General features: G+C 73.2%; 204 protein-coding genes, 1 tRNA gene and 1 riboswitch (2 of these 206 only partly in view). Of the genes, 123 read left to right on the top strand and 82 right to left on the bottom strand.

What is annotated here, in order from left to right; translation table 11 throughout:
* Window positions 1-423, bottom strand: the 5' portion of a protein-coding gene (locus ACZ6KO_RS09615) for an alpha/beta hydrolase (protein ID WP_469302323.1). It extends 357 nt beyond the left edge of the window; 423 of the gene's 780 nt are visible here — the first part of the coding sequence; it begins with the start codon at window positions 421-423; its stop codon lies off the left edge, out of view.
* Between the two features lie 165 nt (window positions 424-588).
* Here ACZ6KO_RS09615 and ACZ6KO_RS09610 point away from each other — a divergent pair, with 165 nt between their 5' ends.
* The 4 genes from ACZ6KO_RS09610 to ACZ6KO_RS09595 all read left to right on the top strand — a co-directional run bounded on the left by ACZ6KO_RS09610 (window position 589) and on the right by ACZ6KO_RS09595 (window position 4,486).
* A complete protein-coding gene (locus tag ACZ6KO_RS09610; RefSeq protein WP_469303814.1) occupies window positions 589-1,335 on the top strand; it encodes a lysophospholipid acyltransferase family protein in 747 nt (248 codons plus the stop codon).
* Between the two features lie 37 nt (window positions 1,336-1,372).
* On the top strand, window positions 1,373-2,599 hold the full coding sequence (macS, locus tag ACZ6KO_RS09605; protein WP_469302321.1) for a MacS family sensor histidine kinase: 1,227 nt from the start codon (window positions 1,373-1,375) through the stop codon (window positions 2,597-2,599).
* The gene (locus ACZ6KO_RS09600; protein ID WP_469302319.1) at window positions 2,596-3,303 is read left to right on the top strand and encodes a response regulator; all 708 of its coding nucleotides are present in this window, start codon (window positions 2,596-2,598) and stop codon (window positions 3,301-3,303) included. Before macS ends, ACZ6KO_RS09600 begins: the two co-directional genes overlap by 4 nt.
* A 154-nt stretch (window positions 3,304-3,457) precedes the next feature.
* Window positions 3,458-4,486, top strand: coding sequence for a 6-phosphofructokinase (locus ACZ6KO_RS09595; protein WP_469303812.1), 1,029 nt, complete (start codon window positions 3,458-3,460; stop codon window positions 4,484-4,486).
* Between the two features lie 186 nt (window positions 4,487-4,672).
* Here ACZ6KO_RS09595 and ACZ6KO_RS09590 read toward each other — a convergent pair whose 3' ends face one another.
* Window positions 4,673-6,574, bottom strand: coding sequence for an anthranilate synthase family protein (locus tag ACZ6KO_RS09590; RefSeq protein WP_469302317.1), 1,902 nt, complete (start codon window positions 6,572-6,574; stop codon window positions 4,673-4,675).
* Between the two features lie 96 nt (window positions 6,575-6,670).
* A complete protein-coding gene (locus tag ACZ6KO_RS09585) occupies window positions 6,671-6,727 on the bottom strand; it encodes a trp operon leader peptide (RefSeq protein WP_388854157.1) in 57 nt (18 codons plus the stop codon).
* Between the two features lie 120 nt (window positions 6,728-6,847).
* Here ACZ6KO_RS09585 and ACZ6KO_RS09580 point away from each other — a divergent pair, with 120 nt between their 5' ends.
* Window positions 6,848-8,200 (top strand): class II 3-deoxy-7-phosphoheptulonate synthase, encoded by a 1,353-nt coding sequence (locus tag ACZ6KO_RS09580; RefSeq protein ID WP_469302315.1) that lies wholly within the window; start codon window positions 6,848-6,850, stop codon window positions 8,198-8,200.
* Between the two features lie 171 nt (window positions 8,201-8,371).
* Window positions 8,372-8,614, top strand: a complete 243-nt coding sequence (locus ACZ6KO_RS09575) for a (2Fe-2S)-binding protein (RefSeq protein WP_469302311.1) — start codon at window positions 8,372-8,374, stop codon at window positions 8,612-8,614.
* Here ACZ6KO_RS09575 and bfr read toward each other — a convergent pair.
* Window positions 8,611-9,090, bottom strand: a complete 480-nt coding sequence (gene bfr / locus ACZ6KO_RS09570) for a bacterioferritin (protein ID WP_469302307.1) — start codon at window positions 9,088-9,090, stop codon at window positions 8,611-8,613. The genes ACZ6KO_RS09575 and bfr overlap by 4 nt on opposite strands.
* A gap of 181 nt (window positions 9,091-9,271) precedes the next feature.
* On the opposite strand from bfr, the gene ACZ6KO_RS09565 reads away from it, so the two are divergent.
* The gene (locus tag ACZ6KO_RS09565; RefSeq protein WP_469302303.1) at window positions 9,272-9,904 is read left to right on the top strand and encodes a sulfite oxidase-like oxidoreductase; all 633 of its coding nucleotides are present in this window, start codon (window positions 9,272-9,274) and stop codon (window positions 9,902-9,904) included.
* Between the two features lie 13 nt (window positions 9,905-9,917).
* Here the strand turns inward: ACZ6KO_RS09565 and ACZ6KO_RS09560 are convergent, their stop codons facing one another.
* The 6 genes from ACZ6KO_RS09560 to thiO all read right to left on the bottom strand — a co-directional run bounded on the left by ACZ6KO_RS09560 (window position 9,918) and on the right by thiO (window position 16,126).
* A complete protein-coding gene (locus tag ACZ6KO_RS09560) occupies window positions 9,918-10,445 on the bottom strand; it encodes a DUF4396 domain-containing protein (RefSeq protein WP_469302301.1) in 528 nt (175 codons plus the stop codon).
* A 111-nt stretch (window positions 10,446-10,556) separates the two neighbouring features.
* Window positions 10,557-11,417: a deoxyribonuclease IV gene (locus tag ACZ6KO_RS09555; RefSeq protein ID WP_469302299.1), complete on the bottom strand. Its 861-nt coding sequence runs from the start codon at window positions 11,415-11,417 to the stop codon at window positions 10,557-10,559.
* 14 nt (window positions 11,418-11,431) lie between these two features.
* Window positions 11,432-13,372 carry a Stk1 family PASTA domain-containing Ser/Thr kinase gene (gene pknB / locus ACZ6KO_RS09550; RefSeq protein ID WP_469302297.1) on the bottom strand — a complete coding sequence of 647 codons (1,941 nt, stop codon included), beginning with the start codon at window positions 13,370-13,372 and terminating at the stop codon, window positions 11,432-11,434.
* A gap of 538 nt (window positions 13,373-13,910) precedes the next feature.
* Window positions 13,911-14,705 carry a thiazole synthase gene (locus ACZ6KO_RS09545; protein WP_469302293.1) on the bottom strand — a complete coding sequence of 265 codons (795 nt, stop codon included), beginning with the start codon at window positions 14,703-14,705 and terminating at the stop codon, window positions 13,911-13,913.
* 6 nt (window positions 14,706-14,711) lie between these two features.
* Window positions 14,712-14,912: a sulfur carrier protein ThiS gene (gene thiS, locus ACZ6KO_RS09540; protein WP_150210271.1), complete on the bottom strand. Its 201-nt coding sequence runs from the start codon at window positions 14,910-14,912 to the stop codon at window positions 14,712-14,714.
* Window positions 14,909-16,126, bottom strand: a complete 1,218-nt coding sequence (gene thiO, locus ACZ6KO_RS09535; protein WP_469302289.1) for a glycine oxidase ThiO — start codon at window positions 16,124-16,126, stop codon at window positions 14,909-14,911. The genes thiS and thiO overlap by 4 nt, the downstream gene beginning before the upstream one ends.
* Window positions 16,124-16,236: riboswitch (TPP riboswitch) on the bottom strand. Its footprint overlaps the gene before it by 3 nt.
* A gap of 103 nt (window positions 16,237-16,339) precedes the next feature.
* Here thiO and ACZ6KO_RS09530 point away from each other — a divergent pair.
* The 5 genes from ACZ6KO_RS09530 to ACZ6KO_RS09510 all read left to right on the top strand — a co-directional run bounded on the left by ACZ6KO_RS09530 (window position 16,340) and on the right by ACZ6KO_RS09510 (window position 20,800).
* Window positions 16,340-17,611, top strand: a complete 1,272-nt coding sequence (locus tag ACZ6KO_RS09530; RefSeq protein WP_469302287.1) for an NAD(P)/FAD-dependent oxidoreductase — start codon at window positions 16,340-16,342, stop codon at window positions 17,609-17,611.
* A gap of 162 nt (window positions 17,612-17,773) precedes the next feature.
* Window positions 17,774-18,139 carry an Rv2175c family DNA-binding protein gene (locus tag ACZ6KO_RS09525; protein ID WP_469302284.1) on the top strand — a complete coding sequence of 122 codons (366 nt, stop codon included), beginning with the start codon at window positions 17,774-17,776 and terminating at the stop codon, window positions 18,137-18,139.
* A 72-nt stretch (window positions 18,140-18,211) separates the two neighbouring features.
* Complete coding sequence (gene thiE / locus ACZ6KO_RS09520) at window positions 18,212-18,853, top strand: thiamine phosphate synthase (protein WP_469302282.1); 642 nt, start codon at window positions 18,212-18,214, stop codon at window positions 18,851-18,853.
* 116 nt (window positions 18,854-18,969) lie between these two features.
* Window positions 18,970-19,884, top strand: a complete 915-nt coding sequence (gene metF, locus ACZ6KO_RS09515; protein ID WP_469302280.1) for a methylenetetrahydrofolate reductase [NAD(P)H] — start codon at window positions 18,970-18,972, stop codon at window positions 19,882-19,884.
* 43 nt (window positions 19,885-19,927) lie between these two features.
* Window positions 19,928-20,800 (top strand): hypothetical protein, encoded by an 873-nt coding sequence (locus ACZ6KO_RS09510; RefSeq protein ID WP_469302277.1) that lies wholly within the window; start codon window positions 19,928-19,930, stop codon window positions 20,798-20,800.
* Between the two features lie 58 nt (window positions 20,801-20,858).
* Here the strand turns inward: ACZ6KO_RS09510 and ACZ6KO_RS09505 are convergent, their stop codons facing one another.
* The 5 genes from ACZ6KO_RS09505 to ACZ6KO_RS09485 all read right to left on the bottom strand — a co-directional run bounded on the left by ACZ6KO_RS09505 (window position 20,859) and on the right by ACZ6KO_RS09485 (window position 25,144).
* Window positions 20,859-22,364, bottom strand: coding sequence for a phytoene desaturase family protein (locus ACZ6KO_RS09505; RefSeq protein WP_469302273.1), 1,506 nt, complete (start codon window positions 22,362-22,364; stop codon window positions 20,859-20,861).
* 31 nt (window positions 22,365-22,395) lie between these two features.
* A complete protein-coding gene (locus ACZ6KO_RS09500) occupies window positions 22,396-23,016 on the bottom strand; it encodes a DUF4126 domain-containing protein (protein ID WP_469302271.1) in 621 nt (206 codons plus the stop codon).
* 95 nt (window positions 23,017-23,111) lie between these two features.
* Window positions 23,112-23,516, bottom strand: coding sequence for a DUF3040 domain-containing protein (locus tag ACZ6KO_RS09495; RefSeq protein ID WP_401447801.1), 405 nt, complete (start codon window positions 23,514-23,516; stop codon window positions 23,112-23,114).
* Between the two features lie 315 nt (window positions 23,517-23,831).
* Entirely contained in the window at window positions 23,832-24,590 is a 759-nt protein-coding gene (locus ACZ6KO_RS09490) for a class I SAM-dependent methyltransferase (RefSeq protein ID WP_469302268.1), read from the bottom strand.
* 80 nt (window positions 24,591-24,670) lie between these two features.
* Entirely contained in the window at window positions 24,671-25,144 is a 474-nt protein-coding gene (locus ACZ6KO_RS09485) for an SAV_6107 family HEPN domain-containing protein (protein WP_401447796.1), read from the bottom strand.
* A 190-nt stretch (window positions 25,145-25,334) separates the two neighbouring features.
* Between ACZ6KO_RS09485 and ACZ6KO_RS09480 the strand changes: the two genes are divergently transcribed.
* From ACZ6KO_RS09480 to ACZ6KO_RS09470, 3 genes are read left to right on the top strand one after another with little or no spacing between them, the layout of a single operon-like run.
* Window positions 25,335-26,300, top strand: a complete 966-nt coding sequence (locus tag ACZ6KO_RS09480) for an ATP-binding cassette domain-containing protein (RefSeq protein ID WP_469302265.1) — start codon at window positions 25,335-25,337, stop codon at window positions 26,298-26,300.
* Window positions 26,272-28,362 carry a YhgE/Pip family protein gene (locus tag ACZ6KO_RS09475; RefSeq protein ID WP_469302264.1) on the top strand — a complete coding sequence of 697 codons (2,091 nt, stop codon included), beginning with the start codon at window positions 26,272-26,274 and terminating at the stop codon, window positions 28,360-28,362. Before ACZ6KO_RS09480 ends, ACZ6KO_RS09475 begins: the two co-directional genes overlap by 29 nt.
* 21 nt (window positions 28,363-28,383) lie before the next feature.
* The gene (locus tag ACZ6KO_RS09470) at window positions 28,384-29,004 is read left to right on the top strand and encodes a TetR/AcrR family transcriptional regulator (protein WP_469302261.1); all 621 of its coding nucleotides are present in this window, start codon (window positions 28,384-28,386) and stop codon (window positions 29,002-29,004) included.
* Between the two features lie 318 nt (window positions 29,005-29,322).
* On the opposite strand, the gene ACZ6KO_RS09465 is transcribed toward ACZ6KO_RS09470, so the two are convergent.
* The 4 genes from ACZ6KO_RS09465 to ACZ6KO_RS09450 all read right to left on the bottom strand — a co-directional run bounded on the left by ACZ6KO_RS09465 (window position 29,323) and on the right by ACZ6KO_RS09450 (window position 34,794).
* On the bottom strand, window positions 29,323-31,761 hold the full coding sequence (locus ACZ6KO_RS09465; protein ID WP_469302259.1) for a transglutaminase TgpA family protein: 2,439 nt from the start codon (window positions 31,759-31,761) through the stop codon (window positions 29,323-29,325).
* Entirely contained in the window at window positions 31,758-33,098 is a 1,341-nt protein-coding gene (locus ACZ6KO_RS09460; RefSeq protein ID WP_469302255.1) for a DUF58 domain-containing protein, read from the bottom strand. The genes ACZ6KO_RS09465 and ACZ6KO_RS09460 overlap by 4 nt, the downstream gene beginning before the upstream one ends.
* The gene (locus ACZ6KO_RS09455; protein WP_469302251.1) at window positions 33,098-34,105 is read right to left on the bottom strand and encodes an AAA family ATPase; all 1,008 of its coding nucleotides are present in this window, start codon (window positions 34,103-34,105) and stop codon (window positions 33,098-33,100) included. Before ACZ6KO_RS09455 ends, ACZ6KO_RS09460 begins: the two co-directional genes overlap by 1 nt.
* A 137-nt stretch (window positions 34,106-34,242) precedes the next feature.
* Window positions 34,243-34,794: a beta-class carbonic anhydrase gene (locus ACZ6KO_RS09450; protein WP_469302249.1), complete on the bottom strand. Its 552-nt coding sequence runs from the start codon at window positions 34,792-34,794 to the stop codon at window positions 34,243-34,245.
* A 310-nt stretch (window positions 34,795-35,104) separates the two neighbouring features.
* Between ACZ6KO_RS09450 and rsmH the strand changes: the two genes are divergently transcribed.
* The 16 genes from rsmH (at window position 35,105) to ACZ6KO_RS09370 (ending at window position 52,986) form a co-directional block, all read left to right on the top strand.
* On the top strand, window positions 35,105-36,064 hold the full coding sequence (gene rsmH / locus ACZ6KO_RS09445; RefSeq protein WP_469302246.1) for a 16S rRNA (cytosine(1402)-N(4))-methyltransferase RsmH: 960 nt from the start codon (window positions 35,105-35,107) through the stop codon (window positions 36,062-36,064).
* Window positions 36,065-36,125: 61 nt separating this feature from the next.
* Window positions 36,126-36,671 carry a cell division protein FtsL gene (gene ftsL, locus ACZ6KO_RS09440; protein WP_469302244.1) on the top strand — a complete coding sequence of 182 codons (546 nt, stop codon included), beginning with the start codon at window positions 36,126-36,128 and terminating at the stop codon, window positions 36,669-36,671.
* A gap of 99 nt (window positions 36,672-36,770) precedes the next feature.
* On the top strand, window positions 36,771-38,768 hold the full coding sequence (locus ACZ6KO_RS09435) for a peptidoglycan D,D-transpeptidase FtsI family protein (protein WP_469302242.1): 1,998 nt from the start codon (window positions 36,771-36,773) through the stop codon (window positions 38,766-38,768).
* Window positions 38,769-38,793: 25 nt separating this feature from the next.
* Window positions 38,794-40,500: a UDP-N-acetylmuramoyl-L-alanyl-D-glutamate--2,6-diaminopimelate ligase gene (locus tag ACZ6KO_RS09430; protein WP_469302240.1), complete on the top strand. Its 1,707-nt coding sequence runs from the start codon at window positions 38,794-38,796 to the stop codon at window positions 40,498-40,500.
* The gene (locus ACZ6KO_RS09425; RefSeq protein WP_469302238.1) at window positions 40,501-41,919 is read left to right on the top strand and encodes a UDP-N-acetylmuramoyl-tripeptide--D-alanyl-D-alanine ligase; all 1,419 of its coding nucleotides are present in this window, start codon (window positions 40,501-40,503) and stop codon (window positions 41,917-41,919) included.
* The gene (gene mraY, locus ACZ6KO_RS09420) at window positions 41,916-42,986 is read left to right on the top strand and encodes a phospho-N-acetylmuramoyl-pentapeptide-transferase (RefSeq protein WP_469302234.1); all 1,071 of its coding nucleotides are present in this window, start codon (window positions 41,916-41,918) and stop codon (window positions 42,984-42,986) included. Before ACZ6KO_RS09425 ends, mraY begins: the two co-directional genes overlap by 4 nt.
* On the top strand, window positions 42,968-44,410 hold the full coding sequence (gene murD, locus ACZ6KO_RS09415) for a UDP-N-acetylmuramoyl-L-alanine--D-glutamate ligase (protein WP_469302230.1): 1,443 nt from the start codon (window positions 42,968-42,970) through the stop codon (window positions 44,408-44,410). Before mraY ends, murD begins: the two co-directional genes overlap by 19 nt.
* Window positions 44,411-44,469: 59 nt before the next feature.
* Window positions 44,470-45,837, top strand: a complete 1,368-nt coding sequence (ftsW, locus tag ACZ6KO_RS09410; RefSeq protein WP_469302227.1) for a putative lipid II flippase FtsW — start codon at window positions 44,470-44,472, stop codon at window positions 45,835-45,837.
* A 6-nt stretch (window positions 45,838-45,843) separates the two neighbouring features.
* Window positions 45,844-46,938 carry an undecaprenyldiphospho-muramoylpentapeptide beta-N-acetylglucosaminyltransferase gene (gene murG, locus ACZ6KO_RS09405; RefSeq protein WP_469302225.1) on the top strand — a complete coding sequence of 365 codons (1,095 nt, stop codon included), beginning with the start codon at window positions 45,844-45,846 and terminating at the stop codon, window positions 46,936-46,938.
* A 32-nt stretch (window positions 46,939-46,970) separates the two neighbouring features.
* The gene (locus ACZ6KO_RS09400; RefSeq protein ID WP_469302222.1) at window positions 46,971-47,726 is read left to right on the top strand and encodes a cell division protein FtsQ/DivIB; all 756 of its coding nucleotides are present in this window, start codon (window positions 46,971-46,973) and stop codon (window positions 47,724-47,726) included.
* A 286-nt stretch (window positions 47,727-48,012) separates the two neighbouring features.
* Entirely contained in the window at window positions 48,013-49,227 is a 1,215-nt protein-coding gene (gene ftsZ / locus ACZ6KO_RS09395; RefSeq protein ID WP_469302220.1) for a cell division protein FtsZ, read from the top strand.
* Window positions 49,228-49,247: 20 nt separating this feature from the next.
* Window positions 49,248-49,958, top strand: a complete 711-nt coding sequence (pgeF, locus tag ACZ6KO_RS09390) for a peptidoglycan editing factor PgeF (protein ID WP_469303810.1) — start codon at window positions 49,248-49,250, stop codon at window positions 49,956-49,958.
* Between the two features lie 3 nt (window positions 49,959-49,961).
* Window positions 49,962-50,681, top strand: coding sequence for a YggS family pyridoxal phosphate-dependent enzyme (locus tag ACZ6KO_RS09385; RefSeq protein WP_469303807.1), 720 nt, complete (start codon window positions 49,962-49,964; stop codon window positions 50,679-50,681).
* Window positions 50,682-50,830: 149 nt separating this feature from the next.
* Window positions 50,831-51,448: a cell division protein SepF gene (locus ACZ6KO_RS09380; protein ID WP_469302217.1), complete on the top strand. Its 618-nt coding sequence runs from the start codon at window positions 50,831-50,833 to the stop codon at window positions 51,446-51,448.
* A gap of 40 nt (window positions 51,449-51,488) precedes the next feature.
* Window positions 51,489-51,785 (top strand): YggT family protein, encoded by a 297-nt coding sequence (locus ACZ6KO_RS09375; RefSeq protein WP_401447751.1) that lies wholly within the window; start codon window positions 51,489-51,491, stop codon window positions 51,783-51,785.
* A gap of 55 nt (window positions 51,786-51,840) precedes the next feature.
* On the top strand, window positions 51,841-52,986 hold the full coding sequence (locus ACZ6KO_RS09370; RefSeq protein ID WP_469302212.1) for a DivIVA domain-containing protein: 1,146 nt from the start codon (window positions 51,841-51,843) through the stop codon (window positions 52,984-52,986).
* A 673-nt stretch (window positions 52,987-53,659) separates the two neighbouring features.
* Here ACZ6KO_RS09370 and ileS read toward each other — a convergent pair.
* Window positions 53,660-56,812 (bottom strand): isoleucine--tRNA ligase, encoded by a 3,153-nt coding sequence (gene ileS / locus ACZ6KO_RS09365; RefSeq protein ID WP_469302208.1) that lies wholly within the window; start codon window positions 56,810-56,812, stop codon window positions 53,660-53,662.
* Window positions 56,813-57,372: 560 nt separating this feature from the next.
* Here ileS and ACZ6KO_RS09360 point away from each other — a divergent pair.
* From ACZ6KO_RS09360 to ACZ6KO_RS09340, 5 genes are read left to right on the top strand one after another with little or no spacing between them, the layout of a single operon-like run.
* Complete coding sequence (locus tag ACZ6KO_RS09360) at window positions 57,373-58,188, top strand: TraR/DksA family transcriptional regulator (RefSeq protein WP_469302205.1); 816 nt, start codon at window positions 57,373-57,375, stop codon at window positions 58,186-58,188.
* A 58-nt stretch (window positions 58,189-58,246) separates the two neighbouring features.
* Window positions 58,247-58,816: a signal peptidase II gene (gene lspA, locus ACZ6KO_RS09355; protein ID WP_469302201.1), complete on the top strand. Its 570-nt coding sequence runs from the start codon at window positions 58,247-58,249 to the stop codon at window positions 58,814-58,816.
* 17 nt (window positions 58,817-58,833) lie between these two features.
* The gene (locus ACZ6KO_RS09350; RefSeq protein WP_469302197.1) at window positions 58,834-59,775 is read left to right on the top strand and encodes an RluA family pseudouridine synthase; all 942 of its coding nucleotides are present in this window, start codon (window positions 58,834-58,836) and stop codon (window positions 59,773-59,775) included.
* Window positions 59,772-60,233: a GNAT family N-acetyltransferase gene (locus ACZ6KO_RS09345; protein ID WP_469302194.1), complete on the top strand. Its 462-nt coding sequence runs from the start codon at window positions 59,772-59,774 to the stop codon at window positions 60,231-60,233. The genes ACZ6KO_RS09350 and ACZ6KO_RS09345 overlap by 4 nt, the downstream gene beginning before the upstream one ends.
* A 29-nt stretch (window positions 60,234-60,262) precedes the next feature.
* Window positions 60,263-61,855, top strand: a complete 1,593-nt coding sequence (locus ACZ6KO_RS09340) for a Na+/H+ antiporter (protein ID WP_469302191.1) — start codon at window positions 60,263-60,265, stop codon at window positions 61,853-61,855.
* A 69-nt stretch (window positions 61,856-61,924) separates the two neighbouring features.
* Here the strand turns inward: ACZ6KO_RS09340 and ACZ6KO_RS09335 are convergent, their stop codons facing one another.
* On the bottom strand, window positions 61,925-62,944 hold the full coding sequence (locus tag ACZ6KO_RS09335; protein WP_469302189.1) for an SDR family NAD(P)-dependent oxidoreductase: 1,020 nt from the start codon (window positions 62,942-62,944) through the stop codon (window positions 61,925-61,927).
* Window positions 62,941-64,119: a UDP-N-acetylglucosamine--N-acetylmuramyl-(pentapeptide) pyrophosphoryl-undecaprenol N-acetylglucosamine transferase gene (locus tag ACZ6KO_RS09330; RefSeq protein ID WP_469303805.1), complete on the bottom strand. Its 1,179-nt coding sequence runs from the start codon at window positions 64,117-64,119 to the stop codon at window positions 62,941-62,943. The genes ACZ6KO_RS09335 and ACZ6KO_RS09330 overlap by 4 nt, the downstream gene beginning before the upstream one ends.
* Window positions 64,120-64,318: 199 nt before the next feature.
* Between ACZ6KO_RS09330 and ACZ6KO_RS09325 the strand changes: the two genes are divergently transcribed.
* Both ACZ6KO_RS09325 and ACZ6KO_RS09320 read left to right on the top strand, forming a co-directional pair.
* The gene (locus ACZ6KO_RS09325) at window positions 64,319-65,014 is read left to right on the top strand and encodes a response regulator transcription factor (protein ID WP_469302187.1); all 696 of its coding nucleotides are present in this window, start codon (window positions 64,319-64,321) and stop codon (window positions 65,012-65,014) included.
* A gap of 53 nt (window positions 65,015-65,067) precedes the next feature.
* The gene (locus ACZ6KO_RS09320; protein ID WP_469303801.1) at window positions 65,068-66,432 is read left to right on the top strand and encodes a sensor histidine kinase; all 1,365 of its coding nucleotides are present in this window, start codon (window positions 65,068-65,070) and stop codon (window positions 66,430-66,432) included.
* On the opposite strand, the gene ACZ6KO_RS09315 is transcribed toward ACZ6KO_RS09320, so the two are convergent.
* Window positions 66,403-67,446: a mechanosensitive ion channel family protein gene (locus ACZ6KO_RS09315; protein ID WP_469303799.1), complete on the bottom strand. Its 1,044-nt coding sequence runs from the start codon at window positions 67,444-67,446 to the stop codon at window positions 66,403-66,405. The genes ACZ6KO_RS09320 and ACZ6KO_RS09315 overlap by 30 nt on opposite strands.
* 56 nt (window positions 67,447-67,502) lie before the next feature.
* On the opposite strand from ACZ6KO_RS09315, the gene ACZ6KO_RS09310 reads away from it, so the two are divergent.
* Window positions 67,503-68,072, top strand: coding sequence for a dienelactone hydrolase family protein (locus ACZ6KO_RS09310; protein WP_469302184.1), 570 nt, complete (start codon window positions 67,503-67,505; stop codon window positions 68,070-68,072).
* 19 nt (window positions 68,073-68,091) lie between these two features.
* Here the strand turns inward: ACZ6KO_RS09310 and ACZ6KO_RS09305 are convergent, their stop codons facing one another.
* The 6 genes from ACZ6KO_RS09305 to ACZ6KO_RS09280 form a co-directional block, all read right to left on the bottom strand.
* Entirely contained in the window at window positions 68,092-69,819 is a 1,728-nt protein-coding gene (locus tag ACZ6KO_RS09305; RefSeq protein ID WP_469302182.1) for a serine/threonine-protein kinase, read from the bottom strand.
* Between the two features lie 35 nt (window positions 69,820-69,854).
* The gene (locus ACZ6KO_RS09300; protein WP_469303796.1) at window positions 69,855-70,808 is read right to left on the bottom strand and encodes a zinc metalloprotease; all 954 of its coding nucleotides are present in this window, start codon (window positions 70,806-70,808) and stop codon (window positions 69,855-69,857) included.
* Between the two features lie 230 nt (window positions 70,809-71,038).
* Window positions 71,039-72,646 carry an alkaline phosphatase D family protein gene (locus ACZ6KO_RS09295; protein WP_469303794.1) on the bottom strand — a complete coding sequence of 536 codons (1,608 nt, stop codon included), beginning with the start codon at window positions 72,644-72,646 and terminating at the stop codon, window positions 71,039-71,041.
* Window positions 72,647-72,877: 231 nt separating this feature from the next.
* Window positions 72,878-73,672, bottom strand: a complete 795-nt coding sequence (locus ACZ6KO_RS09290; protein ID WP_469302180.1) for a DsbA family protein — start codon at window positions 73,670-73,672, stop codon at window positions 72,878-72,880.
* Between the two features lie 60 nt (window positions 73,673-73,732).
* The gene (locus ACZ6KO_RS09285; RefSeq protein ID WP_469302178.1) at window positions 73,733-74,419 is read right to left on the bottom strand and encodes a hypothetical protein; all 687 of its coding nucleotides are present in this window, start codon (window positions 74,417-74,419) and stop codon (window positions 73,733-73,735) included.
* Window positions 74,420-74,500: 81 nt separating this feature from the next.
* Window positions 74,501-75,826 (bottom strand): DUF2252 domain-containing protein, encoded by a 1,326-nt coding sequence (locus ACZ6KO_RS09280; protein ID WP_469302176.1) that lies wholly within the window; start codon window positions 75,824-75,826, stop codon window positions 74,501-74,503.
* 171 nt (window positions 75,827-75,997) lie between these two features.
* On the opposite strand from ACZ6KO_RS09280, the gene dnaE reads away from it, so the two are divergent.
* Entirely contained in the window at window positions 75,998-79,537 is a 3,540-nt protein-coding gene (gene dnaE, locus ACZ6KO_RS09275) for a DNA polymerase III subunit alpha (RefSeq protein WP_469302172.1), read from the top strand.
* 89 nt (window positions 79,538-79,626) lie between these two features.
* Here dnaE and ACZ6KO_RS09270 read toward each other — a convergent pair whose 3' ends face one another.
* A complete protein-coding gene (locus tag ACZ6KO_RS09270) occupies window positions 79,627-79,800 on the bottom strand; it encodes a hypothetical protein (protein ID WP_469302169.1) in 174 nt (57 codons plus the stop codon).
* A 195-nt stretch (window positions 79,801-79,995) separates the two neighbouring features.
* Here ACZ6KO_RS09270 and ACZ6KO_RS09265 point away from each other — a divergent pair, with 195 nt between their 5' ends.
* From ACZ6KO_RS09265 to ACZ6KO_RS09250, 4 genes are all read left to right on the top strand, one after another.
* Entirely contained in the window at window positions 79,996-81,342 is a 1,347-nt protein-coding gene (locus ACZ6KO_RS09265; RefSeq protein ID WP_469302166.1) for an NYN domain-containing protein, read from the top strand.
* A gap of 154 nt (window positions 81,343-81,496) precedes the next feature.
* Window positions 81,497-82,525: an ABC transporter ATP-binding protein gene (locus tag ACZ6KO_RS09260; protein ID WP_469302164.1), complete on the top strand. Its 1,029-nt coding sequence runs from the start codon at window positions 81,497-81,499 to the stop codon at window positions 82,523-82,525.
* A gap of 95 nt (window positions 82,526-82,620) precedes the next feature.
* Window positions 82,621-83,367, top strand: a complete 747-nt coding sequence (locus ACZ6KO_RS09255) for an ABC transporter permease (RefSeq protein ID WP_469303791.1) — start codon at window positions 82,621-82,623, stop codon at window positions 83,365-83,367.
* Between the two features lie 34 nt (window positions 83,368-83,401).
* Complete coding sequence (locus tag ACZ6KO_RS09250; protein ID WP_469302161.1) at window positions 83,402-84,106, top strand: hypothetical protein; 705 nt, start codon at window positions 83,402-83,404, stop codon at window positions 84,104-84,106.
* Between the two features lie 399 nt (window positions 84,107-84,505).
* Here ACZ6KO_RS09250 and ybaK read toward each other — a convergent pair whose 3' ends face one another.
* The 3 genes from ybaK to ACZ6KO_RS09235 are packed head-to-tail and all read right to left on the bottom strand — an operon-like array spanning window position 84,506 to window position 87,430.
* Window positions 84,506-85,009, bottom strand: a complete 504-nt coding sequence (ybaK, locus tag ACZ6KO_RS09245) for a Cys-tRNA(Pro) deacylase (RefSeq protein WP_469302155.1) — start codon at window positions 85,007-85,009, stop codon at window positions 84,506-84,508.
* Between the two features lie 32 nt (window positions 85,010-85,041).
* A complete protein-coding gene (locus tag ACZ6KO_RS09240; protein ID WP_469302152.1) occupies window positions 85,042-85,782 on the bottom strand; it encodes an LON peptidase substrate-binding domain-containing protein in 741 nt (246 codons plus the stop codon).
* 52 nt (window positions 85,783-85,834) lie between these two features.
* Complete coding sequence (locus ACZ6KO_RS09235; RefSeq protein WP_469302150.1) at window positions 85,835-87,430, bottom strand: oxidoreductase; 1,596 nt, start codon at window positions 87,428-87,430, stop codon at window positions 85,835-85,837.
* Between the two features lie 136 nt (window positions 87,431-87,566).
* Here ACZ6KO_RS09235 and hisD point away from each other — a divergent pair, with 136 nt between their 5' ends.
* The 8 genes from hisD to hisF are packed head-to-tail and all read left to right on the top strand — an operon-like array spanning window position 87,567 to window position 93,283.
* Window positions 87,567-88,889 (top strand): histidinol dehydrogenase, encoded by a 1,323-nt coding sequence (gene hisD, locus ACZ6KO_RS09230; protein WP_469302148.1) that lies wholly within the window; start codon window positions 87,567-87,569, stop codon window positions 88,887-88,889.
* Entirely contained in the window at window positions 88,886-89,992 is a 1,107-nt protein-coding gene (locus ACZ6KO_RS09225; protein ID WP_469302146.1) for a histidinol-phosphate transaminase, read from the top strand. Before hisD ends, ACZ6KO_RS09225 begins: the two co-directional genes overlap by 4 nt.
* On the top strand, window positions 89,989-90,582 hold the full coding sequence (gene hisB, locus ACZ6KO_RS09220; RefSeq protein WP_030209395.1) for an imidazoleglycerol-phosphate dehydratase HisB: 594 nt from the start codon (window positions 89,989-89,991) through the stop codon (window positions 90,580-90,582). The genes ACZ6KO_RS09225 and hisB overlap by 4 nt, the downstream gene beginning before the upstream one ends.
* 2 nt (window positions 90,583-90,584) lie before the next feature.
* A complete protein-coding gene (locus tag ACZ6KO_RS09215; RefSeq protein ID WP_401447688.1) occupies window positions 90,585-90,752 on the top strand; it encodes a hypothetical protein in 168 nt (55 codons plus the stop codon).
* A complete protein-coding gene (gene hisH, locus ACZ6KO_RS09210) occupies window positions 90,749-91,399 on the top strand; it encodes an imidazole glycerol phosphate synthase subunit HisH (protein ID WP_401447686.1) in 651 nt (216 codons plus the stop codon). The genes ACZ6KO_RS09215 and hisH overlap by 4 nt, the downstream gene beginning before the upstream one ends.
* Window positions 91,399-92,136: a bifunctional 1-(5-phosphoribosyl)-5-((5-phosphoribosylamino)methylideneamino)imidazole-4-carboxamide isomerase/phosphoribosylanthranilate isomerase PriA gene (gene priA / locus ACZ6KO_RS09205; RefSeq protein ID WP_469302140.1), complete on the top strand. Its 738-nt coding sequence runs from the start codon at window positions 91,399-91,401 to the stop codon at window positions 92,134-92,136. Before hisH ends, priA begins: the two co-directional genes overlap by 1 nt.
* Window positions 92,133-92,531, top strand: coding sequence for a RidA family protein (locus tag ACZ6KO_RS09200; RefSeq protein ID WP_469302137.1), 399 nt, complete (start codon window positions 92,133-92,135; stop codon window positions 92,529-92,531). The genes priA and ACZ6KO_RS09200 overlap by 4 nt, the downstream gene beginning before the upstream one ends.
* Window positions 92,528-93,283, top strand: coding sequence for an imidazole glycerol phosphate synthase subunit HisF (gene hisF, locus ACZ6KO_RS09195; RefSeq protein WP_469302134.1), 756 nt, complete (start codon window positions 92,528-92,530; stop codon window positions 93,281-93,283). The genes ACZ6KO_RS09200 and hisF overlap by 4 nt, the downstream gene beginning before the upstream one ends.
* A gap of 422 nt (window positions 93,284-93,705) precedes the next feature.
* On the opposite strand, the gene ACZ6KO_RS09190 is transcribed toward hisF, so the two are convergent.
* Entirely contained in the window at window positions 93,706-94,338 is a 633-nt protein-coding gene (locus ACZ6KO_RS09190; protein WP_469302132.1) for a TIGR03085 family metal-binding protein, read from the bottom strand.
* Between the two features lie 93 nt (window positions 94,339-94,431).
* Here ACZ6KO_RS09190 and hisI point away from each other — a divergent pair, with 93 nt between their 5' ends.
* The 11 genes from hisI (at window position 94,432) to lgt (ending at window position 103,402) form a co-directional block, all read left to right on the top strand.
* On the top strand, window positions 94,432-94,806 hold the full coding sequence (gene hisI, locus ACZ6KO_RS09185; RefSeq protein WP_401447670.1) for a phosphoribosyl-AMP cyclohydrolase: 375 nt from the start codon (window positions 94,432-94,434) through the stop codon (window positions 94,804-94,806).
* A 15-nt stretch (window positions 94,807-94,821) separates the two neighbouring features.
* Entirely contained in the window at window positions 94,822-96,312 is a 1,491-nt protein-coding gene (locus ACZ6KO_RS09180; RefSeq protein WP_469302129.1) for an anthranilate synthase component I, read from the top strand.
* A gap of 40 nt (window positions 96,313-96,352) precedes the next feature.
* Window positions 96,353-96,988 (top strand): TIGR02234 family membrane protein, encoded by a 636-nt coding sequence (locus ACZ6KO_RS09175; RefSeq protein ID WP_469302127.1) that lies wholly within the window; start codon window positions 96,353-96,355, stop codon window positions 96,986-96,988.
* A gap of 79 nt (window positions 96,989-97,067) precedes the next feature.
* Complete coding sequence (locus tag ACZ6KO_RS09170; RefSeq protein ID WP_401447662.1) at window positions 97,068-97,307, top strand: HGxxPAAW family protein; 240 nt, start codon at window positions 97,068-97,070, stop codon at window positions 97,305-97,307.
* 71 nt (window positions 97,308-97,378) lie between these two features.
* A complete protein-coding gene (locus ACZ6KO_RS09165; RefSeq protein ID WP_469302125.1) occupies window positions 97,379-97,891 on the top strand; it encodes a DUF2752 domain-containing protein in 513 nt (170 codons plus the stop codon).
* 233 nt (window positions 97,892-98,124) lie between these two features.
* On the top strand, window positions 98,125-98,934 hold the full coding sequence (gene trpC / locus ACZ6KO_RS09160; RefSeq protein ID WP_401447658.1) for an indole-3-glycerol phosphate synthase TrpC: 810 nt from the start codon (window positions 98,125-98,127) through the stop codon (window positions 98,932-98,934).
* Between the two features lie 50 nt (window positions 98,935-98,984).
* Complete coding sequence (trpM, locus tag ACZ6KO_RS09155; RefSeq protein WP_401448270.1) at window positions 98,985-99,185, top strand: tryptophan biosynthesis modulator TrpM; 201 nt, start codon at window positions 98,985-98,987, stop codon at window positions 99,183-99,185.
* A 199-nt stretch (window positions 99,186-99,384) separates the two neighbouring features.
* The gene (gene trpB / locus ACZ6KO_RS09150) at window positions 99,385-100,632 is read left to right on the top strand and encodes a tryptophan synthase subunit beta (RefSeq protein WP_469302121.1); all 1,248 of its coding nucleotides are present in this window, start codon (window positions 99,385-99,387) and stop codon (window positions 100,630-100,632) included.
* Window positions 100,629-101,444: a tryptophan synthase subunit alpha gene (gene trpA, locus ACZ6KO_RS09145; protein ID WP_469302119.1), complete on the top strand. Its 816-nt coding sequence runs from the start codon at window positions 100,629-100,631 to the stop codon at window positions 101,442-101,444. Before trpB ends, trpA begins: the two co-directional genes overlap by 4 nt.
* A gap of 96 nt (window positions 101,445-101,540) precedes the next feature.
* A complete protein-coding gene (locus ACZ6KO_RS09140; protein ID WP_469302117.1) occupies window positions 101,541-102,344 on the top strand; it encodes a DsbA family protein in 804 nt (267 codons plus the stop codon).
* Window positions 102,345-102,412: 68 nt separating this feature from the next.
* Window positions 102,413-103,402: a prolipoprotein diacylglyceryl transferase gene (lgt, locus tag ACZ6KO_RS09135; RefSeq protein ID WP_469302115.1), complete on the top strand. Its 990-nt coding sequence runs from the start codon at window positions 102,413-102,415 to the stop codon at window positions 103,400-103,402.
* Between the two features lie 116 nt (window positions 103,403-103,518).
* Here lgt and ACZ6KO_RS09130 read toward each other — a convergent pair whose 3' ends face one another.
* From ACZ6KO_RS09130 to ACZ6KO_RS09100, 7 genes are all read right to left on the bottom strand, one after another.
* Window positions 103,519-104,334 carry an HpcH/HpaI aldolase/citrate lyase family protein gene (locus ACZ6KO_RS09130; RefSeq protein ID WP_469302113.1) on the bottom strand — a complete coding sequence of 272 codons (816 nt, stop codon included), beginning with the start codon at window positions 104,332-104,334 and terminating at the stop codon, window positions 103,519-103,521.
* Window positions 104,331-105,620 (bottom strand): CaiB/BaiF CoA transferase family protein, encoded by a 1,290-nt coding sequence (locus ACZ6KO_RS09125; protein WP_469302111.1) that lies wholly within the window; start codon window positions 105,618-105,620, stop codon window positions 104,331-104,333. The genes ACZ6KO_RS09130 and ACZ6KO_RS09125 overlap by 4 nt, the downstream gene beginning before the upstream one ends.
* On the bottom strand, window positions 105,617-106,651 hold the full coding sequence (gene rbsK, locus ACZ6KO_RS09120) for a ribokinase (RefSeq protein ID WP_469302109.1): 1,035 nt from the start codon (window positions 106,649-106,651) through the stop codon (window positions 105,617-105,619). Before rbsK ends, ACZ6KO_RS09125 begins: the two co-directional genes overlap by 4 nt.
* Window positions 106,648-108,369, bottom strand: coding sequence for an ADP-ribosylglycohydrolase family protein (locus ACZ6KO_RS09115; RefSeq protein ID WP_469302107.1), 1,722 nt, complete (start codon window positions 108,367-108,369; stop codon window positions 106,648-106,650). Before ACZ6KO_RS09115 ends, rbsK begins: the two co-directional genes overlap by 4 nt.
* A complete protein-coding gene (locus ACZ6KO_RS09110; RefSeq protein WP_469302105.1) occupies window positions 108,366-109,562 on the bottom strand; it encodes an ADP-ribosylglycohydrolase family protein in 1,197 nt (398 codons plus the stop codon). Before ACZ6KO_RS09110 ends, ACZ6KO_RS09115 begins: the two co-directional genes overlap by 4 nt.
* A 7-nt stretch (window positions 109,563-109,569) precedes the next feature.
* Window positions 109,570-110,748 (bottom strand): ADP-ribosylglycohydrolase family protein, encoded by a 1,179-nt coding sequence (locus ACZ6KO_RS09105; RefSeq protein ID WP_469303788.1) that lies wholly within the window; start codon window positions 110,746-110,748, stop codon window positions 109,570-109,572.
* 821 nt (window positions 110,749-111,569) lie between these two features.
* Window positions 111,570-112,556: an ADP-ribosylglycohydrolase family protein gene (locus ACZ6KO_RS09100; protein WP_469302102.1), complete on the bottom strand. Its 987-nt coding sequence runs from the start codon at window positions 112,554-112,556 to the stop codon at window positions 111,570-111,572.
* Between the two features lie 251 nt (window positions 112,557-112,807).
* Between ACZ6KO_RS09100 and ACZ6KO_RS09095 the strand changes: the two genes are divergently transcribed.
* From ACZ6KO_RS09095 to ACZ6KO_RS09085, 3 genes are all read left to right on the top strand, one after another.
* Window positions 112,808-113,539, top strand: coding sequence for a VIT1/CCC1 transporter family protein (locus ACZ6KO_RS09095; protein WP_469302100.1), 732 nt, complete (start codon window positions 112,808-112,810; stop codon window positions 113,537-113,539).
* 329 nt (window positions 113,540-113,868) lie between these two features.
* Window positions 113,869-118,473 (top strand): glutamate synthase large subunit, encoded by a 4,605-nt coding sequence (gene gltB / locus ACZ6KO_RS09090; protein ID WP_469302098.1) that lies wholly within the window; start codon window positions 113,869-113,871, stop codon window positions 118,471-118,473.
* Window positions 118,466-119,926: a glutamate synthase subunit beta gene (locus ACZ6KO_RS09085; protein WP_469302096.1), complete on the top strand. Its 1,461-nt coding sequence runs from the start codon at window positions 118,466-118,468 to the stop codon at window positions 119,924-119,926. The genes gltB and ACZ6KO_RS09085 overlap by 8 nt, the downstream gene beginning before the upstream one ends.
* Before the next feature lie 320 nt (window positions 119,927-120,246).
* On the opposite strand, the gene ACZ6KO_RS09080 is transcribed toward ACZ6KO_RS09085, so the two are convergent.
* The 3 genes from ACZ6KO_RS09080 to ACZ6KO_RS09070 form a co-directional block, all read right to left on the bottom strand.
* Window positions 120,247-120,789, bottom strand: a complete 543-nt coding sequence (locus ACZ6KO_RS09080; protein ID WP_469303785.1) for a GntR family transcriptional regulator — start codon at window positions 120,787-120,789, stop codon at window positions 120,247-120,249.
* 102 nt (window positions 120,790-120,891) lie between these two features.
* Entirely contained in the window at window positions 120,892-121,392 is a 501-nt protein-coding gene (locus ACZ6KO_RS09075; protein ID WP_401447618.1) for a pyridoxamine 5'-phosphate oxidase family protein, read from the bottom strand.
* 7 nt (window positions 121,393-121,399) lie between these two features.
* Window positions 121,400-122,146 (bottom strand): VWA domain-containing protein, encoded by a 747-nt coding sequence (locus ACZ6KO_RS09070; RefSeq protein WP_469302093.1) that lies wholly within the window; start codon window positions 122,144-122,146, stop codon window positions 121,400-121,402.
* A 243-nt stretch (window positions 122,147-122,389) separates the two neighbouring features.
* Here ACZ6KO_RS09070 and ACZ6KO_RS09065 point away from each other — a divergent pair, with 243 nt between their 5' ends.
* From ACZ6KO_RS09065 to ACZ6KO_RS09045, 5 genes are all read left to right on the top strand, one after another.
* Window positions 122,390-123,073, top strand: coding sequence for a hypothetical protein (locus tag ACZ6KO_RS09065; protein WP_469302091.1), 684 nt, complete (start codon window positions 122,390-122,392; stop codon window positions 123,071-123,073).
* A gap of 91 nt (window positions 123,074-123,164) precedes the next feature.
* The gene (locus ACZ6KO_RS09060; RefSeq protein ID WP_469303783.1) at window positions 123,165-123,893 is read left to right on the top strand and encodes an SDR family NAD(P)-dependent oxidoreductase; all 729 of its coding nucleotides are present in this window, start codon (window positions 123,165-123,167) and stop codon (window positions 123,891-123,893) included.
* 179 nt (window positions 123,894-124,072) lie between these two features.
* Complete coding sequence (locus tag ACZ6KO_RS09055; RefSeq protein ID WP_469302089.1) at window positions 124,073-124,747, top strand: flavin reductase family protein; 675 nt, start codon at window positions 124,073-124,075, stop codon at window positions 124,745-124,747.
* 61 nt (window positions 124,748-124,808) lie between these two features.
* Window positions 124,809-125,186, top strand: a complete 378-nt coding sequence (locus ACZ6KO_RS09050; protein ID WP_469302087.1) for a hypothetical protein — start codon at window positions 124,809-124,811, stop codon at window positions 125,184-125,186.
* Window positions 125,183-125,920: a class I SAM-dependent methyltransferase gene (locus ACZ6KO_RS09045; protein ID WP_469302084.1), complete on the top strand. Its 738-nt coding sequence runs from the start codon at window positions 125,183-125,185 to the stop codon at window positions 125,918-125,920. The genes ACZ6KO_RS09050 and ACZ6KO_RS09045 overlap by 4 nt, the downstream gene beginning before the upstream one ends.
* A 4-nt stretch (window positions 125,921-125,924) precedes the next feature.
* On the opposite strand, the gene ACZ6KO_RS09040 is transcribed toward ACZ6KO_RS09045, so the two are convergent.
* Together ACZ6KO_RS09040 and ACZ6KO_RS09035 are read right to left on the bottom strand one after the other, a co-directional pair.
* Complete coding sequence (locus tag ACZ6KO_RS09040) at window positions 125,925-126,872, bottom strand: acyl-CoA dehydrogenase family protein (protein WP_469302080.1); 948 nt, start codon at window positions 126,870-126,872, stop codon at window positions 125,925-125,927.
* The gene (locus ACZ6KO_RS09035; RefSeq protein WP_469302078.1) at window positions 126,872-128,017 is read right to left on the bottom strand and encodes an acyl-CoA dehydrogenase family protein; all 1,146 of its coding nucleotides are present in this window, start codon (window positions 128,015-128,017) and stop codon (window positions 126,872-126,874) included. The genes ACZ6KO_RS09040 and ACZ6KO_RS09035 overlap by 1 nt, the downstream gene beginning before the upstream one ends.
* 52 nt (window positions 128,018-128,069) lie before the next feature.
* Between ACZ6KO_RS09035 and ACZ6KO_RS09030 the strand changes: the two genes are divergently transcribed.
* The 4 genes from ACZ6KO_RS09030 to ACZ6KO_RS09015 all read left to right on the top strand — a co-directional run bounded on the left by ACZ6KO_RS09030 (window position 128,070) and on the right by ACZ6KO_RS09015 (window position 132,378).
* Window positions 128,070-128,873: an SDR family oxidoreductase gene (locus ACZ6KO_RS09030; protein ID WP_469302076.1), complete on the top strand. Its 804-nt coding sequence runs from the start codon at window positions 128,070-128,072 to the stop codon at window positions 128,871-128,873.
* Window positions 128,874-128,888: 15 nt separating this feature from the next.
* Window positions 128,889-129,509 (top strand): TetR/AcrR family transcriptional regulator, encoded by a 621-nt coding sequence (locus ACZ6KO_RS09025; RefSeq protein ID WP_401447592.1) that lies wholly within the window; start codon window positions 128,889-128,891, stop codon window positions 129,507-129,509.
* A 16-nt stretch (window positions 129,510-129,525) separates the two neighbouring features.
* Window positions 129,526-130,683, top strand: coding sequence for an acetyl-CoA C-acetyltransferase (locus tag ACZ6KO_RS09020; protein ID WP_469302073.1), 1,158 nt, complete (start codon window positions 129,526-129,528; stop codon window positions 130,681-130,683).
* Window positions 130,684-130,821: 138 nt separating this feature from the next.
* The gene (locus tag ACZ6KO_RS09015; RefSeq protein ID WP_469302071.1) at window positions 130,822-132,378 is read left to right on the top strand and encodes a DEAD/DEAH box helicase; all 1,557 of its coding nucleotides are present in this window, start codon (window positions 130,822-130,824) and stop codon (window positions 132,376-132,378) included.
* 314 nt (window positions 132,379-132,692) lie between these two features.
* Here the strand turns inward: ACZ6KO_RS09015 and ACZ6KO_RS09010 are convergent, their stop codons facing one another.
* From ACZ6KO_RS09010 to ACZ6KO_RS08990, 5 genes are read right to left on the bottom strand one after another with little or no spacing between them, the layout of a single operon-like run.
* Window positions 132,693-133,685 (bottom strand): tyrosine-protein phosphatase, encoded by a 993-nt coding sequence (locus ACZ6KO_RS09010; protein WP_469302069.1) that lies wholly within the window; start codon window positions 133,683-133,685, stop codon window positions 132,693-132,695.
* Between the two features lie 3 nt (window positions 133,686-133,688).
* Entirely contained in the window at window positions 133,689-134,738 is a 1,050-nt protein-coding gene (locus ACZ6KO_RS09005) for an NAD(P)H-dependent flavin oxidoreductase (RefSeq protein WP_469302067.1), read from the bottom strand.
* Window positions 134,738-135,535, bottom strand: a complete 798-nt coding sequence (locus tag ACZ6KO_RS09000) for a CoA-transferase subunit beta (protein ID WP_469302064.1) — start codon at window positions 135,533-135,535, stop codon at window positions 134,738-134,740. Before ACZ6KO_RS09000 ends, ACZ6KO_RS09005 begins: the two co-directional genes overlap by 1 nt.
* Window positions 135,532-136,368, bottom strand: coding sequence for a CoA transferase subunit A (locus tag ACZ6KO_RS08995; RefSeq protein ID WP_469303782.1), 837 nt, complete (start codon window positions 136,366-136,368; stop codon window positions 135,532-135,534). Before ACZ6KO_RS08995 ends, ACZ6KO_RS09000 begins: the two co-directional genes overlap by 4 nt.
* Window positions 136,369-136,388: 20 nt before the next feature.
* A complete protein-coding gene (locus ACZ6KO_RS08990) occupies window positions 136,389-137,138 on the bottom strand; it encodes an enoyl-CoA hydratase family protein (protein WP_469302061.1) in 750 nt (249 codons plus the stop codon).
* A 56-nt stretch (window positions 137,139-137,194) separates the two neighbouring features.
* On the opposite strand from ACZ6KO_RS08990, the gene ACZ6KO_RS08985 reads away from it, so the two are divergent.
* From ACZ6KO_RS08985 to ACZ6KO_RS08975, 3 genes are all read left to right on the top strand, one after another.
* Window positions 137,195-137,959: an SDR family oxidoreductase gene (locus ACZ6KO_RS08985; protein WP_469302059.1), complete on the top strand. Its 765-nt coding sequence runs from the start codon at window positions 137,195-137,197 to the stop codon at window positions 137,957-137,959.
* A 1-nt stretch (window position 137,960) separates the two neighbouring features.
* Complete coding sequence (locus ACZ6KO_RS08980; RefSeq protein WP_469302055.1) at window positions 137,961-138,926, top strand: SDR family oxidoreductase; 966 nt, start codon at window positions 137,961-137,963, stop codon at window positions 138,924-138,926.
* Between the two features lie 173 nt (window positions 138,927-139,099).
* Window positions 139,100-139,243 carry a hypothetical protein gene (locus ACZ6KO_RS08975; protein ID WP_469302053.1) on the top strand — a complete coding sequence of 48 codons (144 nt, stop codon included), beginning with the start codon at window positions 139,100-139,102 and terminating at the stop codon, window positions 139,241-139,243.
* A 29-nt stretch (window positions 139,244-139,272) separates the two neighbouring features.
* On the opposite strand, the gene ACZ6KO_RS08970 is transcribed toward ACZ6KO_RS08975, so the two are convergent.
* A complete protein-coding gene (locus tag ACZ6KO_RS08970; RefSeq protein WP_469302052.1) occupies window positions 139,273-140,190 on the bottom strand; it encodes a hypothetical protein in 918 nt (305 codons plus the stop codon).
* 140 nt (window positions 140,191-140,330) lie between these two features.
* Here ACZ6KO_RS08970 and ACZ6KO_RS08965 point away from each other — a divergent pair, with 140 nt between their 5' ends.
* From ACZ6KO_RS08965 to pyk, 9 genes are all read left to right on the top strand, one after another.
* On the top strand, window positions 140,331-141,110 hold the full coding sequence (locus ACZ6KO_RS08965; RefSeq protein ID WP_469302049.1) for a serine protease: 780 nt from the start codon (window positions 140,331-140,333) through the stop codon (window positions 141,108-141,110).
* 274 nt (window positions 141,111-141,384) lie between these two features.
* On the top strand, window positions 141,385-142,041 hold the full coding sequence (locus tag ACZ6KO_RS08960) for a response regulator (protein WP_469302046.1): 657 nt from the start codon (window positions 141,385-141,387) through the stop codon (window positions 142,039-142,041).
* On the top strand, window positions 142,038-143,183 hold the full coding sequence (locus ACZ6KO_RS08955; RefSeq protein WP_469302044.1) for a sensor histidine kinase: 1,146 nt from the start codon (window positions 142,038-142,040) through the stop codon (window positions 143,181-143,183). The genes ACZ6KO_RS08960 and ACZ6KO_RS08955 overlap by 4 nt, the downstream gene beginning before the upstream one ends.
* Window positions 143,184-143,338: 155 nt before the next feature.
* Window positions 143,339-143,650, top strand: a complete 312-nt coding sequence (locus ACZ6KO_RS08950; RefSeq protein WP_401447561.1) for a chorismate mutase — start codon at window positions 143,339-143,341, stop codon at window positions 143,648-143,650.
* Window positions 143,651-143,731: 81 nt separating this feature from the next.
* Entirely contained in the window at window positions 143,732-146,302 is a 2,571-nt protein-coding gene (gene pepN / locus ACZ6KO_RS08945) for an aminopeptidase N (protein WP_469302041.1), read from the top strand.
* 170 nt (window positions 146,303-146,472) lie between these two features.
* Window positions 146,473-147,873: a pyridoxal phosphate-dependent decarboxylase family protein gene (locus tag ACZ6KO_RS08940; protein ID WP_469302038.1), complete on the top strand. Its 1,401-nt coding sequence runs from the start codon at window positions 146,473-146,475 to the stop codon at window positions 147,871-147,873.
* A complete protein-coding gene (locus tag ACZ6KO_RS08935) occupies window positions 147,870-149,279 on the top strand; it encodes a lysine N(6)-hydroxylase/L-ornithine N(5)-oxygenase family protein (protein WP_469302036.1) in 1,410 nt (469 codons plus the stop codon). Before ACZ6KO_RS08940 ends, ACZ6KO_RS08935 begins: the two co-directional genes overlap by 4 nt.
* A 65-nt stretch (window positions 149,280-149,344) precedes the next feature.
* On the top strand, window positions 149,345-150,046 hold the full coding sequence (locus ACZ6KO_RS08930; protein WP_469302034.1) for an SIMPL domain-containing protein: 702 nt from the start codon (window positions 149,345-149,347) through the stop codon (window positions 150,044-150,046).
* A gap of 133 nt (window positions 150,047-150,179) precedes the next feature.
* A complete protein-coding gene (gene pyk, locus ACZ6KO_RS08925; RefSeq protein ID WP_469302032.1) occupies window positions 150,180-151,607 on the top strand; it encodes a pyruvate kinase in 1,428 nt (475 codons plus the stop codon).
* Window positions 151,608-152,429: 822 nt separating this feature from the next.
* On the opposite strand, the gene ACZ6KO_RS08920 is transcribed toward pyk, so the two are convergent.
* The 3 genes from ACZ6KO_RS08920 to ACZ6KO_RS08910 all read right to left on the bottom strand — a co-directional run bounded on the left by ACZ6KO_RS08920 (window position 152,430) and on the right by ACZ6KO_RS08910 (window position 153,615).
* Window positions 152,430-152,552, bottom strand: coding sequence for a hypothetical protein (locus ACZ6KO_RS08920; protein WP_469303932.1), 123 nt, complete (start codon window positions 152,550-152,552; stop codon window positions 152,430-152,432).
* Between the two features lie 53 nt (window positions 152,553-152,605).
* Complete coding sequence (locus tag ACZ6KO_RS08915) at window positions 152,606-153,274, bottom strand: HAD family hydrolase (protein ID WP_469302028.1); 669 nt, start codon at window positions 153,272-153,274, stop codon at window positions 152,606-152,608.
* A 268-nt stretch (window positions 153,275-153,542) separates the two neighbouring features.
* Window positions 153,543-153,615 (bottom strand) — tRNA-Leu (locus ACZ6KO_RS08910).
* A 102-nt stretch (window positions 153,616-153,717) separates the two neighbouring features.
* On the opposite strand from ACZ6KO_RS08910, the gene ACZ6KO_RS08905 reads away from it, so the two are divergent.
* On the top strand, window positions 153,718-154,374 hold the full coding sequence (locus tag ACZ6KO_RS08905) for an ANTAR domain-containing response regulator (RefSeq protein WP_469302025.1): 657 nt from the start codon (window positions 153,718-153,720) through the stop codon (window positions 154,372-154,374).
* Window positions 154,375-154,453: 79 nt separating this feature from the next.
* Here ACZ6KO_RS08905 and ACZ6KO_RS08900 read toward each other — a convergent pair whose 3' ends face one another.
* The 8 genes from ACZ6KO_RS08900 to ACZ6KO_RS08865 all read right to left on the bottom strand — a co-directional run bounded on the left by ACZ6KO_RS08900 (window position 154,454) and on the right by ACZ6KO_RS08865 (window position 164,152).
* On the bottom strand, window positions 154,454-155,170 hold the full coding sequence (locus ACZ6KO_RS08900; RefSeq protein ID WP_401447544.1) for an ABC transporter ATP-binding protein: 717 nt from the start codon (window positions 155,168-155,170) through the stop codon (window positions 154,454-154,456).
* A complete protein-coding gene (locus ACZ6KO_RS08895; RefSeq protein WP_469302023.1) occupies window positions 155,167-156,126 on the bottom strand; it encodes an ABC transporter ATP-binding protein in 960 nt (319 codons plus the stop codon). The genes ACZ6KO_RS08900 and ACZ6KO_RS08895 overlap by 4 nt, the downstream gene beginning before the upstream one ends.
* Window positions 156,127-156,129: 3 nt before the next feature.
* On the bottom strand, window positions 156,130-157,959 hold the full coding sequence (locus ACZ6KO_RS08890; RefSeq protein ID WP_469302020.1) for a branched-chain amino acid ABC transporter permease: 1,830 nt from the start codon (window positions 157,957-157,959) through the stop codon (window positions 156,130-156,132).
* Complete coding sequence (locus tag ACZ6KO_RS08885) at window positions 157,956-158,885, bottom strand: branched-chain amino acid ABC transporter permease (RefSeq protein WP_469302017.1); 930 nt, start codon at window positions 158,883-158,885, stop codon at window positions 157,956-157,958. The genes ACZ6KO_RS08890 and ACZ6KO_RS08885 overlap by 4 nt, the downstream gene beginning before the upstream one ends.
* Before the next feature lie 107 nt (window positions 158,886-158,992).
* Complete coding sequence (locus ACZ6KO_RS08880; RefSeq protein ID WP_469302013.1) at window positions 158,993-160,225, bottom strand: branched-chain amino acid ABC transporter substrate-binding protein; 1,233 nt, start codon at window positions 160,223-160,225, stop codon at window positions 158,993-158,995.
* Window positions 160,226-160,527: 302 nt separating this feature from the next.
* Window positions 160,528-161,235: a Tat pathway signal sequence domain protein gene (locus ACZ6KO_RS08875; RefSeq protein WP_469302009.1), complete on the bottom strand. Its 708-nt coding sequence runs from the start codon at window positions 161,233-161,235 to the stop codon at window positions 160,528-160,530.
* 90 nt (window positions 161,236-161,325) lie between these two features.
* Entirely contained in the window at window positions 161,326-161,802 is a 477-nt protein-coding gene (locus ACZ6KO_RS08870) for a PaaI family thioesterase (RefSeq protein ID WP_469302006.1), read from the bottom strand.
* A 46-nt stretch (window positions 161,803-161,848) separates the two neighbouring features.
* Window positions 161,849-164,152 (bottom strand): FdhF/YdeP family oxidoreductase, encoded by a 2,304-nt coding sequence (locus ACZ6KO_RS08865; RefSeq protein WP_469302004.1) that lies wholly within the window; start codon window positions 164,150-164,152, stop codon window positions 161,849-161,851.
* Between the two features lie 112 nt (window positions 164,153-164,264).
* Between ACZ6KO_RS08865 and polA the strand changes: the two genes are divergently transcribed.
* Window positions 164,265-166,994: a DNA polymerase I gene (gene polA, locus ACZ6KO_RS08860; protein ID WP_469302002.1), complete on the top strand. Its 2,730-nt coding sequence runs from the start codon at window positions 164,265-164,267 to the stop codon at window positions 166,992-166,994.
* Window positions 166,995-167,030: 36 nt separating this feature from the next.
* On the opposite strand, the gene ACZ6KO_RS08855 is transcribed toward polA, so the two are convergent.
* Entirely contained in the window at window positions 167,031-167,885 is an 855-nt protein-coding gene (locus tag ACZ6KO_RS08855; protein WP_469302000.1) for a DUF4184 family protein, read from the bottom strand.
* 145 nt (window positions 167,886-168,030) lie between these two features.
* Between ACZ6KO_RS08855 and ACZ6KO_RS08850 the strand changes: the two genes are divergently transcribed.
* From ACZ6KO_RS08850 to pgfA, 3 genes are all read left to right on the top strand, one after another.
* Window positions 168,031-169,293, top strand: a complete 1,263-nt coding sequence (locus ACZ6KO_RS08850) for a lytic transglycosylase domain-containing protein (protein ID WP_469301998.1) — start codon at window positions 168,031-168,033, stop codon at window positions 169,291-169,293.
* A 148-nt stretch (window positions 169,294-169,441) separates the two neighbouring features.
* Window positions 169,442-169,582 (top strand): SPW_0924 family protein, encoded by a 141-nt coding sequence (locus tag ACZ6KO_RS08845; protein ID WP_469301994.1) that lies wholly within the window; start codon window positions 169,442-169,444, stop codon window positions 169,580-169,582.
* Window positions 169,583-169,597: 15 nt separating this feature from the next.
* The gene (gene pgfA / locus ACZ6KO_RS08840; protein WP_469301989.1) at window positions 169,598-170,590 is read left to right on the top strand and encodes a cell envelope lipid trafficking protein PgfA; all 993 of its coding nucleotides are present in this window, start codon (window positions 169,598-169,600) and stop codon (window positions 170,588-170,590) included.
* Here the strand turns inward: pgfA and ACZ6KO_RS08835 are convergent.
* Window positions 170,580-173,228, bottom strand: a complete 2,649-nt coding sequence (locus ACZ6KO_RS08835; protein ID WP_469301987.1) for an ATP-dependent RNA helicase — start codon at window positions 173,226-173,228, stop codon at window positions 170,580-170,582. The two genes, pgfA and ACZ6KO_RS08835, sit on opposite strands and share 11 nt — an antisense overlap.
* 12 nt (window positions 173,229-173,240) lie before the next feature.
* Complete coding sequence (locus tag ACZ6KO_RS08830; RefSeq protein ID WP_469301985.1) at window positions 173,241-174,194, bottom strand: class I SAM-dependent methyltransferase; 954 nt, start codon at window positions 174,192-174,194, stop codon at window positions 173,241-173,243.
* A gap of 233 nt (window positions 174,195-174,427) precedes the next feature.
* Here ACZ6KO_RS08830 and rpsA point away from each other — a divergent pair, with 233 nt between their 5' ends.
* The 4 genes from rpsA to ACZ6KO_RS08810 all read left to right on the top strand — a co-directional run bounded on the left by rpsA (window position 174,428) and on the right by ACZ6KO_RS08810 (window position 178,302).
* Window positions 174,428-175,933, top strand: coding sequence for a 30S ribosomal protein S1 (gene rpsA / locus ACZ6KO_RS08825; protein ID WP_401447509.1), 1,506 nt, complete (start codon window positions 174,428-174,430; stop codon window positions 175,931-175,933).
* A gap of 212 nt (window positions 175,934-176,145) precedes the next feature.
* Entirely contained in the window at window positions 176,146-177,084 is a 939-nt protein-coding gene (locus ACZ6KO_RS08820) for a PAC2 family protein (protein ID WP_469301981.1), read from the top strand.
* A 70-nt stretch (window positions 177,085-177,154) separates the two neighbouring features.
* Window positions 177,155-177,763 (top strand): dephospho-CoA kinase, encoded by a 609-nt coding sequence (gene coaE, locus ACZ6KO_RS08815; protein WP_469301979.1) that lies wholly within the window; start codon window positions 177,155-177,157, stop codon window positions 177,761-177,763.
* A 143-nt stretch (window positions 177,764-177,906) separates the two neighbouring features.
* Window positions 177,907-178,302, top strand: coding sequence for a tetratricopeptide repeat protein (locus ACZ6KO_RS08810; protein ID WP_401447500.1), 396 nt, complete (start codon window positions 177,907-177,909; stop codon window positions 178,300-178,302).
* A 21-nt stretch (window positions 178,303-178,323) separates the two neighbouring features.
* Here ACZ6KO_RS08810 and ACZ6KO_RS08805 read toward each other — a convergent pair whose 3' ends face one another.
* Together ACZ6KO_RS08805 and ACZ6KO_RS08800 are read right to left on the bottom strand one after the other, a co-directional pair.
* Entirely contained in the window at window positions 178,324-178,581 is a 258-nt protein-coding gene (locus ACZ6KO_RS08805; protein WP_469301978.1) for a DUF6343 family protein, read from the bottom strand.
* Between the two features lie 92 nt (window positions 178,582-178,673).
* A complete protein-coding gene (locus tag ACZ6KO_RS08800; RefSeq protein ID WP_469301977.1) occupies window positions 178,674-179,282 on the bottom strand; it encodes a hypothetical protein in 609 nt (202 codons plus the stop codon).
* Window positions 179,283-179,465: 183 nt separating this feature from the next.
* Between ACZ6KO_RS08800 and ACZ6KO_RS08795 the strand changes: the two genes are divergently transcribed.
* The 4 genes from ACZ6KO_RS08795 (at window position 179,466) to ACZ6KO_RS08780 (ending at window position 186,253) form a co-directional block, all read left to right on the top strand.
* The gene (locus ACZ6KO_RS08795; protein WP_469301975.1) at window positions 179,466-181,196 is read left to right on the top strand and encodes a helix-turn-helix domain-containing protein; all 1,731 of its coding nucleotides are present in this window, start codon (window positions 179,466-179,468) and stop codon (window positions 181,194-181,196) included.
* A gap of 132 nt (window positions 181,197-181,328) precedes the next feature.
* Complete coding sequence (locus tag ACZ6KO_RS08790; protein ID WP_469301973.1) at window positions 181,329-184,196, top strand: DEAD/DEAH box helicase; 2,868 nt, start codon at window positions 181,329-181,331, stop codon at window positions 184,194-184,196.
* Window positions 184,193-185,431 carry an SWIM zinc finger family protein gene (locus ACZ6KO_RS08785; protein WP_469301970.1) on the top strand — a complete coding sequence of 413 codons (1,239 nt, stop codon included), beginning with the start codon at window positions 184,193-184,195 and terminating at the stop codon, window positions 185,429-185,431. The genes ACZ6KO_RS08790 and ACZ6KO_RS08785 overlap by 4 nt, the downstream gene beginning before the upstream one ends.
* Before the next feature lie 144 nt (window positions 185,432-185,575).
* Window positions 185,576-186,253 carry a chaplin family protein gene (locus tag ACZ6KO_RS08780; protein ID WP_469301967.1) on the top strand — a complete coding sequence of 226 codons (678 nt, stop codon included), beginning with the start codon at window positions 185,576-185,578 and terminating at the stop codon, window positions 186,251-186,253.
* On the opposite strand, the gene ACZ6KO_RS08775 is transcribed toward ACZ6KO_RS08780, so the two are convergent.
* Entirely contained in the window at window positions 186,250-186,918 is a 669-nt protein-coding gene (locus tag ACZ6KO_RS08775; RefSeq protein WP_469301964.1) for a DUF2293 domain-containing protein, read from the bottom strand. The genes ACZ6KO_RS08780 and ACZ6KO_RS08775 overlap by 4 nt on opposite strands.
* Before the next feature lie 124 nt (window positions 186,919-187,042).
* Here ACZ6KO_RS08775 and ACZ6KO_RS08770 point away from each other — a divergent pair, with 124 nt between their 5' ends.
* Window positions 187,043-187,402: a cupin domain-containing protein gene (locus tag ACZ6KO_RS08770; RefSeq protein WP_469301962.1), complete on the top strand. Its 360-nt coding sequence runs from the start codon at window positions 187,043-187,045 to the stop codon at window positions 187,400-187,402.
* Here ACZ6KO_RS08770 and ACZ6KO_RS08765 read toward each other — a convergent pair.
* A complete protein-coding gene (locus ACZ6KO_RS08765) occupies window positions 187,336-188,106 on the bottom strand; it encodes a GNAT family N-acetyltransferase (protein ID WP_469303779.1) in 771 nt (256 codons plus the stop codon). The two genes, ACZ6KO_RS08770 and ACZ6KO_RS08765, sit on opposite strands and share 67 nt — an antisense overlap.
* A 119-nt stretch (window positions 188,107-188,225) precedes the next feature.
* Window positions 188,226-189,665: a WGR domain-containing protein gene (locus ACZ6KO_RS08760; protein ID WP_469301961.1), complete on the bottom strand. Its 1,440-nt coding sequence runs from the start codon at window positions 189,663-189,665 to the stop codon at window positions 188,226-188,228.
* Window positions 189,666-189,759: 94 nt separating this feature from the next.
* Between ACZ6KO_RS08760 and ACZ6KO_RS08755 the strand changes: the two genes are divergently transcribed.
* Window positions 189,760-190,413, top strand: a complete 654-nt coding sequence (locus ACZ6KO_RS08755; protein WP_469301958.1) for a nucleoside/nucleotide kinase family protein — start codon at window positions 189,760-189,762, stop codon at window positions 190,411-190,413.
* Window positions 190,414-190,790: 377 nt separating this feature from the next.
* Here the strand turns inward: ACZ6KO_RS08755 and ACZ6KO_RS08750 are convergent, their stop codons facing one another.
* From ACZ6KO_RS08750 to ACZ6KO_RS08740, 3 genes are all read right to left on the bottom strand, one after another.
* Complete coding sequence (locus ACZ6KO_RS08750; RefSeq protein WP_469301956.1) at window positions 190,791-190,979, bottom strand: PfkB family carbohydrate kinase; 189 nt, start codon at window positions 190,977-190,979, stop codon at window positions 190,791-190,793.
* 149 nt (window positions 190,980-191,128) lie between these two features.
* Window positions 191,129-192,016 carry a carbohydrate kinase family protein gene (locus tag ACZ6KO_RS08745; protein WP_469301953.1) on the bottom strand — a complete coding sequence of 296 codons (888 nt, stop codon included), beginning with the start codon at window positions 192,014-192,016 and terminating at the stop codon, window positions 191,129-191,131.
* Complete coding sequence (locus ACZ6KO_RS08740; RefSeq protein WP_469301950.1) at window positions 192,013-192,945, bottom strand: pseudouridine-5'-phosphate glycosidase; 933 nt, start codon at window positions 192,943-192,945, stop codon at window positions 192,013-192,015. Before ACZ6KO_RS08740 ends, ACZ6KO_RS08745 begins: the two co-directional genes overlap by 4 nt.
* Window positions 192,946-193,017: 72 nt before the next feature.
* Here ACZ6KO_RS08740 and ACZ6KO_RS08735 point away from each other — a divergent pair, with 72 nt between their 5' ends.
* Together ACZ6KO_RS08735 and ACZ6KO_RS08730 are read left to right on the top strand one after the other, a co-directional pair.
* Window positions 193,018-193,791, top strand: a complete 774-nt coding sequence (locus ACZ6KO_RS08735) for a class I SAM-dependent methyltransferase (protein ID WP_469301948.1) — start codon at window positions 193,018-193,020, stop codon at window positions 193,789-193,791.
* Between the two features lie 101 nt (window positions 193,792-193,892).
* Window positions 193,893-194,270, top strand: coding sequence for a cupin domain-containing protein (locus tag ACZ6KO_RS08730; protein WP_401447474.1), 378 nt, complete (start codon window positions 193,893-193,895; stop codon window positions 194,268-194,270).
* On the opposite strand, the gene ACZ6KO_RS08725 is transcribed toward ACZ6KO_RS08730, so the two are convergent.
* From ACZ6KO_RS08725 to ACZ6KO_RS08715, 3 genes are all read right to left on the bottom strand, one after another.
* Entirely contained in the window at window positions 194,260-195,621 is a 1,362-nt protein-coding gene (locus ACZ6KO_RS08725; RefSeq protein ID WP_469301945.1) for an MFS transporter, read from the bottom strand. The genes ACZ6KO_RS08730 and ACZ6KO_RS08725 overlap by 11 nt on opposite strands.
* A gap of 193 nt (window positions 195,622-195,814) precedes the next feature.
* Window positions 195,815-196,333, bottom strand: a complete 519-nt coding sequence (locus ACZ6KO_RS08720; protein ID WP_469303778.1) for a methylated-DNA--[protein]-cysteine S-methyltransferase — start codon at window positions 196,331-196,333, stop codon at window positions 195,815-195,817.
* A 142-nt stretch (window positions 196,334-196,475) separates the two neighbouring features.
* Window positions 196,476-197,429 carry a glycerophosphodiester phosphodiesterase gene (locus tag ACZ6KO_RS08715; protein WP_469301943.1) on the bottom strand — a complete coding sequence of 318 codons (954 nt, stop codon included), beginning with the start codon at window positions 197,427-197,429 and terminating at the stop codon, window positions 196,476-196,478.
* A gap of 180 nt (window positions 197,430-197,609) precedes the next feature.
* On the opposite strand from ACZ6KO_RS08715, the gene ACZ6KO_RS08710 reads away from it, so the two are divergent.
* From ACZ6KO_RS08710 to ACZ6KO_RS08690, 5 genes are all read left to right on the top strand, one after another.
* Window positions 197,610-198,374 (top strand): MHYT domain-containing protein, encoded by a 765-nt coding sequence (locus ACZ6KO_RS08710; protein ID WP_469301941.1) that lies wholly within the window; start codon window positions 197,610-197,612, stop codon window positions 198,372-198,374.
* A gap of 29 nt (window positions 198,375-198,403) precedes the next feature.
* A complete protein-coding gene (gene uvrB, locus ACZ6KO_RS08705) occupies window positions 198,404-200,548 on the top strand; it encodes an excinuclease ABC subunit UvrB (protein ID WP_469301939.1) in 2,145 nt (714 codons plus the stop codon).
* A gap of 80 nt (window positions 200,549-200,628) precedes the next feature.
* Entirely contained in the window at window positions 200,629-201,207 is a 579-nt protein-coding gene (locus ACZ6KO_RS08700) for a TerD family protein (RefSeq protein WP_469301937.1), read from the top strand.
* Window positions 201,208-201,262: 55 nt separating this feature from the next.
* Window positions 201,263-203,146 (top strand): TerD family protein, encoded by a 1,884-nt coding sequence (locus tag ACZ6KO_RS08695; RefSeq protein ID WP_469301935.1) that lies wholly within the window; start codon window positions 201,263-201,265, stop codon window positions 203,144-203,146.
* 228 nt (window positions 203,147-203,374) lie between these two features.
* Window positions 203,375-204,355, top strand: a complete 981-nt coding sequence (locus ACZ6KO_RS08690) for a TerC family protein (RefSeq protein ID WP_469301932.1) — start codon at window positions 203,375-203,377, stop codon at window positions 204,353-204,355.
* A gap of 42 nt (window positions 204,356-204,397) precedes the next feature.
* Here the strand turns inward: ACZ6KO_RS08690 and ACZ6KO_RS08685 are convergent, their stop codons facing one another.
* The 3 genes from ACZ6KO_RS08685 to ACZ6KO_RS08675 all read right to left on the bottom strand — a co-directional run bounded on the left by ACZ6KO_RS08685 (window position 204,398) and on the right by ACZ6KO_RS08675 (window position 207,356).
* Window positions 204,398-205,690, bottom strand: coding sequence for an MFS transporter (locus tag ACZ6KO_RS08685; RefSeq protein ID WP_469303775.1), 1,293 nt, complete (start codon window positions 205,688-205,690; stop codon window positions 204,398-204,400).
* A 306-nt stretch (window positions 205,691-205,996) separates the two neighbouring features.
* A complete protein-coding gene (locus ACZ6KO_RS08680) occupies window positions 205,997-206,653 on the bottom strand; it encodes an MBL fold metallo-hydrolase (RefSeq protein ID WP_469301930.1) in 657 nt (218 codons plus the stop codon).
* Window positions 206,654-206,663: 10 nt separating this feature from the next.
* Window positions 206,664-207,356 carry a maleylpyruvate isomerase family mycothiol-dependent enzyme gene (locus ACZ6KO_RS08675; protein ID WP_469301928.1) on the bottom strand — a complete coding sequence of 231 codons (693 nt, stop codon included), beginning with the start codon at window positions 207,354-207,356 and terminating at the stop codon, window positions 206,664-206,666.
* A 185-nt stretch (window positions 207,357-207,541) separates the two neighbouring features.
* Between ACZ6KO_RS08675 and uvrA the strand changes: the two genes are divergently transcribed.
* Entirely contained in the window at window positions 207,542-210,493 is a 2,952-nt protein-coding gene (gene uvrA / locus ACZ6KO_RS08670) for an excinuclease ABC subunit UvrA (RefSeq protein WP_469301926.1), read from the top strand.
* A gap of 428 nt (window positions 210,494-210,921) precedes the next feature.
* On the opposite strand, the gene ACZ6KO_RS08665 is transcribed toward uvrA, so the two are convergent.
* Window positions 210,922-211,806: a carbohydrate kinase family protein gene (locus ACZ6KO_RS08665; RefSeq protein WP_469301924.1), complete on the bottom strand. Its 885-nt coding sequence runs from the start codon at window positions 211,804-211,806 to the stop codon at window positions 210,922-210,924.
* Window positions 211,807-211,915: 109 nt separating this feature from the next.
* Between ACZ6KO_RS08665 and ACZ6KO_RS08660 the strand changes: the two genes are divergently transcribed.
* Window positions 211,916-212,341: a Rieske (2Fe-2S) protein gene (locus tag ACZ6KO_RS08660; protein ID WP_469301922.1), complete on the top strand. Its 426-nt coding sequence runs from the start codon at window positions 211,916-211,918 to the stop codon at window positions 212,339-212,341.
* Between the two features lie 58 nt (window positions 212,342-212,399).
* Here ACZ6KO_RS08660 and ACZ6KO_RS08655 read toward each other — a convergent pair whose 3' ends face one another.
* Window positions 212,400-213,332 (bottom strand): hypothetical protein, encoded by a 933-nt coding sequence (locus ACZ6KO_RS08655; RefSeq protein ID WP_469303773.1) that lies wholly within the window; start codon window positions 213,330-213,332, stop codon window positions 212,400-212,402.
* 238 nt (window positions 213,333-213,570) lie between these two features.
* Here ACZ6KO_RS08655 and ACZ6KO_RS08650 point away from each other — a divergent pair, with 238 nt between their 5' ends.
* From ACZ6KO_RS08650 to ACZ6KO_RS08595, 12 genes are all read left to right on the top strand, one after another.
* On the top strand, window positions 213,571-214,167 hold the full coding sequence (locus tag ACZ6KO_RS08650; protein WP_469301919.1) for a papain-like cysteine protease family protein: 597 nt from the start codon (window positions 213,571-213,573) through the stop codon (window positions 214,165-214,167).
* Between the two features lie 5 nt (window positions 214,168-214,172).
* Window positions 214,173-215,063, top strand: a complete 891-nt coding sequence (locus tag ACZ6KO_RS08645; RefSeq protein WP_469303771.1) for a hypothetical protein — start codon at window positions 214,173-214,175, stop codon at window positions 215,061-215,063.
* Between the two features lie 78 nt (window positions 215,064-215,141).
* Window positions 215,142-217,151: an excinuclease ABC subunit UvrC gene (gene uvrC / locus ACZ6KO_RS08640; RefSeq protein ID WP_469301917.1), complete on the top strand. Its 2,010-nt coding sequence runs from the start codon at window positions 215,142-215,144 to the stop codon at window positions 217,149-217,151.
* Complete coding sequence (gene rapZ / locus ACZ6KO_RS08635; RefSeq protein WP_469301915.1) at window positions 217,148-218,083, top strand: RNase adapter RapZ; 936 nt, start codon at window positions 217,148-217,150, stop codon at window positions 218,081-218,083. The genes uvrC and rapZ overlap by 4 nt, the downstream gene beginning before the upstream one ends.
* Complete coding sequence (locus tag ACZ6KO_RS08630; protein ID WP_401447439.1) at window positions 218,080-219,132, top strand: gluconeogenesis factor YvcK family protein; 1,053 nt, start codon at window positions 218,080-218,082, stop codon at window positions 219,130-219,132. Before rapZ ends, ACZ6KO_RS08630 begins: the two co-directional genes overlap by 4 nt.
* Window positions 219,123-220,112, top strand: coding sequence for a DNA-binding protein WhiA (whiA, locus tag ACZ6KO_RS08625; RefSeq protein WP_179172094.1), 990 nt, complete (start codon window positions 219,123-219,125; stop codon window positions 220,110-220,112). Before ACZ6KO_RS08630 ends, whiA begins: the two co-directional genes overlap by 10 nt.
* 196 nt (window positions 220,113-220,308) lie before the next feature.
* Window positions 220,309-223,272 carry a M14 family metallopeptidase gene (locus ACZ6KO_RS08620; protein ID WP_469301909.1) on the top strand — a complete coding sequence of 988 codons (2,964 nt, stop codon included), beginning with the start codon at window positions 220,309-220,311 and terminating at the stop codon, window positions 223,270-223,272.
* A gap of 220 nt (window positions 223,273-223,492) precedes the next feature.
* On the top strand, window positions 223,493-224,497 hold the full coding sequence (gap, locus tag ACZ6KO_RS08615) for a type I glyceraldehyde-3-phosphate dehydrogenase (RefSeq protein WP_469301907.1): 1,005 nt from the start codon (window positions 223,493-223,495) through the stop codon (window positions 224,495-224,497).
* 117 nt (window positions 224,498-224,614) lie between these two features.
* Window positions 224,615-225,826 (top strand): phosphoglycerate kinase, encoded by a 1,212-nt coding sequence (locus ACZ6KO_RS08610; protein ID WP_469301905.1) that lies wholly within the window; start codon window positions 224,615-224,617, stop codon window positions 225,824-225,826.
* Window positions 225,827-225,832: 6 nt separating this feature from the next.
* The gene (gene tpiA / locus ACZ6KO_RS08605) at window positions 225,833-226,609 is read left to right on the top strand and encodes a triose-phosphate isomerase (protein ID WP_469301901.1); all 777 of its coding nucleotides are present in this window, start codon (window positions 225,833-225,835) and stop codon (window positions 226,607-226,609) included.
* A 124-nt stretch (window positions 226,610-226,733) separates the two neighbouring features.
* Entirely contained in the window at window positions 226,734-226,970 is a 237-nt protein-coding gene (gene secG, locus ACZ6KO_RS08600; RefSeq protein WP_401447425.1) for a preprotein translocase subunit SecG, read from the top strand.
* A 65-nt stretch (window positions 226,971-227,035) separates the two neighbouring features.
* Window positions 227,036-227,075 carry the start of an RNA polymerase-binding protein RbpA gene (locus ACZ6KO_RS08595; RefSeq protein WP_007263454.1) on the top strand. Its footprint extends 296 nt past the window's final position, so the window shows 40 of its 336 coding nt (coding positions 1-40); the start codon lies at window positions 227,036-227,038; its stop codon lies beyond the right edge, outside the window.

The following is a 227,075-nucleotide window of genomic DNA, read 5'->3' as shown; positions in this document are numbered from 1 at the left end:
CGGCGTGGACCGGATGACGTGCTTGGCCACCGGCAGCGCGAAGGCCAGCGGGTCGTGGACCTTGTTGGCCGGGTTCACCAGCACGATCCCGCTGATCGCGTCACCGTGCTTGGACGCCAGCCGCAGGGTCAGCGCACCGCCCATCGACAGCCCGAAGACGAACACCTGCGCGCAGCTCTCCAGCAGCTCGCGCAGCGCCCGGTCGACCTCCGCGTACCAGTCCTGCCAGCCCGTGAGCTGCATGTCCTGCCAGCGCGTCCCGTGTCCGGGCAGCAGCGGCAGCGACACCGTCAGGCCGCGCTCGGCGAGGTACTCGGCCCAGGGGCGCAGCGACTGCGGGGAACCGGTGAAACCGTGGCAGAGGAGGACACCGACCTCTCCGCCCTCGTGGCGGAACGGCTCGGCTCCGGGCAGAACGGGCACCAGGGACTCCTTGGAGGGGGGTGAGAGGGGGCGGGTGCGCTGTGTGACTTCACCGTACGCGACCGGACTGACACCGACCAGGGCCGTAGGGCCCCGGAGGCACGGCCAGGGGTTAAGGTCTGTTCGACAGGACACAGGAAGGCTTTCGAGTTGATCTACGGCGCAATGAAGTTCTCCATCGGGGGTTCCCTGAAGCTCGCCTTCAGGCCGTGGGTGGAGGGCCTCGAGAACATTCCCGCCGAGGGGCCGGCGATCCTCGCAAGCAATCACCTGTCCTTCTCCGACTCCTTCTTCCTCCCGGCCGTCCTGGACCGGAAGGTGACCTTCATCGCCAAGGCGGAGTACTTCACGTCGCCGGGCGTCAAGGGCAAGCTGACCGCGGCGTTCTTCAAGGGCGTCGGCCAGCTGCCGGTGGACCGCTCCGGCGCGCGCGGCGCGGGCGAGGCGGCCATCAAGAGCGGCATCGAGGTCATCGAGCGCGGTGAGCTCTTCGGCATCTACCCCGAGGGCACCCGCTCGCCCGACGGCCGGCTCTACCGGGGCAAGCCCGGCGGCCTGGCCCGGGTGGCGCTGGCCACCGGCGCGCCCGTGATCCCCGTCGCGATGATCGACACCGAGAAGATCCAGCCGCCCGGCAAGATCGTCCCCAAGCTGATGCGCCCGGGGATCCGGATCGGCAAGCCGCTGGACTTCTCCCGCTACCACGGCATGGACAGCGACCGCTTCATCCTGCGCTCGGTGACCGACGAGGTCATGTACGAGATCATGAAGCTCTCCGGCCAGGAGTACGTCGACATCTACGCCACCGCCGCCAAGCGGCAGATCGCGGATGCCGAGAAGGCGGAGAAGGAGGCCGAGAAGGCCGCCAGGGACGCCGAGAAGGCGGCCGCCGCGGAGAAGACCGCGGAATAGCACGACGGGCGGGGACCGCCCGCGACGGGTGGGGGAGATGGCCAGACGCGAGCGCGTCGTACGAATGTCGGTCGAGCTGCCGCTGTGGCGCGCGCTGACCGCGTACCGGGTGCTGACCATGCTGTACGCGGTGCTGCTGTTCGCCTCCGCCTACCGCCGCTTCCCGCACCCCGGCGTGGCGGTCGGCTACCTCGCCGTCCTCGCCGTGTGGACGCTGGCCACCCTGCCCAGGGTCGCGAACGCCGCCAGCTGCACCAAGCGCTTCCTCGGGGCCGACCTGAGCGTCGCGGTCGCCGGCATCCTGCTGACGCCGCTCGCCGACACCCACGAGCGGATCGTGGCGGGCGGCCCCACGCTGCCCACCATCTGGACGGCCGGCTCGGTGCTCGCCTTCGCCCTCAAGGGCGGCTGGCGCTGGGCCGCGGTCGCCTCGACCGTCGTGGCGGTGGCGAACATCGTCGTCCACCAGGGCGACCCCACCCGCGACACCCTGCACAACGTGCTGCTGGTCTGGGTCGCCTCCGTGGCCATCGGGTACGTCGTCGAGGTCGCCCGGGCCAGCGAGGCGACCCTCGCCCGCGCCCTGGAGATCGAGGCCGCCACCCGCGAGCGCGAGCGGCTCGCCCGGGACATCCACGACGGGGTCCTCCAGGTCCTGGCGATGGTCCAGCGGCGCGGCGCCGAGCTGGGCGGCGAGGCCGCCGAGATCGGCCGGATGGCCGGGGAGCAGGAGGTGGCCCTGCGCACCCTGGTCTCCAGCGGTCTGGTGCCGCCCTCCCGGGTCTCCTCGGCCCCCGCGCACGGGGCCCTGGTGGCCGCCGTCGAGGTGGACGAGGCCGGCGGCGGGGACGGCGCCGGGGCCGGTGAGCTGGACCTGCGGACGCTGCTCGCCCCGCACGCCGGCTCCCGGGTGAGCTTCGCGGAACCGGGCGCCCCCGTGATGCTGGCGGTGCCGGCGGCGAAGGAGCTGGCGGCCGCCGTCGGCGCGGCCCTGGACAACGTCCGCAAGCACGCGGGCGAGGGCGCCCGGGCCTGGATCCTGGTCGAGGACTGGGGCGACGAGGTGATCGTCACCGTCCGCGACGACGGGCCGGGCATCCCGGCCGGGCGGCTGGACCAGGCGGCCGGCGAGGGCCGGCTGGGCGTGGCGCAGTCCATCCGCGGGCGGCTGCGGGACCTGGGCGGCACCGCCGAGCTGGTGTCCGTACCCGGGCAGGGCACGGAAGTCGAGTTGAAGGTACCGAGGAACGGGGCGGGACGATGAGCGGGACGCAGACGGGCGGGGCGGCCGCGGACACGCGGGCGCAGGCGCCGATCAGGGTCATGGTGGTCGACGACCACCCGATGTGGCGCGACGCGGTCGCCCGCGACCTGGCGGCGGCCGGCTGCGACGTGGTGGCCACCGCCGGGGACGGCCCCCAGGCGGTCCGGCGGGCCCGGGCCGTGGGCCCGGACGTCCTGGTCCTGGACCTCAACCTGCCCGGGATGCCCGGCGTCCAGGTCTGCAAGGAACTGGTCGGCGCCAACCCGGCGCTGCGCGTGCTGGTGCTGTCGGCGAGCGGCGAGCACGCCGACGTCCTGGAGGCGGTCAAGTCCGGTGCCACCGGTTACCTGCTGAAGTCCGCGGCCGCCGAGGAGCTCATCGACGCGGTGCGCCGTACCGCCGTCGGCGACCCGGTCTTCACCCCCGGCCTGGCCGGTCTGGTGCTCGGCGAGTACCGGCGGCTGGCGAGCGACCCGGCCCCGGCCGCGCCGGACGAGCCGAAGGCCCCGCAACTGACGGACCGCGAGACCGAGGTGCTGCGGCTGGTCGCCAAGGGGCTGTCGTACAAGCAGATCGCGGAGCGACTGGTCATCTCGCACCGCACCGTCCAGAACCACGTCCAGAACACCCTGGGCAAGCTGCAGTTGCACAACCGCGTGGAGCTCGTGCGGTACGCGATCGAGCGGGGCCTGGACGACGTCTGACCCGATGTCCGGCCCGACGTCCGGCCCGTTCGTTCCTCGTACGAGTGAACGGGTCCACCCGGGCACTCTCGAATTCACCGGAAATGGCCGTTCTGGAGCCCCTGTTGTGACCTGAGTCACCACTAGCGTGACCGTCATGGCGAAGGGAGATTCCATGAAGGTCGGAGTGCTGACCGGTGGCGGCGACTGCCCCGGGCTCAACGCGGTGATCCGGGGCGTGGTCCGCAAGGGCGTCCAGGAGTACGGGTACGGCTTCATCGGCTTCAAGGACGGCTGGCGCGGGCCCATGGAGGGCGACACCGTCCCCCTCGGGATCCCGGAGGTCCGCGGCATCCTGCCGCGCGGCGGCACCATCCTGGGCTCCTCGCGCACCAACCCCTTCAAGACCGAGAACGGCGTGCGCGCCATCAAGGACAACCTCGCCAAGTACGAGGTCGACGCGCTCATCGCGATCGGCGGCGAGGACACCCTGGGGGTGGCGGCCCGGCTGCACACCGAGTTCGGCATCCCGTGCGTCGGCGTGCCCAAGACCATCGACAACGACCTGTCCGCGACCGACTACACCTTCGGCTTCGACACCGCCGTCGGCATCGCGACCGAGGCCATCGACCGGCTGCACACCACCGCCGAGTCGCACATGCGGGTGCTGGTCGTCGAGGTGATGGGCCGGCACGCGGGCTGGATCGCCCTGCACTCGGGCCTGGCGGGCGGCGCCAACGTCATCCTCATCCCCGAGCAGCGCTTCGACCTCGACCAGGTGTGCGCCTGGGTGACGTCGCGGTTCAAGGCGAGCTACGCGCCGATCGTGGTGGTCGCGGAGGGCGCCATGCCCAAGGACGGCGAGATGGTCCTGAAGGACGCGACGACCGACTCCTTCGGGCACGTGCGGCTCTCGGGCGTCGGCGAGTGGCTGGCCAAGGAGATCGAGGCGCGCACCGGCAAGGAGGCCCGTACGACGGTCCTCGGCCACGTGCAGCGCGGCGGCACCCCCAGCGCGTTCGACCGCTGGCTGGCCACCCGCTTCGGGCTGCACGCCATCGACGCGGTGCGCGACGGGGACTTCGGCAAGATGGTCGCGCTGCGGGGCACGGACGTGGTGCGGGTGCCGATCGTGGAGGCGACGTCGAAGCTGAAGACGGTGGACCCCGCGCTGTACGAGGAGGCCGGCGTGTTCTTCGGCTGAGCGGCCGGGTATCCGCTGCGCGGAGCCTTTCCCCACCCCGCCCCTTCCCGTAACCGGGGGCAAGCCCCCGGACCCCCGTACGTGCGCTGCGCGCCCGTGCGCTCAAACGCCGCGCGGGCTGGAAGTGCCGCGCAGCGGCACATCCAGCCCCGCCGGCGTTTGAGTGGGCCCCGCGCAGCGGACGGGCTAGGCCGGGGTCGCGACCCCCGTCAGGAGCTCGGTCAGGATCGTCGCGCCGCGCAGCGTCAGGACGGACTCCGGGTGGAACTGGACGCCCGCGAAGCCCGCCGCCGGCGACCGCACCGCGTGCACCTCGCCCGTGACCCGGTCACGGGCGACCTCCACGCCCCGCACGGCCAGCCGCTCGGCCGCCCGCTCGTCGCACCGCGCGGTGAACGTGTTGTAGAAGCCCACCACCTCCTCCCGCCCGAACAGGTCGATCCGCAGCTGCGCGCCCTGCGCCGGCTCCGCCTTGCGGACCAGCGGCAGGCCCAGCTCGGCCGCCAGCAGCTCGTGCCCGAGGCAGACCCCCAGCAGGCCGCCCCGGTGCCCCGGGCCGCGCCCGGCCAGCAGATCACCCGCCAGCCCCCGCAGCATCCGCATCTTCGGATCGGCCCCGTCCGCCGGGTTCCCCGGCCCCGGGCCCAGGACGACCGGCCCCGTCCACGCCAGGGCCGCCGCCCGCAGCCCGGGGTCGTCGTAGCGGCGTACCGTCACCGCCAGCCCCGACACCCGCAGCACGTGGGCGAGCATCGCCGTGAAGGTGTCCTCGCCGTCCACCACCAGCGCGTGGCCGCGGCCGCCGGCCGGCCGGTCCTGCATCCGCAGCCAGAACGGCGCCAGGTCCCGCCGCCGGGAGGCCAGCGCCGCCTGCACCCGCGGGTCGGCGGCCAGGCCCGCCGCCGCGGCGGGCGGCCGCGGCGCCGCCGGCCGGACCCCGAGCGCCGCCAGGACCCCGGCCGCCTTGGCGTGGGTCTCCGCCACCTCACCCGCCGGGTCGGAGTGCCGGACCAGCGTCGCGCCCACCGGCACCCGCAGCCGGCCGTCGGCCGTGATGTCGGCGGTGCGGATCAGGATCGGGGAGTCCAGCGTCTGCCCCCCGGCGCCGTCGAGGCCGAGCAGCGCGAGCGCGCCCGCGTAGTAGCCGCGGCCCGTCCCGTCCCGCCCGAGGGGCTCGTAGCGCTCGATGACCCGGCAGGCGTTCTGCACGGGCGAGCCGGTCACCGTCGCCGCGAACATCGTCTCCTTCAGCACCTCCCGCACGTCCAGCGAGGAGCGGCCGCGCAGCTCGTACTCGGTGTGCGCGAGGTGGGACATCTCCTTCAGGCGCGGGCCCACGACCACCCCGCCGCGGTCGCCGACCGTGCACATCATCTTCAGTTCCTCGTCGACCACCATCGACAGCTCCTCGGTCTCCTTGCGGTCGCCGAGGAAGGCGAGGAGGGACTCGGCCGTGGCGCCCCCGGCCGGATAGCGGTAGGTCCCGCTGATCGGGTTCATCACGACGGTGCCGCCCGACATCCGTACGTGCACCTCGGGGCTGGCCCCGACCAGCGTGCGCTCCGGGGTGTGGACGACGTACGTCCAGTACGCGCCGCGCTCGCCCAGCAGCAGCCGCCGGAAGAGGGCCAGCGCGTCCGCCCGGCCGAAGCCGTCGACGCGGCCCTCGTAGGTGCGCCGGATGACGAAGTTGGCCCCCTCGCCCCGGCCGATCTCGTCCTCGATCACCCGCTCGACGATCTCGGCGTACGCCGCGTCGGGGACGTCGAAGCCGCCGTCCTCGACGCGTACGTCGTGGGCGGGCAGCTGCTCGAGCAGGTCGGCGAGCGGGACCTCGTACGCCTCCTCGGCGGCCAGCACCGCCAGCGGCGTGCCGTCGTCGCGCACGTCGAACCCGCGCTCGCGGATCTGCCGGAACGGCACGAGCGCGAGCGTGGGCAGCGGGCCCACCGGCAGGTCGGCCAGGCGCTCGGCCTCGTGGACGGGACCGATCAGCACCTCGACGGTGTCGTGGTCGCGGCCCGGGGTGCGGCGGCGGAGCAGGGCGAAGGGCGGGCAGTCGGCGTCGAGCAGTCGGCTGACGGTCATCGGGCGGAACCTTTCCGGGGAGGGGAGAGGAACGGCCCGCATACGCGAGAAGGCCGCCCCTCGGGCGGCCTTCGCGTCGGTTACGGGTACGCGCAGTCAGTGGGCCGCCGGATGAGCGGTCCACCACCAGTTCTGGTCGGAGTGCGCGTACATGCCGCCGACTCTAGCCCACGGACCGGGGCCGGCGCGGGAGCGTGCCCGACATGACAGACATCTGTCTCACCTGGTGGGCAGCGGACTGGACGCGCCGTGTGACGCCGTAATGTTGAGGACGTGACCGTGAACGCTAAGACCACCGCCGCCGGTGGCACCTCCTGGCGAGACCTTCCCGCGGCGCAGCAGCCTGTGTACCCCGATGCCGAGGCTCTGCGCGCTGTCGTCGCGGACCTCGAGTCGTATCCTCCGCTCGTCTTCGCGGGCGAATGTGACCAGCTGCGCGCCCGGCTGGGAGCCGTCGCCAAGGGCGAGGCGTTCCTGCTCCAGGGCGGCGACTGCGCCGAGGCCTTCGACGCCGTGTCGGCGGACCACATCCGCGCGAAGCTCAAGACCCTCCTCCAGATGTCGGCCGTGCTCACGTACGCCGCTTCCGTCCCCGTCGTCAAGGTCGGCCGTATCGCCGGCCAGTACTCCAAGCCGCGCTCGAAGGACACCGAGACCCGCGACGGGGTGACGCTGCCGACCTACCGCGGCGACTCCGTCAACGGCTTCGCGTTCACCGAGGAGGCCCGGATCCCGGACCCCGAGCGGCTGAAGCGGATGTACCACGCGTCCGCCTCGACGCTGAACCTGGTGCGCGCCTTCACCACCGGTGGTTACGCCGACCTGCGCCAGGTGCACGCCTGGAACCAGGACTTCGTGAAGTCCTCCCCCTCGGGCCAGCGCTACGAGCAGCTCGCCCGCGAGATCGACAACGCGCTGAACTTCATGAAGGCCTGCGGTACCGACCCGGCCGAGTTCAAGGCGGTGGAGTTCTACTCCTCGCACGAGGCGCTGCTGCTCGACTACGAGGGCGCGCTGACCCGCACCGACTCGCGCACCGGCCGGCTGTACGACACCTCCGGCCACATGGTGTGGATCGGTGAGCGCACCCGCCAGCTGGACCACGCGCACATCGAGTTCTGCTCGCAGATCGCCAACCCGGTCGGCATCAAGCTCGGCCCGACCACCACGGTCGACGAGGCGCTGACGTACATCGACCGCCTGGACCCCGAGCGGGAGCCGGGCCGGCTCACCTTCGTCGTCCGCATGGGCGCCGACAAGGTCCGCGACAAGCTCCCGGAGCTGGTCGAGAAGGTCACCGCCTCGGGCGCGACCGTGGCCTGGGTCACGGACCCGATGCACGGCAACACCTTCGAGGCGGCGTCCGGCCACAAGACGCGCCGCTTCGACGACGTGCTCGACGAGGTCAAGGGCTTCTTCGAGGTCCACAAGGCGCTGGGCACCCACCCGGGCGGCATCCACGTCGAGCTCACCGGTGACGACGTCACCGAGTGCGTGGGCGGCGGCGACGAGATCTTCGTCGACGACCTGCACCAGCGCTACGAGACGGCCTGCGACCCGCGGCTCAACCGCAGCCAGTCGCTGGACCTGGCGTTCCTGGTGGCCGAGATGTACCGCGACCAGTGATCTGATCAGTACGTATGTTCGTACGACGATGGGGCACGGATCCATGTGATCCGTGCCCCATCGTCGTTTCGAGGGCTTTTAAGGTGACCCTAAGTCCGGGTAGGGTTAGGTAAGCCTCACCGAATCGCCGGGGATGGCCACTGAACCGTTCCTGCCAGGGAGGTGAACCGCGTGTACGTCTGCTCTTGCTTCGGTGTCACCGACAAGCAGGTCAAGGAGCACGCGGCCGCCGGTGCGTGCACCCCCCGGCAGATCGCCTCGGCCACCAAGGCCGGCACCGACTGCGGCTCCTGCGTCCGCACCATCCAGGGCCTTCTGGGCCGTGGTGCGTGCCCGCGCCGCGAGCTGCTGGAGAAGGGCAGCGCCCCGGCCGCCGTCCTGGCTCCCGAGGCGGAGCTGGCCGAAGCGGCCTAGCTCTCCGGCTGCTCGACCAGCTGCGCGATGTAGAGCGGCTCGCCCAGGGTCTCGATCAGTTCCAGCTGGGTGTCCAGGTAGTCGATGTGGTGCTCCTCGTCCTCCAGGATGTCCTCGAAGAGGCGGGCGGAGGTGATGTCGCCCTTGCCGCGCATGACCTCGATCCCGCGCTTGAGCCGGTCGATCGCCTCGACCTCGACCTGGCGGTCGGCCTGGAACATCTCCGTCAGGGTCTGGCCGACCCGTACGTGGAAGAGGCGCTGGTAGTTCGGCAGGCCGTCGAGCATCAGGATGCGCTCGGTCAGCTTGTCCGCGTGCTTCATCTCGTCGATGGACTCTTCACGCGTGTACTTGGCGAGCTTGGTCCAGCCCTTGTTGTCCTGGATCCGGTAATGCAGCCAGTACTGGTTGATCGCCGTGAGTTCACCGGTGAGCTGTTCGTTCAGAAACTCGAGGACCTCGGGGTCGCCCTGCATCGCGTAAGGCTCCTTCCAAGCAAGTGACGGGGCTGGGGCCCCTCCCAGCGCCGGCTGGGGGAGTTGGCCGCATCCTTGCACCGCCGTCGGAGGTCGTCCAGTAAGTGCCTCCTTAGTAGGAGTTGCCCGAATCCCGGCCACCTGGTCATGACCACCCCCGCAGGTCTGTCACCATGGAGTCATGGGTCAGCCGGAAAGCCGGGAATCTCCGGGAGCAGAGCAGCTGGAGCTTCCCCCGGGGCAGCGGCTGCAGCGGGGCTGGCCGGTCACCCATTACGGGCCCGTGCCCAAATTCAAGCCGGACCGGTGGGAGTTCCGGGTGTTCGGCGCGACCGCCGACGGCGACAAGCACTGCTGGAACCACGAGGAGTTCTCGGCGCTGCCGTTCACCTCGGTCGTCGCGGACCTCCACTGCGTGACGAAGTTCAGCATGACGGGGGCCGAATGGGGCGGTGTGCTCGCGCGCACCGTGCTGGCGATGGCACCGCCGGCGCCGCAGGTCACGCACGTGATGGTGTGGGCCGAATACGGGTTCAGCTCCAACATGCGGCTGTCGGACTTCGCCTCCGACCGCACGGTCTTCGCCACCCACCAGGGCGGTGAGCCGCTCACCGCCGAGCACGGCTTCCCGCTCCGCCTGGTCGTCCCGCACCTGTACGCGTGGAAGGGCCCCAAGTGGGTGCGCGGCGTGGAGTACATGACCGCCGACCGCCGCGGCTTCTGGGAGGAGCGCGGCTACCACAACATCGGCGACCCCTGGCGCGAGCAGCGCTTCTCGTACCAGGAGGAGCCGGGGGACGGCCCGGAACTGTAGTTCGGCGGGTGTGTCAGTGGTACTGGTGCACCACGGCGTGCCCCTTGCCGCGGCCGATCATCCACTTGTTGACGGGCGTCGTGATCACGAAGGCGGCCGCGAGCGCGATCGCCAGCACGATCCAGAACATCGGGTCCGACAGGTGCGCGTCCATGGCGCCGGGCCACAGGGCGATCACGCCGTTGTCGATCAGCTCCATCACGGCGATGGAGAGGGTGTCGGCGGCCAGCGCCACCCGGACGGCGGTACGCAGGCCCACGCCCGCCGCCAGGATCCCGCGCAGGGTGAACGCGTAGCCGAAGAGGAACGCCAGGACGATGGCGAGGGCCATGGTCGCGACGTTCCCCCAGCCCAGCGCGGTGCCGATGACCAGGCCGAGCACTTCGCCGATGGCGCAGCCGGTGAGGCAGTGCAGCGTGGCGCGGGCGGCCATGCCCCAGCCGGCTCCGCCGTGGCCGACGCCGACGCCGTCGCCGTGCGTCGCGTGGTCGTGGTGGTCGTGGGTGTGGTGCTCGTGGTGGGTGTGGTGCTGGTGGTCCATGACAACCCCCTCGAAAGCCGGAGTACGCCGGAGTGCGGTCCCTGCGCAACAGCAGGAACCGTATACCCCCCTGGGGTATTCCTCAACGGGTGTCCGCGGGGCGGCGGCCGCTCACGGATCCGGCCGGAGCTCCTTCAGCAGCGCCACGTCCGCGGCGTGCCCCTCCTTGCCGCCCGGCGTCTCGATGATCAGCGGTACGCCCGCCGTCTCCGGGTGCGTGAACAGCTCCGCGAAGGCCTCGCGCCCGATGTGACCTTGGCCGATGTTCGCGTGCCGGTCCTTGTGGGCGCCCACCTCCTCCTTGGAGTCGTTGGCGTGGATCAGCTTCAGCCGCCCCGCCCCGACCGTGTCCACCAGCAGGTCCAGGGTCTCCTTGGTGCCGCCCGGCCCGGCCAGGTCGTGGCCGGCCGCGAAGATGTGGCAGGTGTCCAGGCAGATCCCGAGCCTGGGATGGGCGTCCAGCGCCTCGAAGTACGGCCCGAAGTCCCAGGTCCGCGAACACAGCGAGGAGCCCTGCCCGGCCGTCGACTCCAGCAGCAGGAACGGGTCGTCCTCGTGGGTCAGCTCCTCCAGCAGCGGCAGCATGTGCTCCCGCACCTGGGCCAGCGCCTGTGCACGCGGCCGGCCGCCGGTCGCGGAACCGGTGTGCACCACCACCCCCAGCGCCCCGATCGCGCGGGCCCGGCGCAACGAGTGCCGCAGGGACTCCACCGACCTCTCCACGGTGGCCGCCGTGTGCGAACCGAAGTTGATCAGGTACGGGGCGTGCACGTACGCTGGGATCCCGGCGGCCGCGCACTGCGCGCGGAACTGCTCGTCCTGCGCCGGGTTGCCGGCGGGGGTGGCCCAGCCGCGCGGATTGGCGACGAAGACCTGCACGGCCTCGGCCGCCATCTCCCGCGCGTACGTCAGCCCCACCTTGGCGAGCCCGCCCGCGACGGGCACGTGTCCGCCGACCGGATTGCGCTTCACTGTCCGGCCCCGCCCTAGAGTCCCTTGATCCTGATGGTGATCGTGCTGCCCTCGGGGGCGTTCTGGCCGCCCGGCACCGACTGGCTCTCCACGGTCTTGCTGAAGGAGATGAGCGGCCGGTCGACCTTCACCTTGAAGCCCGCGGCCTCCAGCGCCCGGCGCGCGTCGTCGGCCTCCTTGCCGGTGACGTCCGGCACCGGCAGCTGGCGCGGGCCCTTGGACACCGTCAGGGTCACCGTGTCGCCGGCCGCGGCCTGGGCGTTCGCACCCACGGACTGGTTGGCGACCGTACCCGCCCGCTCGGGGGAGTTGACCTGCTCGGTGGCGATCTCGACCTTCAGGCCCGCGTCCTGCAGCTGGTCCCGCGCCTGGTCCACCGGCCGGCCGACCACGCCGGGCACCTGCACCGGCCGGCCCTTGCTGACGACCATCGCGACGGCCGTGTCGGGGGCCCGGCCGACGCCGGGCTCCGGGTCGGTGGTGATCACCGCGCCCTGGGCGACGTCCTGGCTGAAGGCCTGCGTGACCAGGCCGGGCTCCAGCCCGACCTTCTTCAGCTCGGCCTTGGCCTTCTCCAACGGCATGTTCTTCACGGACGGGACGGTGACGATCTCCGGCCCGCGCGAGACGGTCAGCCCCACCGAACCGTTCCCGCGGATCCGCCGGCCGCCGGCCGGGTCGGTGGCGATCACCGCGCCGCGCTCGACGGTGCTGCTGAACTTCTTCTCGATCTTCTTCACGCCGAGTCCGGCCGCGGACAGCTCCTGGCGGGCCTGCGCCTCGCTCTTGCCGATCAGGTTCGGCACGTTGGTGAACTGCCCCGAGCTGATGTACCAGACGCCGGTGCCGAGCCCGAGGACGAGCACCAGCGCCGCGATGACCAGGTAGGCCGCGCGGGGCCGCTCCCGCACCGCGGACCGCCGCCGCCCGGGGGCGGGGGCGGGTTCGGGCAGGGGCGGCCGTTCCAGGCGCGAGGTGTGCTGCACGTCCTGCGGCTGCGGCTGCGGGAGGCGCGACGCGGTCACCGGGCGCGGGATCACGCTGGTGCGGTCCTCGGCGTCGGACCGGTCCGCGGCCAGCGCCTGCGGCGGTACGGCGTCCAGCTCGGCGTCGGTGAGGGCGGCGCGGGCCTCGCGGGCCAGGGCGAGGAGGGCCACGGCGTCGTGGGGGCGGGCGGCGGCGTCGCGGGCGGTGGCCGTGGCCACCAGGGAGTCCAGCGCGGCCGGCAGCCCGGGGACGGCGGCGGACGGGGGCGGCACGTCCTCGTGGAGGTGCTGGTACAGCACCTGGGCGGGGGAGCCGCCGGTGTGCGGCTTGGCGCCGGTGAGCATCTCGTACAGCACGACGCCGCAGGCGTACACGTCGACGCGGGTGTCGGTGACTCCGCTCTCGATCTGCTCGGGGGCCAGGTAGGAGACGGTGCCGAGGACGGCACCGGTGGTGCTGGTCACCGTGTCGACGCTGCGGACCAGCCCGAAGTCGGCGACCTTGACCCGGCCGTCGTCGCCGATCAGGACGTTCTCGGGCTTCATGTCCCGGTGCACGAAACCGGCGCGGTGGGCGGCGCCGAGGGCGGCGAGGACCGGTTCGAGGATGTCGAGGGCGGCGCGGGGCTGGAGGGCACCGCGCTCGCGGAGCACGTCGCGCAGGGTGCAGCCGGAGACGTACTCCATGGCGAGGTAGACGTACGGGCCGTCCGTGCCCTGGTCGAAGACCGCCACGACGTTGGCGTGCGCCAGCCGGGCCACGGACTTCGCCTCGCGGATGAAACGGTCGACGAAGCCGGTGTCGGCGGCCAGCGCCGGGTGCATCACCTTCAGCGCGAGCACCCGGTCGAGGCGGGTGTCCACGGCCCGGTAGACCGTGGCCATGCCGCCGGCCGCGATGCGGGCGTCGATGCGGTAGCGGCCGTCGAGCGTCTGCCCGACGAGGGGGTCATCCAGGGTCGTGTCCACCCGGCGATTCTACGAGCGGGTCCCGCGGGGCCGACCGGTGCGCCCCTGGTTGCAGCGCACCTGTGACGTCCTTCACGCCGTGGACTCGCGCCCGGACCCCCGCGCCTCAAACGCCGGCGGGGCTGGATTGGGTGCCCGGTGGCGCGGGAGCGGGCGCCCGGCGCAGCCGGCCATGCGGGGGCTCCGCCCCCACGCCCCCGCGCCTCAAACGCCGGCGGGGCTGGATTTGTGCCCGGCGGCGCTGGAGGGGTGCCCAGTGGGGCTGGAAGGTTGTCCGGCGCGGGGCTGGGATGCCGCGGAGCGGCATTTCCAGCCCGCGCGGTGGCATTTCCAGCCCGCGCGGCGTTTGAGCGCACAGGCGCGGAGCGCACGTATGGGGGTCCGGGGGCGGAGCCCCCGATCTTTGAGCCTCGCCGGCGATTGAGGCGCACCTATCCAGCCCCGCCGGCGTTTGAGGCGCGGGGGAGTGGGGGCGGAGCCCCGATCTTTGAGCCCCGTCGGCGATTGAGGCGCGGCGTCCGGGTACGGCGGCCCCGGCTCAGAACGCCGGGCGTTCCGGGTCCAGGGCGGCGCGGCCCGACATCGGGGACGACGGGTCCGCGAAGCGGCGCGGGGGGATGCGGCCCGCACGCCGCGCGAGCCGGCCCGCGGCCACCGCGTCCCGCATCGCCGCCGCCATCAGCACCGGCTCCTGCGCGCGGGTCACCGCCGACGCCAGCATCACCGCCGCGCACCCGAGCTCCATCGCGAGCGCGGCGTCGGACGCCGTACCGGCCCCCGCGTCCAGGATCACGGGAACCGACGCCCGCTCCACGATCAGCTCGAAGTTGTGCGGGTTGCGGATCCCCAGCCCCGATCCGATCGGCGACCCCAGCGGCATGATCGCCGCGCACCCCACGTCCTCCAGCTTCCGCGCGAGGACCGGGTCGTCGTTCGTGTACGGCAGCACCGTGAAGCCCTCGTCCACCAGGATCTCGGCGGCGTCCAGCAGCTCGACGCCGTCGGGCAGCAGCGTCCGCTCGTCGGCCACCACCTCCAGCTTGATCCACGAGGTGCCCAGCGCCTCCCGCGCCAGCCGCGCGGTCAGCACCGCCTCGCCGGCCGTGAAGCAGCCCGCGGTGTTCGGCAGCACCTGGATGCCGAGGCGGTCCAGGACCGACAGCACCGAGCCCTGGACCGTCGGGTCCAGCCGCCGCATCGCCACCGTCGTCAGTTCCGTGCCGGAAGCCACCAGCGCCCGTTCCAGCACGTCCAGGCTCGGCGCCCCGCCCGTACCCATGATCAGCCGGGACGAGAAGGCCCGGTCGCCGAGCCGGAGGATGTCGTCAGCCATGTGTGCTCAGCCTCCCTGGACCGCGGTGAGGATCTCGACGCGGTCGCCCTCGCCGACGGGCGTCGCGGGCCACTGGCCGCGCGGCACCACCGTTTCGTTCAGTGCCGCCGCCACCCCGGACGGGGCGGTGGTCAGCGTCGCGACGACCGCGGCCAGGGTCGTGCCGGGGGCGATCTCGCGGGGTTCGCCGTTCACGGAGATGGTCATACGAAGGTCTCCTCGCGGGCGGCGGGGGCGGGGGCGGCGAACCGCCGGGGGGAGAAGGGGCGGGCCACGTCCGGCAGTTCGCCGGTGGCCAGCACCTCGGCCATGACGTCACCGGTCAGCGGGGTCAGCAGCACCCCGTTGCGGTAGTGGCCGGTCGCCAGGTGCAGGCCGGGCAGTTCGGTCGGGCCGAGCAGCGGCGCGTTGTCGGGGGAGCCGGGGCGCAGCCCCGCCTGCGTCTCGGTGAGCGGGAGTTCGGTGATACCGGGCACCAGCTCGTGGGCGTCGCGCAGGAGTTCGTACACCCCGCCCGCCGTGACCGTGGTGTCCCAGCCCAGCTCCTCGCTGGTGGCACCGACGACCAGCTCGCCGTTCTCGCGCGGCACCAGGTAGACGTGGCTGCCGCGGACGACGGCCCGTACCGTCCGGGACAGGAACGGCGCGTACGCCGGGGGTACCGCCAGCCGCAGGACCTGGCCCTTGACCGGCCGGACCGGCGGCAGGGCCTGCGGCGGTACGCCGGCCAGCCGGCCGCTGAGGCTGCCCGCGGCCAGGACCACCTGGTCCGCGCACAGCCGCGTACCGTCGGCGAGCTCCGCGCCCGAGGCCCGGTCGGCGGTGACGGTCAGCCGCGAGGCGCTCGCCCGGTGGACGCTCACCCCGGCCCGCTCGCAGGCGGCGAGCAGGGCCGCAGCCAGTCGGCGCGGATCGACCTGGTGGTCGCCGTCGACGCGCAGGCCGCCCCGGACGCCCGGTGCCAGCATCGGCTCCAGGCGGCGGCACTCGCGGCCGGTCAGCCACTGGGAGTCCAGCCCGCAGCGCCGTTGCAGCGCGTGCAGTTCGCGCAGGTGGAGGCGGTCGTCGGCGTCGAGGGCGACGGCGAGGGTGCCGCAGGCGCGGTAGCCGACGTCCAGGCCGCCGCTGGCCTCGGCCAGTTCGGCGGTGAACTCCGGATAGCGCTCGGCGGAGGCGACGTTGAGGCCCAGCAGGGTCTCCTCGCCGTAGTGCAGCTCGGTGACGGCGGCCAGCATGCCCGCCGCGACGCGGGCGGCGCCGCCGCCGGGTGCCGGGTCGGCGAGCGCGGTGCGCAGGCCCCGCCGCGCGGCCCGCCAGGCCGTGACCAGGCCGATGATCCCGCCCCCGATGACGAGGACGTCGGCTCCGGCCGCGCGCGCCGCTCCGGCTGTCGTGTCCGTTCTGTCCGTGGATGCGTGCATGGGTGTCCAGCCCCTCCCTTCGCCGGCATGACCCGGATCAGGTTCGTACGGTCGGAGGCCGTCCAGCCTCCCTCTCAGCCCGGTGCGTCCGGGCTCCCGCGATAGGTACGGTGGCCAGCCTAACCCCGGCGCCGGAGCCCGGGTAAGGCTGCCTCCCGGTCTCGCCCCGCTCCGCTATTCCTGACGGTTCGTCAGATGATTAGGCTGGGCGGCGTGAGCGAGCAGACGTACAAGAGGCAATACGCAGAGCCGGCGCCGGCCGTCGTCATCGTCGGCGCCGGCATGGCGGGCGTGCAGACCGCGGTCGCCCTGCGGGAAGCGGGCTTCACCGGCCCCGTCACCCTGCTGGGCGCCGAGCCCCACCAGCCCTACGACCGCCCCCCGCTGTCCAAGGCGGTCCTGCTCGGCAAGGCCGAGGACTCCGCCTTCGACGTCGACTTCGAGGGCCTCGGCATCGAGCTGCGGCTCGGCGTCGAGGTCACCGGGCTGCGGGCCGCCGACCACGTCGTGGACACCCCGGCGGGCCCCGTCCCGTACGGCGTCCTGGTGCTGGCCACCGGCGCGGAGCCGCTGACGCTGCCGGGCACCGAGGGGGTCGCGGGCGTCCACCTGCTGCGGACCCTGGACGACGCCGAGCGGCTGCGTCCGGTGCTCGCGGCGGCGCCGGACGTCGTGGTCGTCGGCGCCGGCTGGATCGGCGCCGAGTTCACCACCGCCGCCCGGGAGGCCGGCTGCGCGGTGACCGTGGTCGAGGCCGCCGGCCGGGTGCTCGCCGGCGCCCTGCCGGAGGAGGTCGCCGCCCCCATGGCCGACTGGTACGAGCAGGCGGGGGCCCGGCTGGAGACCGGAGCCAGGGTCGCCGGCGTCGAGCCCGGGCGCGTGCTGCTGGCCGACGGGCGTGAGCTGCCCGCCGGGGCGGTGGTCGTCGGCATCGGGGCCCGGCCGGCCACCGGCTGGCTGGCGGGCACGGGCGTGGAACTCGGCCCGGACGGCGCGGTCACCGCCGACGCGGGCCTGCGGACCTCGCTGCCCGACGTGTACGCCGTGGGGGACTGCGCGTCGTTCCCCTCCGCCCGGTACGGAACGCGGCTGCTGGTGCACCACTGGGACAACGCGCTCCAGGGGCCGCGGACGGTCGCGGCGAACATCCTGGCCGCCGCGGCCGCACCCGCCGCACCCGCCGCACCCGCCGGGGAGCCCGCGCGGATCTACGACCCGGTGCCGTACTTCTGGTCCGAGCAGTTCGGGCGGTTCGTGCAGTACGCCGGGCACCACGGGGGCGCCGACACGCTCGTGTGGCGGGGGGACCCGGCCGGGGCGACGTGGTCGGTGTGCTGGCTGCGGGCGGGCGTCCTGGTCGCCGTCCTGGCCGTGGGCCGGCCCCGGGACCTGGCCCAGGGCCGCAAGCTGATCGAGGCGGGCACCCCCGTGGACCCGGACCGGGTCGCCGACCCGGCGGTCCCGCTGAAGTCGGCCGCCCGCTGACCGGCGTACCCGCCGCCGGCTGACCGGCGCATCCGTCCGGCCCGGCGCATCCGTCGGGGCGGGGGCGTGAAAGGGGCGCGGAGGCGTGCGGGAGGGTGGGTCCGGGACCCGCCCGGACCGTCCGACTACCGACTGTCAGTCCCAGATGGCAGGCTTGTTCCCGTGACCGAGATTGACGCAAAGATCGATGCTCTCGTCCCCGAGTGGCTCTACCTCCCCGACATCAGCGAAATGCTGGGCGTCGAAGTGACCCGAGTCCGCCAGCTGGTCAAGGAGGGCCAGCTCATCGCCGTGCGCCGCGGTGAGAACCGCGCGCTGCAGGTGCCCGCCGCCTTCATCGACGGCGACAAGGTGGTCAAGGGCCTCTCCGGCACCCTGACGCTGCTCCGGGACGACGGCTTCAGCGACGAAGAGATGCTGGAGTGGCTCTTCACTCCGGACCCGACCCTGCCCGGCACGCCCGCGCAGGCCCTGAGCGAGAATCGCGGCACGGAGGTGAAGCGCCGCGCCCAGGCGCTCGCCGTCTGACTCCGATCCTGCACGCACCAAGCGGTGTGCGGGCCCCCGCGGCCCGCACACCCGCCATCCGGGGGGTTTCCCATGTCCCAGCAGCTTTCCGACGCCCGGCTCTACCTGTGCACGGACGCCCGTAAGCGCCAGGGGGACCTTCCCGAGTTCCTCGACGCCGTCCTCGCGGGCGGCGTCGACATCGTGCAGCTGCGCGACAAGGGCATGGAGGCGGGCGAGGAGCTGGAGCACCTCGCGGTGTTCGCCGACGCCGCCCGCCGGCACGGCAGGCTGCTCGCGGTCAACGACCGGGCCGACGTCGCGCACGCCATCGGCTCCGACGTGCTCCACCTGGGCCAGGGCGACATCCCCGTCCCCGCCGCCCGCGCGATCCTGGGCGGCCAGGTGATCGTCGGACGCTCCTGCCACGCGGAGTCCGAGGTCGACGCGGCCGCCGCCGAGCCCGGCGTGGACTACTTCTGCACCGGCCCCTGCTGGCCCACCCCCACCAAGCCCGGCCGGTACGCCCCCGGCCTGGACCTCGTCCGGTACGCGGCGTCGCTGGAGCAGGAGCGGCCCTGGTTCGCGATCGGCGGCATCGACGCGTCGAACCTGGACGAGGTGCTGGACGCCGGCGCGAAGCGGATCGTCGTCGTCCGCGCGCTGACCGAGGCCGACGACCCGGGCGCGGCCGCCGCGGCCCTGTCCCGGCGGGTCCGCGAACGCCTCGGGTAGCCCCTCTACCAGCTGCCACCCGGCCGCTACCTGCGCCTTGGCGGAAAGTGTCCAAAAATCTGTCCATTCCCTGGACACCGCTTCGCTGCCTGCTGGACCCCGTCTAACCTGCCCACATGGCCCTTGGTACCGCTTCCACCCGCCCGGACCGCGCACGTACCGTGCGCGACATCCTCGCGTCCGGCAAGCCCTCGTACTCGTTCGAGTTCTACGCGCCCCGGACCGAGAAGGGCGAGCGCAGCCTCTGGGGCGCGCTGCGCCGGGTCGAGGCGGTCGGGCCGAGCTTCGTGTCGGTGACCTACGGGGCCGGCGGCTCCACCCGCGGCGGCACCGTCAAGGCCACCCAGGAGATCGCCGCCGACACCACGCTCACCCCGGTCGCGCACCTGACCGCCGTCGACCACTCGGTCGCCGAACTGCGGCACGTCCTGGGCCAGTACGCCGACGCGGGCATCCGCAACATGCTCGCCCTGCGCGGCGACCCGCCCGGCGACCCGATGGGCGAGTGGGTCGAGCACCCGGAGGGCGTCCAGTACGCCGCCGACCTCGTCCGGCTCATCAAGGAGTCCGGCGACTTCTGCGTGGGCGTCGCCGCGTTCCCCGAGATGCACCCGCGCTCCACCGACTGGAACACGGACATTCGTCACTTCGTGGACAAGTGCCGGGCCGGTGCCGACTACGCGATCACCCAGATGTTCTTTCATCCCGAGAACTATCTGAGGCTGCGCGACAGCGTGCACAAAGCGGGCTGCGAGACGCCGATCATCCCTGAAGTCATGGCTGTTGTGAACGCGCGGACCCTCGACCGGCTGCCCCAGCTGAGCAACGCCGCCTTCCCGGAGAACGTGAAAGAGCGCATCCTCGCCGTCAAGGACGACCCGGCCGCTGTACGCTCCATTGGGATCGAGTTCGCCACGGAGTTCTGTGCGCGGCTGCTGTCCGAGGGTGTCCCGGGGCTGCACTTCATCACGAACAACTCCACGGCGACCCTTGAGATCTACGAGAACCTGGGCCTGCACCAGCGGGCCTGACCGGCCGTAATACCATGGGCGGCCGTACCGAGAGGGGCCACGCATGGGTATGACGGTCCTCTACATCGCGTTCGGCATCGTCGCGCTGTGGCTGCTCGCCGAGGTTTTGCTCCAGTACAAGGCACGGCTGCGCTGGCGGCTGCTGGCCTTCGCCGGCTTCCTCGGCGTCGTCGCGGGCGTCGTGCTGCCGTCCGTGCTGGTCATCGCCGCTGGCGCGACCTGCTTCGCGATCGGCCAGACCCTGGTCACGCTGTCCTTCCGCAAGGGCTTCGTCGCCGGCTGGGCGCTGCGCCGCGACAAGGCCGGGGCCGGCGAGGCCGAGCCGGCGGGCCCCGCGAAGTCCGGCAGCAGACGCCGCCGCGGCGGCTCCGCGCGCCCGCAGGAGCCGGCGCTGGAGGTCACGGCGCTCCAGTACGACGAGGCCGGGGACGCGCCCGGGGCCGAAGCCGCCTCCGGGGCGGAGCCCGCCCCCGAGGTCTACAGCCCGCAGCCGCTGCCCGACGACACCGGTTCGTACGGCATCCAGAGCTTCACCCGGGACCAGGAGACGGACCGGACGGCGGCCTTCGCCTCGCCGTACGCCACGGGCGAGCCGGACGCGCACCAGTACGCCGCCTACTACGACCCGCAGGGCCAGGGCGGCTACGACTACGGGCAGCAGCCGACCTACGCCGCCTACTCGGACCCGTACATCGGCACCGGCGGGGTCGCCCAGCCGTACGACATGTACGCCGGCTACACCGACCACCAGCAGTACGCCATGGACACCCCGCCCGGCGGTGTCTGGGTGCCGCAGCAGCGCGACGTCGAGCAGCCCTACCCGCCGCAGGCGGGGGCGCAGCCGTACCAGGAGCAGCAGGACCCCCAGCAGTACCCCTACCAGGGCACCGGCGAGTACGAGCAGTACCGCTACTGACCGGAGCGGCGGGGGCCGCGGCACCGGCACCGACCGGAGCGGCGGGGGCCGCGGCCGGTCACTGCGAGCCGCGGAAGTCCGCGCCCTCCACGATCAGCCCGGTCACCAGCGCCCCCGTCATCCCCGCGTGCGCGAGCCCGCCACCGGGGTGGGCCCAGCCGCCCGCCAGGTAGAGCCCGGGCAGCGGGGACGTGTTCGCCGGGTACAGCAGCCGTCCCTCGGCGCCGGCGAGCGCGGGCGGCGGCACCACGCCTCCGGTGGCCCCCGTGGCCGCCTCCACGTCGGCGGGTGTGCGCACCTCGTGCCACAGCAGCCTCTCCCGGAGCTCCGGCACCGCCCGTGAGGCGGCCTCCAGGAGCCGTTCGGTGTACCGGCCGATCAGATCCCGGTCCGTGAAGTCCAGGGCGCCCTGCGGGGCGCAGACGGCGCTGACGGTGACCGCCTCGTGCGCGGCGTCGGGCCGGGTCGCCGGATCGTCCGGGCGCAGCACGGTGACCGTGGGCCGCCCGGTGTGCTCGCCGGTGAAGGAGGCGCGGGCCTCGGCCACGATGTCGGGGGAGTGCACCACCGTGCGGTGGACGGTGCCCTCCGGCCGCGGGCCGCGCAGCGCGAGCAGCAGGGTGATCCGGCTCGTCCCGCCCCGGCGCACCGGGACCGTCGTCTCCGGCCACGGCCGGCCGCCGGGCAGCAGGGGCGTCAGCAGGGGGCCCGGGTCGGCCCCGCAGACCACCGCGTCGGCGTTCACCTCGGTACCGTCGGCCAGCCGCAGCCCGGTGGCCCGCCCCGCGGTCTCCAGCACCTCGCGGACCTCCGCGCCGAAGACGAACTCCACCTTCCGTTCGCGGCAGCGCTCGTACACGGCCGTGGCCAGGGCCCGCGTCCCGCCGCGCACGGTCCAGCTGCCGAAGGTGTGCTCCATGTACGGCAGTACGACGGCCGAGGCGGGCGCGGTGGCCGGGTCCAGGCCGTACGCGTGGACGGCGGATGTCAGCAGCGCGGCCAGCGGGCCGCCGCCCAGCTCCCGTTCGGCCACCTCCGCCAGGGTCGGCGGGCGGCGGCGCAGCAGGCCGCTCTTGCGCAGCGCCGGGTAGGGGTCCCGGCCCAGCACCTCCCAGTTCGGCCACAGGGGTTCTTCGAGGAGGGGCCGGCGGGTGCGGTCCCAGGCGTCCCGGGCGCGGCCCAGTACGGCACTCCAGCGGGCCCCCGCGCCCGGGCCGAAGGCCTCGTCCAGGCTGGCGGCGACGCCACCGCGCGAGGCGTTGGGCAGGCGGACGTCGGTGCCGTCGGCCAGCAGGTGGCGGACGGCCGGGTCGGCCTGGACCAGCTCGACGCAGTCCTCCAGGGGCCGCTTGCCGGTCTTGACGAACAGATCGCGGTAGACGGCGGGCAGGTGCAGCAGCCCCGGCCCGGTGTCGAAGGCGAAGCCGTCGCGCTCGTACCGGCCGACCGCACCGCCGTACGTCGCCGACCGCTCGTACACCGTCACCCGGTGGCCCGCCACGGCCAGCCGGGCGGCCGTCGCCATCGCGCCCATCCCGGCGCCGATCACCGCAATTCCTGCCATGAGCCCGACCTTATCGGCCGTCGGGGGCTGGTCAGCCGGGTGGGGCGGGGCCGCGGACGGCCGCCGCCAGCCGTCTCTCCTCGCGGCGCTGGGCCCGGCGCCGCAGGAAGCGGCGGATCCGGGTCCAGAGGAGGACCAGCAGGGCGATGCCGAGGGCGAGCAGGACGGCCGCGATGATCGCCGCGGCCTGCGGGTTGAACATGGCGAAGGTGACGATCGCGCCGACCCCGAGGTCCTCGGCGGTGCTCATGACGATGTTGCTGACCGGCTCGGGCGAGGTGTTGATCGCCATCCGGGTGCCGGCCTTGACGCAGTGGCTGGCCAGCGCGGTGGAGCCGCCGATCGCGCCGGCGGCGAGGTCGGGGAGCGAGCCGCTCTGCCCGGCCAGCAGCGCGCCGACGACGGCGCCGGCGACCGGGCGGATGACGGTGTGGACCGCGTCCCAGGCGGAGTCCACGTACGGGATCTTGTCGGCGACCGCCTCGCAGAGGAACAGCACACCGGCCGCCACCAGGACGTCGGTGCGCTGGAGCGAGGCGGGCACCTCGTCGGTGAGCCCGGTCGCGCCGAAGACGCCGAGCAGGAGGATCACGGCGTAGGCGTTGATCCCACTGGCCCAGCCGCTGGTGAAGACCAGGGGGAGCACACTCACCCGGTCATCATCGCGCAGCCCGGGCCGGCCGGCAGGCGAAACGGGTGAGGGGACGGTCGCGGTGCGACCGTCCCCTCACCTCCGACCGTCGGGGCTCAGTGCCCCTGTTCGTCGCGGCGGCGCTGCCACCGCTCCTCGATCCGGTTCATCATCGACCGGCGCTGCCGGTTGCGGCCGCGGGCCGGGCCGCCGGTATTGCCGGAGGAGGGCTGTTCGCCGGGTTTGGGCGCCTTGCGCCATCCGGTGACGGCGAGGACCGCGCAGCCCAGCATGACGAGGAAGCCCACCACGCTGATCCAGAGCCCGCCGGGCGCGAGGACCATTCCGGTCATGAGGAGCGCGATACCCACCAGGAAGCCTGCGACCGCCTGGTAGACCCGTCGCCGGGTGTACGTACGCAGCCCGCTTCCCTCAAGCGCTGTCGCGAACTTGGGATCTTCGGCGTACAGCGCTCGCTCCATCTGCTCGAGCATTCGCTGCTCGTGCTCCGAGAGCGGCACGGGAGTCCTCCTCATCCGTCGGTCGCGGGGGGAGCGACCGGGGGTCCCCTTCAGGATAGGCAGGGAATCGCCCCCGTGAAACCCGCCCCTCTACGCCACGTTTTTCAACAGCCACGTTTTCAACAGCCACGTTTCAACAACTGGCACAGCTCAACAACTGGCACTGCGCCAAACCGTACCGTCGTGCGGGCGGTCGCTGAGGCGGTTATTCCCCAATGACCGGTCCACCATGCCGGTACGCGTCCCTCGATCATACGGGGCCCGGGCCCCGCGCGGGGGGTCTGTGGCGCACTCCATCCGCGACAGCGCCGCAGTTCAGGCGCGCTTCTCGCCCAGTACGTGCAGTTGCGTGGCCACCGCGTGGAAGGCCGGCAGCTCGGCTGCCGCCTCCTCCAGCCGGAGCAGGGCCGCAGCCGCCCCCGGCTCGGTGTCGACGAGCACCCCGGGCACGAGGTCCGCGAAGATCCGTACGCCGTGCACCGCGCCGACCTCCAGGCCGGCCCCCGAGACCAGTTCGCCGAGCTGGTCGGCGGTGAAGCGGCGCGGCACCGGGTCGCCGGCACCCCAGCGGCCCGCCGGGTCGGTGAGCGCGGTGCGCGCCTCCGTGAAGTGCCCGGCCAGGGCGCGGGCCAGGACCGCGCCGCCGATGCCGGCGCCGAGCAGGCTGAGTGTGCCGCCGGGGCGCAGCGCCGCGACGGCGTTGGCCACGCCCTCGGCCGGGTCGTCGACGTACTCCAGCACGCCGTGGCAGATCACCACGTCGTACGCCTCGCGCTCGACGACGTCCAGCAGGCCCTGGGCATCGCCCTGCACCCCGCGGACCAGATCGGCCACACCCTCCTCGGAGACCCGGCGCTCCAGCCCGAACAGCGCGTTCGGGCTGGGGTCGACCACGGTCACCCGGTGGCCGAGCCGGGCCACCGGGACGGCGAACTTGCCGGTGCCGCCACCGGTGTCCAGCACGTCCAGGACATCCCGCCCGGTCGCCTTCACCCGGCGGTCGAGGGCCTCCTTGAGGACCTCCCACACCACGGCGGTGCGGAGGGAGGCGCGGGGGCGGGAAGTGTCCGACACGGCTGATGGCTCCTCGGCGCGGAAAGGGGTGGGTCACGCGTGCTGTCGTCCCACCCTATTGCCTCCCGTGGCCGAGCCCGTCATCCCGCGTCCGGGTGATCCGGACGTGGCTGGGGGAGGGCGGGCTGGAGGGCGAGCATCCGCTCCACCAGGCGCAGGAACATCGAGGCGGCGCGCAGCAGGTCGTCCGCGTCCCGGCCGCTCGCCGCGTCGGGTATCCCGGCCTCGGCCCGGGCCCGACGGGCGGCTCCCGAGGCGAACAGCGCGCTCCATTCGGCCAGCTCCGGGGCCAGCTCCGGCAGCACCTCCCAGGCGCTGCGGATGCGCGGCCGGCGGCGCGGTGCGACCGGCTCGGGGCGGGCCCGGGCGGCCAGGACGGCCGCGGCGGTGCGCAGGGCGGCGAGGTGGGCGGTGGCATACCGCTCGTTGGGCCGGTCCAGAAGGGCGGCCTCGTCCAGGCCGCGGCGGGCCTTGGCGAGCAGGTCGAGGGCGGCCGGCGGAGCCGAGGACTTCCGCAGGACGGGGTGGACAGGGGACGGGGACGGTGTGGCCATGACGAACCTCCTGTCGTTGCGTTCTGTCGAGTTGCGCTGTCCCCATCGTGACCGACGCCACTGACAATCCGCCTGACCTGCGGTTTTTCGGTTCCTTTCGGTCAACTGGCCCCCGGGTGCGCGGAGGTGGTCACCGGGGATGCTAGTTTTTGAACTGACCAGTCAGTTCAAAAACGAAGGGGGAGGGTGCGTGGACAGCTCGGGGCGCCTCCCGGCGGCGGCCGGGGGAGGCGCGGCCGTCACGGCCGTGGACTTCGGACTCAAGGGCCCGCGGGGCTGGGCGTTCCGCGGCATCGGCTTCGACGCCGCGCCCGGTTCCCTCATCGCCGTCGAGGGTCCCTCGGGCAGCGGCCGGACCTGCCTGCTGCTCGCGCTGACGGGCCGGATGAAGGCCACCGAGGGACACGCCGAGACCGGCGGCCACCGGCTGCCCAAGAAGATGGCGGCCGTCCGGAAGATCGCCGCCCTCGGCCCGGTCCCCGGGGTCACCGACCTCGACCAGGCCCTGACCGTCGCCGAACAGCTGCGCGAGGGCGCGCTGCTCCAGCGCCGCTACGGCGGCCCGGTCCGCGCCCTGCTGCGCCGGCCGGCCGACCGCGCCGCCGCCACCCGGGCCCGGATCGAGGCGGCCCTGGCCGTCGCCGGCCTGGACCTCGACACCCTGCCCAAGGGCCCGCGCACCTCGGTCCGCGACCTGGAGCGCATGGAGTCCCTGCGGCTGTCCGTGGCCATCGCGCTGCTGGGCCGGCCGGCCCTGCTGGCCCTGGACGACACCGACCTCAAACTCTCGGACGCCGAACGCGCCGAGGCCTGGGAGCTGCTGCGGCGCATCGCCGACGGCGGCACCACCGTCCTGGCGGTCTGCAGCGAGGCCCCGGCCGGCGCGCTGGTCGTCCGGACCGCGGCCCCGGCCGCCGCGGACGGTACGGCCGACGGGCCGGTGGAGCCGGGGGGCTCCACCGTCCCGTCGGCCGCACCGGAGCAGGACGCCGCCCGACCGGCGGACGCCACGGCTACGGCCGGCCCGACCGTCGGGAAGGCCGACGACAAGGCCGACGACGACAAGGCCGACGACGACAAGACCGGGGCCGAGCCGGCCGACGACACGCACACGAAGGGGGCGGACGATGCGCTCGCCGAAGCTGGCCGCGCTTGAGCTGAAGCGGTTCGGGCGGGGGAAGCTGCCCCGGGCCGCGCTCGTGGCACTGCTCCTGCTGCCGTTGCTCTACGGAGCCCTGTACCTGTGGTCGTTCTGGGACCCGTACAGCCGTCTCGACAAGGTGCCCGTCGCGCTCGTCAACGCCGACCGGGGCGCCACCGTCGACGGCAAGCGCCTCACCGCCGGTGACGAGATCACCAAGAAGCTGCACGACAGCAAGACCTTCGACTGGAGGGAGGTCAGCGCGGCCGAGGCGGCCGAGGGGCTGGAGAACGGGACGTACTACCTGTCCCTGACCATGCCCGCCGACTTCAGCGAGAAGATCGCCTCCAGCTCCACCGACGACCCCACCACCGGCGCGCTCCAGGTCCGCACCAACGACGCGAACAACTACGTCGTCGGCTCGATCTCCCGCACCGTCTTCTCCGAGGTCCGCGCGGCCGCCTCGGTCAACGCCTCCCGCGGCTTCCTCGACAAGATCTTCGTCTCCTTCTCCGACCTGCACGACAAGACCGCCGAGGCCGCCGACGGCGCCGACAAGCTCACCGACGGCGCGGGCAAGGCCAAGGAGGGCGCGCAGGACCTCGCCGAGGGCCTGGACACCGCCAAGGAGAAGACCGGCGAGCTCACCGAGGGCCTGCGTTCCCTCAACACCGCCGCGGGCAAGCTGGAGAAGGGCTCCCGGGACGTCGCGAACGGCACCCAGCGCCTGGCCGACAAGGTGGGCGGCGTCGCCGACAAGGCCGGCCCGTTCATCAGGGACAACCCGCAGACCATCGTCAACTCCGCCCAGCTGGTCGCCGACACCGCCGTCGTCGTCCGCAACCACCTCGACACCTTCGCCAGGAACGCCCCCCGCGCCGCCACCGCGACGCGCGGAGTGGCCGACCTCGCCGCCTCCACCTACACCAAGACCTGCGTGACCCCGGCCACCCAGCCGGCGCCCGCCACCTGCCCCGAGCTGAAGAAGCTCAAGGACGCCGCGGCCGAGGCCGCCGTCCTCGCCGGTGACGTCAACACCCTGGTCAAGGGCTCCGGCGGCGACCTCGACAAGCTGCGCAAGCAGCTGACCGATCTGGAGGACAAGGCCCGCAAGCTGGTCAAGGCGGCCCCCGGTCTCGCCAGCGACCTCGACGCGGCCGTCAAGCAGGTCAACGCCCTCAACAGCGGCGCCCAGCAGGTCGCCGACGGCATGGTCAAGCTGCACACCGGCATCGGCTCCGCCACCGGCGGCTCCGCCAAGATCGACACCGGTGTCGGCAAGCTCGGCGACGGCGCGCGCAGCCTCGACGGCGGCATCTACAAGCTGGTCGACGGCAACCGTGACCTCGCCGACGGCCTGCACGAGGGCGTCGGCAAGATCCCGGACTACGACCAGCAGCAGCGCGAGGCCCGCACCGAGGTGATGGCCGACCCGATCCAGCTCGCCAATCAGTCCCTGCACAAGGCGCCCAACTACGGCACCGGCTTCGCCCCGTACTTCATCCCGCTCTCCCTCTGGGTCGGCGCGATGGTCGCGTACATGCTGATCGCCCCGCTCAACCGGCGCGCCCTCGCCTCCGGCGCCTCGCCCTGGCGGATCGCGCTCGCCGGCTGGCTGCCGGTGGCCTCCCTCGGCGTCGCCCAGGTGGCCATGCTGATGTCGGTCCTGCACTGGGGCCTCGGCCTGGAGATGGCCCACCCGGCCGCCACCATCGGCTTCCTGGCGCTGGTCACCGGCTGCTTCGCGGCGATGGTGCAGTGGCTGAACGCCAAGTTCGGCGCGGCGGGCCGGATCCTGGTCCTGGCCGTGCTGATGCTCCAGCTGACCTCGGCCGGCGGCACCTACCCCGTCCAGACCAGCCCCGGCTTCTTCAACGCCATCCACCCCTACCTGCCGATGTCCTACGTCGTGGAGAGCCTGCGCCGGCTCATCACCGGCGGCGACCTGACCGCCGTGTGGCAGGGCTGCGCCGTCCTGACCGCCTTCACCCTCGGGGCGCTGGCCCTCACCGCGCTCGCCGCCCGCGGCAAGCAGGTGTGGACCATGGACCGCCTGCACCCCGAACTGAGCCTGTAGGGACCTGTGACAATCAGCGCCATGGACAGCAGCAGCACCGGTACCGCCCGACGGCGGGCCACGCGCCAGAAGCTCTACGAAGCGGCCGTCACCCTCATCGCCGAGCAGGGCTTCTCCGCCACCACGGTCGACGAGATCGCCGAGCGCGCGGGCGTCGCGAAGGGCACCGTCTACTACAACTTCGCGAGCAAGACCGAGCTCTTCGAGGAGCTGCTGCGGCACGGAGTGGGCCTGCTGACCGCCTCGCTCCGCACGGCCGCCGAGGAGACCGAGGCCCGCGGCGGCACCCGGGTGGAGGCCCTGGACGCGATGATCCGGGCCGGCCTGGTCTTCATCGACCGCTACCCGGCCTTCACCCAGCTGTACGTCGCCGAGCTCTGGCGCACCAACCGGGCCTGGCAGTCCACGCTCATGGTGGTGCGGCGGGAGGCGGTGGCCGTCGTCGAGACGGTGCTGCGCGAGGGCGTCGAGCGCGGCGAGCTCAGCGCCGAGATCGACGTGCCGCTCACCGCGGCCGCGCTGGTCGGCATGGTGCTGGTGGCCGCGCTCGACTGGCAGTCCTTCCAGAGCGAGCGCTCGCTGGACGACGTCCACTCGGCGCTGTCGCTGCTCCTGCGCGGCCGGGTCAGCGGCAGCCGCTGACCCCCGGTCGGCGGTGCCGCCGGGCCCCCGCGGGGGCGTAGAACTGGTGCCGCGGACTTTCCGGCCACGGCACTAGGTATCCGTACCTAGCCGTGCGGATGAGTACCCGTACGGATGGCTCCGACCTGCGCGAACAGCAGACTGGGAGCAACGGACAGGGGCACTCGGCCCGCACCGCGGACACGGGGCCGCGGAGCGGGCCGGGTACCTCGTCCGGCACGGGGGAAACCACAGGACGCCGGTGCGGCGGGGCTCGGACGACCGAATCCCGCCGCACCGGCGTCCTGCGCTCCCAGGGACGGACCCCAGAGTCTGTCCCTAGCCGCGCCCGCGCCCGCGGAGCGTCAGCTGCGGCAGCCGCGGCAGCCGTTCCCGCAGGGTGGCCAGCCGTGCCGACAGCGCTTCCGTCAGCTCCGCGCGGCGGGCCGACAGGGCCCGGCCGACCCGGGCCCCCGACCGCGGCAGCAGCAGCGCGCGCAGCCGCGCGCGCCCGCTCACGCCCGCCAGCAGGCCGGCCCGGGCCAGCAGGACGTCCGCGGCCAGGCCCTCGTACCCGGCGGCCGCGCCCGGCGGGGCGTACAGCGACCGCTCCACCGCGCCCGCCACCCGGTGCACCGCCTCCGCGGCGTCCGCCTCCAGCCGCCCCAGGGTCACGATCCGCTCGGCCGCACTGCGCGGCGAGAGCGCCCCGTCCGGCGCGATGCCCACGTCCCAGGCGGCGTCGCCGAGTTCGCGCCACACCGTCAGGACGTCGCCCGAGGCCAGCCGGCGCGTGCGCAGCCGGCCGCGCCACAGCAGCGGCAGCAGCGGCAGGCCCACCAGGAGCACGGCCGCCGCCACCCAGCCCAGCACCAGCCCGGCCGACGGCCCGCCGCCGCCCGCTCCGGCGTCCGCCGGGGCGGCCGGGCCGCCGCACTCGCCGAGCCGCTTGAGCTCCGGCGGGCACTCCGCCGACTGCGAGGGCGCCGGGGCCGGTGCCTGCGCGCTCTGCGAGGGCATCGCCGCCGACGCGGACGGCTGCGCGGTGGGCACCTCGGTCAGCGTGTAGTCCGGCGCGGTGCCGATCCGCGGCGTCGGTTCGAAGCGGGTCCAGCCGACGCCCTCGAAGTACAGCTCCGGCCAGGCGTGCGCGTCGCGCATCGTGACCATCATGCTGCCGTCCGGCTGCCGGTTGCCCGGCGTGAAGCCGACCGCCACCCGCGACGGGATGCCCAGGGTCCGGGCCATTGCCGCCATGGAGAAGGAGAAGTGGATGCAGAACCCCTCCTTGTCGGCGAGGAAGCGCTCGATGGCGCCCGAACCGGTCCCCGACTGCACGGTGGTGTCGTACCGGAAGCCGCCGCTCACGGCGAAGTAGTCCTGGAGCTTCACGGCCCTGGCGTAGTTGTCCCGGGCCCCCTTGGTGACCTCGCGGGCCCGCTCCGACACCACCGCCGGCAGGTTCTCCGGCAGCTTGGTGTACTCGCCGAGGATCGCCGGGGAGGGCTGCGGCGCCGCCGCCAGCTGCTGCGCCGTGGGCCGCAGCTGCAGGCTCCGTACGGTGTACTGCGCGCCCTGCACGGTCTGGAACTTGTCCTTGCCCGTCTGGTCGCCGATCAGCGTCCGCCCGGCCTGCTCGAACCGCCAGCGCCCGGGGATCTCCACCTGGGTGGCCGGGTACGGCATCGGCAGGTAGCGCTGCCCGTAGTTGTTGGCCGCGGAGATGCTGGTGGTCACCTCGGTCGCGGTCAGGCGCACCTGGTCGCTCAGGCCCGGCACCTTCGGCAGCGGCTGGGGCACGTCCGACAGGCTGCGGCCGGACGCCTCCCACTTGACGCCGTTGAACTCGTCGAGCGCGAGGATCCTCAGGTACTGGTCGGTGACCTGCTTGTTGTCCGTGCGGTAGCGCAGCACCATCCGGTTGTCCTGCGCGTTCAGGCTGTTCTGCAGCGACACCAGCGGGTTGACCGCCGAGATCGTCCCGCCGCCGCCCGTGCCGGAGCCGTTCTCGCCGCCCGCTCCCGTCTCGTTCAGCAGCCCGCCGCCCAGCGAGGGCAGGGCGGCCGGCACCGCGAGCGCGAGCCCCAGCGCCACCGCGCCGATCCGCCGCCCCGTCCGTACGGGCGCCAGCGGCCGGCCGGTGGCGGAAGCGTCGGCCGGGCCGCCCGGGGCGCGCGTGGCGGCGCCGAAGACCCGGCCCCACTGCGTCAGCCGGTCCCGGCCCTCGGCCAGGAGCAGCAGCAGGTAGCCGCAGCCCGCGGCCACGAACCAGGCCCACGAGGCGCCGTCGCCCCCGGCCAGCCCAGCGGCCACCGAGTACAGCGCGAGCAGCGGCAGTCCGGCGGCGGCCGCCGTCCGGAACGTCACCGCCAGCACGTCCACGAGCAGGCCGATCAGCAGCACCCCGGAGACGAGCAGCAGCCGGATCCCGGGCGTCAGCGGCGCCGGCATCGCGTACTCCGAGACGTCCTGGACGCCCTGCTGGAACAGCGCGCCGAAGTCGGTCACCAGGTACGACAGCAGCCCGTCCCCGCCGGCCCGGCCCTCCCCGGCGAACAGCAGCGCCAGCATCAGCAGGCTCACCAGCACCTGCGCCGAGATCGTCAGCGACCGTGCCAGCGGCACCCGCCGGGCCACCGCGCCGACGCCGCTCTGCACGCCGAGCAGCAGCACCGCCTGGAGCAGCCAGGTCGCCGGGTGCACCAGCGGCACCAGCGCACCCGCGGTCAGCGCCGTCGCCAGCAGCGCGAACAGCGTCAGTCTCGCCCGCCCGCTCATGAGCGTCCTCCGGAAGTTCCCGTGCCCGTGGGCGCGTTGCCCGCCATCCGCCACAGCTCCCCGAAGGCGACCCCGGGCGGCACCGCCAGCGCCGTCCAGCCCGCGTCGCGCAGCCGCCGCAGCCGCTCCTCCACCGGCAGCACCCCCGGCGCCGCCGGGGGCTGGCCGGCCCAGGCCGCGGAGTCCAGCACGAAGGCCAGCGCCCCGCCACTGCGCCGGCGCAGCTTGGCCGCCAGCTCCGTCTGTACGTCGTCCAGGTCGCCGAAGAAGGCGATCAGCAGCCCCTCGTTGCCGCCGCGCACCGCGTCGTACGCCCGCGACAGGCCCGCGCCGTCGGAGAACCCGACCACCGCGAGGGTGTCCATCATCTGCCCGGCCGCCTCCGCGGCCTCCTGGCCGCCGGCCGAGAAGCCGCCCGAGGCCTCGCCGGGCGCCGCGCTGCCGGTGTCCGTCAGCAGCCGCGCCGAGAAGCCGCGCTCCAGCACGTGGACCAGCGTGGAGGCGGCCGCCGAGACCGCCCACTCGAACGCCGAGTCGGGACCCGCGCCCTCGTAGGCCACCCGCCGGGTGTCGAGCAGCACGGTGGCCCGGGCCCGCTGCGGCTGCTCCTCGCGGCGCACCATCAGCTCGCCGTAGCGGGCGGTGGAGCGCCAGTGCACGCGCCGCAGGTCGTCGCCGTAGCGGTAGCCGCGCGGGATCACGTCGTCGTCGCCGGCCAGCGCCAGCGAGCGCTGGTTGCCGTCGCCGTAGCCGGAGGACTCGCCGGTGAGGCGGACCGGAGGCAGCGGCTCGGTGCGCGGGACGACGGTGAGGGTGTCGTACGTGCTGAACGAGCGGGTCAGCTCGACCAGCCCGAAGGGATCGTTGAGGCGCAGCTGCAAGGGGCCCAGCGGATAGCGTCCGCGCAGGTCGGAGCGGACCCGGTAGGACACCTCGCGGCGGCCGCCCGGCTCCACCCGGTCCAGCACGAAGCGGGGCCGCGGCCCCAGTACGTACGGCACCCGGTCCTGGAGCATCAGCAGCCCGGTGGGCAGCCGCGAGACGTTGTCCATGCGCAGCTGCACCCGGGCCTCGGAGCCGGCCGCGACCCGCAGCGGGGTCAGCCGGCGGCTGCCGGTGACCCGGTGGCGGGTGCGGTGCAGCGCGTAGACGCAGATCAGCGGCAGGACGGCGAGCAGCAGCCCGACCCGCAGCAGGTCGTTCTGGCCCAGTACGTACGCGCACACGGTGGCGGCGACGCCGGCGGCCAGGAAGGAGCGGCCGCGCGTGGTGAGCCCGGACAGGGCCACGCGCAGACCGCCCTCACGGCCGGCACCGCCAGGGGCACCGGCGCTCATCAGAAGCCCCGGACGCCCGCGCCGGGCGGCTGCTCGCCGCGTACGGCACTCGGGACCGGGGTGCGCTGGAGGATCTCGGCGACGACCTGCTCGGCGGTGCGCCGGGCCAGCTGGGCCTGCGCGGTCGGCAGCAGCCGGTGGGCGAGGACCGGGCCCGCCAGGGCCTGGACGTCGTCGGGGAGCACGTAGTCCCGGCCGGTCAGCGCGGCGTTCGCCTTGACCGCGCGCAGCAGGTGCAGGGTGGCGCGGGGCGAGGCGCCCAGGCGCAGGTCGGGGTGGTGGCGGGTGGCCGCGACCAGGTCGACCACGTAGCGGCGGACCGGGTCGGCGACGTACACCTCGCGCACGGCCTCGATCAGCTTGACGATGTCGTGGGCGTGCGCGACGGCCTGGAGGTCGTCGAGGGGGGAGACCCGGCCGTGCACGTCGAGCATCTGCAGCTCGGCGTCGGGGCTGGGGTAGCCGACGGAGACCCGGGCCATGAAGCGGTCGCGCTGGGCCTCGGGGAGGGGGTAGGTGCCCTCCATCTCCACCGGGTTCTGGGTGGCGACCACCATGAACGGCGTCGGCAGCTCGTACGTCGTGCCGTCGATCGTGACCTGGCGCTCCTCCATCGACTCCAGCAGCGCCGACTGGGTCTTGGGCGAGGCGCGGTTGATCTCGTCGCCGATCACGATCTGCGCGAAGATCGCGCCGGGCTTGAACTCGAACTCGCGGCGCTGCTGGTCGTAGATGCTGACACCGGTGATGTCGGACGGCAGCAGGTCCGGCGTGAACTGGATGCGCTGGACGGAGCAGTCGATCGACTTCGCCAGGGTCTTGGCGAGCATCGTCTTGCCGACACCGGGCACATCCTCGATCAGCAGGTGGCCCTCGGCCAGCAGCACGGTCAGCGCGATCCGTACGACCTCGGGCTTGCCCTCGATCACGCTCTCCACCGAACGGCGGACACGTTCCGCCGTCGTGGTCAGATCCGCGAGGCTCGCACGGTCGTCATAGGTCGTCACCAGGTTCTCCTCGGCCCTTTCCCCGGGCCGACGCCCATTGCGCATGACCGGCCCACCCCGAAACACGGACGCCGGACCGGAAGGGTTCCCGGGGGCGCTCCTCCCGCATTGTTGACGGCGCTACGGCCTTGTGTCACTCAAGAGGCGGGATCGATCTCGCGCAGGAGTCCCGTGTGCACGTCGAAGACGAAGCCTCGCACATCGTCCTTGTGCAGCAGGAAGGGGTTCGTGCGGACCCGCTGCATGGACTGGCGGACGTCCTGCTCGACGTCCCGGAAGGCCTCGACGGCCCAGGCGGGGCGCTGGCCGACCTCGTCCTCCAGCTCGTGCCGGAAGTCCTCGGTCAGGTTCTCCAGACCGCACCCGGTGTGGTGGATGAGTATGACGCTGCGGGTGCCGAGCGCGCGCTGGCTGATGGTGAGCGAGCGGATGGTGTCGTCGGTGACGACACCGCCGGCGTTGCGGATGGTGTGGCAGTCGCCCAGTTCCAGGCCGAGGGCCTTGTGCAGGTCGAGGCGGGCGTCCATGCAGGCCACGACGGCGACGTGGAGGACGGGGCGGGCGTCCATGCCGGGGTCGGTGAAGCCGGCGGCGTAGTGACGGTTGGCCTCGACGAGCCGGTCGGTGACGGAGCCGGCGCCGGACGCCGGGGCGGTGGACTCGGTGGGCAGGTGCGCGGAAGTCGTCATGGCTACGACGTTAGTGGTCACAGCGGGTGGGGGCAGGGCGTGAGGAGGGACAAAGAACGTCAACAAGGCTTGTTGTGAGCTAACCCACAAGGTCGCGGCGGGGGCCGCCGACCGGGTGATTCGCGGCTTTTGCGGGTTCGGTCCGGGCGGGCCACACCGGGCGCGGGCCGGTTCGCCCGACGCGGCGGACCGTGGACTAAAGTGACGCGAACCGGCCGGGGGCCCGGTCCCGACCGGCCTCCCTGCCCTGACGAGACCCCCGCGTGCGCGGCGCGTACGCGCGGCCGCGCCGTTAGCTTGAGAGGGCGCTGTGAGTAGCGAGTCCCGACATGTCCCGGTGATGCTCCAGCGGTGCCTGGACCTGCTGGCCCCGGCGCTGGAGCGGCCCGGCTCGGTCGTCGTCGACTGCACCCTCGGCCTCGGCGGTCACAGCGAGGCCATGCTCGCCCGGTTCCCCGGGGTGCGCCTGATCGGGCTCGACCGCGACAAGGAGGCCCTGCGCCTGTCCGGCGAGCGGCTGGCGCCGTACGGCGAGCGCGCCACGCTGGTCCACGCGGTGTACGACGAGCTGCCCGAGGTCCTCGACCGCCTCGGCATCCGCACCGTCCAGGGCGTCCTCTTCGACCTCGGCGTCTCCTCCATGCAGCTCGACGAGGCCGACCGCGGCTTCGCCTACGCCCAGGACGCCCCGCTGGACATGCGCATGGACCAGACCACCGGCGTCAGCGCCGCCGAGGTCCTCAACACCTACCCGCCGGGCGAGCTGGTGCGGATTCTGCGCGCGTACGGCGAGGAGAAGCAGGCCAAGCGGATCGTCTCGGCGATCGTCCGCGAGCGGGACAAGGAGCCGTTCACGAACAGCGCCCGCCTGGTCGAGCTGATCCGTGACGCCCTGCCGCAGGCCGCCAAGCGGACCGGCGGCAACCCGGCCAAGCGCACCTTCCAGGCCCTGCGCATCGAGGTCAACGGCGAGCTGTCGGTCCTGGAGCGCGCCATCCCCGCGGCGGTCGAGCGGATCGCGGTCGGCGGCCGCATCGCCGTGCTGTCGTACCACTCGCTGGAGGACCGCCTGGTCAAGCAGGTCTTCGCGGAGGGCGCGACCAGCACCGCCCCGCCCGGCCTGCCGGTGGTCCCCGAGAAGTACCAGCCCAAGCTCAAGCTCCTGACCCGCGGCGCCGAACTCCCGACGGAGGAGGAGGTCGCCGAGAACCGCCGCGCGGCCCCCGCCCGCTTCCGCGGTGTCGAACGCATCCGCGAGGCGAATCTGTGAGGCCCGGCGCCGGGGGCGGGCAGCCGCCCGGGGCCGGCCGGCCGGCGTCCAGGGAGGGCGAGTGAGCAAGGTGGCCACGGCGACGCGCGTGAGGGCGGGACGGCTCGGGCTGGTCCGCCCCGCGCGGCCCGGCGGGAGCAGACCCGGGCAGGCGGCGAAGACGCCGTTCGTTCTGCTCGTCGTCGCCCTGCTGGCCGGCGGGCTGATCAGCCTGCTGCTGCTGAACTCGGCGCTGAACGAGGGTTCGTTCCAGCTGAGCCGGCTGAAGAAGGAGACCACCGCCCTCACCGACGAGCAGCAGGCCCTCCAGCGGGACGTCGACGGTCACTCGGCGCCCGACGCCCTGGAGCGCCGGGCCCGCGAGCTCGGCCTGGTCCCCGGCGGCACCCCGGTCTTCCTCGGCGCCGACGGCAAGGTCACCGGCAACCCCGCCCCGGCCGAGGCCCCGCCGCCGCCCTCGCCGTCCCCTTCCGCCCCGGCGGCCCCGCCCGGTGCCTCCGCTCCACCGGCCTCGTCCGCCCCGGCCCCGCAGACCGACCGGCCGGTTCCCGGCGGCTCCGCCGCGCCGGGTACGTCCCCGCAGCCCACCCCGACCTCCGGCAGGTGACGTCGTGACCCCTCAGGCAGCAGCCGACAGCCGCCGCCCGCCCGGCGAGGCGGCCCCGCACCCGGCCGCGGCCCGGACCCGGCGCCGGGGCGTGCCCGCGTGAGCCCCAAGGAGCCGCCGCGCCGACGGGTCCCCGGACCCGCCCGCCCGCGCAGCACCGCGCGCCCCGCCGCCCGGCCCACCGCCCGGCCGGCCTCCCGCCCCGCCACCCGGCGCCCCTCGGCCGTCCGCAGGCCCCACACCATCCGGCTGGGCAGCCCGCGGCCCCGGCTGCGGCTGGTCGGCGTCGGGCTGACGCTCGTCATGGTCGCCTTCGTCGTACGGCTGCTCCAGGTGCAGGCGGTCGACGCCTCCGCGTACTCCGCCGAGGCCTCCAAGAACCGCTACGCCAACTACACGCTCGCCGCCGAGCGCGGCGACATCACCGACCGCAAGGGCGTCGCCCTGGCGACCAGCGTCGACGCGTACGACATCACCGCCGACCCCTCGATGTTCACGCCGGAGAAGAGCAAGGCCCCCGACGCCCCCGAGCAGGCGGCCGCCCTGCTGGCGCCGATCCTGGAGGGGGACGCCAAGGACATCGCCGACCGGCTGCGCAAGAACACCCGCTACGTCGTCCTCTCCCGCCGCCGGACCCCCCAGGTCTGGAACCAGATCAAGGACCTCAAGCGGGTCTTCGCGGAGAAGGCCCTGGCCGACCGCAAGGGCAACGGCCCCGGCGCCAACGTCCTGGCCGGCGTCTTCCACGAGCCCAGCAGCAAGCGCGTGTACCCCAACGGGAACCTGGCCGCCGGGATACTGGGTTACGTCAACGCCGAGGGCAAGGGCGCGGGCGGCCTGGAGTCCTCCCTCGACAAGAAGCTGGCCGGCAAGGACGGCGAGATCACCGTGGCCACGGCCGGCGGCCGCCAGGTCCCGACCGCGGGCTCCCGCGAGGAACCCGCCGTACCCGGCGACGACATCGAACTGACCATCGACCGCGACATCCAGTGGGCCGCCCAGAGCGCCATCACCGAGCAGGTCGACAAGTCCAAGGCCGACCGCGGCTACGTCATCGTGCAGGACACCCGTACCGGCGAGGTGCTGGCCATGGCCAACGCCCCCGGCTTCGACCCCAACGACCTGACCCGGGCCAAGTCCACCGCCATGGGCAACGCCGCCCTCCAGGACGTGTACGAGCCCGGCTCCACCGCCAAGGTGATGTCGATGGCCGCCGTACTGGAGGAGAAGAAGGCCACCCCCGACACCCACGTCGTCGTCCCCAACCGGCTGCACCGCGGCGACCGGCTCTTCAAGGACGACATCGACCACCCCACCTGGTACCTGACGCTCAACGGCGTCCTCGCCAAGTCCTCCAACATCGGCACCATCCTGGCCACCGGCCAGCTCGGCCCCACCCAGCCCGAGGCCAACAAGGTGCTGCACTCCTACCTGACCAAGTTCGGCATCGGCCGGCCCACCGGCCTGGACTACCCCGGCGAGTCCCGCGGCATCCTCGCCAGGCCCGAGGACTGGTCCACCTCGCAGCAGTACACGATCCCCTTCGGCCAGGGCCTGTCCCTCAACGCCATGCAGGCGGCGTCCGTGTACTCCACGATCGCCAACGGCGGGGTCCGGATCGAGCCGACCCTGGTCCGCGGCACCAAGGGCCCCGACGGCCGGTTCACCCCCGCGCCCGCGCCCCAGAAGTCCCGCGTGATCAGCGAGGACACCGCCAGGACCCTCGCGCAGATGCTCGAATCCGTCGTGGACGACGAAGAGGGCACCGGCACCAAGGCCCGGATCCCCGGCTACCGGGTCGGCGGCAAGACCGGAACCTCCAACCGGGTGGATCCGGCCACCGGCCGCTACAAGGGCTACACCGCCTCCTTCGCCGGCTTCGCCCCCGCCGACAGCCCCCGCCTGACCGTCTACTGCGCGATCCAGAACCCCACCAGCGGCAGCTACTTCGGCGGCCAGATCTGCGGACCCGTCTACAAGAAGGTCATGGAGTTCGCCCTGAAGACCCTCCAGGTCGCCCCCACCGGAACCGCCCCGGCCGGGCTGCCCGTCACGTTCGAGCCGGGCCCCCAGCCCGGCCCGCAGCCCGGCCTGTGACCACGAAGAGCGCGAGGCACCAGCAGTGACAACGATCACCCCGGAACCCGGGAACCGTACGACGCCCGGCTCCGCGCCCGGCCCCTCACTTCGCGACAGGCCCGGTGCGCCCGGTACGCTCACCGCCGTGCCCCACGCTGATCAGCCCAGAACGACCCAGAACGACGCCCCGGCAGCGCCGCCGGGAGCGCCGCGGCCCCAGAGCCCGCACCCGACCCCGCTTCGAGACCTGGCCGCCCTCCTGGGCGCCCCGGACCCGGGAACGGCGCAGATCACCGGCATCACGCACGACTCCCGTGCGGTCCGCCCCGGCGACCTGTACGCGGCCCTGCCCGGCGCCCGCCTGCACGGCGCCGACTTCGCGGCCCAGGCCGCGGCCCTCGGCGCCGCCGCCGTCCTGACCGACGACTCGGGCGCCGCCCGCGCCGCCGCGACCGGCCTGCCGGTCCTGGCCGTCACCGACCCGCGCGGCCGGATGGGCGAGCTCGCCGCCGCGATCTACGGCCGGCCCGGCGAGGCCCTGCTCCAGATCGGCATCACCGGCACCTCCGGCAAGACCACCACGGCCTACCTCGTCGACGGCGGCCTGCGGGGCGCCGGCCGCGCCACCGGACTCGTCGGCACCGTCGAGATGCGCATCGGCGACGAGCGCATCAAGTCCGAGCGGACCACCCCCGAGGCCACCGACCTCCAGGCGCTCTTCGCGGTCATGCGCGAACGCGGCGTCGAGGCGGTGACCATGGAGGTGTCCAGCCACGCCCTCGTGCTCGGCCGGGTCGACGGCTGCGTCTTCGACGTCGCCGTCTTCAACAACCTCAGCCCGGAGCACATGGAGTTCCACTCCGACATGGAGGACTACTTCCAGGCCAAGGCGCAGCTGTTCACGCAGCGCCGGGCCCGCCTGGGCGTGGTGAACATCGACGACGAGTACGGCCGCCGCCTCGCCAAGGAGTCGGCGATCCCCGTCGTCACCTTCTCCGCCGCCGGCGACCCCGCCGCCGACTGGCGCGCCGAGGACGTGGTCTCCGGGCACATGGACTCCACCCTGACCCTGCACGGCCCCGACGGGGTGCGGGTGCGCGCCACCGCGCCGCTGCCGGGCCCGTTCAACGTCTCCAACACCGTCGCCGCGATCGTCTCGCTCGCCGTCGCCGGGATCGACCCGCAGGCCGCCGCCGACGGCGTCGCCGCCGTCCCGGGCGTCCCCGGCCGCCTGGAGCGCGTCGACGCGGGCCAGCCGTACCTGGCCGTCGTCGACTACGCCCACAAGACCGACGCGGTCGAGTCGGTCCTGCGCGCGCTGCGCGAGGTCACCCGCGGCAAGCTGCACATCGTTCTGGGCTGCGGCGGCGACCGCGACACCACCAAGCGCGGGCCCATGGGCGCCGCCGCCGCCCGGTTCGCCGACACCGCCGTCCTGACCTCCGACAACCCGCGCTCCGAGGACCCGCTGCGGATCCTCGCCGCGATGTTCGAGGGGGCCGTCTCCGTCCCCGCCGAGGAGCGCGCCGCCGTGCTCGTCGACGCCGACCGGGCCGCGGCCATCGCCGCCGCCGTCGCGCGCGCCGAGCCCGGCGACACCGTCCTCGTCGCCGGCAAGGGCCACGAGCAGGGCCAGGACACCGCCGGTGTCGTACGGCCCTTCGACGACCGCACCGTGCTGCGCGAGGCCATCGAGACCCGTACCGCGCAGAACCGAGCCATCCACGACCGACAGGCCGAGGTGAACTAAGTGATCGCCCTCTCCCTCGCCGAGATCGCCGACATCACCGGCGGACAGCTCCACGACATACCGGATCCGTCCGCGCAGGTCACCGGACCCGTCGTGTTCGACTCCCGGGAGGTCGAGGCCGGCAGCCTGTTCGCCGCGTTCGTCGGCGAACGGGTCGACGGCCACGACTACGCCGGGCGGGCCGTCGCCGCCGGGGCCACCGCGGTCCTCGCGACCCGGCCCGTGGGCGTCCCCGCCATCGTCGTCCCCGACGTCGTCGCCGCCCTCGGCGCCCTGGCCGGGGCCGTCGTCGCCCGCATCGGCACCGACGTGGTCGCCCTGACCGGCTCCGCCGGCAAGACCTCCACCAAGGACCTCATCGCCCAGGTCCTCCAGCACCACGCGCCGACCGTGTGGACGCCGGGGAACCTCAACAACGAGATCGGCCTGCCGATCACGACGCTGCGGGCCACCGAGGACACCCGGCACCTGGTGCTGGAGATGGGCGCCCGCGGCATCGGCCACATCCGCTACCTCACCGGGCTCACCCCGCCGCGCATCGGCCTGGTCCTGAACGTCGGCACCGCCCACATCGGCGAGTTCGGCGGCCGCGAGGCCATCGCCCAGGCCAAGGGCGAGCTGGTCGAGGCGCTGCCCTCCGAGGCCAAGGGCGGCGTCGCCGTCCTCAACGCCGACGACCTCCTCGTCCGCGCGATGTCCTCCCGCACCAAGGCCCGTACCGTGCTGTTCGGCGAGGCCGAGGACGCCGACGTACGGGCCACCGAAGTCCGGATGACGCCGCAGGGACAGCCGTCCTTCACACTGCACACACCCACCGGGTGCAGCGATGTGACCTTGCGGCTGTACGGTGAGCACCACGTGTCGAACGCGCTTGCCGCGGCCGCCGTCGCCCATGTGCTGGGCATGTCCGTCGAGGAGATCGCCACCGCGCTCTCCGGTGCGGGCACGCTCTCGCGCTGGCGGATGGAGGTCACCGAGCGGGCCGACGGCGTGACAGTCGTCAACGACGCCTACAACGCGAACCCCGAGTCCATGCGGGCCGCACTGCGCGCACTGGCCGCCATGGGCGGTGCCGCGCAGGCGAAGGGGGGACGGACGTGGGCGGTGCTCGGTCCCATGGCCGAGCTCGGAGACGATTCGCTCGCCGAGCACGACGCGGTCGGACGGCTTGTCGTCCGGCTCAACGTGAGCAAGCTCGTCGCAGTCGGGGGCAGGGAAGCGTCCTGGCTGCAACTGGGCGCATATAACGAGGGTTCGTGGGGTGAGGAGTCGGTGCTCGTGTCCGACGCGCAGGCGGCGGTCGACCTGTTGCGCAGTGAACTGCGCCCGGGAGACGTCGTGCTGGTGAAGGCATCCAGGTCCGCCGGTCTGGAGCGGGTCGCGCAGGCGCTGCTCGAGGGCGAGGTTGCCGGCCGATGAGGCAGATCCTGTTCGCGGGTGTCATCGGTATGTTCCTCACCATCATCGGCACCCCGCTGCTGATCAAGCTGTTGGCCCGCAAGGGCTACGGCCAGTTCATCCGCGACGACGGCCCGCGCGGCCACGCCGGGAAGAAGGGCACGCCCACCATGGGCGGCATCTCCTTCATCCTGGCGACGATCGCCGCGTACGTCCTGACGAAGGTCATCACGGGCGAGGAGCCGAGCATCTCGGGCCTGCTCGTCCTGTTCCTGATGACGGGCATGGGCCTGGTCGGCTACCTGGACGACTACATCAAGATCGTCAAGCGTCGCTCGCTCGGTCTGCGGGCCAAGGCCAAGATGGCCGGCCAGCTGATCGTCGGCATCGCCTTCGCGGTGCTCGCGCTGCAGTTCAAGGACGCCCGGGGGCTGGCCCCGGCCTCGACCAAGCTGTCGTTCGTCACCGACTTCGGCTGGGCCATCGGCCCGGTGCTGTTCGTCGTCTGGGCGCTGTTCATGATCCTGGCGATGTCCAACGGCGTGAACCTCACCGACGGCCTCGACGGCCTGGCCACCGGCGCCTCCGTGATGGTCTTCGGCGCCTACACCTTCATCGGTGTCTGGCAGTTCCAGGAGTCCTGCGCCAACGCCGCCACCCTGACCAACCCGGCGGCCTGCTTCGAGGTACGCGATCCGCTCGACCTCGCGGTCGTCGCCTCCGCCCTCATGGGTGCCTGCTTCGGCTTCCTGTGGTGGAACACCTCGCCCGCCAAGATCTTCATGGGTGACACCGGCTCGCTCGCCCTCGGCGGCGCGCTCGCGGGCCTGGCCATCTGCTCCCGCACCGAGCTGCTGATCGCGCTGCTGGGCGGCCTCTTCGTCCTCATCACCATGTCCGTGGTCATCCAGGTCGGCTCCTTCCGCCTCACCGGCAAGCGGGTCTTCCGGATGGCACCCCTCCAGCACCACTTCGAGCTGAAGGGCTGGTCGGAGGTCCTCGTGGTGGTGCGGTTCTGGATCATCCAGGGCATGTGCGTCATCGTGGGCCTCGGAATCTTCTACGCCGGATGGGCAGCCGAAAAGTGAGCACGCTGGACTGGCAGGGCAAGCACGTCACCGTCGCCGGCCTCGGGGTGAGCGGCATCAGCGCCGCCCGCGCCCTGGCCGGCCTCGGCGCCCGGGTCACCGTCGTCGACGGCGGTGACGGCGAGGCCCACCGGGCCCGCGCCGCCGAACTCGCCGAGCAGGACATCACCGTCCGCCTCGGCGACGCCGAAACCCTGCCCGAGGGCACCGAGCTGGTCGTCACCTCGCCCGGCTGGAAGCCCGGCAGTCCGCTCTTCAAGGCCGCCGCGGCCGCCGGCGCCGACGTCGTCGGCGACGTCGAGATCGCCTGGCTGCTGCGCGGCACGGGCGGCCGCAAGGCCGCCCCCTGGCTGGCCGTCACGGGCACCAACGGCAAGACCACGACCACCCAGATGCTGGCGTCGATCCTGAAGGCCGCGGGTCTGCGCACCGCCGCCGTCGGCAACATCGGCACCCCCATCATCGACGTGGTCCTGGGCGACGAGGAGTACGACGTACTCGCCGTCGAGCTCTCCAGCTACCAGCTGCACTGGGCGCCCTCGGTACGCGCGCACTCCGCCGTCGTGCTCAACCTGGCGCCCGACCACCTCGACTGGCACGGCTCCATGGAGGCGTACGCCGCCGACAAGGGCCGCATCTACGAGGGCAACACGGTCGCCTGCGTCTACAACGTCGCCGACCCGGCCACCGAGGACCTGGTCGTCGAGGCCGACGTCGAGGAGGGCTGCCGCGCCATCGGCTTCACCCTCGGCGCCCCCGGCCCCTCCATGCTGGGCGTCGTCGACGGCATCCTCGTCGACCGCGCGTTCGTCCAGAACCGGCAGAAGAACGCCCAGGAGCTGGCCGAGGTCAAGGACATCGACCCGCCGGCCCCGCACAACATCGCCAACGCCCTCGCCGCGGCCGCGCTCGCCCGCGCCTTCGGCGTCCCGCCGCGCGCCGTCCGCGACGGCCTGCGCGACTTCCGCCCGGACGCGCACCGGATCAGTTACGTCGCCGAGGTGGACGGGGTCACGTACATCGACGACTCCAAGGCGACCAACACGCACGCCGCCGAGGCCTCCCTGGCCGCCTACGAGCCCATCGTGTGGATCGCCGGCGGTCTGGCCAAGGGCGCGACCTTCGACGAGCTCGTGCAGCGGTCGGGCGAGCGGCTGCGCGGCGCCGTGCTGATCGGCGCCGACCGGGCGCTCATCGCCGAAGCACTGGCGCGACACGCCCCCGAGGTCCCGGTCGTGGACCTCGACCGGACCGACACTGGGGCGATGCTCGCGGCGGTCCGGGAGGCGGCCCGGCTCGCGGAGCCCGGCGACACGGTCCTGCTGGCTCCGGCCTGCGCCTCGATGGACATGTTCGCGAACTACAACGAGCGCGGGGACGCGTTCGCCGACGCCGTGCGCGAACTGGCCGCGGAGAGCGCCTAGGTCCAGGGGCAGGGGTCCTGTCTGACCGGCTGCTCGCAGGAGTGGGAGGGAAGACACAGATGCCGGCCAAGCAAGTCCTGTCGGGGCGGCGGCCGTCCGTACCCCGGGCGCAGGGCCGCAAGCGGCCCGCCCCCCGGCCGCCCGGGCGGCTGTTCCCGGGCCCCGGCCCCGTCGAGCGGCTGCGGCGTACGCAGCGGCAGCTGAAGCGGGCCTGGGACCGGCCCCTCACCGCGTATTACCTGATTTTCGGCAGCGCCCTGCTCATCACCGTGCTCGGCCTGGTGATGGTCTACTCGGCCTCCATGATCAAGGCGCTCCAGCTGGGCCTGGGCGACGCCTACTTCTTCAAGAAGCAGTTCGTCGCCGCCCTGCTGGGCACCGGACTGCTGCTGGTGGCCTCGCGGATGCCGGTGAAGCTGCACCGGGCGCTGTCCTACCCGGTGCTCGCCGCGACCCTGTTCCTGATGGTCCTCGTCCAGGTGCCGGGGATAGGGAAGTCCATCAACGGCAACCAGAACTGGATCTCCCTGGGCGGACCGTTCATGCTCCAGCCCAGTGAGTTCGGCAAGCTCGCCCTGATCCTGTGGGGCGCCGACCTGCTGGCCCGCAAGGGCGACAAGGGGCTGCTGAGCCAGTGGAAGCACCTGCTGGTGCCGCTGGTGCCGGTGGCCTTCGTGCTGCTCGGGCTGATCATGCTGGGCGGTGACATGGGCACCGCGATGATCCTGGGCGCCATCCTCTTCGGCCTGCTGTGGCTCGCGGGGGCGCCGACCCGGCTGTTCGTCGGGGTGCTGGCCTTCGCGGGTGTGATCGTCGGCGTGCTCATCAAGACCAGTCCGCACCGCATGGAGCGGCTCGCCTGCCTGGGAGCGACGGAACCGGGCAAGGACGACATGTGCTGGCAAGCCGTACACGGGATCTACGCCCTCGCGTCCGGCGGATGGTTCGGTTCCGGGCTCGGGGCGAGTGTGGAAAAATGGGGGCAACTACCCGAAGCCCATACCGACTTCATCTTCGCCATCACCGGGGAGGAACTGGGGCTGGCGGGGACGCTGTCGGTACTCGCCCTGTTCGCGGCTCTAGGCTATGCGGGTATCCGCGTGGCCGGACGCTCGGAGGATCCCTTCGTCAGGTATGCCGCGGGAGGCGTGACCACCTGGATCACGGCCCAGGCCGTGATCAACATCGGTGCGGTGCTCGGTCTGTTGCCGATCGCCGGCGTCCCCCTCCCGCTGTTCTCCTACGGTGGGTCCGCCCTGCTGCCGACCATGTTCGCCGTCGGACTGCTCATCGCCTTCGCGCGTGAGGAGCCCGCGGCGCGCGCGGCGCTCGCGATGCGACAGCCGAAGTTCGGCTGGAAGCGGGCCGGGCCGATATGGAAGTCGATGAGACGGCGCGTCAAGAGGCGTCCGTCCGGAGAGCGGTGAATTTCGGTGCATGTCGTACTCGCCGGTGGGGGGACCGCCGGCCACATCGAGCCGGCGCTCGCCCTCGCGGACGCCCTGCGCAGGCAGGACCCCACCGTGGGCATCACGGCCCTCGGAACGGAGCGGGGTCTGGAGACCCGCCTGGTGCCGGAACGCGGCTACGAGCTGGGACTGATCCCCGCCGTGCCGCTGCCCCGCAAGCCCACGCCCGAGCTGATCACGGTCCCGGGCCGGCTGCGCGGCACCATCAAGGCGGCCGAGCAGATCCTGGAGCGCACCAAGGCCGACTGCGTCGTCGGCTTCGGCGGTTACGTGGCCCTGCCGGGCTACCTGGCGGCCAAGCGCCTCGGCGTGCCGATCATCGTGCACGAGGCCAACGCCCGCCCGGGCCTGGCCAACAAGATCGGCTCGCGGTACGCGCACGCCGTCGCGGTGTCCACGCCCGACAGCAAGCTGCGCGGCGCCCGCTACATCGGCATCCCGCTGCGCCGTTCCATCGCCACCCTCGACCGGGCCCTGGTCCGCCCCGAGGCCCGTGCCGCCTTCGGCCTCGACCCCAACCTGCCGACGCTGCTGGTGTCGGGCGGTTCGCAGGGCGCGCGCCGGCTCAACGAGGTCATCCAGACCATCGCGCCGACCCTGCAGCGCTCGGGGATCCAGATCCTGCACGCGGTCGGCCCGAAGAACGAGGTCCCGCGTGTCGACAACATGCCCGGGATGCCCCCCTACGTCCCGGTACCGTACCTGGACCGGATGGATCTCGCGTACGCCGCCGCCGACATGATGCTCTGCCGCGCGGGCGCGATGACCGTCGCCGAGCTGTCCGCCGTCGGGCTGCCCGCCGCCTACGTCCCGCTGCCCATCGGCAACGGCGAGCAGCGGCTGAACGCCCAGCCGGTGGTCAAGGCGGGCGGCGGTCTGCTGGTGGACGACGCGGAGCTGACCCCCGAGTGGGTGCAGAGCCAGGTCATCCCGGTGCTCGCGGATCCGCACCGGCTGTACGAGATGTCCCGCGCCGCCTCCGAGTTCGGCCGCCGGGACGCCGACGAGCTGCTGGTCGGCATGGTGTACGAGGCGATCGCCGCCAACAGGGCCCGCTGAGCCGGGAACGTAACGACGCAGGAGGCACGAGCGTGGCCGGAGCGAAGCCGTCGAAGAGATCCGGTCCGCGGGGCCCCGGTGCGAAGTCGCGCCGGGGCCGGATGCTCGTCTCCCTGGCCGCCGCCGTCCTGCTGGCCGGCGGCGGCAGCTGGGTGCTCTACGGCTCCAGCTGGCTGCGGGTGGAGAAGGTGACCACCGACGGCACCCGCGTCCTGACCCCCGAGCAGGTGCTGACGGCCGCCGAGGTGCCCGTCGGGGCGCCCCTGGTGTCGGTCGACACCGACGAGATCGAGGCCCGGCTGCGGGGGCGGTTGCCCCGTATCGATTCGGTCGATGTGGTGCGGGCCTGGCCGCACGGAATCGGGCTCAAAGTGACGGAACGCAAACCCGTCCTGCTCATCAAAAAGGGCGCCAACTTCATCGAAGTGGACGCATCGGGTGTGCGATTCGACACGGTCGCGAAAGCCCCGGCCGGCGTTCCGCTCCTGGAATTGACGGCGGCACAGTCGCCGAGCGCCCGCCGCTTCGACGAGGAGCGGCTGCTGCACGAGGCCGTGGGCATCGCCCGGGACCTCCCGGAGCCGGTCGCGCGGCAGACGGTGCAGGTCAAGGTGGCCTCGTACGACTCGGTCGTACTGGAGTTGGCCGGCGGGCGGCGCGTGGTGTGGGGGAGCGCGGAGCAGGGGGCGGCGAAGGGCCGGGCGCTGACCGCCCTGCTGAAGGCCGCGCCCAAGGCTGACCACTTTGACGTGAGCGCTCCCACCGCCCCTGCGGTGTCCGGGAGTTGACGCCCGGTCGAACAGCGACGCACCCTGGTTGGCCAGCGATATGGGTGATCACATAGGGTGAAAAGAAAAACGGGAGGTTCGGCGTGTTCGTTGAACACGCGCTACTTGTCGACTTAGTGTCCTGTTCGGAAGTCCATGGGATCCAGGCAACAGACACACTCCTAACCCTAAACTTCAGGGTTAGGGTTCGGGTCGGCGCGTTCGGACCGTCCCCAATTCGGCATCAGTCGTCGCATCGCAGGCCCGCGAGGTGGCGACACGTAACTCGAGGCGAGAGGCCTTCGACGTGGCAGCACCGCAGAACTACCTCGCAGTCATCAAGGTCATCGGTGTCGGCGGCGGTGGTGTCAATGCCATCAACCGAATGATCGAGGTCGGTCTCAAGGGCGTCGAGTTCATCGCCATCAACACCGACGCCCAGGCGCTGTTGATGAGCGACGCCGACGTCAAGCTCGACGTCGGCCGTGAACTGACCCGCGGCCTCGGCGCCGGCGCCAACCCGGCAGTCGGTCGCAAGGCGGCAGAGGACCACCGTGAGGAGATCGAGGAGGTCCTCAAGGGGGCCGACATGGTCTTCGTCACCGCCGGCGAGGGCGGCGGCACCGGCACCGGCGGCGCCCCGGTCGTCGCGAACATCGCGCGCTCGCTGGGCGCCCTGACGATCGGTGTGGTCACCCGGCCGTTCACCTTCGAGGGCCGGCGCCGCGCGAACCAGGCGGAGGACGGCATCGCCGAGCTCCGCGAAGAGGTCGACACCCTCATCGTCATCCCCAACGACCGGCTGCTGTCCATCTCGGACCGCCAGGTCTCGGTGCTCGACGCCTTCAAGTCGGCCGACCAGGTCCTGCTCTCGGGCGTCCAGGGCATCACCGACCTCATCACCACGCCGGGTCTGATCAACCTCGACTTCGCCGACGTCAAGTCCGTGATGTCCGAGGCCGGCTCGGCGCTCATGGGCATCGGCTCGGCCCGCGGGGACGACCGCGCCGTGGCCGCCGCCGAGATGGCCATCTCCTCGCCGCTGCTGGAGGCGTCCATCGACGGCGCCCGGGGCGTGCTGCTCTCCATCTCCGGTGGCAGCGACCTCGGTCTCTTCGAGATCAACGAGGCCGCCCAGCTGGTCAGCGAGGCCGCGCACCCCGAGGCGAACATCATCTTCGGCGCCGTCATCGACGACGCCCTCGGCGACGAGGTGCGGGTCACCGTCATCGCCGCCGGGTTCGACGGCGGACAGCCCCCGGCCCGCCGGGACAACGTCATCGGCGCCGCGTCCACCAAGCGCGAGGAGCCGGCCCCGCCGGTCCGCGCCGCCGAGCCGGTACGCCCCGCCTTCGGCGGACTCGGCAGCGTGACCCCGCGCGAGGACCCGCCGGCCCCGGTCGAGCCGGCCCCGGTCGAGGTCCAGGCGGCCCCGGCCGCCAGCGCCCCCCAGGTCCCCACCGCCCGGCCGTACCAGGACAGCCCGGCCGAGGAACTGGATGTCCCGGACTTCTTGAAGTGACCATAGGACAGCAGCACACCGTGGGCGGCGCCCACTTCGCCTTCACCGACCGGTGGGGCGGGGTGAGCGCCGCTCCGTACGAGGAGCTCAATCTCGGCGGGGCGGTCGGCGACGACCCCGCCTCCGTACGGGAGAACCGGGCGCGCGCCGCGCGGTTCCTGGGCCTGGAGGCGGACCGGGTCGTCTGGATGAACCAGGTGCACGGCCGCGACGTGGCCGTGGTCGACGGCCCCTGGCCGCTCGGCGAGGAGGTCCCGGCCGTGGACGCGGTCGTGACCGCCCGTCGCGGCCTGGCCCTGGCGGTCCTCACCGCCGACTGCACGCCGGTCCTGCTGGCCGACCCGGTCGCCGGGATCGCGGCGGCCGCCCACGCCGGGCGGCCCGGACTGGTCGCGGGCGTCGTTCCCGCGGCCGTCGAGGCGATGGCCGCCCTCGGTGCCGAGCCGGGCCGGATCGTGGCCCGTACCGGCCCCGCCGTCTGCGGACGTTGTTACGAGGTACCGGCCGACATGCGGGCCGCGGTCGCCGAGGCCGTCCCGGCCGGGTACGCCGAGACCAGCTGGGGCACTCCGGCGGTCGACGTGGTGGCCGGCGTCCACGCCCAGCTCGCCGAGCTGGGGGTGACGGACGCCCAGGCCTCCCCCGTCTGCACACTGGAGTCGGTGGACCACTTCTCGTACCGCCGCGACCGGGTGACCGGGCGGCTCGCCGGATATGTCTGGTTGGACTGATGACTGATGGACCGTAAAGCCGAGCTCGCCGCCAATCTGGCGCGGGTGGAGGAGCGGATCGCCGCCGCTTGCGCGGCGGCGGGGCGCAAGCGGGACGAGGTGACCCTGATCGTGGTCACCAAGACATATCCGGCGAGCGACGTACGCCTCCTGGCGGACCTGGGGGTCCGTCATGTGGCGGAGAATCGCGACCAGGATGCCGCTCCCAAGGCCGCGGCCTGCGCGGATCTGCCGCTCACGTGGCACTTCGTGGGTCAGTTGCAGACGAACAAAGTCCGTTCCGTCGCGGGATACGCGCACGTTGTGCAATCGGTCGACCGGCCGAAGCTGGTGGCCGCGCTCTCGGCGGCCGCCGAGAAGGCGGAGCGCGAACTGGGCGCTCTGGTACAGATCGCCCTCGACGCCGGAGCCGGCGAACGGGGTGAGCGGGGCGGCGCCGCGCCGGACCTGCTGGGGGAGTTGGCGGACGCGATCGCCGGGGCCCCCGGGCTGCGGCTGGACGGGCTGATGACCGTCGCCCCGCTGGCCGGACCCTACGCGGGACGTGAACGAGCCGCCTTCGAGCGCCTGATGGAATTGTCATCCGGCCTGCGCGCGGTCCATCCGGCTGCCACGATGGTGTCGGCCGGAATGAGCGCCGACCTGGAACAGGCCATCCTGGCCGGTGCGACACATGTACGCGTCGGCACTGCGGTACTCGGCGCGAGACCCCGGCTCGGGTAACGTCGCGAAGAAAGTCGGACCACAGCAGAAAATATGGTCATCCCCGCTGATGGGCGGGCGGACCACGTGGATCGCGGGCAGTTGGTGACTTTTGTGACACTGCGGCCTCGCGGCAGGGGCGATCCACCACAGAGCGGAGGACTCGGAGAATGGCCGGCGCGATGCGCAAGATGGCGGTCTACCTCGGCCTCGTGGAGGACGATCGGTACGACAGCCCGGGATACGACCCCGACGACGAGTTCGAGCCCGAGCCGGAACCGGAGCGCGCTCGCGACAGGGATCACCGGCAGCAGCCGGTGCACCAAGCGCCCGTATCGGACGAACCGGTACGAGCAGTGCAGCCGCCGCCGCAGCGCGAACCCATCCCATTGCCGGTCGAAAGCGGACGACCTGCGCGAATCGCCCCCGTGGCATCCATCACACCTGAACGCCCGAATCTGGAGAAGAACGCCCCCGTGATCATGCCCAAGGTCGTGTCCGAGCGGGAGCCCTACCGCATCACGACGCTGCACCCCCGGACCTACAACGAGGCCCGTACCATCGGGGAACACTTCCGTGAGGGCACTCCGGTGATCATGAACCTGACGGAGATGGACGACACCGACGCGAAGCGTCTCGTGGACTTCGCGGCCGGTCTCGTGTTCGGATTGCACGGAAGTATTGAACGCGTGACACAGAAGGTGTTCCTGCTGTCTCCTGCTAACGTCGATGTCACGGCGGAGGACAAGGCCCGCATCGCGGAGGGCGGGTTCTTCAACCAGAGCTAGACCGGACAGCGAGAGCAGCAAGGGGAGAGGGAAGCACAGGATGGGCGTCGCACTGCAGGTGGTCTACATCGCGCTGATGTGCTTCCTCATCGTGCTGATCTTCCGACTGGTCATGGACTACGTCTTCCAGTTCGCCAAGTCGTGGCAACCCGGGAAGGCGATGGTGGTCGTTCTGGAGGCCACCTACACTGTCACCGATCCACCGCTCAAGCTTCTGCGGCGGTTCATTCCGCCGTTGCGTCTCGGGGGCGTGGCACTCGACCTGTCCTTCTTCGTTCTGATGATCATTGTTTACATCCTGATCAGCCTCGTGCGCACCGCTGCGAGTGCCGTGTGAACGATGCCGACTTGGTCTTGCCGACTGCCGACGACTACGTAGAGGTGAAGAAGACATGCCGCTGACCCCTGAGGACGTGCGGAACAAGCAGTTCACGACCGTCCGCCTCCGAGAAGGCTATGACGAGGACGAGGTCGATGCCTTCCTTGACGAGGTCGAGGCCGAGCTGACGCGTCTGCTGCGCGAGAACGAGGACCTGCGCGCCAAGCTGGCCGCCGCGACGCGTGCCGCCGCGCAGAACCAGCAGCAGCAGGGCATGCGCAAGCCGGAGCCGCAGGACCAGCGCGGTCCGGGCGCCCCTGTGCCCGCGGCCATATCCGGCCCGCCGGTCCAGCAGGGCCCCCCGCAGATGGGTCCGCCGCAGCTTCCGGGCGGCCAGCCGCAGCTGCCGGCCGGTCCCGGCCACGGTGGTCCGCAGGGCCCCGGCCCGATGGGTGGCCCCATGCAGCACAGCATGGGCGGCCAGAACCAGCTCGGGCAGCCCATGGGCCAGCAGATGGGCCAGCAGATGGGCCAGCCCATGGGGCAGCAGATGCAGCCCATGGGCCAGCCGATGGGTCAGCAGATGCAGCCGATGGGCATGCAGCAGCCGCAGCTGCCGCCGCCGGGTCAGGGCCCGGGCGGCGACAGTGCCGCGCGCGTCCTCTCGCTCGCGCAGCAGACCGCCGACCAGGCGATCGCGGAGGCCCGCTCCGAGGCCAACAAGATCGTCGGCGAGGCGCGCAGCCGCGCCGAGGGCCTGGAGCGGGACGCCCGTGCCAAGGCCGACGCGCTGGAGCGGGACGCCCAGGAGAAGCACCGCGTCGCGATGGGCTCGCTGGAGTCCGCGCGCGCCACGCTGGAGCGCAAGGTCGAGGACCTGCGGGGCTTCGAGCGGGAGTACCGGACGCGTCTGAAGTCGTACCTGGAGTCGCAGCTGCGCCAGCTGGAGACGCAGGCGGACGACTCGCTGGCGCCGCCGCGGACGCCCGCGACCGCGTCGCTGCCGCCGTCCCCGGCGCCGTCCATGGCTCCGGCGGGTGCGATGCACTCGATGGGGGCGCCGTCGCCGATGGGCGGGGCGCCGTCGTACGGCGGTCAGCAGCAGATGTCGCCCGCGATGACGCAGCCGATGGCTCCGGTGCGGCCGGCTGCGCCGCAGCCGATGCAGCAGGCGCCGTCGCCGATGCGGGGCTTCCTGATCGACGAGGACGACAACTAGTCACCACCGTCCAGTGACACACGGGCCGGGCCCGGGTTCTCCAAGAACCCGGGCCCGGCCCGTTTCCCGTCCCCCGGCGGGGCTGGGAGTGGCGCCCGGCGCCGCGGATGGTTGCCCGGTGGGCCGGATTCCGGGGCCTCCGCCCCCGTACCTCCGCGCCTCAATCGCCGGCGGGGCTGGGATGGGGCCCTGCGGCGCTGATGGTTGCCCGGTGGGGCAGGTTTCGGGGGCTCCGCCCCCGTGCCCCCGCGCCTCAATCGCCGGCGAGGCTGGAGTGGTGCCCGGCGGCGCTGGAGGGGGGTGCCCAGGGAGCTGGACGTTTGCCCGCCGCTGGGCTGGGATGCCGCGGAGCGGCATTTCCAGCCCGCGCGGCGTTTGAGCGCACGGGCGCGGAGCGCACGTAGGGGGGTGCGGGGGCGGAGCCCCCGATCTTTGAGCCTCGCCGGCGATTGAGGCGCGGGGTCCGGGGCGGAGCCCCGTCCACTCGGCTCGGCTGGGTACCTTCCAGCCCGCGCGGCGTTTGAGCGCACGTATGGGGCTCGGGGGCGGAGCCCCCGGGCTTTGAGCCCCGCCGGCGATTGAGGCGTGGGGGTTCGGGGGCGGCGCCCCGGAACCTGCCCCGCGCAGCGGGCGGCCCGGCACCCCCCGGGAGGAGGGGCCGGGCCGCGAGTCGCTATGCCTTGCGGAGGCGGAACGTCAGGGACAGGGGGGTGTCCGTGAACGGGGTGCCGTACGTGTCGTCCGCGTCACCCGCCGTGAAGTCCGTCGCCAGGACCTCGTCCGCGATCAGGCCGGCGTGGTCCGTCAGGGCCGTGACGACCTCCGGATCCGTCGACGACCAGCGCAGCGCGATGCGGTCCGCGACGTCCAGGCCCGAGTTCTTGCGGGCCTCCTGGATCAGGCGGATCGCGTCACGGGCGAGGCCCGCCAGCCGCAGCTCCGGCGTGATCTCCAGGTCCAGGGCGACCGTCGCGCCGGAGTCCGAGGCGACGGACCAGCCCTCGCGCGGGGTCTCCGTGATGATGACCTCCTCCGGGGAGAGGGTGATCGACTCGCCGTTCAGGGAGATCTCCGCGGAGCCGGACCGCAGGGCCAGGGACAGCGCCGCCGCGTCGGCCGCGGCCACGGCCTTCGCCACGTCCTGCACGCCCTTGCCGAACCGCTTGCCCAGCGCCCGGAAGTTCGCCTTGGCCGTCGTGTCCACCAGGGACCCGCCGACCTCGGAGAGCGAGGCCAGGGAGGAGACGTTCAGCTCCTCCGTGATCTGGGCCCGGAGGTCGTCGGACAGCGCGTCGAAGCCCGACGCTCCGACCAGGGCCCGCGACAGCGGCTGGCGCGTCTTGACGCCGGACTCGGCCCGCGTCGCGCGGCCCAGCTCCACCAGGCGCCGGACCAGGAGCATCTGCTGCGACAGCGCAGGGTCCACGAGCGCGGCGTCCGCCACCGGCCACGTCGACAGGTGCACCGACTCCGGCGCCTCCGGGGTGACCGGAACGACCATGTCCTGCCACACCCGCTCGGTGATGAACGGGGTCAGGGGGGCCAGGAGACGGGTGATCGTCTCCACCACCTCGTGCAGCGTGCGCAGCGCCGCCGCGTCACCCTGCCAGAACCGGCGGCGCGAGCGGCGCACGTACCAGTTGGACAGGTCGTCCACGAACGCCGAGAGCAGCTTGCCGGCGCGCTGGGTGTCGTACGCCTCCATCGCCTCCGTCACCTCGCCCACCAGCGCGTGCAGTTCGGAGAGGAGCCAGCGGTCCAGGACCGTGCGGTCGGCCGGGGCCGGATCGGCCGCCGAGGGCGCCCAGTTCGACGTACGGGCGTACAGCGCCTGGAAGGCGACCGTGTTCCAGTACGTGAGGAGGGTCTTGCGGACGACCTCCTGGATCGTGCCGTGGCCCACGCGCCGGGCCGCCCACGGCGAGCCGCCGGCCGCCATGAACCACCGCACGGCGTCGGCGCCGTGCTGGTCCATCAGCGGGATCGGCTGGAGGATGTTGCCGAGGTGCTTGGACATCTTGCGGCCGTCCTCGGCGAGGATGTGGCCCAGGCAGACCACGTTCTCGTACGAGGACTTGTCGAAGACCAGCGTGCCGACGGCCATGAGGGTGTAGAACCAGCCGCGGGTCTGGTCGATGGCCTCGGAGATGAACTGCGCCGGGTAGCGGGACTCGAAGAGTTCCTTGTTCTTGTACGGGTAGCCGTACTGCGCGAACGGCATCGAACCCGAGTCGTACCAGGCGTCGATGACCTCCGGCACGCGGACCGCGGTCCGCGCACAGCCGTCGTGCGTGCAGGTGAAGGTGACGTCGTCGATGTACGGGCGGTGCGGGTCCAGGGCGGAGAGGTCCGTCCCGGTCAGCTCCGAGAGCTCGGCACGCGAGCCGATGCACGTGAGGTGGTTCTCCTCGCAGCGCCAGACGGGCAGCGGGGTGCCCCAGTAGCGGTTGCGGGAGAGCGCCCAGTCGATGTTGTTGTTCAGCCAGTCGCCGAAGCGGCCCTGCTTGACCGACTCCGGGAACCAGTTGGTCTTCTCGTTCTCCCGCAGCATCGCGTCCTTGACGGCGGTGGTGCGGATGTACCAGGACGGCTGCGCGTAGTAGAGCAGCGCGGTGTGGCAGCGCCAGCAGTGCGGGTAGCTGTGCTCGTAGGCGATGTGCTTGAAGAGCAGGCCGCGCGCGTCGAGGTCGGCGGTCAGCTTCTCGTCGGCCTTCTTGAAGAAGACGCCGCCGACGAGCGGGACCTCCTCCTCGAAGGTGCCGTCGGGGCGGACCGGGTTCACGACGGGCAGCCCGTACGCGCGGCACACCGCGAGGTCGTCGGCGCCGAAGGCGGGGGACTGGTGGACCAGACCGGTGCCGTCCTCGGTCGTGACGTACTCGGCGTTCACGACGTAGTGGGCGGGGGCGTCGAAGGGCACCAGCTCGAAGGGGCGCTGGTAGGTCCAGCGCTCCATCTCCTTGCCCGTGAAGCTCTGGCCGGTGGCCTCCCAGCCTTCGCCCAGGGCCTTCTCCAGCAGCGGCTGGGCGACGACCAGCTGCTCCTCGCCATTGGTGGCGACGACGTAAGTGACCTCGGGGTGGGCCGCGACAGCGGTGTTGGAGACCAGGGTCCAGGGGGTGGTCGTCCAGACCAGCAGGGCCGCCTCGCCGGCCAGTGGGCCGGAGGTCAGCGGGAAGCGGACGAACACCGAGGGGTCGACGACCGTCTCGTAGCCCTGCGCCAGCTCGTGGTCGGACAGGCCGGTGCCGCAGCGCGGGCACCAGGGGGCGACGCGGTGGTCCTGGACGAGGAGGCCCTTGTTGAAGATCTCCTTCAGGGACCACCAGACCGACTCGACGTACTCGGGGTCCATGGTCCGGTACGCGTCGTCCAGGTCGACCCAGTAGCCCATGCGGGTGGTGAGCTGGGCGAACGCGTCGGTGTGGCGGGTCACGGACTGGCGGCACTTGGCGTTGAACTCGGCGATGCCGTACGCCTCGATGTCCTGCTTGCCGTTGAAGCCGAGCTCCTTCTCGACGGCGAGCTCGACGGGCAGGCCGTGGCAGTCCCAGCCGGCCTTGCGGGCCACGTGGTAGCCGCGCATGGTCCGGAAGCGGGGGAAGACGTCCTTGAAGACGCGGGCCTCGATGTGGTGCGCGCCGGGCATGCCGTTGGCGGTGGGCGGGCCCTCGTAGAAGACCCATTCGGGGCGGCCCTCGGACTGCTCCAGGCTCTTGGCGAAGGTCTTGTTGTCCTGCCAGAACTCCAGGACAGCGTGCTCCAGGGCGGGCAGGTCGACCTGGGCGGGTACCGGGCGGTACTGCGGCTTCGGCTGCGTACTCATGAGGTGGGTGTCTTCCTCCGGCGGGGGTCTGCTCTCCGTCCGGAGGGACGAGAGCGCGCAGCTCCCGCGGTACCACCCTCCTTGGCCGCCGGACGGGTCCGGTGGCCCCCTCATTGGGGTGCGAGCCGGTTCTACTGGCCCCAGGGCGCTCCTGCGGCGTTCTTCCGGCGGCTCCGGGGTGATCCTTCACGTCGCGCTCGCCCCCGGGCTCTCACCGTCCCCGGGTCGCTCCTGGCTGCGTCCGACGCTACTCGTCCCCATCCATGCCTTTCGCTGGGCTCAGTGTACGGGCCGGGGGGCGGGACGGCAGACCGGTTTTCCCCGGGGCGTGGCGGGGGCGCGGGGCGGGCCGCGCGATGACCCGAACGGTCCCGCGTGCGCCGGGGGCTCCGCGCGGGCTTCCGCGGGGGCTCCTGTGCGGATTACCGGGCGCGCAGGTGGGCACAACGGATGCAGGTTGGCCTCGAAGGATGCGCGCCCCGTTGCCGTGGGGCTGGAGTCGATTTATCGTCCCAGCACGATTCGCGTGCAATATCACAGTATGTGAAGGGGCCGCGGCCATGGTGGTGAAGAAGACCGCCGCGAAGAAGTCCACGGCGACCGGGACGGCGGCGAAGAAGGCCGTGGCGAAGAAGGCCGTGGCGGAGAAGGCCGTGGCGAAGAAGGCGACGGCCAGGAAAGCCGCGGCCAAGAAGGCCCCGGCCAAGAAGGCCGTGGACGGGAAGGTCACCGAGAAGTCCGCCGCGAAGACCGCCAAGAAGACCAGCAAGAAGTCCGCCGAGAAGACCACCAGGACGACCACGAAGAAGGTCACCGCCAAGGCGGCGGTGACCGAGGGGGCGGCCCAGGCCGCGAAGCAGACGGGAGCCGGGACAGTGGTTGCCAAGAAGAGCACCGGTACGGGACGGTCCAGGAAGGCGGCCACCGCCGCCACCAGCGGGCTGCCCAAGGTCCGCGTCACCGCCGTGCCCGCCGGGCCCGGCGAGCTCGCCGTACGGCCGGGCGAGGAGCCCTGGACGCCCGCCGAGGTCGCCGAGGCCCGCTCCGAGCTGCAGAGCGAGGTGCTGCGGCTCCAGGCCGAGCTCCAGGCCTCCGACGAGGCCATCTCGGGCCTGATGCGCGATTCGGGCGACGGCGCCGGCGACGACCAGGCGGACACCGGCACCAAGAACATCACCCGCGAGCACGAACTGGCCCTCGCGTCGAACGCCCGCGAGATGCTGGAGCAGACCGAGCGGGCCCTGGAGCGCCTGGACGCGGGCACCTACGGCCTGTGCGAGAACTGCGGCCGGCCCATCGGAAAGGCCAGGATGCAGGCCTTCCCGCGGGCCACGCTGTGCGTGGAGTGCAAGCAGAAGCAGGAGCGGCGGCACTAGCCGTCGCGGGCTGACGTACCCTCGTCTTGCAGTTGTCGAGCTAGTTCGAGGGACTCACGTGGCAGAGGCGGAGCGCATCATCGGTACGCCGCAGGTCGGAGACGACGCGTCGCAGCCGCAGCCGGAGCCCGTACCCGCGGGCGGGCACCGGCGGATCGTCGCGCTGCTCGTCGTGGCCGTGCTGGCCTTCGCACTCGACCTCGGCAGCAAGATGCTCGTGGTGGCGAGGCTGGAGCACCAGCCGCCGATCGAGATCGTCGGCGACCTGCTGAAGTTCACGGCGGTCCGCAACCCCGGCGCGGCCTTCGGCTTCGGCGAGGCCTTCACGATCCTGTTCACCTGCATCGCGGCCACCGTGATCGTGGTGATCGTGCGGCTGGCCCGCAAGCTCTACAGCCTGCCCTGGGCCATCGCGCTCGGTCTGCTGCTGGGCGGTGCGCTGGGCAACCTCACCGACCGGATCTTCCGTTCGCCGGGCGTCTTCCGGGGTGCGGTGGTCGACTTCATCGCGCCCGCGCACTTCGCCGTCTTCAACCTGGCGGACTCCGCGATCGTGTGCGGCGGCATCCTGATCGTGCTGCTGTCGTTCCGGGGCCTGGACCCGGACGGGACCGTCCACAAGGACTGACAAGGCATACTCGACGGGTGAGTACGATTCCCGAGATCCGCACCCTGCCCGTTCCCGATGGCCTCGAAGGCGAGCGCGTCGACGCCGCCATCGCCCGTATGTTCGGTTTTTCCCGGACGAAGGCGGCCGAGCTCGCGGCCGCGGGGAAGGTGGCGGTCGACGGCAGCGTCGTCGGGAAGTCCGAGCGGGTGCACGGCGGCGCCTGGCTCGAGGTCGAGATGCCCGCGCCGCCGCGGCCGGTCGAGATCGTGGCCGAGCCGGTCGAGGGCATGGAGATCGTCCACGACGACGACGACATCGTCGTGATCATGAAGCCGGTCGGGGTCGCCGCCCACCCCAGCCCCGGCTGGACGGGCACCACGGTCATCGGCGGTCTCGCCGCGGCCGGCTACCGGATCTCCACCTCCGGCGCCGCCGAGCGCCAGGGCATCGTGCACCGCCTCGACGTCGGCACCTCCGGCCTGATGGCCGTCGCGAAGTCCGAGCGCGCGTACACCTCGCTCAAGCACCAGTTCCGCGAGCGGATCGTCGACAAGCGCTACCACACCCTGGTGCAGGGGCACCCGGACCCGATGAGCGGCACCATCGACGCGCCGATCGGGCGGCACCCCAGCGCCGACTACAAGTGGGCGGTCACCCAGGACGGCAAGCCGTCCATCACCCACTACGACCTCATCGAGGCCTTCCGCGCCGCCTCCCTGCTCGACATCAAGCTGGAGACGGGGCGCACCCACCAGATCCGCGTGCACATGTCCGCGCACCGTCACCCCTGTGTCGGCGACCTGACGTACGGCGCGGACCCGACCATCGCCAAGCGGCTGGGCCTGACCCGGCAGTGGCTGCACGCGGTGCGGCTGGGCTTCGAGCACCCCTCCGACGGGCAGTGGGTGGAGTTCGAGAGCACCTACCCGGCGGACCTCCAGCACGCGCTGGACGTGATCCGCAAGGAGAGCGAGTGACCGGGATCGAGGTCCGCCGGGCAACGACCGCGGAGGACCTGGCGGCCTGCTACGCGGTCCGTACCGAGGTCTTCGTCGTCGAGCAGGGCGTGCCCGAGGCGGTCGAGTACGACGCGTACGACGCCGGCGCGATCCACGTCCTGGCCGTCGGACCCGACGGCCCCGTGGGCACCGGCCGGCTGCTGTACGGGCCCGCGGCCCTGGCCAAGACCGGTGACCCGGGGGTCGGATCGCTGGGCCGGCTGGCCGTGCTGAAGGCCGCGCGCGGCCTGGGCGTGGGCGCGCTGCTGGTGCGCGCGATCGAGGCGGAGGCCGTGGCGCTGGGCCTGGCGGCCGTGGATCTCGGGGCGCAGACGCACGCGCTCGGCTTCTACGAGGGGCTGGGCTACGAGGCGTACGGGCCGGAGTTCGACGACGCGGGCATGCCGCACCGGGCGATGCGGCGTCGCCTGCCGTAAACCGGGCACGCCGTGGCAAGGTGGGCGCTGTGGATCAGCTCGCCTTGCTGTTCGTGCTGCTGCTCGGGGCCGTGGTCACGGTGCCGCTCGGGGACCGGCTGGGGCTGCCCGCGCCGGTGCTGATGACCGTGGCCGGGATGGTGCTGGCGGTCCTGCCGTTCGTCCCCGACGTCGACATCCGGCCCGAGTTCATCCTGCCGCTGGTGCTGCCGCCGCTGCTGTACGCGGGCGTGCAGCGCACCTCCTGGCTGCAGTTCGCGGCCAACGTCCGGCCGATCCTCCTGCTGGCCGTCGCGCTGGTGTTCGTCACGACCGCCGCCGTCGCCGCCACCGCGCACGCCGTCGTCCCCGGGCTGCCGGTCGCCGCCGCCGTCGCGCTGGGCGCGCTCGTGGCGCCGCCCGACCCGGTCGCGGCCACCGCCGTCGCCGGCTCGCTCGGGCTGCCCCGGCGCATGGTGTCGATCCTGGAGGGCGAGGGCCTCTTCAACGATGTCACCGCGATCGTGCTCTACCACGTGGCCGTCGCCGCGGCCGTGAGCGGCAGCTTCTCCTGGCCCGGCGCCCTGGGCGCGTTCGTGCTGTCGGCCGTCGTCGCCGTGGCCGTCGGGCTGGCACTGGGCTGGCTCACGAACCGGCTGATGGGGCGGCTGGGCGACGCCACGCTCCAGATCGGGCTCACGCTGCTGGTGCCGTTCGTGGCGTACGTGCTGGCCGAGGAGCTGCGCGGGTCGGGCGTCCTGGCGGTCCTGACGACCGCGCTGTTCCTCGCCGAGTACGCGAGCGACGCCGACGACGTGCTCGGGCGGCTGGCCGGGCACACCTTCTGGGAAGTCATCGACATGCTGGTGACGGGGGTCGCGTTCGGCCTGATCGGCCTGGAGCTGTACAACGTCTTCGGTACGGCGGGCGGCCGCGCGGCCGAGCTGGCCGGCTGGGCGGCGGCCGTGACCGCGGTCGTGGTCGGCGTACGGCTGCTGTACCTGCTGCCGGCGGCGTGGCTGGCGCGCAAGCTGCACGACCGGCGCGACTACGACGAGGAGATCCCGCTGAGCTGGCGGGAGAGCGTGGTGATGTGGTGGGCCGGGATGCGGGGCGTGGCCTCGGTCGCGCTGGCGCTGGCCATCCCGCTGACCACGGACGCCGGCGACCCGTTTCCCGCCCGCGACCAGATCGTCTTCATCGCCTTCGCGGTGATCATGACGACGCTGGTGTTCCAGGGACTGACCCTGCCCTGGCTGGTGCGCCGGCTGGGGGTGGAGGCGGACACGAACGTGCAGCGGGAGTTCGAACGGCAGCTGGCCGTCCGCGCGGCGAAGGCGGCCAGGCGGCGGCTGAAGGAGATCGAGGGCGTCGAGGAGCTGCCGGAGGACCTGGTCGAACAGCTCCAGCGGCGGGCCTTCGACGTCGGCGCGCGGATCAGCCCCGACCTGGTGGACGAGGAACGGCGGGAGGCGTACGCGCAGCGGGTCTCGCGGCTGCACACCGTCCAGCGGATCCAGCGGGAGATGATGTCGGCGGCCCGCCACGAGGTCCTCTCGGCGCGCAGCGAACCCGGCGCCGACCCGGAGGTCGTGGACCGCGTCCTGCGCCACCTCGACGTCCGCAGCCTCCGGGCGCCGTAGGCGCCGGCTGCCGCGCGGCGGGCCGGGGCCCGGCGGACCGGGTCCCGGCCCGCTCGGCGCCGGGCGTCGTCAGACCTGGTAGCGGGCCGGGGCGAACAGGTGCGGGTGCGCCGCGACCCAGTCCGACGTGCGGCGCAGGCCCTCGGCCAGCGGCACCCTCGGCGCCCAGGAGGCCCAGGCCAGGGCCCGGGAGTTGTCCGACAGCAGGCGCTCGACCTCACTGCCCGACGGCCGCAGCCGGGCCGGATCGGTCACCACCGACGCCTCCCGCCCCGACGCCGCGATCAGGGCCGCCGCCAGGTCGCCGATCGAGATCTCCTGCCCCGTGCCCAGGTTGACGACCTCACCCACCGCCCGCTCGCAGGCCGCCACCGCCAGGAAGCCCTCCGCCGTGTCCGTCACGTACGTGAAGTCCCGGGTCGGGGTCAGCGAGCCCAGCCGGATCTCCCGGACGCCCGCGTGCAGCTGCGCCAGGATCGTCGGGATCACCGCACGCGCCGACTGCCGTGGACCGTACGTGTTGAACGGCCGGACCACCGCCACCGGCAGCTCGAACGCGTGGTGGAAGGAGAGCGCCATCATGTCCGCGCCGATCTTCGACGCCGAGTACGGCGACTGCGGCTGGAGCGGATGGGTCTCGGCGATCGGGGCGGTCAGCGCCGTGCCGTAGACCTCGCTCGTCGAGGTGTGCACCAGCCGCCGCACGCCCCAGCGCCGGCAGGCCTCCGCCACGTTCTGCGTCCCGGTCACGTTCGTCTGCACGTACGCGCCCGGCGAGTCGTAGCTGTACGGGATCCCGATCAGGGCCGCCAGGTGGAACACCGTGTCGCAGCCGGCCACCGCGTCACTGACCCGGCCGGCGTCGCGTACGTCGCCCGCCCACATCTCGACCTCGCCGGTGCCGTCGGCCAGGTACCGCTTCAGGTGGCCCTTCTCGGCGTACGGCTTGTAGTGGACGAAGGCCCGGACCCGGGCGCCGCGCGCCACCAGCAGGTCCACCAGCGTCGAGCCGATGAACCCCTCCGCCCCGGTGACGAGCACGGTGCGGCCGGTCCAGTCGAAAGCGGTTCCGTCGTGGGCGATGGTCATGCGGACTCCAGGGAGAAAGGGTCGGAGGGGGAGGAGGGGGAGAAGGAAGGGGCCGGGAGACCGGCTACGCGCAGCACCTGCGCCGCCAGCAGTTCGGCGGCCCGCGCGTGCGGTCCGGGGTCGGCCGCACCGGCCATCGCGGCCAGCCGGCCGGGATCGGCGAGCAGCGGGCCGACGAGCTCCGCCAGCCGGTCGCCCGTGGTCTCGGCATCCGCCAGCAGCAGCCCCGCGCCCGCGTCGCAGAGCACCCGCGCGTTGTGCGTCTGGTGGTCGCCCGGCGCGTGCGGATAGGGGACCAGGAGCGCCGGGACCCCGGTCGCCGCCAGTTCCGCGACCGTCGCCGAACCCGCCCGGCACACCACCAGGTCGGCGGCCGCGTACACCAGGTCCATCCGGTCCAGGTACGGCACCGCCCGCGCGATCCGGTCCCCGCCCGAGGCCGCCAGTTCCGCCGCCGTCCGGTCCAGCACCGCCGGCCCGGTCTTGATCAGCAGGGTGACGTCGTCCCGGTCCCGCCACCGCCGGGCCAGCTCCGTCGCCGCCCCGGTCAGCCGTACGGCGCCCAGGCTGCCGCCGTTGAAGACCACCAGCCGCCGCCGGCCGGGGACACCGAGCTCCCGCCGGGCCCCGGCGCGCAGGCCCGCCCGCTCCGCCGGGCCGAGCGAGGCCAGCCGGGCCAGCGCCGCCGAGATCGGCATCCCGGTGGTCAGCGCCCGCTCCCCGCCCGCCAGACGGCCGCGGCTGCGGTCGAAGGCGACCGCGATGTGCGGGGTCAGCCGGGCCGCGAACCGGTTCGCCCGGCCCGGCACCGCGTTGGACTCGTGGATCACCGCCGGCAGCCCGGCGAGCCGGGCCCCCAGCACGGCCGGCGCGCTCGGGTAGCCGCCCATGCCGACGACGACCTGCGCGCCCTGCGCCCGGATCACGTCGCGGGCCTGCCGGGCCGAGCGGAGCAGGGCCGCGGGCAGCAGGTACCGCTTCGCGCCGAGCGAGGGATCGAAGGGGATCATGTCGACGGTGTGCAGCCGGTAGCCCGCGCCCGGGACCAGGTCCGTCTCCAGACCCCGTTCGGTCCCGACGAACGAGACCACCGTGCCCGGAACCGCCGCGCGCAGCGCCTCGGCGAGCGCGAGACCGGGATAGATGTGACCGCCGGTGCCGCCCGCGCCGATCACGACGGACAGCGGGGCGCCGAGGGGAGCGGAAGGTGCGCCGAAGGGTGTGCCGGCAGGAGTGCTCGCAGGAGTGCCCGTAGGAGTGCTCATGCCCGCACCCTCCCGGTGTGCCCTAAGAAGGTTCTAAGAGGTTCGCCCACCCCCTTTGGCAGGCTGTGTCCCATGAGCGAAGCGCGAGGGGCACGGGGCGGGGGCCGGCATGAGTGAGCCGCACCACCGGATCCTGGTGGTCGACGACGAGCCGGAGGTACGGGCCGCCGTCGAGGACGGGCTGGCCGTCGAGGGGTACGAGGTGCGCGGCGCCGGCGACGGGCTGGCCGCGCTCTCCGCGATCGCGGCCTGGCAGCCGGACGCCGTCGTCCTCGACGTGATGATGCCCGTCCTCGACGGGCTCGGCGTGTGCCGGCAGCTGCGCGCCCTCGGCGACCGCACCCCCGTGCTGGTCCTGACGGCCCTGGACTCCGTCAGCGAGCGCGTCGACGGGCTGGAGGCCGGCGCCGACGACTACCTGGTCAAGCCCTTCGCCCTGGACGAGCTGGTGGCACGGGTACGGGCCCTGCTGCGCCGGGCCGCCCCCGACGACGTGGCGGGCTCGGCCCCGCTGTCCTACGCCGACCTGGAACTGGACCCGGGCACCCGGACCGGCCACCGGGGCGGACGGCCGCTGGAGTTCAGCCGTACCGAGTCCGCGCTGCTGGAACTCCTGCTGCGCCACCCCGGCCAGGTGCTGCCGCGCGAGCTGATCCTGGAGCTGGTCTGGGGCCAGGACTTCGGGCCCGGGTCCAACTCGCTCGCCGTCTACGTCGGCTACCTGCGCCGCAAGCTGGAGGCGGGCGGCGAGCCGCGCCTGGTGCACACCGTCCACGGGGTCGGCTACCGCCTGGAGGCCCGGTGAGCCGGCGCCGCGCCGGGCCGCCCTGGCGCCGCCGCCGGCCGCTGCGGACGCGGATGGCGCTGGCCGCGACCGCCGCCGTGGCCTTCGTGGCGCTCGGCGTGTGCACGGCCGCCTTCTTCGTGGTGCGCGGCCAGCTCTACCAGCAGCTCGACCTCAGCCTCACCCAGTCGGCCCGGCTGGCCGCGCAAGGAGAACGGGACGCGGCGCCCGGCACCCTCGCCGGGCAGTGCCGGTACCTGGCCGCGCCGGCCTGCGCCGAGGTGGTCCCGGCCGACCCCGGGCGGGATCCGGCCGCGCCCTACCTGCTGCCGGTCACCGGGGCCGCCCGCGCGGTCGCCGCCGGCCGGCGCGCGCCGTACTACACCGACATCACCGTCGCCGGGCATCCCGCCCGGATGCTCACCACCGACTACGCCAAGGGCCGCGCCCTCCAGGTCGCCCTGCGCTCCGACACCGTCCAGGACGGCATCCGGCAGGCCGCCCACCGGCTCGTCCTCGTCGGCGCCGCCGGGGTGCTGCTCGCCGCCGCCCTCGGCTACTGGGTCTCGCGCACGGGCCTGGCACCCGTCACCCGGCTCACCGCCATGGCCGAACGGATCGCCGCCACCCGCGACGCCCGGCTGCGCATCGACCTGCCGCCGCCGGGCCGCGAGGACGAACTGACCCGGCTGGCCGGCAGCTTCAACACCATGCTCGGCGAGCTCGAACAGTCCGTCACCGCCCAGCGCCGCCTGGTCGCGGACGCCTCGCACGAGCTGCGCACCCCGCTCACGGCGCTGCGCACCAACGCCGAACTCCTCGCCCGCGCCGACCGGCTCACCCCCGGGCAGCGCGACCGGGCCCAGACCGCGCTCGGCCGCCAGCTGCGCGAGGTGACGGGCCTGGTCAACGACCTGATCGAACTCGCCCGCGACGAGGAGCCGCGGCCGCTGCTCGAACAGGTCCGCCTCGGGCCCCTGGTGGAGAGCTGCGTCCAGGCCGCGCGGACCCACTGGCCGGACGTGCCCTTCACCGTCCGGTGCACCGGCGAGGTCGTCCTGGCGGGCGTACCGGCCCGGCTGACCCGGCTGCTGGCCAACCTGCTCGACAACGCGGCCAAGTTCAGCCCGCCGGGCCGGCCGGTCGAGGTCGAGCTGACCCCGGCCGCCCTGACGGTCCGCGACCACGGCCCCGGTATCGCCCCGGAGGACCTCCCGTACGTCTTCGACCGCTTCTACCGCGCGAGCACGGCCCGCGCCCTGCCCGGCTCGGGCCTGGGCCTGGCGATGGCCCGCCAGATCGCCCGGGCCCACGGCGCGGAGCTGCACGCGGAGGCGGCACCGGGCGGCGGGGCGCTGTTCCGGCTGGTGCTCGGCGGGCGGGAGGGCGGGGAGCGGGAGGACGGCGGCTCAGGAGGAGGCGTGGCCCGGGGGGAGTGAGGTGGCGATCCGGGGCAGCGCTTCGGGGTGTTCGGCGACCAGCCAGGCGATCATCCGTTCGCGGACCGCGCAGCGCACCGTCCACACGTCGCCGGCGTCCTTGGCCGTGACCACCGCCCGCACCTCGATGGTCGTCGGGGTGGTGCCCGTGACCACCAGGCCGGACGAGCGGCCGTCCCACTCCGGGATGTCCTTGAGCAGGTCGGCCAGCCGCTCCCGCATCAGGGCGACCGGGGCGCTGTGGTCCAGGTGCCAGAAGACGGTGCCGGTCATCTCCGCACCGCCGCGCGACCAGTTCTCGTACGGCTTGCCGGTGAAGTACGACACCGGCATGGTGATCCGCCGCTCGTCCCAGGTGCGCACCGTCAGGAAGGTCAGCGTGATCTCCTCGACGGTGCCCCACTCCCGGTCCACGACCACCGTGTCCCCGATCCGCACGGTGTCGCCGAACGCGATCTGCAGGCCCGCGAACAGGTTGCTCAGGCTGGACTGCGCGGCGATGCCGGCCACGATGCCGAGCACACCGGCCGAGGCGAGCAGCGACGCGCCCATCGTCCGCATCGCCGGGAAGGTCAGCAGCATCGCGGCGAGCGCGACGACCACGACCACCGCGGTCACCACCCGCTGGATGAGGGTGACCTGGGTCCGGACCCGGCGCACCCGCGCCGAGTCGGGCGCCGCGGCCGCGTACCGCGCGTACCAGGCGTCGACCACCGCCGTCGCGATCCGCACCAGCAGCCAGGCCGCCGACGCGATCAGTACCAGGTTCAGCGCACGGGCGACGCCGACGGAGTGGTCCGGCAGCAGCTTCGTCTGCCGGTAGGCCGCGCGCAGCAGCGCGGCGCCGAGCAGCAGCTGGAAGGGGACCCGGCAGCGGCGCAGCAGCCCCCACAGCGGGGTCTCGCGGTGCCGGCCGTCGGCACGGCGCAGCAGCAGGTCCAGCAGCCACCCCGCCAGCAGGGTGATCACGACCGCGCCACCGACGACGGTCAACGGGCGAAGGACGGACTCCATCTCCATGCCAGTGAACGTAACCGAATGACGCCCGCGGAAACTGGCACGATGGGTGCATGGACATCATGCTCTTCCATTCGACGTACGGGCTGCGGCCCGCGGTGCTGGCGGCGGCCGACCGGCTGCGCGCCGCGGGGCACCAGGTGCAGGTGCCGGACCTCTTCGAGGGGCGCACCTTCGACACCGTCGAGGAGGGCATGGCCTTCCGGGACGAGGTCGGCCGCGACGAGCTGCTCAGGCGGGCGGTGCTCGCGGCGGCGCCGTACTCCGACCAGGGCCTGGTCTACGCCGGTTTCTCCTTCGGCGGCTCCGTGGCCCAGCACCTGGCGCTGGCCGACGCGAAGGCGCGCGGGCTGCTGCTCCTGCACGGCACCGCCGACCTCGCGGACGACACCATGCTCGACGAGCTGCCGGTGCAGCTGCACGTCGCGGACCCGGACCCGTTCGAGCCGCACGACTGGCTGACCGCCTGGTACCTGCGGATGCGACGGGCGGGCGCGGACGTCGAGGTGCACAGCTACCCGGGCGCGGGGCACCTGTTCACCGACCCGGACCTGCCGGACTACGACGCCGAGGCCGCCGAGCAGGCCTGGACGGTGGCGCTCGGCTTCCTCGACAGCCTGTAGCCGGTGGCGGGCGCGGCCGTCAGGGCCGGCGGCACTGGCCGGACGGGGAGGCGGCCGGCGGGGCGCACTGGTACCGGTAGTCGTCCTCGGCGTTGCTGAGCCAGCGGCCGATGCACTGGTTGGCCGTGGTCCGGCCGCGGGCCGCGCAGAAGGACAGCGCGGCCCGGCCGTCGGCGAAAGGGCCGGGGGCGTAGACGACCCAGTAGCCGGGGTTCAGCGAGGCGTACCGGGAACTGTCGAGCACCTGCGCCTCGGGCACGCTGCCGCGGATGTCGGCCAGCAGCTGGTCCCGGGCGGCCGTGCCGGACGTCTTGGGCTCGGAGTGGAGCTGCGCGATCCAGCTGCCGCCGGCGGGCTGCGCGGGGGTGCCGGGCCGGTCCGGCGCGGGCGCGGCCGTGGGCGTGGGCGTGGGCGTGGGGGAGGGTGCCGGGCTCGGTGGCGCCGGTGCCGGCGCCGGGCTGTCGGCCGGGCCGGGGCTCGGCGGCGGTGTGGAGCCGGGGGCCGACACCGGCGTGGAGGCCGGGGCCGAGGTGGTGGCCGCACCGCCGCCCTGTGCGTCGGGGCCGCCGGTGTCCTCCGGCCGGGTCAGCACGTAGATCCCCAGGCCCAGCAGCAGGAGGGCGACGAGCACGGCGCCGGCCGCGAGCGGGCCGATCCGCCGGCGCGGCCGCTCGGGCGGGGCGGCGTACGGGCCGATGGTCGCGAGCGCCTCGTGGGGCGTCTCGGCGTACGGACCGGGCCCCGGTACGGCGGGCGGGGTGTCCGCCGGCGGCGCGGGCGGACCGGACCACCCGCCCGCCCCCGCCGGAGCGCCCGGCAGCCCCGGTGCGCCGGGAGGGGGCGGGGTCGCCGGAGCGGGCGCGGGGGCCGGTGCCGGGTCGACGCGGGTGGGCTCGGGCGGGGCCGGGAACGGCTGCGCCGGCCCGGGGGCCGGAGCCCCCGCCGCGACCGCCGCCAGCAGGGCGTCCAGCCGGCGGGCGTCCGGGCGGGCCGCCGGGTCGCGGACCAGGACCTCGGCCAGGACGGGGCCCAGCGCGCCCGCGCGGCGCGGCGGCGGGACCGGGTCGTCCAGGACGGCGGCCAGGGTGGCCAGGGTAGTCGTGCGCCGCATGGGGCTGACGGCCTCGACGCACACGTAGAGCGTCATGGCCAGCGACCACAGGTCGCACGCGGGCGTGTCGGCGCCGCGGATCCGTTCGGGGGCGAGGAATTCGGGCGTACCGATGATCTCGCCCGTCCGGGTCAGCGAGGTCGCGTCCTGGAGGGCGGCGATGCCGAAGTCGGTCAGGACCGCCGAACCGTCCGCGCGCAGCAGCACGTTGGCCGGTTTCACGTCCCGGTGGTGGATTCCGGCCGCGTGCGCGGCGCTCAGGCCGGCCAGGACCTCGCGGCCGAGGCGGGCCGCCTCGGCCGGGCGCATCGGCCCGCGTTCGAGGCGTTGCTGGAGCGAGCCGCCGGACAGCAGTTCCATCACGAGCCAGGGGTGGGGGCCCTGGTCCACGATGTGGTGGACGGTGACGACGTGGGGGTGGCTGATCCGCGCCTGGGCGCGGGCCTCGCGCAGGATCCGTTCGCGCAGGACCCGGGAGGCCTCGTCGTCCTCGCCGGGCCACGACCGTACTTCCTTGACGGCCACCTCACGGTGCAGGGCACGGTCCAGCGCTCGCCAGACCGTGCCCATGCCTCCGCTGCCGAGCCGCTCCAGCAGCTCGAACCGTCCGTCGATCACGTCCCCCGGCGCGCTCATGGCGCCAGGTTAGGGCAGCGGGGGGCCGCCCGGGGTCAGCTCGCGCGGTATGCGGTCCACATGCTCTTCATCCGGGACACCTGTCCGGCGGAGAACTGGTACATGCACGCGTCGTACGTGTAGTCCATGAAGTTGTGGATCGGGTCCACGCCGGACTTCGAGGCGCAGGAGTCGCGGCCGGTCGGGCACTCGTACGCGGCGGTCTTCTCGGCCGGGGTGTCGGCGACCGAGTCGCCGCTGCCGTTGCAGCCGCCCTGGAAGGTGTGGTAGAGGCCCATCCAGTGGCCGACCTCGTGGGTGCCGGTGTCGCCCTCGTTGTAGTTCGCGGAGGAGCCGCCGGGCAGCGAGGAGTTGAGCAGGACCACGCCGTCCATCTTCGGCTGCGAGGCGTAGGAGCTGGGGAAGGTCGCCCAGCCCAGCAGGCCGCCGCCGAGGTTGGCGGTGTAGATGTTCAGCGCGTTGGCGCCGCCCTTGCGCAGGGCGTTCTTCATGTCCTTCTCGGCCTGGGTGCCGTCGGAGAGGTTGTACCAGGAGGCGTTGTCCGTGTAGTCCGTCGAGACCAGCGAGAACTGGTAGCCGGAGTCGGCGTTGCCGGTGCCCTGGCCGCCGAAGGCGGAGTTGAGGACGGCGATCTGGTTGCCGACGTCCGTGGCCGTCAGCTTGCCGGCGCTGCCGGAGTGGATGACGTGGACGTACACGGGGATGGTGATGGCGGCGGCACCGGTCGCACCGGCGGCGCGCAGCCCGTCCAGCTTCTGGGGGGTGAGCTGGCCGAGCTTCTTCTTCAGGTCGGCGTCCATCGCCTTGACCTGGTCTTCCGTCACCTCGTTGGGCTCGGCCTCGTGGTGGCCCTTGGGCGCACGGGCGTTGGCGGCGGCCGGGGCGGGGGACTCGGCGCACTGCTCGGCCGGGGTCTGGGCCGCGGCGACGGTGGTGGGGGCGGACAGGGGGGCGAACGCCAGGGTTCCGGCCAGGGCGGCCGTACCCATCAGACGGCGGCGGAGCAGGGGGGATATGCGGGCGGAAGCGCGCACGTGAACTCCTCGCAAGCGTGGTGGGGGCGGAGGTTTTTCCTCACGCTGGCGCGAAGCTTATGTGTCTGTGACATGTATGGGTCAAGACCTGTATGTAAAAGATTTGTTGCCAGTGATGCAGTTGGGGCACCTGGTCTATGCCAAGGTGCCCCGGTCGCCGCAAAATTGACGGTACGTCAGTTCATTCAGCGGACGGGGCTGTAGACCCGCTCCACCTTCTGACTGCCGTTCGGCGTGCGGTACGAACGGCTCCACGCCGACGTCGCGTCCTGCTTCTTCTTGTCGGACACGACGTAGTAGTCCATCTGCGAGGCCTCGGCCGTCACGTTCAGGACGCCGTACCCGTGCGCGTCCATGTCCAGCCACTTCACGTGCCAGTTGGCACCCTTGATGGCCGCCTCGGCGACCAGCGAGGCGGTGTTCTCCGGCACGTGCAGGATGTCGTCGATGTTGTCGGAGGTCACCGACGTCACGACGAACTCGGTCGCGGCCGTGCCCGAGCCCGGGTACGTCGCCATGTTCACCGGGACCTCGTTGGCCCAGGCCATGTGGATGTCACCGGTCAGGAACACGGTGTTCTTGATGCCCCGGTCCTTGAGGTGGCCCAGCAGCTCCTTGCGGTCGTCGGTGTACCCGTCCCACTGGTCCACGTTGATCGCGAGGCCGCCCTCGGGCAACCCCAGAAGCTTCGACAGGGGCCCCAGAAGGTGCGCGGGCAGCGAGCCGAACGCCACCGGCGAGATCATCACCGAGGTGCCGACCAGCTTCCAGGTCGCGTTGGAGCTCGCCAGGCCCGACTTCAGCCAGTCCAGCTGGGCGCGCCCGGTGATGGTGCGCTCGGGGTCGTCCACCGAGCCCGAGCCGGTCTTGGCCTGCTGCGAGCGGAAGGAGCGCAGGTCGAGCAGGTGCAGGTCGGCGAGGCTGCCGAAGCGCAGCCGCCGGTAGCAGGTGCCCGCGATGGAGGGGCGGACCGGCATCCACTCGAAGTAGGCCTGCTTGGCCGCGGCCGCGCGGGCCGCCCAGTCGCCCTCGGTGCCCGGCGTGTGGTTGTCGGCGCCGCCGGACCAGGTGTCGTCGGCGAACTCGTGGTCGTCCCAGATCGCGACCACCGGGTGCGCGGCGTGCAGGGCCTGCAGGTCGGCGTCCGTCTTGTACGTGCCGTGCCGCAGGCGGTAGTCGGCGAGGGTGACGATCTCGTGGGCGGGCTGGTGTCGGCGCACGCCGTACTTCGCCTCGGGGTAGCCGCCGGCCTGGTACTCGTATATGTAGTCGCCCAGGTGCAGGATCGCGTCCAGGTCGGAACGGACCGCCAGGTGGCGGTAGGCCGAGAAGTAGCCGGCCTCCCAGTTGGCGCAGGAGACCACGCCGAACCGGACCCCGGGGGTGCTCGCGTCGTGGGCCGCGGTGGTGCGGGTGCGGCCGACGGGGGAGACGCTGCCGCCCGCCGTGAAGCGGTAGAAGTACGCGGCCTGCGGCCGCAGGCCGCGGACGTCGGCCTTGACCGTGTGGTCGGAGTCGGCGGTCGCGGTGACGGTGCCGCTCGCCACGATCCGGGCGAAGTTCTTGTCCTCGGCCACCTCCCAGCCGACCTGGGTGGCGGGTCCCCTGCCCGAGCCGGGTACGGCGTCGGGGGTCGGGGTCACACGGGTCCACAGCAGGACTCCGTCGGGCAGCGGATCGCCGGAGGCGACGCCGTGCAGGAACGCCGGGGCGTTCTCGGCCGCGTGCGCGCTGCTTCCCAGGGCAGTCGTCGCGGCGAAGGGTGCGAGCGCGGTGGCGGCAGCCGCGGCCATGACGACCGAGCGGCGGCGCGGCGCGGCACCGTAAGAGGGGAGTTGACTGGTCACGGGTGATCATATTACTGACGGGTACGCGTCGTAGAACACCCCTGCGAAAGCAACGGACGGACGAACTCTGGGAGTTCGCCCGTCCATTGGCGTAAATCGCTCGATTTCCGACCGGATTGCGGCAAGTCCGGCCGAGGCCCGGGCGGCGGCGCGCGCCGCCGCCCGCACCGGGCCGGTTCAGCCCGCGAGCGCCTTGTCGACGGCCTCCGTGAACGCCTGCGGCGTCTGCGGGGTGTCGATCTTCTTGCCGTCCATCTTCAGCGTCGGGGTGCCGGTCACACCGGACTCGCTGAACGCCTTGGACATCTCCAGCGCCCACCGGTCGTAGGTGCCGTTCTGCACGGCCGCCTTGAAGTCGGCGTTGTCCTTCAGCGCCGGGACCTGCTCGGCGACCTTGAGCAGGTAGTCGTCCTTGGCGAACTTGTCGTCGGTCTCCTTGGGGTGGTTCGCCGTCGAGTACAGGGCGCCCTTGTACTCCAGGAAGGCCTCGGGGCTGACGTTCAGCGCCGCGCCCAGCGCGCTCAGCGCGTTCTTCGAGCCCTCGCCCTTGGCCGCGTTGTCGATGAACGTCGCGCCGACGTACTGGAGCTTGAACTTGCCGGCCTCGACGTCCTTCTTGATCTGGTCGCCGACCACCTGCTCGAAGGAGGCGCACGCCGGGCAGCGCGAGTCCTCGTACAGCTCCAGGGTCTTCTTGGCCTCCGGCTTGCCGATGACGACGGTGGTGCCCTTGTCGCCCTCGGTGTTCTTCGGCTTGATCAGCTCGGCCTTGGCGGCCTTCTCCCAGACACCGGGCTCGCCGGCCTTGACGACCGCGAAGCCGATGCCGCCGGCCAGGGCGAGCGCCGCGACCACGCCGCCGGCCACGATGACCTGGCGGCGGGCCTTGTCCTTCTTCGCCTGCCGCTCGCGCTCGGCGCGCAGCTTCTCGCGGGCGGCTGCCTTGTTGGCCTGGCTGTTGCGTGCGCTCATGGTGTTCTCCGTGGGTGGTGCGGGTGAGGAATGAGGGGGACTGCGTCGTGCGGAAGGCGCTCAGCAGATGCCGAGCGCCCGCGCGGGCGGTCCCCGCCGTCCCACGGAGTGCGCCGGGAAGCGGGTCCGGGCCGCCGGGCCCGTCCGCCCCGCCGCGGCGGTGCGCCGGGCGGCCGCGGCCGGTGCGGTGCGCCGGGCCACCGCCAGCAGCAGCGGCCGGAACGCGAAGGCGGCCACCGCGCGCAGCAGCCGGCCCAGGGCCCGCTCACCGTGCCGCAGCCACAGCGCGGCCAGCATCCCGACCGAGACGTGGGCCGCCAGCAGCATCCAGGGCGTCCACGGCCCCGCCGAGGCGAGCAGCGCCGCCGGGTCACCGGCGGGCCCGGCCACCTCGGCCAGCGGCCCGCCCACCGGCGTGCCGCCGCACAGTTCCTCCAGGCCCAGCGCCCGCAGCGGACCCGACACGGGTCCGCCGGCGGGGCCGTAGCACAGGTGCTGACCTGCGGTGAAGGCCGTGTCGGCGGCCAGTTCCAGCGGCACCAGCAGGGCGGCGATCGGGGCGAAGCCCCGCTCCCGCCCGGCCAGCGCGTAGGCGATCGCGAAGACGCCGGCGAACGCTCCGGCGACCAGGGCGGGCGGCAGCGGCACCTGTGACATCAGCACGTGCGAGCCGGCCGAGAGCAGCACGACGAGCGCGCTGAACAGCGCGGCCCGCAGCCCCCGGATCCCTGCCTCTGATATGCCCATCGCCGCCGAGTGTCCCACGACTGCCTGTGAAAGGGGGCCTTCGGCCCCCTCGCACAGGTCACACCATGCCGCCGGCCGGCTTCAGCGGGTGAGCCTGCCGTTACGGAAGAGGTCCACGAAGATCTGGTGGTCGGCGCGGGCCCGCGCCCCGTAGGCGTGGGCGAAATCGACCAGCAGCGTCGCGAAGCCCTTCTCGTCGGCCGCGATCGCCGCGTCGATGGCCCGCTCGGTCGAGAAGGGCACCAGCGACTGCCCGGACTCGTCCGCGTCGGCGGCCGCGTGCATGGTCGCCGTCGCCCGGCCCAGGTCCGCGACCACCGCCGCGATCTCCTCGGGGTCGTCGATGTCCGACCAGTCCAGGTCCACCGCGTACGGGGAGACCTCCGCGACCAGCTGGCCGGCCCCGTCCAGCTCCGTCCAGCCCAGCCACGGGTCGGCGTGCGCCTGCAGGGCCCGCTGGGAGATCACCGTGCGGTGCCCCTCGTGCTGGAAGTACTCGCGCACCGACCGGTCGGTGACGTGCCGGGAGACCGCCGGGGTCTGCGCCTGCTTGAGGTAGATCACGACGTCGTTCTCCAGGGCGTCGCTGTGGCCCTCCAGCAGGATGTTGTACGAGGGCAGGCCGGCCGAGCCGATCCCGACGCCCCGGCGCCCGACGACGTCCTTGACCCGGTAGGAGTCCGGGCGGACCAGGGACTCCTCCGGCAGCGTCTCCAGGTAGCCGTCGAAGGCGGCCAGCACCTTGTAGCGGGTGGCCGCGTCCAGCTCGATGGCGCCCCCGCCGGCCGTGAAGCGGCGCTCGTGGTCGCGGATCTCGGTCATCGAGTCCAGCAGCGCGAACCGGGTGCGGGCGCGGGCCGCGCGCAGGGCCGCCAGCAGCGGGCCCTCGGCGGTGTCCAGGGTGAAGGAGAGCCCCTCCTCGTTCCGGTCGCCCGTCGCCAGGGCGTGGATCCGCTCGCGGTAGGCCTCCGCGTAGATCCGCACCAGCTCGCCGATCTGCTCGTCGCTGAGCGCCTTGGTGTAGCCGATCAGGGCCACCGAGGCGGCGAACCGCTTGAGGTCCCAGGTGAAGGGGCCGACGTAGGCCTCGTCGAAGTCGTTGACGTTGAAGACCAGGCGCCCGTGGGAGTCCATGTACGTGCCGAAGTTCTCGGCGTGCAGATCGCCGTGGATCCAGACCCGGCCGGTGCGCTCGTCCAGGTAGGGGCCGCCGTGCCGGTCGCGCTCCAGGTCGGCGTAGAAGAGGCAGGCCGTACCGCGGTAGAAGGCGAAGGCCGACGCCGCCATCTTGCGGAATTTGACCTGGAAGGCCGCGGGGTCGGCGGCGAGCAGCTCACCGAACGCGGTGTCGAAGACGTCCAGTATCTGCTCGGCGCGCTGCTCGTTCGTCGTCTCGGGGACCGCCATGGCGGGTGCCTCCTGGTGCACGGGCTGGTACAGGTTCTGACCGGCTGGACGCCGGGTGGGCCTTCCTGGTTCTGCAACGCCCGACGGTACCGCTCGGTGCCCGCGGACTGTCACCCGTGGGACGTAGGATTCATAGCTGCCGCCGCCCCCCACCGCCAGGAGCCACCCGCCGTGACCAAGCAGCCGTTCACGCACCTGCACGTTCACACCCAGTACTCGCTGCTGGACGGTGCCGCGCGGCTGAAGGACATGTTCAATGCCTGCAATGAGATGGGCATGACACACATCGCCATGTCCGACCACGGCAACCTGCACGGGGCGTACGACTTCTTCCACTCCGCGCAGAAGGCCGGCATCACCCCGATCATCGGCATCGAGGCCTACGTCGCCCCCGAGTCCCGGCGCAACAAGCGCCGCATCCAGTGGGGCCAGCCGCACCAGAAGCGCGACGACGTCTCCGGCTCCGGCGGTTACACCCACAAGACGATCTGGGCGGCGAACGCCACCGGCCTGCACAACCTCTTCCGGCTGTCCTCCGACGCGTACGCCGAGGGCTGGCTGACCAAGTGGCCGCGCATGGACAAGGAGACCATCAGCCAGTGGTCGGAGGGCCTGATCGCCTCCACCGGCTGCCCCTCCGGCGAGCTCCAGACCCGGCTGCGCCTCGGCCAGTTCGACGAGGCCCTGAAGTCGGCCTCCGAGTACCAGGACATCTTCGGCAAGGACCGGTACTTCCTGGAGCTGATGGACCACGGCATCGAGATCGAGCGCCGGGTCCGCGACGGCCTGCTGGAGATCGGCAAGAAGCTCGGCATCCCGCCGCTGGTCACGAACGACTCGCACTACACGTACGCGTCCGAGGCCGGTGCCCACGACGCCCTGCTGTGCATCCAGACCGGCAAGAACCTCTCGGACCCCGACCGCTTCCGCTTCGACGGCTCCGGCTACTACCTGAAGTCGACCGACGAGATGTACGCGATCGACTCCTCGGACGCCTGGCAGGAGGGCTGCGCCAACACGAAACTGGTCGCGGACCAGATCGACACCGAGGGCATGTTCACGTTCCGGAACCTGATGCCGAAGTTCGACATCCCGGAGGGCTACACCGAGGTCACCTGGTTCCGCGAGGAGACCATGAAGGGGATGCACCGCCGCTTCCCCGGCGGGATCCCCGAGGACCGCATGAAGCAGGCCGAGTACGAGATGGACGTCATCATCTCGATGGGCTTCCCCGGCTACTTCCTCGTGGTCGCCGACTTCATCATGTGGGCCAAGAACCAGGGCATCGCGGTGGGCCCCGGCCGAGGCTCCGCGGCCGGCTCGATCGTCGCCTACGCCATGGGCATCACCGACCTCGACCCGATCCCGCACGGCCTGATCTTCGAGCGGTTCCTGAACCCCGAGCGCGTCTCCATGCCCGATGTCGACATCGACTTCGACGAGCGCAGGCGCGTCGAGGTGATCCGGTACGTGACCGAGAAGTACGGCGAGGACAAGGTCGCCATGATCGGCACGTACGGCACCATCAAGGCCAAGAACGCGATCAAGGACTCCGCGCGCGTCCTCGGCTACCCGTACGCCATGGGCGACCGGCTCACCAAGGCCATGCCCGCCGACGTCCTCGGCAAGGGCATCCCGCTCTCCGGCATCCTCGACCCGCAGCACCCCCGCTACGGCGAGGCCGGCGAGATCCGCGGCATGTACGAGAACGAGCCGGACGTGAAGAAGGTCATCGACACCGCCCGCGGTGTGGAGGGCCTGGTCCGCCAGATGGGCGTGCACGCCGCCGGCGTGATCATGTCCAGCGAGCCGATCACCGACCACGTGCCCGTCTGGGTGCGGCACACCGACGGCGTCACCATCACCCAGTGGGACTACCCGAGCTGCGAGTCGCTCGGCCTGCTGAAGATGGACTTCCTGGGCCTGCGCAACCTCACGATCATGGACGACGCCGTCAAGATGGTGAAGGCCAACAAGGGGATCGACATCGACCTCCTGGCCCTCCCGCTCGACGACCCCAAGACCTTCGAACTGCTCGGGCGCGGCGACACCCTCGGCGTCTTCCAGTTCGACGGCGGGCCCATGCGCTCCCTGCTGCGCCTGATGAAGCCCGACAACTTCGAGGACATCTCCGCCGTGTCGGCCCTCTACCGGCCGGGCCCGATGGGCATGAACTCGCACACGAACTACGCCCTGCGCAAGAACAAGCAGCAGGAGATCACCCCGATCCACCCCGAGCTGGAGAAGCCGCTCGAAGAGGTGCTCGCGGTCACCTACGGCCTGATCGTCTACCAGGAGCAGGTGCAGAAGGCCGCCCAGATCATCGCCGGGTACTCCCTCGGCGAGGCCGACATCCTGCGCCGCGTCATGGGCAAGAAGAAGCCCGAGGAGCTGGCGAAGAACTTCACCATCTTCCAGGAGGGCGCCCGCAAGAACGGGTACACCGACCAGGCCATCCAGGCCCTGTGGGACGTCCTGGTCCCCTTCGCCGGCTACGCCTTCAACAAGGCCCACTCGGCCGCGTACGGCCTGGTCTCCTACTGGACCGCCTACCTCAAGGCCAACCACCCGGCCGAGTACATGGCCGGCCTGCTCACCTCGGTCAAGGACGACAAGGACAAGTCCGCGATCTACCTGAACGAGTGCCGCCGCATGGGCATCAAGGTGCTCCCGCCGAACGTGAACGAGTCGGAGTCGAACTTCGCCGCCCAGGGCGACGACGTGATCCTCTTCGGCCTCACCGCCGTGCGCAACGTCGGACAGAACGTCGTCGACTCGATCATCAAGACCAGGAAGTCCAAGGGGAAGTACTCCTCCTTCCCCGACTTCCTGGACAAGGTCGAGGCCGTCGTCTGCAACAAGCGCACCGTCGAGTCCCTGATCAAGGCCGGCGCCTACGACGAGATGGGCCACACCCGCAAGGGCCTGGTCGCCCACCACGAGTCGATGATCGACAACGTGGTCGCGGTCAAGCGCAAGGAGGCCGAGGGACAGTTCGACCTGTTCGGCGGCATGGGCGAGGAGGACAGCAGCGAGCCCGGCTTCGGTCTCGACGTCGAGTTCTCCGACGTCGAGTGGGAGAAGTCCTACCTGCTCGCCCAGGAGCGCGAGATGCTCGGCCTCTACGTCTCCGACCACCCGCTCTTCGGCCTGGAGCACGTGCTGTCCGACAAGACGGACGCCGGCATCTCCCAGCTGACCGGTGGGGAGCACGCGGACGGCGCCGTCGTCACCATCGGCGGCATCATCTCCGGCCTCCAGCGCAAGATGACCAAGCAGGGCAACGCCTGGGCCATCGCCACCGTCGAGGACCTCGCCGGCTCCATCGAGTGCATGTTCTTCCCCGCGACCTACCAGCTCGTCTCCACCCAGCTGGTCGAGGACACCGTCGTGTTCGTCAAGGGCCGCCTCGACAAGCGCGAGGACGTGCCCCGGCTGGTCGCCATGGAGCTGATGGTCCCGGACCTGTCCTCCGCCGGCACCAACGCCCCGGTGGTCCTGACCATCCCCACCGTCAAGGTGACCCCGCCGATGGTCACCCGCCTCGGTGAGATCCTCCGCCACCACAAGGGCAACACCGAGGTACGGATCAAGCTCCAGGGCCCGCGCACCACGACCGTCCTGCGCCTGGACCGGCACCGGGTCCAGCCCGACCCGGCCCTCTTCGGCGACCTGAAGGTCCTGCTCGGCCCGTCCTGCCTGGCCGGATGACACGCGAGGGTGCACCCGGCCCGCCGGGTGCACCCTTCTTCCGTACCGCTCTCACACGCCCGCGCACGGGCCCGTGACGTCCCGGCCGGTCAGTTGTGGCCGAACTTCTTTTCCTTGCGCTTGTGCGCCATGTCCATCGGACTGGGCGACGAGGGCGAGGACGACGAAGACATCGACTCGGTCTCCGACGAGCCCTTGGACGGCTCCTGCGCGGAGCGGGGCTGCTGCTTCGCGGGCTGCTGGCGGTTCTTGTTCTTGGCCATGGTGGAACCTCCGTGAGGGTCTAGGGGCCAGGACCGCCTTCACCCTCACATGTCATCACACACCGCGCATTTTGGATCTTTACTGTGCGTAGCCGGTAGAACCGCGAGATCCGCCACGCCGGTGATCGAGTTCCGGCCGTCAACGCCCTTACGGTCGGGCAGACTCGGGGAACCAAGACCGCTCCCCGAAAGAGGGTGGAACGCGTGGACCGCTGCGTCGTCCTGGTGGACGCCGGCTACCTGCTGGGCGCCGCCGCGAGCCTTCTGGCAGGGGAGCCGTCCCGCTCCCGCATCACCGTCGACCACGCCGCCCTCATCCAGGGCCTGCGCGAGCGGGCCGAGGCGGACACCGAGCAGCCCCTGCTGCGGATCTACTGGTTCGACGGTGCCCCCGACCGGGTGCCGCAGCCCGAACACCGGCGGCTTCGCGTCATGCCCCGGGTCACCGTCCGGCTGGGCGCCCTCACCCGCAGCGACGGCCGCTGGGCCCAGAAGGGCGTGGACGCGGCCATGCACGCCGAGCTCACCGAGCTGGCCAGAAACCGCGCCTGTTCGGACGTGGTCCTGGTGACCGGGGACGGCGACCTGCTGCCCGGGCTGATGTCCGCCAAGGAGCACGGGGTCGCCGTCCACCTGTGGGCCGTCCAGGCCGCCGACGGCGACTACAACCAGTCCGAGGACCTGGTCGCCGAGGCCGACGAGCGCCGCGTCCTGGACCGGGCCTGGATCACCCGGGCCGTCCGTGCCAAGGACCTCGCGGGGATCTGCCCGCCGCCGCCCGCGCCCCGGCCGGAGATCGCCGCGATCCTCTCCGCCCCGCTGCCGGAGGCGGCCCTCGCCGAGGCCGCCCGCAACGGAGCGGCCGCCGCCCCCGTCGGACCCGGTGCCGCACCCGGCCCCGGCCACGGTGCCGGCCCCGGCGGGGGCGCCCCCGCCGGTCCCGGCACGCCCGCCGCCGCGCACCCCGACGGCGTCCCCGTACCGGCCCCGGCGAGCGCCGGAAAGACCACCGTGCCCACCCCCAAGGACCTGGCGGGCCTGCGGGCCCCCGGGCAGGCCGCCGCGCCGGCCCCGCACAACGGCCAGGCCCCGGCGGGCAGCGCCCTGCGCTGGTCCTCCGACCGGGGCTGGGTCGACCGGGCCGGCCCGCTCGGCGAACCCGCCGAGACGGCCTCCCTGCCCACGCTGGCCCAGCTCACCAGCGCCGAGCAGCGCTGGGCCGACCGGGAGGAGGACATCACCACCGTCGGCGGCGACCCCTTCGAGGTCGGCCAGGTCTTCGCCCGGCGCTGGATGGAACGCCTGCCCGAGACCGTCCACCTGACCAGACTGGCCACGCTCTACCCGCGCATCCCGCACCGCATCGACGGCGAGCTGCTGCGCTACGCCGCCCGGTTCGGCCTGCTCGCCCACAAGGACGACCAGATCGACGAGCACGACCGCTATGCCATCCGGGCGGGGTTCTGGCGGGAGATCGACGTCCGCGCGGCCGCCGAGCACGTCGCGCCGCCGGCCACCGCACCGGCGCCGTTCGCCGAGTAGGGCCGGGCGGGAGCGGGGTTCCCCGGCCGGGCGCGCGGGGCTCTCGCGGCCGCGTGCGCGGGGGCCCTCGCGGCCGCGTACGGGGGGCCGCCCGCGCCCGGCGCGGGCGCCCCGGGCGCGGGGACCGCGCGGCAACCCCGTAGGCTGCTCCCTCGTGAGTACGGGCACAGCACAGGCGGGGCACACCGCGTCAGGGGCCACGGCCGACGCGGTCTGCGTGGTGCGTGACCTCGTCAAGACCTACCCCGCGGTGCGGGGCGGGCGCGGCGCCCCGGCCCTGCCCGAGACCCGGGCCACCGACGGGATCTCCCTGGAGGTCCGGCGCGGCGAGATCTTCGGACTGCTCGGCCCCAACGGCGCCGGCAAGTCCACGCTGGTCCGCCAGCTGACCGGGCTGCTGCGGCCCGACGCGGGCTCGGTGACCCTGCTCGGCCACGACCTCGTACGCCACCCCGAGCGGGCCGCCCGGCTGCTGGCCTACCTCGGGCAGGAATCCACCGCCCTGGACGAGCTCACGGTGGCCCTGGCCGCCGAGACCACCGGACGGCTGCGCGGACTGGGCGCCCGCCGGGCGCGGGCCGAGCGGGACGATGTACTCGACGAACTCGGGCTGACGGCGATCGCCGGACGGCCGCTGAAGAAACTCTCGGGCGGGCAGCGGCGGCTGGCCTGCTTCGCCGCCACCCTGGTGGGCGAACGGCCGGTCCTGGTCCTCGACGAGCCGACCACCGGCATGGACCCGGTGGCCCGGCGGGCGGTCTGGACGGCCGTCGACCGCCGCCGCGCCCAGGGCGGGGCCACGGTGCTGCTGGTCACCCACAACGTCATCGAGGCGGAGACCGTCCTGGACCGGGTCGCCGTCGTCGACCAGGGCCGCATCATCGCCTGCGACACCCCCGCCGGGCTCAAGGCGCGGGTCTCCGACGAGGTGCGCCTGGAACTGGTGTGGCGCGAGAAGCCGCCCCTGGACGTGCCGGAGGTCGCCGCCCTGGCGCCCCTGGCCACCGAGGCCGGACGCAAATGGGTGCTGCGCATGGGGCCCGACGAGGCACGGGCGGCGGTGGCCGCCGTGACCGGCGGTCCGGCGTTCGCCGCACTGGACGACTTCACCCTGGCCACGCCCAGCCTGGAGGACGTGTACCTGGCCCTGGGCGGCCGGACGAAGGGGTTGGTGAAGGCGTGAGCGACCGCTCGACCGCAGCCGTGGCCGAAGCCGGGACGCCCACCGCGGCCACCGGCGCCGCGGACGGAGCCCCGGGGAGCGGCGGGGCGGCCGCGCTGGCGCCGCGCGCCCGGCTGTTCCCGGCCCTCGCGGCCGTCTACCGCGCCCAGCTGTCCCGCGCCCGGGTGGCGCGGATCCCGCTGCTCTTCGTGGCGACCTTCCAGTCGGTCGGGATCATGATCCTGATGCGCGGGGTCGTGGACGACGGCACCGAGGCGCGGGCGGTCGTCGCCGGCTCCTCCGTCCTCGTCGTCGCCTTCGTCGCCCTCAACCTGCTCGCCCAGTACTTCGGGCAGCTGCGGGCCGGCGGCGGGCTGGACCACTACGCCACCCTGCCGGTGCCGCCCGCCTCGGTCGTGCTGGGCGCGGCGGCGGCGTACGCGTCGTTCACGCTGCCCGGGACGCTGGTGACGGCGGTCTTCGGGTGCGTGCTGTTCGGGCTGCCGATGGGCGGACTGTGGATCCTGCTGCTCGTCGTCCCCCTGGCGGGGGCGGCGCTGGCGGGCCTGGGCGCCGCGCTCGGCCTGCTGGCCCCGCGCCAGGAGCTGGCCACACTGGCCGGGCAGCTGGGCATGTCGGCGGCGCTGCTGCTGGGCGTGCTGCCGCCCGAGCGGATGCCCGACGTGATCGTGTGGGCGCGGGACGCGCTGCCGTCGACGTACGGCGTGGAGGCGTTCGCGCGGACCTTCGCGCCGCAGCCGGACTGGGCGGCGGTCGCCCTCGACCTGGGCGTGTGCGGTGCGGTGGGCGTACTGTCGCTGACGGTCGCGACCTGGGCGTACCGGCGGGCGGCGGTCCGCTGACGCCCGTCCCGGCGCCACCTGGCACGATGTGGGGGTGAGCGAAGCCATGACCAAGTCCGGCGGGTTCGAGCCAGAGCCGGAACGGGATCCGCAAGCGGGACACGGACCCGGCGACGGGGACGGGCAGGAGCCGGTGCCCGTGCCGGCGCCCGGGCCCGGGCCCGGGCCGGAACCGGAGAAGATCACCCCGGCCGACATCCGGGACGGCGCGGCCGTCGCCCTGGCCGTCGGGGTGTCCGGTGTGCTGCTCGGACTGCTGTGGGTGTGGCTGGCGCCGCGGATGCAGTTCGTCTCCAACGGGCAGATCGTCTTCCTGCGGGACACCGAGAGCGAGGCCCGGATCGGGGCCGACGGCACGTTCTTCCTGCTGTCGGCGGGGCTGGGCGTGCTGAGCGCGGTCGCGACGTTCCTGTGGCGCCGGCGGGGCGGTGTGCCGCTGGTCGTCGGGCTGGCGGTCGGATCGTGCTTCGCCGCGCTCGTCGGGTGGCGGCTGGGGATGTGGCTGGGTCCCTCCGGGGACGTGGCCGGGGCGGCGGTCCGGGCGGGCAAGGGGGTGCCGTTCGACGCGCCGCTGCAACTGCTGGCGCACGGGGTGCTGCTGGCGTGGCCGATGGCCGCGGTGGCCGTGCACCTGGGCCTGACGGCCCTGCTCACCCCCCGCGACCCGGCACCCGCGCCGGCCTGGACGGCCCCGTACCCGCCCCCGCACGTCCACGGCGGCCCGGACCCGGACCGGTGACCGTGTAACCGGGCGCCCGCCCCCGCGCCTCAATGGCCGGCGAGGCTTCAAGCCCGGGGGCTCCGCCCCCGCACTCCCGCGCCTCAATCGCCGGCGAGGCTGGAGTGGTGCCCGGCGGCGCTGGAGGGGTGCCCGGCGGTGTCGGACGGTCCTTGGCGGACGCTGGGTGACTGCCGCGGGGCTGGGGTGCCGCGCAGCGGCATGTCCAGCCCGCGCGGCGTTTGAGCGCACGGGCGCGGAGCGCACGTATGGGGGTGCGGGGGCGGAGCCCCCGTTCTTTGAGCCCCGCCGGCGATTGAGGCGCACCGATCCAGCCCCGCCGGCGTTTGAGGCGCGGGGCACGGGGGCGGAGCCACGTTCACCCAGCCTCGTCGGCCATTGAGGCGGCGTGGACCGGGGTCAGGGGCGGGCGATGGGGGCTACCACCGCTGACGTGAGCGTCGTCAGGTCCGATGGGGACAGTTCGACCTCCAGGCCCCGGCGGCCGGCCGAGACGCAGATCGTGGCGAACCCGGCCGACGACGCGTCCAGCACCGTCGGCAGCCGCTTGCGCTGACCCAGCGGCGAGATGCCGCCCCGGACGTAGCCCGTCGTCCGTTCCGCCAGCGCCGGGTCCGCCATCGCCGCCCGTTTGCCGCCGACCGCCGACGCCAGCGCCTTGAGGTCCAGCGAACCCGACACCGGCACGACGGCCACGGTCAGCCGGCCGTCGACGTCCGCGACCAGGGTCTTGAACACCTGCTCCGGCGACACCCCGAGCGCCTGCGCCGCCTCCTCGCCGTACGAGGGGTGCGCCGGATCGTGCTCGTAGGCGTGCACCGTGTGGGCGACCCCCGCCGCCGTGACCGCGTTCAGCGCCGGCGTGGCAGCGGCAGCGGCGGCCGCCTTCGACTTCTTCGGCACGGTTCGAGTTCCCCCTCGGTTCGGTTCACGCGTCAGTTCAGGCTCGTCGGCGTCCGCGTCAGGTCCACCATCGGCAGCGACGGCAGATGGCGGATCACCGCCGTCTCCGACCGCAGCAGCTTCAGCTCCTCCGCCAGCCGCGTCGCCGTGTCCGGCGCCTGCAGCAGCCGCTGCTTGGCCGGGATGTCCAGCACCGCGGCCGCCGCGACCAGGTACGACACCACCGACGGCTCGTCCGGCAGCTCCGCGGCCGTGGCCAGGGTCCGCTCCCGCGCCCCCGCCAGCCGCTTCTGGTAGGTGCGGAAGGCCCGCAGCACCCCCTCCGCGAGCGCGCCGGCGCCGTCGCCCGGGTCCTCGGCGAGCTCCTCCAGCTCCGCCACCAGGTACGGGCCGGACGCCTCGACCGACAGCAGCCGGACCCGCGTCGTGCCCGTCGCCAGCACTTCGAAGCTGCCGTCCTCCCGCTCGCGGATCGTCGCCGCGTCCGCCACGCACCCCACCCGGTGGAACGCCTGGATCGGGTCGCTGCCGAAGCCCGCGGCCGGGCCCCGCTCGGGCACGGCGGTCGGGTCCGGCATCCCCGGGGCGCTGGGTGCCACCTCGCGGCCGTCGCGGATGGCGACGACGGCGAACCGGCGCGGCTCCTCCTCGCTCGTCTTCAGCAGCTCGCGCATCATGGCGCGATACCGCTCCTCGAAGACGTTCAGCGGGAGCACGAGCCCCGGGAACAGCACCGTGTTCAGGGGGAACAGCGGAAGGCGAACGGTGGTCACGACGCACAGGGTAATGGCCGAGACCCCGCGCCCGTCACCGCCGGGCACCGCCTCATCCCCGTCTCAGCAGCCGGGACGCGCCCGCCGCCACCGTCGTCGCCAGGATCCACCCGAGCATCACCAGTGCCGCCGCGGCCCATTGCCAGCCGCCCGTCAGCCGCCACCGGTCCTGCTGGCCGAGGTCGATCACCGGCAGCAGCAGGTCCAGGGCGAACAGCACCGCGTTCCACTGCGGGGCCTCGTCCGGCTTGATCGGCCGCGGGTCGTGGGTGCTGAGCAGCACCGCCCCCGCCGCCCACAGCACCGCCATCCACATCGCCGCCCGGCCCGGCCGGTAGCCGTACGCCACCGTCCAGTCCTGGACGTAGCCCCACAGCTTCCCGGCGAGTGGCAGCGTCCGCCGCCGCCGGCGCTGCTTGGCCAGCAGCACCTCACGGGCGTCCGCGTCCTCGCCGCTGGCCCGCAGCACGCTCGCCAGCCGCTCGTACGGCTCCGGCGAGAACTCCGGGGTCGCGGCCTCCAGCCAGCCGAGCCGGCGCACCAGCGGGAAGTGGCCGCGCGGGGCGAGGTTCTCGTACACGAAGCCCTCGATCGCCAGCCGGCCCGGCCCGGGCCAGCTCGTGGACCGGTCGACGAGCTTGACCACCTTGGACCCCGAGACCACCACCCGGCCCTGCTCCAGCGGCTCCCCGACGAAGCGGAACTCGGGCGTCTGGATCCGCCGCAGCGACACCTCCTGGTCCTCGGCCAGGACGAAGCGGGCCCCGTAGAAGTCCACCGCGTCCCCGAAGCGCCCGTCGTCCAGCCGCAGCCCGCCCCGGCACTCGAAGTGCCGGGAGCGCTGGCCCCGCGTGGGCGTCTGGCCCAGCCCGTACGGCGGAGTGGACATGGGGTCGCCGGTGCCGTGGTCCACGGCGATCGAGGTCAGGTACAGCGTGCGCTCCACCGTCAGCTGCGGCGCGTTCAGCGCGCGTCGCCCGTACGGATTGCTCAGCCGGGCCCCGCGCAGGCTCATCGACACACCGATCTTCGCCCCGCGCAGGCTGACCTCCCCGTACGCCTGGAGCAGCTCGCCCTGGAAGTCCTGCGCCACCGACATGCCGTCGGCCGCTATCGCCCGGCCCTTGCTGTCGCGCTGGATCACGGCCTGGCTGATCAGCAGGTCGGTGCCGATCTGGGCGTCGGTCAGCCGCACCCCGCGCGCCACCCGGCAGCGCGGCAGGTGCAGGTCCCCCTCGGTGTGCAGGCGGGCCGCGTCCAGCCGCGGTATCGCACAGCGGACCATGCGCAGCGTGCCCACCCGGGTCTCGGAGAGCTGGACCTCGCTGTCGAAGCGACAGGACTGGAGTTCGACGTACGGCTCCACGGTGCCGCCCGACAGGTCCAGCCGGCCCGTGACGCGCACCCCGCGCAGCTTGAGCGAGGAGACCCGCCCCGGCACCGGCGGCGGCCCGTGGAGCAGCAGCAGCGCCACGATCTCGGCGCGGACGCTGCGCTCGGGGCCCCAGGTCCGCTCCGACATCGGGTCGTCCTGCGCCGCGCTGCGCGTACTGAGATCGCAGACGCTGCCGGTCCGGAACGCCTGCCACATCCGCCGTTCGGCCCCGGTGAGGTCCTCCGGTTCCTCGCCGGCCCGTGCCTCGGTCATGGCGGCCCCCCTCCGCTCGTTCCGCGCCGGATTCCGCGCGTACTCGAACGCTAATGGTCATCAGTGACAGCCGGGGCGTGTATCAGCCAGTGATACGGGCGACCGGTGGTGGGAGACGGTCTGAGAGAATTGGGACGTGATCTCTCGTATCGACCTGCGCGGCAAGGCCCTCCCCGAGGGCGGCGCCCTGCGCGATCTGCTTCCCCGTGCCGAGTTCGACGTCGCGGCTGCCCTGGAGAAGGTGCGGCCGATCTGCGAGGACGTCCATCATCGTGGCACGGCGGCGCTGATCGAGTACGCGCAGAAGTTCGACGGAGTGACGCTGGAGCAGGTCAGGGTGCCCGCCGAGGCCCTGGAGAAGGCCCTCGCCGAGCTGGACCCGGCCGTCCGCGCCGCCCTGGAGGAGTCGATCCGGCGCGCCCGGATCGTGCACGCGAACCAGCGCCGCTCCGAGCACACCACCCAGGTGGTCCCCGGCGGCACCGTGACCGAGAAGTGGGTTCCGGTCGACCGCGTGGGCCTCTACGCGCCCGGTGGCCGCTCCGTCTACCCGTCCTCCGTCGTGATGAACGTGGTCCCGGCGCAGGAGGCGGGCGTGGAGTCGCTCGCGCTGGCCTCCCCGCCCCAGGCCGAGTTCGGTGGTCTGCCGCACCCCACCATCCTGGCCGCCTGTGCGCTGCTCGGGGTGGACGAGGTGTACGCCGCCGGCGGCGCCCAGGCCGTCGCGATGTTCGCGTACGGCACGGAGGAGTGCACCCCGGCGAACATGGTGACCGGCCCCGGCAACATCTGGGTGGCCGCCGCCAAGCGCTACTTCACCGGCAAGATCGGGATCGACGCCGAGGCCGGCCCGACCGAGATCGCGATCCTCGCGGACTCCACGGCCGACCCGGTGCACGTCGCCGCCGACCTGATCAGCCAGGCCGAGCACGACCCGATGGCCGCCGCCGTGCTGGTCACCGACTCGGCCGCGCTGGCCGAGGCGGTCGAGGCCGAGCTGGCGACCCAGGTCGCCGTCGCCAAGCACATCGAGGACCGGATCAAGCCGGCCCTCGCGGGCGAGCAGTCCGCGATCGTCCTGGTCGACAGCCTGGAGGACGGCCTCAAGGTCGTCGACGCCTACGGCGCCGAACACCTGGAGATCCAGACCGCCGACGCCGCCGCCTGGGCCGCCCGGGTCCGCAACGCCGGTGCGATCTTCGTCGGCCCCTGGTCCCCGGTCTCCCTCGGCGACTACTGCGCCGGCTCCAACCACGTCCTGCCCACCGGCGGCTGCGCCTGCCACTCCTCGGGCCTGTCCGTGCAGTCCTTCCTGCGCGGCATCCACATCGTCGACTACACGCGCGACGCCCTCGCCGACGTCACCCACCACGTGGTGACGCTGGCCGAGGCCGAGGACCTGCCCGCGCACGGCGCGGCCCTCAAGGCGCGCTTCGGATGGAAGGTTCCCCAGCTGTGACCGGAATCGACGACCTTCCCATCCGGGACGAACTGCGCGGCAAGTCCCCCTACGGCGCCCCGCAGCTCGACGTGCCCGTCCAGCTGAACACCAACGAGAACCCGTACGAGCTGCCCGAACCACTCGTACGGCGGATCGCCGAGCGCGTCGCGGACGCCGCCCGCACCCTCAACCGCTACCCCGACCGGGACGCGGTCGAGCTGCGCACCGAGCTCGCGGCGTACCTCACCCGCACGGGCAAGCACCCCGTCGCCAAGGAGAACGTCTGGGCCGCCAACGGCTCCAACGAGGTCATCCAGCAGCTGCTGCAGACCTTCGGCGGACCCGGCCGGACCGCGATGGGCTTCGAGCCCTCGTACTCGATGCACGCGCTGATCGCGCGGGGCACCGGCACCCGCTGGATCTCCGGCCCGCGCCGCGAGGACTTCCGCATCGACGCGGCCGCCGCCGAGCGGGCCATCGCCGAGCACGCGCCCGACGTCGTCTTCATCACCTCGCCGAACAACCCCACCGGCACCGCGGTCGAGGCCGAGACGGTCCTCGCCCTGTTCGAGGCCGCCCAGGCCGCGAAGCCCTCGCTGGTGATCGTCGACGAGGCGTACGTCGAGTTCAGCCACCGGGACTCCCTCCTGCCGCTGATCGAGGGCCGGCCCAACCTGGTGGTCTCCCGGACCATGTCCAAGGCCTTCGGCGCGGCCGGCCTGCGCCTGGGCTACCTGGCCGCGCACCCGGCCGTCGTGGACGCCGTCCAGCTGGTGCGCCTGCCCTACCACCTGTCGGCCGTCACCCAGGCCACGGCCCTGGCCGCCCTGGAGCACACCGACACCCTGCTCGGCTACGTCGAGCAGCTCAAGACCGAGCGGGACCGGCTGGTCGCGGAGCTCCGCGCCATCGGTTACGAGGTCACCGAGTCCGACGCGAACTTCGTGCAGTTCGGCCGGTTCGACGACTCCCACACCGCCTGGCAGCGGATCCTCGACCAGGGCGTCCTGGTCCGGGACAACGGCGTACCCGGATGGCTGCGGGTCACCGCGGGCACCCCGGCCGAGAACGACGCGTTCCTGGAAGCGGTTCGCGCACTGAAGAAGGAGCAGCAGGCATGAGCCGCATCGGACGGGTGGAACGCACCACCAAGGAGACCTCGGTCCTGGTCGAGATAGACCTCGACGGCACCGGCAAGGTCGACGTGTCGACCGGCGTCGGCTTCTACGACCACATGCTCGACCAGCTCGGCCGCCACGGCCTGTTCGACCTCACCGTCAAGACCGACGGCGACCTGCACATCGACAGCCACCACACCATCGAGGACACCGCCCTCGCGCTGGGCGCCGCCTTCAAGCAGGCCCTCGGCGACAAGGTGGGCATCTACCGCTTCGGCAACTGCACCGTGCCCCTGGACGAGTCCCTCGCCCAGGTCACCGTCGACCTGTCGGGCCGCCCGTACCTCGTGCACACCGAGCCCGAGAACATGGCGCCGATGATCGGCGCGTACGACACGACCATGACCCGGCACATCCTGGAGTCCTTCGTCGCGCAGGCGCAGATCGCCCTGCACGTGCACGTGCCGTACGGCCGCAACGCGCACCACATCGTGGAGTGCCAGTTCAAGGCCCTCGCACGCGCCCTGCGCTACGCCAGCGAGCGCGACCCGCGGGCCGCCGGCATCCTTCCCTCCACGAAGGGCGCCCTCTGACCGTGAACGGCCTCTCCACCGTCCTCATCGTCGTCGGCCTCTTCCTGGCCGGCGGCGTCTACTCCTTCCAGAAGCAGCAGATGCCCAAGTCGGTCGTCGTGCTGCTCGCCATCGGCTCCGCGATGTGTCTGGTCGCCGGAGTCCTGCGGATCCAAGGAATCTGGGAATGAGCACAGCCGGTCCCACCAAGAAGGTCGTCGTCTTCGACTACGGCTTCGGCAACGTCCGCTCCGCCGAGCGCGCCCTCGCGCGCGTCGGCGCGGACGTCGAGATCACCCGCGACTACGACAAGGCCATGGACGCCGACGGACTCCTCGTCCCCGGCGTCGGCGCCTTCTCCGCGTGCATGCAGGGCCTCAAGGACGCCCGCGGCGACTGGATCATCGGCCGCCGGCTCTCCGGCGGCCGCCCGGTCATGGGCATCTGCGTCGGCATGCAGATCCTCTTCGAGCGCGGCATCGAGCACGGCGTCGAGACCGAAGGCCTCGACGAGTGGCCCGGCACGGTCGGCCCGCTCAAGGCCCCGGTCGTCCCCCACATGGGCTGGAACACCGTCGAGGCCCCGGCCGACAGCCAGGCCTTCGCCGGCCTGGACGCCGACGCCCGGTTCTACTTCGTGCACTCCTACGCGGCCCACGACTGGAGCCTGGAGGTCACCAACCCGGTGATCCGAGCTCCCCGGGTCACCTGGGCCACCCACGGCGAACGCTTCGTCGCGGCGGTGGAGAACGGGGCCCTGTGGGCCACCCAGTTCCACCCCGAGAAGTCCGGCGACGCCGGCGCCCAGCTCCTCACCAACTGGATCGAGACCCTGTGATGACCGAGCCCGCAGCGAAGCTGGAACTCCTCCCCGCGGTCGACGTCCGCGACGGCCAGGCGGTCCGTCTCGTCCACGGCGAGTCCGGCAGCGAGACCTCGTACGGCTCCCCGCTCCAGGCCGCCCTGGCCTGGCAGGCGGCCGGCGCCGAGTGGCTCCACCTCGTCGACCTCGACGCCGCCTTCGGCACCGGCGACAACCGCGCGCTGGTCGCCGACATCACCCGCGCCATGGACATCAAGGTCGAGCTGTCCGGCGGCATCCGCGACGACGCCACGCTCGCCGCGGCCCTGGCCACCGGCTGCACCCGCGTCAACCTCGGCACCGCCGCCCTGGAGACCCCCGAGTGGGCGGCCAAGGCCATCGCCGAGTACGGCGACCGGATCGCCATCGGCCTCGACGTCCGCGGCACCACGCTCAAGGGCCGCGGCTGGACCAGCGAGGGCGGCGACCTGTACGAGACCCTGGCCCGCCTGGACTCCGAGGGCTGCGCCCGCTACGTCGTCACCGACATCGGCCGCGACGGCACCCTCACCGGCCCCAACCTCGAACTCCTGCGCAACGTCTGCGCGGCCACCGACCGGCCCGTCGTCGCCTCCGGCGGCGTCTCCTCGCTGGACGACCTGCGGGCCCTGTCCGGCCTGGTCGGCGAGGGCGTCGAGGGCGCGATCGTCGGCAAGGCGCTGTACGCCAAGGCGTTCACCCTCCAGGAGGCGCTGGCGGTGGTCTCGGCATGAGCACGCCCGCGAGCACCCCCGGCGTACGGCGGATCTCCTCGGGCGGCCCGTACGAGGACGTCATCGGCTACTCCCGCGCCGTGCAGCTCTCCAACGGCCTGGTCCTGGTCTCGGGCTGCACCGCGGGCGACGCCGGCGGCCCGTACGACCAGACCGTCACCGCCTTCGGCGTCGCCTTCAAGGCGCTGGAGCAGGCCGGTCTCGGCCCCGAGCACGTGGTCCGCACCCGGATGTACCTCACGCACGCCCGGGACGTGGACGAGGTCGGCCGGGCCCACAAGGAACTGTTCGACGCGGTCCGGCCCGCCGCGTCCATGATCATCGTCTCCGGCTTCGTCGACCCGAGCATGGTCGTCGAGGTCGAGGTCGAGGCCTACCGAGGAGCAACGTCATGACCCTGGCCGTACGGGTGATCCCCTGCCTGGACGTCGACGGCGGCCGGGTCGTCAAGGGCGTCAACTTCCAGAACCTGCGGGACGCCGGCGACCCGGTGGAGATGGCGAAGCTGTACGACGCCGAGGGCGCCGACGAGCTGACGTTCCTGGACATCACCGCCTCCTCCGGCAACCGCGAGACCACCTACGACGTGGTGCGCCGCACCGCCGAGCAGGTCTTCATCCCGCTGACCGTCGGCGGCGGCGTCCGCACGGCCGACGACGTCGACAAGCTGCTGCGGGCGGGTGCGGACAAGGTGGGCGTGAACACCGCGGCCATCGCCCGCCCCGAGCTGATCCGGGAGATCGCCGAGCGCTTCGGCCGCCAGGTCCTCGTCCTGTCGGTGGACGCCCGCCGCACGGCGTCCGGCTCCTTCGAGGTCACCACGCACGGCGGGCGGCAGGGCACCGGCATGGACGCGGTGGAGTGGGCGCACCGGGCCGCGGACCTGGGCGCCGGCGAGATCCTGCTGAACTCGATGGACGCGGACGGCACGAAGGACGGCTACGACGTCGAGATGATCGCGGCGGTCCGCAAGCACGTGACCGTCCCCGTGATCGCCTCGGGCGGCGCGGGCCGCCTGGCCGACTTCGCCCCCGCGGTGGCGGCCGGGGCGGACGCGGTGCTGGCGGCGTCGGTGTTCCACTTCGGCGACCTGCGGATCTCGGAGGTCAAGTCGGCCCTACGCGAAGCGGGCCACCCGGTCCGCTGACCCGCTGCACGTCGCTCGCCCGTGACGCCGCCCCGGACCCCGCGCCTCAATCGCCGGCGGGGCTGGAGTGGTGCCCGGCGGGCTCGAAGATCGGGGGCTGCGCCCCCGGGCCCCCATACGTGCGCTTCGCGCCCGTGCGCTCAAACGCCGCGCGGGCTGGAAATGCCGCTGCGCGGCATCCCAGCCCAACGGCGGGCAAACGTCCAGCTCCCCTGGGCACCCTTCCAGCGCCGCCGGGCCCGATTCCAGCCCCGCCGGCGTTTGAGGCGCGGGGGTGTGGGGGCGGAGCCCCCGCAGGGTCGGCCGTACCGGGCGTCCGCTCCCGCCCCGCCGGACACCCCCTCCAGCGCCGCCGGGCACCACCCCAGCCCCGCCGGCGTTTGAGGCGCGGGGGCGGAGTCCGCGTTGGGGCCCGGGGGCCGTTAGAGGCCTAGCTTTGCCGAGGTCAGTTTGGCTACCGCGTCCTGCGGACCGTCGAGTTCCACAGCGGCAGCGTCCTGGCGGCCGAAGCAGAACAGCGTCAGCTCGCCCGGCTCACCCGTCACCGTCACCACCGGCGTCCCCTTGCGCGCCACCGCCGTGCGCCCGTCGGGGCGGCGCAGGACCAGGCCCACCGGGGAGCGCCGCCCGGTCAGGCGGGCCAGCTTCTCCAGGCGGGACCACAGGGCGTCCGAGAAGACCGGGTCCAGCGCGCGCGGGTTCCAGTCCGGCTGCGCCCGGCGCACGTCCTCGGCGTGGACGAAGAACTCGACGGCGTTCGCCGCCTCGTCGATCTGCTTGAGCGCGTACAGCGACATCTTCGGCGGCCCCGTACGGATCAGCTCGATCAGCTCCTCGTACGGCTTGGCGGCGTACTCCGCCATCGCCTGGTCCAGACGGCCCTTGAGCACGTTCAGCAGCAGCCCGCCCGCCGCGTCCGGCCGCCGCTCGCGCACCACGACGTGCGCCGCCAGTTCCGTCGTCCGCCAGCCCTCGCACAACGTGGGAGCCTGGGGCCCGGCCCCCTCCAACAGGTCAGCCAGCAGCAGGCGTTCACGCTTCGCATGGGTCGACATGCCCGCAAGCCTACGGCCGGAACCCGCCGTACGCCCGCTCATCAGGCGGACAGTGTCCCGTACCCACCGCTCCCGCGCGGCACAATGGCCCGCATGAGTACGTCCCCGCGATCCAGCCACCTCGATCCCGCCATCGCCGCCCGCCTCAAGCGCTCCCCGGACGGCCTGGTGCCCGCCATCGCCCAGCAGTACGACACCGGTGAGGTGCTCATGCTCGGCTGGATGGACGACGAGGCCCTGCACCGCACGCTGACCACCGGCCGCTGCACCTACTGGTCGCGCAGCCGCCAGGAGTACTGGGTCAAGGGGGACACTTCCGGCCACTTCCAGCACGTGAAGTCCGTCGCCCTCGACTGCGACGCCGACACCGTGCTCGTGAAGGTCGACCAGGTCGGCGCGGCCTGCCACACCGGGGCCCGCACCTGCTTCGACGCCGACGTCCTTCCGCTCGCCGCCGACGCCGAATAGGTAAGGTCCCAACGCATGGATCTCGAGACGTTCCGCAAGCTCGCGGGTGACCGCCGTGTCATCCCCGTCAGCCGCAAGCTGCTGGCGGACGGGGACACCCCCGTCGGGCTCTACCGCAAGCTGGCCGCCGAACGCCCCGGCACCTTCCTGCTGGAGTCCGCCGAGAACGGGCGCTCCTGGTCCCGCTACTCCTTCATCGGGGTGCGGTCCGACGCCACCCTGACCGTCCGCGACGGCCAGGCGCACTGGATCGGCACCCCGCCCGTCGGCGTCCCGACCACCGGTGACCCGCTCGACGCCCTGCGCGCCACCGTCGAGGCCCTGCACACCCCCCGCGACCTCGCCGCGGGCATGCCGCCCTTCACCGGCGGCATGGTCGGCTACCTCGGGTACGACATCGTGCGCCGCCTGGAGCGGATCGGCGAGCACGGCCGCGACGACCTCCAGCTGCCCGAGCTGACCATGCTGCTCACCTCCGACCTGGCGGTCCTCGACCACTGGGACGGCACGGTCCTGCTGATCGCCAACGCCATCAACCACAACGACCTCGACACCGGCGTCGACGAGGCCTACGCGGACGCGGTGGCCCGCCTCGACGCCATGGAGGCCGACCTCGCGCGGCCCGCCCCGTACACCCCGACCCCGCTGCCCGCCTCCGAGCTGCCGGAGTTCTCCGCGCTGTGGGGCGGCGAGAAGTACCAGGCGGCCGTCGAGGACATCAAGGAGCGCATCCGCGCCGGCGAGGCCTTCCAGGTCGTGCCCTCGCAGCGGTTCGAGGCCCCCTGCACGGCCTCGGCCCTGGACGTCTACCGGGTGCTGCGGGCCACCAACCCGTCCCCGTACATGTACCTCCTCCGCTTCGAGAACGGCTTCGACGTGGTCGGGTCGAGTCCGGAGGCGCTGGTCAAGGTCGAGGACGGGCGGGCCATGGTCCACCCCATCGCCGGCACCCGCCACCGCGGCGCGACCCCGCAGGAGGACCACGAGCTCGCCGAGGAGCTGATGGCCGACCCCAAGGAGCGCGCCGAGCACCTGATGCTCGTCGACCTCGGCCGCAACGACCTCGGCCGGGTCTGCGAGCCCGGTTCGGTCGAGGTCGTCGACTTCATGTCGATCGAGCGGTACTCGCACGTCATGCACATCGTCTCGACCGTGACGGGGCGCGTGGCCGAGGGGAGGACCGCCTTCGACGTGCTCACCGCCTGCTTCCCCGCCGGCACCCTCTCCGGCGCCCCCAAGCCGCGCGCCATGCAGATCATCGAGGAGCTGGAGCCCTCCCGCCGCGGCCTGTACGGCGGCTGCGTCGGCTACCTCGACTTCGCCGGCGACTCCGACACCGCCATCGCCATCCGCACCGCGCTGCTGCGCGACGGGACGGCGTACGTGCAGGCCGGAGCCGGCGTCGTCGCGGACTCCCAGCCCGTCGCCGAGGACACCGAGTGCCGCAACAAGGCCGCCGCGGTGCTGCGGGCCGTCGGCGCCGCCAACCGGCTGCGCGGCCACTGAGCCCGCCCCGGCTACCGCGCGGCCGGGGCCCCGGGGGATAGTGGGGTACGTGAGTGCCGTACCCCTGCCCCGAACCGAAGAGCCCTCCTCCGCGCGCGCCGGCCGGCGCAGCGTGGCCGTCGCCCTGCTGCTCGGCGCGCTCGGCGCCGCGGTCGTCCTGCTGGCCTCCGGCCGGACCTGGGCGCACGGCACCGCCGGGGTCGGCGGCGGCGCGCTGCCGCTGACGGCCGACGGCCGCGCGGTCACCGGTGTCCCGGCCGCGCTGGCCATCGTCGGCCTGGCGGCGCTGGTCGCCGTGTTCGCCGTACGCGGCAAGGGCCGGCTGCTGGTCGCCGCCCTGCTGGCGCTGAGCGGCCTGGGCGCCGCCCTGGCGGCCGTGGCCGGCGCCTTCGACCGGGAGGCGCTGGACGCCGCGGCCGCCCGTACGACCGCCGACACGGCGGCGACGGTGGCCGGCATCACCCATACGGCCTGGCCGTACGTCACGGCCACCGGCGCCGTGCTGATCCTGGCCGCCGGGCTGCTGGCCCTGCGCTTCGGGCGGGCCTGGCCCGCGATGGGCGGCCGTTACGAGCGAGCCGGCGGCGCGCGCGGCGGCAGGCCCGTGGTGGTGGACCCCGAGCGTCCGGAAGACCTGTGGAAGGCCCTCGACCGCGGCGAGGACCCGACCCGCTGATCCGTCCCGTCCCCGGGTACGGGACAATGGGCCCCGAGCGTCGACACAGCACGTTCGACAGAGCAACGAGGAGCTACTCATGGCGGGCAGCAGCCACGGACACACCCCGGCCGCCTGGACCGGTGTCACCATCGCCTTCATCGGTTTCTGCATCTCCGGCGCCTTCATGGTGCTGGCGAACCCGCTGGGGTTCTGGGCCGGCATGGTCGTCGTCGCCCTCGGTGGTGTCGTCGGCATGGCGATGAGGGCCGCGGGCATGGGCGCCAAGAAGCCCGCCCACGAGGACCTCGCCAAGGTCATCGCCGCCGCCAAGGCCTGACGGCGCGACGATCCCCGAAAGGCGCGGCCCGTCGGGCTGCGCCTTTTGTCATGAGCGGAGACAATCACCCGGTGGACGCCCCTCGCACGCCCCCGCCCGCGCGCCCCTCCGCAGCCGCCGTCCCCTCCGCGGCCGACGTCTCGGCCGTCCCCGCCGTCTCGGCCGTCCCCGACGTACGGCCGCCCTCGCGGGCCCGGCGGCTGGCCGCCCCCGCCCTGACCCTGGCCACCGCGGTCGCGGCGTTCGCGTACGTCGCCCGGGTCGACCCGAACGAGCCCGGCCACTACCCCGTGTGCCCGCTCCTGGGGCTGACCGGGATCCTGTGCCCCGGCTGCGGCGGACTGCGCAGCGCGCACGCGTTCGCCCACGGCGATCTGCCCACCGCCTTCGGGGCGAACGCCGTCGCGGTCCTCGGCTACGTCGTCTTCGCGGGCTTCGTGCTGCTGTGGCTGGTGCGCGCCCACCGGGGCGGGCCCACGCCCCGCATCACCCTCACCCCCGTGTGGTGGTGGGTGACCGGGACCCTGGTCCTGGCCTTCGCGGTGGTCCGCAACCTCCCCTTCGGGTCCGCCCTCGCGCCCTGAGGCCGCGGCCCGTCCCCGGCGGACCGGGCGGAATCCCCGGGTCCGCGCGGAGCCTCGCGGCTCCCTCGTAGTTCCGTCGCAGGAGCCTCGCGGCGCCCTCGTAGGAAGCTCCGATTCCAGGTGTCCAGGTAATGGGACGCCGTCAACCGCGTGCGGAGCGCGAGGCCTCCTGCGGATACCATTTGATTGCTGACCTTGAACCAGCCCGACCGACCCGGAAGGGGGCCGCTCGCGTGAGTGTGCTCGACGAGATCATCGAAGGGGTCCGCGAAGACCTTGCCGAACGGCAGGCCCGCGTGAGCCTCGACGAGCTCAAGGAGCGTGCCGCCAAGGCGCCCCAGGCCAAGGACGGCGTCGCGGCCCTGCGGGGCGATGGCGTGAAGGTGATCTGCGAGGTCAAGCGCTCCAGCCCCTCCAAGGGCGCGCTGGCCGCGATCGCGGACCCGGCCGGGCTCGCCGCCGACTACGAGGCGGGCGGCGCGGCCGTCATCTCCGTCCTGACCGAGCAGCGCCGCTTCGGCGGTTCGCTCGCCGACCTGGAAGCAGTCCGTGCCCGGGTGGACATCCCCATCCTGCGCAAGGACTTCATCGTCACCGCGTACCAGCTGTGGGAGGCCCGTGCCTACGGCGCCGACCTCGCGCTGCTGATCGTCGCGGCCCTGGAGCAGGAGGCACTCGTCTCCCTCATCGAGCGGGCCCACTCCATCGGGCTCACACCGCTCGTCGAGGTCCACGACGAGGAGGAGGTCGAGCGCGCGGTCGCCGCCGGAGCCAAGATCATCGGCGTCAACGCCCGCAACCTCAAGGACCTCAAGGTCGACCGCTCCACCTTCGAGCGGGTGGCCCCGGAGATCCCGGCCGGCATCGTGAAGGTCGCCGAGTCCGGCATCCGCGGTCCGCACGACCTCATCGCCTACGCCAACGAGGGCGCCGACGCCGTCCTCGTCGGAGAGTCCCTGGTCACCGGCCGTGACCCCAAGGCCGCCGTGGCCGACCTGGTCGCCGCCGGCGCCCACCCCGCCCTGCGGCACGGGCGGAGCTGAGCCACGCCGTGTCCGCCGTCCGCCGCGCAGGCCGCCGCAGCCGGGGTGCCGTGCACCCCGGTCCGGTCGGCGTGCCCGCGGCCGGCGGGACCCCGGCCCGCGACCCGCACGCGCCCCTGGCCCGCGGCTGCAAGCCGCGCGGCTGCCGGGCGCCGGCCCGCCGCGTGCTGGGCCGCCGGGTGCGGTACGTGATCGGCTCCGAACCCGGCCAGGTCAACGGCATGCGATGGCGCCGCGCAGGCGCGCCGTAGGCACGTCGCACCCCACGTCACGCGGAACCCGCGCGGCGTGAACCGCGGCAGTGCCCGGTCCCGCGTACCCCGGGCCGCCCGGCCCCGGACGCGGACCGCTCCGCCCGTGCACCGCCCGCGCCTCAGCGGGGCGCGACCGGCACGGGCCGACGGCGCAATACGGTGCAACCAACCGTCGCTTCCGTAGGAGTTACTGGCCATGTCCAGCGAGTTCTTCATTCCCGACCCGGAGGGTCGCGTCCCCAACGCCGAGGGCTACTTCGGCGACTTCGGCGGCAAGTTCATCCCGGAGGCGCTCGTCGCCGCCGTGGACGAGGTGGCCGTCGAGTACGAGAAGGCCAAGGGCGACCCGGCCTTCGCGGCCGAGCTGAACGACCTCCTCGTCAACTACACGGGACGTCCCAGCGCCCTCACGGAGGTGCCGCGGTTCGCCGAGCACGCCGGCGGCGCGCGGATCTTCCTCAAGCGCGAGGACCTCAACCACACCGGCTCGCACAAGATCAACAACGTGCTGGGCCAGGCGCTGCTCACCAAGCGGATGGGCAAGACCCGGGTCATCGCCGAGACCGGCGCCGGGCAGCACGGCGTGGCCACCGCCACCGCCTGCGCCCTCTTCGGCCTCGACTGCACCGTCTACATGGGCGAGATCGACACCGAGCGCCAGGCCCTGAACGTGGCCCGGATGCGCATGCTGGGCGCCGAGGTCATCGCGGTGAAGTCCGGCTCGCGGACCCTGAAGGACGCCATCAACGAGGCGTTCCGCGACTGGGTCGCCAACGTGGACCGCACCCACTACCTCTTCGGCACGGTCGCCGGTCCCCACCCGTTCCCGGCGATGGTCCGCGACTTCCACCGCGTCATCGGCGTCGAGGCCCGCCGCCAGATCCTGGAGCGCGCCGGCCGGCTGCCGGACGCCGTCGCGGCCTGCGTCGGCGGCGGCTCCAACGCCATCGGCCTCTTCCACGCCTTCATCCCGGACGCCGACGTCCGCCTGGTCGGCTTCGAGCCCGCCGGGCACGGCGTGGAGACCGGCGAGCACGCGGCCACCCTGACCGCGGGCGAGCCGGGCATCCTGCACGGCTCCCGGAGTTACGTCCTGCAGGACGAGGAGGGCCAGATCACCGAGCCGTACTCGATCTCGGCGGGTCTGGACTACCCGGGCATCGGCCCGGAGCACGCCTTCCTCAAGGACAGCGGCCGCGGGGAGTACCGCGCGGTCACCGACGACGCGGCCATGCAGGCGCTGCGGCTGCTCTCGCGCACCGAGGGCATCATCCCGGCCATCGAGTCGGCGCACGCCCTCGCGGGCGCCCTCGACCTGGGCAAGGAGCTGGGCAAGGACGGTCTGCTGATCGTCAACCTGTCCGGCCGCGGCGACAAGGACATGGACACGGCGGCCCGCTACTTCGGGCTCTACGACGGCGGGGCCGAGGGGGAGTCGAAGTGACCACGGGCAACATCCAGCTGCTGAGCGACACCCTGGCCAAGGCGAAGTCCGAGGACCGTGCCGCCCTCGTCGCCTACCTCCCGGCCGGCTTCCCCACCGTCGACGGCGGCATCGAGGCGGCCAAGGCCGTCCTCGCGGGCGGCGCCGACATCGTCGAGGTCGGCCTGCCGCACTCCGACCCGGTCCTGGACGGCCCGGTCATCCAGACCGCCGACGACATCGCGCTGCGCGGCGGCGTGAAGATCGCCGACGTGATGCGGACCGTGCGCGAGGCGGTCGCCGCCACGGGCGCTCCGGTGCTCGTGATGACGTACTGGAACCCGATCGACCGGTACGGCGTCGAGCGGTTCACCGAGGAGCTGGCGGCCGCCGGCGGCGCCGGCTGCATCCTGCCCGACCTGCCGGTCCAGGAGTCCGCGCTGTGGCGCGAGCACGCCGAGAAGCACGGTCTGGCGACCGTCTTCGTGGTGGCTCCCAGCAGCAAGGACGAGCGCCTGGCGACCATCACCGCGGCGGGCAGCGGCTTCGTCTACGCCGCGTCGCTGATGGGTGTCACCGGCACCCGCGCCTCGGTCGGCGCCGAGGCCGCGGAACTCGTGACGCGCACCCGCCGCACGACCGAGCTCCCGGTGTGCGTCGGGCTCGGCGTCTCCAACGCCGAGCAGGCCCGGGAGGTCGCCGGCTTCGCGGACGGCGTGATCGTCGGCTCGGCCTTCGTCAAGCTGCTGCTGGACGCGCCGGACCTGCCGGCCGGGCTGGCCGCCGTACGGGCCCTGGCGGGCGACCTCGCCCGCGGCGTGCGCAGGAGCTGACGCACGGCTGTTCCCCCGGGAGGGTTCTGTAGCCCGATCGGGTGGTTGTGGGAGCGGGGAGGCACTGGGGTGCCTCCCCGCTTCGTTTGGCGGGACGTGAGCGAGAAGAACGACGGTGCGAACCGCGATGCGAAACGATCGGCCCGCGAGCGGCTCCAGGTGGAGCGCGAGCGGCAGAAGACCCGGGACAAGCGGCGGCGGACCCTGATCGTCGCGGGCGCGGTGATCGGCGTACTGGGCCTGGCGGCCGTCGTCGGCGTGATCGCGGCCAACGCCGGCAAGGACGGCGGCAAGGACGCGGCGGGCCCGGTCGTCGCCCCCTCCGGGGCCACCGGCAAGGACGCGCTCGCGATCCGGACGGGCAAGGACGACGCGAAGTCCACGCTGGTGGTGTGGGAGGACTTCCGCTGCCCCGCCTGCAAGTCCTTCGAGGACGCCTACCGCACGACCATCCACGAGCTGGAGGCCAAGGGGCTGCTCAAGGTCGACTACCACCTGGTGACCCTGATCGACGGGAACATGGGCGGCAGCGGCTCCCTGCGGTCGGCCAACGCGGCGGCCTGCGCGCAGGACGCGGGGAAGTTCTCCGCGTACCACGATGTGCTCTTCATGAACCAGCCGCAGGAGATCGACGACGCCTACGCCAAGGACGCCAGGCTGCTGGAGCTCGCGGGCAAGGTGGAGGGGCTGGACACCCCGGCCTTCCGCGCGTGCGTGGCGGACGGCACGCACAAGAGCTGGGTGGGCAAGTCGCAGGAGGCCTTCCGCGGCGGCAAGTTCCGCGGCACCCCGACGGTGCAGCTCAACGGCGCCGACATCTTCGGTGACCAGGCCAATCCGCTGACGCCGCAGAAACTCAAGGAGAAGGTGGAGGCCGCCGCCAAGGGCAGCGGCAGCTGACGTTCTGGTTACAGGTTGCCGGGCGGGTTGCGGTGCCCACCGCCCGGCAGGGTAGCGTCGGGTCTGCCATGGACCTTGCTTACATTCCCAGCCCGTCGACCGGCGTGATCCATCTCGGACCGATCCCGCTGCGCGGCTACGCGTTCTGCATCATCATCGGTGTCTTCATCGCCGTCTGGCTCGGCAACAGGCGCTGGATCGCGCGCGGCGGCAAGCCGGGCACGGTGGCGGACATCGCCGTGTGGGCGGTGCCGTTCGGCCTCGTCGGCGGTCGCCTCTACCACGTGATCACCGACTACCAGCTGTACTTCGGCGAGGGCCGCAACTGGGTCGACGCCTTCAAGATCTGGGAGGGCGGCCTCGGCATCTGGGGCGCGATCGCGCTGGGCGCGGTCGGTGCCTGGATCGGCTGCCGCCGCCGCGGCATCCCGCTGCCGGCCTGGGCGGACGCCCTGGCCCCCGGCATCGCGCTGGCCCAGGCGGCGGGCCGCTGGGGCAACTGGTTCAACCAGGAGCTGTACGGCCGTCCCACCGACCTGCCGTGGGCGCTGAAGATCAGCGAGGGCCCGAACCGGGTCGCGGGCACCTACCACCCGACGTTCCTGTACGAGTCGCTGTGGTGCATCGGCGTGGCGCTGCTCGTGATCTGGGCGGACCGCCGCTTCAAGCTGGGCCACGGCCGGGCGTTCGCCCTGTACGTGGCGGGCTACTGCGCGGGCCGCGGCTGGATCGAGTACATGCGCGTGGACGAGGCCCACCACGTCCTGGGCCTGCGCCTGAACGTCTGGACGTCGATCGTGGTCTTCACGGCGGCGGTGGCGTACTTCGTCCTGTCGGCGAAGCTGCGGCCGGGACGCGAGGAGATCGTGGAACCGGAACGGCCGGCGGACGACGCGAAGCCGAAGCGCGACTCCACGAAGCGGAAGCGCGACTCCGCGAAGCCGAAGGGCGAGGCCCCGGCGGCGGACGGTGCCAAGGCAGCCGGTGCCAAGGCGGCCGGTGCCAAGGCGGATGGTGCCAAGGCCGACGGCGGGGCCGGGACGGCCAAGAAGCTCTGACCGGTCTCACGAGGTCTCACGAGGTCCAGAGGTCTTGCGCAGGGGGTGCCGCGATCACGCGGCACCCCCTGCGTCGTACTCGGCGGCGCGTGCCCCGGCCGCGCCCTGTCCGCTGCTCAGTGCACGAGCGTGCGGTGGTGGAGGGACAGGGTGCGGTGGGCGGCCGCCACGACCGCCGGGTCGACGAAGCGGCCGTCCGGGAGGGCCACCGCTCCCGGGGTGCGGCGGGCCGCCGTGACGATCTCCTCGGCGGCCGTCACCTCCTCCGGACGCGGCAGGTAGGCCCGTTCGATCACCGGCAGCTGGCGCGGGTGGATCGCCGCCCGCCCAAGGAACCCCAGCGCCCGCCCCCGTGCGCAGGACACCTCCAGCGCCTCCAGATCGCGGATGTCGGGGAACACGGACTGCGCCGGCGGTGCCAGCCCCGCCGCCCGCGCCGCCACCACCACCCGCGAGCGCGGCCAGTCCAGGCCCGCCTCGGCGCTCACCCCCAGGTCGGCCCGCAGGTCCGCCTCGCCCAGGGCCAGGCCGTGCAGGGCCGGGTGGGCGCGGGCGATGTCGTACGCGCGCTCCACCGCCAGCGCGCTCTCCAGCAGCGCGTACAGGGCGACTCCGCCCGAGCGGTCCGCCACCGTGGCGATCTGCCGCGGCTCGCTGATCTTGGGCAGCCGCAGCCCCGCCAGGCCGCGCAGCCCCGCCAGCGCGGTGAGGTCGGCGCCCGCCCAGGGCGACTCCAGGGCGTTGATCCGGACGTGGACGGGGACCGGCGTGCGGGCGGTCAGCAGCTCGGCCGTGGCCGCGCGGGCGTACTCCTTGCGCGACGCCGGAACCGCGTCCTCCAGATCCACGATGACCGCGTCGGCGCCCGCGCCCAGCGCCTTGGCCACCACCGCCGGGCGGTCCCCGGGGACGTACAGCCAGGTGAGGATCACAGCGCACCCTCCCCGCGCAGGGCGGTGATCTCCGCCTCGGACAGTCCGAGTTCGGCGAGGACGGCGTGGGTGTCCGCGCCGTGCGGGCGGCCGGCCCAGCGGATCCCGCCGGGAGTCCCGGAGAGGCGGAAGAGGACGTTCTGCATCCGCAGCGGGCCCAGTTCCGGGTCCTCGACCTCGGTGAGCGTGTCCAGGGCCGCGAACTGCGGATCGGCCATCACGTCCCGTACGTCGTAGACCTGCGCGACCGCCGCCTGGGCCTCCTCGAACGCCGCGGTCACCTCCTCCGCCTTGTGACGGGCGATCCACGACCCGACCGCCTCGTCCACGACGTGCGCGTGGGCGGCCCGCCCGGAGCCGGTCGCGAACCACGGTTCGGCGATCAGCTCCGGCCGTCCCACCAGCCGCACCACGCGTTCGGCGATCGACTGCGCGGAGGCGGAGACCGCCAGCCAGCGCCCGTCGGCGGACCGGTAGGTGTTGCGCGGGGCGTTGTTGGCCGACCGGTTGCCGGTGCGGGGCTGGACGTAGCCGAGCTGGTCGTACCAGAGGGGCTGCGGGCCGAGGACGGTGAGGATCGGTTCGATGATCGCCAGGTCGACCACCTGGCCCTGCCCGGTGCGGTCGCGGCCGGCGAGGGCCGTCATGACGGCGTACGCGCAGGTCAGCGCCGCGATGGAGTCGGCGAGCCCGAACGGGGGGAGGGTCGGCGGTCCGTCCGGCTCCCCGGTGATCGCGGCGAACCCGCTCATCGCCTCGGCGAGGGTGCCGAAGCCGGGGCGGCGGGCGTACGGGCCGACCTGGCCGAAGGCGGTGACGCGGGCCAGGACCAGGCGGGGGTTGGCGGCGCTGAGCTCCGCCCAGCCCAGGCCCCACTTCTCCAGGGTGCCGGGGCGGAAGTTCTCGACGACCACGTCGGCGGTGGCGGCCAGCCGCAGCAGCGTGTCCCGGCCGCCGGGGGTGGACAGGTCCAGGGTCATGGTCCGCTTGTTGCGGCCGAGCAGCTTCCACCACAGGCCGACGCCGTCCTTGGCGGGGCCGTGCCCGCGGGAGGGGTCGGGCCGCTCCGGATGCTCGACCTTGATCACCTCGGCCCCGAAGTCGCCGAGCAGGGTCGCCGCCAGGGGGCCGGCGAAGAGGGTGGCGAGGTCGAGGACGCGCAGGCCGTGGAGAGGGCCGGTGCCGGTGCCGGGGGCGGTGTCGGCTGCGGTGTCGGCTGCGGTGCCGGGCGTGGGGCCGGACCGGGCGTCGGGTCGCGTGTCGGGCCGGGCGGTGGCCGCGCTCATGACGCCGACGCCCCGCCCGGCCCCTGGGCCTGCGCCGCCGGGCCGTGTCCGGGGGCCTGCTCCCGTGCCTGGCCGTGTCCGGAGGCGGGCTCCTGCGCCGGGCCGTGTTCGGAGGCGGGCTCCCGTCCCTCGGCGAGGGTCCGGGCGTAGGCGGCGTCCGTCTCGCGGCGGGCCGGCATCGAGTCCTGGGCGCCCGGGCGCTGGACCGACAGCGCCGCGGCCGCCGAGGCCCACGCCAGGGCCTCCGGCATCGCCCGGCCCTCGCCGAGGGCCACGGCCAGCGCCCCGACGAAGGTGTCCCCGGCGGCCGTGGTGTCCACGGCCCGTACGCGCGGCGCCGGGACGGCGACCGGCCGCCGGCCGCGGGCGGCGTACAGGGAGCCGGCCGCACCGAGGGTGATGACCACCTCGGGCACCTGCCGCAGCAGCGCCTCGGCCGCCTGGTGCGGATCGGTGAGTCCGGTCAGGGCGGCGGCCTCGTGCTCGTTGGGCACCAGCAGGTCGACGGCGGCGAGCAGCCCGGGCGGCAGCGGCTGGGCGGGCGCGGGGGTCAGGACCGTCCGTACGCCGTGCGCGCGGGCCGCGCGGGCGGCCTCGGTGACCACGCCCAGCGGGACCTCCAGCTGGAGCAGCAGCGCGTCGGCCGCGGCGATCCGGGTCTCGTCGCCGGCCTCCAGCGCGGTCAGGCGGCCGTTGGCCCCGGGGATCACGATGATGGCGTTGCCGCCCTCGTCGTCGACGGTGATGTGGGCGGTGCCGCTGGCACCCTCGACGGTGCGCAGGGCGGCCGTCTCGACGCCGGCGGCCGCGAGCGCGGAGCGCAGCCGTACGCCGAACTCGTCGGCGCCGACCGCCCCGATCATGGTCACCTCGCCGCCCGCGCGGGCGGCGGCGACCGCCTGGTTGGCCCCCTTGCCGCCGGGGACGGTGCGGAACTCGCGGCCTGCCACGGTCTCCCCGAGGCGGGGGGCCTTGGGGACGTAGGCGACGAGGTCCATGTTGGTACTGCCGAGCACGGCGATGGCCGTCATGAGCGAGCTGCCTCCTGTGCGGTGAGGTGGGCGAGGGTGTCGAAGCCGATGCCGTCGAAGCCGGGGACGGTGGTGGCGAGCCGGTTCTTCAGCGGGGTGGTCCAGCGGGCGGGGACGTTCTCCGGCGCCCCGGCGAGCAGCCCGGCGAGGGAACCGGCCGTGGCACCGTTGGAGTCGGTGTCCCAGCCGCCGGAGACGGCGCGGCAGACGGAGTGGGTGAAGTCCCCGTCGGCGTGGGCGAGGGCGGCGGCGATCAGGGCGGTGTTGGGGACCGCGTGCACCCAGTGGTAGTGCCCGTAGCGGTGGTGCAGGGCGTCCACGACGTGGTCGAACCCGGCCGGGGCGGGATCGGCGGCGGTGGCGGCACCGATGCCGTACGTCACGGCCTCGGCCAGGCGCGAGGCGGGCGGTACGACGGCCAGCCCGGCGCGCAGCGCGGCGTGCACGTCGGCGGTGCCGGTCGCCGCCTCGGCGAGGGCGGCGGCGGTGAACATGGCCGCGTACACGCCGTTGGCGGTGTGCGTGAGGGTGGCGTCCCGGTAGGCCTGCGCCGCCGCGCGCCACGGCTGGCCGGGGTTGGTCCAGCCGTGCACGTCGGCGCGGATGAGGGCGCCGATCCACTCGCGGAAGGGGTTGTGGTGGGTGGCGGTGTGCGGTGGTTCCAGCCCGAGCAGCAGGTTGCGGTACGCGACGCGCTCGGCGGTGAACGTACGGCCGGCCGGCAGCTCGTCGAGCCAGAGGCGGGCGACGTCGGCGGTGCGGAAGTCCTTGCCGTGGCGCTGGAGGAGCAGGAGGTTCAGGAGGGGGTAGTTGAGGTCGTCGTCCTCGGGCATGCCGTCGATGTTCTCGGCGAGGGAGGTGGCGGCGGAACGGCGGTTCCAGGGGTGGGCGGCCAGGGTGGCGGCGGGGACGCCGCGGGCGGTGAACCAGTCGTCGAGCGGCCAGTTGCCGGTGGCGCGGGCGAGGGCCCGGATCCCGTCGAGGGACACCTTCTCGACGGGCTTGCCGAGCAGGCACCCGACGGCCCGCCCGACCCACGCCGCCTCCAGCCGCCGCCGCAGCCCTTCCCCCCAGCGGCCCCCGGCCCCGCCCGGGCCGCCCGCCTCACCGGGCTCCGCCCGGCCCCGGTCGCCCGCCCGGTTCCGGGCGGGGGCGCCTGGGCCCGTGGTCACGGGTCCGGTCGGGGTGCGGTCCGCCTCGTGGGGGCTCGCGGTGGGGGAGAACGACTCCGCCCGGCCGCCGCACGCGGCCGCGATGGCGTCGAGCGCCAGCGGTTCGGCGTCCGCCCAGGGGGAGGGGACGGCCTCCAGGCCGGTCAGCAGCCGCTCGGCCAGGGCCCGCAGGGCGGGCGGTGCCGGGACCGGTGAGGCCCCGGCCCGGTCGGGCGCGGGCGCACCGCCCGCGGCCAGCCACGCCCGGCGGTACGGCTCCGGATCACGGCCGTCCTCGGCGGCCCGGCGCAACTCGTGCCCGATCAGGTCCTCGGGCTGCGCCCACGTGAGCCGGACGGCCCCCTCCTCGCCGTGGGCACGGGGCTCCGCCGGGGCCGGGTGGCCCCGGGCGGCGTCCGGGTGCGTGGACCCGGTGCCCGGTGCCGGTGCCGGTGCCGGCGCCGGGGCCGTGGGGGCGCCGGCCGGCGTGTCCCACGGGTGGGGCCGTCCGTCGGCCGCGTGGCCGGGGGCCGGGGTGGCCGGCGGGGGCGGGGTTCGGGGGGTCATCGGGGGGCCGTCAGGGTGGTGAAGGCCGATTCGTGGGTGCGGCGGCGGGCGACGTCCCGGGTGAAGACCTCGCGGGCCACCTCCGCCATCGTGGCCGCCGGCGCCTGCAGGTCCAGCCGGCTGGCCCCGGCCACCCGCTCCGACCACGCCGGCGGGACGGCCGCCGCCCCGCCCAGCGCGCCCGCCACCGCCCCCGCCATCGTCGCGATCGAATCGCAGTCCCGGCCGTAGTTGACCGCGCCGAGGACCGCCGGTTCGTACGCCCCGTCCGCGATCAGGAGCATCCCGAGGGCGACCGGAAGCTCTTCGATCGCGTGCAGGCGGGACGGGCGGCGGGCGCCGAGCGAGGGGGCCCGGTAGTCCGGGCCGACCGTGTCGTACGGCGCCACCGCCGCCCGCAGCGGCACCACCGCCGACTCGACGTCCCGCAGGCCGGCCGCCGCCTCCGCCACCGCCGCGATCGCCGCGCGCGTGCCGTCCTTGGCCAGGGCCAGCGCCGTGTCCACCACCGTGGTGGCGGTCGCGCCCGGCGCGCACGCGGCCGCCACCGCCGCCGCGAACACCCCGGCCGCCTCCCGTCCGTACGAGGACTGGTGCGCCCCCGCGATGTCCAGCGCCTCCGCGTACGCCCCCGCCGGGTTGCCCGCGTTGACGATGCCGACCGGTGCCATGTACATCGCCGCGCCGCAGTTGACGATGTTCCCGGCTCCCGCCTCGCGCGGGTCGACGTGGCCGTAGTGCAGCCGCGCCACGATCCACTTCTCGGCCAGGAAGATCCGCTGGAGGGGGAGGGCCTCGGCCTCCAGCTCCGGGATCCAGCGGGGCGTGGACATCAGGTCCGGGACCAGGTGGTCGGCGACGGCGTAGGCGTCGAGGTGGTCGCGTACGCGCGCGTAGACGCGGACCAGCGCGTGGGTCATCAGGGTGTCGTCGGTGACGTGTCCGTCGCCCTTGTGGTACGGCGCGATGGGGCGGGCGGTGCGCCAGTCCTCGTACCAGGGGCCGACGATGCCGTGCACCCGGCCGCCGTGCCGTTCCACGATCTGGTCCGGGGAGAAGCCCTCGACCGGCCCGCCGAGGGCGTCGCCGACGGCGGCACCGACGAGGCAGCCCGCCGCCCTGTCCTCCAGCGTGAGCGTGTGCGTGTGCGTCCGGGTCTGCGTCTGCGTGTGCGGCTGCTGCGCCAGCGTCATGTCCGAATCATCCCTTGGGTGAGGTGAGTTCCGTGCGAGCGAGGAGCCCGGCGAGTTCGACGAGGTCGGTGCCGGCGAGGCGGGGCAGGGCACAGCCGGAGAGGGTCCGGCAGGCCTCGCGCCAGGCGGTGGGGAGGGAGTCGCCGCCGCCGAGCGCGCCGGTGAGCGCGCCGGCCAGGGCGGGGGCGGAGTCCGCGACGCGGGACAGACAGGCGGCGGCCGGGACCGCCTCGACGGCCTTGCCGCGGGCGGCGGTTGCGAGGGCGAGGGCGACGGGGACGGTCTCGGCGGCGGCGATGCCGTAGCTGTAGACGTGGTCGACGATCTCGTGCTCGAGGGTGGGGACGAGGCCGAACGCGCCCTCGGCGGGCGATCTGCGGGCCAGTTCGACGGCGTGGCGGGCGTTGCGGCCGATCTCGGTGGCGCCGGGCAGCTGGGCGAGGGCGGCGTCGACGGCGGTGTCGACGTCCGCGCCGCCCAGAGCGGCGGCGATGGCGGCGGCCATCGCGCGGGCGCCGTGGACGCCGTCGCCGTCCTGGGTGTAGCGGGCGTCGAACTCGGCGAGTTCGGCGGCGTGTTCGGGGTCGCCGGGGTGGACGACGGCCAGGACGGCGGCGCGGACGCAGGCGGCGTCGTCGAAGTAGTGGGGGTTGTCGTGGCCGGTGGCGGGCGGGCGCAGGCCGGTGGCGAGGTTGCCGAGGCCGGCCCGTACGGAGATCCGGGCGCGCAGGGGGAGGACGGCGGACTCGACCTCGGGCGCGCGTTCGGCGGCCGCGGCGACCTCGGAGGCGAGGGCGTTCCAGGCGAGGTCGATGGCGGCGCGCATGCGGCGCGACCGGGAGAGGTCGCTGAGCAGGACCCCGGCGGCGGTCAGGACGGACTCGGCGGCGAAGGCGGCCCATTCGGCGTCGTCGGAGGGGCCCAGGCGCAGGGGCTCGGGGGGCTGGTTGAGGGCGATGGGGACGGGGAGGGTGGTGGTGGCGTTCTGCTCGGCGAACGTGTCGAGCTCGCGGGTGAGGCGACGGGTCCACTCGGGCATCCGGCTGGCCCGGTGCCGGGCGGCGGGCCACCCGGCGGCGTCCCCGGCGGCGAGCCCGAGCAGCAGCCCCTCGATCCGCCGCGGGCCGGGCGGCGCGGCGGGGTACGCCGCGACGGCGGCCGTTCCCCTGGGACCGGCCGCCCGCACGGCACCGGCCCGCCGCAGGCCGACCGGTACGTCGACCCGCAGGCCGACCGACGCGGTGGCCGCCGACCCCAGGGCGGCCGCCTCCGGCGCGCCGGGGTACGGCGGTCCGCCCGCGAGGGGCGCGAGGGGCGCGGTGGTGGCCGTGGCCGTGGCCGGCGCGGCGCCAGCGGGGGCGCGGTCCGCCACGACGGCCCACCAGGGCCCCGCCGGGCCCTGGCCCACGGGCGCCGGGTCCGGTGGCGTGACCGGCGTACCGGTCAAGGCCGGCCGCAGGCCGGCCGACGCGCCCGGCCTGAGCCCCGGTGGCAGGGCCGGTGCGCCCGGCGGGGCCGACGCCCCCGGTGCACCTGGCGTGCCCGGTGTACCCGACGCGCTCGGCGTGCCCGGCGTACCTGGCGGGGCCGTCGCGCCCCACGTGCTCGTCGTGCCCCACGCGCCCGTCGCGCTCGGCGTGCCCGTCGTGCCCCACGCTCCCGTCGCGCTCGACGCGCCCGGTGTACCCGCCGTGCCCGAAGCGCCCGGTGTACCCGCCGTGCCCGACGCGCCCGGCCGACCCGGCTGGGCCGACGCGCCCGCCGTGCCTGGCGCGCTCGGCGTACCCGACGCGCCCGGCGTGCCCCGCGTACCCGACGGGCTCGGCGTACCCGACGCGCCCGGTGCACCCGCCGTGCCTGGCGTGCTTGGCGTGCCCGGCGTACCTGACGTGCCCGGCGTGCTCGGCGTACCCGCCGTGCCCCGCGTACCCGACGTACCCGGTGTCCCCGGCCGGGTCGGCGGGGTCGTAGGGCCCGCCACGGGCCTGGGGCCGGGGGTGGGGGCGGTCATCGGGGGGCCTCGTATTCCGGGGTGAGGAGGTCCGCGATGTCCAGGACGTGGTAGCCGCGCATCGCGGGCAGGCAGCTGCCGCGGACCGGGCCGATCGCCGAGGACCAGGCGGCGGGGATCGCGGCGGCGCCCGAGAGGGCGCCGGCCAGGGCGCCCGCCACCGCCGCCGTGGTGTCCGCGTCGCGGCCCATGTTGACCGCGGTGAGGACCGAGGCGGCGAAGTCGCCCGCCGCCGCCGCGAACGCGCCGAACGCCAGGCCCACCGCCTCCGGGGCCAGGTCCGTCCACGGGTAGCCGCCGATCACGACCGCCGAGCGGACCGCCCGTTCGCCGCGCGGGGCGGCCGTCACCGCCCGGCGCAGGGAGCGGGCGGTCCACGAGTCCGACGGGATGACCGAGAGGGCCGCGGAGATCACCGAGGCCGGGCTGCCGCCGGCCATCGCCGCCGCCACGCCCGCCGCGACCGCCTGGCCGCCGTAGATGCCCTCGCCGTCGTGGCTGACCGTGCCGTCGATCGCGACGAGGCGGGCGGCCTCGGCCGGCCGGCCCGCCGCGAAGACGCCGAAGGGGGCCGCCCGCATGGCCAGCCCGTCCGACCACGCGTGGCGGTGCTGGGCCGAGATGGGGGCGGCCAGGCCCCGGCGCAGGTTCTCCAGAGTGCCGCGTTCGGAGAAACCCGCCCCCCGGAACGGGCCCTCGTCCAGGTCGGCGATCCAGTGGTGCCAGGCCCGTTCGACGTGGGAGACGGTCAGCGCGGAGCCGTGCCGGGCCAGCAGCAGGCCGGAGAAGATCGCGTACTCGGTGTCGTCCGTGCCCGCCGGGTCCTCCGTCACGAAGCCCTCGATCCGGCCCCACCGCGCGCGGATCTCCGACGGCTTCATGTTCTCCGCGGGGGCGCCCAGCGCGTCACCCACCGCGAGGCCCAGAAGAGCGCCCCTGGCCCGTTCGAGGAGGACCTGCGGATTGCATGCAATCAGCTCCATGGCGGCGCCTCTCCTGCTGTGGGTGGACCCATCGTGAGCCCATGGGGGATTTGTGCCATGGAGTGGGGTTTGTCGCCCGGTGTGAAACACCCGGCGCGGGGCGCCGTCACCCGGTCGCCGAAGCACAAAAGCGCAGGTAAGTACGGCCTACCTTGCTGGCGGGCGGCAGAAATCGTGCGTAGTTTCGAGGTGTTCAGGGGGGAGCGGGACCCGTCGCGGGGACCGCTCGTACGTATGGGGAGGAAAGACGCATGTCCATCATCGACATCGAAGCGCCGCTGCACGAGGCCCACCGTGACAATCACACGCACCGTGATGTCAACGGCGGGTGGCTGCGTCCGGCCGTCTTCGGTGCCATGGACGGACTGGTCTCCAACCTCGCGCTGATGACCGGCGTGGCCGGCGGCGCCGTCGCCCCGCAGACCGTCGTGATCACCGGGCTGGCGGGTCTCGCGGCCGGCGCCTTCTCGATGGCGGCCGGCGAATACACCTCCGTCGCCTCGCAGCGCGAGCTCGTCCTCGCCGAACTCGACATAGAGCGGCAGCAGTTGCGCAAGCACCCCGTCGACGAGATGGAGGAGCTGGCCGAGCTGTACGTCTCGCGCGGCGTCGAGCCCCCGCTGGCCCGCGAGGTCGCCATGCAGCTCTCCCGCGACCCCGAGCAGGCGCTGGAGATCCACGCCCGCGAGGAGCTCGGCATCGACCCCGACGACCTGCCGTCCCCGATGGTCGCCGCCGTGTCCTCGTTCGGCTCCTTCGCGCTGGGCGCGCTGCTGCCCGTCCTGCCGTACCTGCTCGGCGCCACCGCCCTGTGGCCGGCCGTCGTCCTCGCGCTGGCCGGGCTGTTCCTGTGCGGCGCGGTCGTCTCGCGGGTCACCGCGCGCTCCTGGTGGTACAGCGGCGTACGGCAGCTGCTGCTGGGCGGCGCGGCCGCCGGTGTGACGTACGTCCTGGGCAGCTGGATCGGTGCGGCCATAGGCTGACCGGCACAGGGGTGAGACACTATGCGGTACCCCACATAAGTAGTCCATTACCCGGCGGTTTCGATTCCGTGTCCGCCGGGCATGAGATCCAGGCGCGCGGGCAATGAAGCCTGCCTCGCGACGGGGCCTCCTACGGTGCCCCACGGGCCTTTGTCCCGTGCTCCACCTGCGAAGGTCCCCACTTTCCGCCTCGTGCGGTGTCCGCATGCTGGAATGCGGTATCCGGTTCCCGGGATTGCCGCCATCATGTAACCTGCACGAAATTTCAAGCAGAGGGCCAACGTCGTCCCTCGGCACGCACCTTTGCCACGACGACGACGGGAGAGCCGATGCGTTCCGCATCCACGCACTCCGCGACCGGCCTCAGCAACACCGCCTGGTCGCCCTTGGACGGTCGCCCCGCCCCGCAGGGCATGTACGACCCGCGCAACGAGAAGGACGCCTGTGGCGTCGGTTTCGTGGCCAACCTCACCGGCGAGGCCAGCCACACCCTCGTCGAGCAGGCCCTGACCGTCCTGCGGAACCTCGAGCACCGCGGCGCCACCGGATCCGAGCCGGACTCGGGCGACGGCGCCGGCATCCTCTCCCAGGTCCCGGACGCCTTCCTGCGCGAGGTCGCCGGGTTCGAGCTCCCCGAGGCCGGCGCGTACGCCGTCGGCATCGCCTTCCTCCCGCCCGCCACCGACGGCACCGCACAGGCCGTCGCCGTGGAGCGGATCGAGGCCATCGCCGCCGAGGAGAACCTGACGGTCCTCGGCTGGCGCGAGGTCCCGGTCACCCCCGAGCTGCTCGGCAACGGCGCCCGCGCCACCATGCCGGCCTTCTCCCAGCTGTTCGTCTCCGCGCCCGGCGCCGCCGGCATCGAGCTGGACCGCAAGGCCTTCGTCCTGCGCAAGCGCGCCGAGCGCGAGGCGGGCGTCTACTTCCCCTCGCTCTCCGCCCGCACCATCGTCTACAAGGGCATGCTGACCACCGGCCAGCTGGAGCCCTTCTTCCCGGACCTCTCCGACCGCCGCTTCGCCTCGGCCGTCGCCCTGGTCCACTCGCGCTTCTCCACCAACACCTTCCCCAGCTGGCCGCTCGCCCACCCGTACCGCTTCGTCGCGCACAACGGCGAGATCAACACGGTCAAGGGCAACCGCAACTGGATGCGCGCCCGCGAGTCCCAGCTGGCCTCGGAGGTCTTCGGCGAGGGCTCCCTGGAGCGGATCTTCCCGATCTGCACGCCGGACGCCTCCGACTCGGCCTCCTTCGACGAGGTCCTGGAGCTCCTGCACCTCGGCGGCCGGTCGCTGCCGCACAGCGTGCTGATGATGATCCCCGAGGCGTGGGAGAACCACACCTCCATGGACCCGGCCCGCCGCGCCTTCTACCAGTACCACTCCACCCTGATGGAGCCCTGGGACGGCCCGGCCTGCGTCACCTTCACCGACGGCGTCCAGGTCGGCGCGGTCCTCGACCGCAACGGTCTGCGCCCCGGCCGCTACTGGGTCACCGACGACGGCCTCGTCGTCCTCGGCTCCGAGGTCGGTGTCCTCGACATCGACCCGGCCAAGGTCGTCCGCAAGGGCCGCCTGCAGCCCGGCAAGATGTTCCTCGTCGACACCGCCCAGCAGCGGATCATCGAGGACGACGAGATCAAGGCCGGGCTCGCGGCCGCCGCGCCGTACGCCGAATGGCTCGAGACCGGCGAGATCGAGCTCACCGACCTGCCCGAGCGCGAGCACATCGTGCACACCCACGCCTCGGTCACCCGCCGCCAGCAGACCTTCGGCTACACCGAGGAAGAGCTGCGCGTCATCCTCGCGCCGATGGCCCGTACCGGCGGCGAGCCGCTCGGCTCCATGGGCACCGACTCGCCCATCGCGGCCCTCTCCGAGCGCCCGCGGCTGCTGTTCGACTACTTCACCCAGCTGTTCGCGCAGGTCACCAACCCGCCGCTGGACGCCATCCGCGAGGAGCTCGTCACCTCGCTGCTGTCCTCGCTGGGCCCCGAGGGCAACCTGCTGGAGCCGACCTCCGCCTCCTGCCGCAGCGTCACCCTGCCCTTCCCGGTGATCGACAACGACGAGCTGGCCAAGCTCATCCACATCAACGCCGACGGCGACATGCCGGGCATGAAGGCCGCCACCCTCTCGGGCCTGTACCGGGTCTCCGGCGGCGCCCAGGCGCTCGCCGCCCGCATCGAGGAGATCCGCGCCGAGGCCGACGCGGCCATCGAGAGCGGCGCCCGCCTGATCGTCCTCTCCGACCGCCACTCGGACGCCGAGCACGCGCCGATCCCCTCGCTGCTGCTCACCTCCGCCGTACACCACCACCTCATCGCCACCAAGCAGCGCACCCAGGTGGGCCTGCTCGTCGAGGCCGGCGACGTCCGCGAGGTGCACCACGTCGCGCTGCTCATCGGCTACGGCGCGGCCGCGGTCAACCCGTACCTGGCCATGGAGTCGGTCGAGGACCTGCTGCGCGCGGGCACGTTCATCGAGGGCATCGAGCCCGAGAAGGCCATCCGCAACCTCATCTGCGCCCTCGGCAAGGGCGTCCTGAAGGTCATGTCCAAGATGGGCATCTCCACCGTGGCCTCCTACCGCGGCGCCCAGGTCTTCGAGGCCGTCGGCCTGGACGACGCGTTCGTCGCGACGTACTTCAACGGCACCGCCACCAAGATCGGCGGCGCGGGCCTGGAGGTCATCGCCAAGGAGGTGGCCGCCCGCCACGCCAAGGCCTACCCGGCCTCCGGGATCGCCCCGGCGCACCGCGCGCTGGAGATCGGCGGCGAGTACCAGTGGCGCCGCGAGGGCGAGCCGCACCTGTTCGACCCGGAGACGGTCTTCCGCCTCCAGCACGCCACCCGCAACCGCCGGTACGACATCTTCAAGAAGTACACCGACCGGGTGAACGAGCAGTCCGAGCGCCTCATGACCCTGCGCGGCCTGTTCGGCTTCTCCGCCGACCGCGCGCCGGTCCCGCTCGACGAGGTCGAGCCGGTCAGCGAGATCGTCAAGCGCTTCTCCACGGGCGCCATGTCGTACGGCTCCATCTCCAAGGAGGCGCACGAGACCCTCGCCATCGCCATGAACCAGCTGGGCGCCAAGTCCAACACCGGTGAGGGCGGCGAGGACCCCGAGCGCCTGTACGACCCGGCGCGCCGCTCGTCGATCAAGCAGGTCGCCTCCGGCCGCTTCGGCGTCACCAGCGAGTACCTGGTCAACGCGGACGACATCCAGATCAAGATGGCGCAGGGCGCCAAGCCCGGCGAGGGCGGCCAGCTGCCCGGCCACAAGGTCTACCCGTGGGTCGCCAGGACCCGGCACTCCACCCCGGGCGTCGGCCTGATCTCCCCGCCGCCGCACCACGACATCTACTCCATCGAGGACCTCGCCCAGCTCATCCACGACCTCAAGAACGCCAACCCGGCGGCCCGCATCCACGTGAAGCTGGTCTCCGAGGTCGGCGTCGGCACGGTCGCGGCCGGCGTGTCCAAGGCGCACGCGGACGTCGTCCTCATCTCCGGTCACGACGGCGGCACCGGCGCCTCCCCGCTGACCTCGCTCAAGCACGCGGGCGGCCCCTGGGAGCTCGGCCTGGCCGAGACCCAGCAGACGCTGCTGCTCAACGGCCTGCGCGACCGGATCGTCGTGCAGACCGACGGCCAGCTCAAGACCGGCCGCGACGTCGTCATCGCCGCGCTGCTCGGCGCCGAGGAGTTCGGTTTCGCGACCGCGCCGCTCGTCGTCTCCGGCTGCGTCATGATGCGCGTCTGCCACCTGGACACCTGCCCGGTCGGCATCGCCACCCAGAACCCGGTGCTGCGCGAGCGCTTCTCCGGCAAGGCCGAGTTCGTCGTCAACTTCTTCGAGTTCATCGCCGAAGAGGTTCGCGAGCTCCTCGCCGAGCTGGGCTTCCGTACCCTCCAGGAGGCCGTGGGCCACGCCGAGCTGCTCGACACCGCGCGGGCCGTCTCGCACTGGAAGGCGCAGGGCCTGGACCTCCAGCCGCTCTTCCACGTCCCCGAGCTGCCCGAGGGCGCGGTGCGCCACGCCGTCGTCGCCCAGGACCACGGTCTGGAGAAGGCGCTCGACAACGAGCTGATCGAGCTCGCCGCCGACGCGCTGGACGCGGCGAGCGCCGAGGAGGCGGTCCCGGTCCGCGCCCAGGTCGCGATCCGCAACATCAACCGGACGGTCGGCACCATGCTCGGCCACGAGGTGACCAAGCGGTTCGGCGGCGCGGGCCTGCCCACCGACACCATCGACCTGACCTTCACCGGCAGCGCCGGCCAGTCCTTCGGCGCCTTCCTGCCCAGCGGTGTCACCCTGCGGCTGGAGGGCGACGCCAACGACTACGTCGGCAAGGGCCTCTCCGGCGGCCGCGTGATCGTCCGCCCCGACCGGGGCGCCGACCACCTGGCCGAGTACTCCACCATCGCGGGCAACACCATCGGCTACGGCGCGACCGGCGGCGAGATGTTCCTGCGCGGCCGCACCGGCGAGCGCTTCTGCGTCCGCAACTCCGGCGCCCTCGTGGTCTCGGAGGGCGTGGGCGACCACGGCTGCGAGTACATGACCGGCGGCACGGCGGTCGTCCTCGGCGAGACCGGGCGCAACTTCGCGGCCGGCATGTCGGGCGGCGTCGCGTACGTCGTCGACCTCGACCGCGACAACGTCAACTCCGGCAACCTCGAGGCCGTCGAGACCCTGTCGGACGAGGACCAGCGGTGGCTGCACGACGTGGTGCGCCGCCACGAGGAGGAGACCGGCTCCACGGTCGCCGCCAAGCTCCTCGCGGAGTGGGACACCGCGGTGACCCGCTTCAGCAAGATCATCCCGACCACGTACAAGGCAGTGCTCGCCGCCAAGGACGCCGCTGAGCGGGCCGGACTCTCCGAGTCCGAGACCACCGAGAAGATGATGGAGGCGGCGACCCATGGCTGACCCGAAGGGCTTCCTCACCACCCCCCGGCAGACCGCCTGCTCCCGTCCCGTTGAGGACCGCCTCAAGGACTGGAACGAGGTCTACGTCCCCGGCTCCCTGCTGCCGATCATCAGCAAGCAGGCCGGCCGCTGCATGGACTGCGGCATCCCGTTCTGCCACAACGGCTGCCCGCTGGGGAACCTGATCCCCGAGTGGAACGACTACGCCTACCGCGAGGACTGGGGCGCGGCGTCCGAGCGCCTGCACGCCACGAACAACTTCCCGGAGTTCACCGGGCGGCTGTGCCCGGCCCCGTGCGAGTCGGCGTGCGTGCTCGGCATCAACCAGCCGGCCGTCACCATCAAGAACGTCGAAGTCTCGATCATCGACAAGGCGTGGGACAACGGGAACGTCACCCCGCAGCCGCCCGAGCGGCTGTCCGGCAAGACGGCCGCCGTCATCGGCTCCGGCCCGGCGGGCCTGGCCGCCGCCCAGCAGCTGACCCGGGCCGGCCACACCGTGGTCGTGTACGAGCGCGCGGACCGCATCGGCGGCCTGCTGCGCTACGGCATCCCCGAGTTCAAGATGGAGAAGGTGCACATCAACCGCCGCATCGAGCAGATGCGCGCGGAGGGTACGAAGTTCCGCACCGGCATCGAGATCGGCCGCGACCTGACGGCGACCGACCTGCGCAAGCGGTTCGACGCGGTGGTCGTCGCGGCGGGCGCCACGGTCTCCCGGGACCTGCCGGTCCCCGGGCGCGACCTGCGCGGGATCCACTTCGCGATGGAATACCTCCCCCTCGCGAACAAGGTCCAGGAGGGCGACTTCATGGCCCCGCCGATCACGGCCGAGGGCAAGCACGTGGTCGTCATCGGCGGCGGCGACACCGGCGCGGACTGCGTGGGCACCGCCCACCGCCAGGGCGCGGCGTCGGTCACCCAGCTGGAGATCATGCCGAGGCCGTCCGAGGACCGTACGGCGAACCAGCCCTGGCCGACGTTCCCGATGCTGTACAAGGTCACCTCGGCCCACGAGGAGGGCGGCGAGCGGGTCTACTCCGTCTCCACGACCCACTTCGAGGGCGACGAGGACGGCAACGTGCAGTCCCTCCACCTGGTCGAGGTCGAGTTCGTGGACGGCAAGCTGGTCCAGAAGGAGGGCACGGAGCGCTCCATCCCGGCCCAGCTGGTCACCCTGGCGATGGGCTTCACGGGCACCGACCAGGCCAACGGCCTGGTGGACCAGTTCGGCCTGGACCTCGACGAGCGGGGCAACGTCGCCCGCGACGCGTCGTACGCGACCAACGTCGACGGCGTCTTCGTGGCCGGTGACGCGGGCCGCGGCCAGTCGCTGATCGTGTGGGCGATCGCCGAGGGCCGCTCGGCGGCCCGCGGCGTGGACCGCTACCTGACGGGCACGAGCACCCTCCCGTACCCGGTCAAGCCGACGGACCGCTCCCTGATGGTCTGACCGCACCACCCTGGGACGCCGGGCTCGCACCGCTCGGCCGCAGGCGGCCTCCCGGGCTTCGCCCGGCTGCGCCGGCCTCCGGCCGTCGGTGCGGGGTTGCGGTCTCGTGGTACCTCCGGCCCCGCTCGGCCGGGGGCGAGCAGTACCCCCGGCCCCGCGTGGCCGGGAATCGAGCAGTACGTCTGGCCTGCGGCCGGGAGCGAGCAGTACCCCCGGCCCCGCGTGGCCGGGACCCCTCATGCGGTCCGTACAACGGTGTGCGGCACTCCGACACGGCGCCCGTCATGTCCCCGACCAGGGATGACGGGCGCCGTGGCGTGTCACGCGAGCCGGATCTCGTAGCGCAGCCGCTGGCGGGTGGCGGGCATGACCATCAGGTCCGCCTGGAGGGGCGCGTCCGCCGCGTCGTACGTGACGCGGGCGATCCGCAGCACCGGCTCGTCCGGGCCCAGCGCCAGCTGTTCGCGCTCCTCGGCGGACGGCATCCGGGCCGTGACGTCCTCGACGACCCGTACGCCGACGTGCCCGAGGGACGCCAGCAGGGTGACCGCACCGCCGCGGATCCTGGCCGTGCCCGCGAGCGGGGTGCCGGACGCGATGCGGGCCGGGTAGTACGTGTCCGTCAACTCGCACGGTTCGCCGTCGAGTTCGATGATCCGGCGGCGGACCACGACGGTCTCGCCCGCGTGGCCGGCCAGCATGGCGGCGACCTCGGCGGACGCGGACGTCTCCCCGGCGCGCACGATCCGCTGCCCGCCCCGGCGCCCCGCCGCCCCCGCCTCCTCGCTCCAGGCGTCCGGCGCCCCGGCCGCGCGCGGCGTCAGGTAGGGCATCGACGTGCTGGTCCATCCGCTGCCGCTCATGCCGCTCATGCCGTCCTCCCGTACGCCCGGCCACGCCACCGCCGCTGCCACGCTATGCGCCCGCCGCCCCGCCCGTCATGCCCCGGGCGGGGCGGCGGGCGTTCAGGACTCCCGGGGTGGTTCGTCGTCGTTGCCGCGGCGGAGGGTGCGCAGGCCGTGGGACGGGGTCCAGGTGCGGATCACCAGGTCCTCGCCGTCGATGGCCAGGTGGACCACCTCCGTCAGTTCCGTGCGGAACAGGTGGAAGGGGTGCGGGGAGTCGGTCTCCTCCGCGTAGCGGTGCAGTTCGGGCTGCTCCAGGATCTCCACCGCCCGCCCCGAGAGGCGTACGTCCCCGTACGGCATCGTCTCGCCCTCGCCCGGGTTCGCGTGCAGCGCGAAGCGCGGGTCGCGTTGCAGGTCCCTGGCCTTCCAGGAACCCGGCATCATCCCCAGCCACAGCTCCCCGCCGCGGATGTCGACGTTCAGGCCGCTCAGGCGGGGGGAGCCGTCCTTGCGCAGGGTGGCCAGCACGTGGTGCTTGAACTGCCCGAAGCGGTCCTGGACGCTCCTGGCGAACTCCGGCTCGGCGGCCTCGAACGCCGCCCAATTGTTGGTCGTCATGCCGTCATCAAAGCGCGTCGGCCGCCCGGGGTCGAACGATTCCCAGGCGGCGCGCCGAGGCCAGCCACGCCGGGAACTCGCCGACCAGCCGGTCGTACAGCTGCGCGTCCGGCACCCGCCGCGGGTCCGCGCCGGCGTGGAAGTAGCCGGCGTTGTCCACCGGGCGCCGGTCCGGCACGGGCAGTTCGTCGAGGCGGCGCAGGAAGTCGAACTGCGTGCTGCGCGTGTGGCCGAACCCGACGAACTGCCAGAACAGCGGCAGCCGCGCCGACTTGCACAGCCACCGCTCGGCGGCCGGCCTGCTGACGGGCCCGCCGTCGGTCTGGAACACGACCAGGGCCGGCTCGGTGGCCCCCGAGTCCAGGTGATGGTCGATCACCGCGTCCATCGCCGCGTGGTACGAGGTCCTGCCCATGTGGCCGAGGCCCGCCACGATCTTCGCGATCCGGCCCGCGTGCCCGTCCAGCGGTATCTCGGTCATCGCGTCGACGTCCGTGGAGAAGAACACCACCGGCACCCGCCCGTTGTCGTCGAGGTGCGCGGACAGCCCCAGCACCTGGTCGGCGAAAGCCTGCACGCTGCCGTCGTCGTAGTACGGCCGCATGGAACCGGAATAGTCCAGCACCAGGTACACCGCGGCCCGCAGGCCGTCCAGGCCGTGCTTGCGCAAGGACACCCCGGCGCTCTTGTACAGGTTCACGAGCGCCGGAGCGGTCGCTTCGATCGTGCGGAGGCTCATCGCGCTGGCCGTCATGGGCGAGAGGTTACGGCCTGCGGCGGGCCGCCGGGACCGGTTCGGCGTGCCCCGGCCCGCCCACGGCGCTAGCCTGAAACAGGACATCCATGGCGCGGCGCCGTCCCTGATGCGCCGGGCCGCCGGTCCTGCACCCGCCGCGGCGCCCGCGGGCCAAGGTGTGCCCGACCCGCGTGCTCCACCGCCACCGGGATCCTTTCGTCCGTATCCACGTCAGTGCTTTCCCGGCAAGGAGGGAAACGCATGAACCGGCACGTTCGCTACGCACTCCTCACCCCCCTCGTGGTCACCTCGGTGGCCCTGCCCCCGGCCCTGGCCCAGGCCGCCCCGGTGGAACGGGCCCCCGGCGCACCCGCCGCGGCCCCGCTGGCTCCGACGTGCAAGCTGGAGAACGGGTCGACCGCCGCCGAGTACGACATCATCCTCACCGGGTTCAGGGCGGGGCAGAACGTACAGATCAGGGGTGCGGAGAGGATCAACACCAAGGTCGACCAGGCGGGCTCCTTCACCGAGCAGGACGTCAAGAAGGGCTCGTACAGCGTGCGGTTCGGCGGCCAGAACAACCGGAACCAGATGTCGATCAACTGCGCCAAGCCGCCCCGGGTGACACCCGTCCACATCTCGGAGGCCGAGATCACGAGCGCGTCGACCACCCCCGCGGAAGTCGACTGCTCCGTGGCGCAGAACGTCACGTTCAAGGCCACGCTCACCGGAACGGGCACCGGGGACGTCAAGCTCCTGTGGGGGTCCGACAACAAGTCGACGAACCCCGTGCTGAAGTTCACCGCTCCCGCTACCGAGAGCGCGGCGTTCATCGCGAAGTCCGCCCCGCGCGCGGCGGCCACCGACCCGGCCCCCAAGGTGAACGTCTTCGTTTCCGCAGGCGGTGCCTCGGACCGCATGGTATTCACGCTCAAGTGCAAGTGACGCCGGCTCCTGCCCTGTTCCCGCCCCGCCTTCCCCGGCATACTGACGGATCATCAGACAGGGGTGGGCGGCGGGAGGCCGGGCGGTGGCGGTGGGATCTCTGGCGGGGAAGGTCGTGCTCATCACGGGTGCGGGCCGCGGGCAGGGCGCCGCGGAGGCGCGGCTGTGCGCCGAGGCCGGCGCGCGGGTGGTCGTGACCGACGTACGTGAGGAGGAGGGGCGGGCCGTCGCCGACGGACTGGGGGACCAGGGCCTGTTCGTACGGCACGACGTGACCTCGGAGACGAGCTGGACGGCGGCCGTGGAGGCCGCCGTCGGCGCGTTCGGGACGCTCTCGGCGCTCGTCAACAACGCCGCGATCTGGCGCACGGCCCACGTCGAGGAGCAGTCCCCGGAGGGCTTCGAGGAACTGCTGCGGGTCAACCTGCTCGGGCCGTTCCTCGGGATCCGGGCGGCGGCCCCGGCGCTGCGCGCCGCGGGCGGCGGTTCCGTCGTCAACATCTCCTCCACGGCCGGGCTGGTGGGCATCGCCGGCCACGCGGCGTACGGCTCGGCCAAGGCCGGGCTGCGCGGGCTGACCCGGTCCGCCGCGATGGACCTGGCGCCCGACCGGATCCGCGTCAACTCCGTGCACCCGGGGGCGATCGACACCCCGATGGTGGCGGACGCGGTGACCGGCCGGGACTGGTCGCACCTGCCGCTGGGCCGGATGGGCCGCCCCGAGGAGGTCGGGGCGCTGGTGCTGTTCCTGTGCTCGGACGCCTCCTCGTACGTCACCGGCGCCGAGTTCGCCGTCGACGGCGGGATGACCGCCGCCTAGGAAGGTGTCCCGGTCATCGACGCCGGGTCGGTTCAGCCGTCGGACGACCGCTCTCCTCGTCCGCAAACGCGGTGTCGCATTACCGCCAGCGTCGGTGGTCCCGCTCACGAGAGAGTCGGCGAAGGCTCGTGTTCCTGGTCGCGGGCCTGTCCGTCCGGCACTCCGCGAAAGGCACAGCCATGCACCTCGTCCCCGGGCTCAAGGTCCTGTACTTCGGAACTCCGGTGGTGCTGATCAGCTCACTCAACGAGGACGGTACGGCGAATCTCGCGCCGATGTCCTCGGCGTGGTGGCTGGACCAGTCCTGCATGCTCGGTCTCGGCAACAACGCCCAGACCACCGCGAACCTGCTGCGGGAGGGCGAGTGCGTGCTCAACCTGCCCTCGTCGGCGATGGTCGATGCCGTCGACCGGATCGCGCTCACCACAGGGAAGCCGGCCATGCCGGACCACAAGGTCCGGCAGGGCTACCGGTACGAGCCGGACAAGTTCTCGGCCGCACGGCTGACCGAGCAGGCATCGGACCTGGTCCGGGCGCCCAGGGTCGCGGAGTGTCCGGTCCAGCTGGAGTGCAGGGTCGTCTCGGCCCATCCCTTCGGCGGTCCCGCGTCGCACGCCACCGCCTTCGAGGTGGAGGTCCTTCGCGCCCATGTCGAGGAGGACCTGGTCATCCCCGGAACCCCGTACGTGGACCCGCTCGGCTGGGACCCGCTGATCATGAAGTTCTGCGAGTTCTTCGGCGGTGGACACAACGTTCACCCGTCGAGACTCGCCGAGGGCTGGAACATGCCGCACCAGCTCGAGTCGACGGAACTCGTCCAGCCGCACGGGGGGCGGCTTCCCGCCGCCCCTTGACCGGCCCGGGGCCCGGGAAAGCGCTCGCACCGGGTTCCTGCCGCCGCATAGGGTCGTGGTCATGACCACGACCACGGCCACGACCACCCTCTGGCGGCCCACCGGTCCGGTCGAGCTGGACCTGGTCCGTGCGCTCGACTGGCGGGGCTGGCCGCCGCGCCTGCCCGAGCAGCCGATCTTCTACCCCGTGCTCAACGAGGACTACGCGATCCGTATCGCCCGCGACTGGAACGTCCGGCACGACGGCGCCGGCTTCGTGACCCGCTTCGAGGTCGACACCGCGTTCCTGGCCCGGTACCCCGTCCGGCAGGCGGGCGGGGAGACGATCCTGGAGCTGTGGGTGCCGGCGGAGGAGCTCGACGAGTTCAACGCGCACATCGTGGGCCGCATCGAGGTCGTGCACACCTTCCGCCCCGCCGTCCAGGAGTCCGCCGGATGACCGCGTCCCCCGCCCGTGCCCGGTCCTTCGACGCCGCCGCCGCGCTCTACGGCGCCCACCGCCCCTCCTACCCCGGCGCGCTGTTCGACGCCCTGGAGGAGCTCACCGGCCGGCCGCTCGCCGGGGCCCGGGTCGCCGACGTCGGGGCCGGCACCGGGATCGCCACCGCGCTGCTGCACGCCCGCGGCGCGCGCGTGCTGGCGGTCGAGCCCGGCGACGGCATGGCCGCCGAGCTGCGCCGTACCCTCCCGGCCGTGCCGCTCGTGCGCGGGGACGGCGACCGGCTGCCGCTGGCCTCCGGCGCCTTCGACCTGCTCACGTACGCCCAGGCCTGGCACTGGACCGACCCGCAGCGCTCGCTCCCGGAGGCCCGGCGGGTGCTGCGGCCCGGCGGGGCCCTGGCCCTGTGGTGGAACGACACGGACACCGAGGTGCCCTGGATCGCCGAACAGGAGGAACGGCTGCGGGAGTTCTTCCGGGTCACCGTCGCCGCCACCTCCCGCGCGCTGCCCGAGGGGCCGGCCTTCACCACCCGGCGCATGGCCTGGACCCGGCGTCTCCCCCTCGACGCGCACCTGGCCAACCTCGCCAGCCACTCCGCCTTCCTCGTGCTCGGCGAGGCCGCCACCCGGCCCTTCCTCGACGCGGAACGGGCCCGGCTGCGGACGCGGTTCCCCGGCGGGACGGTCGAGGAGGCCTACGTCGTCACCCTCAGCGTCGCCGTCCTGCCCTGAGCGCTCAGCTTCCGTACGCCGCCAGCACCGCCGCCCGGCACTGCGCCGGCGTCCCCCACGCGTCGCGCAGCGGCCGGGCCTTGCGCAGCCACAGCGACAGGTCCAGCTCCTGCGTGTAGCCGACGGCGCCGTGCAGCTGCAGCGCCGTACGGGCCGCCCGGTACGCCGCCTCGCCCGCCGCCAGCTTCGCCGCCGCGACATCGCCCGCCGCCATCGTCAGCGCCGCGCCCAGGACCAGCGGCCGCGCGAACTCCAGCGCCAGCAGGGTGTCCGCCAGCCGGTGCTTGACGGCCTGGAACGCGCCGATGGGCGTCCGGAACTGGGTGCGCTGCCTGACGTACGCCACCGTCCGCTCCAGCAGCGCCTCGCCCACCCCCAGCGCCTGCGCCGCCGTCAGCAGCCGGGCCCAGGCCAGCGCGGGCTCCGCCGGTACCCCGGCCGCCAGCAGGTCCCCGCCGGGCAGCGGCTCGGCCAGCCGGCGGGCCGGGTCCGACGAGGCGCGCACGGGCCGGTGGCCGGGGGACGCGTACAGCCCGCCGTCCGCCGACAGCGTCAGGACCACCGTGGCCGCGTCCGCGTCCAGCGCGTACGGGCCGGCGCCCGGCAGCGTCAGCGTGGCCAGGCACTCGCCCGCCGCCAGCGCCGGCAGGTCCTTGCCCGGCAGCAGCGCGGCCGCGGCCACCGTCTCCACCAGCGGACCCGGCACCCCGTACCGCCCCAGCTCCACGAACGCCACCGCCAGTTCCACCGGCAGCGGTCCCAGCCCCTCGTGCTCCTCCGGCACGGCCAGCGCGAACAGCCCGCACTCCGCCAGCCGCGCCCACAGCGCCCGGCCCGGCCCGTGCGCCCCGGCCGACCAGGCCCGCACCACCGACGGCACGTCCGAGGCGGCCAGCAGCGCGGCCAGCGTGCGGGCGAGGTCCGACTGCTCGTCGGTCAGCAGGAAGCGCATCAGCGGCGGCCCTTCGGGAGGCCGAGCAGCCGCTCGGCGATGATGTCGCGCTGGATCTCGTTCGTGCCGGCGTAGATCGGGCCCGCCAGCGAGAAGAGGTACGGCTCCGCCCACGCGGTGTCGGCGAGCTCGCCGTCCGCGCCCAGCAGGTCCAGCGCCGTCTCGTGCAGCGCGATGTCGTACTCCGACCAGAACACCTTGTTCAGGCTGGACTCGGCGCCGATCGCCCCGCCCGCCGCGAACCGCGACGCGCACGCCCACGTGAACAGCTCGTACGCGCGCGCCCCCACCACCGCGTCCGCGACCCGGTCGCGCAGCGCGGTGTCCGCCGGATCGCCGGCCTGCCGCCACAGCCCGACCAGCCGGTCCGCCGCCGCCAGGAACCGCCCCGGGGAACGCAGCGTCAGCCCCCGCTCGTTGCCGGTGGCCGACATCGCGATCCGCCAGCCCTGCCCGGGTTCGCCGATCACGTCCTCGTCGGGCACGAAGACCCCGTCCAGGAACAGCTCGGCGAAGGCCGGCTTGCCGTCCAGGCGCCCGATGGGCCGTACCGTCACCCCCGGCGCTCGCAGGTCGAACATCAGGTACGTCAGGCCCTGGTGCGGCCGGGGCGCGTCCGGATCGCTGCGGAAGACGCCGAAGGCGCGGTCGGCGAACGCGGCGCGCGAGGACCAGGTCTTCTGCCCCGACAGCAGCCAGCCGCCGTCCGTGCGCACCGCCCGCGAGCGCAAGGAGGCCAGGTCCGAGCCGGCCTCCGGCTCCGACCAGGCCTGGGCCCAGATCACCTCGCCGCGCGCCATCGGCGGCAGGATCCGGGCCCGCTGCTCCTCGGTGGCGTGGTCGAAGAGGGTGGGGGCGAGCAGGTTGATGCCGTTCTGCGCGACCCGGCCGGGGGCGCCCGCCGCGTAGTACTCCTCCTCGAAGACCAGCCACCGGACGATGTCCACGCCCCGGCCGCCGTACCGCTCGGGCCACGAGACCACCGACCAGCGGTCCGCGGCCAGCTCGGCCTCCCACGCGCGGTGCGCGGCGAAGCCCTCGCCGGTCTCCAGGGAGGGCAGGGGCCGGCCGGGCACGTGCGCGCGCAGCCAGGCCCGCGCCTCGGCCCGGAAGGCGTCCGTCTCCGGGGTGTGCGTGAGGTCCATCGCCGTCCTTCCACGCTTCCCTAACAAGTGTTTGGTAGGTTAACGTACGGTCATGAGCGGAGTCGAGGAGCACGCACACGCGCCCCGGTACGTCCCCGGCCACGGGCTGCTGCGCGGCCGCACCGCCGTCATCACCGCCGCCGCCGGGGCCGGCATCGGCGGGGCCACCGCCCGCCGCTTCCTGGAGGAGGGCGCCAGGGTCGTCGTCAGCGACGCCCACGCACGCCGGCTGAAGGAGACCGAGGCCGTGCTCGCCGCCGAGTTCGGGCCGGACGCCGTCACCTCCCTGCCCTGCGACGTCACCGACGAGACCCAGGTCCAGGCCCTGTTCGCGTACGCCGAGGAGGTCCACGGACGCCTCGACGCCGTCGTCAACAACGCGGGCCTGGGCGGCACCGCGCACCTGGTCGACATGACCGACGACCAGTGGTCCAAGGTGCTCGACGTCACCTTGAACGGCACCTTCCGCTGCACCCGCGCCGCCCTGCGCGCCATGCGGGCCACCGGCTCCGGCGGAGTCGTCGTCAACAACGCCTCCGTGGTCGGCTGGCGCGCCCAGGCCGGCCAGGCCCACTACGCCGCCGCCAAGGCCGGGGTGATGGCCCTGACCCGCTGCGCGGCCCTGGAGGCCGCCGAGTTCGGCGTACGCGTCAACGCCGTGGCCCCCAGCCTGGCCATGCACCCGCACCTGGTGAAGGTCACCTCCGCCGAACTGCTCGCGGACCTGACCGAACGCGAGGCCTTCGGGCGGTACGCGCAGCCGTGGGAGGTCGCCAACGTCATCGTGTTCCTGACCAGCGGCTACGCCTCGTACATGACGGGCGAGACCGTGTCGGTCAGCAGCCAGCGCGCCTAGGCCGAGAATGGACGCGTGCCAACGAACAAGAAGAAATCCCAGGTGACGCCCTCCCCGGAGCGCCGGCGCGAACTCCTCGGCACCGCCGCCGAGGTGTTCGCCGCCCAGGGCTACAACGCCACCACCGTGCGCAAGATCGCCGACGCCGCCGGCATGCTCGCCGGCAGCCTCTACTACCACTTCGATTCCAAGGAATCGATGCTCGACGAGATCCTCTCCACCTTCCTGGGCGAGCTGTGGGACGGCTACGACGCCGTACTCGCCGCCGGACTCGGCCCCCGGGAGACCATCGAGGCCCTCGTCACCGAGTCCTTCCGGGAGATCGACCGGCACCGCGCCGCCGTCGCGATCTACCAGAAGGAGGCCCGGCACCTGGCCGCGCAGCCCCGCTTCCACTACCTGTCCGACTCGCAGGTGAAGTTCGAGAAGGCCTGGCTGGGAACGCTGGAGCGGGGGGTCGCCGCCCAGGTCTTCCGCGCCGACCTGGACATCCGCCTGACCTACCGCTTCGTGCGCGACACCGTCTGGGTCGCCGCGTCCTGGTACCGGCCCGGCGGACAGCACAGCCCCGAGGAGATCGCCCGCCAGTACCTGTCGATGGTGCTGGACGGCATCGCCGTACGCAGCACCACCTGACTCAAGGAGTGTTCCGATGCCCGAGGCCTACATCGTCGAAGCGGTCCGAACCCCCGTCGGCCGGCGCCAGGGCGGCCTGGCCGCCGTCCACCCGGCCGACCTCGGCGCACACGTGCTGCGGGCCCTGGTGGAACGCTCGGGCGTGGACCCGGCCGCCGTCGAGGACGTGGTCCTCGGCTGCGTCGACACCGTGGGCCCGCAGGCGGGCGACATCGCACGGACGGCCTGGCTGGCGGCGGGACTCCCCGAGGAGGTGCCGGGCGTCACCATCGACCGGCAGTGCGGCTCCTCGCAGCAGGCGGTCCACTTCGCCGCGCAGGGCGTGCTGTCGGGCACCCAGGACCTGGTCGTCGCGGGCGGCACCCAGAACATGTCGATGATCCCGATCGCCTTCGCCTCCCGGCAGGCCGCGGAGCCGCTGGGCCTGACCGGCGGCCCCTACACCGGCTCCGAGGGCTGGCGGGCCCGGTACGGCGACGCACCCGTCAACCAGTTCCACGGCGCGCAGCTGATCGCCGGGAAGTGGGGCATCAGCCGCGAGGACATGGAGCACTTCGCCCTGCGCTCCCACCAGCGGGCCGTCCGCGCCCTCGACGAGGGCCGCTTCGAGCGGGAGACCGTCGCCCACGGCGAGGTCCGCGCCGACGAGGGCCCGCGCCGGGACACCTCCCTGGAGAAGATGGCCGCCCTGCGGCCGGTGATGGAGGGCGGCACGATCACCGCGGCCGTCTCCTCACAGGTCTCCGACGGCGCGGCGGCGATCCTCCTGGCCTCCGAGCGGGCGGTGCGCGAACACGGACTGACGCCCCGGGCCCGCATCCACCACCTGTCGGTACGGGGCGAGGACCCCATCCGGATGCTGTCCGCGCCGATCCCCGCGACGGCGTACGCCCTGAAGAAGGCCGGCATGACGATCGACGACATCGACCTCGTCGAGATCAACGAGGCGTTCGCGCCGGTGGTCCTGGCCTGGCTGAAGGAGACCGGCGCGGACCCCGACCGGGTCAACGTCAACGGCGGCGCCATCGCGCTCGGACACCCGCTGGGGGCCACCGGCGCCAAGCTGATGACCACGCTGCTGCACGAACTGGAACGGACCGGCGGCCGCTACGGCCTGCAGACCATGTGCGAGGGCGGCGGCCAGGCCAACGTCACGATCATCGAACGCCTGTAGGGGACCCGCGCGCCGCCGGGCGCAGTGAGAGCCGTCACACACCACCCGGCGGACCCCTTCCCCCGTACGCCCGCACGGCCGGACCGGGGCCGTGGTGGCGGGGCCGGGGGAGTGCGGTGTGTTAGCGTGACCTCTCTTATGACCAGCTCCAGCGCCATACCCGCCGCCCGCCGCCCTGCCCGCCGACGGGGGCCCGCCCAGGGCGCCGGGGGCCGTGCGCGGAAGAAGTCCGCCGCTCCCGCGCAGCCGCCGCGGCCGCAGGAATTCACCATGCCCGAGCCGGTCGTCCCGGCACTGCCGCCCGTGGCCGCGTTCGCGGACCTCGACATGCCCGCGGCGCTGCTGAAGACCCTCGCGGCGCAGGGCGTCACCGAGCCGTTCCCGATCCAGGCCGCCACCCTGCCGAACTCGCTGGCCGGCCGTGACGTCCTCGGCCGCGGCCGCACCGGCTCCGGCAAGACCCTCGCCTTCGGCCTGGCCGTGCTCGCCCGCACGGCGGGCCGGCGTGCCGAGCCCAAGGCCCCGCTCGCCCTGGTCCTCGTCCCGACGCGGGAGCTGGCCCAGCAGGTCACCGACGCCCTGGAGCCGTACGCGCAGGCGCTGCGGATGCGGATCGCGACCGTGGTCGGCGGCATGTCCATCAACCGCCAGGCGGGCGCGCTGCGGCGCGGCGCCGAGGTCCTGGTGGCCACCCCCGGCCGGCTCGCCGACCTGATCGAGCGCGGCGACGTCACGCTCGCGCAGGTGGCGGTCACGGTGCTGGACGAGGCCGACCAGATGACCGACATGGGCTTCCTGCCGCAGGTCACCGCGCTGCTCAAGCAGGTCGAGCCGGACGGCCAGCGGCTGCTGTTCTCGGCGACGCTGGACAAGAACATCGACAAGCTCGTCAAGATGTTCCTGAGCGACCCGGTCACGCACTCGGTCGACCCGTCGGCCGGCGCGGTCACGACCATGGAGCACCACGTCCTGTACGTCATGGACGAGACCGACAAGAAGGTCGTCGCGACCCGCATCGCCGCGCGCGACGGCCGGGTCATCATGTTCCTGGACACCAAGCGGGCCGTGGACCGCATGGTCAAGAAGCTGCTCGCCAGCGGTGTACGGGCCTCCGGCCTGCACGGCGGCCGCTCGCAGCCGCAGCGCAACCGCACGCTCGACTGGTTCAAGACGGGCGAGGTGACCGCGCTGGTCGCCACCAACGTCGCCGCGCGCGGCATCCACATCGACGACCTGGACCTGGTCGTCAACGTGGACCCGCCGACCGACCACAAGGACTACCTGCACCGCGGCGGCCGTACGGCGCGCGCGGGCGAGTCGGGCAGCGTCGTCACTCTGGTCCTGCCGGAACAGAAGCGCGAGATGACCCGCCTGATGTCGGACGCCGGCATCTCCCCGCGCACGGCGCAGATCAAGTCCTCGGACGAGGAGCTGTCCCGGCTGACCGGCGCCCGCGAGCCCTCGGGCATCCCGGTGGTCCTGGAGGTGCCGCAGCCGACCCCGCCGGCCGCGCAGCGCTCCGGCGCCAAGTCAGGCAACGGCCGCCGCCGCTCGTCGGCCCCCCGCACCACCACGGGCGAGGGCACGGGCCGCCGCCGGCAGCAGGGTGCCGCCGACGCCCCGGCCCAGCCCCGCCGTACCCAGGCCGGCGGCTCCGCAACCGGCCGCCCCCGCCGCCCCCGCCGCACCACCTGACCCGGCGGGAACCCACGACGAAGCCCGGCCCGCACCGCGCGCCGGGCTCCGCCCCACCAGGGGCGCGAGCAACCGCGCACACCCCGCACCCACCCACCGGGCCTCGCCCCGACAGGGGCGCGAGGAACTGCGCGAGCAACCGACCATTCCCCGCACCCGCCCACCGGGCTTGGCCCCGTCAGGGGCGCGGGGAACTGCGCGACCAGCCACGTGCGGCCCGCACCCGGATACCGGGCAGCACCCCGTGAGGGGCGCGGGGAACTGCGCACTCAGCCACGTACGGCCCGCACCCAAATCCCCGCGCCCGGCCAGCGCTAGCGGACCAGCTTCGACTGGAGCTTCGCCAGCGTCCGCAGGTCCAGCCCCAGCCCCTGCGTCAGATAGCCGTAGAAGCTGCCGTAGTCCGCCGTCATCTGCGCCAGCGCCGCGTCCAGGTAGTCCTGGCGGACCTCCTGGAGCGGGATCAGCAGCTCCGGCTTCTGCATCAGCCCGGCCTGCCGCAGCCCCTCGCGGACCTGCGCGTCGTACGCCGCCCGGAACCCGTTCGTCGCCAGGAAGTCCTGTTCCGCCCAGCCCTCCGGCACGGCCAGCGCCCGCAGCAGCACGTAACTCAGCCAGCCCGTACGGTCCTTGCCCGCCGTGCAGTGGAACAGCAGCGGCCCCTGCCGGCCGTCGGCGATCTCGCGCAGCGTCGTCGCGAACTGCGCCCGGCTCTCGGGGGACGTCACGAACGTGCGGTAGATGTCCCGCATGTACGCCTCGGCCCGCCCGCCGCCGAGCATCTGCTCCTGCTTGACCGGGTCGCCGGCGCGGATCGCGGCGACCAGGGTCCCGAACAGACCCAGGTCGCTCACCGGACGCGCGACGGACGTGAGCCCCGCCGGCAGCCGGTCGGCGCCGTCGTACTGGACCTCCATCGGGATCCGGAAGTCGATCACCTTGGTGAGGCCCAGGCCGGACAGGGTGACGACGTCGGCGTCCGTCACCTTGCCCAGCGCGTCCGATCGGTAGACCAGACCGTGGCGGACCTCGCCGCCGGTGTACGTGCGGTAGCCGCCCAGGTCGCGGACGTTGACCGCGCCCTGGAGGGGGATCCGGCGGATCCCCTGCGCGGCGGCGGACCGGTGGTGGCCCTGTTCCACGGCCACCGGCGCGGCGGCGGACGCGGACGCGGCGGACGCGGACGCGACCGACGCCGGAAGGACCCCGGCGGCGAGCACGGAGAGCAGCACTCCGGTCGTCGCCAGGCGGATTCTTCGGCCCCGGCCCCACCGGGATATGCGGCTCGTGCGGGTCATACGGCTCATGTGTCAGCTCCTCGGCAGCTTCTCCAGTACCTGCTGTGCCTCGGCCATCACCCGGGCGACGAGCTCCGCACACGACGGAAGGTCCTCGATCACACCCGCGACCTGGCCGGATGCCATGACGCCGAGGTCCGTACGGCCCTCGACCATGGACGCCTTGAGGAGCATGGGGGTGTTCGCGGCGAGCAGGACCTGGCTCCAGGACAGGTCCTTGCCGTGTTTCATCGCCAGGCCGTCACGCACCAGCTGCGCCCAGGACAGCCCCGACAGCCTCCGGAACGCGGCCGCGTGCCGCACCGCCCGCGCCAGCGCCGTCGCCCGGCCCGCCCGCTCCAGCGAGGCGACCAGCTCCGTGCGCAGCATCCGGTGCGGCAGGCCGTCCACGGCCGTCGTGACCGTCACGTCCTTCACGGTCGCCGCCAGGTACCGCGCCTTGACGGCGTCCGGCACCGTCGAGTCCGACGTCAGCAGGAACCGCGTCCCCATCGCGACCCCCGCCGCCCCGTACGCCAGCGCCGCCACCAGTCCGCGCCCGTCGTGGAAGCCGCCAGCCGCGACCACCGGGATGCCGACGGCGTCGACGACCTGCGGCAGCAGCACGGTCGTGGCCACGTCCCCGGTGTGGCCGCCGCCCTCGCCGCCCTGCACGATCACCGCGTCCGCGCCCCACGCCGCGACCTTCTCCGCGTGCCGGCGCGCCCCGATCGAGGGGATCACCACCACGCCCGCGTCCTTGAGCGTCGCGATCAGTTCCCGCGACGGCGCCAGCGCGAACGACGCCACCCGCACGCCCTCGTCGATGATCAGCCGTACCCGCTCGGCGGCGTCCCCGGCGTCCGCGCGCAGGTTGACCCCGAACGGGAGCCCGTCCGTACGGGACTTCACCTCCCGCACCGCCGACCGCAGCTGGTCCACGGTCATCGTCGCCGAGGCCAGGATGCCCAGCGCCCCCGCGTTCGCGGTGGCCGAGACCAGGCGGGGGCCCGCGACCCAGCCCATCCCGGTCTGCACCAGCGGGTGCTCGACCCCGACCAGCTTCGTGAACGCGGTCTCCATCAGGCGGGCACCTCGCGCTCGCGGGTGCCGCGCGGATCCAGCTCCTCGCGGATCAACCGCAGTTCCTCGGGCTCCGGCTCGCGCGTCAGCGGTACGGGGCCGTCCCCGGCCGGCTCCACGAGGGCGAAACCGGTGGCCGCCCGGACCTCCTCCAGGCTCACCCCCGGGTGGAGGGAGGCGATCCGCATCGACCGGTCGGGGGTCTCGAAGTCGAAGACGCCCAGGTTCGACACCACGCGCGGCAGACGGTGGAAGCGGGTCGCGGACGGGCCGGCCGCGGCCGCCCGGTCGTGGCCGACGCCCGAGACCATGTCGACGCGCTCGACGAACACCCGGGCCGAATGCCGCGGGATCCAGTAACTGACCGGATTGTTCAAGGTGTTGACGGGTGCCCCGCGCACCCCGAGCAGCTGCCGGGCGGGCCGCTCCCAGTCGCCGATGCAGGAGATGTTCTGGTTGCCGAAGCGGTCGATCTGGCTCGCGCCCATCATCACGTGCCGCCGCCCGCCGGTGACCATGGTCAGGTGCCGGCGGTACGGCAGCCAGCCCTCCACCGTGCTGCCGTCGGCGGCCACGAGCATCGCCTCGCCGTCGGTCATCAGCAGGTCGGGGGAGAAGGTGCGGCGGGCCAGCCGGGCCCCCAGGGCCGGGATCAGGCCCATGGGGCTCGCCAGCACCTCGCCGTCGCCGCGCCAGGCCTCGGCGCACGCGATGACGCAGTACTCGGCGCGGGTGACCGCGGTGGGCGCCGAGTCCCGGTCCCGGGCCGGGTCGAGGGGGGTGTCGCTCCGGCTCACCGCTGTTCCTCCTGCCAGGCCGTCACGGCCCGCTGGTAGTCGTGCTCGCTCGCGCCGGACAGGAACCGCTGCGCGAACTCCGGCCAGGGGGTCGTCGCGTACAGCTTCTGGAAGGCCTCGTCGCGGCCGTAGTCGGGCACGCAGGAGGTGAAGTGCGCCCCGCCCGGGGTCTCCACGACGCCGGTCACGCTGTGCCGGGAGACCAGCAGCGACTGCGGGCCGGCCGCCTTCGACAGCTCGGCCGTCCCGACGATCTGCTCGCAGGAGACGTACGCCGTGTCGGCGGCCTCGCAGAAGAGGTCGTCGAAATAGGGGTCCGGGCCCAGGTACTGGCCGTTGCCGAGGCGGTCGGCGCGGTTGAGGTGGACCAGGGCGGCGTCCATGCGCAGGGCCGGGACCGCCACGAACTCCTCGCCGTCGGCGTAGGGGGAGGTGACGGTCCGCAGGCCGGGGTTGACGCGCAGGACGTCGGAGCCGAGGCCGGCCCGGACGGGAAGGAACGGCAGCCGGTTGGCGGCCGCGTGCAGGCCCCACATGAACATCGCCTCGTCGAGCTCGGTGAGCGCGAAGGCGCCGCGCTCGCGGGCGGCCCGGTAATGCGGTTCGAGCGGGATGGAGTCGAGGGTGACGAACGGTGTCACCAGGGCGGAGATCCGGCCGGCGGCGGCGAGCAGACCGACGTCCGGACCGCCGTACGACACCACGGTCAGATCGGTGATCTCGGACCGGAGCAGCGCTCTGACCAGGGCCATCGGCTTGCGGCGCGAGCCCCAGCCGCCGATCCCGAGGGTCATGCCGCTGCGCAGCCGCCCCACCACCTCGTCCGGGGACATGATCTTGTCGGTCCTGTCGCTCACCGCTCCCGCTCCTTCCCGAAGGTGTCCCGGACCCGGTCGGCGACCCCGCTGAGGTTGGCCTCGAAGGTGAAGCCCTGCTCGAAGCGGTAGCTGCGGCGCACGTCCACCGGGTCGATGCCGTTGATGGCGGCCTTGGCCAGCCGGATCAGCCGGCCGTCCTTGAGCGCGATCTCCGCGGCCAGGTCCAGCGCCGCCGCCCGCAGCCCCTCGCGCGGCACCACCTGCCACACCGAGCCGTGGGCCTGCAGCTCGGCCGCCGTCACGGTGCGCGAGGTGTAGTACAGCGCGCGCATCAGGTGCTGCGGCACCAGCCGGGCCAGATGGGTGGCCGCGCCCAGCGCGCCCCGGTCCAGCTCGGGCAGCCCGAACGTGGCGTCCTCGCTCGCCACGATCACGTCCGCGTTGCCCACCAGGCCGATCCCGCCGCCCAGGCAGAACCCGTGCACCGCCGCCACCACCGGCACCTCGCACTCGTACACGGCCGCGAAGGCCTCGTAGCAGCCGCGGTTGGCGCCGATCAGCGCCCCGTGCCCGGGGTCGCGCTGCATCTCCTTGATGTCGACCCCGGCGTTGAACCCGCGCCCCTCGGCGGCGAGCACCACGCACCGCGTCTCCGGGTCGCGGCCGGCGGCGCGCACGGCGTCCGCGAGCTCGTACCAGCCGCGCACGGGCAGGGCGTTGACGGGCGGGAAGTCGACGGTGACCAGGGCGACGCCCTTGTCCGGGCCGGAGGTGGAGACACCCATGAGAGGATCCGCTACCTTTCCACCAAACATTTGTTAGGTGAGGAAGGTAGCAGCCTATGGAGCTCGACGGGAGGGTCACCGTCGTCACCGGCGGGACCCGGGGCGTCGGCGCCGGCATCGCCCGCGCGTTCCTCGCGGCGGGCGCGCGGGTCGTCCTCTGCGCGCGCCGCCCGCCGGACGAGCCGGTGACGGCGGCCGGCCGGACGGCCGCCTTCACCGCCCTCGACCTGCGCGACCCGGCGGCCGTCCAGGCCTTCCCCGCGCAGGTCGCCGAGCGGTACGGGCGGCTGGACTGCCTGGTCAACAACGCCGGCGGCACCCCGTACCGGCTGCTGGGGGAGGGGGACGCCGAACGCCACGCGCGGGTCGTGGCCCTGAACCTGACCGCCCCGCTGGCCGCCTCGCTGGCGGCGTACCCGTACCTGCGCGCCGCCCGCGGCTCGGTGGTGATGATCGGCAGCGTCAGCGGCACCCGCCCCTCGCCGGGCACCGCCGCGTACGGGGCGGCCAAGGCGGGCCTGGAGAACCTGGCCCGGTCGATGGCCGTGGAATGGGCCCCCGAGGTGCGGGTGAACACCCTGGTCCTGGGCATGGTGCGCACCGAACTCGCGCACCTGCACTACGGGGACGAGGCGGGCGTGGCGGCGGTCGGCGCCACCGTCCCGCTGGGGCGGCTCGCGGAACCGGACGAGGTGGGGGAGGCCGCGGTCTTCCTGGCGTCGCAGCGGGCGGCGTACGTGAGCGGGGCGAGCCTGCTGGTGCACGGGGGCGGGGAACGCCCGGCGTTCCTGGACGCGGCAACTGTCAACAAGGAGGGCTGAGATGGAACGTGGGTCGGGGCCGGTGGGTGTGGATGTGGGTGCGGGACCGGGGTCGGAGCCGGGGCTGTGTGCGGGGCGGGTCGTGGTCGTGACGGGCGCGGGCCGGGGGCTGGGCCGCGCCCATGCGCTCGCCTTCGCGGCAGAGGGCGCGCGGGTCGTCGTCAACGACCTGGGGGTGGGCCTGGACGGCCGGCCCGGCCCGGACAGCCCGGCGGCCGCCGTGGCGGCCGAGATCCGGGCGGCGGGCGGCGAGGCTGTGGCCCACGGCGGCGACATCGCCACGTCCGAGGGCGCGGCCTCGCTCGTACGGTGCGCGGTGGACGCCTTCGGCGGGCTGGACACCCTGGTGAACAACGCCGGGTTCCTGCGCGACCGGATGCTGGTCAACCTGGACGAGGACGACTGGGACGCGGTGATGCGGGTCCATCTCAAGGGCCACTTCCTGCCGTTGCGCGCGGCCGCCGCGTGGTGGCGGGCCGAGGCCAAGGCGGGCCGCGAGGTGGCGGCGCGGGTGGTCAACACCTCCTCGGGCGCGGGCCTGCTCGGCTCGGTCGGCCAGGGCAACTACAGCGCGGCCAAGGCCGGGATCCTGGGCCTGACCCTGGTCGCGGCGGCGGAGATGGGCCGCTACGGCGTGCAGGTCAACGCCATCGCCCCGGCCGCCCGTACCCGCATGACCGAAGCGGCGTTCGCGGACGCCATGGCAGCCCCGGGCGCGGGCGCGTTCGACGCGATGGCCCCGGAGAACGTCTCCCCGCTGGTGGTCTGGCTCGGCTCCGCCGCCTCGGCCGGTGTCACGGGCCGCGTCTTCGAGACGGAGGGCGGGCGCATCACCCTCATGGACGGCTGGCGCCCGGGCCCCACCTCGGACAAGGGCGCCCGCCTGACACCGGCGGAGGCCGGTGCGGCGGCGGCCGGGCTGCTCGCCTCGGCACCGGATCCGCTCCCGGCGTACGGGGCGCGGTGAACGGGCCGGGCCCGGCCCCCTGGCGAGGGGTCGGGCCCGGTCACTCGTGCGATGAGGTATCCCTACCCACCGCACCCCCTCGCTGAACCGCGGCCACCCGTCCGGTTCCGTGCGTTCTCGAGCGGCGCGCGGAGCCGGGTGTTCCGCCGCCGGCCCGCGGGCACACCGTGCGCATGGACCTGGACACGGGCGTCGTCGTGGGGCTGGTGGCCCTGTTCGTCGTCTGGGTGGTGGTCGACGTCGTGACCCACCGGGGCGTACGCCGGAGGGGCGGCGACGACGGCGCGGACGGCTGTGGAGGGTGCGGCGACGCGTAGCGGCCCCGGCCGTGATCCGCCGGCGAGGCCTATGTGTCGCAGGCCAGGACCGTGTCGCACACGCCGCAGCGGATCTGGACCGGGCCGCGGGCCGGGGCGCGCAGCCGCTGCCAGCAGACCGGGCACGCGAAGGTCACCCGGCCCGCGGCGTCGAAGCGGTACGCCGCCCCGTCCCCGCCGGTACCACCGCCCCCGAGCCCGCCGCCCCCGGCGGCGGCCGCGCGGCGCAGGCGGGCGTAGCGGCGGCGCTGCCAGGGGCCCGCCCCGGCCAGCGGTGGGCGGCGCCAGTCGGCGCGCGCCACCGCCGCGCCCGCCCGGTACGCCTCGTACGCCCGCGGGCTCGTGAACCAGGGCGAGGGGTCCTCGCCCACCACCGCCGCCCGCTTGGCCAGCACGTACCCGAACTCCTCCGGCGTCAGGTAGCCCAGCTTCTGGTGGGTCAGCGCGTCCTGGCGGTAGGCGTCCAGCAGCAGCCACCCCGCCCCCAGGTACGCCGCCACCGTGTCCGTCAGGATCTCGTCGTCCCCGGCCGCCGCGAAGCCCAGGTCCAGCCGGTGCAGCAGGACGTGCGTCACCTCGTGCGCCAGCGCCGCCGCCAGGTCCCGGCGGTGCCTGCGGAAGCGGTCGTTGACCTCGATGAAGTACTCCGGGCCCGCGGCCAGTTCGACCACCGCCGCCTGTTCCATCGGCCGGAAGCTCACGATCATCCGCGCGTCCGGGCCCGGCAGCCGCAGCTGCCGCACCATCGCCGCCGCCACCCGCTGCGCCCCCAGGTGCAGGTCGTCGTCGTCCCCGAACGCCGCGTCCGCCGCCGCGAAGGAGGTCCCGTACGCGCGCACGCCCGGCGCGGACAGCCTGCGGTACAGGGCCGTCAACGACGCGCGCACCAGGGGCAGATGCGGAAATCCGTGCTCGACGGGCCCGGCCCGCCCACCGTTGTCCGTCATACGGGCCCCCTCGCCGGAAATTGGCCGGAAACACCTTCTTGCTGCGCGCCCGCACCCTGATGTGACATGGACTCGTCAGAAACGTCACCCACCCAGTGACGCGCACGGCCCAACCCCCCACGAAAGGCAGTGTGTTGACTGTGTCGACCACCTTCAACCGGTTCGTCAAGCGCACCCTCGCCGCCGGCGCCATCGCCCTGGCCGCCGTCAGCCTCCAGCCCGGATCCGCCAGCGCCGGCACCGCCCCCGTCGTCGGCGGCACCCGCGCCGCACAGGGCGAGTTCCCGTGGATGGTCCGCCTCTCCATGGGCTGCGGCGGCGCCCTCTACACCCAGCAGATCGTTCTCACCGCCGCCCACTGCGTCAACGGCTCCGGCAACAACACCTCCATCACCGCCACCGCCGGCGTCGCCGACCTCAACAGCTCCAGCGCCATCAAGGTCAAGTCCACCAAGGTCCTCCAGGCCCCCGGCTACAACGGCTCCGGCAAGGACTGGGCGCTGATCAAGCTCGCCAAGCCCATCAACCTGCCCACCCTCAAGATCGCCGAGACCACCCAGTACAACAACGGCACCTTCACCGTCGCCGGCTGGGGCGCCACCCGCGAGGGCGGCGGCCAGCAGCGCCACCTCATGAAGGCCACCGTCCCCTTCGTCTCCGACGCCGACTGCAGGGCCGCGTACGGCAGCGACCTCGTCGCCGGCGAGGAGATCTGCGCGGGCCTGCTGGACCAGGGCGGCGTCGACACCTGCCAGGGCGACTCCGGCGGCCCCATGTTCCGCCGCGACAACGCCGGCGCCTGGATCCAGGTCGGCATCGTCAGCTGGGGCATAGGCTGCGCCCGCCCCGACTACCCCGGCGTCTACACCGAGGTCTCCACGTTCGCCGCCCAGATCAAGAGCGCGGCCGCCGGCATGTAGCCGACCGACGCGTCCCCCGTCGCGCCGCTCGTCCTTCCGGCCGAAGGGCCCCGCCCCGGATCGGCCGGAAGGGCGAAGCGCGGGCGAGCGGACGCGGGTAGCGTCGCAGGACGTATCGCGAGCCCGGCACCCGGCCGCCCAGGCCGGTGTCCCGGGCTCGCGGCATGTCCCCGGCGGCCCACCGCGCGGTTGCGGCCCGCCCCGCGCCCCGGTCCCCTGGGAAGGATCCATCCGCACCGGCACACGCCGCGGACGACAGTGGGGCAGGCAGCGCATGACGATCAGCGTGGTCATCGCGGACGACCAGGAGATGGTCAGGACCGGATTCCGGATGATCCTGGAGAGCCAGTCCGACATCGAGGTGCTCGCCGACGTCGCCGACGGCGAGGCCGCCCTCGCCGCCGTCGAGCGGTACCGGCCCGACGTCCTCCTCCTCGACATCCGCATGCCCCGCCTCGACGGCCTCGAGGTCACCCGGCGACTGGCCGGCCGCACCTCACCCCGCATCGTCATCGTCACCACCTTCGACCTCGACGAATACGTCCACGCCGCCCTGCACGGCGGAGCCTGCGGCTTCCTCCTGAAGGACGCCAGCCCCGCCATGCTGGTTGAGGCCGTCCGCGCCGCCGCCGTCGGCGACTCCCTCGTCTCGCCCGCCATCACCGTGCGCCTGCTGCGCGACATGGCACCGCGCACCCCGGCCGCCCAGGCCGCCCGCCGCCCCACCGAACCCCTCACCGAACGCGAACGCGACGTCGTGCGCTGCCTGGCCCGCGGCATGACCAACGCCGAGATCGCCGCAGAGCTCTACGTGTCCCTCTCCACCGTCAAGACCCACCTGGCCAACGTCCAGGCCAAACTCGACGCCCGCAACCGCGTCGAGATCGCCGCCTGGGCCTGGGAGAGCGGCCTCGCCGCGAGCACTGCATGAGCCCCCTGGCCAGCTGGGCCCGCCGCCACCCGCACGCCGCCACCCGGATCCGGATCGCCCTCTCCGTCCTGCTGCTCTCCCTGGTCACCGCCGAAGGCCTCGTCCTCGCCCGCGAGCCCACCTTCCCCCACGCCCTCGTCACGGTCTCCGGCGTCCTCGTCTGCCTCAGCGCCGCCCCCTGGCCCTTCCTCCCCCTCCTGGCCCGCGCCTGGTTCGCCGCCCTCGTCACCTGGACCGCCACCGGCCTGCTGCTCTTCTCCGCCCGCCCCCTGGCCGCCCTGGGCATCGGCGAAGCCATCGCCCTGCTCGTCCTGCTCAGCCAGGTCCTGCTGCACGCCCCCGCCCGCACCGCCGCCGTCCTCGGCCCCCTGCTCGGCCTGGGCTGCATGGCCGTACCCGTCCGCGACACCGACCCCGGCCGCTTCACCCTCCTCTTCTGCGGCCTCGCCGTCGTCGTCGGCGCCTACTCCCTGGTCCTGCGCCTGCAAGCCGTCCAGCGCGTCCGCGAGGTCCACGCCGTGCGCACCGCCGAACGCCTGGAACTCGCCCGCGAACTCCACGACCTCGTCGCCCACCACGTCACCGGCATCGTCGTCGAGGCCCGCGCCGCCCGCTTCACCCAGGTCCCCGCCGAACGCGCCGCCGAGATCTTCGGCCGTATCGAGACCGCCGGAGACGAAGCCCTCGGCTCCATGCGCCGCCTGGTCAAGGTGCTCCGCGAAGGCGACGGCGGCCCCGGCATCACCCCCGTCGCGGGCCTGAAGGACCTGCGCGACCTCACCGCCCGCTACTCCCGCACCGGACCCCCCGTCGTGCTCCACATCGAACCCGGCCTGGAGGCCCGGATCCCCGGCGATGTCGCGGCCACCGCCCACCGCATCGTCCTCGAAGCCCTCACCAACATCAGCAAACACGCCGCCACCGCCACCGCCGTCCGCGTCGGCCTGCGCACCGTCCCCGCCGGCCTGGAGATCCGCATCGCCGACGACGGCGGCCGCCCCGCCCGCCTCTCCGACACGGCCCGCGGCGGCGGATACGGCCTCGCCGGCATGACCGAACGCGCCGAGGCCATGGGCGGCACCCTCAGCGCCGGACCCGCCCCCGAAGGCGGCTGGCTCGTCACCGCCGTCCTGCCCCTGTAGAGCGGCGCTCCACCTCCGGAGCGGTGCTCCGCACGCCCGGAGCGGTGCTCCGTACCTCCCGCCCGGCCGGGGCGGGAGGTAGGCCCGTCTCACCCACTGGTACGACCCCGCCAACCCCCCGACGCACCCCCGCCCGCCACGTAAGCTCGGGAACCATGAACAACAGCGACATCGACGACTACGTCAGCGCCGAACTGGCACGGCTGCGCGACAGCATCGACAACATCGACGCGGCCGTGGTCCACATGCTCGCCGAACGCTTCAAGTGCACCCAGCAGGTCGGCCACCTCAAGGCCCGCCACCAGCTCCCCCCGGCCGACCCCACCCGCGAGGCCCGCCAGATCGCCCGCCTGCGCGAGCTCGCCGAGAACGCCAAGCTGGACCCGGCCTTCGCCGAGAAGCTCCTCAACTTCATCATCGCCGAGGTCATCCGCCACCACGAGACGATCGCCGCCGGCGAGGAGTAACCCCCAAGCGGGCGCCCGTCGGATCACGGCCCGGGCCGGGCCGGCCCACCCCCTGGGGCAGCGGCGGCCCGGTCAGGCAGCATGGGCCCCATGTCCGCACTGACGCGCAACGAAGCGCAGACCCGAGCCGCTCTCCTCGACGTCCACCACTACGCCGTCACCCTCGACCTCACCGGCGACGACGACACCTTCGACTCCCACACCGTCATCCGCTTCGCCGCACGCGCCGCGGGCGACACCTTCGTGGAGCTGAAACCGGACGAGCTGCGCTCCGCCACCCTCGACGGCCACGACCTCGACCCGGCCACCCTCGACGGCAACCGCCTGCCCCTGACCGGCCTGGCCGAAGGCAGCCACGAACTGCGCGTCGACGCCCGCATGCGCTACTCCCGCACCGGCGAGGGCCTGCACCGCTTCACCGACCCCGCCGACGGCGAGACCTACGTCTACTCCCAGATGTTCATGGACGACGTCCAGCGCGTCTTCGCGGCCTTCGACCAGCCCGACCTCAAGGCCGTCTTCGCCTTCACCGTCACCGCCCCCGCGCACTGGAGCGTCCTCGCCAACGGCATCACCACCCGCACCGGCGACCGGACGGGACACCCCTCCGGCGACGGCGCCGGCATCTGGCAGTCCGCCCCCACCCCCCTCATCTCCACCTACCTCGCCGCCGTTGCCGCCGGCCCCTGGCACACCATCCGCACCGAACACGCCGGGCTCCCCTTCGGCATCCACTGCCGCCGCTCGCTCGCCCCCCACATGGACGCCGACGCCGACGAACTCCTCTCCCTCACCACGGCCTGCTACGACCGCTACCACGAGAAGTTCACCGAGCCCTACCCCTTCGACTCCTACGACCAGGCGTTCGTCCCCGAATTCAACGCCGGCGCCATGGAGAACCCGGGCCTGGTCACCTTCCGCGACGAATTCATCTACCGCTCCGCCGTCACCGACACCGAACGCCAGACCCGCGCCATGGTCATCGCCCACGAAATGGCGCACATGTGGTTCGGCGACCTCGTCACCCTCCGCTGGTGGGACGACATCTGGCTCAACGAGTCCTTCGCCGAATACATGGGCTACCAGACCCTCACCGAAGCCACCCGCTTCACCGACACCTGGACCGACTTCGCCGTCACCCGCAAGTCCTGGGGCTACGACGCCGACCAGCGCCCCTCCACCCACCCCGTCGCCCCGGACCCCGACGGCGTCCCCGACACCGCCTCCGCCCTCCTCAACTTCGACGGCATCTCCTACGCCAAGGGCGCCTCCGCCCTGCGCCAGCTCGTCGCCTGGCTCGGCGAGAAGGACTTCCTGGCCGGCATCAACACCCACTTCGCCCGCCACAAGTTCGCCAACGCCTCCCTCGCCGACTTCGTCGACTCCCTCGCCGCCGGCAGCGACCGCGACGTCCACGCCTGGGCCGACATCTGGCTGCGCACCACCGGCATCGACACCCTCACCCCCCAGGTCCAGGAAGGCCCCGGCGGCTGGAGCCTCGCCGTACGCCGTGACGGCAGCCGCCCCCACCGCATCAACGTCGCCACCTACGACCACGGCCCCGACCGCACCCTCGAAGCACGCGACCACCTCGACCTCGACGTCCCCACCGACGAGATCATCTCCGGCGCCGGCCCCCGCCCCGCCCTCGTCCTCCTCAACGACGGCGACCTCACCTACGCCAAGGTCCGCCTCGACGAGCACTCCCTGGACACCGTCCTGCGCGGCATCTCCGGCATCCCCCGCCCCCTCACCCGCGCCGTCCTGTGGAACGCCCTGCGCGACATGGTCCGCGACGGCGAACTCGCACCCGCCGCCCACCTGGAAACCCTCCGCGCACACCTGCCCGAGGAGCACGACCTCGCCATCGTCCAGGGCGTCCTCGGCTTCGCCCGCACCCAGATCGCCGACCGCTACCTGCCCGACGCCGAGCGCCCCGCCGCCCTGCGCCTGATCACCGCCACCGCCCGCGACCTCATCCGCCGCACCGAGGACGGCCACAACCCCGGCCTGCGCCTGGCCGCCGTACGCGTCCTCATCGACAGCGCCACCCAGCCCGACACCCTCACCGCCTGGCTCACCGACGGCACCGTCACCGGCGGCCCCGAACTCGACCCCGAACTGCGCTGGCGCATCCTCGCCCGCCTCGCCGTCCTCGGCGCCATCGGCGAGCCCGACATCGCCGCCGCCCTCGCCGCCGACCCCAGCGCCACCGGCCAGGAAGGCGCCGCCCGCTGCCGCGCCGCCCTGCCCGACCCCGCCGCCAAGGACGCCGCCTGGCAGCGCCTCTTCCACGACGACACCCTCTCCAACTACCTGTTCACCGCCACCGCCCGCGGCTTCTGGCAGCCCGAACAGACCGACCTCGTACGCCCCTACACCGACCGCTACTACACCGACGCCATCGCCCTCGCCGACCGCCGCGGCCCCGCCATCGGCGAAGCCGCCGGCCGCTGGGCCTTCCCCACCCACACCACCGACCAGGACATCCTCACCGCCGGCCGCGCCGCCCTCACCGACGACCGCATCATCCCGCTCCTGCGCCGCAAGCTCGTCGACCAGCTCGACGACCTCGACCGCGCCCTGAAGGTCCGCGCCCGCGCCGCCGACACCACCGCCGACACCACGACCGGCACCCAGCCGGACGCGTAACGGCGCACGCGGAACAGCGCACGCACCCGGAAACCGACAGCGGACAAACCCCGGCGGTTACCCCATTCGGGTCTGATCGTTGTGCTGGGCAGGTGCCCGGCCCTGTACCTCCACACCGGACGGCAGGGCCGGGCCCGGCGAACACCCGCCCGCCCACCACGAGGACCCGCATGACCGCACCGCCCGGGAACCGCCCCCCACCGCCGCCACTGGCCGGCGGCACCACCGGCCCCGACGCCCTGCGGCCCCTCGTCGACACCGTCCTCGACGCCCTGCGCAGCGGCGCCCGCGCCCGCGGCGGCCCCCTGCCCGTCGGCGGACCCGACACCGTCACCGCCCGCGTCCGCGCCGCCGCCACCCCCCTCCTGCCCGACCACGGCACCGGCGCCCACGAAGCCCTCACCACCCTCGTCCACACCCTCGCCGCCGGCGCCGCCGACCCCGCCGACCCCCTGTGCGCCGCCCACCTCCACGGCCCACCCCTCGCCCTCGCCACCGCCGCCGACCTCGCGGCCAGCGCCCTCAACCCCTCCCTCGACTCCTGGGACCAGGCCCCCGCCGCCTCCGCCCTCGAAGCCCTCCTCACCCACACCCTCGCCACCGAGCTCTACCCCCACCACCCCCACCCCGACGCCGTCCTCACCACCGGCGGCACCGAAGCCAACCAACTCGCCCTTCTCCTCGCCCGCGAACACCACGGCCCCCACCTCACCGTCCTCCACGGCGCCAACGCCCACCACTCCATCCCCCGCGCCGCCTGGCTCCTCGGCCTCCCCAAGGCCCACACCCTCCCCACCCCCACCGGCACCCTCGACCCCACCACCCTCGACGAAGCCCTCACCCACACCCCCCGCCCCACCCTCGTCACCGCCACCGCAGGCACCACCGACGCCGGCCTCATCGACCCCCTCGACGCCCTCGCCGACATCTGCGAACGCCACCACGCCGACTTCCACATCGACGCCGCCTACGGCGGCCCCCTCGCCCTCAGCCCCCGTCACCGCCCCCGCCTCAGCGGCCTCACCCGCGCCCACTCCATCACCCTCGACCTGCACAAACTCGGCTGGCAACCCATCGCCGCAGGCCTCATCGCCGTACCCGACACCAGCCGCCTCACCCCCCTCCACCACCAAGCCGACTACCTCAACGCCCCCGACGACACCGAAGCCGGCCTCCCCGACCTCCTCGGCCGCTCCCTGCGCACCACCCGCCGCGCCGACGCCCTCAAAATCGCCGTCACCCTCCGCGCCCTCGGCCGCGACGGCCTCACCGACCTCATCGACCGCACCTGCGAAGCCGCCCACCACCTCGCAGCACTCCTCGAAGCCCACCCCCGCTTCGAACTCCACGCGGCGCCCACCATCAGCACCGTGCTCTTCCGCCCCGCGGCCGCCACCGACGACGACCTCGCCGCCCTGCGCCGCACCCTCCTGCACGGCGGCCACGCCGTCCTCGGTCGCGCCACCGCCGCCGGCCGACTCTGGCTCAAGGCCACCCTGCTCAACCCCCACACCACGGCCGCCGACCTCCACGCCCTGGTGACCCTCCTGGAAGGCAGCACCCAGCGATGACCGCCCACCTCGACATCCCCCACGACCTCGTCGGCATCGGCATCGGCCCCGCCAACCTCTCCCTCGCCGCCCTCGCCCACAGCCTCAACCCCACCGGCGGCACCGGACTCGCCACCGCCTTCTACGACCAGCGCCGCGACTTCCAATGGCACCCCGGCCTCCTCATCGAAGGCTCCACCCTCCAAGTCCCCTTCCTCGCCGACCTCGTCACCCTCGCCGACCCCGCCAGCCCCTGGACGTTCCTCAACTACCTCAAGCACAAGGAACGCCTCTTCCCCTTCTACTTCGCCGAGCAGTTCCACATCCAGCGCGCCGAATACGACGCCTACTGCCGCTGGGTCGCCGGCCGCCTCCCCGGCCTCCACTTCGGCCACCAGATCGACGCCGTCCGCTGGAACCCCGAACACGACCTCTTCGAAGTCGACTTCACCCAGCTCGACCCCGACGGCGAAGCCCACGCCCTCGGCCGCACCCACACCCGCAACCTCGTCCTCGGCATCGGCACCGCCCCCTACGTCCCCGCCCCCCTGCGCCCCCTCGCCGACGCCCCCACCGTCCCCGTCATCCACTCCGCCGACTACCTCGACCACCGCACCCGCATCCTCGGCGCCGACCACATCACCGTCATCGGATCCGGACAATCCGGCGCCGAAGTCTTCCTCGACCTCCTACGCGCCCGCCCCCACGGCCACGAACGCCTCACCTGGCTCGCCCGCACCCCCTCCTTCGCCCCCATGGAGTACTCCAAACTCGGCCTCGAACACTTCACCCCCGACTACACCCGCTACTTCCACGCCCTCCCCGAACCCGTCCGCGACCAGCTCGTCCCCGCCCAATGGCAACTCCACAAAGGCATCGACGCCGCCACCATCGCCGCCATCCACGACGAGCTCTACCGCCGCACCCTCCACGGCGGCTGGCCCGACACCGTCCTCACCCCCGGCGTCACCGTCCGCACCGCCGGCCGCGTCGCCACCACCAAAGTCGAACTCCACCTCGAACACGTCCAGCAAGGCACCCGCTCCCGCCTCACCACCGACGCCGTCGTCCTCGCCACCGGCTACCGCGAACGCCCCCTCACCCAGCTCCTCGCCGGGCTCGACCCCTACCTCCGCAAGGACGCCTCCGGCCGCCCCCGCATCGACGACCGCCACCGCATGATCCTCGACCCCGCCGTCACCGGATCCCTCTACGTCCAGAACGGCGAACGCCACACCCACGGCGTCGGCGCCCCCGACCTCGGCCTCACCGCCTGGCGCAGCGCCTCCATCCTCAACACCCTCACCGGCAAAGAGCTCTACCCCCTCCCCACCCGCACCGCCTTCACCACCTTCGGCCTCGAACCACGCGAACACCCCCGCCCACCCGCACCCGCCGCCCTCCTCCCCCTCGTCGAACACCCCTGACCCCCGACACCCACCCCGACGCCGACACCCCGGCCCCGCGTCAGACGCCGTGCGAGAGTGAAACCATGACCTCAGACGCAACGCCCCAGCCCTACGGCACCCCCGAAGTGCCCCGCGTCGCAGTCCGCGGCGAAGCCCACATCGAAGTCGACCCCGAAATCGCCCGCATCACCATCACCGTCAGCGCCCGCGGCACCGACCGCCGCACCGCCCTCGACGACCTCACCCGCCGCAACACCACCGTCCTCGACCTCATCAAGAGCTACGGCGACCCCGTCGAAAAGCTCGAAACCGGCGCCTTCTCCATCACCCCGGAACTCACGCGCCACGGCCGTGGCGAACGCGTCCGCGCCTACCACGGCCGCGTCCTCATCACCGCCGAACTCAGCGACTTCACCACCCTCGGCGAACTCACCACCCGCCTCGCCGACCTCGACCTCACCCGCGTCGACGGCCCCTGGTGGGCCCTGCGCCCCGACTCGCCCGCCCACGGCGAAGCCCGCAAACAAGCCGTCCACGAGGCCGTCCAACGCGCCCGCGAATACGCCGAAGCCCTCGGTGCCCGCCTCACCGCCCTCGTCGAACTCGCCGACCTCGGCGCCGAGAACGCCACCCCCCTCACCATGGCCGCCCCCGCCGGCATGATGCGCACCATGGCCTACGGCGCCGAGGACGCCGGCGCCCCCGCCCTCGACCTCGAACCCCAACGGCAGAGCGTCTACGCCCAGGTCAACGCCCGCTTCACCATGACCCCGCCACAGCTGTAACCCACACCCGGGGGGTGCTCATCAGAGCACCCCCACGCCCATTCAACAAGTGTCAACAACCTTTCGCCCAAAGGTTGTTGAGACGACACCCACAGCCCATTTCCTACCGCCCGGTAGGGCATAACCTCACCCCATGCGCCGAGCGAAAATCGTATGTACCCTGGGCCCCGCCACCGACTCATACGACCAGATCAAAGCCCTGGTCGAAGCCGGAATGGACATCGCCCGCCTCAACCTCAGCCACGGCACCTACGCCGAACACGAGGAGCGCTACCGCCACGTACGCAAGGCCTCCGACGAGACCGGCCACAGCGTCGGCATCCTCGCCGACCTTCAAGGCCCGAAGATCCGCCTCGGCCGCTTCCACGAAGGCCCCGTACTCCTTGAACGCGGAGACACCTTCACCATCACCACCGACGACGTCCCCGGCGACCGCCACACCTGCGGCACCACCTACAACGGCCTCGCCGCCGACGTCACCACCGGCGAACGCATCCTCGTCGACGACGGCCGTGTCACCCTCGAAGTCACCCACGTCGACGGCCCCCGCGTCCACACCCGCGTCATCGAAGGCGGCATGGTCTCCGACCACAAAGGCCTCAACCTCCCCGGCGTCTCCGTCTCCGTCCCCGCCCTCTCCGACAAGGACGTCGAAGACCTCCGCTGGGCCCTGCGCACCGGCGCCGACGTCATCGCCCTCTCCTTCGTCCGCAGCGGCCGCGACATCGAAGACGTCCACCGCATCATGGACGAAGAAGGCCGACGCCTCCCCGTCATCGCCAAAATCGAAAAGCCTCAAGCCGTCGACAACATCGACGACATCGTCGCCGCCTTCGACGGCATCATGGTCGCCCGCGGCGACCTCGGCGTCGAAATGCCCCTCGAACAAGTCCCCATCGTCCAGAAGCGCGCCATCAAACTCGCCAAGCGCAACGCCAAACCCGTCATCGTCGCCACCCAGATGCTCGACTCGATGATCGACAACTCCCGCCCCACCCGCGCCGAGGCCAGCGACGTCGCCAACGCCGTCATCGACGGCACCGACGCCGTCATGCTCTCCGGCGAGACCAGCGTGGGCAAACACCCCATCGAAACCGTCAAGACGATGTCCCGCATCGTCGAAGCCGCCGAAGAGGACATCCTCGCCAAGGGCCTCCCACCCCTCACCGAACGCAGCAAGCCCCGCACCCAAGGCGGCGCCGTCGCCCGCGCCGCCGCCGAAATGGGCGACTTCCTCGGCGCCAAATTCCTCGTCGCCTTCACCCAGAGCGGCGACACCGTCCGCCGACTCTCCCGCTACCGCTCACCCATCCCCCTCCTCGCCTTCACCCCCGACCCCGCCACCCGCTCCCAGCTCAACCTCACCTGGGGCGTCGAAACCTTCCTCGGCCCCCACGTCGACTCCACCGACGCCATGGTTGCCCAGGTCGACGAAGAACTCCTGCGCATCGGCCGCTGCGCCCCCGGCGACACCGTCGTCATCACCGCCGGCTCACCCCCCGGTGTCACCGGCACCACCAACCTCGTCCGCGTGCACCACATCGGCACCCCCCTCCGCTGACCCCCACCACACACCTCCCGGGGGGACCCCCCGGGAGCCGGCCCGGACCGGCCTACCCCACCACCCGGCGCACGGGATGCCCCCGATCCACCGGACACACGTACACCCTCAACCACCCATCCCGCCCCACACGCACCCCAGCCGCACCCCCACTCGGCACCGTCAGCAACAACTCCATCCGCGCCCCACACCCACACACCACGGCCTGCGGATCCGTGGCATGCCAGCACGGCCACCCCCCGACCTTCCACTCCTCGTGCCACCGACACGGCACATCCCGCACCACCACCGGATCCACGACCAACGGCCGTACCCCATAAGGCCCCTCGGCCCCCGCCGGCACCGCAGCACCCGCGCCCGCCGTGACCGCCGGCCGCCGCCACCTCACCTGCACCGCCGGCCCCCAGCCACCCGGCAACGCATGCTCACGCGGACACCACAACACCTGCAGCACGTCGGCCCCGTCCGGAGGAAACACCTGCACCACCGGGACCAACGCCACCTCCGGCCCCTCCTCCTCCGCCCACCACTCCCGCACCCCCGCGGCCAGGTCCAACGACCCGCCCCCACCACGGATCCGCGCCAGCTCCGCGGCCTCCTCCGGCGACCGGGGCGTCAGCCGCCCCCGCCCCCGCGGCCGCAGCCTCCGCAGGAACGCGAGCTCCTCCGCCGCCAGCCGCTCCCGCCGCTGCACCATGTGCGGCCCCCGGCACACCGGCCACGCCTCCCCGCCCGGCCACAACAACGGCCCCCCGACCGAACTCTCCCGCACCCCGGGCACACCGCCCCGCGGACGAAGCAACGTGGCGGCCATCTCGTCGGTCATCCGGGCAGGCTAAGGGCTGTCCCGTAATGATCTTCGGCGATGGTGTGGTCGCGGGTGGGCACCAGGGTGCCGTCCACGATCAGCACAGTGTCCTTGCGGAACGTGATCACACCAGCCACACCAGATCGTTTCACTGTGGCCGGTGCCCGGTGGGCCGCCGACAACGGGGCGCTCAGACCGCGGAGTCCCGGTGCGAGCCCGTCGCGAAGGCGAGGATGTCGGGTACTGCCTCGCGCAGGCTTGCGAAATGGCGGTGCACGCCGTCCACCGGGACCGGCGTGTTGACTCCCCACACCGTCATGCCGGCCCGCAGCCCGGACTCGACTCCGGATGGCGCGTCCTCAATGACCAGGCAGTCCTCCGGCTTGGCGCCAAGCCGTTCGGCGGCCAGCAGGTAGGGAACCGGTGACGGCTTGCCTTCCGCGACCGCGGCGGCATCCACAAGCACGCGCGGAACCGGCAGCCCGGTCCGGGCGAACCGCCCGCGCACCCGGTGCTCGTAGTTCGAGGTCACCAGTGCCCAGGACTCCGAGGGCAGGCCGGACAGCAACTCCGGGGCACCATCGAAAGCGGCATAGACACCGGACCGGACATCCTCGTCCTCCAGCTCATGCAACGCGGCCAGGCACTCCCGCGGGTCCCGCTCCGGGGCCACCGTAACGAAGGTCTCCATAGGGCGCGTCCGCAGCGCCACTTGGTACACACCGGCAGGGTCGAGTCCGTAGCGCGCCGCCCACGCTTCCCAGACCCGACGCTGGTTGGCCACCGCGTCGATCAAAGTCCCGTCGACATCAAAGAGGACATACTTCGCAGAACCTGGCTGGGTAAGTTCGCTGGTCACTCCGAGATCATGCCATCAGCCCATCAAGCCGACGGTTGCGGGACAGCCCTTAACTGGCGTGATCGAAAGGCCTGCCCGTACAGCGCGGGCAATGGGTGGGCTGCACGAACGTCTCGCCGCGACGCTTGCGGTCTTCGTGGCGCCACCAGCCGATGGTGAAGAGCAGCCTGCGTATCAATCGTCCGATTGGCCGCGGTTCGAAGGCGCGTTCACCGTGATGGGTGAAGATCGTCAAATTCGCTCGGCGACCTTGAAATTGAAGGGTAAGTGCCCCGGGTCGGATTCGAACCGACGCTGAATGGGTTTTGAATCCATGGCCTCTGCCGCTGGGCTACCGGGGCCCCTTCGAAATGAAGGATACCGAATACCCTCCGTGCCACAAACATACAGGAGCTGGGTAGGCTCAGGGGAGCTGAAACCAGCCCCGCAACAAGGAGCACCCCGTGACCGCCGAGCACGAGTCGTCGCCCACTCCCGTCGACGCCGACCAGTCGCATGTCCCGCCGCTCACGACCCGTGTCGTCATCGCCGAGGACGAGGCGCTCATCCGGCTCGATCTCAAGGAGATGCTGGAGGAGGAGGGCTACTCGGTCGTCGGGGAGGCCGGCGATGGGCAGACGGCCGTCGAGCTCGCCCGGGAGCACCGGCCGGACCTGGTGATCCTCGACGTGAAGATGCCCGTGCTCGACGGGATCTCCGCCGCCGAGAAGATCGCCGAGGAGTCCATCGCGCCGGTGCTGATGCTCACCGCGTTCTCGCAGCGCGACCTGGTCGAGCGGGCGCGGGACGCCGGGGCCATGGCGTACCTGGTGAAGCCGTTCAGCAAGAGTGACGTCGTGCCGGCGATCGAGATGGCGGTGTCGCGGTTCGCGGAGCTGAAGGCGCTGGAGAAGGAGGTCGCGGACCTTTCGCTGCGACTGGAGACGCGCAAGCTGGTGGACCGGGCGAAGAGCATTCTGCAGACGCAGTACGGGCTGTCCGAGCCGGCGGCGTTCCGGTGGATCCAGAAGACGTCGATGGACCGGCGGATGTCGATGCAGCAGGTCGCGGAGGCGGTCATCGAGGACGCCGAGGAGAAGAAGAACGCCGCCAACGGGTGAGGCCCGGCGGTGGTGCATGAGTGAGGCCCGCCTCCCCCCGAGGGGAGGCGGGCCTCAGTCTTCGGTGCCGTGGCGGTGATCAGTCCTCGCCGAGGTAGGCCTTGCGGACGTCCTCGTTGACGAGCAGTTCGTTGCCGGGGCCGGACAGGACGATCTTGCCGATCTCCATGACGTGGCCCTGGTCGGCCAGGGACAGCGCGGCCTGGGCGTTCTGCTCGACCAGGAGGATGGTCGTGCCGGAGGCCTTGAGTTCGGCGACGGTCGCCATGATCTTCTGCATCATGAGGGGGGAGAGGCCCATGGAGGGCTCGTCCAGCATGAGCAGCTTGGGCTGGGACATCAGGGCGCGGCCCATGGCGAGCATCTGCTGTTCGCCGCCCGAGAGGGTGCCGGCGGCCTGCTTGCGCCTCTCGCCCAGGATGGGGAAGAGGTCGTAGGCGCGCTGGACGTCCTTGGCGATGCCGTCCTTGTCCTTGCGGAGGAAGGCGCCGAGGAGGAGGTTGTCCTCGATCGTCATGCGCGGGAAGATGTGCCGCCCCTCGGGGGAGTGGGCGAGTCCCAGGCTGACGATGTCGTGGGCGGGGATCTTCTTGAGGGACTTGCCCTGGAACTTGATCTGGCCGCTCTTGGGCTTGATGAGGCCGGAGAGGGTGCGCAGGGTGGTGGTCTTGCCGGCGCCGTTGGTGCCGATCAGGGTGACGATCTGGCCGGCGTCGACGCTGAAGGAGATGCCTTTTACGGCTTCGATCTTGCCGTAGGCGACGCGGAGGTCTTCGACCTCCAGGAGTGCGGTCACTTGGCTTCTCCGTCCGTGCTGGTGGTGCTGTCCGCCGGAGCGTCGGCCGGGGCGTCGGCTGCGGCGTCCGCCGGGGCGTCGGCCTCGGGGTCTGCCGTGGTGTCGCCCTCGATGAGGGCTTCGGCGGCTTCGACTTCCGCGGCTTCGACTTCGGCGGCTTCTTCGGCGCCGGGGGCGCCTTCGAAGGGTTCGCCGAGGTAGGCGGCGACGACGCGTTCGTCGCTCTGGACCTCGGTGGCGGTGCCCTCGATGAGCTTTTCGCCCTGGACGAGGCAGGCGACGCGGTCGCAGAGGTTGAAGATGAAGCGCATGTCGTGCTCGATGACGAGGACGGCGATGCCCTTGTCCCGGATGGCGAAGATGAGTTCTTCGGCGGCCCGGGTCTCCTGCGGGTTCATGCCGGCGGTGGGCTCGTCCAGGAGGATGAGTCCGGGGTCGCTGGCGAGGGCGCGGGCGATTTCGAGCTTGCGCTGTTCGCCGTAGGGGAGGTTGCGGGCGAGGTGGTCGGCCTTGTCGGCGAGGCCGATGAACTCGAGGAGTTCCATGGCCTTCTCGCGGCTGGCGGCTTCTTCCTTGTGGAAGCCGGGCAGGCGCAGGAGGGCGGACCAGAGTCCTTCGCGGGTACGGGTGTGGCGGCCGACGAGGACGTTTTCCAGGACCGTCATGTTGTTGAAGAGACGGATGTTCTGGAAGGTCCGGGCGATGCCGGCCGCGGTGACCTTGAAGGACTTGGGCGGCAGGACGGTGCCCTTGTAGCGGACCTCTCCCTCGGTGGGGATGTAGAGGCCGGTGAGGCAGTTGAAGAAGGTGGTCTTGCCGGCGCCGTTGGGGCCGATGAGGCCGACGATCTCGCCGCTGTTGACGGTGAGGTCGACGTTCTTGACGGCGGTGAGGCCGCCGAAGCGCATGGTGACGCCGCGGGCGTCCAGGACCGTTTCGGTCGTGGTGGTCGTCATGGGTCAGGCCCCTGCCTTGCCGAGGACTGTGGGCGCTTCGAGGTCCTCGTGGAGTTCGAGCTGGTTGCGCCGGTTGGGGATGAGGCCTTCGGGGCGCAGGCGCATCAGGATGACGAGTGCGACGCCGAAGGCGAAGAGCTGGAGTTCTCCGAGGGACTGGAGCTTGTTGGGGAGCAGGAAGAGGAGTGCTCCGCCGACGAGGGGTCCGGAGATGGTTCCCATGCCGCCGAGGACGACGGCGGCGAGGAGGAAGGCGGAGTTCGGCGGGACGGCGTTGGCGAACACGTACTGGTCGGGGGTGACCGTGTAGTTGACGTGTGCCTGGACGACGCCGGCGAATCCGGCGAGGGTGGCGCCGAGGGCGAAGGCGACGAGCTTGACGCGGAAGCCGTTGATGCCCATGGCTTCGGCGGCGGTTTCGTCTTCGCGGATGGCGACCCAGGCGCGGCCGATGCGGGATTCGGCGCTGCGCCGGAAGACGAGGACCACCAGGAGGGTGATCAGGAGCATCAGCAGGAAGTAGTTGGCGAACCTGCCGATGGTGAAGCCGGCGATGGTGTGGGCGGCGCCGAAGTCGAATCCGAAGAGGTTGATGTTCGGGACGTTGGCGATGCCGTTGGGGCCGTTGGTGATGTCGGGGCCGGAGACACCGTCGAGGTTGTTCATCGAGATGCGGAAGATCTCTCCGAAGCCGAGGGTGACGATGGCGAGGTAGTCGCCGCGCAGGCGCAGGGTGGGGGCGCCGATGAGGACGCCGAAGACCATGGATGCGCCGGCGCCGACGAGGAGTGCGGCCCAGAAGGGGAGGTGCACGCCGAACGGCGAGTTGGGGGATCCGGAGACGAGTGCGGCGGTGTAGGCGCCGACGCCGAGGAAGGCGACGTATCCGAGGTCGAGGAGGCCGGTGAGGCCGACGACGATGTTCAGGCCGAGGGCGACGGTCGCGAAGATCAGGATGTTGACGCCGAGGTTCGCGTACTGGTCGTCGGTCTGGGTGAGGGGGAAGGCGGCCGCGGCGGCGAAGGCGCCGACGAGGGCGACGTTGCGGTGCTTGGCGGTGAGGGCGGTGGCGCGGGCCATGAGGCCGGCCTTGTTGATGGCGCCGAAGCCGAAGCCCGCGGTGATCAGGAAGCCGAGGAAGAGTTCCTGGTACGGGGTGGTGATGCCGTAGGTGAAGACGCCGAGGCCGGTGCCCAGGAGGGCGGCGATCAGGAGGATCTCGGCCCAGGCGGGCAGCTCGCGGGCCGGGCGGACGGGGCCGGAGGCGAAGGCCGCCTTGAAGGTCGTCCACTGGTTGGCGGCGTTGTGCTTGAAGAGGTCCCAGCCGGCGTCGTCGGGGTCGGCCGCTTCGAGCGCGGGGCGCTTGAAGGGGAGGGCGAGGGCGCCGACGAGGGCGAGGAGGCTGACGAGCAGGGCGACGCCGCCGCCGGGCTCGAGGTTGATCGGGCCGCCGAGGGTGGTGGAGATGGCGATGCCGGTGTACCAGGCGGTGCCGAAGGCGGCGAGGGCGGAGAGCTTGATGGCTCCGTCGGTGCCGGCGGGGGCGAGCCAGCCGAGGCCCTTGACGCCGTAGGAGGCGAGGCCGAAGAGGGTGGTGAGGGCGCCGCCGACGAGGACGAGCCACTGGAGGCCGCCGGGGTAGCCGTAGACCGTGAGGTTTCCGGGGAAGGCGGCGGTCCAGGTCCAGGAGAGGAAGCAGGAGAGGACGGTGAGGGCGCCGCCTGCGGTGGCGAGGGCGCGGGCCGTCTTCTCGGGGAGGGGGATGAAGCCCTTGTCCTGGGTGGCCGGGGCCTTGGTGGTGTCCGTGGTGATGGTGGTCGTCATGGTTCTCACGCCCTGTCCGCCACGCGCTGCCCCAGCAGGCCCTGGGGCCGGAAGAGGAGCACGAGGATGAGGAGGACGAACGCCCAGGTGTTGCCCCAGGACTGTCCGCCGAGCTGCTGCATGCCGGGGATCTCGTCGATGTAGACGGTGGTGAGGGTCTCGGCGAGACCGAGCACCAGGCCGCCGATCATGGCCCCGTAGATGTTGCCGATGCCGCCGAGGACGGCGGCGGTGAAGGCCTTGAGGCCGAGCAGGAAGCCCATCTTGAAGTTGACTTCGCCGTACTTGAGGCCGTAGGCGACGGCTCCGACTGCGGCGAAGGCGGCGCCGAGGGCGAAGGCGACCGTGATGATGCGGTCGGTGTTGATGCCCATGAGCTTGGCGGTGTCGGGGTCCTGCGCGGTGGCCTGCATGCCGCGGCCGGTGCGGGTCTTCTTGACGAAGAAGCCGAGGAAGGCCATGGAGACGGGGGCGGCGAGGAGGAGGAAGACGTCACCGGTCTGGATGGTGATGCTTCCGAGGTGGAACGGGCCGCCGGGGATTTCGGGGAAGACGACGGAGGACTTCGCGTCGGGGTACCAGGCCCAGACCGCCTGCTGGAGGGCGATGGAGAGGCCGATGGCGGTGATGAGCGGCGCGAGGCGGGGGGCGCTGCGCAGGGGCCGGTAGGCGAAGCGTTCGGCTCCGACGGCGATGAGGGTGGCGACGATGATGGCGCCTATGAGCATGAGGGGCAGCGCGACCCACATGGTGGTGCCGGCGGGGAGCATCAGCCAGACCGTGAGGGCTCCGAACCCACCGGTCATGAAGATCTCGCCGTGGGCGAAGTTGATGAGCTGGACGATGCCGTAGACCATCGTGTAGCCAATGGCGACGAGCCCGTACATGGATCCCAGTAGCAGGCCGTTGACCAGCTGTTGCGGCAGTTCGTGCACCGCAGGTCCTCCGAGTCTTTCGACGGATGTGACACCGCGCGGGGCGCTTTGTGTGCGCGCCCCGCGCGGCAGGAGTGGGTGAGTGCTAGCTGGCTAGCGGGTGGGTGTCAGCCGCCGAAGGTGCCGGACTCGACGGCCTTGAAGTCGGGGCCCTCGACCTTGTAGACGGTGAGCTGCTTGTTGGTGGCGTCGCCGTACTGGTCGAAGGAGACCTTGCCGGTCACACCGTCGAAGGAGACACCCTGGACGGCCTCGAGGACCTTGGCGCGGGCGTCGGCGGGCAGCTTGCCGTTGTTGGCGTCGACGACCTTCTTGACGCCCTCGATGATGGCCCAGGCGGAGTCGTAGGAGTAACCGCCGTAGGCGGCGTACGGGTCCTTGTAGCCGGCCTTCTTGTAGTTCTCGATGAACTCCTTGGCGGACGGCAGGGACTCGACGGGGGCACCGACGGAGGTGGCGAGGTCGCCCTGGGCGCCTTCACCGGCGAGCTCGACGTACTTCTTGTCGTAGATGCCGTCGCCGCCGACCAGCGGGATGCTGGCGCCGGAGGCCTTGATCTGCTTGCTGAGCGGGCCGGCCGCGGGGTACTCGCCGCCGTAGTAGACGACGTCGGCGCCGGAGTTCTTGACCTGGGTGACGATGGCCGAGAAGTCCTTGGACTCGGGGTCGATGTGGCCCTCGCCGGCGATCTGGCCGCCGAGCTTGGTGAACTCGCCCTTGAAGGTTCCGGCGAGGCCGGCGCCGTAGGTCTTCTTGTCGTCGATCAGGAAGACCTTCTTCTTGCCCGCCTTGTTGAAGAGGTACTGCGCCGCGAACGGGCCCTGGATGGCGTCCGTGGTGGCGGTGCGGAAGTAGCTCTTGTAGGTGCGGGTCTTCTCGCCGGTGGCCCACTTCGGCCCCTGGGTGAGGGAGGGGCTGGTGTTGGCCGGGGAGATCTGGGGGAGCTTGGCGTCGTCGAAGACCTTCTGCATGGCCTCGGAGACGGAGGAGTTCAGCGGGCCGACGACGCCGAGGACGTCCTTGTTGGCGACGAGCTTGGTGGCGTTCTGCTGGCCGGAGGAGGCCTGTGCCTGGTCGTCGAGGGCTTCGAGCTTGAAGGTGACGCCCTTGACGTACTTCTTCTCGTTGGCCTGCTTGACGGCGAGGTCGGCGGAGTTCTTGATGCCGAGGCCGAGGGCGGAGAGGTCGCCGGTGAGCGGGGCGTCGACGCCGATGACGACGGTTACGTCGCCGGCGGTCCCGGAGCTGCCCTTGCCCTCGTCGCGCGAACCACAGGCAGTGAGCGTGAGGGATCCGGCGGCGAGCGCGGCCGTCACGGCAATGAGCGAACGATGACGCACGAGTTGTCCTTTCCAGGCAGGGCGTCCCTGGTGGGACGCGCCGAGTCGAACGCGGGAAACCGAACATGAAAGGAATCCGGTGGTTCGCGGTGACTGGCCGTGACTCTAGGCGCCGGGTCGGAGGTTATGGAGGGCTTGGGCCAATGATGTGACTCTCTTGTTATGCCGCGGCGTAATGCATAGCGGAACTGTGGGGGTGGAACGGGGGAATTCCGGCCGGTTCGTCGTGTCCGTATGGTGAGACGCGGCAGTACTGTTCGGTGGTTTGAGTACTGACAGCCCAGGTGTGTAGCGGGTTTTGGTCATGACGGCGTTGGTGACGCCTGGTCTCGGCCTTCGGGACAAGCGCTGGTCAGAGCCTTGGAAAGATCACCGGCATATCGGTCACCGAGGATGTAACTGTGCGCTTCTTTCTGGCGTTCATTACTGAGGGTTACTTCCAGAAATGGGAGCCCCGCATTCCGTGCTACATGCACGCAATCGACCGCCTGAATCTCCACAACGACCTCACGCGCCTCCCCGGCGGCCACGACGACCGGCAGCTGTGGCCGGATCGTCACCCTCAGTGCCCGTGAGGGCTGGTCGATCCGGTCGATGCGGACCGGGGGTCCGGCCGAGGTTCGGATACGCACGGTGAACGCGAGCGCGGTGCCGGGCAGCTCCGCCGGCACCGGTTCCCCGTACGCGAGGGACACCACCTGCGAGGGCGCGGGGGGCGGTGCGGGCGGCGCCGGCGGTGCGGGGCGGGGCCGGGCGGAGTGGAGGTAGCCGCCGGCGGCGGCGAGCGCGCAGGCCGCGGCGAGGGCGAGCAGGGTGCGCGGGTGGCGGCCGGCCCAGGCGCGGGCCGCGTCCGTACGGCGCCGGGCCGGCGCGGTGGCCGTGCGGATGCGCGGGCCCGCGCGCCCGGAGGCGGTGGCGGCGCGCGCGGGGGCCCGGTGGCCGGCGGTGTCGTCGTGTCCGGCGGTGCCCTCGCCCGGTTCGACGGGGCCTATGCCGCTCGTGCCGTTCACGCCCGCGGGCCGGTGGCCGGGGCGCCCGGGGGCGCCGGTCGCGATCCCATGCGGGGAACGCTAGACCGGCGCCGGGTGCGGTGACAACGGTCAGTCGTTGCCGGGGTGTTGCGGGTCGATGTCGCGCAGCAGGCAGGTGAGTCGGGCGGAGCAGACGCGCCGGTCCGCCTCGTCGGTGATGACGATCTCGTAGGTGGCGGTGGAGCGGCCGCGGTGGACGGGGGTGGCGGTGCCGGTGACCAGGCCGGAGCGGGCGCCGCGGTGGTGCGTGCAGTTGAGGTCGACGCCGACGGCGATCTTGGTGTGGCCGCCGTGGAGCATGGCGCCGACCGAGCCGAGGGTCTCGGCGAGCACCGCGGAGGCGCCGCCGTGCAGGAGGCCGTACGGCTGGGTGTTGCCCTCGACGGGCATGGTGCCGACGACCTTGTCGGGCGCGGCCTCCAGGATGCGGATGTCCATGCGCTCGCCGAGGTGTCCGGCCGAGAAGAGCGAGGGCAGGTCGATGCCCAGGGCCGCGTACTCGTCGAGGACTTCCTGCGGGAACTTCACGCTGTGCTGCTCGCCCATGGGCCGGCTCCGTTCGTCAACGATCGTTAACCCCGTTCCTATCAGCCTACTGAGCGGCCGCTTGGCCGGGGGTGCCCTTCGCGGTGGCCGGTTCCAGGCGGACGATCACGGACTTGCTCGCCGGGGTGTTGCTGGTGTCGGCGGTGGAGTCGAGGGGGACCAGCACATTGGTCTCCGGGTAGTACGCGGCGGCGCAGCCGCGCGTGGTCGGGTAGTGCACGACGCGGAAGCCGGGCGCGCGCCGCTCGACGCCGTCCTTCCACTCGCCGACGAGGTCGGCGTAGTCGCCGTCGGCGAAGCCGAGGGCGGTGGCGTCCTCGGGGTGGACCAGGACGACGCGGCGGCCGCCGGTGATGCCGCGGTAGCGGTCGTCGAGGCCGTAGATGGTGGTGTTGTACTGGTCGTGGCTGCGCAGGGTCTGCAGGAGCAGCCGGCCCTCGGGGACCTCGGGGTACTCCACGGGGGCGGCGGTGAAGTTCGCCTTCCCGGTGGCGGTGGGGAAGCGGCGCTCGTCGCGCGGGGCGTGCGGGAGGCGGAAGCCCTCGGGGCGGGCGGCGCGGGCGTTGAAATCCTCGAAGCCGGGCACGACGCGGGAGATCCGGTCGCGGATGGCGGCGTAGTCCCGCTCGAACTCCTCCCAGGGGGTTCTGGAGGCGGCGCCGAGGACGGCGCGGGCCATGCGGGCCACGATGGCGGGCTCGGAGAGCAGGTGGGGACTGGCGGGCGGGAGGTTGCCGCGCGAGGCGTGGACCATGCCCATGGAGTCCTCGACGGTGACGAACTGCTTGCCGGAGGCCTGGACGTCCTTGTCGGTACGGCCCAGGGTGGGCAGGATCAGGGCGCGCCGGCCGGTGACCGCGTGGGAGCGGTTGAGCTTGGTGGAGACGTGCACGGTGAGGGCGGCCCTGCGGACGGCGGCCTCGGTGACGTCGGTGTCGGGGGTGGCGCCGACGAAGTTGCCGCCCATCGCGAAGAGGACCTTGGCCTCGCCGTCGCGCAGGGCCCGGATGGAGCGGACCACGTCGTAGCCGTGGTGGCGCGGCGAGGTGATCTCGAACTCGCGGTCGAGGGCGTCGAGGAAGCCCGGTGCGGGCCGCTCGAAGATGCCCATGGTGCGGTCGCCCTGGACGTTGGAGTGGCCGCGGACGGGGCAGACGCCGGCGCCGGGGCGGCCGATGTCGCCGCGCAGCAGGAGGAGGTTGACGACCTCGCGGATGGTGGCGACGGCGTGCTTGTGCTGGGTCAGGCCCATGGCCCAGCAGACGATGGTGCGCCGGGAGGCCAGGATCATGGCCAGGGCGCGTTCGATCTCGGGGCGGGTGAGGCCGGTGGCGGTGAGGGTCTGCTCCCAGTCGGCGTCCTTGGCGGCGGCCGCGAGGTCCTCGTACCCGTGGGTGTGCTCCGCGATGAACGCCTCGTCCACCGCGCCGGCCTCGATGACCAGTTTGTTCAGGAGGCGGAAGAGGGCCTGGTCGCCGCCGATGCGGATCTGGAGGAAGAGGTCGTTGAGGGGGGTGCCGACGAGCATGCCGTGCGGGGTCTGGGGGTTCTTGAACCGCTCCATGCCGGCCTCGGGCAGCGGGTTCACCGAGATGATCTTCGCCCCGGCCTTCTTGGCCCGTTCCAGGGCGGAGAGCATGCGCGGGTGGTTGGTGCCGGGGTTCTGCCCGGCGACGATGATCAGCTCGGCCTGGTGCAGGTCCTCCAGGGAGACGCTGCCCTTGCCGATGCCGATGGTCTCGTTCAGCGCGGAGCCCGAGGACTCGTGGCACATGTTGGAGCAGTCGGGCAGGTTGTTCGTGCCGAATTCGCGGGCGAAGAGCTGGAAGAGGAACGCGGCCTCGTTGCTGGTGCGGCCCGAGGTGTAGAAGAGGGCCTCGTCGGGGGAGCCGAGGGCGGTGAGCTCCTCGGCGATGATCGCGAAGGCCCGCTCCCAGGTGACGGGCTCGTAGCGGTCGGCGCCCTCGGGCAGGTACATGGGCTGGGTGATCCGGCCCTGCTGGCCCAGCCAGTAGCCGCTGCGCCCGGCGAGGTCGGCCAGCGGGTGGGCGGCGAAGAACTCGGGGGTGACCCGGCGCAGGGTGGCCTCCTCGGCGACCGCCTTCGCGCCGTTCTCGCAGAACTCCGCCGCGTGCCGCTTGTCGCCCTCGGGCCAGGCGCAGCCGGGGCAGTCGAAGCCGTTCTTCTGGTTGACCTTGAGCAGGGTCCGGGCGGTGCGCGCCATGCCCATCTGCGCCTGTGCGATGCGCAGGGTGTGGCCGATGGCCGGCAGTCCGGCGGCGGCGTGCTTGGGGGGCGCGACCTGCGGCGCGTCCTGTACCGGATCACCTGCGGGCGGCTTGGAGGCCATGGCGCTCCCCTTCGAGCATCGGTGCGGCTGGTGGTGACACCTCCGATCCTGTCACGCTGGGCGGACATCGCCGACGCCGGATTTGTCAGTGGGGCCGCCTAGGATCGTCGGTGTGGCAGAGACAGCATCGAAGAAGACCGACGACAAGACCGCTCCGACCGCGGGTGCGCGCCCGCGCCTGATGCTCATGGACGGGCACTCCCTGGCGTACCGGGCGTTCTTCGCGCTGCCCGCGGAGAACTTCACGACCGCGGGCGGCCAGCCGACCAACGCCATCTACGGCTTCGCGTCGATGCTGGCGAACACGCTGCGCGACGAGGCGCCCACGCATTTCGCGGTGGCGTTCGACGTCTCGCGCAAGACGTGGCGTTCGACGGAGTTCCCCGAGTACAAGGCGAACCGTTCCAAGACCCCGGACGAGTTCAAGGGGCAGGTCGAGCTGATCGGCGAGCTGCTCGACGCGATGAGCGTGCCCCGTTTCGCGGTGGACGGCTTCGAGGCCGACGACGTGATCGCCACGCTGGCGACGCAGGCCGAGGCCCTCGGCTTCGACGTGCTGATCGTCACCGGTGACCGGGATTCGTTCCAGCTGGTCTCGGAGCACACCACCGTGCTGTACCCGACCAAGGGCGTCTCGGAGCTGACCCGCTTCACGCCGGAGAAGGTCGAGGAGAAGTACGGGCTGACCCCGCAGCAGTACCCGGACTTCGCGGCGCTGCGCGGCGACCCGTCGGACAACCTGCCGGGCATCCCGGGCGTCGGCGAGAAGACCGCGGCGAAGTGGATCAACCAGTTCGGTTCGTTCGCGGAGCTCGTGGAACGCGCCGAGGAGGTCAAGGGCAAGGCGGGGCAGAACTTCCGCGACCACCTGGAGTCCGTGAAGCTCAACCGGGTCCTGACCGAGATGGTGCGTGACGTCGCGCTGGACCGGACCCCGGCCGACCTGGAGCGGGCGCCGTACGACGTGGCGGCCGTCAAGGGCGTGCTGGACGTGCTGGAGATCCGCAACGCCTCGCTGCGCGAGCGGCTGCTGGCCGTGGACCCGGGCGCGGAGCAGGAGCAGGCGCCGGCCCCGGAGGCCGGTGTGGAGCTGGACGCGAGCGTGCTGGCCGCGGGCGAGCTGGCCCCGTGGCTGGCCGCGCACGCGGGCGGGCCGCTGGGCGTGGCGACGGCGGACGCGTGGGCGCTGGGCGCCGGCAGCGTCAGCGAGATCGCGCTGGCGTCGGCCGGCGGGGCCGCGGCCTGGTTCCAGCCGTCGGAGCTGGACGAGGCCGACGAGCGGGCGCTGGTGGCCTGGCTGGCGGACGAGGCGCGGCCCAAGGTGGTGCACAACGCCAAGGGGCTGTGGCGGGTGCTGCCCGAGCACGGCTGGTCGCTGGCCGGCGTGGCCATGGACACCGCGCTCGCCGCCTACCTGGTCAAGCCGGGCCGGCGGTCCTTCGCGCTGGACGCGCTGTCCATGGAGTACCTGCACCGCGAGCTGCAGCCCGCCGCGGCGGACGGGCAGCTGGCGTTCGGCGCCGACGAGACCGCGGAGGCGGAGGCGCTGATGGCGCAGGCCCGTGCGGTCCTGGACCTGGGGGAGGCCTTCACCGGCAAGCTCGCCGAGGTCGGCGCGGCCGAGCTGCTGCACGACATGGAGCTGCCGACGTCCGAGCTGCTGGCCCGGATGGAGCGGGCCGGCATCGCCGCCGACCGCGACCACCTGGAGGCGATGGAGCAGCAGTTCGCGGGCGCCGTCCAGCAGGCGGTGAAGGAGGCGCACGCGGCGGTGGGCCACGAGTTCAACCTGGGCTCGCCCAAGCAGCTCCAGGAGGTCTTCTTCGGCGAGCTGGACCTGCCGAAGACGAAGAAGACCAAGACCGGGTACACCACGGACGCGGACGCGCTGGCGTGGCTGGCCACCCAGACCGACCACGAACTGCCCGTGATCATGCTGCGGCACCGTGAGCAGGCCAAGCTGCGCGTCACCGTCGAGGGCCTGGTCAAGACGGTCGCCGCCGACGGCCGGGTGCACACCACCTTCAGCCAGACCGTCGCCGCCACCGGCCGCCTGTCCTCCACCGACCCCAATCTGCAGAACGTGCCGGTGCGCACCGACGAGGGCCGGGCCATCCGCCGCGGCTTCGTCGTCGGCGAGGGCTTCGAGTCCCTCATGACCGCCGACTACAGCCAGATCGAGCTGCGGGTGATGGCCCACCTGTCCGAGGACGAGGGCCTGATCGAGGCGTTCCTGTCCGGCGAGGACCTGCACACCACCGTCGCCTCCCAGGTGTTCGGGGTGGAGCGGTCCGCCGTCGACGCCGAGATGCGCCGCAAGATCAAGGCCATGTCGTACGGCCTGGCGTACGGGCTGTCGGCGTTCGGTCTGGCGCAGCAGCTGAACATCGAGCCCGCCGAGGCGCGCGGCCTGATGGACACCTTCTTCGAGCGGTTCGGCGGGGTCCGGGACTACCTGGGCCGTGTCGTGGAGGAGGCCCGCGCCACCGGGTACACGGCCACGGTGTTCGGCCGCCGCCGCTACCTGCCCGACCTGAACAGCGACAACCGCCAGCGCCGCGAGGCCGCCGAGCGGATGGCGCTCAACGCCCCGATCCAGGGCACCGCGGCCGACATCGTCAAGGTCGCGATGCTGCGGGTGGACCGGGCGCTGGCCGGGGCCGGTCTCTCCTCGCGGATGCTGCTCCAGGTCCACGACGAGATCGTGCTGGAGATCGCCCCGGGCGAGCGCGAGCGGGTGGAGGAGCTGGTGCGCCGCGAGATGGCGGCCGCCGTCGAGCTGCGTGCCCCGTTGGACGTGTCGGTCGGTGTCGGCGCGGACTGGGAGTCGGCGGCGCACTGACCCGGTCGCCCGGGCCGTCCCGTACGCCCGTTCCCGCTACCTGGTGGCGGGGGCGGGCGTACGCGTCTGCTGCGGCGGGACCGGCGGACGGCGGCGATGGCGCAGCCGGACCACGGCCCCGTAGAGCACCAGCCCCACCATCAGTCCGCCGCCCGCGCCGAAGCAGACGGTCGGGATGATGTCGAGCGGGGAGCGGATGCGGTCGAAGAAGGTGTAGAAGCGTACGACCCGCAGCGTGACGCCGGCGCCCACGCAGACGGCGACCAGCGCGAGCCCCGCCCACCGTTCCGCCCGGCTGAGCCGGGGCACGGCGGCGGGCGGCTCACAGGCCGGGATCCGGCGCAGCGCCGTCACCGTGAACCAGGCCAGAACGGCGGCCGCCAGGACGGACGAGCCGTACTGCACGTATGTATAGAGGGGAAAGCCCCCGTAGAAGGCGCTCAGGCCGGGCAGGGCGTTCGTCCCGTACCGGTCCAGGTGCGTGAAGCTGTCCCACGCCACATGCGTGAACGAGCCGGTGACCGCCGAGAGGTAGAACCAGCCCAGCAGGGCGGCCGGCCGGCGCTCGCGCCGCCACCGCTCGCCGCGCACGAACGTGTGCACTCTCCCCTGCCAGGCCCGCGGGAGCTGCGCGACCAGCGGCTCGCGCAGCAGCAGCCAGCAGGCCACGAGCGCGGCGGTCAGCAGGGCGTCGGCCGTCACGATGCCCAGCGGGGAGTGGGTGAAGTCCCCGTACGGCATCACCCCCTCGACGACCGCGTCCAGGAAGTAGAACGTGTCGGGGGCGAAGGAGCCCAGGACGAGCGCCGAGGCCACCAGTGCCCCCCGCCCGCGGCCCGACCGGCTCAGGCCCGGCAGCACGGCCGCCGCGTGGCTGAGTGTGAACGGCATGGCACTTCCCCTCGCTCTGCGTGCTGTTCAGTATGCGTGACCTGCGGAAGTCGTGGGGAAGGTGTGAAGTACGTTCCTGATCGGTGCATGACGAAGGGAACTGACGTAGGGTCACGCGCACGGCGAGGGGGAGGGGGCCCGGCCCATGTCGGCTGGATTCGGACGCAGGCTGCGCAGGGGTGGGGCCGCCGCCCTGGTCTCGACGTTGGTGGTCGCCGCGGTGACCGCCTCGCAGGGGCCGGACAGCGGGCACGGGGACCGGATACGCGCGGCCGGTGAGGGCCGCGCGCCATCCGCGTCGCCGCCCGCGCCGGCCGGAACCGGGGCCGCCGGGGGCGGCGACTCGGCGTACTTCACCGAACTCCCGCCGCTCATCGGCCCGCAGCCGCCGGCCGCGCCGCCGACGGCCCCCGCGCCGGAGCCGACGCCCGCGCAGACGCCCGCGCCGGCCTCCGGCGACGCCGCTGCGCGCCCCGAGACGGTGGTCGCCGTGGGCGCGGGCGAGGGTGCGCGGGGGATACCGGCGAGCGTGCTCGCGGCGTACCAGGGCGCGGAGCGCACGGTGGGCCGTGACGACCCCCGGTGCGGGCTGCGCTGGCAACTGCTCGCGGCGATCGGCAAGGTCGAGTCCGGGCAGGCGCGCGGCGGGCAGGTCGACGCCGCCGGTACGACGCTGCGGCCGATCCTGGGGCCGGTGCTCAACGGCGGGCCGTTCGCCAACATCCCCGACACGGACGGGGGCGCGTACGACGGGGACGCCGTGTACGACCGGGCGGTCGGCCCGATGCAGTTCATCCCCTCCACGTGGGCGGCGTGGGGCCAGGACGCGGACGGCGACGGCCGCCGCAACCCGAACAACGTGTACGACGCGGCCCTGGCCGCCGGACGCTACCTGTGCGCGGGCAACCGCGACCTGCGGCTGCCGGCCGACCTGGACCGGGCGGTCCTGTCGTACAACCACTCGACGGAATACCTCCGTACGGTCCGCTCCTGGTTCACGTACTACCTCCAGGGCACCCACCAGACCCCGGACACCCCGGCCGCGCCCGGCCCGGCGCGCCCGGACCCGAAGCCGACGCCGACGCCGAAGCCGAGCCCCGAGCCGACGCCGAAGCCCACCCCCACGCCGACCCCGTCGCCGAAGCCGACGCCGTCCCCGAAGCCGACGCCCACTCCGTCCCCGAAGCCGACGCCCACTCCGTCCCCGAAGCCGACACCGAGCGGTTCGGCGACCCCGACCCCGACCCCGACCCCGGCGGCGACAGCGACGGCGAGTGCGAAGCCGAAGCCCAGCCCGACGGCCACGCCCACGGCCACGCCCACGGCCACGCCCACGGCCACGCCCACGGCCACGCCCACGGGCACGCCCAAGGCGACCTCGACGAAGTCACCGGCCCCGACCCCGTGACCGCGCCACGGCCGGGGGCGCGGCCCGGGCCGCGGGGCGGTGGCCGTGGCGGGAGGGGCGGGGACGTGGGCGCGAGACGGTTCTCATCTCGGCCGTGCGTTGCTACGGTGCCGCCACCCTGACACCCCATCAGATCTCGGAGGCCGGCATGCGCGCACTCGTCGCCGCCGCCATCGGGCTGGCCGCCGCCATCGCCCTCGTCCTCGCCCTCACGGCGGTCGGGGCCCCGGAAGGCACGACGTCGCCCAAGCCGCTGCTCACCACCGCGCCCGCCGCGCCCGGACAGTAGTCAAGGAGGCCGGCCATGCGACGCAGAGCGAGTCTCGTCCTGCTTGCCCTTGCCGTGTTCTGCACCGCCTTCGCGCCCCTGCTGCGCTGGTACGCGTACCCGCGGCTCGCCAAGATCCCGCCGGGCCAGTACCAGGAGATGGTCCTGGAGGCCAAGGACGCGACCCTCCTCGACTACACCGCCGGCCTGGCACCCAAGAAGGTCGACAAGGTCACGATCATCCAGACCCTCAAGGGCAACGTCGAGGCGTCCAGGGAGATCGAGGCGAGCGCCGGCAAGGACGTCGTCGTCTGGGACACGCTTTCCCACATCGTGGGGCCGGACGGGAAGATGGTCTCCCAGATCCCCGAGCGCTACATCTTCGACGCCCACACCCAGGACCCGGTCCACGCCACCGGCGAGATGGTCGACGGGGACCCGGTCAAGCGCGAGGGCATCGAGTTCAAGTGGCCGTTCTTCACCGAGCCGCGCGACTACCTCTACTTCGACGCGCAGACCCGCACCGCCTCGCCCATCCACTACGTCGGCCCGCGTACGTACAAGGGGATGGACGTCTACTACTACGAGCAGAACGTGCCGTGGACGAAGGTCCCGCTCCCGAAGAAGATGCCGATCGAGGGCATCGACCCGGCGACCTTCGAGCAGACCACCGGCACCAGCCTCTGGTACAAGGTCAAGGCGATGTTCTGGGTCGACCCGGTCACCGGCGCGCCGGTCAACGCCGAGCAGGTCATCGAGCAGGAGATGCGCGGCGGGCTGGCGGCCGGGGCGCCGGACGGGAAGCTCACCGTCTTCGCCGGGCACGTCAAGATGCGCGAGGACTACGCCGCCCACACCCGCGCACTGGTGGCGGCGAACCGGAGCAAGGTCCTCGCACTGCACACGTACGCGCCGATCGGGCTCGGCGTGAGCGGGCTGGCGCTGTTCGGACTGGCGCTGTGGATGGAGGCGCGGGGCCGCCGCCGGCCGGCGGACCCCGCGGGACCGGGCGGCCCGGTCAGCGCCTGAGGCGGGCGTTGGTGTGCCGGGTCGGCTCGGCGGTCGCCGGGTCCTCCGGCCACGGGTGCCTGGGGTAGCGGCCGCGCAGCTCGGCGCGGACGGCGCGGTAGCCCTCGCGCCAGAACGACGCCAGGTCGGCGGTGACGGCGGCGGGGCGCCCGGCCGGTGACAGCAGGTGGACGAGGACGGGTACGCCCGCCACGCGCGGCGTCTCGGCCAGCCCGAACAGCTCCTGGAGCTTGACGGCGAGCACGGGCTGGTCACCGGTGTAGTCCAGGCGTATCCGGGAGCCGCTGGGCACCTCGATGCGCTCGGGCGCCAGCTCGTCGAGGCGGGCCGCCTCGCCCGTGGCCCAGGGCAGCAGCCGCCCCAGGGCCTGGCCGGCGTCGATCCGGCCGAGGTCGGCGCGGCGCCGGGCCCGCGACAGCTCCGGTTCCAGCCAGTCGTCGGCGCGGGCGACGAGGACGGCGTCGTCCTGGACGTCGGGCCAGGGCGCGCCGAGGGTGCGGTGCAGGAAGCCGAGGCGGGCGCGGAGCGCGTGGGCGTCGGCGGACCAGCGCAGCAGCCCCGTCCCCTCGTCGCGCAGGCCGTCGAGGAGGGCGGCCCGTACGAGGGCCGGGTCGGGGGCCTTCAGCGGCCGCACGGTGAGCTCGACGGCGCCCAGCCGCTCGACCCGGCGGGCGACGACGTCCCCGTCCTCCCAGTGCACCTCCTCCCGCTCGTCGAGCAGGTGCGCGGCGGCCGCGCGGGCGGTGTCCTCGTCGATGACGGCGGCCAGCCGTACGCGGGCGGACGCGGCCCCGGCGGCCCGGTCGGCGACGGCGACGGCCAGCCAGGGCGCGCCGCGCAGGCCCGAGCCGTCGGTGGTTTCGGCCGCCGTCCCGGAGGCCATCAGAAACGCCCCGGCCCCCTTGGCCCGGGCCACCCGCTCGGGGAACGCGAGCGCGGCCACCCTCCCGGCGACCACATCGTCGGACACCACGTCCCGCCCCGCCGCGCGGCCCCCGACGACGTCGCCACGGCCCACGGCCCGGACACCCCCACCGTTCCCGCCAGGGGCCCCGGGCGCTGCCCCGGTCGCGGAGGGCCCCCTGGGGACGCCGGCCGGGTCGGCGGATCCGTGTGGCACGGTTCCGGGTACGGCCCCGCCCGGCTCCGCGGCGGTGGCGGCCGCCCGGGACAGGCGGCGGGACTCCGCGCGCCAGCGGGCGGCGTACGCGTCGCCGCCCGCGCGGGCCCGGCGCCAGGCCGTGGTCAGGTCGTCGCCGTACTCCCGCGGGGGCTCCTCGCTGAGCAGCGCCACCACGTCCGCCGCCCCGGGCGGGCCGTCCAGCAGGGCGCGGGCCAGTCGCGGGTGCACGCCGAGGCGGGACATGCGGATCCCGCGGGGCGTCACCCGGCCGGCCGCGTCGACCGCGCCCACCGCCGCCAGGACCTCACGGGCCGCGGCCAGCGCACCCGCCGGCGGCGGGTCCAGCAGGGCCAGGCCCGACGCGTCGGGGTCGCCCCAGCACGCCGCCTGGAGCGCGAACGCCGTCAGGTCGGCCAGCCGGATCTCGGGCGCCGGGAACGCCGGCAGGCGGTCGTGCTCCGGCTCCGACCAGCAGCGGTACACCGTGCCCGGCGCCTCACGCCCGGCCCGTCCCGCCCGCTGGCGCCCGGCCGCCCGCGACGCCCGTACGGTCGTCAGCGCGCCCAGCCCCCGCGCATGGTCCACCCGCGGTTCCCGGGCCAGCCCCGAGTCCACCACCACCCGCACCCCCGGCACGGTCAGGCTCGACTCCGCCACCGACGTGGCCAGCACCACCCGGCGGCCGGTGCCCCCGGACAGCACCGCGTCCTGGACCGCCGCCGGCGCCCGCCCGTGCACCTGCAACAGCTCCGCGTCCACCCCGCCCAGCTGCCCCGCCACCCGGGTGATCTCCCCGACGCCGGGCAGGAAGCACAGCACGTCCCCCGTCCGCTCCGCGAGCGCCCGCCGGACGACCGACGCGACGTGCGCCAGCTGCGCCGGATCCACCCTCATACCGTGCGGCGGCCGCACCGGCCGGGCCGGCGGCGCCCACACGACCTCCACCGGGTACGCGACCCCGGCCGCCTCCACCACCGGCGCGTCGTCCAGCAGCCGCGCCCACCCCGCCGCGTCCGTCGTCGCCGACGCCGCCACCAGTCGCAGCTCCGGGCGCAGGGTCTGGCGTACGTCGAGGAGGAAGGCGGCGACCGTGTCGGCGTCCAGGTGCCGCTCGTGGCACTCGTCCAGCACCACCACGTCGACGCCCGCCAGCTCCTGGTCCCGCTGGAGCCGCTGGAGCAGCACCCCCGTGGTCACCACCTCCACCGCGCACCGGGGCCCCACCACGCGCTCGCCGCGCACCGTGAAACCGACCGCGGCGCCCACCGCCTCGCCCAGCAGCCACGCCATCCGCCGCGCCGCGGCCCGCGCCGCGATCCGCCGGGGCTCGGCGACCACGACCCGGCGCCGCGGCCCGCCGCCCACCAGCCCGGCCAGGACCAGCGGCACCAGCGTGGTCTTGCCCGTGCCGGGCGGCGCGCACAGCACCGCCGCCCCGTGCGCGTCCAGCGCGTCGACGAGGGCGGGCACGGCCTCCCGTACGGGCAGGGCCTCCAGCGCGGCGGTACGGATCACGCTCGTGGCCCCTCAGCCGCCGTCGCGGACGCAGACGAAGACGGCGGTCCCCGGGATCAGGTTGCCGCGCAGCGGGGACCAGCCGCCCCACTCCTGCCGGTTCCACGCCGGCCACTCCGGCTCCACCAGGTCCACCAGCCGGAACCCGGCCGCCACCACGTCCCGCACCCGGTCGCCGAGGGTGCGGTGGTGCTCCACGTACACCGCCCGGCCGTGCTCGTCCTGCTCGACGTACGGAGTCCGGTCGAAGTAGGACGCCGAGACGGACAGGCCCTCGGGACCCGGCTCGTCGGGGAACGCCCAGCGGAGGGGGTGGGTGACGGAGAAGACCCAGCGGCCGCCGGGCCGCAGCACCCGGTGCACCTCGCGGAAGACGTTCACCGGGTCGGAGACGAAGGGCACCGCCCCGTACGCCGAGCACGCCATGTCGAAGGAGCCGTCCCGGAAGGGCAGCGCACCGGCGTCCGCCTCCACGAGCGGGACCTCCCCGCCGATCCGCAGCGCGTGCTGGAGCTGGCGGTGCGAGAGGTCCAGGGCCACCGGGCGGGCGCCCTGCGCGGCCAGCCAGCGGGCGCACTGCGCCGCGCCGGCGCCGATCTCCAGGATGTCCAGGCCCTTCAGGGCGGCCGCCGGGCCCAGCAGGGCGGCGTCCGCCTCGTCCAGGCCCTCCGGTCCCCAGACGAAGCGGTCGTCGCCCAGGAACGCGCCGTGCTCGCTCTGGTACTCGTCGGCGTTGCGGTCCCACCAGCCACGGCTGGCGCGGCTGCTCTCCGCCTCCCCGGCGGCACGCCGCGTGGCCTCGGTGTCGTCCGCGGCGTCATCCTCGGCTCCGTACGCGTCCTGGGGGAGGTAGTCCTCTTGGTTCATGGGGCCCGTCGTCGTAGTCTTCGGTGTCTTCGGTGGGCCCGCGCCCACGAGTTGTGCCGGAAATGCGGCGATCCGCCCCGGGTGTGCGCCTTCGCGCATTGACCCTGTCCGGCTGCCCCCGTATGCTACAAGTTGCGCTGCGAGCCTGTGCTCCTCAGACCTAGCAGGCTGCGCTCGCGTCTGTAGTAGTCCCCTCGGTTTTCGAGGCCCGCGCCGTCCTTGCGGACGGTGATGCGCGGCCTCCTTGGCTGTCCGGCGTATGCAGAGGCGATAAGGGCTCCCGGCGTAGCAGTACCTACGACTTTCTGTCCGTAACCGGAGCCCTTTCCCACATGACGAGCAGCACCGAGACCACCTCTACCACTCCGCAGGTAGCGGTCAACGACATCGGTAACGAGGAAGCCTTCCTCGCCGCGATCGACGAGACGATCAAGTACTTCAACGACGGCGACATCGTCGACGGCGTCATCGTGAAGGTCGACCGGGACGAGGTCCTGCTCGACATCGGTTACAAGACCGAAGGCGTCATCCCGAGCCGCGAGCTCTCGATCAAGCACGACGTCGACCCCAACGAGGTCGTCAAGGTCGGCGACGAGATCGAGGCCCTGGTTCTCCAGAAGGAGGACAAGGAAGGCCGTCTGATCCTGTCCAAGAAGCGCGCTCAGTACGAGCGTGCCTGGGGCACGATCGAGAAGATCAAGGAAGAGGACGGCATCGTCACCGGTACCGTCATCGAGGTCGTCAAGGGTGGTCTCATCCTCGACATCGGCCTCCGTGGCTTCCTGCCGGCCTCCCTCGTCGAGATGCGTCGCGTCCGCGACCTCCAGCCCTACGTGGGCAAGGAGCTCGAGGCGAAGATCATCGAGCTGGACAAGAACCGCAACAACGTGGTCCTGTCCCGCCGCGCCTGGCTGGAGCAGACCCAGTCCGAGGTCCGCCAGACGTTCCTCACCACCCTGCAGAAGGGTCAGGTCCGCTCCGGCGTCGTCTCCTCGATCGTCAACTTCGGTGCCTTCGTGGACCTGGGCGGCGTCGACGGTCTCGTCCACGTCTCCGAGCTGTCCTGGAAGCACATCGACCACCCGTCCGAGGTCGTCGAGGTCGGCCAGGAGGTCACCGTCGAGGTTCTCGACGTGGACATGGACCGCGAGCGCGTCTCCCTGTCGCTGAAGGCGACGCAGGAGGACCCGTGGCAGCAGTTCGCCCGGACCCACCAGATCGGTCAGGTCGTCCCGGGTAAGGTCACCAAGCTGGTTCCGTTCGGTGCGTTCGTCCGCGTGGACGAGGGCATCGAGGGCCTGGTCCACATCTCCGAGCTGGCCGAGCGCCACGTGGAGATCCCGGAGCAGGTCGTCCAGGTCAACGACGAGATCTTCGTCAAGGTCATCGACATCGACCTCGAGCGTCGCCGGATCTCGCTGTCGCTGAAGCAGGCCAACGAGTCCTTCGGTGCCGACCCGGCGTCGGTCGAGTTCGACCCGACCCTGTACGGCATGGCCGCGTCCTACGACGACCAGGGCAACTACATCTACCCCGAGGGCTTCGACCCCGAGACCAACGACTGGCTCGAGGGCTTCGAGAAGCAGCGCGAGGAGTGGGAGCGCCAGTACGCCGAGGCGCAGGTCCGCTTCGAGCAGCACCAGGCGCAGGTCATCAAGAGCCGCGAGGCCGACGAGGCCGCCGCTGCCGAGGGTGCTGCCGCCCCGGCCGCCGGCAACGCCGGTGCGGGCATCTCGGGTGGTTCGTACTCCTCGGAGTCGGACGACAACTCCGGCGCCCTGGCGTCGGACGAGGCCCTGGCCGCGCTCCGCGAGAAGCTGGCCGGCGGCCAGAGCTGATCACGGCGCAGCCTCCCGGTCGGTGACCGACCGGAAGCCGCACAGCTGAAACGGTAAGGCCCGCTCCCCTCAGGGGGGCGGGCCTCACCGCGTTCGAGGCCCTGTTCCGCGCCCGCCTCCCGGCCCTTTCATGTCAAGAGCGTCAACGGGGGAATGACCAAGGCCCCTTGGACGTTCTTCGCTGTGAACGCGGGCGACGAGGAGTGGTGACGGTGCTTGATCCACAGGGTTTGTACGAGTGGGACGCCAAGGGCCTGGCAGTGGTCGACATGGCGCTGGCCCAGGAGTCGGCCGGGCTGGTCATGCTGTACCACTTCGAGGGGTACATCGACGCGGGCGAGACCGGCGAGCAGATCGTCGAGCGGCTCCTGGACACGCTGCCGCACCAGGTCGTGGCCCGTTTCGACGCCGACCGGCTCGTGGACTACCGGGCCCGCCGCCCGCTGCTGACGTTCCGGCGCGACCGTTGGACCGAGTTCGAGCAGCCCCGGCTGGAGGTCCGGATCGTCCAGGACGCCACCGGCGCGCCGTTCCTGCTGCTGTCCGGTCCCGAGCCCGACGTGGAGTGGGAGCGCTTCGCCGTCGCCGTCCGCCAGATCGTCGAGCGCCTCGGCGTACGCCTGACCGTCAACTTCCACGGCATCCCGATGGGCGTCCCGCACACCCGCCCCGTGGGCATCACCCCGCACGGCAACCGCATCGACCTCATGCCCGGGCACCAGAGCCCCTTCGACGAGGCACAGGTCCCCGGCAGCGCCGAGTCGCTGATCGAGTTCCGGCTCTCCCAGGCCGGGCACGACGTGCTGGGCGTCGCCGCGCACGTGCCGCACTACGTGGCCCGCTCCCCGTACCCGGACGCGGCGCTGACCGCCCTGGAGGCGATCACGGCGGCGACCGGTCTGGTCCTGCCCGGTGTCGCGCACGCGCTGCGCACCGAGGCGCACCGCACCCAGACCGAGATCGACCGTCAGATCCGCGAGGGCGACGACGAGCTGGTCGCGCTGGTCCAGGGTCTGGAGCACCAGTACGACGCGGTGGCCGGCGCCGAGTCCCGCGGCAACATGATCGCCGAGCCGGCCGAGATCCCGTCGGCGGACGAGATCGGGCGGGAGTTCGAGCGCTTCCTGGCGGAGCGCGAGGGCGAGGCGTAACCGCGGCGTCGCGCAGCCGGTGGGGCGGGGGCGGTACGGCGACGGGCACGCTGCGTCTAAGCTGCGGCCCATGCTGAAGGTAGGCCTGACGGGCGGAATCGGTGCCGGCAAGAGCGAGGTCTCGCGACTGCTGGCGGGGTACGGGGCGGTCATCGTCGACGCGGACCGCATCGCGCGGGAGGTCGTGGAACCGGGAACGCCCGGTCTCGCGGCCGTCGTCGAGGCGTTCGGACCACAGGTGCTGACGCCCGAGGGCACGCTGGACCGGCCCGGGCTCGGTGCCGTCGTCTTCGCCGACCCCGACAAGCTGCGCACCCTCAACGCGATCGTGCACCCGCTGGTCGGGGCACGGTCCGCGGAGCTGGAGGCCGCCGCCGGGCCCGACGCGATCGTCGTGCACGACGTACCGCTGCTGGCCGAGAACGGGCTGGCGAGCCTGTACGACCTGGTCGTGGTGGTCGACGCGGCGCCGGAGACGCAGCTGGCGCGGCTGACCGCGCGGCGCGGGATGGCCGAGGACGAGGCGCGCGCCCGGATGGCGGCGCAGGCCACGCGCGAGCAGCGGCTGGCGGTGGCCACGCTGGTGATCGACAACGACGGGCCGCTGGAGGCCCTGGAACCGCAGGTCCGCAAGGTCTGGGAAGAACTGACGGCCCGGGCGGCGGCGCCGCGCACCTGAGGGGCGCGAGGCCGCCGGGCTGCGCGGCCGCCGGGCTGCGGGGCCGTGGCCCGCGGGGTGACGTGCTCACTGGGTGACGTGCTCACGGAAATACCGGGCGGGGCCGGGGCGTTGACCGGGCCCGTAGAGGGAAGGAATCGACCGTGTCCGAGACCACGCCACCGCCGCCCGGAGCACCCGCCTCCGCCACCCCGGAGACCCACGTCATCGACTACCGGGCCGCCGAGCAGCTGCTCGCCGCCCGCGACCCGAGCGGCGCGGTCAAACTGCTGGACTCGGTCATAGCCGCCCACCCCGAGAACACCGCGGCCCGCCTGCTGCGGGCACGCGCCTTCTTCGCCGCTGCCCAACTGCGTCCGGCGGAGCTGGAGTTCGAGCTGGTCCTGGAGCGGGAGCCGGACAACGCCTTCGCGCACTTCGCGCTGGCCCGTACCCACGAGCGCTCCGGACGGCCCGAGCGGGCGCGCCGGCACTTCCGGCTGGCCGCCGCGCTCGACCCGCAGCCCGAGTACCTGGAAGCGGCCCGCTTCGACGACTGAGCGGAGGGCGGCGGGCCGCCGTCAGCGGTGCGGCGGCTCGTACGGGGGGATGTCCGGGCCGGGCTGCCAGTGCGGGCCCTGACGGATGTGGCGGACCACCAGGACCAGGTCGACGGTGACGATCAGCGCCAGGGCGGCGCAGGCGGCCGCCCACCCGGAGCGGCCGACCATCGAGAACACGGCCGCCCCGCCGACGGCCCAGATCAGCCCCCAGACGCTCAGCCACAACCGCAGCCGCAGCGGACTGCGGGCGGTCACCGGCTCGTTTCCGGAACGCATGGACATCGCCTCCGGGGCTCATGTCCATGGTCCCACGCGGCCCCCGCCCGCGGCGCTCCCGCCCACGGCCTCCGCCGGGCCGCGTACGCGCGTTACGGATCGAGGCGGTTCACGGCCGTGGCCGTCGTCCCGCTGAAGTCGCGCACCGGAGCGTGGGACAGGTCTCCCATCTGGCTCCACTTGACCACCGTCACGGTGGAACCGTCCCGTCCGACGCCGTAGAGGGTCACACCCGGCTCGGAGTCGGGGATGGAGGTGTGCACGCCGTAGAGGTGCGCGCCCTCCTCGACGCGGACCGGGCCGTAGTCCTGCCAGGAGGCCGTCCCGCCCGGGTTGGCGCGCAGCCAGTCGGAGGCGCAGGCGGCGATCCTGCGCTCCAGGGAGGCGGCGAGCTTGGCGGCCGCCTTGCCGGAGGCGGTCCGCCAGGAGATCTGCAGGGCGCTGGTGTCGAACTCGGTGCCGTACTGGCGGTGCCAGCCGTTGTTCGCCGGCAGGGCGCCGTCCAGGCAGAACACCGGGTGGTCCGGCAGGCCGGAGGTGACCGGGCCGGCGGACCACGGGGAGCTGGGGTGCGGGGGCAGGTCGCGGGGCTGGATGAACCCCGGCGCGGAGGCGGCCGTGGCAGTGGTCGAGGCGGTGAGGACAAGGGCCGAGGCCGCCGCGAGGGCGGCGGTGGCGAGGGCGCTGGTGCGTCGGAACACGGTGGTACTCCCCGTTCATCGTGAAGAGGTGCGAGTGCGGTGCGATCTCGTGAAGAGCCTTCCCCGGGGCCGGGGTGTCGGACGACGAAATCCGGTCGATTCGGGACACTGGAATGGCCATACGTGCTGTCACCTGGGGGAACATCCCCGGCATGGAACGGCGGCGCGGGACGGGGGGAAGCCGTGGGCGAGGTGGCGGGGCCGGAGGGACGGCCCGCGGAGACGGAGCGGTTCGCGCGGATGATGCGCGGGCTGAAGGAACGATCCGGGCTGAGCTACGGCCTCCTGGCGCGGCGGCTGCACACCAGTACGTCGACCCTGCACCGTTACTGCAACGGCGAGGCGGTGCCGAGCGAGTTCGCGGCGGTGGACCGTTTCGCGCGGGCCTGCGGGGCGACGCCGGGGGAGGCGGTGGACCTCCACCGCGCCTGGCTCCTGGCGGACGCCCGCCGCCGGGCGGCGGAACGCACGGGCGACCGGCGCCGAACGACGCAGCCCGCGGTCACCGGTCACCCCGAGCCCGCCCCGCCGCCCGGGGCGGCGGCCACGTCGGACTCCGTGCCGGAACCGGACGCCGGGGTTCGCGGGCAGGGGGCCGAGGCGCTGGGCGCGCCGGGGAGTACGGCGGCAGCGGCGGCGGGCGCGCCGGGGAGTACGGCGGCGGCAGCGTCGGCGTCTGCGGCGTCTGCGGCGTCCGCGACGGAGCGGTCGGCGGAGGCCGCGCCGGAGCCGGAGGCAGGCTCGCCCGCCCCGGGCTCCGCTGCGGGGTCCGGGGCCGTGCCGGAGGGAGTGGCCGGGCCGGGCGCCACCGAGCCCGGGGCGGCGTCCGCGCGCGGCTCCGCGCCGGGGGCGGTGCCGGCCACCGGGCCGGCGGCCGGGGCTGCGGCCATGCCGGTCCGTGTGCCGGAGCCGGACGCCGGGGTGCCCGGGCGGGGGGCCGCGGTGGGCGCGTCGACGTCCGTCGGGAACCCGGCGGCGGGCGGATCCGGGCGGCGGGCCTGGTACCGGCGGCGGGGTGTGGTCGCCGGGGCGGGGGCGGGGCTCGCCGTGGGCGCGCTGGCCGTCGTCGCGGCGTTCGCGCTGCCCGGGGGCGGGCCGGGGCCGGGCGCCCTCGGGCGTGCGCCTCACGTGGGGGCGCCTTCCTCAGGGGTGCCGGTGCCGGGCCCGGCACCGGCACCGGGCACGGGCACGCCGTCCGCCGCCGCGTCCGCCGGCGGCTCCGAGCCCACCGGCGGCCCGGTCGCGCCGAGCGGCACGCCGGCGGAGCCGCGTACGACGCCGCCGGCCGCGGCGCCCGTCGCGGTACCGTTCACCGCCGCCGTGCGCTCGCACGTGTGGGCGTACGGGTGCGATCACGCCTACCTCGTGCGGCAGGGGCCGCAGGCCGTGCCGGCGCCGCCCGTGGAGGCCGACGCCCCGCGCTGGGCGGCGGCGCGGGAGGCGGTGCACGCGGGACGTCAGATCGTGGAGGTGACGCTGCACGGCAGGGGCGCGGAGGCCGTCGTCCTCCAGGGGCTGGACGTACGGGTGACCGCCCGCCGCACCCCGCCGGACTGGAACGTGTACGAGATGTCCAGCGGCTGCGGCGGCGCGCTCACCCCGGCCGGCTTCCGGATCAACCTGGACGCCCCGCGCCCGCTGGCCCGGCCCGTCGCCGGCTCCGACGCCGGCCGCACGCTCCCCGCCCCCGCCTTCCCGCTGCGGCTCTCGGCCGCCGAGCCCGTGGTGCTGCGCGTCGAGGCCACGACGACCGGATGCGACTGCGACTGGTACCTCGACCTGCGCTGGTCCGCCCCCGGCGGCTCCGGCACCACCCGGATCGACGACCGCGGCGCCGTCCTGCGCACCGCCGCGCCCGGCGCCCGCCCCCGCTACGGCTACGCCCCCGAGCAGGGCGGCTGGGCCACCGGCTGACCAGCAGCTGACCACCGGCCGTACCCCGCCGAACCCGCTGGTCAGGGCGCTGTCAGTGGTCGCGCCTAGACTCGCCTGAGGAGTGAACCCGCCAGGACCGGCGGGGCCCTGAGCGAGCGGAAGGGGGACGCCATGACCGAGGCACTGCTGCGCCACGCGGCCGTCTTCCTGCCCGCGCGCGTCCCGCGCGAGGGCGCCCTCGCGTTCTGGTCACCCGACGGTGAGCCGCTCCCGGAGGGGTGCGGTACGGCGGGGACGCTCACGGTCGTCCGGCCGCACGGGACGGGGGTGCGCAGCCGGACCGTGCCCGCCGTGACCCTGGGTGTCACGGAGGCGCTGCCGCTGCTCGTGCGCGCCGGCGGGCGGGCGGCGCACCCGGCCGCGCGGGCCTGGGGGGCCGCCGCGCGGCAGGCCCTGGGGCTGGTCGCGCGCGGCCGGCTGCTGCCCGGGGTCACCGCCGAGGGCATCGACGCCTGGCGGGCGGGGCCGCTCGACGCCGAGGACGTGGCACAGCTGCGGGCGGTCGCGGCCGCGCTGCCGTTCGAGGCGTACGCCACCGCGCGGGCCGGAGGCCGTCCGCTCCAGGTGTCCGAACCGGAGGCGCTGGTGCGGGCGTTCACCGACGCCGTCGCCGATGTCCTGCCGCGCACCCCGGCGGCGGCGTACGCCGCGGGCCGGCCCTTCGCGGCCGCCGAGCCGCAGCAGGTGCCCGGGATGCGGGACTGGGCGGCGCAGGTCGCGGCCGGAGCCGATGCCGGGGTGGGGATATCGCTGCGCCTGGACCTGTCCTCGTACCAGCTCTTCGACGCCGACCGGACGGATACGCCGAAGGAGGCGCGGGCGGACGCGCGGGGGGACGCCCGGGGGGACGCGCCGCCGCGGGACGCCGTCCGCCGGGCGGGTGCGGCCGTGGTCCAGGTGCACAGCCTCGCGGACCCGACGCTGGTGACCGACGCCGCCGCCCTGTGGGCGGGGACGGCGGCCGCCGGGTTCGGCCCGCGGGCCCGGATCGACGCCGTACTGGCGCTGCGCCGGGCGGCCCGGGTGTGGCCGCCGCTGCTCCGGCTGCTGGAGCAGCCCGTGCCCGACGTCCTCGCGCTGTCCGACCCCGAGCTGGAGGACCTGCTGGGGACGGCGGCGGCCGGGCTGGCCGCGGCCGGCGTCCTCGTGCACTGGCCGCGCGAGCTGGCCCGTACGCTCACGGCGACCGCCGTCGTCCGCCCCACCGCGCCCGGCTCGGCCACCGACGGCACCGCCTTCTTCGACGCGGCCGCCCTGTTCGCCTTCTCCTGGGAACTGGCCCTGGGCGGCGACCGGCTGACCCCGGGCGAGATGGACGCGCTCGCGCAGGCACACCGGCCCGTGGTGCGGCTGCGCGACCAGTGGGTCCGGGTGGACCCGGAGCTGGTGCGCAAGGCCCGCAAGCGCGAGCTGGGACTGCTGGACCCGGTCGACGCGCTGGCCGTCGCGCTCGGTGGCACGGCCGAGGTGGACGGGCAGACGGTCCCGGCCGTGCCGGCGGGCGCGCTCGCCGAGCTGAGGGAGCGGCTGACAGGGGAGCTGGAGCCACTGCCCGCGCCCCCCGGTCTCAAGGCCACCCTGCGCGACTACCAGGCGCGCGGTCTGGCCTGGCTGGACCGGATGACCTCGCTCGGGCTCGGCGGCTGCCTCGCCGACGACATGGGCCTGGGCAAGACGGTCACGCTGATCGCGCTGCACCTGCACCGGGACCGGCCCGAGCCGACGCTGGTGGTGTGCCCGGCGTCGCTGCTGGGCAACTGGCAGCGCGAGATCGAGAAGTTCGCGCCCGGGGTCCCGGTGCGCCGCTTCCACGGCAGCGCGCGCAGCCTGGAGCCCGGCACCGGCGGTTTCGTGCTGACGACGTACGCGACGATGCGGGCGAGCGCCGCCCGGCTCTCGGGGCAGAGCTGGGGCATGGTCGTCGCCGACGAGGCCCAGCACGTCAAGAACCCGCACTCGGCCACCGCCCGGGCGCTGCGCACCCTCCCCGCCCCGGCGCGGGTGGCGCTGACCGGCACCCCGGTCGAGAACAACCTGTCCGAGCTGTGGGCGCTGCTGGACTGGACGACGCCCGGCCTGCTCGGCCCGCTGACCACCTTCCGCGCCCGGCACGCCCGCCCGGTGGAGCACCAGCAGGAGGAGGACGGGGGCAACGAGGCGGCGGTGGCCCGGCTGGCCGCGCTGGTCCGGCCGTTCCTGCTGCGCCGCAAGAAGTCCGACCCGGGCATCGCGCCCGAGCTGCCGCCCAAGACGGAGACGGACCATCCGGTCTCCCTCACCCGGGAGCAGGCCTCCCTCTACCAGGCCACGGTGGACGAGGCGATGGCGGTGATCGAGACGAGCGAGGGCATCGAGCGGCGCGGGATGATCATGAAGTTGCTGGCCTCGCTCAAACAGATCTGCAACCACCCGGCGCAGTACCTGAAGGAGGAGCGCCCCCGGATCGCGCACCGCTCGGGCAAACTCGCCCTGCTCGACGAGCTGCTGGACACCATCCTGGCCGAGGGCGCCTCCGTGCTGGTCTTCACCCAGTACGTGACGATGGCCCGGATCCTCCAGGCGCACCTGGCCGCGCGCGGGATCTCCGCCCAGCTGCTGCACGGCGGCACGCCCGTGCCGCGCCGCGAGGAGCTGGTGGACCGCTTCCAGTCCGGCGAGGTCCCCGTGTTCCTGCTGTCGCTGAAGGCTGCCGGTACGGGGCTGAACCTCACCCGTGCCGGGCACGTCGTCCACTTCGACCGCTGGTGGAACCCGGCCGTCGAGGAGCAGGCCACCGACCGCGCCTACCGGATCGGCCAGACCCAGCCCGTCCAGGTGCACCGCATCATCGCCGAGGGCACCGTCGAGGACCGGATCGCCGAGCTGCTCCAGGCCAAGCGGGCGCTGGCGGACGCGGTCCTCGGCTCGGGCGAGTCGGCGCTGACCGAGCTGACCGACCGCGAGCTCGCCGACCTCGTCGCCCTGCGGAGGCCCGCGTGATCACCGCCCGCGACGACCGCCGCCGCACCTTCGACTCCGTACCGGCCGGGCCGGCGGCCGGGGAGGCGGCCACCACCTGGTGGGGCCGGGCCTGGGTGTCGGCCCTGGAGCGGCTCGCGCGCGACAGCGCCCGCCCCCCGGCCCACGGCCGCGGACCCGCCGAGGCCGGCCATGTCGACGCGGTGACCGTCACCCCGGGCCGGATCGTCGCGTACGTCCGCGGCAGCCGGCCCCGCCCCTTCCGGACGGAACTGGCCCTGACGCCCTTCCCGGACGCCGAGTGGGACGACCTGCTGGAGACGCTGGCCGGCGACCCGGCCCTCCTCGCGCCCCTCCTCGAACGCGAGCTCCCCCGGTCGCTGGCCGACCTGTTGCTGCCGGGCCCCGGCGAGCTGCTCGCGCGCTGCTCCTGCCCGGACGCCGATCGCCCGCCCTGCGAGCACGCCGCCGCGCTGGGCCACCGCGCGGCCCGCCTCCTGGACCTGGACCCCTTCGTCCTCCTGCTGCTGCGCGGCCGCGGCGAACGGGAGCTGCTCGACGCCCTCACCCGGCGCAGCGCGGCCCACGCCGCCCGTGAACAGCCCGAGCGGACCCCCGACCTCCCCACGGTCGCGGCCGGGGCGGCCCTGGCCCGCCCGGTCCTGCCGCTGCCCGTGCCGCGCCCCGTCCCGGGGGCCGCCGGCCTGCCGCCCGGTTACCCGGCCGACCCCGGCGCCCCCGACCCGCTGGCCCTGGACCAGCTGGCCACCGACGCGGCCGCGCGGGCGCTGGCCCTGCTCGGCACCGGTGCGGACCCGCTCGCCGGGCTCACCCTGTGGCAGGACGCCGTCCGGCTCGCCTCCGCGCACGCCACGGCCGGCCTGACCGGCACCGCCCGCACCCTCTACCGCGACCTGGCCCGCGCCACCGGCCGCACCCCCACCGACCTCGCCCGCGCCGCGGCGGCCTGGCGACAGGGCGGCCTCGCCGCCCTCGCCGCGCTCGAGGAGCCCTGGGACCCGCCGGCCGGCCCCTTCGACCGGGCCCGCCCCGCCCTCCTCGCCGCGGGCGAGGGCGCCTTCCGCCCCGACCGCAACCGGCTCACGTTCCTCACGCTCCAGCTCCGCCTGGGCCGCGACAGCCTCTGGTACGCGTACGAGTCCCGCCCGGACGACGACGACTGGTGGCCGCGGGGCCGCCCTTCCCCGGACCCGGTGGTTGCCCTGCGCGGCCCGGTTCCCGGCACCGGTACATAGGCATATCCGCGTACACGATGGAGTGAAATGCCTACCGGACCTATAACCCGTATGGGTCTACCGCGTTGATACCGGTGCGGGTGGTTCGCCCGTGAACTCCTGACGGAAAGCGGGAAACTGATGCGGCACAGTCGTCGAAGTGGCGTGATCGCAGCGGTGGTTGCGGGAGGCGGGCTGGCCGCCGTGGGCGCGGGCGGACTCGCCGTCGCCGACGCGGGGGCGAGCGGGCAGGCCCAGCGGTCACCGGGGGTGCTCTCCGGGAACCTGGTGCAGCTGCCGGTGCACGTACCGGTGAACGTCTGCGGGAACACGGTCAGCGTCGTCGGGGTGCTCAACCCGGCCGCGGGGAACCGGTGCGCCAACGACGGGGGCGGGCATCCGGGGCCGCGGTCCTCGTACCCCTCCAAACCAGGCGGGGGGAAGGGTGCGGGCGGCGGCGACCGGAGCGGGAACGGGGGCGGTGCGCGCGCCGAGGGAAGCGGAAAGGATTCACCCGGGGTGCTCTCCGGGAACGGGATCCAGCTGCCGGTGGACCTGCCCGTCAACGTCACCGGGAACTCGGTGAACGTGGTGGGCGTGGGGAACGGCGCCGGCGGCAACACCTCGGTCAACGGGACGACGCCCGTCAAGCCCGTCCTGCCGCCGCCCGCCGTGCGGCCCGTGGAGCCGGCGAAGCCCGCCCCGCTGCCGGCGCCCGAGCCGGAGCCCGGGCCGGGCGCGCTCGCGCACACCGGGGCGGACGCCGCCGGATACCTGCTGCCCGGGGGCGGGGCGCTCCTGCTCGGCGGGGCGCTGCTCTACCGGCGGTTCCGGCTCGGCTAGGGCCACGGTTCCGGTGGCGGCGTGCGCCAGGCGTCCAGGATCGCGTCGATCCGCGGAGCCAGCCGCGCCCGGGCCTCGAAGCGGGGCACTCCCGCCGCGAGCATGGCGTCGTACTCGGTGTCGAGGTGGCGTACGGCCGCCCGTACCGCCACGGAGACGGCGGGTTCCTCCAGGGCGCGGCCGGCCGCGGTGCGGCCCACCCGGCCGCTGCCGCGCAGCGAGGCGTGGGCGGCGATGGCGGCGGCGCGGTCGGGCGGGCACCCGGGGAAGAGCCGGCGTATCTCGGCGGCGAAGGCGGCCGTGAACACGACGTCCTGCGCGGCGCGGCGCAGCCGGGCGCGGTCGCGGCCGCGGGCGCGGGACTCGGCGTCCGCCCGGCAGGACCGTTCCGCCCGGGTCAGGGCCTCCGCCTCGACCAGCAGACCCTGGCGCTCGTAACGCCGCCGGCGCTTGTTGAAGCGCACCACGACGGCCGACAGCGAACTGCCCGTCCGGGCCCGGCGGGTGAGCGCCGCGTCACCGCGCGGCAGGTACACCAGATGCCCGAGGTCGGCACAGTCCAGACAGCGGGGCACCCCGGACAGGCGGACCAGGCGGGGCAGCGGGCCCTGTCGGCACCGGGCGCAGTGGATCTGCTTCCGTGACTCGAACACCATCAGGTTCATGGCCAGTTGATACCGCTCTCCGGCGGACATATCACCTGCGCGGACCTACCACCTGCGCCGTCGCGGCGGACGGTGCTTCGCCAACTCCTCGTCGTTTCAAGCCACTCGTCCTATTGTGTGACTCATGGGACTAGTGGTGCGTGAGGTGGTCATCGAGCCGGGCGGCTCCACCGGGTGGCACTACCACGTGTGCGAGATCGCCGCCGTCGTGAAGTCCGGCACGCTGACCCGGATCCTGCGGGACCTCTCCGTCGAGGTCACCTCGGCGGGCGGCGCGTTCATCGAACCCGCCGGTATCCGCCATGCCCACATCGGACGCAACCTCGGAACCGAGCCGGTGGTGATAGAGGTCCGCTACGTCCTGCTTGAGGGCCGGCCGTTCGCCGTCGAGGTGCCCGCCCCGCCGGGCGCCCGGCGTCAGTCCCGGGTGCCGAGCGCGTGCTCGGTGAAGTTCCCGGCCGTGCGGAAGCCCAGGCGCCGGTAGAGCGGCTCACCCGCCGGGGAGGCCTGGAGCACGGCATGGCGCCGTCCCAGCGCCCGGGCCAGGTGCAGGGCGGCCAGCGTCACCGCCCCGCCGTGACCGCGCCGACGGTGCGCGGCCGTCGTGCAGATCCCGTAGAGCCCGGCCACGTCGTCGTGGTCGAACACCTCGCCCGAGCAAACCGGTTCCCCGGCCACGTACCCGACCAGCAGGTGCGCGGGGCTGTCCGCGGCCAGCAGTGCGTCCCGCGACCTTGCGTAGAAGTCCAGCACCGTCGCCGACGGCGGCTGCCAGTCGGCGGCGAGCACGGCGGCGTAGTCCGCCAGCCCGTCGACGGTGGTCACCCGGCGGATCCGCAGACCCTCCGGCTCCGGCACGGGCGGCAGGTCGCCCAGCTCCGCCCACATCGCGTACGCGCTCTCGGTCACCGGCAGCCCGGCCGCGGTCAGCAGCCGGCCCAGATCCCCCGGGGTGGAGGCCGGCCCCACCCACCAGGAGAAGGGCCGCCCCGTGGCCGACAGCTCCCGCACGGTCCGCGCGATCCGCTCCGGCGCCCCGGCGGCGGTGAACCGCGCGGCCGCCACGACGTTGAAGGTGTCGTCCCCGATCCCGCTGTCCGCGACCAGCAGATCCGGTCCCTCCGTGACGGTGGCACCGGACAGCCGCCGGTGCAGATGGCAGGCGTGCTCGGCGAGGTTGCGCTCCATCCGGTCCAGGAGATCACCGGATCCGGTTCGCCGGATGTGCGGGGCTGTGTCCATGATGGTCCCAGTTCACCACGGACCGGCAGGGGGTTCCCGCACCCCTGCCCGGCCGCCACGCGGGCTCAGACCAGTCGGCGTATCTCGCCGCGCACCCGGTAGAAGCCTCCCGACGCGGCATGCAGCCCGTCGACCACGTACCGCGCGCCGGGCTCCCGGATCCCGCGCGGGAACTGCACGTTCCACGACCGGTCGAAGTCTCCCGACACCACCTGCACCCGCAGCCGGCCGCCCTGCTGGACGCACTCCACCACCACGCCGCCCGCGGGCGCCGCCGACACGGTCGCCACCATCGAGGCGGACGCCGCCGGGGTGTACACGGGCAGCGCGGCCGCCGACTTCACGTCCAGCGCCGTCGGCACCGAACCCTGCTGGGCCGCGGCGATGGCCGCCTCGCTCGCGTCCACGCACACCAGCGACCCGTCGGTGGTGACCAGGTACAGCCGCTCGTCCAGGTACTGCATCGACAGGGCCGAGCCGCTGCCGGTGCGCAGCTTCCACAGCCGCCGCCCGTCCGCGTCGAAGCAGTACACCGACGAGGAGGAGTCACCCGCGAACACGTGCCGGCCGTCCGGGGAGGTCGCGCACGAGTACACCGCCGCGTCGCACCGGTAGGAGGCCTCGATCGCGCCCGTCGCCTTCGCCAGCCGCTGCACGATGTTGTGACCCGTGCCCGCGTAGACCGCGTCCGCCTCCTGCCAGCCGAAGAGCACCCCGCCGGTGGTCCGGGTGTGCCACAGCTCCCCGCCGCCGTCCGGCGCGTACGCCGTCACGCCGTGCGTGTGCCCGTGGTAGACGGCATCCGCGTCCGCCCGCACCATCCAGGCGTTCGACCCGGCGGACTTGCGCGACCACTGGTACTCGTCCTCGTGGTCGATGACGGTCAGGCCGCCGCCCGCGTCCGAGACGTTGAGCACGCCCTCACGGATGTCGAGCCAGAAGATGTCCACGTCCGGCGCGATGTCGTAGGCCCCGAACGGCACCTTCGAGGACAGGTCGTACACCGTGCCGTCGTCGCACCCCGCGTATATCCAGAACTCGTCCGCGACCAGGCACTTCACACCGTCCGGCAGGGAATACCGGGCCAGCACCTCCCCGCCGTGGCTCAGCGTGTAGACGTCCCCCGACTGGTTGCCGACCCAGCAGCGGTCCTCGTCCACATGGATCCCGAACGCCGCCGCCCCCGTGCGGAAGCGCCACAGGACCGGGGCCACGGCACGGGCCGTCGACGGCGCCGACGCCACCTGACGGCGGGTCACCGCCCGGGCGGCACGCTGCCCCTGGACCGCCGGCGCGTACCCCTTGCGGACCTTCTCGCCGATCTTCTTCGCGGCGGCCGCGCGCGCCCTCTCGACGGTCGGGAACGAGGACGTCTGGAGCTGGCCGTCGGCGCCGATGCGGCCGTAGCGCACCGCCACCTGCGTGCCGTCCACCGTCACTTCGTAGAACTTGTGCGCCCCGCCGCCTTCCTGCGACAGCTCCAGGTACGTCGTCTCGCGAGCCATGGCAGACCCCTCCCCACGGTGGGGCCCGACGGCCCTGTTCCCGCCGGTGTTCCCCTCGTGGAAAACGCTACGGGCGACCACTGACAATGGGGTGGTGCAGCTGGAACCGATCACCTGGGAGCGGATGGCCGAGCGCCTCGCGGCCCGCCTCGACGAGCGGCCCGGAGCGCGGGACGGGGGCCGGGACGGCCCGTGGCTGCGGATGGCGGTCGACGGCGCGCCCGCCGCCGGCACCGGCACGCTGGCCGAGCTGACCGCCTCCGCCCTGCGGCTGCGCGGCCGCTCCGTCCTGGTCGTCCCGGCGCAGGGGTTCCTGCGGCCGGCCTCGCTGCGGCTGGAGTTCGGCCGCCAGGACGTGGAGTCGTACCTGCGCGGCTGGTACGACACCGCCGCGCTCTGGCGCGAGGTGTTCACCCCGCTGGAGCCGGGCGGCACCGGGCGCGTCCTGCCCGACCTGTGGGACCCCGTGACCGACCGGGCCACGCGCAGCCCGTACACCGAACTCCCGCCCGGCGCCGTGGTGATCGTGCACGGGCCGCTGCTGCTGGGACACTGGTTCCCCTTCGACCTCAGCGTCCACATCCGGCTCTCCCCGGGCGCGCTGGCCCGCCGTACGCCGGAGGCGGAGCGCTGGACCCTGCCGGCCTTCGCGCGCTACGAGGCCGAGACCGACCCGGGCGCGGCGGCCGACACCCTGGTCCGCGCCGACGACCCCCGCCACCCGGCCTGGACGGGCCTCCGGAACTGACCGAAGCCGCTCGCCGGCCCCGGGGCCACTGGTCTTCCTGCCCGCCGTCCACGGCTACCGGCCTGCCGGCCTGGCGCCCGGGCTCTCCGGCCTATCGGTCTGCCGTCCGGGGCCGCCGGCCTGCCGCCTGGGCGCGCCGGCCTGTCGGCTGCCGTCCGGGGCTACCGGTCTGTTGGCTTGCGGTCCGGGGGCCACCGGCTTGCCGTCCGGGGCTACCGGCCTGTCGGCCTGCCGTCCAGGGCCGCTGGCCTGCGGTCCGGGCGCGCCGGTCTGTCAGCCCATGGCCCGGGGCCTCCCGCGCTCCCCGGAACGGGGCCCCGACCGGGGCCCGTGCCGTGTGCGGCAGTGCCGCCCGGCGGGGGCCGGGTGCCCGGGCGCTATGGGCGGCCGCCCAGGCGGGTTACCGCCGCTGCGGCCGCGCGGCAGCCCGCCCATGCCGCTTCGGCCGGGTCCGCCCCCGCGAGTCGGGCCGTCAGGAAGCCGCCCGTGAGGGCGTCGCCGGCCCCCGTGGCGTCGACCCCTCGCCGGTTCCGCTGGCACCTCGGCGGCCTGTCGCCCGGGGCCACCGGCCTGTCGGTCCTGCCCGGGTCTGTCGGCCTGCCGTCCGGGCACGCTGACCCGTCGGCGCGCGGCCCGGGGCCTCCCGCGCTCACCGGAACAGGCCCCGACCGGGGCCCCGTTCCGCGTGCGGTAGCGCCGCCCGGCGGGGGTCGGGCTACGGGCGGCCGCCCAGGCGGGTTACCGCCGTCGCGGCCGCGCGGCAGCCCGCCCGGGCTGCTTCCGCCGGGTCCGCCCCCGTGAGACGGGCCGCCAGGAAGCCGCCCGTGAAGGCGTCGCCGGCGCCCGTGGTGTCGATCGCCGCCGCCGGCTCCGCCGGTACCTCGGCGCTCACCGCGCCCGCCTCGGCGACCAGCGCCCCCGCCGCCCCCCGGGTGACCACCACCAGCGGGAAGCGCAGGCTCAGCGCGGCCGCCGCCCGGGCCACGTCCGCCGTCCCGGCCAGCAGCCGGGCCTCGTCCTCGTTGGGGAGCAGCACGTCCGCGCCGGCCACCGCGGCGAGGAAACGTTTCACCCCCAGGTCGGCCAGGAACCCCGCCGACGCCGGGTCCACGCTCACCGGCACGCCCCGGGCCGTGGCCGACCGCAGCGCCAGCTCCGCCAGCGCCCGGCTGCTGTCGGCGAAGTACAGGTAGCCCGACAGGTGCAGCCGGGCCACCCCGTCCAGCAGCGACGGCGTCCAGTCCGCGGGCGACAGCCGCAGCGCGGCCCCGCTGTCGGTCAGGAAGGTCCGCTCCGCGTCCTTGCCGACCAGCGCCACCACCGTCCCGGTCGGCTCCGCCGGGTCGACCACCAGGTGCGGCCGCACCCCGGCCGCCAGCAGCGCGCTCTCGTGCCAGGCGGCGGACTCCGCGCCCACCCGCGCCAGCAGCCGTACCTCGGCCGCCCCCTGACGTACCGCCCAGCAGGCGGCGTTGGCCCCCGCCCCGCCCGGCAGCGTACGGATCCGGGCGGCCGTGTCCGTCGCCGGCGCGAGGGGTTCCGTATGCACCGCGACGACGTCGGTCACCACATCCCCGATGATCAGCAGCGCTCCTCCGCTCACCGCGCCCCCGCCTCCGCCCACGCGGCCGCGATCCGCGCGCCCAGCCGCACGTTCCCGCGCACCGCCGCCAGGTTCGCCTCCAGCGAGGCCCCGCCGGTCGCCCCGACCAGGAAGTCCAGCAGGAACGGCGTCACCGCCTGCCCCGTGATGCCCCGCTCCCGGCACTCCTCCAGCGCCTGCGCCAGCACCCGGTCGTGCAGCGCCGGATCCAGCTGCTCCGCCTCCGCCACCGGATTGGCCACCAGCAGCGCCGACGCGGGCCCGGCCAGCGCGTCCTGAGCGGCCATCACCCGCGCCACCTGCTCCGGCGCGTGCACCGTCCAGTCCACCGGCTCGCCCGAACTCGTCAGGTAGAACCCCGGGAAGTGCGCCGTGCCGTACCCGAGCACGGTCACCCCCAGCGTCTCCAGCCGCTGGAGCGTCGCCGGCACGTCCAGGATCGACTTCACGCCCGCGCACACCACCGTGATCCGCGTCCGCGCCAGCAGCGCCAGGTCCGCCGACTCGTCCTGCGTGTGCGTCCATTCCCGGTGTACGCCGCCCAGCCCGCCGGTGGCGAAGACCCGCAGCCCCGCCCGCGCGGCCAGGAACGCCGTCGCCGACACCGTCGTCGCACCCGTGGCCCGCGCCGCCACCGCCGGAGCCAGGTCCCGGTGGCCGAACTTGCGTACGTCCTCGCCGCCCGCGATCCGCTCCAGCTGAGCCTTGTCCAGCCCGGCGTGCGGCACCCCGTCCAGCACCGCCACCGTCGCCGGAACCGCGCCCTCCGAGCGGACGAGCGCCTCCAGTTCCTCGCCCACCGCCAGATTGCGGGGGCGCGGCAGGCCGTGCGCGAGGATCGTCGACTCCAGGGCGACGACCGGCTGACCCCCCTCGAGCGCCTCGCGTACCTCTTCGGACAGGACCGGAATCACGGTGTGCTGTGGCATGTCCCCATCCATGGCACGGGACGAGCGCCTCCAAACGCCGCCCGGCACCGGCTGTCCGAGTAGCGTCCCCCCATGGACCCCCGCGGCTTCTACGACCGGCTGGCAGCGCGCTACCACCTCATGTACGCCGACTGGGACGCGAGCACCGCCCGCCAGGGCCGCGCCCTGGACGCCCTGCTCACCGCCGCCCTCGGCCCCGGCCCGCACACCGTCCTCGACAACGCCTGCGGCATCGGCACCCAGGCCCTGGGCCTGGCCGCACGCGGTCACCGGGTCACCGGGAGCGACCTCAGCCCGGCCGCCGCCGCCCGCGCCGCCCGCGAGGCGGCCGCCCGCGGGCTGCGCCTGCCGGCCCTGGCCGCCGACATGCGCGCCCTGCCCTTCCCGGACGCCTCCTTCGACGCCGTCGTCTGCGCCGACAACGCCCTGCCCCACCTGCTCACCGAGCACGACGTGATCGCCGCCCTGGCCGAAACCCGCCGGGTGCTGCGCCCCGGCGGGCTGGCTCTGCTGTCCACCCGCCCCTACGGCGAACTGCGCCGCGCCCGGCCCGCCGCCGACCCCCCGCACGTGCGCACCGGGCCGGAGGGCCGGACCATCACCTTCCAGCTGTGGCACTGGCACGACGACGGCGAGCGCTACGACCTGGAGCTCTTCCAGCTGCTGCCGGACGGCGACACGTGGACCACGCACACCGTCACCACCACCTACTGGGCGCTGACCGAGGAGCACACCGCCGCCCTCGCCGGGCGGGCGGGCCTGGCCGACCCGGTCTGGCACGCTCCCCGCGACACCGGTTTCCACCAGCCGGTCCTGGCCGCGCGCCGCCCCGGCCGGGCACGGTGAACCCGGCACCGTGGACTGGGCACAGTGACACGTCGGCGGCGCCGATCGTGGACGGGTTGACCAGGCTCGGCGGCCCCGCACGGCGGCTAGGGTGGCGGGCCATGAGCACCCGTGATCACACGCCCGCCCCCGCCTCGTTCGCCGTCTCCGTTCCCGACATCCCGGACGCCGAGCTGGAGGCCGAGGACCTCGACCCCGCGCAGATCGTCTCCGGCGAGCCCGTCGTGACCGGCAAGGTGCTGTGGGAGTCCCCGGACGGCACGCAGGTGCGCGGCATCTGGCAGATCACGCCCGGCGTGGTCACCGACACCGAGGCCGACGAACTGTTCGTCGTGGTCAGCGGGCGCGCCACCATCGAGGTCGAGGGCGGGCCCACGCTGGAGGTCGGCCCGGGCTCCGCCTGCGTGCTCCGGGAGGGCGACAAGACCACCTGGACCGTCCACGAGACGCTGCGCAAGGCCTACCACATCAGTCTGTGACGCCCTTGCCGGGCCGCGGCCCGGCCTCGGCGCCGGCCCCCGTGCCGGCGTCCACGTCGGCCCCGGCGGCCGCGTCCCGCTCCGGATGGCGGCGCGCCGTGAACAGCGCGAGCGCCGCCATCGGCAGCAGCAGCGCCGCGCCGCCGGCGTTGAGCCAGCCATAGCCCGCCTGGGCCACGATCAGGCCGGCGGCGGCACCGCCGACGCCCGCGGCCGTGTTCATCGCCAGGTCCGACAGGCCCTGGACGGCCGCCCTGGCCGGCTGCGGCACCGAGTCGGTGAGCAGGGCCGAGCCCGCCACCATCCCCGCCGACCAGCCCAGACCCAGCAGGAAGAGGCCGGCCGCGGTCTGCCCGTGACGGGGTCCGGCCGTACCGGCGAGCAGCGCGGCGAGCGAGAGCAGTCCGGCCGCCAGTCCGGTCACCGCCAGCCGTCCGATCCGGTCGGCGAGCCAGCCCATCACCGGCGAGAAGGCGAACATCCCCGCGATGTGGCCGCTGATGACCAGGCCGATCAGCTGGAGCCCGGCCCCGTGGTGACCGAGGTCGAGCGGGGTCATCACCATGATCGACACCATGGTGGTGTGCGAGACGACGACGGTCGTCAGGGCCAGCCGGGCCCGCGGCGACGCCTTCACCGCCGCGATTCCGGCCCGCAGCGAGCGGCCCTCGCGCGTCTCCTCCCCGGACGCGGCCAGGGCCCGGGCCGCCAGCAGCGGATCGGGCCGCAGCAGGGCGCCGAGCAGCAGGGCGGTCAGGACGAAGATGGCGGCGGCCCACAGGAACGGGCCCGCCGCCGCGGGTATGGAACTGCCCTCGAAACTCTCGCTGGCCGGCGCCGAGAGCGTCGGGCCCAGCACCGCGCCGAGCGTGGCGGACCACACCACGAAGGAGATCGCCCGCGCCCGCCGGTCGGGTTCGGCGAGGTCGGCGGCCGCGAACCTGGCCTGGAGGTTGGCGGAGGAGGCCGCGCCGAAGGCGGCCATGCCGAGCAGCAGCAGCGGGAAGTTCGCCATGACCGCCGCCAGCACCACCAACGCCGCGCCCACCGCGCCGATCAGGTACGCCAGGACCAGCCCGGCCCGCCGCCCGCGCCGGGTCATCAGCGCGGCGAGCGGCAGGGAGACCAGCGCGGTGCCCGCCACCGAGGCGGTGGAGGCGAGCCCCGAGAACTCCTCGGTGCCGCTGACCTCGGTCGCCAGGACCGGGGCCAGCGCGATGCTGATGGGCACGCCCAGGCTGCCCACGATCTGGCTGGCGACCAGGACGGACGTGGTGCGCCGCCGCAATCGGGGCAGGTCGTCGGGGGTCACGGCGGGCAGCGGTCGCGCGGAGGTCTGCGAGGTGGTCACCGGCGCAGTCTTCCAGCCCTCACCGCCGAGCGGAACGGAAAATCCGCCCGGGCGGGTGCGCGCCCGGCCCGGCGACCGCCGCGTGTACGCCTGCCCGCAGCGACCGCCGTGTACGCGCCCGTCCACAACGACCGCCGTGTACGCGCCCGTCCGCGACGACCGCCGGGTGCGTGCCCGCCGCGTGCGCGCCCGCTCAGAACAGCGGCGCCGGCAGGACGCCCTCCAGCGCGAGCAGGGCCCGCTTGGTCTCCACGCCCCCGCCGAACCCTCCGATGCCGCCGTCGTTCTCCACGACCCGGTGGCAGGGCACCACCAGCGGCAGCGGATTGGCGCCCATCGCCGCGCCGACCGCCTGGGCCGCGCCCGGCCGGCCGACCCGGGCCGCCAGTTCGCCGTACCCGACGACCTGTCCGTAGGGCACCGACGCGGCCAGTTCCCGCAGCACCAGCCGGTTGAACCCGGAGGTCAGCCGCCAGTCCAGGGGCAGGTCGAAGGTCCGCAGCCCGCCCGCGAAGTACGCGGCGATCCGGCGCACGGGCTCGGCCAGCCGCACCTCCGTGCCCTCCGCCGGGCGCCAGGCGGGCAGGCCGAGCCGGGCCGCCAGCGGGTCGATCAGGTCCGTGGAGGCATGGAACTCCACCCGGACCAGGCCCTCCTCGGTCGCCGCCAGGAAGAGCGGACCGATGTCACTGCCGACGACGGTCCACTCCAGGTGCGGCCCGGCCGGCGACCCACCGCCGTCGCGCCCACCGCCGTCACGCCCGCCCCCGTCACGCCCGTCGCCGTCCACCGATGTGCTGTCCACGCCTCCACCGTACGGCGCCCCACCGACACCGCGGCCCGCGCGCGCGGTGTCAGAACCCGCCCACCGCCTCCCGCACCACGTCGGGGGCGTTGCTGATGATCCCGTCCACCCCCATCGCCTGCACCTTCCGTGCGGTCGCCGGGTCGTCCACGATCCAGGTGTCGACCTCCAGCGCCCTGCCGTGCGCCCCGGTCACCCGGTGCACTGCCGCCACCCACTCGGCCGAGATCGTCGTGTGCCACGGGTTGATCCGGTCGGCGAACTCCCCGTACCGCGCCAGGTCCGTCTCCGGCGGGGTGCCCAGGAACGCCGTGACGACATCCGGTCGCAGCGCGTGGACGATACGGACGCAGTCCGCGTCGAAGCTCTGCACGACCAGCCGGCGCCTGACGTGCTGCTCGTCGAGCCAGCCCGCCTCCTGGAGGACCCGCAGGGTGTCCCGCTCGATGCCCGGGTACAGCTGCGGCTTCTTGATCTCCAGCAGCAGCCGCTGCTGGTTGTCGTCCACCCGGTCGAGGTACTGCCGCAGCGTCGGCACCCGGGCCCCGGCGAACCGGGCGCCGAACCAGCTGCCCGCGTCCAGCGTGGCGATCTCGGCGGCCGTGAAGTCCTGCACGCGCCAGGGCTTGCGGTCCGGAAAGAGCGTCTTGACGTCCGTCGTGCGCGTCAGGGTGTCGTCGTGGATGACGACCAGCACGCCGTCCTTGGTGCGCTGCACGTCGTTCTCCACCCAGTCGACGTACATGGCCGCCGCGGCGTCGACGGCCGCGAGGGTGTTCTCGGGGGCGTACGACGAGGCCCCCCGGTGGGCGTACACCACGGGCGCCCCCACCAGCCGTACCGGGTCGGAGCCGGCGCGGGACGAGGGGGACGAGAGGGACGAGCGGGACGACGGCGACGAGGGGGCGGGGGTGGTGGCCGTGGCGGAGGAGGCCGTACCGGCGAGGGTGAGGGCGAGGCCCAGGAAGGCGGCGGCGGCCGCGGCGACGGGTCGGACGTACATGTGCGTTCTCCTCGGTCGAAACAGCGTCAGCGGGCGGCCCGGCCGGAAATGGATCACGGCCAATCCGGCCCGAGGCGGTGCGCGAGGGCGGCCTGCCGCCCTACGCTCGGGCCGTGCCGGGCCCGGCACGGCGCACGGGGGAGCGGGCGGGGGCCGGGGGTGGCGAAAGGGCGGGCAGGGATGCAGGGTGGGATGCACGGCGCGGTCGTCGGCGTGGGCGGCTATGGCTGGATCACGCCCCTCGTGGGGTTCCTGACGGCCTGTCTCGGCGGGGCGCTCGGCCTGCGCTGCACCACCCGGTCCCTCCTCGTCGAGCGCTCGTGGCGGCCGGGCTGGGCGGCGCTGGGCGCCACGGCCATCGGTTCCGGGATCTGGACGATGCACTTCATCGCGATGATGGGCTTCACGATCACCGGGTCGCCACTGAACTACGACAAACGGACCATGGCCGCGAGCCTGGCGGTCGCCGTGGTGATGGCCGGGGCGGGCATCGTGATCGTCCGGCACGGCCGGGGCTCGGTGCTGTCGGTCCTCACCGGCGGCACGATCACCGGTCTGGGGGTCGCCTCCTCGCACTACCTGTGCATGGCGGGGGTGCGGCTGCACGGCCGGTTCGTCTACGACAACCTCCTCGTCGCCCTCTCCGTCGTGATCGCGGTCGTCGCCCTGACCGCCGCCGTGGCGATCGCGGTCCGGCGCCGCGGCCCGCTGCCCACGCTGGCGGCGGCCCTGCTGACCGGCGCCGCGGCCACCGGTACCCACTACGCGGGGATGGCGGCGCTGCGGGTCCGGCTGGACCCCGGGCCCGTCGCCGCCGGGGAGCCGGTGGCCCCCTCGCTGGCCCCGATGCTCGCCGGTCCGCTGGTGCTGCTGGTGGGGGCCGGCTTCCTGGTCCTGCTGGGCCCGCTGCTGCTCACGGCCCGGCCCGGGCGCGCGGATGCGTGAGTGTCAGTGGGGGGCCGTACGGTGGACCCATGCGGCCCGTATCGAAGATCGAACGCACGGTGGCGCCTTTCGAGGTCGTCAGCTCCTACCAGCCCAGCGGTGACCAGCCGACGGCCATCGCCGAGCTGGAGAAGCGCATCCGTGCAGGTGAGAAGGACGTCGTACTGCTGGGTGCGACGGGTACCGGCAAGTCGGCGACGACCGCCTGGATGATCGAGAAGCTTCAGCGTCCCACCTTGGTCATGGCGCCGAACAAGACGCTCGCCGCGCAGCTGGCCAACGAGTTCCGCGAACTCCTACCCAACAACGCGGTCGAGTACTTCGTCTCGTACTACGACTACTACCAGCCCGAGGCCTACGTCCCGCAGTCGGACACCTACATCGAGAAGGACTCCTCCATCAACGAGGAGGTGGAGCGGCTGCGGCACTCCGCGACCAACTCGCTGCTCACCCGGCGCGACGTCGTCGTGGTGGCCTCGGTGTCCTGCATCTACGGTCTGGGCACCCCGCAGGAGTACGTCGACCGCATGGTCCCGCTCAAGGTCGGCGACGAGATCGACCGCGACCAGCTGCTGCGCCGCTTCGTCGACATCCAGTACACGCGCAACGACATGGCCTTCACCCGCGGCACCTTCCGGGTCCGCGGCGACACCATCGAGATCTTCCCGGTCTACGAGGAACTGGCCGTCCGCATCGAGATGTTCGGCGACGAGATCGAGGCCCTCTCCACGCTCCACCCGCTGACCGGCGAGGTGATCAGCGACGACCAGGTGCTGTACATCTTCCCCGCCAGCCACTACATCGCCGGTCCCGAGCGCATGCAGAACGCCATCCGCGGCATCGAGACCGAGCTCGCCGGGCGGCTGACGGAGCTGGAGAAGCAGGGCAAGCTGCTGGAGGCCCAGCGCCTGCGGATGCGCACCACGTACGACCTGGAGATGATGCAGCAGATCGGCTCCTGCTCCGGCATCGAGAACTACTCGCTGCACATGGACGGCCGGGAGCGCGGCTCCGCGCCCAACACCCTCATCGACTACTTCCCCGAGGACTTCCTCCTCGTCATCGACGAGTCGCACGTCACGGTGCCGCAGATCGGTGCGATGTACGAGGGCGACGCCTCGCGCAAGCGGACCCTGGTCGACCACGGCTTCCGGCTGCCGTCCGCGCTCGACAACCGGCCGCTGAAGTGGGAGGAGTTCCAGGAGCGGATCGGCCAGACCGTCTACCTGTCGGCCACCCCCGGCACGTACGAGCTCTCGCGCGCCGACGGGTTCGTCGAGCAGATCATCCGCCCCACCGGCCTCGTCGACCCCGAGGTCGTCGTCAAGCCGACCGAGGGGCAGATCGACGACCTGGTGCACGAGATCCGCAGCCGGGTCGAGAAGGACGAGCGGGTCCTGGTCACGACCCTGACCAAGAAGATGGCCGAAGACCTCACGGACTACTTCCTGGAGCTGGGCATCGCGGTCCGCTACCTGCACAGCGACGTCGACACCCTGCGCCGCATCGAGCTGCTGCGCGAGCTGCGCGCCGGCGAGTACGACGTCCTGGTCGGCATCAACCTGCTGCGCGAGGGCCTGGACCTGCCCGAGGTGTCGCTCGTGGCGATCCTCGACGCCGACAAGGAGGGCTTCCTGCGCTCGGGCACCTCGCTGATCCAGACCATCGGCCGCGCGGCGCGCAACGTCTCCGGCCAGGTCCACATGTACGCGGACCGGATGACGCCCGCGATGGAGAAGGCCATCGAGGAGACCAACCGGCGCCGCGAGAAGCAGATCGCCTACAACACGGCGAACGGCATCGACCCGCAGCCGCTGCGCAAGAAGATCAACGACATCGTGGCCACCATCGCCCGCGAGGAGGTCGACACCGAGGAGCTCCTCGGCAGCGGCTACCGGCAGGCCAAGGACGGCAAGGGCGCCAAGGCCCCGGTGCCCGCCCTCGCCGCGCACGCCGCGAAGCCGGCCAAGGGTGCGAAGGGTGCGAAGGCCAAGGCCGGCGCCGTGGTCACCGACCGTCCCGCGGCGGAACTGGCCGATCTGATCGAGGAGATGACCGCGCGGATGCGGGCGGCCGCCGCCGATCTGCAGTTCGAGGTCGCGGCCCGGATCCGGGACGAGGTGAGCGAACTGAAGAAGGAGCTCCGACAGATGAAGGAAGCGGGCCTCGCCTGAGGCCTGGCCGGTAAGTAATGTTTGCGGCGGGGCCGCGGGCACCGCAGTGCCCGCGGGCGACACAGGAGAGGGGACAGCGCGTGACGGTCAACATGACCAAGGGTCAGGCCATCAGTCTGCAGAAGGCGGACGGAGGGACGCTGACCGCGGTCCGGATGGGCCTCGGCTGGCAGGCCGCCAAGCGCCGGGGGCTGTTCGGCTCCCGGACCCGGGAGATCGACCTGGACGCCTCGGCGGTGCTGTTCGCGGACAAGCAGCCGGTCGACGTGGTCTTCTTCCGGCACCTGACCAGCGACGACGGCTCGGTCCGGCACACCGGTGACAACCTGGTCGGCGGCGTCGGCCAGGGCGGCGACGACGAGGCGATCCTCGTCGACCTCCAGCGGGTGCCGGTCCACATCGACCAGATCATCTTCACGGTGAACTCGTTCACCGGCCAGACGTTCCAGGAGGTGCAGAACGCGTTCTGCCGCATCGTGGACGAGACCAACGGCCAGGAGCTGGCGCGCTACACGCTCGACGGCGGCGGCGCCTACACCGCGCAGATCATGGCCAAGGTGCACCGCGCGGGCACGGGCTGGAAGATGACGGCCCTGGGCAACCCGGCCAACGGCCGGACCTTCCAGGACCTGCTGCCGTCGATCCTGCCGCACCTGTAGGCGAAGCGGCACCGGGAACACGGCACACAGAAGAAGCACCGGGGGAGACACGACGATGGCGGCCGAGCTGGTCCGGGGGCAGAACCACCCTCTGCCCGACAGCCGGGTGGAGATCAGGGTCACCGCGGGCACTCCGGTGCTCGCCCTGGCCTCGCTCGGCGACGAGCAGGGGGCACTGCCCGGGCCCGAGAGCTGCGCGCACCCCGGTGCGCGCAGCCTTCCGGGGGTGGAGGCGCCCGCCGCCTCCGCCGACCGGCACCGCTTCGCCGTCGACCTCGACGCGGTCGACGCGGGTGTGCACCGGGTCGGTGTGCTCCTCGCGCTGCCGCAGGGCGGCCCCGCGCGGTTCGGGGCCGTCGCCGCGCCGCACGTCAGCGTCGCCACCGCGGACGGCCCCGAGCTCGCCGGGTTCACCCTGACCGGGCTGGACGCCGAGACGGCCGTCGTCGCCCTGGAGCTCTACCGCCGCCAGGGCGCCTGGAAGGTCCGGGCCGTCGGCCAGGGCTACGCCGACGGCCTTCCCGGCCTCCTCGCCGACCACGGGCTCACCCCCCCGGCCGCCGCCGATCTGGCGGCCAGGATCCACGCGGCCGCCGGGGCCCCGGTGGCCCCCGTCGCACCCGGTCCGGTCCCGGTGTCCGGCGTCCCCTACCCGGGCACGCCGGGCCCCGCGCCCACCGGACCCGACCAGCCGCCGGCGCCGCCCGCCGATCTCGGCGGGCCCGCCACCATCTCGTACGCGCACCCGCGCCGCGGCCGTACCGAACCGCCCCCGCCGCCGCCCCAGGCGCCGCCCGCCCAGCCGGGCGAGCCGGCCCGCCCGGTGGCCGGCGACGCCACCGGCTGGTCCATGGAGGAACGGCTGTACAACCAGGTCTGGGGCATGTTCGAGGACCTGGCCCGCGCCGCCGCCGCGTACCGCAGCGCCGTCGACTTCGCCGACACCCGCATGGACCGCGAGCTCGACGACGCGCTGTCCGACCCCCGCCACCGCATCGGCGGCTCCGGCAACGCCGCGCGCGACGCCGCCCAGGCCCGCCGCGACGAGCTGGTCGCCCAGGCCAAGGCGGTCCTCGACCGCGACCTCGCCCAGCTGACCGCCGAGACCGAGGTGGTCGAGCCCGCGCTGCCCAGCGCCTACGCCCGCTGGGACAACCCCGTCTGGCACGGCCACGGCCTGCCCGAGCAGCCCCCGATGGCGGTACGGCTGGGCGATCTGCACCTGCCCGAGCGCCCGGACCTGCGGATCCCGATGCTCGTCCGGTTCCCGCTGGAGCGCGGCCTGTGGATCGACAACGGCCGCACCGGCTCCGAGGCCGCGATGACCATGGACACCGCCCGGCTGCGCCGCCTGGCCATGGACATGGCCGTCGCGCACGCCGTACGGATGCTCGCCGTCCACCCCGACGGCGCGCTCTCCGTCCACGTCATCGACGCCGCCGGCGCGGGCGCCGCCTCACTGGAGCCGCTGGTGCGCTCCGGGGTGCTGGCCGCGCCGCCCGGGGCCGGGGCCGCGGGGGTCACCCAGACCCTGGCCCACCTCACCCGCCGGGTGGACCTCGTCCAGATGGCGGTCCGGGCCGGGGCGCCCGAGGACCTGCCGCCGGACCTGGACACCCGCGAGCAGCTGCTGATCGTCCACGACTTCCCGCACGGTTTCGACGACCGCGCCGTCACCCAGCTGCGGTACCTGGCGGACGAGGGCCCCCGGGTCGGCGTGAACCTGCTGATGGTCGCCGACCGCGACGAGGCCTCCGCGTACGGGCCGCTGCTGGACCCGCTGTGGCGCTCGCTGATGCGGCTCTCGCCGGTGCCGGACGACCACCTCGCGGACCCCTGGGTCGGCCACGCCTGGACCTTCGAGCCGGCCCTGCCGCCGGCGGGCAGCCAGGTGCTGGAGCAGGTGCTGGCGCGGGTCGCCCACGCCCGTCGGTCGTGACCATTCGCTGACCCGTCTTTGGGACTCTCTTTACCAAAAGCTCCCCTCCGGGTACGCTCATGTGTGCGGAGGGGAGTATTCCTGCTGTTTCCTGCGCGGCGTTCCCGTCAGTACGGACCGTGACCGGTCCCGGGGCGCCGGCCCGCGGCCGTGGTGCGGCCCGGGTGGAAGAGACCTCCGGCAGCGATGTCGCTGACCTTGTTGAGCCATCTGCCGGAGGCGTGAACCGTGGACGTTTCGTTGTATACGTGGGTGCTGACCATTGCTGGTCTGAGCATCCTCATCGGCGCCGATTTCCTGATCGGCCGCAAGCCCCATGACGTGTCGATCAAGGAGGCCGGTACCTGGACGGTCGTCTGGATCGTCCTCGCCGCCCTCTTCGGCCTCGGCCTGTGGTTCTTCGGCAGCGCCCAGGCTTCCGGGGAGTTCTTCGCGGGCTTCATCACCGAGAAGTCGCTGAGCGTCGACAACCTCTTCGTCTTCGTCCTGATCATGGCGAAGTTCGCGGTGCCCTCCCACCTCCAGCAGCGCGTGCTGCTCGTGGGCGTCCTGATCGCCCTCGTCCTGCGCGCGATCTTCATCGCCGCCGGCGCCGCGATCATCTCCAGCTTCTCGTGGGTCTTCTACATCTTCGGCGCGTTCCTGATCTACACCGCCTGGAAGCTCATCCAGGAGGCGCGCAAGGACGAGGACGAGGACGAGTTCGAGGAGAACCGCCTCCTGAAGTCGGTCGAGAAGAAGTTCGGCGTCGCCGACCAGTACCACGGCACCAAGCTCTTCATCCAGCGCAACGGCAAGCGGATCCTGACCCCGCTGATGATCGTGATGCTGGCCATCGGCACCACCGACGTCCTCTTCGCCCTGGACTCGATCCCCGCGATCTTCGGCCTCACCCAGGACCCGTACATCGTCTTCACCGCCAACGCCTTCGCCCTGATGGGCCTGCGCCAGCTGTACTTCCTCATCGGCGGCCTGCTCGAGAAGCTGGTCCACCTCAGCTACGGCCTGTCCATCATCCTGGGCTTCATCGGCGTCAAGCTGGTGCTGCACGCCCTGCACGAGTCCGGTGTCCACGTCCCGCAGATCTCCATCCCCGTCTCCCTGGGCGTCATCTGCGGTGTCCTCGTGATCACCACCATCACCAGCCTGATCGCCTCGAAGAAGCAGGCGGCCGAGGAGGCCGCCCGCCAGGACAGCGTCGACGCCTAGACGTACCCCGGCGCCCACGGCGTCGCGCGCTTCAGGTGCGGATCACGCGGGGGCGGCCACTTCGGCCGCCCCCTTCCGCGTCTCCACGAGCGCCGGATTCGTCTCCGGCAGCAGCGCGTAGCAGGCCAGGCTCAGCAGGGCGATCCCGGACAGGTACGCCGCCACGCCCCACGGCGGCCCCGACCCGTCCGCCAGCGCCGTCGCCACGATCGGGGTCAGCGCCCCGCCCAGCACCCCGCCCAGGTTGTAGCCGACGGCCGCGCCCGTGCACCGGATCCGCGGCGCGTACAACTCCGGCAGGTACGCCCCCACCACCGCGAACGACAGCACCATCGCCAGCAGTGCCCCCACCGATCCCACCGTCATCCACAGCGGGTCCGCGGTGCGCAGCAGCGCCACGAACGGGAACATCCACAGCGCGGTCGCCGTGCAGCCCGCCAGGCACAGCGGGCGCCGGCCGTACCGGTCGCCGAGCACCGCGACCAGCGGTGTCACCAGCCCCTTGAGCGCGACGGCCGCCATGATGCAGGCCAGCATCACCGTACGGTCCACCTTCAGCCGCTCCGTCGCGTACGCCAGCGCCCACGTGGTCACCGCGTAGAACGTCGCGTACCCGACGGCCAGCGCCCCGCCGGTCAGCAGCAGCAGCCGCCAGTGGCCCCGCACCACCTCGGCCAGCGGGGCCTGGGCCCGCTGCCCCTGCTCGGCGAGCTCCCGGAACTGCGGGGTCTCCTCCACCGCCCGGCGCAGCCACAGCCCGGCCAGCGCCAGCACACCGGCCGCCCAGAACGGCACCCGCCAGCCCCAGGAGAGGAACTGGGCGTCGGTCAGCGTCGCCGAGAGCGTCAGGGTCATGCCGTTGGCGAGCAGGAAGCCCACCGCCGGGCCGATCTGCGGGAAGCTCGACCACAGCCCGCGCCGCCGCTCGGGGGCGTGCTCGGCGGTCAGCAGGACCGCCCCGCCCCACTCGCCGCCCAGCCCGAGGCCCTGCAGGAAGCGCAGGACGAGCAGCAGCAGGGGAGCGGCCACCCCGATCGAGTCGAACGTCGGCACGCAGCCGACCGCCACCGTGGCGAGTCCGGTCAGCAGCAGCGAGGCCAGCAGCACGGGGCGGCGGCCGTACCGGTCGCCGATGTGCCCGAAGACCGCCGAGCCCAGCGGCCGGGCGATGAAGCCGACGCCGAAGGTGCCGAACGCGGCGAGGGTCCCGGCGAGCGGCGAGAACGTCGGGAAGAACAGCGGGCCGAGGACGAGGGCCGCGGCGGTGCCGTAGACGAAGAAGTCGTAGAACTCGATGGCGGTGCCGGCGAGCGAGGCAGAGGCGAGCCGCAGCATCGACGGGCCGCGCGTCGCACCGGGGGAGCCGGGGCCGGAGCCGGGGGAGTCGGAGTCGGAGTCGGGGGAGCCGGGGCCGGAGCCGGCGGCATGGGCGGAAGCGGAGGAGTGATCATCGTGCATGAGGCTGCAACTACCCCTTCCCGCACGCTCAGGAGGTGCGAAAGTCCATCCTCGACCGGAAGGAGTGCACCGTATCCCGGGGTTGACGCAGCACCGCCGAGATCTCGCCAGCGCGCGGCCGCGCACCGCGGCCCCCGGCCTCCCGCGCACGGGAGGGCCGGGGGCCGCGCAGGTGGTGGGGGGTTACCAGCCGCGCTCGCGCCACTCGGCCAGGTGCGGCCGCTCGGCGCCGAGCGTGGTGTCGTTGCCGTGGCCCGGGTACACCCAGGTCTCGTCCGGCAGCTGTCCGAAGATCTTCTCCTCCACGTCCCCGATCAGGCTGGCGAAGGCCTCCGCGTCGCCCCGGGTGTTTCCGACGCCGCCCGGGAAGAGACAGTCACCGGTGAACACGTGGGGGTGGCCGTGCGGGTCGTCGTAGACGAGCGCGATCGAGCCCGGGGTGTGGCCGACCAGGTGGCGGGCGGTCAGCGTGACCCGCCCGACCGTGATGGTGTCCCCGTCCCGGACCGGCACGTCGGTGGGCACCGGGATGCCCTCGGCGTCCAGCGCGCCGGCGTACGTCCGTGCGCCGGTGGCGTCGACGACCTCCCGCAGGGCGCCCCAGTGGTCGCCGTGCTGGTGCGTGGTGACGACGGACGCGATGCCGTCGTCGCCGATCAGGTGCAGCAGTGTCTCGGGCTCCGCCGCCGCGTCGATCAGCAGCTGCTCGTCGGTGGCCCGGCACCGCAGCAGGTACGCGTTGTTGTTCATCGGGCCGACCGCGACCTTGGAAATCATGAGGTCCGTGAGTTCGTGCACGTCGGCCGGACCGCCGACCTTCACCGCTCCGCTGTACGTCATGTCCGCAATCCTAGAGCGGCGGGAGCCCGGGCAGGGGTCCGCCCTCGACGGCCAGGTGCGCGCCCTTGAGGTCGCGTCCGGCCAGCCAGCCCAGCAGCTCGTCCTTGGGCCCGGAGACGGTCACGGGGGTGCCGTCGGCGCCGCCGGTGTGCCAGACCCCCTCGCCGTGGGAGGGGCGCAAGGTGACCGGGGGCACGTCCGCGCGCCCGGACCAGCGGTCGGCGAGGAAGTCGATCTCGCGGTCGGTGAACTCCTCGGGCAGGTCGGCGAGCGTGTAGCCGATGCCGAGGTCCACGTGGTGCAGCTCGACCTCGACCAGGCGCCGGAAGGGCACCCGGGAGGCGCTGTCGGTGACCCCGCCCCGCAGCTCCACCGTGCGGGACCAGTCCTGCGCCGGCTCGCCGGTCGCGAGGAACCGGGCCGCGGAATTCCGCAGGTCCGTCAGCTGTTCTTCGAGGGGCCGGCCGGAGCCCTGCTCGATGTCGGTGTCGCGGGCGGTCGCGCTCTCGTACATGGGACGGCCCTCGAGGACGTTGACGAGGGCGTCCGCGTTGCGGGCGAGGTGGGCGAGGATGTGGCCGCGGGTCCAGCCGGGGAGCAGTGACTCCTCCGCCAGAGCCGCGTTGTCCAGTTTCGCGACCGCGGTCAGCAGCCGGTCCGTGGCCTCACGTACAGATCGCAGGTCGTGCACATGATCAATCATGATCCGACCCTAGCCGCCGCCACACGATCGGGTGAAGCGCCCGACCGAGTGCCGAAAATCGAATGCGCGTGCTATACGCTCGGTGTTCCGAAGACTTCATCCGCTGCCGAGGTCGTCCCCCGGCCCCCTACCCTGGAACGGCCGGGGCTCCGTGCCCCGCTCTCTCAAGAAAGGTGCGGACCGGCGTGACCGACCGTCTCATCGTTCGTGGCGCTCGCGAGCACAACCTGAAGAACGTCTCGCTCGACCTGCCCCGCGACTCCCTCATCGTCTTCACCGGCCTGTCCGGTTCGGGCAAGTCCTCCCTGGCCTTCGACACGATCTTCGCCGAGGGCCAGCGCCGCTACGTCGAGTCGCTGTCGTCGTACGCCCGGCAGTTCCTCGGGCAGATGGACAAGCCCGACGTGGACTTCATCGAGGGCCTCTCGCCCGCGGTCTCGATCGACCAGAAGTCGACCTCGCGCAACCCGCGCTCGACGGTCGGCACCATCACCGAGGTCTACGACTACCTGCGCCTGCTCTTCGCGCGCATCGGCAAGCCGCACTGCCCCGAGTGCCGCCGCCCCATCTCCCGGCAGTCGCCGCAGGCGATCGTCGACAAGGTGCTGGCACTGCCCGAGGGCAGCCGCTTCCAGGTGCTCTCGCCGCTGGTGCGCGAGCGCAAGGGCGAGTTCGTCGACCTCTTCGCGGACCTGCAGACCAAGGGCTACAGCCGGGCGCGCGTGGACGGGCAGACCATCCAGCTCTCCGAGCCGCCCACCCTGAAGAAGCAGGAGAAGCACACCATCGAGGTGGTCGTCGACCGCCTGACCGTGAAGGAGAGCGCCAAGCGGCGCCTGACCGACTCCGTCGAGACGGCCCTCGGCCTGTCCGGGGGCATGGTCATCCTGGACTTCGTCGACCTCGCCGAGGACGACCCCGAGCGTGAGCGGATGTACTCCGAGCACCTCTACTGCCCGTACGACGACCTGTCCTTCGAGGAGCTGGAGCCGCGCTCCTTCTCCTTCAACTCGCCCTTCGGCGCCTGCCCCGAGTGCACCGGCATCGGTACGCGCATGGAGGTCGACCCGGAGCTGATCGTCCCCGACGAGGAGAAGTCCCTCGACGAGGGCGCGGTCTCGCCGTGGTCGCTGGGCCACACCAAGGACTACTTCCAGCGGCTGGTCGGCGCGCTCGCCGGCGAGCTGGGCTTCCGTACGGACATCCCGTGGGCCGGGCTGCCGCAGCGGGCGAAGAAGGCCCTGCTGTACGGCCACAAGACCCAGATCGAGGTCCGCTACCGCAACCGGTACGGGCGGGAGCGGGCGTACACGACGGCCTTCGAGGGCGCCGTGCCGTTCGTCAAGCGCCGGCACTCGGAGGCCGAGAGCGACGCGAGCCGCGAGCGCTTCGAGGGCTACATGCGCGAGGTGCACTGCCCCACCTGCGAGGGCACCCGGCTGAAGCCGATCGTGCTCGCGGTGACGGTGATGGAGAAGTCCATCGCCGAGGTCTCCGCCATGTCGATCAGCGAGTGCGCGGAGTTCCTCGGCGAGCTGCGGCTCGACGCCCGCGACAAGAAGATCGCCGAGCGGGTGCTCAAGGAGGTCAACGAGCGGCTGCGCTTCCTGGTCGACGTCGGCCTGGACTACCTCTCGCTGAACCGCGCCGCCGGCACCCTCTCGGGCGGCGAGGCGCAGCGCATCCGGCTGGCCACGCAGATCGGCTCCGGCCTGGTGGGCGTGCTGTACGTGCTGGACGAGCCGTCGATCGGCCTGCACCAGCGCGACAACCACCGGCTGATCGAGACGCTGGTCCGGCTGCGCGACATGGGCAACACGCTGATCGTCGTCGAGCACGACGAGGACACCATCAAGGTGGCCGACTGGGTCGTGGACATCGGCCCCGGCGCCGGCGAGCACGGCGGCAAGGTCGTGCACAGCGGCTCGCTGAAGGAGCTGCTGAAGAACGGCGAGTCGATGACCGGGCAGTACCTGTCCGGCAAGAAGTCGATCGCGATCCCGGACGCCCGCCGCCCGGTCAACGGCGAGCGCCGGCTGACCGTGCACGGCGCGCGCGAGAACAACCTGCGGGACATCGACGTATCGTTCCCGCTGGGCGTGCTCACGGCCGTGACCGGTGTCTCGGGCTCCGGCAAGTCGACGCTGGTCAACGACATCCTGTACACGCACCTGGCGCGCGAGCTGAACGGCGCGCGGTCGGTGCCGGGCCGGCACACCCGGGTCGACGGCGACGACCTCGTCGACAAGGTCGTGCACGTCGACCAGTCCCCGATCGGGCGGACCCCGCGGTCCAACCCGGCGACGTACACGGGCGTCTTCGACCACGTGCGCAAGCTCTTCGCGGAGACGATGGAGGCGAAGGTGCGGGGCTACCTGCCCGGGCGCTTCTCCTTCAACGTCAAGGGCGGCCGCTGCGAGAACTGCTCCGGCGACGGCACGATCAAGATCGAGATGAACTTCCTGCCGGACGTGTACGTCCCGTGCGAGGTCTGCCACGGCGACCGGTACAACCGGGAGACGCTGGAGGTCCACTACAAGGGCAAGTCCATCGCGGAAGTCCTGGACATGCCGATTGAGGAGGCCCTGCACTTCTTCGAGGCGGTCCCGACGATCGCGCGGCACCTGAAGACGCTGAACGAGGTGGGGCTGGGCTACGTCCGCCTCGGCCAGTCGGCGCCGACCCTGTCGGGCGGTGAGGCGCAGCGCGTGAAGCTGGCGTCCGAGCTCCAGAAGCGGTCGACGGGGCGGACGGTCTACGTCCTGGACGAGCCGACGACGGGTCTGCACTTCGAGGACATCTCGAAGCTGATCAAGGTGCTGTCGGGGCTGGTGGACAAGGGGAACTCGGTGATCGTCATCGAGCACAACCTCGACGTCGTCAAGACCGCGGACTGGGTCATCGACATGGGTCCGGAGGGCGGCTACGGGGGTGGCCTGGTGGTCGCCGAGGGCACGCCGGAGCAGGTCGCCTCGGTCGGGGCGAGCCACACCGGCAAGTTCCTGCGGGACATCCTCGGGGCGGACCGGATCTCGGACGCGGCCGCGCTGGCGGGGGCGCCGGTGAAGAAGAAGGCGGCGGCCCGGAAGACGACGGCGGCCCCGACGAAGCGCACCCCCCGGGCCCGCAAGGCCTGACGCCCCCCGACCGGGGCCGCGTCGGGGCTCGGCCCGGGCCCCGACGCCCCGCGCCTCAATCGCCGGCGGGCTGGGTGGGCGGGGCGCTGCCCCGGGCCCCGCGCCTCAAACGCCGGCGGGGCTCAAAGATCGGGGGCTGCGCCCCCGGGCCCCCATACGTGCGCTTCGCGCCCGTGCGCTCAAACGCCGCGCGGGCTGGACATGCCGCTGCGCGGCATCCCAGCCCCGCGGCGGACAACCTCCCAGCGTCTCCGGGCAACCTCCCAGCGCCGCCGGGCCCCACTCCAGCCTCGCCGGCGTTTGAGGCGCGGGGGTGTGGGGGCGGGGCCCCCGCAGGGGCGGCCGGCCCAGCGCTCACGCCCCGCCGCCGGGCACCCTTTCCAGCCCCGCCGGCGATTGAGGCGCAGGGGCGGAGCCCCGGGACCAGGTCACCGCCCGCCATAGGCGTTGAGCTCCGTCGCGAACGGGGGTTCCGCGCCCGCGCGGGTGCAGGTGAGGGCGGCCGCGCGGGCGGCGAAGGCCAGGGTGGACGGCCAGTCGACCGGGCCGCCGCCCGCCAGCCGGTGCAGCAGCGCCGCGTTGACCGTGTCGCCCGCGCCGATCGTGTCGGCGACCGTCACCGGCCGCGCGGCCGCCGTGTGCTCCCCGCCCTCCCGCGTCCGTACGGTCAGCCCCGCCGCGCCCCGGGTCAGCACCACCGCCCGCGGTCCGGCCGCCAGCCAGTCGTCCACGCGGCCGCCGAGCCAGTCGGCGTCCTCCTCGGACAGCTTCAGCACCGACACGTACGGCAGCCAGGACCGGAACCGGGCCCGGTACGCCGCCGGGTCCGCGATCAGCGCCGGGCGGATGTTCGGGTCCAGCAGGGTCAGCAGCCCGCGCCCCGACTCCCGGCGCAGCAGCTCCTCGTACGCGCTCGCGCCCGGTTCCAGCACCAGCGAGCACGTGCCGAGCGCCAGGGCCCGCGCCCGCGGCGGCAGGGCGGGCGGCAGGGCGAAGAGCCGGTCCGCGGTGCCCTCGACGTAGAAGGAGTACGCCGCCGAGCCGTCCGGGGCCAGCGAGGCCACCGCCAGCGTCGTCGGCTCCGGCCCGCGCCGCACCAGCGACAGGTCCACGCCGGCCGCGCGCAGCCCGGCCAGCAGGGTGTCGCCGAAGCCGTCCTCGGAGACCCGGGAGCAGAAGGCGACCTCCGCGCCGAGCCGGCCCAGCGCCAGCGCGGTGTTGTACGGGCCCCCGCCGGGGCGGGGCAGCAGCGCGCCCGGTGGCGCGGCCACGGGCACGAGGTCTATCAGGGCTTCTCCGCCGACGACGATCACACCGCGGAACGTATCCCACCGGGCGGAGGCCCCGGTACCGCTCGTATCGCACCCCGGCGCCGCCGGTATCGTCGGAGGTCAGCCGTACCGCCCGTCCCGGGAGAAACCCATGCCTGCGCAGCCCGCCGCCCGCCGTACCGTGCTCAAGGGCGCCGCCGCCCTCGCCGGGGCCGCCGGTGCCGGGGCCCTCACGGCCTGCTCCACCGCGACCAACAGCGGCGGCGCCACCCCGCCGACCCCCACCGCCCCCGTCGACCTGGGCGCGGCCGCCGATGTCCCGGTCGGCGGTGCCAAGCTCTTCCGCCAGGAGAAGGTGCTGGTCAGCTGCCCGGCCGAGGGGCAGTACAAGGCGTTCAGCGCCCAGTGCACCCATGCCGGCTGCGTCCTGGACAAGATCAAGGACGGCGAGGGCAACTGCCCCTGCCACGGCAGCCGTTTCGACGTCACCACCGGCAAGCCGCTGCGCGGCCCGGCCACGGACCCCCTCCCGCCGGTGCCCGTCAGGGCCGAGAACGGCCGGCTGATCGCCGGCTGACGCAGGCTGATCGCCGGCTGGCACCGGCCGACGCCGGATCCCGCGCGCGGCGCGCGCGTCAGTCCCAGTCCCAGGCGATGCCCAGGATGCCGCGGCGCACCCCCTGCTCGACCAGGTGGACCGCCCGGTGGCGGCCGCTGGGGGTGAGATCGGTGAGGTGGCCGCGCGGCGCACCCGCGGCGCTCTGCGCGAACCGGCGGCAGCGGACCGGCAGGGCGGCCTCGTCGAAGCGGACCTGGAGCACGTACTGGCCGCCCGGGTACGGGAAGCCGCGCACGTACTCGCGGCTGCGGCCGCCGGTACCGTCCTCGAAGCCGTAGCCGAAGAGGTAGGTGTCCCCGGCGCGCAGCCGGGCGTCGAAGAGGAGCTCGGCGACGACCACCCCGGCCTCGTGGTGCCGGCGCACCCGGCCGGGGCGGCAGTTCTCGTACGCGCGGACCTCGACCCGGGCCGGCTCGCACCCCGGGTCGCCGTGGTGGACGGCCACGTAGCGGTCGATGCCGTCGCGGTGGGCCCGCACGACGTGCTGCGACTCGCGGCCGCACAGCTCCCCGGCGGGGCCGATGCGGACCCGCTCGTGGTGGCCGACGGTGTGCAGGCCGCCGTCCGCCGGCAGCTCCAGGGCGGCCACCAGGTTCTCCACGGCGTCCCCCACGCTGACCAGTTGCCGGTAGGAACGGCCGGTCGTGGCCGGCCCGGAGCCGGGCGCGGAGCCCTGCGGCACCGCCAGCAGCCGGACCAGCGCCCCGTCGGGCAGGTCCAGGATCTGCTCCAGTGCCCGTACGGCCCTGAGGGACTCGGGACGGCGTGGCCGGCGGACCCCCTGCTGCCAGTAACTGAGGCTGGTCACACCGACCTTGATGCCGCGCGCCGCCAGCCGGTGCTGCACCCGGTGCAGCGGCAGGCCGCGCGCGGCCAGCGCGCCGCGCAGCGCGAGGTGGAAGGGCCCGGCGCGCAGCGTCTGCGCGAGATCAGCGGCGGGGTCACCGATCGGCCGCACGGCGGCTCCTCCTGTGAACGTTCACGCGTGAGGGGGCGGACGGCCGGTCCGGTCCACCAGGGGCGCAGGTGGCAGGACGGCAGACGTTCACATCACAGTCTCGCCATTCACACTGCAATGTCACCGTGTATTGAAGCGTGTTGACCTGATCGCGACAACACCCTGATGCTCCTCCACAGCGTCCGGACGCGCTCCTCTCATCCCCACCCCCCACCGCGGGAGGAACGCGATGCGCAACCGAAACCGGCGGCTCCCCCTGGCCGCCCTCGTCACCACCTGCCTGTTCGCGCTGCCCACCGGCACGGCAACCGCCGCCGACGCCGGTGCGGACGGCAGAACGGCCCTGGCCGCCAAGCGGCTGAACATCACCATGCAGGCACAGCAGAAGACGAACTGGTGCTGGGCCGCCGGCGGCAACACCATCGCCACCTGGTTCGGCCGCAGCTACAGCCAGAACCAGTTCTGCAACGCCGCCTTCAACCGCCAGCAGGGCACCGAATGCCCCAACAACCAGGCCACCCTGGGCAACGTCCAGAACGGCCTCAGCTGGGCGGGCGTCAACCCCGGCTCGTACGTCACCGGATGGCTGCGCTACCCCACGGTCCAGACCGAGATCAATGCGGGCCGGCCCGTCGAGACGCGCATCCAGTGGTCGGGCGGCGGCGGCCACATGCACGTCGTCTACGGCTACGACACCGCCAGCAGCTGGGTCTACTGGGGCGACCCCTGGCCCTCCAGCGACCGCTACAACTGGGCCTCGCACGCCTGGTACGTCGACAACAGCACCTTCTCCTGGACCCACTCCCTCTACCGGATCGGGGCGTGACCGCCATGACCGTGCCCCGCCGCGCCACCGCCCTGACCGGGATCCTCGCCGCCGCCACCCTGCTCGGGCTCGCCCCGCAGGCCACCGCGGCCCCCGTCCCGCAGCCGCAGACCGCCACCGCCGAGACCAGGGAGGCCGCCCGGCAGGCGGCCGCCGCGCCCGCCACCCTGGAGACCCTCGCGAAGTTCTTCGCCCGCGAGGGGCAGGCCACGCTCGCCGCCGCGCAGCCCCGGATCGAGGGCGAGCCCCTGCCCGTGCACTACCTCTCCCCGGACTTCGTGGCCGGCCGGGCCGGCGCGCCCGTGGCCCGGCTGGAGTTCCTCGCCAGCAAGGCGGTCTCCGCCGACGGCCGGCAGGCCGCCCTGTGGACGGCGCGCACCGGATCCGGCTGGCAGGTCGTGAACATCGCGAGCGGCGACGACGAGTTCCGCTACGCCGCCCTCGGCGCCGCCGCGCTGCCCGGCGGGACGGTGTTCCGCGAGCCCCAGACCGACGCCTGGTACGTCGCCCGGGAGAACCGGGTCCTGCCGCTCGACGAGGACGCCGTGACGGCCGTCGGCGCCGGGGGCACCACCCTCGACGCCTACCGGGCCCGGGTGACGAAGGCGTACGGCGGCAAGCTGCCGGGCTCGGCGTACGCGAAGTCCGGCGCGGCCGGCGGCTACGCCCCGGCTCAGGACCAGGGGCAGAACCAGGGCCAGGACCAAGGGCAGGACCAAGGGCAGAACCAGGGCCAGGATCCGGCGCACGTCCCCGCCGCACAGGCCGCCCCGGGCCCGGAGCGGGCCGGGAACGACGTCCCCGTGGCCGCCGGAGCTGCGGCCGCCGCCCTCGCCCTCGGGACGCTGGGCCTGCTCGCCGTCCGCCGGGCCCGCCGGACGGACGCCCGGGCCTGATCACCCCCTGCGCCCCGCCCGCTGCCCGGGCGGGGCACAGAGGCCCGGTTGTCACACCCCGCAAGTAGGGTTGGACCCATGGCCGACCCTTCCAGCTACCGCCCCCAGCCGGGTCAGATCCCCGACTCCCCGGGGGTCTACCGGTTCCGCGACGAGCACCGGCGCGTGATCTACGTCGGGAAGGCCAAGAGCCTGCGCCAGCGCCTGGCCAACTACTTCCAGGACGTGGCCGGCCTGCACCCCCGTACCGCCACGATGGTGACCACGGCCGCGTCCGTCGAGTGGACCGTGGTCGCCACCGAGGTCGAGGCGCTCCAGCTCGAATACTCCTGGATCAAGGAGTACGACCCCCGGTTCAACGTCAAGTACCGGGACGACAAGAGCTACCCCTCCCTGGCCGTCACCCTGAACGAGGAGTACCCGCGCGTCCAGGTCATGCGCGGCCCCAAGAAGAAGGGCGTGCGCTACTTCGGGCCTTACGCCCACGCCTGGGCCATCCGCGAGACCGTCGACCTGATGCTCCGGGTCTTCCCCGTACGCACCTGCTCCGCCGGAGTGTTCAAGCGGTCCGCGCAGATCGGCCGGCCCTGCCTGCTCGGGTACATCGGCAAGTGCGCCGCGCCCTGCGTCGGCCGGATCAGCCCCGAGGACCACCGGGAACTGGCCGAGGACTTCTGCGACTTCATGGCGGGCCGCACCGGCTCCCACCTCTCCCGCCTCGAACAGCGGATGCACGAGGCCGCCGAGGAGATGGAGTACGAGAAGGCGGCCCGGCTGCGCGACGACATCGGCGCGCTGCGCCGCGCCATGGAGAAGAACGCCGTCGTGCTGGCCGACGCCACCGACGCCGACCTGATGGCCGTCGCCGAGGATGAGCTGGAGGCCGCCGTCCAGATCTTCCACGTGCGCGGCGGCCGGGTCCGCGGCCAGCGCGGCTGGGTCACCGACAAGGTCGAGGCCGTCGACACCGCGGGCCTGGTCGAGCACGCCCTGCAGCAGCTGTACGGGGAGGAGAGCGGCGAGAGCGTCCCCAAGGAGGTGCTGGTCCCGGCGCTCCCCGAGGACACCCCGGCGCTCGCCCAGTGGCTCGCCGGGCGGCGCGGTTCGCAGGTCAGCCTGCGCATCCCGCAGCGCGGGGACAAGAAGGCGCTCATGGAGACCGTCCACCGCAACGCGCAGCAGTCCCTGGCCCTGCACAAGACCAAGCGCGCCAGCGATCTCACCACCCGCTCCCGCGCCCTGGAGGAGATCGCCGAGGCCCTGGAGCTGGACAGCGCGCCGCTGCGCATCGAGTGCTTCGACATCTCCCACCTCCAGGGCGACGACGTCGTGGCCTCCATGGTCGTCTTCGAGGACGGCCTCGCCCGCAAGAGCGAGTACCGGCGCTTCCAGATCAAGTCCTTCGCGGGCCAGGACGACGTCCGCTCCATGCACGAGGTCGTCTCGCGGCGCTTCCGCCGCTACCTGCGCGAGAAGCTCAAGACCGGCGAGTGGGTCCCCGAGGACGGCGACGACGTCCCCGCCGAGGACGACGGCCGCCCCAAGCGCTTCGCCTACCCTCCGCAGCTGGTCGTGGTCGACGGCGGCCGGCCGCAGGTCGCGGCCGCCCAGCGGGCCCTGGAGGAGCTCGGCATCGACGACGTGGCCGTGTGCGGCCTGGCCAAGCGGCTGGAGGAGGTCTGGCTGCCCGGCGAGGACGACCCCGTCGTGCTGCCGCGCACCAGCGAGGGCCTCTACCTGCTGCAACGGGTCCGTGACGAAGCCCACCGGTTCGCCATCCAGTACCAGCGCGCCAAGCGGGGCAAACGCCTCACGGCGGGCCCGCTGGACGACGTACCGGGCCTGGGGGAGAGCCGCCGGCACGCCCTGGTGAAGCACTTCGGTTCGGTGAAGAAGCTGAGACAGGCGACAATCGACCAGATCTGCGAGGTCCCGGGCATAGGACGCAAGACGGCGGAGACCGTGGCCGCGGCCCTCGCCCGGGCCGTCCCCGCGGCTCCTGCCGTGAACACGGCCACAGGAGAGATCATGGAGGACGAGCCCCCCGCATCCGCGGGAGCGACGTCCGAACGGGGGACCGAGCAATGACCGAGTACGACCGAGACGGAGCACAGGTGAGTACGGGCACGACAACGGAGCCCGGCGAGGCCGCCGAGGCGGCCATCCCCGAGCTGGTGATCATCTCCGGCATGTCCGGAGCCGGCCGTAGTACGGCGGCCAAGTGCCTGGAGGACCTCGGCTGGTTCGTCGTCGACAACCTGCCGCCGGCGCTGATCCCCACCATGGTGGAGCTCGGGGCCCGGTCCCAGGGCAACGTGGCGCGCATCGCCGTCGTCGTCGACGTCCGCGGCCGGCAGTTCTTCGACGCCCTGCGCGAGTCCCTCGCCGATCTCGACACGCGCGGCGTCACCCGGCGCACGGTGTTCCTGGAGTCCTCCGACGACGCGCTCGTGCGCCGCTTCGAGTCGGTCCGCCGCCCGCACCCGCTCCAGGGCGACGGCCGGATCACCGACGGCATCGCCGCCGAGCGCGACCTGCTGCGCGAGCTGCGCGGCGACGCCGACCTGGTCATCGACACCTCCAGCCTGAACGTGCACGAGCTGCGCGCGAAGATGGACGCCCAGTTCGCCGGCGACGAGGAGCCCGAGCTGCGGGCCACCGTCATGTCCTTCGGCTACAAGTACGGCCTGCCCGTCGACGCCGACCTCGTCGTGGACTGCCGCTTCATCCCGAACCCGCACTGGGTCCCGGAGCTGCGCCCCTTCACCGGGCTCAACGAAGAGGTCTCGGCGTACGTCTTCGGCCAGCCCGGCTCCAAGGAGTTCCTGGACCGCTACACCGAGCTCCTCCAGCTGATCGCCGCCGGCTACCGGCGCGAGGGCAAGCGGTACGTGACGATCGCGGTCGGCTGCACGGGCGGCAAGCACCGCAGCGTGGCCATGTCCGAGAAGCTCGCCGCCCGCCTCGCCTCCGAGGGAGTCGAGACCGTCGTCGTCCACCGGGACATGGGGCGCGAGTGACCGGACGGAGCCTGCGGCTGCGCCGCCTGCGCCGGGTGACCGCGGGGCGTGCCGAGGACCACGGCCGCTCCGTGCGCCGGCGGGGCGCGCAGCCCAAGGTGGTCGCACTGGGCGGCGGGCGGGGCCTGTCGGCCTCGCTGGCCGCCCTGCGGCGCATCACCGGTGACCTCACCGCCGTGGTCACCGTCGCCGACGACGGCGGCTCCAGCGGCCGGCTGCGCGAGGAGCTGGGCGTCCTGCCGCCCGGCGACCTGCGCAAGGCGCTGGCCGCGCTGTGCGGCGACGACGACTGGGGCCAGACCTGGGCCCGGGTCATCCAGCACCGCTTCTCCTCCCGCGGCGACCTGCACGAGCACGCGGTCGGCAACCTGCTGATCGTCGCCCTGTGGGAGCAGCTCGGCGACCATGTCCAGGCCCTGGACCTGGTGGGCAAGCTGCTCGGTGCGCAGGGCCGGGTGCTGCCCATGTCGGCGGTCCCGCTGGAGCTCCAGGCGCTGGTACGGGGCCACGACCCGGCCCGTCCGGACGACGTGGACACCGTACGGGGCCAGGCCACCGTGGCCCTGACCCCGGGCGAGGTGCAGTCCGTGCACCTGGTGCCGAACGACCCGCCGGCCGTGCCGGAGGCCGTCGAGGCCGTCCTGGACGCGGACTGGGTCGTGCTCGGTCCCGGCTCCTGGTTCTCGTCGGTGATCCCGCACCTGCTGGTGCCCGAGCTGCTCGACGCGCTCACCGCGACCAAGGCGCGCCGGGTCCTCTCGCTGAACCTCGCGCCGCAGCCGGGTGAAACAGAGGGCTTCTCTCCGCAGCGTCATTTGGAGGTTTTGGCCCGACACGCCCCTAAACTCGCCCTGGACGTGGTGCTGGCCGACCAGGCCGCCGTGCCCGACCGCGAGTCCCTCGCCGATGCCGCCCAGCGCTTCGGTGCCGCGGTCGAGCTGGCGCCGGTGGCCAGGGAAGCAGGTTCTCCGAAACACGACCCGGAGCTGCTGGCCGCCGCGTACGACCGTATTTTTCGGATGCATGGAAGGATCGGCCCATGGCGATGACGCCAGCGGTGAAGGATGAGATCTCCCGGCTCCCCGTCACCCGGACCTGCTGCCGGAAGGCCGAGGTCTCGGCGATTCTTCGGTTCGCCGGTGGGCTGCACCTGGTGAGCGGCAGGATCGTCATCGAGGCGGAGCTCGACACCGGGATCGCGGCGCGCCGGCTGCGCAAGGACATCCTGGAGATCTTCGGTCACTCCTCGGACCTGGTCGTGATGGCTCCGGGCGGCCTGCGCCGCGGCAGCCGGTACGTCGTCCGCGTCGTCGCCGGCGGTGACCAGCTCGCCCGCCAGACGGGCCTGGTCGACGGCCGCGGCCGGCCGATCCGCGGGCTGCCGCCGCAGGTGGTCTCCGGGGCCACCTGCGACGCCGAGGCGGCCTGGCGCGGCGCCTTCCTGGCCCACGGTTCGCTGACCGAGCCCGGCCGGTCCTCCTCGCTGGAGGTCACCTGCCCGGGTCCGGAGGCCGCCCTGGCCCTGGTGGGCGCCGCCCGCCGGCTGTCGATCGCCGCCAAGGCCCGCGAGGTCCGCGGCGTCGACCGGGTCGTCGTACGCGACGGCGACGCGATCGGCGCGCTGCTGACCCGGCTCGGTGCCCACGAGTCGGTGCTGGCGTGGGAGGAGCGGCGGATGCGGCGCGAGGTGCGCGCCACCGCCAACCGCCTGGCCAACTTCGACGACGCCAACCTGCGCCGTTCGGCCCGGGCCGCGGTCGCCGCCGGCGCCCGCGTGCAGCGCGCGCTGGAGATCCTCGGCGAGGAGGTCCCCGAGCACCTCGCCGCGGCCGGCCGGCTGCGCATGGAGCACAAGCAGGCCTCCCTGGAGGAGCTCGGCGCCCTGGCCGACCCGCCGCTGACCAAGGACGCGGTCGCCGGCCGGATCCGCCGCCTGCTGGCGATGGCCGACAAGCGCGCGCAGGACCTCGGCATCCCGGGCACGGAGTCGAACCTGAGCGAGGAGATGGCCGACAACCTGGCCGGGTAGTGCCCGCCGGGCGCTGCCGGGCCCGGCCCGACGGCCCGCCGCGGTCCGTACTTCCGTACGCCGAAGGGCCCGCACGCGTCACGCGTGCGGGTCCTTCCGCGTACCCGGCGCGGCACGCCCCATTGACATGGCCATGTGACGATCGTGAGCCTGTGCGTCGAACCGCTTTCGTGGCATACGACGCCCAGGGGGGCACATGAGGCACCGCGCGAGATCGATCCTCGCCGCCAGCGCACTCGCATTAGGTTCACTCGCCGCCGTACCGGCGGCCCACGCCCGGCCCGCCGCGGAGGCGGGACCCGCCTCCGACGAGGTCCGGGTCTACGACGCCGACATCACCCAGGAGCAGGTCCCGCTCGTCCTCGCCGCCGGCCAGGACGCCCACGAGCTCGGCGAACGGGCCCCGGAGAACGGCACCGCCCGCGTCGAGCTCTTCCTCACCACCGCCCAGGCCAAGGACCTCGGCGCCCAGGGCATCCGGCTCGCCGAGCGCACGGTGTCCGGGCGGGACGCGGCCCGCGGCAAGGCGGCCGGCGACGGCGTCTTCCGCCCCTACAGCGGCAGCGGCGGCCTGCGGGAGGAGATCGTCAGGACCGGCGAGGCCAACCCGGGCATCGCCAAGGTCGTCTCCCTCGGCAAGACCGTCCAGGGCAAGGACATCCTCGCCCTGAAGCTCACCAAGAACGCCCGTCAGAGCCGCGACGGCTCCAAGCCGTCCGTGCTCTACATGTCCAACCAGCACGCCCGTGAGTGGATCACCCCCGAGATGACCCGGCGGCTGATGCACCACTACGTCGACAACTACGGCAAGGACGCCCGCATCACCCAGCTCGTGGACTCCACCGAGCTGTGGTTCCTGATCTCCGCCAACCCCGACGGGTACGACTACTCGCACGCCCCCGACGGCCAGCGGCTGTGGCGCAAGAACCTCCACGACAACAACGCCGACGGCAGGATCACCCCGGGCGACGGGGTCGACCTCAACCGCAACTTCGCCTACAAGTGGGGCTACGACAACGAGGGTTCCTCGCCGAACCCGGCGAGCGAGACCTACCGCGGAACGGGCCCGAACTCCGAGCCCGAGACCGTCGCCCTCGACGCCTTCCAGAAGCGGATCGGCTTCGAGTACGGCATCAACTACCACTCCGCCGCCGAGCTGCTGCTCTACGGCGTGGGCTGGCAGGTGGCCACCCCGACCCCCGACGACGTGCTCTACAAGGCGCTCGCCGGCACCCCGGAGAACCCGGCCGTCCCCGGCTACTACCCGCAGGTCTCCTCCGAGCTCTACACCACCAACGGCGAAGCGGACGGCCACGCGGCCAACGTCAACGGCATGATGATGTTCACGCCGGAGATGACGACCTGCCAGACCGCCTCGCGGATCGACCCCGACGACCGCTGGAAGCCCGAGGACTGCGCCTCCGGCTTCAACTTCCCCGACGACGAGAAGCTCATCCAGGCGGAGTTCGCCAAGAACATCCCCTTCGCGCTCTCCGTCGCCGAGACCGCCGCTCACCCGGACCGGCCGTCCTCGGTCGTCGGTCTGACCGCCGCGGACTTCACCCCCGACACCTTCGCCACCTCCTACGCGGCCCGCGGCCAGGACCAGCAGGTCGCCGTCACCGCCCGCAAGTCGGTGCGCGACAAGGAGCTCAACTACCGGATCAACGGCGGCCGTACGCACGACGAGGACCTCAAGGCCTGGAAGGGCGGCGAGACCTACGGCGGCGACGACAACCTCCACTTCGACGAGTACCGCGCGAAGGTGGAGGGTGCCCGTCCGGGCGACAAGGTCGAGGTCTGGTTCACCGGCCGCGACCGCGACGGCAAGAAGGTCGGCAGCGAGCACTTCACGTACACCGTCGCCGAGCGGCCGCGCGCCGACGTGCTGGTGGTCGCCGAGGAGGGCGCCCCGGCCCAGCACGCCCAGGCGTACGTGGACGCGCTGCGCGCCAACGGCCGGTCGGCGGCCGTCTGGGACGTCGCCGCCCAGGGCGTGCCGCACCACCTCGGCGTGCTGTCCCACTTCGGCACGGCCGTCCACTACACGGGAGCCCAGGCCCCGGGCGGGGACACCCAGCTCGCCGTGCGCGACTACCTCAACGAGGGCGGCAAGCTGATCGAGGCCGGTGAGCTGGCCGGCGGCCGCGCCCAGGTCGGGCGGGCCGCGACGGACGACTTCAGCCAGTACTACCTCGGTGCCTTCGGCCGTACGACCGTCCGCGGCGCGACCGGCTTCACCGGGGCCGGTGCCCTGGGCGGCGCCAAGGGGGCCCTGGGCGACGCCGCGGGCAACCCGCTCAACGCCCCCGGCTCCTACACCGTCACCTCCGACACCCTGCCGGCCGACCGGTTCCCGCAGTTCAGGAGCGCGCAGACGGGCGGGTACGCCGGGGTCGTGAACCCGTACGCCCCCCGCTCCGGCGCCTGGATGGCCTCGGCCACCCACGCCGACGGCGACTGGCGGCGCCTGGTGCGCACGGTCGACCTGACCGGCGTCACCGCGGCCGACAAGCCGCAGCTGAAGCTGGCGCTCAACTGGAACACCGAACCCGGCTACGACCACGCCCTGCTGGAGGCCCACCCGGTCACCGGCGGCGACACCGAGGCCTGGACGACCCTGCCCGAGGCCTCCGGTCTGACCGGCACGGCGGTGCCCGAGGAGTGCGAGGCCGGGTACTTCGTGAACGGCCACCCGTTCCTGCGCCACTACCTGACGGTGGAGGCGGGCGCCTGCAAGGCGAGCGGTACGAGCGGCACCTGGAACAGCTTCACCGGTTCCTCGGGCGGCTGGAAGGACGCGGTCTTCGACCTCGGCGCCTACGCGGGCCAGAAGGTCGAGCTGTCCCTCTCGTATGTCACCGACCCCGGTTCGGGCGGCCGCGGCGTCTTCGCGGACGAGGCGAAGCTGATCGTCGGCGGCGCCGAGAAGGAGTCCGAGGGCTTCGAGACCTCGCTCGGGAGCTGGGCGGCGCAGGGTGCGCCGGCCGGAAGTCCCGCCGTCGAGGGCGAGTGGTCCCGTACCGGCGAGCTGTTCCAGTCCTTCTCCTCGGTCACCACGCGTGACACGGTGCTCCTCGGTTTCGGCCTGGAGCACCTGCAGGCGGCCGAGGATCGCGCCGTACTCGTCGGTAAGGCCCTGCGCGCCCTGCGCCGCTGACCCGGAGCTGACTCTGAGTGATGAGGGCTTTGGTCCCGGACGGCCTGTACCCGCCCCATGGGTACGGGCCGTCGCGGGTATCCACGGGGAGACCTGGGGAGTGTCAAGGCTGTCTCGATGTCACTCCACGCCTCACAGAGAGGTAGGGTCGTAAGCGGTCGGGGACATCCCATACAGATCGCCGGCGTCCAAACCGGCGCACCAACGAGGAGATCGGTTCGTGACGATCCGCGTAGGCATCAACGGTTTTGGCCGAATTGGCCGCAACTACTTCCGTGCTCTTCTGGAGCAGGGGGCGGACATCGAGATCGTCGGTGTCAACGACCTGACTGACAACGCCACCCTCGTGCACCTTCTGAAGTACGACACCATCCTCGGGCGCCTCAAGCACGAGGTGAGCCACACCGACGACACGATCACCGTCGGCGGCAACACCTTCAAGACCTTCGCCGAGCGCGACCCCGCGAACCTGCCCTGGGGCGAGCTGGGCGCCGACATCGTGATCGAGTCGACCGGCATCTTCACGAAGAAGGCCGACGCCGCCAAGCACCTCGCCGCGGGCGCGAAGAAGGTCCTCATCTCGGCCCCGGCCAAGGACGAGGACATCACCATCGTGATGGGCGTCAACCAGGACAAGTACGACGCGGCCAGCCACGACGTCATCTCCAACGCCTCCTGCACCACCAACTGCGTGGCGCCGATGGCCAAGGTCCTCGACGAGAACTTCGGCATCGTCAAGGGCATGATGACGACGGTCCACGCGTACACGAACGACCAGCGCATCCTGGACTTCCCGCACTCGGACCTGCGCCGCGCCCGCGCCGCCGCCGAGAACATCATCCCGACCTCCACCGGTGCCGCGAAGGCCACCGCGCTGGTGCTGCCGCAGCTCAAGGGCAAGCTGGACGGCATCGCCATGCGCGTCCCGGTCCCCACCGGCTCGGTCACCGACCTCGTCCTGGAGCTCGACCGCGAGGTCACCAAGGACGAGATCAACGCGGCCTTCCAGAAGGCCTCCGAGGGCCAGCTCAAGGGCATCCTCGACTACACCGAGGACGCGATCGTCTCCTCCGACATCGTGAACTGGCCGGCCTCCTGCACCTTCGACTCCTCCCTGACCATGGTTCAGGGCAAGCAGGTCAAGGTCGTCGGCTGGTACGACAACGAGTGGGGCTACTCCAACCGTCTCGTCGACCTCACTGTCTTCGTCGGCGGCCAGCTCTAGGACCTAGGGCGGGCACCACGATGTGAAGCACAGGGCTCGGGCAGCGCGATGAAGCGCCGTACGGGCCCTGTTGCTTGCCTCAGTACGGCTTCACTGCTTCAAGGAGTCACACAGATAATGAAGACGATCGACGAACTTCTCGCCGGGGGCGTCGCCGGCAAGCGGGTCTTCGTCCGCGCCGACCTGAACGTGCCGCTCGACGGCACCAAGATCACCGACGACGGCCGGATCCGCGCCGTCCTGCCGACCATCGCGGGGCTCGCCGAAGCCGGCGCCCGCGTGATCGTCGCCTCGCACCTGGGCCGCCCCAAGGGCGCGCCCGACCCGGCCTTCTCGCTGGCCCCGGCCGCCGCACGGCTCGGTGAACTGCTGGGCCAGGACGTCGCGTTCGCCACCGACACCGTCGGCGAGTCGGCCACGTCGGTCGTCGCCGGCCTCGCCGACGGCCAGGTCGCCGTCATCGAGAACCTGCGCTTCAACGCCGGCGAGACCGCCAAGGACGACGCCGAGCGCGGTGCCTTCGCGGACCGCCTCGCCGAGCTCGCCGACCTCTACGTCGGCGACGGCTTCGGCGCCGTGCACCGCAAGCACGCCTCGGTCTTCGACCTGCCCGCCCGCCTCCCGCACGCGGCCGGCCACCTGATCGCCACCGAGGTCGGCGTCCTGAAGAAGCTCACCGACGACGTCAAGCGCCCGTACGTGGTCGTCCTCGGCGGCGCCAAGGTCTCCGACAAGCTCGCCGTGATCGACGAGCTGCTCGGCAAGGCCGACCGCCTGCTCATCGGCGGCGGCATGGCGTACACCTTCCTCAAGGCCAAGGGCCACGAGGTCGGCATCTCCCTCCTCCAGCAGGACCAGATCCCGACGGTCCTGGAGTACATGGAGCGCGCCGAGAAGAACGGTGTCGAGCTGGTCCTGCCGGTCGACATCCTGGCCTCGGCGGACTTCCCCGACCTCAAGGGCAAGACCCCGGCCGACTTCACCACCGTCGACGCGGACGCGATCCCCGCCGACAAGGAGGGCCTGGACATCGGTCCCAGGACCCGCGAGCTGTACGCGTCGAAGATCGCCGACGCCGGCACCGTCTTCTGGAACGGTCCGGTGGGCGTCTTCGAGCACCCCGACTACGCCGGCGGCACCCGCGCGATCGCGCAGGCCCTCGTCGACTCCGCCGCCTTCACCGTCGTCGGCGGCGGCGACTCCGCCGCGGCCGTGCGTACGCTCGGCTTCGACGAGAACGCTTTCGGCCACATCTCGACCGGCGGCGGCGCCAGCCTCGAATACCTCGAGGGCAAGACGCTGCCCGGCCTCGCCGCACTGGAGGACTGAACCACCGTGACTGACCGTACCCCGCTGATGGCGGGCAACTGGAAGATGAACCTCAACCACCTCGAGGCCATCGCCCACACCCAGAAGCTCGCCTTCGCGCTGGCCGACAAGGACTACGAGGCCGTGGAGGTCGCGGTCCTGCCGCCCTTCACCGACCTGCGCTCGGTCCAGACCCTCGTCGAGGGCGACAAGCTGAAGATCAAGTTCGGTGCCCAGGACATCTCGGCGCACGAGTCCGGTGCCTACACCGGCGAGATCTCCGGCGCGATGCTCGCGAAGCTGAAGTGCACGTACGTGGCCGTCGGCCACAGCGAGCGCCGCCAGTACCACGGCGAGACCGACGAGCAGTGCAACGCCAAGGTCAAGGCCGCCTACGCCCACGGGCTCACCCCGATCCTGTGCGTCGGCGAGGGCCTGGACGTCCGCAAGGCCGGCAACCAGGTCGCGTACACGCTGGAGCAGGTCGACGGCGGCCTCAAGGACGTCCCGGCCGAGCAGGTCGAGTCCATCGTGATCGCGTACGAGCCGGTCTGGGCGATCGGCACCGGCGAGGTCGCCACCCCCGAGGACGCCCAGGAGGTCTGCGGGGCGATCCGCGCCCGGCTGGCCGAGCTGTACTCCCCGGAGCTGGCCGAGAAGGTCCGCATCCAGTACGGCGGCTCGGTGAAGTCCGGCAACATCGCCGCGATCATGGCCCAGCCCGACGTGGACGGCGCCCTCGTGGGCGGCGCTGCGCTCGACGCCGACGAGTTCGTCAAGATCGTCCGCTTCCGCGACCAGTGAGCGTGAGGATGCGCTGGGCGTGAGTATGCGCTAGGGCGGATCCGTCGTACCCTTGCGGGGGCCAGCGGGCTGAATCAGCAGCCACTGGCCCCCGCATCAATATCCAAGGAAGTAGGGTCCAGCCGTGATTCTGGGGTTCTCGATCGCCCTGATCGTTTTCAGCCTGCTGCTGATGCTGCTGGTGCTGATGCACAAGGGCAAGGGCGGCGGCCTCTCCGACATGTTCGGCGGCGGCATGCAGTCCTCCGTCGGTGGCTCCTCGGTCGCCGAGCGCAACCTCGACCGCATCACGGTCGTGATCGGTCTGTTCTGGTTCGCCTGCATCGTCGTCCTCGGCCTGCTGATGAAGGCCAACAGCTGACCCCAACTCGGGTACAGCGCGGTACACTCACGCTTCGCGGCACCATCACGCAGGGAGTTACGACCGTGGCAAGTGGCAACGCGATCCGTGGAAGCCGGGTCGGAG

Source organism: Streptomyces sp. NPDC042102 (assembly GCF_055582305.1).
The sequence above is the reverse complement of the archived record's forward strand: the minus strand, read 5'-3'. Positions and strand labels throughout refer to the sequence as shown.

Excerpts from the sequence above, each read along its gene's own strand:
- ACZ6KO_RS08935 (WP_469302036.1), top strand. The coding sequence starts at position 147,870 with ATGACCGCCCACCTCGACATCCCCCACGACCTCGTCGGCATCGGCATC.
- ACZ6KO_RS08760 (WP_469301961.1), bottom strand. The coding sequence starts at position 189,665 with ATGGCTCGCGAGACGACGTACCTGGAGCTGTCGCAGGAAGGCGGCGGG.
- ACZ6KO_RS09370 (WP_469302212.1), top strand. The coding sequence starts at position 51,841 with ATGCCGCTGACCCCTGAGGACGTGCGGAACAAGCAGTTCACGACCGTC.
- ACZ6KO_RS08980 (WP_469302055.1), top strand. The coding sequence starts at position 137,961 with ATGGAACGTGGGTCGGGGCCGGTGGGTGTGGATGTGGGTGCGGGACCG.
- ACZ6KO_RS08620 (WP_469301909.1), top strand. The coding sequence starts at position 220,309 with ATGAGGCACCGCGCGAGATCGATCCTCGCCGCCAGCGCACTCGCATTA.
- ACZ6KO_RS08765 (WP_469303779.1), bottom strand. The coding sequence starts at position 188,106 with ATGGAGCGCAACCTCGCCGAGCACGCCTGCCATCTGCACCGGCGGCTG.
- ACZ6KO_RS09595 (WP_469303812.1), top strand. The coding sequence starts at position 3,458 with ATGAAGGTCGGAGTGCTGACCGGTGGCGGCGACTGCCCCGGGCTCAAC.
- thiE (WP_469302282.1), top strand. The coding sequence starts at position 18,212 with ATGTCCCAGCAGCTTTCCGACGCCCGGCTCTACCTGTGCACGGACGCC.
- ACZ6KO_RS09545 (WP_469302293.1), bottom strand. The coding sequence starts at position 14,705 with ATGGCTGACGACATCCTCCGGCTCGGCGACCGGGCCTTCTCGTCCCGG.
- hisF (WP_469302134.1), top strand. The coding sequence starts at position 92,528 with ATGACCCTGGCCGTACGGGTGATCCCCTGCCTGGACGTCGACGGCGGC.
- ACZ6KO_RS08695 (WP_469301935.1), top strand. The coding sequence starts at position 201,263 with ATGGCGGCCGAGCTGGTCCGGGGGCAGAACCACCCTCTGCCCGACAGC.
- ACZ6KO_RS09100 (WP_469302102.1), bottom strand. The coding sequence starts at position 112,556 with ATGGAGCTGATTGCATGCAATCCGCAGGTCCTCCTCGAACGGGCCAGG.
- ftsW (WP_469302227.1), top strand. The coding sequence starts at position 44,470 with ATGCCGGCCAAGCAAGTCCTGTCGGGGCGGCGGCCGTCCGTACCCCGG.
- ACZ6KO_RS08940 (WP_469302038.1), top strand. The coding sequence starts at position 146,473 with ATGACCGCACCGCCCGGGAACCGCCCCCCACCGCCGCCACTGGCCGGC.
- ACZ6KO_RS08790 (WP_469301973.1), top strand. The coding sequence starts at position 181,329 with ATGACCGAGGCACTGCTGCGCCACGCGGCCGTCTTCCTGCCCGCGCGC.
- ACZ6KO_RS09375 (WP_401447751.1), top strand. The coding sequence starts at position 51,489 with ATGGGCGTCGCACTGCAGGTGGTCTACATCGCGCTGATGTGCTTCCTC.
- ACZ6KO_RS09050 (WP_469302087.1), top strand. The coding sequence starts at position 124,809 with ATGACCACGACCACGGCCACGACCACCCTCTGGCGGCCCACCGGTCCG.
- ACZ6KO_RS09190 (WP_469302132.1), bottom strand. The coding sequence starts at position 94,338 with ATGTCGACCCATGCGAAGCGTGAACGCCTGCTGCTGGCTGACCTGTTG.
- lgt (WP_469302115.1), top strand. The coding sequence starts at position 102,413 with ATGGACCTTGCTTACATTCCCAGCCCGTCGACCGGCGTGATCCATCTC.
- ACZ6KO_RS08770 (WP_469301962.1), top strand. The coding sequence starts at position 187,043 with ATGGGACTAGTGGTGCGTGAGGTGGTCATCGAGCCGGGCGGCTCCACC.
- ACZ6KO_RS09565 (WP_469302303.1), top strand. The coding sequence starts at position 9,272 with ATGGGTCAGCCGGAAAGCCGGGAATCTCCGGGAGCAGAGCAGCTGGAG.
- ACZ6KO_RS09030 (WP_469302076.1), top strand. The coding sequence starts at position 128,070 with ATGAGCGGAGTCGAGGAGCACGCACACGCGCCCCGGTACGTCCCCGGC.
- pgfA (WP_469301989.1), top strand. The coding sequence starts at position 169,598 with ATGCGACGCAGAGCGAGTCTCGTCCTGCTTGCCCTTGCCGTGTTCTGC.
- coaE (WP_469301979.1), top strand. The coding sequence starts at position 177,155 with ATGCTGAAGGTAGGCCTGACGGGCGGAATCGGTGCCGGCAAGAGCGAG.
- ACZ6KO_RS09005 (WP_469302067.1), bottom strand. The coding sequence starts at position 134,738 with ATGGAGACCGCGTTCACGAAGCTGGTCGGGGTCGAGCACCCGCTGGTG.
- ACZ6KO_RS08610 (WP_469301905.1), top strand. The coding sequence starts at position 224,615 with ATGAAGACGATCGACGAACTTCTCGCCGGGGGCGTCGCCGGCAAGCGG.
- ACZ6KO_RS08930 (WP_469302034.1), top strand. The coding sequence starts at position 149,345 with ATGACCTCAGACGCAACGCCCCAGCCCTACGGCACCCCCGAAGTGCCC.
- ACZ6KO_RS08845 (WP_469301994.1), top strand. The coding sequence starts at position 169,442 with ATGCGCGCACTCGTCGCCGCCGCCATCGGGCTGGCCGCCGCCATCGCC.
- ACZ6KO_RS09510 (WP_469302277.1), top strand. The coding sequence starts at position 19,928 with ATGGGTATGACGGTCCTCTACATCGCGTTCGGCATCGTCGCGCTGTGG.
- ACZ6KO_RS09110 (WP_469302105.1), bottom strand. The coding sequence starts at position 109,562 with ATGACGCTGGCGCAGCAGCCGCACACGCAGACGCAGACCCGGACGCAC.
- ACZ6KO_RS09325 (WP_469302187.1), top strand. The coding sequence starts at position 64,319 with ATGAGTGAGCCGCACCACCGGATCCTGGTGGTCGACGACGAGCCGGAG.
- ACZ6KO_RS08995 (WP_469303782.1), bottom strand. The coding sequence starts at position 136,368 with ATGTCCCCGGACGAGGTGGTGGGGCGGCTGCGCAGCGGCATGACCCTC.
- hisB (WP_030209395.1), top strand. The coding sequence starts at position 89,989 with ATGAGCCGCATCGGACGGGTGGAACGCACCACCAAGGAGACCTCGGTC.
- ACZ6KO_RS09075 (WP_401447618.1), bottom strand. The coding sequence starts at position 121,392 with ATGACGACCAACAATTGGGCGGCGTTCGAGGCCGCCGAGCCGGAGTTC.
- mraY (WP_469302234.1), top strand. The coding sequence starts at position 41,916 with ATGAGGCAGATCCTGTTCGCGGGTGTCATCGGTATGTTCCTCACCATC.
- ACZ6KO_RS09290 (WP_469302180.1), bottom strand. The coding sequence starts at position 73,672 with ATGAGCGCACGCAACAGCCAGGCCAACAAGGCAGCCGCCCGCGAGAAG.
- ACZ6KO_RS09315 (WP_469303799.1), bottom strand. The coding sequence starts at position 67,446 with ATGGAGTCCGTCCTTCGCCCGTTGACCGTCGTCGGTGGCGCGGTCGTG.
- ACZ6KO_RS08735 (WP_469301948.1), top strand. The coding sequence starts at position 193,018 with ATGGACCCCCGCGGCTTCTACGACCGGCTGGCAGCGCGCTACCACCTC.
- ACZ6KO_RS09055 (WP_469302089.1), top strand. The coding sequence starts at position 124,073 with ATGCACCTCGTCCCCGGGCTCAAGGTCCTGTACTTCGGAACTCCGGTG.
- ACZ6KO_RS09320 (WP_469303801.1), top strand. The coding sequence starts at position 65,068 with ATGGCGCTGGCCGCGACCGCCGCCGTGGCCTTCGTGGCGCTCGGCGTG.
- pyk (WP_469302032.1), top strand. The coding sequence starts at position 150,180 with ATGCGCCGAGCGAAAATCGTATGTACCCTGGGCCCCGCCACCGACTCA.
- ileS (WP_469302208.1), bottom strand. The coding sequence starts at position 56,812 with ATGAGTACGCAGCCGAAGCCGCAGTACCGCCCGGTACCCGCCCAGGTC.
- ACZ6KO_RS09125 (WP_469302111.1), bottom strand. The coding sequence starts at position 105,620 with ATGAGCGCGGCCACCGCCCGGCCCGACACGCGACCCGACGCCCGGTCC.
- ACZ6KO_RS09295 (WP_469303794.1), bottom strand. The coding sequence starts at position 72,646 with ATGGCCGCGGCTGCCGCCACCGCGCTCGCACCCTTCGCCGCGACGACT.
- ACZ6KO_RS08960 (WP_469302046.1), top strand. The coding sequence starts at position 141,385 with ATGACGATCAGCGTGGTCATCGCGGACGACCAGGAGATGGTCAGGACC.
- ACZ6KO_RS08650 (WP_469301919.1), top strand. The coding sequence starts at position 213,571 with ATGCGCAACCGAAACCGGCGGCTCCCCCTGGCCGCCCTCGTCACCACC.
- ACZ6KO_RS09045 (WP_469302084.1), top strand. The coding sequence starts at position 125,183 with ATGACCGCGTCCCCCGCCCGTGCCCGGTCCTTCGACGCCGCCGCCGCG.
- trpB (WP_469302121.1), top strand. The coding sequence starts at position 99,385 with ATGTCCAGCGAGTTCTTCATTCCCGACCCGGAGGGTCGCGTCCCCAAC.
- ACZ6KO_RS09310 (WP_469302184.1), top strand. The coding sequence starts at position 67,503 with ATGGACATCATGCTCTTCCATTCGACGTACGGGCTGCGGCCCGCGGTG.
- ACZ6KO_RS08775 (WP_469301964.1), bottom strand. The coding sequence starts at position 186,918 with ATGAACCTGATGGTGTTCGAGTCACGGAAGCAGATCCACTGCGCCCGG.
- ACZ6KO_RS09505 (WP_469302273.1), bottom strand. The coding sequence starts at position 22,364 with ATGGCAGGAATTGCGGTGATCGGCGCCGGGATGGGCGCGATGGCGACG.
- ACZ6KO_RS09200 (WP_469302137.1), top strand. The coding sequence starts at position 92,133 with ATGAGCACGCCCGCGAGCACCCCCGGCGTACGGCGGATCTCCTCGGGC.
- hisI (WP_401447670.1), top strand. The coding sequence starts at position 94,432 with ATGAGTACGTCCCCGCGATCCAGCCACCTCGATCCCGCCATCGCCGCC.
- rbsK (WP_469302109.1), bottom strand. The coding sequence starts at position 106,651 with ATGACGGCCATCGCCGTGCTCGGCAGTACCAACATGGACCTCGTCGCC.
- whiA (WP_179172094.1), top strand. The coding sequence starts at position 219,123 with ATGGCGATGACGCCAGCGGTGAAGGATGAGATCTCCCGGCTCCCCGTC.
- ACZ6KO_RS09470 (WP_469302261.1), top strand. The coding sequence starts at position 28,384 with ATGGACAGCAGCAGCACCGGTACCGCCCGACGGCGGGCCACGCGCCAG.
- gltB (WP_469302098.1), top strand. The coding sequence starts at position 113,869 with ATGCGTTCCGCATCCACGCACTCCGCGACCGGCCTCAGCAACACCGCC.
- ACZ6KO_RS08950 (WP_401447561.1), top strand. The coding sequence starts at position 143,339 with ATGAACAACAGCGACATCGACGACTACGTCAGCGCCGAACTGGCACGG.
- uvrB (WP_469301939.1), top strand. The coding sequence starts at position 198,404 with ATGCGGCCCGTATCGAAGATCGAACGCACGGTGGCGCCTTTCGAGGTC.
- ACZ6KO_RS09035 (WP_469302078.1), bottom strand. The coding sequence starts at position 128,017 with ATGGACCTCACGCACACCCCGGAGACGGACGCCTTCCGGGCCGAGGCG.
- ACZ6KO_RS09170 (WP_401447662.1), top strand. The coding sequence starts at position 97,068 with ATGGCGGGCAGCAGCCACGGACACACCCCGGCCGCCTGGACCGGTGTC.
- ACZ6KO_RS09360 (WP_469302205.1), top strand. The coding sequence starts at position 57,373 with ATGGTGGTGAAGAAGACCGCCGCGAAGAAGTCCACGGCGACCGGGACG.
- ACZ6KO_RS09300 (WP_469303796.1), bottom strand. The coding sequence starts at position 70,808 with ATGGGTACGGCCGCCCTGGCCGGAACCCTGGCGTTCGCCCCCCTGTCC.
- ACZ6KO_RS08710 (WP_469301941.1), top strand. The coding sequence starts at position 197,610 with ATGCAGGGTGGGATGCACGGCGCGGTCGTCGGCGTGGGCGGCTATGGC.
- ACZ6KO_RS09270 (WP_469302169.1), bottom strand. The coding sequence starts at position 79,800 with ATGGCCAAGAACAAGAACCGCCAGCAGCCCGCGAAGCAGCAGCCCCGC.
- ACZ6KO_RS09065 (WP_469302091.1), top strand. The coding sequence starts at position 122,390 with ATGAACCGGCACGTTCGCTACGCACTCCTCACCCCCCTCGTGGTCACC.
- ACZ6KO_RS08660 (WP_469301922.1), top strand. The coding sequence starts at position 211,916 with ATGCCTGCGCAGCCCGCCGCCCGCCGTACCGTGCTCAAGGGCGCCGCC.
- ACZ6KO_RS09285 (WP_469302178.1), bottom strand. The coding sequence starts at position 74,419 with ATGGGCATATCAGAGGCAGGGATCCGGGGGCTGCGGGCCGCGCTGTTC.
- ACZ6KO_RS08740 (WP_469301950.1), bottom strand. The coding sequence starts at position 192,945 with ATGCCACAGCACACCGTGATTCCGGTCCTGTCCGAAGAGGTACGCGAG.
- ACZ6KO_RS08855 (WP_469302000.1), bottom strand. The coding sequence starts at position 167,885 with ATGCCGTTCACACTCAGCCACGCGGCGGCCGTGCTGCCGGGCCTGAGC.
- bfr (WP_469302307.1), bottom strand. The coding sequence starts at position 9,090 with ATGCAGGGCGACCCCGAGGTCCTCGAGTTTCTGAACGAACAGCTCACC.
- ACZ6KO_RS08970 (WP_469302052.1), bottom strand. The coding sequence starts at position 140,190 with ATGACGGACAACGGTGGGCGGGCCGGGCCCGTCGAGCACGGATTTCCG.
- ACZ6KO_RS09560 (WP_469302301.1), bottom strand. The coding sequence starts at position 10,445 with ATGGACCACCAGCACCACACCCACCACGAGCACCACACCCACGACCAC.
- ACZ6KO_RS08715 (WP_469301943.1), bottom strand. The coding sequence starts at position 197,429 with ATGTACGTCCGACCCGTCGCCGCGGCCGCCGCCGCCTTCCTGGGCCTC.
- ACZ6KO_RS09085 (WP_469302096.1), top strand. The coding sequence starts at position 118,466 with ATGGCTGACCCGAAGGGCTTCCTCACCACCCCCCGGCAGACCGCCTGC.
- ACZ6KO_RS08865 (WP_469302004.1), bottom strand. The coding sequence starts at position 164,152 with ATGGCCTCCAAGCCGCCCGCAGGTGATCCGGTACAGGACGCGCCGCAG.
- macS (WP_469302321.1), top strand. The coding sequence starts at position 1,373 with ATGGCCAGACGCGAGCGCGTCGTACGAATGTCGGTCGAGCTGCCGCTG.
- ACZ6KO_RS09450 (WP_469302249.1), bottom strand. The coding sequence starts at position 34,794 with ATGACGACTTCCGCGCACCTGCCCACCGAGTCCACCGCCCCGGCGTCC.
- murD (WP_469302230.1), top strand. The coding sequence starts at position 42,968 with ATGGGCAGCCGAAAAGTGAGCACGCTGGACTGGCAGGGCAAGCACGTC.
- ACZ6KO_RS09020 (WP_469302073.1), top strand. The coding sequence starts at position 129,526 with ATGCCCGAGGCCTACATCGTCGAAGCGGTCCGAACCCCCGTCGGCCGG.
- ACZ6KO_RS08685 (WP_469303775.1), bottom strand. The coding sequence starts at position 205,690 with ATGCTGCGGCTCGCCTCTGCCTCGCTCGCCGGCACCGCCATCGAGTTC.
- ACZ6KO_RS08675 (WP_469301928.1), bottom strand. The coding sequence starts at position 207,356 with ATGATTGATCATGTGCACGACCTGCGATCTGTACGTGAGGCCACGGAC.
- ACZ6KO_RS09070 (WP_469302093.1), bottom strand. The coding sequence starts at position 122,146 with ATGACGGCCAGCGCGATGAGCCTCCGCACGATCGAAGCGACCGCTCCG.
- ACZ6KO_RS08990 (WP_469302061.1), bottom strand. The coding sequence starts at position 137,138 with ATGGGTGTCTCCACCTCCGGCCCGGACAAGGGCGTCGCCCTGGTCACC.
- ACZ6KO_RS09460 (WP_469302255.1), bottom strand. The coding sequence starts at position 33,098 with ATGAGCGCCGGTGCCCCTGGCGGTGCCGGCCGTGAGGGCGGTCTGCGC.
- ACZ6KO_RS08870 (WP_469302006.1), bottom strand. The coding sequence starts at position 161,802 with ATGGGCGAGCAGCACAGCGTGAAGTTCCCGCAGGAAGTCCTCGACGAG.
- ACZ6KO_RS09095 (WP_469302100.1), top strand. The coding sequence starts at position 112,808 with ATGTCCATCATCGACATCGAAGCGCCGCTGCACGAGGCCCACCGTGAC.
- ACZ6KO_RS09610 (WP_469303814.1), top strand. The coding sequence starts at position 589 with ATGAAGTTCTCCATCGGGGGTTCCCTGAAGCTCGCCTTCAGGCCGTGG.
- ACZ6KO_RS09040 (WP_469302080.1), bottom strand. The coding sequence starts at position 126,872 with ATGCGCTTCCTGCTGACCGACGAGCAGTCGGACCTCGCCCGCACGCTG.
- ACZ6KO_RS09600 (WP_469302319.1), top strand. The coding sequence starts at position 2,596 with ATGAGCGGGACGCAGACGGGCGGGGCGGCCGCGGACACGCGGGCGCAG.
- ACZ6KO_RS08645 (WP_469303771.1), top strand. The coding sequence starts at position 214,173 with ATGACCGTGCCCCGCCGCGCCACCGCCCTGACCGGGATCCTCGCCGCC.
- ACZ6KO_RS09590 (WP_469302317.1), bottom strand. The coding sequence starts at position 6,574 with ATGACCGTCAGCCGACTGCTCGACGCCGACTGCCCGCCCTTCGCCCTG.
- rpsA (WP_401447509.1), top strand. The coding sequence starts at position 174,428 with ATGACGAGCAGCACCGAGACCACCTCTACCACTCCGCAGGTAGCGGTC.
- ACZ6KO_RS08985 (WP_469302059.1), top strand. The coding sequence starts at position 137,195 with ATGGAGCTCGACGGGAGGGTCACCGTCGTCACCGGCGGGACCCGGGGC.
- ACZ6KO_RS09080 (WP_469303785.1), bottom strand. The coding sequence starts at position 120,789 with ATGAGCGGCAGCGGATGGACCAGCACGTCGATGCCCTACCTGACGCCG.
- ACZ6KO_RS09485 (WP_401447796.1), bottom strand. The coding sequence starts at position 25,144 with ATGGCCACACCGTCCCCGTCCCCTGTCCACCCCGTCCTGCGGAAGTCC.
- ACZ6KO_RS09380 (WP_469302217.1), top strand. The coding sequence starts at position 50,831 with ATGGCCGGCGCGATGCGCAAGATGGCGGTCTACCTCGGCCTCGTGGAG.
- ACZ6KO_RS08975 (WP_469302053.1), top strand. The coding sequence starts at position 139,100 with ATGGACCTGGACACGGGCGTCGTCGTGGGGCTGGTGGCCCTGTTCGTC.
- hisH (WP_401447686.1), top strand. The coding sequence starts at position 90,749 with ATGAGCACAGCCGGTCCCACCAAGAAGGTCGTCGTCTTCGACTACGGC.
- ACZ6KO_RS09115 (WP_469302107.1), bottom strand. The coding sequence starts at position 108,369 with ATGACCCCCCGAACCCCGCCCCCGCCGGCCACCCCGGCCCCCGGCCAC.
- ACZ6KO_RS09475 (WP_469302264.1), top strand. The coding sequence starts at position 26,272 with ATGCGCTCGCCGAAGCTGGCCGCGCTTGAGCTGAAGCGGTTCGGGCGG.
- metF (WP_469302280.1), top strand. The coding sequence starts at position 18,970 with ATGGCCCTTGGTACCGCTTCCACCCGCCCGGACCGCGCACGTACCGTG.
- pepN (WP_469302041.1), top strand. The coding sequence starts at position 143,732 with ATGGGCCCCATGTCCGCACTGACGCGCAACGAAGCGCAGACCCGAGCC.
- ACZ6KO_RS09015 (WP_469302071.1), top strand. The coding sequence starts at position 130,822 with ATGACCAGCTCCAGCGCCATACCCGCCGCCCGCCGCCCTGCCCGCCGA.
- ACZ6KO_RS08680 (WP_469301930.1), bottom strand. The coding sequence starts at position 206,653 with ATGACGTACAGCGGAGCGGTGAAGGTCGGCGGTCCGGCCGACGTGCAC.
- ACZ6KO_RS09335 (WP_469302189.1), bottom strand. The coding sequence starts at position 62,944 with ATGACCATCGCCCACGACGGAACCGCTTTCGACTGGACCGGCCGCACC.
- ACZ6KO_RS08730 (WP_401447474.1), top strand. The coding sequence starts at position 193,893 with ATGAGCACCCGTGATCACACGCCCGCCCCCGCCTCGTTCGCCGTCTCC.
- ACZ6KO_RS08805 (WP_469301978.1), bottom strand. The coding sequence starts at position 178,581 with ATGCGTTCCGGAAACGAGCCGGTGACCGCCCGCAGTCCGCTGCGGCTG.
- ACZ6KO_RS09465 (WP_469302259.1), bottom strand. The coding sequence starts at position 31,761 with ATGAGCGGGCGGGCGAGACTGACGCTGTTCGCGCTGCTGGCGACGGCG.
- thiO (WP_469302289.1), bottom strand. The coding sequence starts at position 16,126 with ATGCACGCATCCACGGACAGAACGGACACGACAGCCGGAGCGGCGCGC.
- rapZ (WP_469301915.1), top strand. The coding sequence starts at position 217,148 with ATGACCGAGTACGACCGAGACGGAGCACAGGTGAGTACGGGCACGACA.
- ACZ6KO_RS09280 (WP_469302176.1), bottom strand. The coding sequence starts at position 75,826 with ATGGCGGTCCCCGAGACGACGAACGAGCAGCGCGCCGAGCAGATACTG.
- ACZ6KO_RS08895 (WP_469302023.1), bottom strand. The coding sequence starts at position 156,126 with ATGACGACCACCACGACCGAAACGGTCCTGGACGCCCGCGGCGTCACC.
- ACZ6KO_RS09235 (WP_469302150.1), bottom strand. The coding sequence starts at position 87,430 with ATGACCGAGGCACGGGCCGGCGAGGAACCGGAGGACCTCACCGGGGCC.
- uvrC (WP_469301917.1), top strand. The coding sequence starts at position 215,142 with ATGGCCGACCCTTCCAGCTACCGCCCCCAGCCGGGTCAGATCCCCGAC.
- priA (WP_469302140.1), top strand. The coding sequence starts at position 91,399 with ATGACCGAGCCCGCAGCGAAGCTGGAACTCCTCCCCGCGGTCGACGTC.
- ACZ6KO_RS08850 (WP_469301998.1), top strand. The coding sequence starts at position 168,031 with ATGTCGGCTGGATTCGGACGCAGGCTGCGCAGGGGTGGGGCCGCCGCC.
- ACZ6KO_RS09305 (WP_469302182.1), bottom strand. The coding sequence starts at position 69,819 with ATGAGCGCGCCGGGGGACGTGATCGACGGACGGTTCGAGCTGCTGGAG.
- ACZ6KO_RS08955 (WP_469302044.1), top strand. The coding sequence starts at position 142,038 with ATGAGCCCCCTGGCCAGCTGGGCCCGCCGCCACCCGCACGCCGCCACC.
- ACZ6KO_RS08830 (WP_469301985.1), bottom strand. The coding sequence starts at position 174,194 with ATGCGCGAAGGCGCACACCCGGGGCGGATCGCCGCATTTCCGGCACAA.
- ACZ6KO_RS09010 (WP_469302069.1), bottom strand. The coding sequence starts at position 133,685 with ATGAGCCGTATGACCCGCACGAGCCGCATATCCCGGTGGGGCCGGGGC.
- thiS (WP_150210271.1), bottom strand. The coding sequence starts at position 14,912 with ATGACCATCTCCGTGAACGGCGAACCCCGCGAGATCGCCCCCGGCACG.
- ACZ6KO_RS09180 (WP_469302129.1), top strand. The coding sequence starts at position 94,822 with ATGGATCTCGAGACGTTCCGCAAGCTCGCGGGTGACCGCCGTGTCATC.